Consider the following 230,686-nt stretch of genomic DNA (forward strand, 5'->3'; position numbering starts at 1 on the left):
GAAATGGACATCCTGTGTCTGAACTACCAGGGCGAGGGCATCCGCGATGCACCGGCCTATGCGCATCTTAAGGGCATCAGAACACCGCCTCTATACCCGGCCTTTCATAGTAAGTTCCCTGCTAAAATGATCGTTAGCAGTGAAACCGCCTCGGCATTAAGCTCCCGCGGCACTTACATTTTCCCTGTATATAATGGGATCAGTGCGCCCGTAAGCGATAGCACCGGCGGTGACCCCGTTAATAAGTTTGTAAGCGCGTATGAGCTGTATACAGCGGCGTTTGGCGCCTCACCCGACAAAGTATTTGCTTCGCAGGATAAGCATCCTTATGTGTCTGGTGAGTTTGTATGGAGTGGCTGGGATTACCTGGGTGAACCAACCCCCTACTATTCCGCCCGCAGTTCTTATTCGGGCATTATTGACCTGGCCGGCTTTAAGAAAGACCGCTTTTTCCTGTACCAGGCGCGCTGGCGGCCCAACCTGCCTATGGCGCATATCCTTCCTCATTGGACCTGGCCCGAACGTACCGGTCTGATCACTCCGGTGCATGTATTCACCTCGGGCGATGAAGCCGAATTGTTTTTAAACAACCAATCACTGGGCAGAAAAAAGAAAGGCCCTTATGAATACCGGCTTCGCTGGGATAGCGTAGTGTATAAGCCCGGCACCTTGCGCGTAGTTACTTATAAAAACGGTAAACCCTGGGCGGCTGACACCGTACAAACTGCAGGCCCCGCGACAAAATTACACCTACAGGCCGACAGAAACCTCCTCCAGACAACGGGTGATGACCTGTCGTTCCTTACTCTGACAATCACAGATGCCCATGGCATACTGGCGCCGGAAGCCAGCGACCTGATATCCTTCAGCATTACCGGCCCTGGTGAAATAGTGGCTACCGATAACGGCGATGCCGCCAATCTGGAACCTTTTCCGTCCAAAGAAAGAAATGCATTCAAAGGACTGGCGCTGGTGATCGTTCGTGCAAAGAAAGGAATGCCAGGCACTATTACGGTTACCGCCACTGCGAAAGGACTTACAACCGCCAAAACAATTATAAAAACAAATTAAACCACATACAAGCACATCAATTAAAACATATGAAAAGAAACATTGTTATACTTGCTTCCGCTATCACTGCCCTATGCAGTTGCAACGATGGCGCCTCAGACAAAGCACCTGTTGCCGATTCAAGCGAAGTGAAAACCGCTCCTGAAAATAACAAATACACGTCACAGCCCCTGGTGACGCATATTTACACCGCTGACCCTTCAGCGCATGTTTTTAATGGCCGCATTTATATTTATCCATCGCACGATACAGCTACCGGCACCCCGGAAAATGACAATGGCGATCATTTCAACATGATGGATTACCATATCCTTTCCATGGACTCCGTTGGTGGTAAAATAACTGATCATGGTGTTGCCCTGAACATTAAAGATATTCCCTGGGCCGGCCGTCAACTATGGGCACCCGATGCAGCATTTGCCAATGATACTTATTATCTGTACTTCCCCGTAAAAGATAAAAAAGATGTTTTCCATATTGGCGTAGCTACGTCAAAAACACCGGAAGGACCTTTTACCGCTGAAAAGGAACCCATTAAAGGCAGCTATAGCATCGACCCCTGTGTATTCAAAGATGACAACGGATCGTTCTATATGTATTTTGGTGGCATCTGGGGCGGACAATTACAAAAATGGAACAACAATAAATACGACAGCGCCGGCAAATTGCATCAACCTGATGAACTGGCTGTATTACCCCGGGTAGCCAAACTGAGCGCAGATATGAAGTCATTTGCAGAACCGGTGAAAGAGATCAAAATTTTAGACAGCACCGGACACTTATATAAAGAGAAGAATAACGACCAGCGCTTTTTCGAAGCAGCCTGGATGCACAAATACAATGGCAAATATTATTTTTCTTACTCAACCGGCGACACTCATAATATTGTTTACGCCATTGGCGATAGTCCATATGGACCTTTTACGTATAAAGGCTTGTTGTTAGCGCCGGTAGAAGGCTGGACAAATCACCATTCCATTATTGAAAAAGATGGCAAGTGGTATTTGTTCTATCACGATGTACAACTCTCGGGCAAAACACATTTACGCAATGTAAAAGTGGCGCCATTAGTTTACAATGCTGATGGAAGTATACAGACTGTGCATTCGCAGAAATAAGGATAAAGACCTGTAAGGTGCATCATTGGGGCCTGCCATATTAGCGGGCTGAATTGCATCCCGCAAAGCGGGACAAGCTCTGACAGGTCTTGTTCTAAAATCCAATAAGACCTGTCAGGACCGCATCATCTAACTGATCATTCAAGACCCGATGGCGGACCTTACAGGTCTTTCGCTTTTTATATGGCATCCCGCTGAGGCGGGACGTCATTATTTTAAGTAACAGGTCTTTCACGCATTACGACTTTCAATCTCTTTCACCTGCTGCTCATTAAAACCGCCTTCCTTTGGATTTGGCTGTCCTTTGCCAGTAGTGATCAAATTGTACAGGCTATTTTCTATATAATGGCCCCAGCCTTTCTCACAAACGTCATAACATTCATTTTCCGGGGTTAATCCCATCTGGGTAAATGTCAGCTGGGTTTTATTTCCCTTCCCGGTGATCTCAAAAATAATGGTATCGCCTGTCCATTCTTTTTCGTCCTCGGTAAAATTGAAGTAATTGTCGACCACCTGCCAAACCACCCGCTTATCCGGCATCACTTCTGTTAATTTCATGGTACTCCGGTGTACATCCTGGTAGTGATAATAAAATTCATCATTTACCTTCTCTGCCTTGCCTTCAATTTCTACCGACCACCAAGCACGGGGATTGGTAATAGCTGCAAAAACTTCTGCTGGTGTTTGCTCCACTTCAATGGAAGTTGTATAATCTTTTGATGCCATAAGTATAAAATTTAAGATGTTTTAAAATGTTGTAATAACAAAGCTACTGTCTTAATGCTGTATCATCTGGGTGCTAATTAGACATTTTGCTGGGTTGATTTGGACAAAGTATTACCGTATCTTTAGTGTACAAATTCTTTATCATGAAACAGGTGGTCATCCTTGTCCCGAACGAGCATGTTAATTTAAGCAGCATAACCGGCACGTATGAAATTCTAAAGCGGGCCAATGAATACTGGCAACGGCTCGGTAATGAGCCCAAAATGACCATCCAGGTAGCTGGCTATGCGGAGGAATTACAACTCGATGCCGGCCTGTTCACCATACACCCTTTACATATAAAATACATCAGTAAGACCGACCTGGTGATCATTCCTTCCCTGGCCTGTCGCGATTTTGAATTCGTTATAGAGCAAAACCTGGATCTGATAGAATGGATCAGGGAACAATATAAGAACGGGGCCGAAATAGCCAGCATCTGCTCAGGCGCGTTCCTGCTGGCCGCCACCGGTTTGCTGGAAGGGAAAACCTGTTCCACCCACTGGAATGTAGCTACCGATTTCAGACGCCTGTTTCCCAACATTAATTTGCACCTCGATAAACTCATTGCAGCCGAACCGGGTATTTATACCAACGGCGGCGCGTTCTCCTTTTTGAATCTGTGTTTATTCCTGGTTGAAAAATACTTTAACCGCCAAACGGCCATTTACTGTTCAAAGATCTTTCAGATAGATATTGAAAGATCGTCCCAATCACCCTTTCTTATTTTTCAAATACAAAAGAACCATGGTGATGACCTGGTGTGCGAGGCGCAGAATTTTATTGAAGCCAACCTGGGTGAAAAGATCTCATTCGAAGAGCTGGCTTCCAAACTGGCCATCAGCCGGCGCAACTTCGACCGGCGCTTTATAAAAGCTACCGGCAATACCCCCGTGGAATATTTACAACGGGTAAAAGTAGAGGTAGCCAAAAGAGCATTGGAGAATGGCAGAAAAACCGTTTTTGAAGTAATGAACGATGTAGGCTATTCAGATGACAAAGCTTTCCGTGAAGTATTTAAAAAGATCACCGGATTATCACCGCTCGACTACAAAGCCAAATTCAATAAGGAAGGCAACCTGAATTAGCCAAAGGGTGCCGGGAACGATTGCGTAAATAAATTCACTACCCCCACCCAGCAAACGAAAAAACCCCGGTAACTTTAATAGTACAGAAGGGTAACACAAATAGTTATAATACGTAAGCGGGTACACGTAATTCAGCCTAAAAGATACGCAGCCCAACACTCCCTCTCCTAAAAGAGTTCAACCATTCAAATTATTTACAGGTCAATTCCTGTCCCTATTTTTATGGGTATCTTATTTCAAGATGCTTAGAGCGCTCTATCATAACCATTTACATTAACATTAAACATTTGCCAGTATGAAAAAAACGATTCTGCCATTTGGCGCCCTGTTTACCGGCGCTACACTTTCTGTTGGCTTACTAATGGTAAGCTGTAACAAGAACGGTAATGAACCTCAGGATTCCGACCTATCAGGCGACCAGACTGCTACCACAGAATTTACGGTAGCTACTGCTAACGGATTCGCCGCCGGTACAACCGGAGGTTCGGGCAATGCCGTAACAGTTACCACCGCTGCAGCTTTCCGAACAGCCGCGCAATCAACCACCTCACAGGTAATTACCGTTTCCGGCAATTTGAATCTCGGTTCCAGTGCCGTTAGTATCAATTCCAACAAAACCATTATTGGTGCTAATTCCAGCTCAGGGGTTATTGGCTGTTTGTCGGTTTCCAACAAAACGAATGTGATCATCCAGAACCTGAACATCACCAACCCTTCCGGCGTAGGAACAGGTGATGGCCTGGAGATCTCAGGTAGTACAAAAGTATTCGTTACCAAATGCGCCTTTAACAATTGCGCCGATGGGGCCCTTGATATTGTACGGGCATCTGATAATGTTACTGTGTCCTGGTGTAAGTTCAATTATTCCAGTCAAACCACCCATAATTTTGTAAACCTGATCGGTAATGGGGATGATGTAACTACTGACCGCGGCAAACTGCATGTGACCATGCACCACAACTGGTACGATGCCGGTTGTCAGGAAAGAATGCCCCGTGTTCGTTTTGGCCAGGTACACTGTTACAATAATTATTATGCCGCAGCTGGCTCTAATTATTGTGTAGGCGTTGGCAATGAAAGCCAGATCAAAGTTGAAAATTGCTATTTCCTGAATCAAAGCAATGCCTGGAAGAATTACAGCTCCAGCACCAGTGCACAGGGAAAGATCAACTGGAACAGCGGGAATGTATTCTCAGGCACCAGTGTTCCAACCTGGGCGCCCAACTCTTCTGTATTTAGCGTTCCTTACGCTTATACCATGACAACTGGAAGTGGCGTACCCAGCGCTGTTACCGGTAACGCAGGCAACAAGTAAGTAAATTATTAAAGGTTGATGATCATCCAAACAAAACCCTCCCGATACATTGGGAGGGTTTTGTTGTTATTTTCTTTTTTTGATCATCAACTGCACCACCGGTTCAATCAATTTGCGCGAAGCGGTATTGTCCAAATGCAATCCATCGGCAGTCATGCTTTCTATATCAAGACCGGGTGTTTTGAAACCATTCACAAACAAACAACCATTGCGTTTTGCTATCTGCTCAAATGCTTTGCTCATGGCCGCCACCCTATTGTTGCCACCGGCATATTTTTCTGTTGCTTCGGCTTTGGAACCATAGGGCGTGGGGGCGATAATGATGATGGAAGCTTTATTGATGGCCGGATAACTGCACCCTTTTATTTTTCTTATTAACAATTCCAGATTAGCATGCACTTCCTGTTGTCTGTTGGCAAATACGGCCTTCCCATCGTTGGTACCCAGATCCAGTACAATGAAATCGTATGGACGGCCCCCCGTATGCTCAGCTGCTTTTTTAAGGTTCTCATCTATCATCATCAACGAGTTCAGGGTGCTGTCGCCATTGTTCACAAACCCGATTGTGCGGCCCGATTTGCTGAGATTGAACACGTCTGCACCCGGCAATGCCCATTCCAGTTGTTTGGGCCAGCTATAGGGAAAGGAACCATTGCTATCGCCCAGGGTAAAAATATTCAGCGCAACAGTAGCTACATTTACTTTTACTGGTTTTATTCCAGTGTGGGTTGGTTGTACCTGTTTGATAGTACCATCCGCATTGAATTCCATTTTATCAATACACACTTCCCGGTTGTAGCCCGCCTCGCGGCCCATGTTTATTCCATTGGGATAATTGAAGCGATGATACACCAGGTACCATTCATCCCTGCCGGGCACCTGAATGGTGGAGTTGTGCCCGGTACCATAAATACCGGCAATTGAATCTTTAAACACTACCAGGTTATTGGCGGGAATATTTATTTTCTCCAGTGGTCCGCTGGCTGTTCCATAACGCACACAATAATTGGGATCACGGGTATCGTTTTGCGACCACATAAAATAATACTGGCCATTCCTGAAAAATACATGTGTGCCTTCCCTGAATGTTTTATCTGGTGTTAATTCTTTCAGTGTCTCCATTTTCAGGGAAACCATATCATCATTCAATTCAGCCCCTGCCATATACCCATTACCCCAGTATAAATAATATTTCCCGGTTTGCGGGTCCTGAAAAACATCCGGATCGATGGTTTGTCCGCCTTTGGTAATTCCTTCAGGACGTTTATCTATTAATGGTTTGCCGGTATCTACAAATGGCCCTGTAGGGCTATCACTCACTGCCACGCCAATTTTTTGTTCCCCACAGAAATAGAAAAAGTATTTATAGGTCCCATTGATTTTTCTCTCAATGATGCAGGGCGCCCAGGCCCTTACTTTTGCCCAGCTCACCTCTTTAGGCAGATCGAGGATCACTCCTTCTTCTTTCCAGTTTACCAGGTCGGGGGAAGAAAATGCTTTGAAATAGGTCCCCGTCCAGTTGGTGAACCCATCACTGGTTGGATACAAATAGAACTTACCTGTTTTTATGGAGAAAATAATATCCGGATCGGCATATAAACCTTTTAACACCGGGTTGTGGTAGTTTTTATTGGGTGCTTTTGTTTGTTGCGCCTTCAGCATCACCGGCAAGCATCCTAATAGCAGGAAATGAAAAACAGTTTTAATTGTCATTTTCATACTTATTACAATCGATGCGCCAATTTACGACCTAAATACAAAGTATGAAAGTTTCATTTAACAATAACAAGTGTTGCCTATTCAGCAGTCAATGTCGTTTAGTTAAGAAAAACGGAGTGCTAAATCCTTCCGATGTATCGGGAGGGCGCAAACTGACCCACCCCTGCCCCTCCCAGGAGGGGATTCCTTATAACAGGCATTAACTAAACTACATTGATTCACCAGTGATGAATGAAACAATGCTTGTTGGGCTGTTATTTCAGCAATTCCAGATGCATTGACCGCTTAATTAAAAATGGTATTTCATCTGCATAGGTCTTGAGATCGGGGGATATATGAACACGCATCCGAAGATCCAATGTATTTTCCATAGTGGCATCCACTATAACACCGGTACGCTTATCGATCTTAGAAGTAATGGAGAAGGTTTCCACGCCCCAATATAGATACAGTCTATTGTCATCGCCTTTTTGTATCATCTGAAAGTTATTGGGTTTGTCAAACGTTTTACTGGCAATGGTATCCACCAGGGGTTTTAAACAAAAAGAATCCGGTGGAGTAAAGTCGGTCCTGATAATGGTGTATCTTTTATCAGTGGCGATCAAATGTTGTGACATCACAATACAATCTTTGCCATATAATATAGTGAGCCCATTGGTAAAATCGCCTTCCCGCACTACCCCGCTGTTGATCACTGGATTATTTTCAGACAATTGCTGGGCATTGCTTGCCGGAGCAACAGCTACAAAAAAAGTATTCAGATCGGTTATCGGTCCCGTCATAGACGGAATGTTCAATTTAGGCAACAAGACCTTTCCTTCCGGCAACAGCGAGATCCTATAAGGATTTACCTTATGGGCAACGGAATCCAGCCGCGCCTTATACTTATCGGTCATCGATACTAAACTCAACCATTTAATTTCTTCGGCCAATATATTATCCTCATTGACCACCCGATGTTCAGAAACAGCAATGGTTTTACTCTTAAAATTAACGCGGTCAGCGATGGTGGTCAACCGGTATTTATAAACTTCACCGGCTTTGTATTTTCTATAAGGTACCTGGGAGAACCCGGCGGTGGTCAAAAACATTAATACGGCAAACAAAGCGCTTATTCTCATTTGGTAAATTTTATTACTATGACGTACAGTTGCTAAAATAAAAATAAGAAAGCTTACTGTCAATAAAAAACCCTGACGCTACGGTCAGGGCGCTGAAACTCTTCGACACTTCGACTCCGCTCCCTGCAGGCTCGCTCAGGACCATATCTCCATCATGCTAATTCCATCAGGAATAAGGCTATCCACCCAATATCACGCCGAAGCTACCGTATACCGCCACCCGTTCTACCTGCCCGGTGGTGCTGTTCACAACCCGTAATAATTCCCCTTCAACCCTTCCTTCCAACGGTTGCCCTACCTGGATACCACCGGCCGTAATGGTAACCGATCCTCCTGCATGAATCCTTTTGCCATGTATATCGGTATAATAACTTTCCCAGCCTTTTACGGGTGTTACGGCACCATCGAGGAATGTAACCACCGTTGCGTCAGAAAATGAATAGGTGCCGGGGCCGGTCACAGACATCATATTGATATTAAGATTAACAGGCTTTGAGGGGTTCGAGATATCGCCCAGGGTGATCATCAACAAGCCACCAGTGTATATGGCACCTGCTTTGGCATTGTACCATCTACCATCGATCCGGATCCTGTTTTGATCAACAATGGCCACCTGGCGCACCAACAAATAAATGCTTCGGTTGCTGCCCAATAACAATTGCGCGGAAACTGACACGGTATCTTCAGCAGGCACCTTTACCGGCGCCACATAATTGATGGACCTCTTTGCCGCTTCTTCGCCTTCAAAATGTCCATTGGGATGGGTGACCGGTAAATTGGGCTCGCCATTGATCTGCCATACACTAACTTCTTTCGGTCCAACTATCAATGGCACTCGCAGCGTACTGTCTTTATCCCAAACAATATGAGTTACACTAAACTCAACTTTTTCTCCCACCAACAGGGAGATAACAGCAGTATCGGTTTTTGTTTTATTGTCTTCGAGGTGGTACTCCAGAAATGGGGTGTAATCCCAGGTCCGCCTGATCTTTGCAGAAAGGGTCTTTGCTGTCTTGTTTTTGACAACAGGGCCCACTCTTTTCCATTTCCCATTGCTTTGATGAGCGGCCACCTGCATCAATTCAGGCGACGCTTCATGGATCTCTTTGCTGGTGTATTTTACTACAAGCTCAGCGTCCTGTTTAAACGGGAGATTTGCTGGTCCGATCCGGTATGCATTTTTTTGCATACTGCCTGGCAGTTTTGATTCAATAGGTTGGAGGGTGATGGTCTGGTTTTGGTCGAGCGCACCGGCCGGAATGACCAATTGTGCATTACCATCAGCACTGGTAATGGTACCACCCGATGGGCCAATAGTTTTTTGCACGGCAACGCCGGCAGACTGTCCGGGTTCCGTAACAATCGGATCACTCACCGGTTGTTCTATATCGGGTTGATCGGGCTCAATCGGTTTGTTATCCTTGTTCTTTGTACAGGAAACCAGCAGCATCAGGACTGCTGCGATGATCATACTCTTTTTCATGGCTAATTTTTTGCCTGCATAGGTACCGCTTTCCATGGCGGGCGGCAATGCCAACTGTAATGAAACCCGCAATGAGCGGGACGAATTGCTTATAAATGGGTTTATGACGAAAATAACCCGGTTGAATTTGATGGAATGCGCACCTGCCGCGTGTCTTGTTATATATAAAGGCAGGCTATGACCACCAATACAACAACAATTCCCACCACCCAGGAAGTTGACCAACGGACGCGGCTCGAAATTCTTGGCACCGTGTTATTATCTATTGCATCCCTGGCAGTTGCCTGGTGCACTTATCAAAGCACCCTATGGAATGGAGAACAGAACTTTCGCATGGCGGAGGCAAGCTTTAGTTACAGGCGGGCCAATGAATACACTGTAATAGCGGCCCAGCAAAGAGAAAGAGATGCAACTATCGCCTTAAGTTTTATTGACGCAGTCATTGAGAACCGGCAGGACAAGATCAACTATTATCTTCATCGAAGCCACACCCAACTGGCTTCCATATTATCTGACTGGTACAATACAAAACCAATCCAAAACAGCAATTCCCCGGTGAATCCCCTGGAAACGCCTGCCTATCAACGAATGATGCAAGCCTCAAAAAATTCTTCAGACTCTGCTATGCGCAAAGCAGAAGAACTATGGGAGGAAGCGAAAAGAAACAACATGATATCCGACAGTTATACTTTATTTACGGTGGTGTTTAGTATTGTAATGTTCCTTTGCGGTGTTGGCACTAAACTATCCCGGATCAAAGTAGCTTTTACCAGCCTGATCTTCGCTGGCAGTATTTTTCTGATAACACTTATTCTATTGATCGTTTCCATGCCTGTTGCCCAAATAACCAAGTAGCCTGTTTTTATAAGATTGGGCAATCTTCGTTTGCCCGGTTAAAAGTATTTACCTTTGCGCAAATTTTAAAGATGGGCTTTATTCTCTTAATTATTGCAGGTTTGTTTGAAGTGGCTTTTGCGTCCTGTTTGGGTAAGGCGAAAGAAACAACCGGTACGGCATCGTACTGGTGGTATGCCGGCTTTTTTGTTGCCCTGACTATTAGTATGGTTCTGTTAGTAAAAGCAACCAAAACCATTCCCATTGGTACGGCCTATGCCGTATGGACAGGCATTGGCGCCGTGGGCACGGTATTAATGGGCATCCTCTTTTTTAAAGAACCTGCTACTTTCTGGCGAATGTTCTTCCTCACTACATTAATAGGTTCTATAATTGGACTGAAATATGTGTCGCATTAAAACGACAATTAGGTTCAATACCATAACCTCAATTTGAATAAATTGATGAGGCCCCGCGGCGGGGCCTCATCTGCTTCTATAGCCTTGCCTTTATCACTTCATTCAAAAAACGGCATCCCTGGTAATGCATACTTCTTCATGCCGGCTTCATTGATCTCCACACCGATACCAGGTTTCTCTGACACCGTTATAAAACTGTTGTTCACCCATTCGCCATCATAAGTAACAATTTCCTTGAACATGGGCTGGGTATGAAAATAAGACTGCCATTCCAGGATCATAAAGTTGGGCACTGAAGCACAAACATGCGCTGAGGCCATAGCACCCAGAAAAGAAGCCACCATATGCGGCGCAAAAGGCACATAATATAAATTGGCCAGGTTGGCAATACGCTGCCCTTCGCCCAGTCCACCACATTTTTGCAGATCAGGCATAATAATATCTACCGCACCTATTTCTAACATTCTTCTGAAACCATAAGCCAGGTACTGGTTCTCCCCTACACAAATGGGCGTGCTGGTTGAATCGGAGATCAGTTTATACGCCTCCACATTCTCAGCCGGCACTGGTTCTTCCAGCCACATCAGGTTTAATGACTCCAATCGTTTGGCAATGGCGTGTCCGGTAACGGCATCATACCGGCCATGCATATCAGCACAGATATCAATAGTTGGCCCAACTGCCTCCCGTGCTGCTGATAACTGATCGTACATGCGTTGCAATTCGGCCGGGCTTGCCGTCCAGTTATAACGATCGTATTTATTAGGATCATTTGCCTGGTCCAGATCGAACTTGATGGCATTAAAACCCATTGATTTTGCTTTCTTTGCCGCCTCGGCAAAATCAGCTGGTGTAGGCAGGTTCTGTTGATACAATGCAGTATCGCAATACACCCGCACTTTATCGCGGAACTTGCCACCCAGCAATTGATATACCGGTAGCTGAAGGGCTTTACCGGCCAGGTCCCACAGGGCAGTTTCTATGGCCGACAACACCGCCACATACATACCCGATTGTGCGCCCTGAAAAAAGCCTGATTTGCGAATATCTTCAAACAGGCGGTTCACATTCAACGGGCTTTTTCCTTTTATGCGTTCCCCAAAGTTCTTTACCAGGTGATAGGTACCGGGAATGGCATCCACTCCTTCGCCACATCCCCAGAGATCCTGGTTGGTATATATTTTCACAAACAGACTGCCCCTGATATACCCGCACTTTAGATCAGTGATCTTGAGATTGGATGGCGTAGATGCTTTTGGCGTTCGTTCCACTGCTTTTTCATATCCCTGACCGAAAGTGGCTAATGGAGCCATTGTTGCTGCGATGGCAGCTTTGGTTATAAATGATCTGCGTGAGTTTGTCATGAATGTTTTTTTAGACTGATGTAATTGGGAAACGGCAGACGGCAGAGGGCAGAGGGCAGAGGGCAGACGGCAAACGGCAGACGGCAAACCCTCGTCGCGGCAATTGAGATAACTGCTTTCACGCCTTCGGCCCGGCAATTAAATTCTCATCAACATCACCTTCCTACTTCTTACTTCCTTTATCACCCCTATCAACCTCTTCCTGATCAACTGGTCAACTGATCAACTCCCCCTACCACGTCCTTCCTTTAAGCAACTCCTGTATCTGACTTTTAGAAACAGGCAACTCGTTCATATGCTCATTGAGCCATTTGGAAAAATCCCTTTCAATCTCATCGCTCCAACGCGTATCGATCTGTCCCGGGGTATATTTGCCTTCGCGTAACCGTTGATGCCCGAACAGATCGCGCAGGCGAACGATCTCAGAAGTCTTTACCACTTTTTCTGCCAGGTGCGGGGGAATAAAGACCACCCCACCATCACGGCCCAGCACCACATCGCCGGGCATTACCGTTGCCTTGCCAATACGGGTGGGCTGATTGATCCCAACCAAGGTGGTATTCAATTCTCCATCCGGATTGTTCAGGTGATGCGAAGGATGATAATTGCGAAAGAAGGAAGTAAATGAACCGATCTCTTTCAATCCTTTTATGTCGCGAATGGCCCCATCGTATACAATGCCATTACCGGTTTTTGCAAAGATGGAATTGCCGAGGTTATCGCCAATGGTAGGACCGTCTTCATACGCATCGAACTGGTCCACTACATACACGTCGCGCCTCACCAGGAGATCAATAGGCCATGAATTTTGTGATTTCACCCGTTTATCGCGCACGCCAAATTTGTCGATCACCCGATGAATATCAGGGCGGCCGGGCATAAAGATCGCAGTGACCGCACGGCCTACCAGCACACTATCCGGATTAATGGTTTTCCATTCCCCATCATACTGATGTTTGTAATTCTCATTACGCAACACTGCCCAGGCTTCTTCCAACGTCACCAGTTTCATGCGATCGAGAATGCTGTCGGGCACCCTGGGTCTTCCATCAGCAAATCGCTCGCCTTTCCATTCGGGCGTTAATGCGATCAACTGATCGTGGGAGATCTGTTGGGTGTAGCTTGTTGCATACAGGAGGAGCAACGGTATAATTAGATAATGTTTCATATGATAGTTTATTTTCGTGAAACGTGAAAGGACTCACGCCAACTCGGGACAATCGTAAAAACTTAAGAACCTAATAACTTAATAGCTAAAAAACTAACTCGCCTTCGGCGGATGATTATGCCACCAACTTGCCAACGACGAACCACTGATATTCATCACCGGTCCAAAAATAGCCGGTGCCAATCCGGCTGTGGCCAGCTTACCCATAGAAAGCGCCAGCCCGGAGGCAAGCCCGGCATTTTGCATACCAACCTCCAGGGCAATGGTGCGGCAATCGCGTTCATGAAAGCGCAACAACCTGGCCGACCAGTAACCCAGGACATACCCCAGCACGTTATGAAGTATCGTGGCCACCAGTAACAAAGCACCCACCTTTATCAGATTGTCTCTGCCGGCAGCGGTGATAACTACCAGGATCAGGGCAATGCCCGCCATGGACACCAGCGGCATAGCTTTATCGAGCCATTTGAATTTTCCACGAACGAGATAATGAAAGGTGAGACCGGCCGTAACAGGAATGATCACGATCTTGGTAATATCCCAGGCCATGCTCCAGAAATCGATGGCCACAAAACTGCCACCAAGCAAACGCATCAACATCGGTGTTAAAAATGGCGCGAGCATCGTAGAAATGGTAGTAACGGAGACAGACAAAGCAAGGTTTCCCTTCGCCAGATAACACATTACATTGGAGGCTAATCCACTGGGACAACAACCCACTAAAATGATCCCGGCGGCAATTTCATTAGGGAATTTAAACAGACTGGCCAATGTAAAACCTACCAGTGGCATGATCACATAATGGCACACCACGCCTACAATAATCCCTTTAGGCATCCGTACTACATGGGCAAAATCTTTCAGACTTAATTCCGTCCCCATGCCAAACATGATGAGCTGTAACAAAGGAATGATCAGGGCCGACAGCTTGAAGTCGCCAATGGTTTTGAAATGCTGCGGATAATACAAAGCCAGACTCACCACCGCCATTATAACCAATGTAAAGGAAAGCCCTTTCAGCATTTGGTGTTGCCGGAATGAGATGGCGAGGCATAAAAAGAACAGGAACAACAACCAGCCACCCCAGTGAGGCTGTTGCAGTATCGTCATGATAATATACACGATCAAAATAACAGCCGACAGTCCGTATAAAACAGCCCCTCGTTTCATCAATGATATATTAGTTTAGCGAATGTGCTTTTAACTCCACAGCCTGTCGTGCGAACGCACATCGTTCCATTCAGGCGTTGGTGCGAAATAGGTTTTGTTGGTAGGGATCAAATGTTTTTTGATCTCCTCTTCCACCAGTTCTATACCCAATCCAGGGGTGGTAAGTGGTACGTTTGCATATCCCTTTTCAAACAGCTTTCGGCCATCTGTAGTCTTTACCAGTCCGGCCCACCAGTCATTATCGAGAGAGTGATGTTCCAGCGCCAGGAAATTTTGCGTAGCAGCAGCACAATGTACATTGGCCATAAATGAAACCGGGCTGCCGGCAAAATGCATGGCCATGGCCACTCCTTTTTCTTCGGCATAATCGCCAATACGTTTTGTTTCCAGGATACCACCGGCAGTAGCCAGATCGGGATGTACAATATCAACCGCACCGGCATCTATCAAAGGTCTGAAGCCATTTAGCAGGTAAATATCTTCACCGGTCAGTACAGGTGTTTCCAATGCATCGGCCATTCTTTTATATTGATCGGTGAACTCCCAGGGCACCATATCCTCCAGCCAGGCCAGCCGGAATGGTTCTACTTTCCGGCCCCAGCGAATGGCGTTATTGAGATCGAAGTGTCCGTAATGGTCACTAGAAATAGGGATCTCATACCCTACTACCGAACGTACATCGCTAACGATCTGCGCCATGCCATCCAGTCCTTTTTCGGTGATCTGAATAGCCGTAAAAGGATGTTTGGTATTGGCATAATCCATATAACCACCCTGCCATTGCGCCAGGTTGCTGCCCCAGTATTTACTGTTCACCAGTGCGCCTTCCTTGTCTTTTACTTCACCAATGGAAATATCCATCTTTAACCAGGTCATACCCTGTTCTTCCAGCCGGTGTTTGATCTTTGCCTTGAACTCATCGAAGGTGGGGGCTTCGGGGGTATCGGCATACATGCGTACTTTATCGCGGTACCGGCCACCCAGCAATTGCCACACCGGTACGTTATAGGCCTTGCCGCACAGGTCCCACAAGGCCATTTCCACCGCGCAAACGCCGCCACCCTGCCGTGCATGGCCACCAAACTGCCGCACCGTCTTGAAAAGCATTTCCACGTTACAAGGATTTTGTCCCAGGATGCGACTCTTCAACATCAGGGCATAGCGTTCATCGGCTCCATCCCGCACTTCGCCCAATCCATAGATCCCCTGATTGGTATCAATACGAATAATGGGGGTACGCCCAACATTCTGTATAATACAATACCGCATATCGGTGATCTTTAATTCGCTTGGGTTTGAATAGCGGCTGACCTTTTGCGTGGTTTGGGCCAGGATGTCTTCAATGGGCCATAAAGCACTGGCGCCACCGAGGGCGATGCCGCCTAACGTCGATCGTTTTAAAAATGAACGGCGACTGTTCTGTGGTTGTTCATCATGTTTATTATCGGCCTCCGGTTGTGGATCCTTTAGGCCTAGTTTGGTAAGAAATCGTTGAGATGGTGTCATTGTTTAAATTGTTTAATTATTTTATAGAATGACTTTTGTATTCATAGGCCTGCAGTTGTGAATGGGCAATGGGCAATGGGCAATGGGCAATAGGCAATGGGCAGTAGGCAATGGGTTTCCGCATAGCGGGATGAACCCAAGAACCTAACCCAATAACTCTGAAAGCTGAACTCTGAACGCTGAACTTCGAACTTACCAAGTCCTTTCCTTCATAAATTGATCTAATTCTTGTCTGGTCATGGGCAGCTTATCAGGATTCGAATCGATCCATTTCAAAAAATCCTGTTTAATGGGGTCGGTCCATTGTGTATCTATTTGTCCGGGGGTGTATTTGCCTTCCCGTAGCCGCTGGTGGCCAAACTGATCGCGCAGGGAAATAAACTCAGCATTTAGTACTACTTCCTCTAACAGGTGCGCAGGAATAAATACCACGCCTCCTTTTTTCGCCAGAATGGCATCACCAGGTAATACCGTAGCCCGGCCAATGCGAATGGGCACATTAATACCACCCAACATCATTTGTTGTATATAAGAAGGGTCATAGCCTTTTATCCAGGCATTAAAGCCTTTTATTTCTTCGAGTCCTTCGATATCGCGTACCGAGCCATAAAAGACCACCCCGCGGCCGGATTTGGCGTAAATGGCGTTGCCAAGGTTATCACCGATCAGGGTACCATCCACCACCTTTCCATAACTATCGGCCACATAGATATCGCCGTTCTTAAGTACATCTATGGGCCAGGAGTTGGGCGCGCCAATACGGCCTTCGGTCTTTCCCTTCTCTTTTATCAGCTTATCTACATCGGGACGCATAGGCCAGTATTGAGCCGTTACAGCGCGGCCGGTCATGGCGGAGTCATCGTTCAGCACCATCCAGTCGCCTTCAAACTGATTCATATATCCTTTGTTGCGTAAGATGCCCCAGGCTTCTTCGAGGTGTACCGCTTTCAGGCGTTGCAGTAACCTGTCGGGCACATGTGGACGCCCATCGGCCGAGCGCTCGCCTTTCCATTCAGGCGTAAGGGCCTTGATCTGATCGGGCGTCAGGGTTGTTTGTTGGGCAGGGAGGCGGCTTGCTAAAAGTAGCAATGCAATAATTAGAAACATATTTTTCATATAGTAGCTTTTCGTGAAACGTCAAACGTGAAATCCCGACAAGTCGGGACAGGCTGTGAAAGTCCTTATTGCGGAATTCCAATTAATAGCGAGCCTGCTCACAACTAACGGCTCGCCTTCGGCTCGAATTTTAATTCTCACCAACATCACCCTCCTACGCCTTACTTCCTTTATCAACCTTATCAACTCTATTAACTCTATCAACCTCCTCCTGATCAACTGATCAACTCTATCTACTTTTACTCCCAGTCTTACTTTTTTTAACAGGCGCATCTGTAACAGCATACTTCTGTTGTAAAGAACTGATCGCTTCAAATTCATCAGCTAGCTTTATACTGAGTTTCTCATATATAGAAAAGTAATCAGCATATACCGCATGGTGTTGTTTATTCGGTTTAAAAACATCGGGCAGTTCCACGGTTTGCGCTGCCTCATCCAATGATTTATAGATCCCCATTTCTGTAGCACTTAACAAATACGCCCCAAAGCTTACGCTGTGGTATTGCTGCCTGACCCGCACCGGTTTATTAAACATATCGGCGATCATTTGCGTACAAAACGGGATAGTACCAAAACTGCCGTTCACCGATAAGCTTTTTATGTTCCGTTGTTCCCCCAGCGTTTTACCTATACTGTATATTTCGTACAAGATGCCTTCAATGGTGGCCCGGATAAAATGTTTACGTTCATGTTTGATGTTCAACCCAAAATACATTCCCCGCGCATTGGCATTCCAGATAGGCGCGCGTTCACCCAGTAAATAAGGCAGGAACAACAAACCATCCGATCCCCGCGGCACCTTGGATGCTTCTTCAATCAACTGTTGCAAACTGTTCTCCATATCGAACGGGTTGGTAAATTCACCAAACTGCCGGCTGAACCATTCAAGAATATTCCCGCCGTTGTTGGTGGGTCCGCCGGATACATAACAATCATCAGTAAGCAGGTAATTGAAGAAACGCATCTGTTCATCCTTCAATACGGTAGGTCCCATTACCCGTACGGCGCCGCTATCTTCAATGGTGATGGTAGCTTTGCCTACTCCCTTCACTCCATCGCCCAGTGTAGCCAGACAACCATCGCTGGAACCTAATAAGATCTTTGTACCGGATGGCAGGCGCAGTGATTGCTGATAGGCTTTTTTCAATTTGCCGGCCGAAGTGAATACCGGGACCACATCGGGCAATCGAGTGGATGTAATGCCAGCATATTGCAGGGCATCGGCTTCCCAGGCTACGGTATGAATATTCAACAGACCGGTGGCCGAGGCAAGACTGTAATCTATATTGTATTCCCCGGTTAGCTGGTGGATTATATAGCTTTTTATTGACAGAAATTTACTGGCCAGCCTGAAACGCTCTTTATCACGGTTCTTCATCCACGCTATTTTCACCACGGGCGACATAGGATGAATGGGTGTGCCTGTGGCGGCATACAGCTTTTTGCCCAGTTCGGAGTACCGCAATTCCTGCGCTTCCTTCTTGGCCCGGTTGTCGGCCCAGGTAATGGCATTGCCAAGCGGGTTACCATTCTTGTCAACAGCTAAAACGCTGTGCATGGAGGCGCTGAAACAAATACAGGCTACCTCATATTTTTTAGGGTGTATAAATTCATTGAGTAAATTCTTCAAAACATAAAGGGTGGTAATAAATATCTGCTCAGGATCCTGTTCACTGTGGTCGGGTTCTGTATGAAATGTAGGAAAATAGCCCTTCATCGAACCGATGACGCGGCCACTGAGATTGAAGGCAAACACCCGCACCCCATTTGTTCCTAATTCAATCGTAATGATGCATTTCATGTGTATAGTAGTTATTTATTACGCAAATGATTTTTTCTGAACTCGCTTGGCCGGTAGCCAGTCAGCTTTTTAAAGGTGGTTGAAAAATGTTGCGATGAATAAAACCCGGTATCCAACGCAATATCAGTCACCGAGATCTCAGGCCGCTTCAACAATTTGATGGCTTCCGAAATGCGGATATTGATCAGGTAATTGATGGGCGAGAAACCCGAATAGCTCTTTACCCTTTCCGTAAACAACGTGGTGCCCATGCCCACCAGGGCAGCCATTTCTTCTACGGTCCATTGATGCGCCAGGTCCTGGCGCAACACCTCCTCCAGGTGCATAAAGGTTTTAGGAAAGTCGCGGTTGGCATGGCTTTGTTTGGTCATTTTACGGGCCACCTGGATCAACAGTTCATCCAGCTGGTGATTGATGCTTGCCTGGTACCCTACTTCATTACCAAATAATTCAGCATGGATGCATTTGAGTATTTTACCCACTTCATTGAACCGCGACAAAACCGGCATACTGTTCAACAACAGCGTTTTGCCAATAGCGGCCGTTTCTGTTTCGGACAGGCCACTCCATTTCCCGGGCTGTATCTGACCGTTATCGAGCCGGTGCAGGGACAGTTGGATCCAGGTAAAGGAACCGATCTCCAGTACGCCGTTGTCGCTGCCAAACGGCGTTCCTGGTAGAATCAACGCCACATCTCCAGGATAATATATATATGTCTGATGATTGATGCGCCATTCAAACCGCCCTTCTATTATATAATAAATACGTAACCCATCAGTAGTGGTAGTGGAAAATGCGTTGAGCTGTATAGAGCCAATCTTTTTTATGCCCACTTCTAGTATCTGGGGGAACAAAAGCAGTTCAGCCGATTTACCTTGTTGTAGCACAAATTGATTCATATGGCTTTATGTACTTAGCTTGGCGCAATCTCTGCTTCGTTTGGAAGCATATATAAAATAAAGGAATTTCCTGCTCCTGTATGTACAAAATTCAACACTGTTTTATTTTGGAAGTTTTTACCCGTAATACCGAATAATTTGTTCCTTCAACGATTACTCACCAAAATAACTTGCCGGTATGAAAAATTACGCCCTCGGCAAGCCACCCCGCTTTGCGGGCCTGTGGCTGCTCTTCATTTTTCATTTATTCCTTTCCGTTACCCATGCCCAAACAGTTACAGGAACAGTGTCAGATGAAAAAGGTACGAAGCTATCACTGGTATCTGTAATAATAAAGGGATCTTCACACGGGACCACTACCGACAACAATGGCAAATATAGTATTGCCGCTCCGGCCAATGCCACCCTTATTTATAGTTCAGTGGGTTATAAAATTACGGAAGTAGCCGTTGATGGCCGCACCGTTATTGATATTTCCCTGCCCCTCGACAACCAAAACATGGGCGAGGTGATTGTAACCGCGCTCGGTATTAAGAAGCAGGCCCGGAGTTTAGGCTATTCCGCCACCAGCGTTAAACCGGAAGAGCTGACTGTGAACCGCACGTCCAACGTTATGAATGCCCTGCAGGGAAAAGTGGCTGGGCTAAATATTACCTCGCTTGGAACCGGTCCCGGCGGTACTTCCAAGATCCGCATCCGGGGTCAATCGTCCATCTCCGGACAAAACAACCCGCTGATCGTTATCAATGGCGTACCGGTTGACAATACCAATTTTAACGACAACACGATCACTGTAAAAGGTGGCGGAGTGTACGCCGACGGCGGCGATGGGTTATCGTCCATCAACCCTGATGATATCGAAAGCATGACCGTACTAAAAGGTGCACCGGCATCAGCCCTGTATGGTTCGCGTGCGAAAGACGGGGTGATCATGATCACTACAAAAACGAAAGGAAAAACAAAAGGTATGGGCGTAACCTATAACCTTAACTACACCAACGATACCCCGCTCGATTATACAGATTATCAAAATGAATACGGTCAGGGCGAGAACGGGGTTCGCCCCACAGCCCCCGATCCTACTTCGGGCGAGTGGTCGTTCGGCGAAAAGTTCGCGCCGGGCATGACGCACATCCTTTTCAATAACCTGACTGTTCCTTATGAACCACAGGGCAGCCGCATCAAGAATTTCTACCGCCATGGACAGAACCTTTCGAATACGATAGCATTCGAAAGCAGCAGCGAAAAAGGCGGCATTCGGCTCTCGCTCAACAATACCGACAACAAAGGCATTATGCCTAATAATACGTTCAACCGCAAATCGATGAACCTGGGCTATAGTTATAACCTGTCTGAACAATTCATCCTGGCAGGTAATATCAACTATTCGCGGGAGATCAATAAAAACCCGCCAAATATCGCCAACCAGGACAACTCCATTCCCACCACCCTGATGGCTTTATCCACCTCTATGCCTTTGAATGTACTGGATGAGAACAAATACAATGCACAGGGCAATGAATACAGCTGGTCAAGGTTTACCAACCGTACCAATCCCTATTGGGTAATGGCGGAACAATTCCACAATATCAAACGCGACCGCATTTTTGGTAACGTGACCCTTAAATATAATATCCTGTCGTGGTTAAGTGTACAGGGCCGGTTTGGACAGGATTACTGGTCGCGCGATGAAGACGTTAATAATTTCCCAACCGGACAGGCATCGCGGGCAGCGGCCCTTCCCGGTTTTGTAAATGGGGTGTACACCCAGGAATCGCGGCGCTTTCGCGAAACCAACCTCGATTTCCTGGTGAATGCCAATAAAAGGTTCGGCATGATAGAAGTAAACCTCAACGCCGGGGGTAACCGCATGCGCAAACGGTCAGACATCAACAACGTAGTGGTAACAGATTTCATCACCCGCGGAATTTATACGGTACAGAATGGTCGCGCCAAAGACCCGGTGTACACCCGTATAGAACAGGGAGTAAATTCATTATATAGTTCTGCAGAATTGAATTACAAACAAACTTTCTATGTTACCGGAACAGTACGCAACGACTGGTTCAGCACCCTGGCACCGGCTAACAGAAGCATTTTATACCCATCTGTTTCGGGCAGCTATGTTTTCTCGGAACACCTGCAACATGCAAACTGGTTGAATTTTGGTAAAGTGCGTATTGGATATGCTGAAGTAGGCAGCGATGGCGATGTACCGCCTTATTCAGATCAATTGTTCTATAGTCCCAACGCGAACTTTATCAATAACCCCAATGGCCAACAGGTACCTGTTGGCACCAGCAATATCAGCAACAACGCTACCGGTACTACCCTGCCCAATCCGAACCTGAAACCCAGCCGGGTAGCCGAAACAGAAGTAGGTCTTGAAATGAAGATGTTCAACAACCGCATCAATATCGATCTGGCGGCTTACCGCAAGATCACCAGCGACCAGATCGTACTGGTGCAAATATCCGATGCATCGGGGTATCTGAACACACCCATTAACAGTGGTAAAAGCCGTAATTATGGGTTTGAAGCCATGTTGAACCTGGTGCCGGTAAGAACGGTAAATACCACCTGGGAGTTCACGGCCAATACCTCTTACAACATCACCAAAGTGTTGAGCATCATCACCGACAAACCCGGTGAACGCATAACCACCGGCACGCATGTGTTCAACGGAGAAACCAGGCATGTGGTAGGTGAAGAAATGGGCCAGATAGCAGGATATGGGTATGCCCGCGACGCAAAGGGGCAACAGATCTTCCAGTCGAACGGATTACCACAACGCACAGCCGATTTTGTGCTGTTTGGCAGCGGCCTGGCCAAATGGATCGGCGGCTTTTTGAACACGGTCAATTATAAAGGGATCAACTTCACCTTTTTAATAGATTATAAACTGGGCAACAAAATGCTGTCGGGCACCAATTTCAATGCCGTACGGCATGGCCTGCATAAAATGACACTGGAAGGCCGTGATGGCGGTGTAAAAGGCGCCGGCGTTGATGCCAATGGCAATCCCAACACAGCCATAGCCCCGGTGCAAACGTATTGGGAACACCTGCGCTCACAGCAAATTGTGGAACCGGTTATTTATAATGGCGGGTACTGGAAGTTGCGGCAGTTATCATTAGGCTACGATTTCACCAAACATGTGCCCACCAAATGGCCTATCAAAGGCGTAAAACTCGACCTGGTGGCCAATAACGTATTGCTGATAAAGAAATGGGTTGATAATATAGACCCCGAAACATTTGGCTTTGGCTCCGATAACCAGGTAGGGCTGGAATCACCCGGTTTGCCTACGACCCGCAGCGTAGGATTCAATTTGAATATTAAATTCTAACACCTTACTGTCATGAAAAAGAGTACAAGCTATATATTGATCGTCTTATTGCTTTGCGTCACGGCTTCCTGCGAAAAGGGATTGAGTGACCTGAATAAAAATGAAACGAACAGCACTACACTGGACCCTTCATTATTGTTGAACCAGGCCGTTATCAATACCTCCTTCCCGGTAAAGTCGCTGGTATTCGACGTAGGTATTGTGCAACAAATGATAACCCCCAATGGCGGCGTGCTGGCCGGCGCCAATTTCAACCAGGACAGCCGCGATGTAACCACCGCCCCCTTGTGGACGGCGTATTACCAAAGTGTGATCAAAAACACGTATGATGCCGTTACCCACGCCAAAGACCTTACCACCCGTACCAACATGTATAATATGGGGCGCATTTATCAGGCGTATGTTTTTATGATCCTTACCGATGAATTTGGCGAAGTACCGTACACGCAGGGTGGCGCGGGTTTGTCAGAACGCATTTTATTCCCTAAATATGACCGCCAGCAGGATATTTACCTGAAGCTTATTCAGGAATTGACCGAAGCAGCGGCCGCATTGACCACCACCAGCACTATTGAAACAGGCGATGTATTGTATGCAGGCAATGTGGCCAAATGGAAAAAATTTGCCTATTCCCTTTTGTTACGCGCCGGGATGCGGTTAAGTAAGATCGATCCGGCCAAAGCGCAAAGCACAGTACAGGCCGCTGTGGCCGGTGGCGTCATTACCGATAATGCCGACAATGCCTATATCCGCCACGACGCCAATTTTACGCAACCGATAGGGGCTACGCTCAATGGCAGCGAGGCCGCTAATTTTTACCTCACCAAACCATTCGTTGATCAACTGAAGAACACCAACGATCCGCGGTTGCAAGCCATCGCCATTCGCTATGTAGGCGCCAAAAGCGGCGCCGGGCAAACTGTAGCAGTTGGTACTACCGACCCCACCAAACAGGTTGGTATGCCCATGGGAAAAGACAATGGCACTGTTGGCGCTGCGGCAACCGCCGATGGACTGGCCAGTTTTTATGATTACAGCCAGGCCGACCGCCGCCGGATAGTAAAGGTATCTTCGCCTGTGTTTCTGGTAACAGCTTCGCAAACCAACCTGCTGCTGGCAGAAGCCCGCTTCCGGGGCTGGATCACTTCAAGCACCGCCACCCAATATTTTTCTGATGGCATTAAAGCGCACATGGACCAAATGGCATTATACGACATCAACTCCGCCGTTACCGCAACAGCCCGTGATAAATATGTAACTGACAATCCACTTGCTGCCGGTACAGAACTACAACAGATCAATACGCAATACTGGATCTCTTCTTTTTTGAACGGTCCCGAAGCTTTTGCTAACTTTAGACGAAGCGGGTACCCGGCACTGACACCTAATCCATATGGGCAACCGAATAACCCCGATGTGCCCAATGGCACGTTTATCAGACGACTTACCTATCCTACTTCTGAACTGAGCGTGAATACTGATAATGTGAATGAAGCTATTGGCAGACAGGGAGCGGATAAGTTGAGTACGAGGGTATGGTGGGATAAGTAGATTGATCAGTTGACCACGAAGGGGTTGACAGAGTTAATAGAGTTTATAGGGTTGATAAAGGAGGTAGGAAATAGGAAGTAAGAAGTAGGAAGGTGATGTTGGTGAGAATTATAATTCGAGCCGAAGGCGAGATTGAACTTGCCTACTGCCTATTGCCCATTGCCCTTCATGTCTGCCGTTTGCCGGTTACGAGGCGATGCATGAATTTCACGAACCCATTGCCTATTGCCGATTGCCGTTTCACAATTAACCACTCATCTAACAAAATATAAATGAGCAACGAGAAAAAACTAAGAAGCTACGAATGGTTCGGTCGATCAGACAAGATGGGTTTTGTACACCGGTCATGGTTTCGTACCCAGGGTTATCCTGACGACTATTTTATGAACAAACCAGTGATCGGTATTTGTAATACCTGGAGTGAGCTTACGCCCTGCAACAGCCACCTGCGTGACCTGGCAGAAATTGTAAAACGCGGCGTGATAGAAGCAGGCGGTTTTCCCCTGGAGTTCCCTGTTACCTCGCTGGGTGAAACGGTAATGCGGCCTACCACTATGTTGTTTCGCAACCTGGCCAGCATGGATGTGGAAGAAAGTATTCGTGCCAACCCTATCGATGGCGTAGTGCTGCTTACCGGTTGCGACAAAACCACTCCTTCTACCATTATGGGTGCCTGTAGTGTTGACCTGCCCACCATTGTTGTGCCGGGTGGCCCTATGCTGAATGGTCGCTTTCGCGGGGAATGTATTGGCAGCGGCTCCTTTAACTGGCTCATAAAAGAAAAACAGGGCGTAGAAAATTATACAGAACAGGATATTTATGAAGTAGAAACCGGCGTTGCCCGTAGCCAGGGTCATTGTATGACTATGGGCACCGCCAGTTCCATGGCCTGCATGGCCGAATCCCTTGGATTGACACTGCCTGGAATGGCCGCCATTCCCGCGGTAGACGCCCGTAAAAAACAATTCGCACAACTGAGTGGCCGCCGGATTGTAGAAATGGTGAAAGAAGACCTGAGACTTTCGCGCATACTTACCCGTGCCGCTTTTGAGAATGCCATTGTTATCAACTCCGCTATTGGGGGATCAAGCAATTTCATTATTCACCTGCTGGCCATTGCCGGTCGTATTGGCGTGCCTTTAACGCTGGAAGATTTTGATGCCATCGGTAGTAAAGTACCGTTGCTATTAAATTTGAAGCCCTCTGGCAAATACCTGATGGAAGACTTTTATTATGCAGGCGGGTTACCGGTGATCATCCGTGAAATGCAGTCGTACCTGCACAACAATGCGCTTACGGTAAATGGGAAAAACATTGGCGACAATTGTGCTGTTTCTCCCTGTTATAATACCGATGTAATTGCCACCGCTCAACAGCCGCTTAAGAAAGAAGCCGGCATGGCCGTACTAAAAGGAAATCTGTGCCAGAATGGCGCCATTTTAAAACCTTCGGCCGCTTCCCCGCATTTACTACAACACCGGGGACGGGCCGTGGTATTTGAGAACATAGAGGATTATCATGCCCGTATAGACGATCCCAACCTCGATATAGACGAACATTGCGTGATCGTGCTAAAAGGTGTTGGTCCGGTAGGCTACCCCGGTATGCCCGAAGTGGGTAATGTTGACCTGCCCATGAAACTGTTGCAAAAAGGCATCAGGGACATGGTACGCATTTCCGACGGACGCATGAGCGGCACCGCCGGTGGAACCGTGGTGTTACATGTATCACCCGAATCGTCGATAGGTGGCGTATTGGCCCTGGTACAAAACGGCGATATGATAGAACTGGATGTAGCCAACCGAAAACTGCACCTCGATGTATCAGATGAAGAACTGGCTGCCCGCAAAGCCAGCTGGCAACAACCTGCGCCTATGGCAACACGGGGTTATGTAAAGTTTTATATAGACCATGTGCAACAGGCGCATCTAGGCGCTGACCTGGATGTGTTACGGGGCGGATCAGGCGCTGAAGTGTTAAGGGATTTGCATTAATGAGTAATCATACCCGCTGAGAATATGTGAACCATTTGGGTCACGAACTCCCGGGTATACCGCCCATCCTCGTCCAGATCAGGATCAAGGATGGTGATCTCCATACCAATGGCTTTATTACTTGCCAATAATGGGATCAGGACCTCAGCCAGCTCCTCATAGGAAAGTCCGCCTTCAGTCCGGCTGTCAACTGCCGGCATTAGCCGGTCGTCCAGGGCATCTACATCAAAATGAATAAAGAACCCATCCAGGTTGTGCAGTTGCACCATTTGAAGAAACTGCTGAACAGTGTTCTGCAATCCATTTTCCCGTAAGCGGTTGAGCGGAAAGTAAGCAACATTGGATGCTATAACCGGTTTTTCATAATCCGCATCATACTCCCGGTTGCCTACACAGAAAATATGTTCTTCCTGGATATAAGGATTGAGATCATGGATATTGGTGAGTTTACTATGGCCATGGCCTGCGACAATAGCCAGGTCCATACCGGCGGCGCCATGAGTACCAGACATTTCAGGCCAGATAAAATCGGTATGTCCATCCAGGTAAAATAATCCGTACTTACCTTTTTGCTTAAGTGCAAGGGCGCTTCCAACCAGGATACTGCAATCGCCACCCAGGATCAGTTGAAAAGTATCCTTTTTGATCTCATTGTACAGAAGTGCAGCTTGCCCTTCTGCGTACACAACAATATTATCTGCATTTCTTACCAGCGAAGCTTCATCTACCAACATAGAGTAGACAGGTGGGTCTAATCGCACCACTTTATCCGGTTTGATCTGATCATGAAAGCCAAATTGCTTTAACCAATCAGGCAACTTTTTTACGCCCGGCTCGTGGGCATAATCGGTTTTCTTTAATCCCAGGTTAGAGGGAAATTCAAAGAGGTTGATGATATGGCCGTTCATATAGGTGGTTTAAAAATAAATACTTTTTAAAACAAGTCTTTTAACTCCTCCCGTTTCTGTCGCGAAACGGGCACTTCCGTTTTATCGTATAAGAGTAAATGGCCGCCATTGGCCTTTACCCAGCTTTTGATGAACTTCTTATTTACAATGTGACTTTGATGGCACCGGATGAATTGATAATCTGCCAGCAGTTCTTCGAATTCGTATATCGGCTTCGACACCATTATCTTTTCGCCTGACACCAGGAAAAAGGTTGTATACGTATTGGACGATTCGCACCGGATGATCTCCTCGGTTTTGGCAAACCTCGTTTCTTTTGCAGTGGGCAGGGCAATCCGGTGTTCGGTTTTTACCTGTTGCTGTTGCAGGATCTGTATAAGATTCTCTAATTGCAGGTTTTGCTGTTGGGCGGTCCTTTTCTTTAAAGCCTTGGCTACAGCTGTTTTCAACTCTTCAATATCTATTGGCTTTAGGATATAGTCGATGGCCGCGAATTTTACCGCCTGGATACCATATTGGTGATGGGCCGTAACAAAGATGATCTCGAAATTATAAGCCGATAACGATTTCAGCAGTTCAAAGCCATTCTTACCCGGCATTTCAATATCCAGGAAAACAAGATCGGGTTGTATTTGATTAATGAGCGCAATGCCATCATCGGAATTGGCAGCAGTACCAACAACCCGCACTTCGGGACAATAAACCTGCAGCAACTGTTGCAGGTTTTCTATATTATTGTCCTCATCGTCTATAATGATCACCTTCATTTTCAAAGCCAGTTTGTAAAAATTAATAATACGGTAGTTCCTTCATCGATCGCAGATTGCACGGCAACTGTTATTTGTTGTTCCTTTAACAGCTTGTTCAACGCCCCTATCCGTTCTTCTACCATGGCATTGCCGAGGCCTTCAGGGGCAACAGCCGTATCATATCCTTTACCATTATCCCTTACCGCTATTTCCAGGTTATTGTTATTTTTTTCTATGGTTATTTCCACCAGCCCGGCCTCCTTTTTTTCTACGATCCCGTGTTTAATGGCATTCTCTACGTAAGGCTGTAATAACATGGTGGGAATATTTATTTCGGAAGTATCTATAGATTCATTGATCGCTATTTTATATTGAAATTTAAAACGCAATTGTTCCAACTGCAAATAATATTCAATCTGTTTTATTTCTGTTGCCAGCGGATGCATGGTTTGACCGCTTTTGCCGATGATCTCATGCAACAGGGCCCCAAACTTTGACATGTATATATTGGCATCTTCTATATTCCGTTTATTGATCAATCCCTGGATGGAATTCAATGCATTGAATATAAAATGCGGTTGCAACCGGGCCTGCAAGGCGGTGATCTGGTCCTGGAGTTGTTTTCTTTTTGCTATTTCTTTTTTCAGCTTTTGTTTTTGCAGTATGCTATAGCCCCAAAAGAGGGCCCCCAGCACAAGTGCCGTAATAACACAACCCATTACAATTTTAAAGGAGGTGGTTTGAATAAAAGTCGGGAGTATCTCAAACTCATACAACATCACATTATTCTTCTCGCCCAGGTACCTGACCTGTAGTTTGTATTTGCCAGGGGTAAGACCGTCGATAATAAAATAAGGAAAGGTGTCACTTGCGCTGGCTTTCCATACATCCGCATTCAACTGGTATTCCACCCGGTAATTCCGTTCCCTGGTGAGCGATTTAAACCTGAACAGCAGGGTGCTGGTGGGAGCTATTTTGCTTCCATCACTGGAGATCCCCTTCATAAACCTGGTTACATCATTAGGAGAAAGTTCCGTCGTTTCCAGGGGCTGGGCCCTATATGCCTTTATCAGGGAATCGTGTAAGGATATAAATTGCAGTTCGGGTTTGGGAAATATGAATTGCAGCACCAACGAGGAAACGATTTTCCCGGCCTTGTCTTTTATACAATAATACCGGCGGGCATCAGGCCATTTTAATTTATTCTCATTTAACCCGGCTGAGGCCAGGATGGCTGTACTGTCCTCAAAAAAAAGGAATTCAACGGGCTCCAGATCTTTATCATCCACGGAATCTGCGCGGGACCCCATTATTGCTCCGAACGCCTTATAACCCATAACATTGGCCATTGTAATGCCGGGACAAACGACGAATATAAATTGCCGGTCTATATAGGCTGTAATCGTAGTCTGGCCTTTTACTTTTTCCTCCCGGGAAATAATAGTGTTGGGCGTTATTAAATAATTTGAGGGCACCTGTTTGGGTTGGATTTTTTCAACGTACGCATCGAGGGTTACGGGCTCTTTGCTTATAGCCGGTTTTCTAAAAGAAGACTGGCTTTTTGCCGCATACGCCCCAATGAGCAGCAGGAATAACAAGGAATGCTTTGCTTTCATAGTTGTAATAATTTCAAACAAATCTCATTTGTACGGAGCAATCCATTTTCCTGCACTATGAATATGGCGCCTGCAAATTTGAATTTGGTGATCAGTTCAGTAATTTATACCGTTTAAAGGGCCTGCCATTTCTTCTTAACCAGGCATGGTAACAACTGGGAATATCGCACTCAGGTTTGGGCAGCAGTGAAGAGATAATGATCCGGTCTATTTGGGAAATAAGCCCGTTTATGAGGCAAATACGAAACAAAACCACCGGCTCAAAACCGGCTAACAAGATGGTAAAGGTGATCAGTAAGTTAAGTCCCCATAACTTCGACAACCAGTTATGCGCACACCCACTTTTCCTGAACTTAACAAAGTTGATAAGGTCTGAAACCGGTTCCAGAATAAACAGAACAATGATAAAGTAAAGGTGGTCTTTTATCAGCTGTCCGTTTAACAGCCAGATGCTAACGCCGGCTGCCAGCCAGAAAACGATATCAACATTAGCGTCCCATTTGCGAAGACTGTTATTCGCTACGCCCAGGTTGCGGGCAATTATGCCATCAAAAATATCAGAGATCATACCGGCCCATAAACAGGTTACCAGAAACCACCCGCTTTGATTGGTTTGCAGTGTCCATACAATCATTACCGGCGCCAGCAATAAACGAAAAATGACGAGTGAAAAAGGGATGGCTTTTTTTATTTTTTCCAAGCGTTCTTTTTTATTAGTTGTAATAAGATATTAGCGTCCCATTTGCGAAGACTGTTATTCGCTACGCCCAGGTTGCGGGCAATTATGCCATCAAAAATATCAGAGATCATACCGGCCCATAAACAGGTTACCAGAAACCACCCGCTTTGATTGGTTTGCAGTGTCCATACAATCATTACCGGCGCCAGCAATAAACGAAAAATGACGAGTGAAAAAGGGATGGCTTTTTTTATTTTTTCCAAGCGTTCTTTTTTATTAGTTGTAATAAGATAAATCCGATAATAAAAAACACACTCAAAGTGGCTACGCTGGCGCGCATGGAGCCAGTGATATATTCTATTAAACCAAACAGAAAGGTACCGATCACTACCCCCATTTTATCAAGCACATCATACAAGCTGAAATATGTCGCATACTCATCCTTTTCCTCCTGTATCAGCGCAGCAAATGCCGATCGCGATAAAGCCTGGGTGCCACCCATGACCAACCCTACCAGTATGGCCATAATATAAAACTGCGTAATGCTTTGTATGGAATAAGCGATAAAACAAACCAGCACCCATAATAATACAGCCGTTTTTACCGCAAAAATATTATTGATCTTTTTGGCAATGAATAGAAACACATATGATCCAAAGATGGCCACCAGCTGCAATATCAGAATGACCCCAATAAGATGAGAGGTTTTAAGATGGAGGGTCTTGGAGGCAAATACGCTCGACATGCCCATCACAGTAGTAAGCCCCATATCGTAAAAGAAAAAGGCCAGCAGAAAAATAGAAATGGCCTTATGTCCGCGTGCACGGTGAAAAGCTTTATAAATTCGGCTATAAGATTGCACAATAATTTGCCAGGTGATGGCATTGCCCTTCCTGTCGGCCGGTAACCTTTTTATGGAATACCAGGCAAATGCAAGCCACCAAATGCCAATAAATACAAAGGAAACGCGTACAGGAATATATCCGTCGATCTGCTGTTGAGAAAACCCCAGGTGCGCCGCAAACTGAATAACCAATAAACATATAACCAGCGCGATCATTCCACCCAAATAACCCCAGGCAAACCCTTTTGCACTAACCGTATCAAATTGATCGGGCGTGGTTATCTCGGGTATATATGCATTATAGAACACTACGCCCAGGCTGTAACAAACACTGGATATTATAAAGAGACTTGCTATCAAGAGCATTTGATCTGCCGTAGAAAAGAAAAGGAAGAGACAGCTCACCGACCCGATATAGGAGAAAAAACTCATGAATAGTTTCTTTCGCCCCGAATAATCGGCAATAGAACCAAATAACGGGCTTAAAAAAAGCAACAACAGTGACGCAAAAGAATACATATACGCATACAATACAGAATTGCTGATCGTATGCGACCAGGTTGTTTTATTGCCAGCAGGCGGAGCAAGACTTAAAAAATAACTGGGAAAAATGGCCGAGGTGATCACCAGTGAATAACTTGAATTTGCCCAATCGTACCAACACCAGGCATTTATAATCTTGTTATTCGGTTTTAGGGGCATGCAACAAACATACAATTCGCAACCCTTGTTTCCAAATCAATAGAAAAGGTTATCCTCCCACCGGCGGATAACCTTTTTTTATTTTAACATATCTTTACCTTATTCAATCAGCATCTTCTTCACAAATACCGGCTCACCGGTTACCACATCCGGATGTAGGTGGCTGGGGTTTACTATAACAGCCAGGGGTACGTATATAATTACAGCAGTGGTTATCGGGCAAACCGGGTTTTCCGCTCACACTTCCTGAATAGGTATAGGTCCCGGTCACTGTTTCATGAATAACGCGGATATCGTGGCGTAAAACATTTGAATCGGGAAATTGGTAAAATGTACTATTAAAACAGGTCATTTTTATCGAATTTTACCGAACAACTAACGATAAACATGACCGGGACCACCAGCATTAAAAACACTTGTATCAAATTTGCCTGCAGCCTCTTACTATTGATCCTGTCGCACACCCTGTCCGCCCAGAAACTGCACAGCGATAATGGAGATGGCACTTTTACCAATCCGGTAATTGCCGCCGATTTTCCCGACCCGGACGTAGTACGGGTTGGTGATACTTACTATATGGTCAGCACAACCATGTTTGTTTTTCCAGGGGTTACAGTTCTCAAATCGCATGATCTCGTAAACTGGGAGTATTGCAGCCATGCCATACCCCGTTTCGATTTCAGCAAATGTTACAATCTTGACAGCTGCAACCGGTATGGGCATGGGCAATGGGCTACGAGCATAAAATACCATAATGGAAAATTTCACCTGCTTTTCATTACGCTCAATGAAGGCGGCTTTATGTGTACCGCTTCAAAAGCCGAAGGGCCCTGGGAAATACAAAAACTTCCCAAAGGTTTTTATGATCCCGGTTTATTCTTTGATGAAGACGATAAAATTTATGTAGCGCATGGTTATAGCAAAATAAACATCACCGAATTGAATCCAGACTTCTCGCCTAAAACAAAAGACTCGCTGGTATACACCGGCGATATTCGCAAAGGACTGGAAGGTACACACGTATATAAGATCAATGGCTACTATTATTTATACGGGACCTATGGTGGTCTTGATGGCATACAGGTAGCGCTTCGGTCAAAAAATATTTACGGCCCTTATGAACAAAAAGTAGTGATCCGTGATACTACCCCCGGCGTCACTTTTGGCGTCCACCAGGGTGCATTGATACAAACGCAAACCGGCGAATGGTGGACTATGTTGTTTGTTGATAGCGGTCCGTTTGGGCGTTTTCCATCCTTGCAACCAGTAACCTGGGTTGACGGATGGCCCATGGTAGGCGTTAATGGCAAAGGCGTTGTCACTTACAAAAAACCAAACACAGGAAAAACCTACCCGGTTAAAACTTTCCCTGTCTCCGATGAATTTAGCGGTAAAAAGCTGGGAATGCAATGGGGCTGGAACCACAACCCCGACTCCACAAAATGGTCGCTGACGCAAAGACCAGGTTATTTACGTTTAATTACCGGAAAAGCGGTTGCTGGTTTACGGGAAGCACGCAACACACTTACCCAACGCCCCTTTACCTATTATGCTGATCCCATTTCCTCAACCGCAATTACCAAAATGGAAACCAGCCAAATGAAAGATGGCGACATAGCCGGTCTGGCCGTTTTCCAGGACCCCTATGCATACATTGGCGTTAAACAAATGAATGGCAGAAAATATGTTGTCATGGTAAATAATGGTCAACTGATCGATTCGGTTGCCATTGCTCAATCCACCATCTACCTGCAAACCATTGCCTCCAACAGCAACCAAAAGGCATTGTTCCAATATAGTTTCGACAATAAATCATTCCGTCCAATTGGTGATGCCTTATCCATGAAATTCAGTCTTACCCTATTCACCGGGAATAAGTTCTGCCTTTTCAATTATGCCACCCGGCAATCTGGGGGCTATGTTGATTTCGACTGGTTCAGAATGGCCCCCTGGCAAAACAACTCAATTGATTCCTCCCAATATTATAATGAAGTAGCTACTTATGTGAATCCTGTTTTACCAGGCGATCACCCAGACCCTACCCTGCTTAAAGTAGGCAATGATTTTTACCATTGCGGGTCAAGCTTTCATTTTACGCCATACCTGCCAGTGTATCATTCCAAAGACCTTGTCCATTGGGAAGTGATTGGCCGGGTTGTTCCGCCTGCTAAAGCAAGTTTTGTTTCCGATAAACCCTCAGCCGGAATATGGCAGGGAGCCATTACCTATTTTTATGGTTCCTACTGGACCTATTTTTCTGCCAACGGACAATGGTTCTGTAAAGCCAGTTCTCCTGCCGGTCCCTGGTCGGAGCCCGTACAGGTAAAAACAAATTCCGTTACGGGGAACCTGGGCTACGACAACTCCATTTTTGTTGATGATGATGGAAAGCCTTACATGGTAATCAAGAACGGCCAAAAGATCAACCGCCTGCAGGCGTTGGGCAGGGATGGTCAACTCACCGACACCGTTATCAATCTCGACTGGATAAATGCCAACCTGCAATACAGCTGGGCTGAAGGACCGGTGATGTGCAAACGCAATGGTTATTATTATTATTTTCCAGCCGGTGATGTATCGGGTGGACAGTACGTGCTGCGGGCATCTGCATTAACAAGCGATTCTACCAAATGGGAACGGCTGGGCAATTTCTTTAAACCAATCATTGATCCCCAGGCAAGCTTCAGAAGTCCCAACCATATTGCCGCGCCTTTTCAACTGGCCGATGGCACCTGGTGGACGATCGGGCAAAGCTACGAACGGGTGAACAACAACGACTGGTCAGGATTAGGGCGTCAAACTTCATTATACCAGGTGATCTGGGAAGGCGACCGTCCCTGGGGCACAGCTCCCGTAAGCACGCCATTGCAACGGCCCCATTTGCCCCAATCAGGTCTTTTATGGCGCAGTGTCCATACCGATTATTTCAACAATACGATGCCTGACGCCTGGTGGCATTTTTTAAGTAAGAAAATGGAGAGTCGGTTTTTATTAACTGCGAAAAAAGGCTGGCTTCAACTGATACCTGATACCAGCCGGGCCCATATTGTACAAAAAGAGACAGATCACTATTATGCGGCGATAACAAAAGTAGAGATAAACGCAACCGATTCCCAGAGCAAAGCAGGGCTCTACCTCACCAACGGAAATCAACAGGTTGTTGTACAACTGTATAGTGGATACGATAATGGTAAAAAGATCATCTTGTCATTTGATTCCACGACCCAAAGCATTTCCAATCAGTTTGGCCATACTGTTTGGTTGAAACTGGAAAGAAAGGAACATGAATTAACTGGTTATTGCAGTGGCGATGGAAAAACCTGGACTTGCCTGGGTAACCCCGTCAATGTTGTTAAATTAGATAAGGTGCAACCCAATTATAATTCATGGGTTGGTACCAGCATTGGTTTATTTGCAGAAGGTACACGAGCCAACTTCGATCAGTTTGTTTGCAAGGATGGTTATGCTGAACTTCCTGCTATCGGTTATAGTAATTATTTTGGAATTCGTAAGGTTAAAAATGAAGCAGGCAATGCGGTGACGAATAATTCAATCCATGGCGGCTGGTTTATGATCTCGGGGGTGGAACTGGGCATTGGTAATAACACAGCTAAACAGGTGGAAGTACAGGCGCTGGCAAAAACAGGCGGTAAACTGGAGATCTGGCTGGATGATCTGAAAAACGGACAATTGATCGCTACTCTTTCAGTGCCCCGCGGTGGCGATGCTCATACATGGAAAACGATCAGCAGTAAACTAAAGATCGTTTCAGGACAGCATGATGTATTTGTAAAATTCCCAACGGGTATACCCGGTGATATAAACATCAGCAGTATCCGGTTCAAATAAGGTCCTGCTTTTTATTAATTCGCTGATAGGCTGCCGGGGTAACGTGAAAGCGTTTCAGGAATGCTTTGCCGAAACTGCTTGAAGAATGAAAGCCCACCATTTCGGCTACTTCAAAAACTTTGTGATCGGTCAACAGCAAAAGCGTTGAGGCCTGTTTTAATCTCGCCAGTGTGATCATTTCATTAGGTGTATGATCCGTCTCCTGTTTTATTTTTCGATATAAAGTAGGGCGGCTCATATTCATATACCGCGCCAACATATCAACGTTTAGCTTTTTATTGTGTAAGTTTTCAAAAATGCACGCATGTAATCTTTCCATAAAGCCGTCGGCAGACTGCAGGGCAACAAATGCGATCACCTGAAATGGGTCCTGTTCAAACACAGGAAGCAACTCCTCGGTGTTCCTGACTATAGAAACAGCAGAAGTGAGCTGTAATTTATCCAGCAGGATCAACAACTCACTTCTGTTATGTATGAACAACCAGTTCAGCCAACCTAACGGCAGATAGCTTTACTATTTCAGGTGGAAGCTTTGGGATTAATCTTCCAGCATCGAGTATAACCACGTTAATATCATATTAGTTACGAAACAGCCCTGATGGATAAAAGGCCTCAGGGCTGTTTAAGTTGCGTTTAGTTCAGAGTTTAGAGACTATAAACAATTTATTCATCGTTATTGGTAGGGGGAAGTATTTTGGGGGCTTTGAAATTTATCATTGGCATAGGTATTCCTATGAACGGATAAACATTGTCTTGTGAAACAACTTTGTATATCCCCATACTATCCGTTACCACCCACATTGCATAGGGAGGTTCCCACGAGACACTCCTTCCTGAATAGACATAGAACGTCACCCCTTTTGCCTGGGTCTTATTTGCCGGAAACTGATCCTTATCATCATTTTCTTCTGCTGTCAGGGACCTGTTACCTGAGTGTAGTATCAGGTTCGACTCGTGGGGAGACAACTTAACTACAAAAACTTCATACACTGGATGATTGCTGCCTGCTACCTGCACAAATGAATCAAGCAATGTCTTAAGAATAAGGCGTATTTAGAGAACCAGGTAGAATACAAAGAGGCCGTATAAAAATCAGGGCGGTCATTGCTGACCGCCCCTAACAGGCTGGCATAAAGCCGCCTTAAGACGCTAAATTACGAAAATCTAAATTAATTGCAGACTTGCTGATTAACACAGAATCTTACAGGTCATCCCTACCCCTACTTCAACTCAAACTTGCTTTTCAACCGAATATCATCCGACGCACTCCCAATCATCAAATCAAAACTACCCGATTCAGCAATCCATTGTAATTGCTGATTGTAGAATGATAACTTATCTTTTCTGATCACAAAGCGAACGGTTTTACTCTCACCTGGCTGTAAAAGCAGTTTGGTAAAATCTTTCAGTTCTTTTACAGGACGCACCAGGGAGGATACTACATCGCGCAGGTACAATTGGGCTACTTCCTCCCCTGCTACTTTGCCACTGTTGGTTAGTTTGAAAGTAACCACAATGGAGTCACTGGCGCCCATTGCCGGTTTGCTCAATTGCAGATCGGAATAAGTAAAGCTGGTATAGCTTAAGCCATGGCCAAAAGCAAACCGTGGGCTTTTTTGCAGATCGATATAACCCGAACGGTACCGCGCCGGTTTGTCATCATCCGGTGCCGGACGGCCGGTATTGAAGTAATTGTAATAAATGGGGATCTGTCCTTCCGTTCTGGGAAAGGTCATAGGTATTTTAGCTGAAGGGTTGTAATCGCCAAACAACACATCGGCAATGGCGTTCCCCGCTTCACTGCCCAGCCACCAGGTATATAAAATGGCAGGGATGTTGTCTGCCGTCCAGTTAAACACCAGGGGCCGACCGGCGTTTATCAATACGACAATTGGTTTACCGGTGGCATGCAGGGCCTGTAACAGTTCTTCCTGTACGCCGGGTAAATGTATATTGGCGCGGCTTTTTGCTTCGCCGCTCATGTCGCGCAGTTCGCCTACACTTACGATCACCACGTCGGCACCTTGTGCGGCAGCAATGGCTTCGGCAAAACCAGCGCGGCTGGTATCGCTTACTTCACAGCCTTTTGCATATACCAGTTTGGCAGTATTACCTACTTTGTTTTGTATACCTTCCCATTGAGATACCACATCGCTGTTATCGGGCCAGCCTACGCTCCAAAAACCGAGCATATCATCTTCCGATTTGGCCAGGGGACCAATAACTGCAATGGTCTTTGTATTTTTTGAAAGTGGTAATACCCCCTTATCGTTCTTCATCAGCACAATGCTTTTCTTCGCCATGTCCTTTGCCACTTCCCGGTGCTGGGGAATGCCAACAGTGGCCGTTTCGCGTTGTGTATTGCTAAAACGGTATGGATCATCAAACAGCCCCAGCTCAAATTTCTTACGCAGGATCCTTTTCACGGCATCATCAACCAACGCTACTGGCACTTTACCTTCTTTAACCAGTTGTGCGAGGTGGGCGGTATAGCTGTGGCTTTCCATATCCATATCGCTGCCTGCATTTATAGCGCTTTGGGCTGCGTCCTTTTTATCCTTTACAAAACCATGGGGTACCATTTCGCCAATAGACCCCCAGTCGCTTACTACAAAACCCGGGAATTTCCATTTCCCTTTTAAGATCTCGCGCTGCAGGTAAGCATTACCGGTTGCGGGAATGCCATTGAGATCGTTGAATGAGTTCATAAAGGTGGCGGCGCCAGCATCTGCGGCAGCTTTAAAGGGCGGCAGGTATACTTCCCACAGCGTACGTTCGCTCATATCAACCGAATTATAATCGCGGCCACCGATAGCAGCGCCATAGGCGGCAAAGTGTTTGGCACAGGCCATGATGGCATCCAGGTTGCCCAGCCCCTTGCCCTGAAAACCTTTTACCCGGGCTTTGGCCACCAGGCTGCCCAGATAAGGATCTTCGCCGGCCCCTTCCATTACGCGGCCCCAGCGAGGGTCGCGGGCAATGTCAACCATGGGTGCAAAGGTCCAGTGAACGCCGGAGGCGGCCGTTTCAATAGCGGCGATGCGCGAGCCCTGTTCAATGGTGGTCAGGTCCCAGCTGGCCACTTCAGCCAGGGGAATGGGGAAAGTGACTTTATAGCCATGGATCACATCCTGGCCAAAGATGAGCGGTATTTTTAGCCGGCTCTGCATGGCAAGCTCCTGCATCCGGCGGGTACGTTCCGCCCCGCGTACATTGAGCATGGAGCCCACTTTACCAGTTTTTATTTCCATAGCGATATTGCTGTTCTCCCCTGCGGGGCCTGTCAATTCTTCTTTACTGGAATACTGGTTCAATTGCCCCACTTTTTCATCAGGTGTCATTAGTTTTAAAACAGAATCCACCCGTTGATCGATCGTTTTTTTCTGGGCGGAGGCGTTGAGCCCGGTAAGGGCGAGGGAAATGGCAAAACAAAAAGGCAAGAATTTCTTGTTCATTGGCTTGTGCATTATTCAATTAGGTTTACTACTACAGCTGCTGCCAAATTACGACTTACCAAGGCGGGGATGCACTTCTATAACTACGTCAAATGTACTTCAATGGGCAATAGGGAATGGGCAATGGGTTCGCGAATTTTAAGTATTCATGAATAATCGCGAGTTTACCCACTACTCATCCCTCACTACTAACTTCATCACTACTTATACTAAAAAATCCCACCACATGGGCAGGACTTTTTATTAAACTTTATCAGTAACGAGTTAACTAGCGGAAAGATAAACTTCACCATTCACTATTGTATCATCAGTTTCCCTGTTTGTTCTGTTCCATTGCTGGTCACTTTAAACACATACAACCCGGGCTTCAGCACCTGGGCAGGCGTTACCTTGATAATATTATTTACAGGTATACCCGTGCTGCTATAAACCAGCTTACCGGTAAGATCAGTAACGGCTATTTTATGAGGCTGATTGTTATTATCGCCAGTGATCCGAATGTAAAAATGATCATGAGCCGGGTTAGGGTAAGCAGTGGCTACCTTCAGCACATCAGACAAACTTACATTCACTATAGATGAATAGGTTGTTTTAGCAGTAAAGTCAGCGCCTGTTAAAACCAGGCGGTAATACACCCGGCCGCTTAACGGTTCAGGATCGGTAAAGGTGTAATTACTTTGACCGGTACCAGTCACGGTGCCTATTGAAGTAAAGTTAATACCGTCTGTAGAGCGCTCCACCAAATAAGTCACATTCGATTCGTCGGCAATTGTCCACTTTAATACGGCTTTTTCATTTTTATTTTCAACGCCAAAATACAACAGGCGTACCGGCAATATCACGCCAATTCCGCCCTGAACACCGCCGTTATTAGGTCCGGCACCACTGGGAGCATCAGCCGTTAACCAACCGGTTGAACCACCGGCTCCGGGGATGGTGTTTTTAATGATATTGGTCATAAGAGAAGTACCGCTTACCAGCACAGCTCCCTGGCCACCGCCACCGCCGCCACCGCCCCATTGGAAAAATCCGCCTGCATCGCCGCCATCGCCGCCATTAGCCTGCATAGTAAGGGAACAGCCGCTTGAAACGCTATATGAACCGATCTGTAAAAGAATACTACCTGCAGCGCCACCGCCACCAGCGCCATAAGTTCCGGAGCTGCCGGCGTCTATGCCGTTCGCAGAAATCTTTGGCGAACCACAACTGGTAGTAAGCGTACCTGCTCTGATAAAAACAATTCCGCCCCCATTGCCTCCTTTACTTTGTGAGCTATTACCCTGACCTCCACCACCGCCACCGCCAAGGAACGCGCGATTTCCAGCCAGCATATAGGTACCTAAAGCCAGGCCACCTAAACCGCCGCCACTGCCACAACCGGGGTTTTCAGTACCACTACCACCCGCTGAAAAATTACTACCGCCAGCGCCACCTGCTCCGGTGAAATTTCCGCCGCCACCGCCAGACAGCATCCTGCCGCGGCCGCGATTATAATTAGCATTGGTATTCAAATAAATGCCTTCGCCTTTTGCACCATAATTGGGTGAGTTGGATATATATATATCTGTAATACAACCGGGTTCATTATTACCAGAAGCAACGCCACCGGCAAAACCTTGTCCATCTACATTAATAGCATGCCTCAGTGTGAACGTACCGGGTACTGTAATGGCTACAATGCCACCCGTGCCCTTACTACCATCCCAGGGTACCGCAGTGATATTTCCAGTAGTTGTATAGTTGGGGGAACCAAATGGGGTCAAACTCACTACCTGCACACTGGCGTTGCTGCCAGTATGATAGGTATTGGTTAATGTTCTGCTTAGTGTTATCGTACTGCCAGCTGTTGAGCTGATCGTTGCCACTTCAAACAACCCTGCACTGGAGATGCCTAGTAACGAACCAAAAGTAAGATCATTAATAGTACTCCCAATCACATCATCTTGCATTTGTATCACAATCACTTCTTCACCTGCTACCCAACCGTGGTAGGTATTGATGGAATTGGTAATGGTCAACATCGATTTACCACTTACTGTGGTAATGTTGGAAACCTTTGCATAGGCATTTACCTGTGCATGGCCCGTGATGGTGAACAACAGTAAAAATAATAGAGAAAGTGTGATTGGTAATGGAGTGCAATGTATGCACATAGACATACCGTTTGAGCGGTAAAGTTGTTTCATGGTTCGGATTTTAGGGGGGTATCCCTGGGGTTTATGTACGATTACACAGACAAAATAATACAAATAAACCCGTATCTCATAATACTATCCCTTAAGTAGAACAATTTAATTTTGCATTCATTCACCCCAAATCCGTTATTATGATTTATTGCATATAAACCCGACTGATCTTCAAAGAATCGAATAAAAAATAAAGCCGCCCGGGTGACAGCTTTATTTTTTGTAATACGTACACTTATTTTGTTATATATCCGAATAAACCATCGTTTTCATCATCAGGGCCCGCGGTAAAGTACAACCGATCAGGATCAATGGCTGTAGCTGTAGCAGGTGGGAACATAAGCGCCCACAAGCCTTCAATTTGTATGGTTTTGCCATGAGCGTCTGTCAACTGCCCAATCCAGGTGCCTTTTGTGTTATATACATTGATATACCCATCGCCAAAATTACCCACCAGGATGGCAGGTGTTGGGTTACCGTCTGCATCGGTAAAGAAGGCATCCGGCGCCCAGGCTACTCCCCAGGGTGCATTCAGCTTGTCGTTAGAAGCAAACCTGCTTTTGAGCATGCCATTTGTTTTGTATACATCTACATAGCCTAATCCCATGCCTTTTACTTCATCTGTATCAGGACCTACTTTGGCATACATAACATATAGATCCCCACCTACTAACTGAATATTAAAGGGCCCATATCCCGAAGGCAGATTGGGATCAGTAAAGGGTAAGTTAACGGTATTGAAATCCTTGTCCCACACGTCAATTTTACCCGAGGCAAAATTGGCTGCATACAAATACCAGCCACCGGCATTTTGTGCCATGGTAACCCCCTTATAATTAGCCCCATTAGTAGTGGTAATTTTCAGCGCGCTATTACCAGCGGCCCCATTCCAGCCTGAGACAACTCCATCCTCTCCAACAAAAAAGAAACGCGCTGCTGCTCCGTTCGACAATTTAAAATCGGCTGCAGCCGTATCACCATTCAATACAGTTCCGCTTGGCACGCCCCCAATGGTGTCAGTGGCTGAGGGGATGGCCACTTCGGGTCTGGCAGTCAGCATGTTCCCATCCTTGTCGTACACCGAAGAAACATGCCCTCCATTGCTGCTGATCCAGGCAATACCTGTGTTACTGAAAGCCAGCCCCCACGCATTCAATAAATGCGCATCCATATGGGAGGCTCCGTATTCATTGTTGTTGCTCACCAGGTTTACCTGGTTATAACTCTTAAGAACTGGATTCTTGTGTTCAATCTGGTGAAACACATCGCCTAGTTTTGAACACCCTTGATTAAAAAAAGCAAAGAAAAGCATGACAGCGCCTGCCAGGTACCCCCGATAGGTGTTGTGGAATGTTAGCTTCATAACAATTTGTTTTAGCTGTGAAGAAATCAAAGCCGGTTTACTTCAGGGGGTTATGAGCCTTAGGGTGATTTATCAAAATTTATTAAGGGAATGGCATGGCCGGTTACTGATATTACGGGTGATTGCAACAATAGTTGCCCACATTTATAAATTTTGATCGATGTTTATTGCATAGTTTACCAATACTGTCTGCTAAAACGAGCTGACTGGCCGGGCATTAAAATTGTTTAGGATACTACACCCAGGGACTGACTTGCCTAGCAGTTTAAATAAACAACATTAATTATGGGGTATCAACCAATCGAAAATTATGGCGTTATTGGTGACGGGAATACTGTTGCCCTGGTCGGTCTAAACGGTTCTATAGATTTTCTTTGCCTGCCTCATTTCGACTCGCCCACAATTTTCGCCTCGCTGTTAGATGATAAAAGAGGCGGTTTTTATAGCATCCGGCCCGTATTACAGGACATGAGCACCAAACAATTGTATCTACCCGATACCAATGTACTGCTCACCCGGTTCCTGTCTGAAGAAGGCGTTGGAGAAATAACTGATTTTATGCCGGTGGAAGAACTAAATAAAGGAAAAGAATTGATCAGAAGAGTGACAACGGTAAGAGGTCAGGTAAAATACAAGATGTGTTGCCAGCCCCGGTTTAATTATGGAAGAAGTGACTTTGAAATAGAAAAAGTATCTGACAAGGAGATCATCCTTAGCAGCAAAGGGGATGACAAAACAAAACTTCGGTTACAAAGCTCCGTTGCTCTAAATACGGAAGAAGGCGCCATAACCGCCGCATTTTCCTTATCATCAACCGAGACCTGCGATTTCATTCTGTCGTATATCAACGGGCACGATCAACCAGCCAAACAGGAGCTAAATGACTTGGTCACCAACAGTCTTTTTACCACCGTTAATTTCTGGAAAGACTGGATGGGGCAATCTACTTATCAGGGACGCTGGATGGAAGTAGTGAACCGTTCGGCCCTGGTATTAAAATTATTATCCAGCCACCAATATGGCTCCATCATTGCTGCGCCCACCTTCAGTTTACCCGAAACCATTGGTGAAAAAAGAAATTGGGACTACCGCTACACCTGGATAAGGGATGCATCTTTCACGGTGTATACTTTACTACGGCTGGGTTATGGAAAAGAAGCAGGCAATTTTATTAACTGGATTGAAAAACGTTGTAAGGATATAAAAGAAAACACCCGACTGGGGATCATGTATTCCATCAATGGCGAACGGCAGATCACCGAAAGTATCCTCGACAATTTTGAAGGTTACAAACAATCGGCACCAGTACGCATTGGCAACGATGCTTATCGCCAATTACAGCTCGATATTTATGGCGAGCTAATGGATGCCATCTATCTTTATAACAAGTACGAAGAACGTATTTCGCACGACTTCTGGAAAGATATGGTGAAACAGATAAACTGGCTAAATGACCACTGGCGCGATCCCGACGAAGGCATTTGGGAAGTACGAGGCGGCAAACAACATTTTTTGTATTCCCGCCTGCAATGCTGGGTAGCTTTTGACCGGGCCATAAAGCTGGCGAAGTCGAGGTCTTTTCCTTTTGACCCTGCCTGGCGCGAACAGCGCGATATAATATTTGAAAGCATTTACAATGATTATTGGGACGAAAAGAAACAGGCGTTTATGCAGTACCCCGGCTCCTCTACTGTGGATGCCTCGGCCCTGTTGATGCCATTGATCCGGTTTATCAGTCCCAAAGACCCTAAATGGATGTCAACATTAAAATGCATTGAAAAAGAACTGGTGTCCGATTCCCTGGTATACCGGTACCGGCCCGAACTGGCGGCACCCGATGGTTTTGTTAGCCATGAAGGCACATTCACCATGTGTACCTTCTGGTACGTTGAATGTTTGTCGCGTTCGGGCCAACTGGAAAAAGCGCAGTTGTATTTTGAAAAGATGTTAGGGTATGCCAACCATTTGGGATTGTTCTCAGAACAGCTTGGTTTCCGGGGCGAACACCTCGGCAACTTTCCACAGGCCTTCTCACACCTGGGGTTGATCAGCGCCGCCTTTAACCTTGATAAACAATTGAACAATAGCAGGAATAAAAATGTGAACCACTCCATATAAGGACAAATTGAAGAATTCCTAGGATTAATTTTCTACGCAATCGATTGATAAATCATCTGCCGGATCTACAATGCAACCAGTTTGTCTGATCTTGCTACTTTTAGAAATACTCAATGCTAACAGACAAAAAAATAACAGACAGTTAATATGGATACACGTAGAGAATTCCTGAAAAAATCATTTTTACTATCAGGGGCTGCGGGCCTGTCAAAAGTATTACCTGCCTCCATACAACGGGCGCTGGCCATTGATCCTTCCCTCGGTAGTACGTACCTCGATGCAGAACATATTGTGATCCTGATGCAGGAGAACCGTTCCTTTGATCACTGTTTTGGTACCCTGCAAGGGGTGCGTGGTTTTAATGATCCCCGGGCATTGTTATTACCGGATAAAAAACCGGTATGGCTGCAAACCAATGAACGTGGTGAAACGTATGCGCCTTTCCGGCTTGACATGAAAGACTCAAAGATCACCTGGATGGGCTCCCTGCCCCACTCCCGCGCCAGCCAGGTTGACGCTAATAATAACGGTAAATACGACAAATGGCTTATTGCCAAAAGATCGGGCAATAAACAATATGCGCATATGCCTTTAACACTGGGCTACTATACCCGTGAAGACCTTCCTTTTAACTATGCACTGGCAGATGCATTTACTATTTGCGACCAGCATTTTTGTTCGGCCATGACCAGCACCACGCCTAACCGCTCTTTTTTCTGGAATGGCAAAATAACGCATCCGGTTGACGGCCGGCCCAAAGCGCATATCCGCAATGATGATTACAGCTATGGTAAACTACCCTGGACCACTTTTCCCGAACTGCTGGAACAAAACAATATTCCCTGGAAATTTTATCAGAACGAGATCAGTTGCGGCGGCGGCTTTAAAGGGGAAGAAAGATCATGGCTGGCCAACTTTGGTTGTAACAACCTCGAATTCTTTGCGGCTTATAATGTAAAGTTCAGTCCCCGTTATATCCAGGGCCTGCAACACCTGGTAGATACATTACCCGGTGAAATAGATCAATTGCAGGAAGCCACCCCTTCTTCTGAAGAGGCCGGACAAAAGATCAAAGCAGACTCTGCCAAGAAACAGGAGGCACTGGACAATGCCCGCGCCGAACTGGAGAAATGGAAAAAGGAAAATTTTGAAAAGCTGAGCGACCGCGAAAAGCGTTTATACAACCAGGCTTTTGTGGTAAACAGCGGCGATGCAGGCTACCGCACATTAAGCAAACTTTCCTATGAGGACAATGGCAAAAAACGCGAACTGTCGGTACCCGCCGGCGACCTGCTTTACCAGTTCCGTAAGGATGTGAATGAAGGCAAGCTACCTGCGGTATCGTGGCTGGCAGCGCCGCAGAATTTTTCTGACCATCCCAGCGCCCCCTGGTACGGCGCCTGGTATGTATCGGAAATACTGGATATCCTTACCAAGAATCCGGAGGTATGGAAAAAGACCATCTTCATTGTGACCTATGATGAGAACGACGGTTACTTTGACCATGCCCAACCTTTTTATATCCCCGATGAGAAGCGACCAGAGACCGGCAAATGCTCCAACGGTATAGACACTGAAGTAGAATATGTGCGGTTAGAAAATGAGCTGGCGCAGGGCGTACCCAAAAAACAGGCCCGCGAAGCGCCTATCGGATTGGGCTTCCGCGTACCCATGATCATTGTCTCACCCTGGAGCCGCGGCGGTAAAGTATGCTCACAGGTATTTGATCATACCTCTACCCAGCAGTTCCTGGAAGGATTCTTTAACAAAAAGCTGGGCAGGAACATCCGCCAGTCAAACATCAGCGAATGGCGAAGGACCATCTGTGGTGATCTTACAGCCGCCTTCAGTCCGTATAATGGCAAGCAACTGGAGCCCCTGCCCTTTTTGAAACGGGACCAGGTGGTAGAAGACATCTACAATGCAAAGTTCAAACAGGAGCCTAACAGTTACAAACAATTAAACGAACAGGAGATCAATCAGATCATACAAACACCGGCTGCCCTGGAACAACTGCTCAGTCAGGAAAAAGGAGTGCGGCCTTCCAGTGCGCTACCGTATGAGCTGTACGCGGATGCTATCCGTAGCGACAATAAAAAACAAATAGCTATTAAAATGAGTGCCGGCAACAAATTGTTCAGCAAACAGGCTGCAGGTGCACCATTCACCATATATGCGCCAGGCAAATACACCGAAAAAGGCATGGAAGATATTTGCCGCAACTGGGGCTTTGCGGTAAAGGCTGGCGACAGCATCACCTATACCTGGCCGCTTCATGCTTTTGAGAACAACCAATATCACTTACGCCTGTACGGCCCCAACGGCTTTTATCGTGAGTTCAAAGGCAATGCAACAGATGGGGAACCGGAAATTAGCCTGGAGTATGAACTGGATGCCATCACCCACAAACCTACCGGTAATGTGCTGCTGCAGCTGACCAATACCGATACCCACAAAGCAGTACAGGTGATCGTCAAAGACAATGCTTATAAAAAGAAAGACATTGAAAAAGAAATAGCAAAAGGTGGAAAGGTAACGATCCCCCTTGCGCTGAAAGACAGCTATGGCTGGTACGACGTCAGTGTGACAATAAAGGGCGCCAACGCTTTTGAAAAAAGATATGCCGGCCGGGTTGAAACCGGGAAAGAAAGTTTTAGTGATCCATATATGGGCAGGATGGTCTGATTTATGAAAGAAACTGTCCCGCTACGGTGGTATTATAAGATGCAGGTTATTTAGTTATTTAGATTTTAAGTTGGTAAGTTTTATATTGCCCGTTGTTGGTCAATAAACCAAGAACCCAATAACTTACAAACTAAATAACTAAATAAACTGCATTTTGCATTTCCTCGTCAACTGATCAACTTCCTACCGCTCCCTGGCGCTCCGACGAGTCGGAGTGCCAATTAACGCTATCAGGAAAACTGGACATTCTGGTAAACCAACGTATTAACGTGTCAACGTGTTCAAATTTGAAATTCATACAGGTACAGCATTAGTCATTAGGCTCCCATAATTCCAATTTATTACCTTCCAGGTCAAGAATGTGTACGAATTTGCCATACTCGTAGGCAGCTATATCATCCAGCACGGTTACCCCTTCATTTTTTAAGTCCGCCACGAGCGTTTCCATGTTCTCAACCCGGAAATTGATCATAAAATCCTTTGAGGAAGGTTCTAAATATTTGGTGGTGTCGGGAAAAGGGCTCCACAGCGTATATCCTTCCTTTGCGGGGTCTTCCTGTTTCCAGTCGAACTTGGCGCCATATTCGTTTGTGTCTATGCCCAAATGGGTCTTATACCATTCTTTCATTTTCCCGGGGTCCTGACACTTGAAGAAAATACCGCCGATACCAGTTACTTTTCCTTTTTTCATCCTGATTAATTTTGATAGTCTAAGCTAATGAAAAGGAGCTGAATAATCCTCAAATCAATATATCTGTTTTATAAAGAAAGGCCCGCGCTTCTTTTAACTGACTATCATTTAATTTCCAGAATTACAAATCCACATTTATAGTTGACAGCTAGCCAATGCCTGCTGATATAATATACTCCTTTACCGTTTTTCCATTTTGAAGCTTATGCAATTGTTCGAAATCCAGAATATTTTCCTGATAGATATCCCCAAGGTATCCCTCGGTAATCTTTTCGCAGTCATTAAACCATCCAATTCCCTTTTTGAAGAAAAAAGACGCTTTAACATGGCAACTGCGATTTTATCTGTTACTGAAAACAATATCGGCACGTGGCGGCCATACATAACGGATACTTTTTCAACAGCCTTGTGCAATACAAAGGTAAGATGGTTTTTTAGTGAAAACACAACAGTCATGTCTATGCCGGTCTATAATGTTCTCTATTGTTTTATATTGTTCAAGGCAGGTCTACATTGTACTTGGGATGGCTAAAGTGGTCTACAGGTGTCTTGAATGGTCATGGGAAAAACGGCGTATTGTTTGGGATTGTGCCGGTATCGCTGGGGTATTGCCGCGCATGTTGTTCGGATGTTGTTCGCACCCGCCCTGGGAATGTTCGGGTGTTCCCGGGGGAAACCCGAACAAAGTCCGAACAAAGTCAACAAGAAAACCACCGCAATACCGGCAAAAACCCGGTAAAAGCCAGCGCTTAACACCATTCCGGCAGCACCGACCGACCCCTCGCCAGAACAGCTTTAAATGACAATAAGGCTCACTTTGGGAAAATCGAGAACAAGTACACAGCAGAGCAAGCGGCCCAAATTTAGACCCGTGGCGAGCCCAGGGAGCCGCCCTGCAAATCCCATTCCCCGGCATGGCATAAGAACTGCAAATACTTAATTTAAAAAATAAATATTATGACCACACTAAAAGAAAGAATAAAGAAACCGTTGCCAAAAAAAATGATACAACATGAAGAATTACAGAAGGACGACAACACCAATGTTGAACAACGGGAGGACGACAAGGTCAATGTTGAACTGCAGAAAAAATTGCAAAAACGCGATAACGATACCGCGCCTGACGAATTCCTTGGCCCTGATGCAGATACAGATGTTCCGCTGGATGGATCAGTAGAAAACGATGCTGTTTTGCGGGGTGAAGGCCACATGGAAGAGTAAACTGATAAACTGCCCCCGCAACATTAATCAAGCCATGCCTTCTCCTTCACGCTTTACCTGTTCAATAACATCTTCACATAAAATGAAGGTCTGGTGAGTTTTTTACGCAGGTCTATTTCGTAGAACATACAAGACATCAACTCGCGGAGTTGCTTATTCCGCATGGCGGTTTTCATTAAGAAGTTAAACAACCAGGTGCGATTGGCCAGTCTTTGTATTTTGGTGCTCAATCCCAGCTCTGTTCCAAGAACGCGATACACTTCGCTGTCATATTTCTTCATATATACTGCCGTGAAATCATTTGCCTGCAAACAGGCAGCAGCCTGCTGTGCAGCAATACGTCCTGAATACAGGGCATTACCAATTCCCTCACCAGTAAAAGGATCTATCAAATACGCTGCATCACCGGCAAGCATATACCGTTCGCCCGAGAGCGTTCTCTTTTTACTCCCCAATGGCAACCCATAGCCCTCAATGCCGCTGGCAAGCGTAGCATTTTTAAACCGTTCTTTCATCACGGGGTCACTGGCAACAATCTCCTGCAGGGTCTTTTTCAAATTCAGTTTTCTTTTTCGCACCACGCTGCTTAAGATACTGATACCTACATTTGCTTCTCCATTGGGCAACGGGAAGATCCAGAAATAACCGGGCAGCAGTGAACGCATAAAATGCAATTCAATAAATCCATCGGCACTTAAACCAGTAACCCCTTTGTAATAGGCCCTGATGCCCGCGCAGTAATGTTGCGGTTCCATATGTATACCGGCTACTTCTTTGGTAAAAGCAGAATGGGCGCCATTGGCAACGATCACCAGTTTTGCTTTTACTGAGAAGGTACCGGTTGCATCTGAAAGCAGGTAACCATCTTCCTGAAGGGTAAACTGATCTATTGATTGTCCTTCGAACAATTGAATATCCGGACAGCGTTTTAATTCTGTCACCAGGAAATTATCAAAGTTGATGCGTTTGCAAACAAAGCCGGCGGGTATGCCGGTTTTAGCGTGGGAGTTATAATCGGGTTGATAAGCTATGTCAAGCGAATCACGGCTGGGCGCTGTAAAAGTAACACCCCAGCTATCTTCTTTCTCCATCAACTGACACAGCCGATCGCCAATACTTTTATCGATCCGGTTAAGGGCCGTCAATACTTTTCCACTCAGTCCATCGCCACATATTTTATCGCGTGGAAAAAATGCTTTATCTACGACTATGCAGGGAATGTTGAGCCGTTGCAATTGCAATGCGGCTGCTGCTCCCGCCGGCCCGGCGCCAATAATGCAAACATCAGTTGCTATCATAAGCGCGAAAGATAGGTATTATTAATCATTTTTTACCCAGGCAATAATGCGCAAAGGACCGCCGCTGCCGTTCCTGATCTTCATAGGCAAAGCTACTATATAGGCACCCGTTACAGGCAGTTGGTCCAGGTTGGCTACGTTCTCAAAAGCGGGGATATCTTTTGCCAGCAATACCTGGTGAGTTTTGAAGTCTTTCGACTGGCCATAATCGATGCTTGGGGTATCCAATCCTACGGCTTTAACTTGTCGCCGCACCAGCCATTCCGCAGCTGCCGGATCAATACCGGGAAAATGCAAATGCGGGATGGCCCCGGCCCCTTTTTCATCGGTACCAAAATACTTTTTGGCATCGGGATAATACTTCCCATAACCAGTACGAAATAAAACGATCGTACTATCGGGTATTTTACCATTTGCTTTTTCCCACGCTTCTATGTCCTGCACAGAGATCAGATAATCCGCCTCCTTTAATGCCCGTTCACTTACATCGATCACAATGGCCCCACCAGTAAGATGTTCCAGCGGTACCTGATCGGTTGTTTGATGTGCCTTGGCAAAATGTACCGGGGCATCCAGGTGTGTACCTCCATGCTCCGGCGCAGAAAAAGCATTGGATGAATAATAAAAACCCGCCGGTGTAATGCCATTCGCCTGGGTATCGAGTTTAAATCCGGTGGGATTGTTAGGCCAGTACAATGTTTGTTCGCTGAAACTATAAGTCAGATCGATCCATTTACCAGAGGCAAAAAATTTAGCCGGGCTGTCTTCTTGTTTTGCAGGTTTACATGCCGCCATGAGGAGAAAGCAGGAAGCAGTAATCAGGATAGACCCTTTCATGAGCATAGTTTAAGTACCAAAAGGTACAAAAAAAAGGGGCGCCCTAACTATTCCGCTAATAGGAATGTTGCCCTGATCTATAACAATATCCGCATGCTGTTTTATGTCCGGAAGCAATTGCATCCTGCAAAGTAACACTCTCTATCTTATGAGTGCATTTACGCAAACCCTGACAAAGCTTCTTATGATAAGCATAACTGGTCCCGGATTTACATATATAAACTTTTGGGGATTGATTAAACCCAAGCATTAGAAGAAAGGATACTAATACTATTTTCACATGGCTATGTTTAGGGGTGGCTACAATACTTCATCAGGCATCCTAAACATAACGGGTATTTTTAAATAATATTATCTTTTTTGCTATTTTAGCCAGCCTTTGAAAACCCTTTTTAGTGAAACTACTTACCTGGACTAACAGCATTCTGTTGACACTTTACTTACTGCTTTCCATACTTGAAATAATGGGACATGTTGCTTTTGGCCATGGCCTGGGAGACCTGGTTAACTATATATTCGTTTGGATTATATCGTTGGTATTTATTCTGTTTTTCATATTTAAAAAGAAGGTTGGCCTCCCCCTATTAATAATTTCAACAGTTGGGTTTACTGTCATTCTTGGATACCTGATTTTTTTAATGACCGTTGGCAGAGGGCCGGAATACCCGTGGAATGGTAAAATATTTTATCATTTCTATTTTTAGGATTACCTATTCCCTAGGCCACATATTGCTTCCTGTCTTTAAGGATCTGCCGCATGTTCTCTTCAGCCCAATCAGATAACTGTTGAATGTGCGGCAACAGACTTTCACCCCGCTCAGTCAATCGGTATTCTACCCGGATAGGCACTTCGGCAAACACATGCCGGCTTACTATGCCATCGGCCTCCAGCGATTTGAGGGTGATGGTAAGCATTTTTTGCGATACGTCGCCTATCTCTTTTTGAATATGGTTGAAACGCACGGACCCTTTTGCGCCCAAAAGCAATATTACCAGTACCGACCATTTATCACCCAGCCGGTCAAGCACGGTACGTACGGGACATTTATCAGATGGAGAAAATTTTACAGAACTTTTTTTCATTGTATTTAATTGAAAGTCAACTACAGTTTCATGGATGAAACCAGGTTTCACTGCCGTGCCTTATTGTTCGGAATGACCAATAAACATACCTTTGGTTACCTTTTGAAACTAACCAGTACAAAAGTAACTTCAAACTGAAAATTATGAAAATTTTATTGATCGGCGGAAGCGGCAACATTGGCCAGCGTATTTTAAGAGAAGCATTGCAAAAAGGTTATTCAGTAAATTCAGTGCAACGCAATCCTGGCAAAGTTAATATAACTAACCCCAATTTAACGGTCACCAAAGGAGATATATTGAATGAAGCTGAACTGGCGGGATTTGTAAAAGATGCTGACGTGGTTGTTTCTGCTATTTCACCGCATGACCTGGGCGAATTTAAACAAGCATACAAAAACCTGATCAACGTTATGGAAAAAACGCCTTCCAAACGGATCATCATCGTTGGTGGCGCAGGTAGTACCGAAGTATCACCGGGTGTACGACTGATGGACAGCCCCATGATGTCGCATATCCCTGCTGAATGGCACCCGGCTATCCGTGCACACGCGGAAGTATTGGGTCTGTTCAAGGCTTCCAATACCAACTGGACGTATTTCAGTCCGGCCAATATCATTGAAGCTGGCGAACGCACCGGAAAATACCGGTTGGGCGGCACCAATATGATCTTTGATGCGGCCGGCAACAGCCATATCTCTTATGAAGATTATGCCGTTGCGCTGGTTGACGAGATCGCTAATCCCAAACACCTGAAACAGCAAATGAGTATAGCGTATTAGTAAATTCAAAAGACCTGTAAGGTGCATCACAAACTTTTGAATTATCAGGGTGATGTATTGCACCTGACAGGTCTGTTTTAATTAAGCGACCTGTCAGAGCCATCTCGCTGGCTCGGCAAGCTCAGAAGGCAGACCTTACAGATTCTTATACATATATAAAAACAAGGCCCCGACGATACACGCCGGGGCCACTTGCTGTTTATGGGTTGTTCTTCACCTACTTTGGTAATTCATCTGCAACTGCATCCTGCCAGTTGGTCCACATGGAAATACCGCCGTCATACCCGCTGTATCCTTCGTTCTGACGGAGACGGTTGCCGCCATTGGCATTGATGGCCACTTGTGGTATAGCCCAGTTGATATTCTTCGCGGCCATGGTATAGGACCGATTTTGAACCGTTGTCCTTCCTTTGTTATAAAAATCACTGTAATGTTGTACACGCTGGAACCAGTAACTATTTTGCGCCAGGTTCTCCACCTGGTAGCTGTTACCCCACTCATCTGATTTACCACTCAGCGCCAGGGAATAAGAAACCCGGCTCAGCTCTGCAAAGCGGAACTCTTCCATATTCAACTCACGGGCACGCTCATCTATGATATCACCAATACCTACAGTGGTATAGAGTTGGGTACATTGAGCGCGCTGTCTGATCTTGTTTACATCAGCGGTAGCGCCAGCGATATCCCCTTTATAGAATTTCGCTTCTGCGCGTAACAGATAGGTTTCAGCCAGACGGTAACAATACAGATCGCCGGCGCCACCGCGGTGGTTGGCCTCATTCACGTTCCCGGTTTCCGTTACATCTTCAATATAATATTTGTAGTGCGGCCAGTCGAACCAGCCACGCACCGTATCGGTACACAACAAGGTCGATCCATTACGCAGGCGGAGGTTTTTACCAATCCAGGTAGGGCTCTTAGGGTTGTTGTATTTAAGCGAATCCATCCGCGCCCAGTTGCCCACGGTGCTGTTGTGACGCAGATCGCCGGCATCATTCACCCCATTTACCGCCCATAAGGTGTTTTGATGGAAGTAAGTAGGTCTGATGTGTGCAATACCGCGGCCGATAGCGTCTTTATAATCCCAGGCCGCCCGGAAATCAGTAGTATTGGAAGGTGCAACGTACCGGATAGCCTGCTGAGCGTCGGGAGTGCTGGTAGCCACATAGTCAAGGAAGGGCAACCAGTTACGCATGGAGTTCATCTTTACGCCCATATCCGTATTGTTCCGGTTGATCATTACCAGGATGGTCTCTGTATTGGCCGGGATCGCTTTGTTTTCAGGACGGTGCAGGTCCCAGATCACATTACGGGTAACCGGCCACACGCTTGCATAAGGACTAACAAAGTTGCCGAAATTGTTTGTCATCAATGAAAGATCTGAATTGTTGATCAGCGTATCTGCCTGAGCGATGGCTTTGTCCCACTGACCGGTAGCCAGGTAACATTTTACCAACAGCTGACGGCAGGCCGATTTGTTCACCAACCCTACCAATGACATTTTCTTCTGAACGGGTACCCACTGTACAGCCTGTTCCATATCCTGGGTGATCATTTGCAGAATGGCTTCGCGTTTGGTGCTTTGATAATCCACCTTAGGTTCGCCTTCCAGGATCCTTGTTACCAGCGGAATATCTTTGAACCTGAAAACAAGTCCCATGTAATGAAAGGCGCGATGGAACATCGCCCGGCCCTTGTATTCATTTTTAATGGTATCTGAGATCCCCGGTACTTTATCAATATAGGACAGGATCGTGTTGGCATATTTGATCCCATTATACGCCTCATTCCAAAAGTAACCAACCCGTTCAGGCTGATCGGTTGGGGTAAGCCGGGTGGCGATATCTATAAAAATGTTTGGGTCGTCTGTTTTACTGGCTACCGCCACATCACTGAACATATAATCGGTGCTGATAGGCAAGCCGAGGTCGGCATATTCAAAATAAGTCCAGTAAGAACGGAGGTGTTTATCGCAAATAGCCATGGCAGCATCCAGCCCACCCTTGGTAGAGAAGGTTGTTCCTGGAATATATACAGACAGCGGATCGGGTTGCAAATAATCTTTCTTACAACCAGACAAGCCGGCTATCAATGTGGCACACAGCAACAGGGTCTTTGTTATGGTGATTTTATTATTCTTTTTCATTGCGCTTGTCCTTTAAAAATTTACGTTTAATCCAAATGTGAAGATCCGGGGCGCTAAACTTCCGCGGTATTCATTATTACTTGTTGTACTAAAGGTCTCTATATCGCCATATTTCCAGTTCTTATCCTTTTTCCATAAAGCCGCATTGCGAATATTGGCGAACACCTTTACTTTATCCAGGCCCGCTTTCGAGATCAGCTTTGCAGGCACAGTGTAACCCAGCGTTACGTTGTCAAGTCGAATAAAGCTTCTGTCGTACAGTTTTCCGGGTGCCTGTACACCGGCAGGACCAGCTGCACTGAGGCGAGCCACGTTATTAGAGGGATTATTCACCGTCCAATAATCTTTCTGCCAGGTATTGGCCAGGTTGGTGATCAATGAAGTGTTGTTATCCTGGTTCAGGTACAGGTTAACCAAACTTTTATGTCCCCAATAAGAATACATGTTAAACGAGAAATTGAAATTTTTATAGGTAAAATCGTTGCGCAAAGACCACATGATGGGCGCGCTTGTTTGTCCCAGGAATGCTTTGTCTTTATCGTTATAAGTCGGCGTAAACGTACCATTCGCGTTCTTCACATCATCGTCGGTGTTGGTATTGGCAACCTTGGGATCGCCCGGACGCTGTTTTGCCAGGGCTGCTTCTGCGGCTTCATTGGCCTGCCAGATGCCGGTTACATTATAATTCCAGATGGCGCTAACCGGTTGCCCAATGAACCAGCCGTTGCCTATATCATCTCTTTCCTTGGTACTAACCACATTTCCCTGGGCATCCAGCACCGCATCGAATACATAATACAGATGTTTGATGGTGTTTTTGTATTTCGAAAAACCGAAGGTGGTACTCCAGTTGAAATCTCTTGTATGCATATTCTGAGAAGTAAGCGAGAACTCAAAACCTTTATTCTCTACCTTACCCAGGTTGGTGGTAATGCTGGTGAAACCGGTAAAGTTTGGCAATGCCCGGTTCATGATCATATCAATCGTGGGTGTTACATAATAGTCTACAGTACCTGTTAAGCGGTTATTCAGGAAACCAAAGTCGATACCGGTGTTGAACGACTCGGTTTTTTCCCAGTGCAGGTTAGGATTTGCCAAACGATCCAAACGCAAATAACGGTATTGCACCAGGGCGCCGCTGTTATCCAGGTACCCCATGGAGGCGGAACCGGTCCCGGCTGTCAGGTTGGCCAATGCAAGATAAGGATCACTCAGTGAGCGGTTACCATTCTGGCCAAACGACAATCTTAATTTACCCATGCTCATGGGATCCCAGTGAAAGAAGTTTTCATTGGTAAATGTCCAGGCGCCTGCCAATGAAATAAAGTTCGCCCGCGGGTTGGAAGTACCAAATGCAGAATAACCGTCGCGACGGAAGGAGGCCGTAAACATATAGCGGTCGTTGTAGGTATAGATCGCGCGGGCCAGTAAACCGTCAGCGGTTTCCTTCACGTCATCTGCATCATACGTACTTTTATTTTTGTCACCGAAAGTAGTTTCATGAAACCCAAGCGCGTCGCTTGGTAAAATGTTCTTGGCTTCTACCCTGTCTTTCCACGACTGGCGTTTTTCGGCTTCCTGCACCAGCGTAACATTTACCCGGTGTTTGCCAAAGGTCTGGTCCCAGTTAATGGTATTGTTCAGCGACCAGTCGAACCGCTGGGTTTGTTCACGGTAGACCAGGCCGTTTGTTGCTTTCCAGTCGGGGTTTTTAGATGATTCAAAGTACCGTTCGTGATAGAACTGGTAACGGGGAGACGCGTTGAATGAATACGTGATATTGAATGGCAGTTTCACCCGGGCAGTAAGGATCGTATTCAATACGGTATACGCTTTATCACGCGCGGTATACTGACGGATGAAATCGTAATTGTAACCATAGTTGTTTACACTGTTCTCCCCCATGGGATGTACCTGCAGGGCACCGGTATCATCTTTATAATTGGCGTACGGCGAATTGTAAATGATCGCGCGGTTCCAGTCGGCAGCAGAGTCGCCCTCATCACGGTGTTGAAAATTGATATTGCCGCTGATGTCTAACCATTTCGTCATTTTGGCATCCATCTTAATATTAGAGCGGATGGCTTTGAAGTCATTACCTTTCACCAACCCCTGGTTGCTGAGATAACCCATGGACATATAATAGTTGTAGTTGTCAGACCCGCCGGAGGCGCTGAGGTTATAGTCCTGGTTGTGACCGGTGCGGAAAGTATTATCATACCAGTCGAAGGTTTTACCGGCCAGGTAGTTATTCATTACAGTACCTTGCAGCAACAGGCGTTTTGCCCAGATCTCGTTGTCGCCGGCGGTACCATTGACAGTATAGGCACGCCATTGGGCCAGCGTAATACCCCATTTGGCAAGGTTCTCATCAGTGGGTACTTCATAATAGCCAGCCTTTGTTTTGCCATCCTGGTAGGCTTCATAATTACCGGTAGCCGCATTAACACCATAGGTTGGCGCGGTATAAAAGTCCTGCCGGTATTTCATATACCCTTCCGGACTCATCACCTTGCGGTTAATGCCCATGGTGGAGATGCCGTGATTGGCAGTAAAATTAAACCGGGGTTTGCCTTTCTTTCCTTTTTTGGTGGTGATGATCAGTACGCCGTTGGCTGATTTGGCGCCATACACAGCGGCGGCAGAGGCATCTTTTAAAATGTCTATCTGCTCAATATCGTCGGGGTTAATTTCTGACAACTCACCATAGAAGATCATTCCGTCTAACACCAGCAAGGGATCGTTATGACCCGCATCGGTATATACAGAACGTTGACCACGGATTTGAATAGAACCACCGCCCTTTGCTGAGGCATCAAACCCAACGGTAACGCCAGGCGTACCACGCACAATGTCCTGGGTGGTATTGGGGTTTTGATCACTTATTTTATCAGGCCGTATTTGGGTGATGGAACCGGTAAGGTCTTTTTTGCGAACCTGGCCATACCCGATCACTACCACTTCATCCATGGCCTTTTGACTTACTTCCAACCGTATAGAGAGCTCGCCTGTTGCCGGCACTTTAATGGTTTGGGCAACAAAGCCGGAAAATGAAAAGGTGATACTGGCATCAGGTGTTACTTTCAATACAAAGTGGCCATTGTCATCAGTAGTAACACCTCGCTTCGTATTGGAGATGGTAACAGATACGCCTTTCAGGGGTTGATTAGCAGCATCTACCACTTTTCCCTCCAGCGTTCTTTCCTGCGCCAGTGAAACAAACGGGGCAACAAGCATCATTACAAAAAACAAGACAATACCCCATTGCCTTGTTTGAAACAGGTTACACATAAAGCGTCGTGTTTTCATCATGAACTAATGTTTAGAAAGCGTTTTTTAGTCAGTTTGGTTTTTTGGTGACGACTGTAACTTTTCGTCTATTGATCTCATCTTACTTCTACATGCAGGGAAAACCTGGGCGGATGGAAATGGAGATACACATCGAAGGAGCCGGGGTATTGTACTGCCCGGGCAGATAGCATTAATTTTTTCATACCGCAAAAGTTTTGGTGGTTAAATCCTTATTTAGAACCGCCTTAATAATAGGGATGTCGATGGCAATTTAACCGGCATACCCGTGATGGGAAGGGGGGCATTTTTGATAAAAAGGGGGCTTTTTTAACCCCTCCTACTACGTCAATGACCCAGATAATATAATTTGAAATTTATAAACTGCTCACAAATAAGCATCTGGAAAAAAAACTGACGTAGTCAACTACGTCTCGACCCGTCTGAGGATTTGTTCGTTTATATTGTACTGTTTACCGAAATTTTTTCGGTATTTCTCAATGTACTCCGAGGGTTTCATTCCAAACAACCGGGTAAAGTGCTCCCTGAAATGTTTGATATCCCCCATACCTACCTGGTAGGCGGTTTCATTGATGTTATAATTGGAGTTGATGAATAATTCGGCCGCTTTGCGTAAACGAATAAAGCGTACAAATGCGTTGGCCGGCTGGCCGCATACCGCTTTGATCTTTTTATTCATTTTGGAATAGCTCATACCCAATTCATGCGCCAGGGCCTGAATGGAGAACTGGTCATCGTCGAGATGGGTCTCTACAATGGCAATACAGTTATCGAGGAAGGCTTTGTACTCGGCTGATACTTTCAGCGGGTTCTGCTGGAGGGTGATCTCGTTATAGAAATATTTCTGCAGGTTGTTCTTACTTTTTATCAGGGCTATTACCCGGGCTACCAGCAGGTCCTTGTCGAAGGGCTTGGTAATATAATCATCGGCACCGCTTTCCACGCCCTGTAACCGGGTATCGGTTGCACCGCTGCCCGATAACAGGATCACCGGGATATGCCCCAGGCCATTGTCGTCTTTTATTATTTTACAGAATTCAATACCCGTCATGCCGGGCATGAACACATCGCTGATGATTATATCGGGTTGGAACTGGCGCGCCAGCACCAATCCTTCTTCTCCACTAGGCGCTTCATACACAGTAAATTGTTCGTTGAAAAGCTTTGCTATATACCGCCTGATGTCGGCATTGTCGTCCACGATCAGAATGCGCTGGTTTTCGGTGGCCACGGCATTGAATACGGTTTGGCCGCTTTGTCGTTCCTGTTCCGCAACCAGGGGCGCCATGGGCGCTATATCTGCCCATAGTTCCGGTCCTTCCGCCGGTCCATCGGCCCTCCCTTCCTGCCCGGCAAACAATTGTAATTGATCTGCCAGATTTAACAGGCGCTGGTTCATGCGCTGCGCTTCGATCAGTGCGTCATTTTTTTCTTTCTCTGTTTTGGTCAGTGCGGCCACAGCTTCCATTCTTTGCCTTTCGGCCTGTTCTTTTTCTGCTGTTAATTGTTGAACCTGTTTATCGTAAGCCAACCGGGTCTGCTTTGCTTTATATTTTTGCCAGGTATACAATAGTACGCTACCCAGGAATGCATAAAATAGAAAAGCCCACCGGTTTTCAAACCAGTGAAAAGGTGTAGCCGGTTGTCCGGCTGCAAATAATGAATGGGTAAATAAAAGTGCCAGTAAGCAAGCAATAGTCTTTCTTTCTCTCATGTGCAAAGTTCAGGCAGCAATCAGCCCTTATGGTTTCATTGTGTTGCTGATCAAAAATAACAAATTACTCAGTAAAAATTGAGTAAACCAGTAATAAATCCATAATACGCTCTTCACTATCTTTGGCGCCAAAATTTAAAGCGTCCCGATATGGAATACAGAATATTAGGCCGTTCAGGTCTTAAGGTATCGACTATAACTCTTGGAACAATGACTTTTGGCGGCGCCGGTAAATTTGCCTCAGTTGGAAATATTGATGTTGCCCAGGGCCGCACTATTATTGATTATTGCATTGATCAGGGCATCAACCTCATTGACACTGCCAATATTTACTCTGCCGGATTATCGGAAGAGATCATTGGCGAGATCTTACATGGAAAACGTCCGGGTAATGTATTGCTTGCCTCCAAAGCAAGAATGCCGCTGGGCACCGGAGCACCAAACGATGAAGGTTTTTCGAGATACCATATTATTCAGGAATGCGAGAAAAGTTTAAAGAGGTTACGTACCGACGTAATTGACATTTATTATATGCACCAGTGGGATGGTCTTACACCGCTGGATGAAATGCTGGAAGCGCTGGACACCCTGGTTAAACAAGGTAAGGTGCGCTACATCGGCAGTTCCAACTTCTCTGGCTGGCATACGATGAAAGCATTGAGCACCAGCGCGGCACACGGCTATCAACGTTTTGTGACCCAACAGATCCATTATTCGCTGGAAGCCCGGGAAGCTGAATATGAATTGTTGCCGATTGGCATCGATCAGGGGTTGGGTGCATTGATCTGGAGCCCATTGGCCGGCGGTTTGCTAAGCGGAAAATATACGCGCGATATGCAAACCCGTAAAGAAGGCCGTTTTGCTGAAGGCTGGACGGAACCTCCTATCCGGGATTTTGATCGCCTCTGGAACATAGTGGATGTGCTGAAAACCATTGCTACGGAAAAACAGGTAACACCTGCTCAGGTTGCCCTGGCATGGGTACTGGGCCGTGCATCTGTTTCTTCATTGGTTATTGGCGCCCGGAACATCGACCAGGTAAAGGAAAACATCCAGGCAGCATCGGTAACGTTAACAGAAAAAGAGCGGGAAAGACTAAATGAAGTGAGCCGTTTACCTATGTTGTATCCTTACTGGCATCAGGCTGCCCTGGCAAAAAACCGGTTAAGTCCGGCTGATAAGATCTTACTGGATGAGCATATCTAAAAGAATGGATGCTTGTCGATAAAGTAAATCAGCAGTTTATATAAACGAGTACGAAGCGCGCGAATTTTCGTACCTCCTACCTCTTTTTCTAAAATGGCGCTCTGACGAATCGGAGTGCCAATCAATCTTAACTTGTTAACATATCAACCATTCAACCTCCTACCTCTTACCTCCTACCTCATAAAGCTTTACAAAAGAGCGCGACTCACACTCAGCATCATTTTCTGTACCTTTCCGTAGGATCTTCCCCCAAACATTCAACACGTTATTATATGCAAACTCATTTTTTCAGTAGTAAAGAAAGAGGCATAAAGGACATTGGCTGGTTAAAAAGCAATTTCTATTTCAGTTTCAGCGACTATTATCACCCTTTAAAAAGTGCATTCGGCACCCTCGTTGCTTTTAACGACGATTATCTTGTTGAACCCGGAAAAGGATTTGGCGTTCACCCGCATATAAATATGGAGATCATTTCCATTTTACTAAAGGGAAAAATGAACCATAAAGATTCTATGGGTTACAGCACCGTAATAGAACCAGGCGGTGTACAGATCATGAGTGCAGGCAGCGGTTTGCGGCATGAAGAATATAATATCGGTGAAGAGGATGTAAATTTTCTGCAGATCTGGATCCAGCCCAAACAACAAAACATTATACCCCGTTATCAGCAAAGAAGCTTTCCGGTTGAAAGCCGGAAAAATAAGCTTACTACCATAGTTTCCGGTGAAGAAGGATTAAAACATTGCTGGATCAATCAGAATGCAAAATTATTACTGGGCGCCTTTGATCAAAATGAAGTAGTGCGCCACAACCTTCACAAAGAAAATATGTGCGTTTTTGTATTTGTAATTTCCGGAGAGATCCTGGTTAACCGCATACCCGTATTTACCAGAGATGCCTTAGGCATTTGGGATGCCAGCCACTTTGAAATAACCTGCAGGGAAACCAGTGAGTTCCTGATCATAGAAACGCCTATCAATCAAAAATAAACCCGCACTCCGCCTTTTAAACAAACAAGAAACGACTTTTAAACAAAACAGCCACCTTCCATTCAGCCTCACCTTTGCAGTAGAAAAATAACTGATATGGAAGGAATACAACAACTACAACAACCCATTCATGCTGGGTTTACTGCAGCATCTACTACAACCGATGTGATCGCAGGCATTGATCTGAGCGGCAAAACAGCCATTGTAACAGGCGGTTACGCAGGTATAGGGCTCGAAACGGTAAAAACATTTGTAAAAGCGGGCGCCCGGGTGGTAGTGCCAGCGCGCGACATGGCAAAGGCCCAGGCGAATTTGCAGGGAATTGAAAGGGTAACTATTGAACCTATGGATCTTATAGACCCTGCTTCTATCACCGAATTTGCCAGCAAATTCCTGGCTTCGAACAATGCACTGCATATACTGGTTAATAATGCGGGAATTATGTGGGTGCCGCTGCATCGCGATCTCCATGGCAATGAATCCCAATTAGCAACCAATCATTTGGGCCATTTTCTATTGACTGCCCAATTGTGGCCGGCCCTTGCAAATGCCAAAGGTGCACGGGTCATCAATGTTTCTTCGCGTGGGCATTTTGCTTCGCCAATCCATTTTGAGGATCCGAATTATGAACACCGGGCCTATGACCCACAAACGGCGTATGGACAATCAAAAACGGCCAATATACTTTTTACGGTTGAGTTAGATCGCCGGGGGCAATTGCATGGTGTTCGTTCCTTTTCTTTACATCCTGGCGCTATTGTAGATACCGATCTTAAAAGAGTGCTTTCGCGGGAAAGGCTGATCGAGCTCGGCGTATACGACAAGGACGGCAACCCTGTATATGATGCCACAAAAGGATTAAAGACCATTCCGCAAGGTGCTTCTACCATCGTATGGTGTGCTACCAGTCAGGCATTGAATGATAAAGGCGGCGTCTATTGTGAAGACAATGACATTGCCATCCTGAGTCAAAGTGATGACGACGTAGCTAATTCGGTCAACAGGACCATGCGCAATGAAAAAGGCGTTATGCCTTACGCCATCAATGCGGAGAACGCAAAAAAGCTATGGACGTTGAGTGAGCAGTTAACAAACATTTCTTTTAAAATCTAAGTAGTATGGGGAAACCGGAAGCGTTATTTCAGGGCAAAGTATTTTTATCGTGTACGAGGGAAAAAAGTTACACCCGCGAACTGGTGCTTGACCAGCCGGCGTTGTCGTACATTTTTGCCGGCACCTTTACGGTCACTGATGGCAATGACACGCATATTTATCACCCGGGAGATCTGGTGATCATACCCAGGAATCAACTCTTGCGGGTGGCTAAAATACCGGCAGCGAATGAAGCATATCGGTCTGTGGCGATTTTTTTCCCGGCTGCCACGCTTCGAAAATTCTATGCATCGCATCCGGTTCCTTCCCAACCATTACAACCAAAATACCTGGCCATCAAGCGGCATCCGTTGTTGAAAAGCCTGTTCACCTCCCTGCTGCCCTATTTTGAATTGCAGGATGAATTACCGGCTGGCTTGGCTGAAATAAAGATCCAGGAAACGTTGACCCTATTGAACGATTTGAACCCACAGGTGCAGGAACTGCTCGGTTCTTTTCAGGAACCTGATAAAGTAGACCTGCCCAGTTACATGGAACAGAACTTTATGTACAACCTGCCACTGGAGAAATTCGCTTATCTCACCGGGCGCAGTTTAACTACGTTTAAAAAGGATTTCAAAACGGTGTTCAATATTACACCAGGCAGGTGGTTAACGGATAAACGACTGGAGCTGGCCCATTATCAATTATCCATACAAAAAAGAAAACCATCCGACATCTACCTCGATGCAGGATTTGAGAACCTGTCGCATTTCTCCTATGCTTTTAAAAAGAAGTTTGGGTATAGTCCGGCGACGGTGTAAGAAAGGGCAATGGGGAAAACAAGTTTTTTTAGTTATTTAGTTATATATATCAGGAGGATTGACGTGAATCGAAAACGGAGAGCCAAATTCCCCCGATGCATCGGGGGGTCGCAACATTCAGCACATAAACACTGACAGACAGGGGTGGGTATTTTTTGATTGACGTCGAATGAAATACATAAACCCACCCCAGCCCCAGGAGGGGATTCTTTAAAACAAGCATTAACTAAACGATACAAGCGGTAGGCAATAGCAGACAGCCCCAATTGCCTTTTAACCGCGACATTGCCGATTGCCGATTCACGATTGCCGTCGCGAGGCTTAGACATCGTAAATCCTTCACGTTTGACGTTTCACGACTGCCCCTGCCTATTGCCCATTGCATTTACGGCACTGGCAAAGTAGGCCGCGTAGCCGTTAACGCCATTTCCTTCTTAAACATTTTACCGCCATCACGGGTAAGGCGTAAATAGTAGTCACTCGTACATTTGGTGCCATCTTCATCAAGCGCCCAAAAACCTGAGCCTGCCGGTACATCATTGATGGTTTCGGCGGTTTTGGCTATCTGGTTGCCTTCATTGTATTCATCGAACATGCTGATGTAAATCCCCTGACAACCAAGCCGCGTCATGTTATAAAACTGACGCCACATAAAATCCCCATGCGCGCGATGACGCGACTGCAGATCGCCTGGCAATACACATGGCTGATAGTCGATCCCGTACTTTTTGCAATACGCCAGGTCAGGTGTATTCACCGTTGCAAAAAAATTATCAGCTTCAGCAGCTTTTGAGATGCGGCCCACCATCCAGGGTGACAACATATTGAATGCTTTATAAACCTCCAGAAAACCAGCGCGCGAATCGCTGGTCTGGTTTAACCAGTGTGTAGGCACGCCACCGATCACATAACAGCCCTGCGTTTTAAACCAATTGATCACATCGAGACAAGCCGCTGTAGAAAAGTCGTGGTTGTTGTCGTTAAAACCAAAACCCCAGATACACACCACCGGTTTGCCATTTTGTTTGGCGTAGGCCGATGACTGGGTGTATTGTTTCATTTTATTCGTCCAGTCGGTTTTTAATTCAGTTTGCATGTTCGTCCAGCCACTTACATCGTACATGATATAAAATTTGACGTTGTATTTCTCTGAAGCCGTTTTCACTTTGGCGGTCATGGCATCGCGAACAGGGCCTTCTATACCATTGGGATTGAACCGTTGCAGGGCAGCCACATCGATCTTATACTGGCTCATCCAGGAGAACTGTACATCTACTGTTTGATCGCTGAACGAAGAGAACAATTGCGCCGGTTGCCCATTACCGAGATTGGCAAAATTGGTATTGAATTTATTCGTGTATTCCCGTACATCGGGCCAGCTGATGAATGCTTTGTTGGTGGCGGATGGTGTGGTAGCCCAGTCCTGCCCCCAATGCCACCAGGCGTTGATGGGCGATCCATCGCCTTTACAGGCAAACCAGCCCTGGTAACCTACTGTAATTTTTCCAACCACATCGCCTGCCGGTGAAGGCCAGACGGTGTCTTTTTTGTCGTCGTTATTATTGCCGCCGCCATTGTTATTGCTTTTGGCGCAGCACACCAGCATAACCATTAACACCAAGAGGATACTATTATTTCTTTTCATAGTAACGAGTTTTATTTTTCTACCAGTCTAAGATCATCCAAACCCAATGCCACATCTGCATGCGTTTTACTGGTTGTCCATAAATAGAGGCGGAAGAAGTTAAAGGCGCTGAGTTTGGGCCCGCCATCACCGCTGCTTTCACCGGCATCGCTGAAGTTCAGCGTCAGTTCATTCCAGCCGTTCTTTAAATTGGGCAGCATAGGCGCCAGGTTCCAGGAGTATTCGTTTTTGTCGCTTTCGCCCGAACTGGTCAATTCAAACTGACCATCGGCTTTTATCTGACTGATATCGCCAATGTATAACCACAGTTTCAGTGTCCCATTGGCCTTGGTGAGCCCCGCATTAAGCGCCGTTGGCCGTTTGTAAATAAAATGCATATAATCTTCCCCGCTTACAATAGGAGCCTTTAACCAGCCCTGCCCTTCTTTGGCGCCGGGTTTTTCAATAGCCCCTTTATTGCCGGCGGTTTCCCAGTTATCGAGCGCATCGGTATTATTGAATGTTTCCAGTGTTTTTGATTTCAGGCGGAACCGCAGGTCATCAACCCCAATGGCCACATCGTTGTGGTTCTTGCTGTTCGTCCACAGGTACATGCGAAAGAAATTGAATGCATGAATATCGGGTCCGCCATCAGCTGACACCTGGGCCGTGCCGAAGTTGAGTTTTATTTCATTCCAGCCATTCTTAAGCCCTGGAATAATATCGGCCAGGTTCCAGGCAAATTCTTTTTTATCTGACTCACCGGAACTGGTAAGCTCTATTTGTCCGTCGTTGTTTTTCAGATCGGCCACACTTGATACATAGAACCAGAAAACAAACTGGCCGGTCTCTACCGTAAGTTTGGGATCAACCGGCGCCGGACGTTTATAGATCAGGTGCATATAATCTTCCCCATTAACAATGGATGCTTTGAGCCAGCCTGCGCCTTCCTTGCCGCCTGTTTTTTCTATGGCGCCCTTGTTGCCGGCAGATTCCCAATTATCTATGGCATCAGCAGTATTAAACGAAACCAAGGTGGGATCTGGTGGCGGCGGTGGAGGTGGTGGCGGCGGCGGTTTTAATCCACTGGTATCGCGGCTATGATAGTTTTCTTTTTTGCAGGAAGTGATGGTGATCATTGCAAACAATATTGTGATAGCAATAAATACAGTTAATTTCATATCCTTATTGTTTAAAGGTTATTAATCGGCAATCGTGAATCGGCAATCGGCAATCGTGAAGCGGCAATCGGCAATCGTGAGGCGGCAATTTTGACCTCGCGTAATCGTGAAACGTCAAACGTGAAAGTTCTTATTGCGGAACTCCAATTAATAGCGAGCCTGCTTACAACTCACTACTCACCTTCAGCTCGGCATTTTAATTCTCATCAACATCACCTTACTCCTTCCTTTATCAACCCTATCAACTCTGTTACCTCTATCAACCTGCCTCCCCGTCAACGTGTCAACGAGTCAATGTGTTAACGTGTCAACTGATCAACTTTACTTAGGCACCTCAATCTTTATTATCTCACTCAAATTCGAACTCTTATCGTCGTTGTTAAAACGTACGCCAACCCGTACATAAAAGGTCCTTCCCTTTACAAGATTGGGAATAACAAACTCCGGCGATCTGTCGGCGGGCGACATATCCCCCCACTCTTTATTGACGGCTACTTTATACACGTCGGAATAGTCGCGGATCGATGCACCCGGTCCTACCAGCGAAGTGGTGTTTACGTAGGGTTGTATTTCAGCAATGGAAGGCATTCCGGCAATGGGTGCCTGCATAGTGAAACGGAGCGTTAATTGATTGCTGTCCAGTTTGGTGGTAAAACTGTTCAGATACAAATAAGGCGTGAGGTTGAAATCATATTTGGTGTTCTTATCAACATCCAGCTCCACCGGTGGTACCGCCCAGAACGCGCCACCTTTTATTGACACGCGGTAATGCCCTTTGAACAATTTGGAGTTTTTAAAGGTGCCATCCATTTTCACCGGGATATCCTGTGGTGCGGGCGTGGCACTCCAGCTCAGCTGCTCGAGCCTGATGGTAACATTGCCGGTAGCGGTTTGAATATTGCTTTTTGATTGCTGATCAACCAGGTTGCCTTCCAGTGACGCATCGGGGGCATCGTAATTGTCTTTTTTTACGCATGCCACACCTGCCAGCAGTATACCAGCACCCAGTAACATTGTGCTCAAATGAAGTTTCATGACAGTTAGTTTATGCTAATAATTTGGATTGTTCGGATAGAGATTGGGGTTCTTACCCAGTTCGCCGCCAGGCATTGGCTCATAATAAAATTTCTTCTCGAAGTTGTAATTACGGCCAAAGGTTTCCGGTTCTTTCAACATGATATATTTCTGTTCATCGAAAACATAGTAAGGCATAATTCCCTGAAAGCGGGCATTGTTCAGGACAACATCGGCAATACGCCAACGGCGAAGATCCCACCAGTAATGATTCTCGAATGCGAGCTCCTTGCTTCTTTCATTACGCACTACTTCGATGGTCATCTCGGCCAGGGTCAGGGGCGTGGCACCGGCCCGGTCCCTGATCTTGTTCAAACAGACAAGTGCATCGGCTGTCTCACCAGTCTCTATATCAGCTTCAGCCCGATTCAACAGTATTTCCGCATAGCGGAACTCAATCCAGTGCGTGGTGCTGGTAAACAGATCCACATCGGCCTGGGGACGGCGATAGTCGATATACTTGCGTACATAAAAACCGGTGCGGGTGCGCTCATCCCCAGCCGTACTGATACCGGTTTGCCCAATGATAGCTTTGCCATTGTACATCGTATTGGGATCACCCGACAACAGATAGCTGCGGGCGGCGGCAGGTTTATTTACTTCGGCAGCAGCGGTGCCGCTGAAAGTGGGATAAATACCGCGCTGCACATCAAACGTGCGGGTACGCAGGATATCGCCCGGGAAATATACAGTGGCCCGTAACCTGGCCTCCATACCCTGAAAAGCATCGCCCGGTTGATTGTATCGCTTAGGGGTGCCGTCGGGGTTATTAAAGTTCAACATCCCAAAACGTTCTACAAACTCCAGCGTTGGATAGGCCCGTGACAAGGCATTAGCAGTCATCCAGCGGGGTGAAAAAGTAGCATCCCAGCTATGGGCAGTACGACTGGGAATGGAATAATTTCTCACCAGGATATTCTCAGGGCTTTTTTCATCCAGGAAGGCATCTACATAATTCATCACCTTATCGCTGTTGGAAGTATATAAATTGTAGTGGCCTTCCAGCAGTTTGGCAGCTTCAATGCACTGGTTAAAATAACTGGTTGCTTTCTCCGGCGCTATGCCCACGTAGCCCTGCGTACGCGCATCCCCGTTTACAAAATTCTGTGATCCATACCGCGCAATACTACCGGCGTACAACATGGCCCGCGATTTTAAGGCAGCGGCCACGTATTTATTAGCCCTTTCGGGAGCGCTGGTTGCAGGCAACAGGGCAATGGCTTTATCCAGGTCTTTGCCAATAAAATTCCAGGTTTCTTCTTCGGTATTGCGATGCACCTGTAGTTCTGCAATGGTTTGCTCGGGGTATTTTTGTACCACCTCAACAATGGGAACACCGCCATATCTTTTTGCCAATGCGAAATAATAATAGGCGCGCAGGAAATAGGCTTCGCCGGTGAACTGATCAATTTTATCCGGGGCGAAATTGACCGCATACTTTGGTAAAGTCTCCATGAAATAATTCACTGCACGGATGTCGGCATAGGGCCAGTAACCAAAGCCCCCGCCAATATCCATACCGCCCCAGGGCCCTACCATTTCGCCACATGCTGCTCCGCTATGCCAGAAGTGTTCCCATTCGTGGTGCAGGTTAAAACCCGGTTGGCCATCACGTCCGGTAGGACGATACGAAAAATCTTCGATCGGTAATTTGCGGTATACCTGTGCCATATAAACATTCACTCCCGACTCGCTGCTAAAGATCTGGTCATCGGTAAGCAGGTTTACCGGTTTTATGTCGAGCTTCTGACACGCTGAAACGGCAACCAGCATTGCTATGAGTACAACAAATATGCTATTATTGATTTTCATATGAATCGTTTAGAAAGTAATGGAAGCGCCAACGTTAAAGGTGCGGTTGAGTGGGTATTTATAACCACCCAAACCATATTCAAAACCGGCATTGGGAATTTTACCCGGGTGTTCAGGGTCGCTGTCTTTAAGCCCGGTTAGTGTAAACAGGTTATAGCTGTTCACATACAGGCGGCTGTTCTTAATACCCAGTTTTCCTGTTAATGTGGTGGGCAAACTGTAACCAATCTCCAGGGTCTTGCAACGCAGGAAGGTGGCGTCCTGTACGGCTTTAGTGGAGTTATTGATGCTGCCATAGTTAAAACCCATAGCGGGGTATTTGCCAGCCACCCATTGGGTATTGGGATCAAACACATTGTCATCGGGATTAGCCGTATGCCAGCTGTCGAGGAATTTGGTGAGGGAGCTGCGGCCATACATCAGCGGTTCGGCATATTGTTCATCATACTGTACCCAAAAGCCTGTGGAACCGGCCAGTACAGCACTCAGATCAAACCCTTTATAATATAACCCAATGGTTAAACCGAAGTTGATAAGCGGCAGGTCCTGCAACGCTATGGGATGATCGTCATTGCCATCTATTACGCCATCTTCATTCCAGTCCTGCAGGTAATAATCGCCCGGCACTACGTTGTTATTGCCGCCACCGGTGTTTATAGGGTAACCGTAGATCTGGTCGTAACTGGTGAATTGCCCGCCGTAGTCTTTGCCCCACCAGATGTTTTTAAACCGGTCAGTGAGGCCATTGCGCCATTGCTGGTATTCATTGCCTGCCAACCCCTGTGTTTGGTTACGGAAGAAGTTGCGGGCATAGGAAACGTTGCCCGTTATATTCATTCTTACATCATGGACCGTATTGCGATGCGTTAATGACAACTCCCAGCCTTGTGTACGATCGGAGTTCAGGTTTTCCTGGGGAACGGTAACACCTACGGTGCCGGGAATTACCACGGTGCGTTGCGCAGGTAATCCGGTGCGGTCCCTTCTGTAAACATCAAACGACCCTTCTATTTTGTTATTAAACAGGTTGAACTCCAACCCAAGGTTTTTGGTGGTGGAAGTGGTCCAGGTAATGTTCTCATTTACGAGCCCCCGGGTTTCGGCACCATTTACAAACACACCATTGAAAATGTAACCCCATACACTATTATCGTTGGGATTTACGGTTGGATAGTTATAACCGGCTACATACTGGAAGGCGGCGGCATTGTCATCGCCCATTTCGCCATAAGAAGCGCGCAGCTTCAGGTTTGAAATGACCTTGGGAGAGACCAGCCGGTTAAAAAATGGTTCTTCACTGATGCGCCAGCCGGCGAGGAAAGCGGGGAAAAAGCCCCATTGCCCATTGCCGGGTTTGTATTTATTGGTACCATCGTAACGGAAAGTAGCTTCGGCCAGGTATTTCCCTTTATAATCATAGGTGGCCCGGCCCACCCAGGAGCGCATGGCTATTTCGGTTACTCCACCAGGCGAGGTATTACCGATCTGGTCAACCGACTCGGCGCCAAACAAATAGTCAACAGGCAACAATACATTGCGCGAGGCATAGATGTTATCGTTCTTTGAATGGTTCTCTTCCAGCAACGCCATGGCCGATACTGTATGCGTATTGTTGAATGAACGGTTATATTGTAACGACAACTGGCTAAGGGTTTGAAAACCGGTGCCATAGGTACGCGTAAGGTTGGAAGGTCCGTTTACATTCGAGACCTTATATTCATTTGAATTGGCATCGTAGGTATACAAATTATAGGCTTTTTTATAATCGCTGTTATCGTCGACGTTCAACCCATAGTTGAACATACCTCTTGCCTTTAGTCCTTTTATACCGGGAAGATCATATTCAAGGTTTACCTGTGTTTGCAGGTTCTTCTGGGTCCTTTTTCTGTAGCCCACTTTATCGGCATCGGTAATGGCCACAGGGTTGGCATTATCGGGCATTACATTCAGGTACTGCGGGTTGTTATTAGCATAGATCTGGTTAATGGGGATCTGGTTCCAGGTATATTTGAAAATGGTCCACAGGTCCTGGTAAGGCTGGTCCTTTTCATCCATGTGACCCGAGATCAATGCCTGGGCGCGAATACGGTCGCTGATCTTTACGTTTATATTAGAACGCATGTTCCAGCGGCTGTAATCGAGATCGCCCGATTTGAGCAAACCGCTTTGCTTCATATACCCCACATTAAAGAATAGGTTTACTTTATCGGTGCCACCGGTAATATTCAGGTTATGCTGTACTTGCGGTGAAGTGGTGTTAAATGCAGCTCCGATCCAGTCGGCCCCGGTATAGGTACCATCCATCCAGGGTTTAATATCATTGTAAGCATAAGCAGGGGGCTGGTTGCTGATAAAGTTATTGGCGAAATCGCGCTTTGCTTTTTCATTCGTCAGCATCATATAATCCACCGGTCCCACGCCATCGGGCATTCCCAAAAAAGTTTGCCAGGCCTGGTTAAAGGAATAGGTGATGTCGAACCGGCCATTGCGGGCGCTGCCCTTTTTGGTAGTGATCAGGATAACGCCATTAGCGGCGCGGTTGCCATAAATAGCGGCCGATGCATCTTTCAATACCGACACACTTTCAATTTCATTGGGGTCCAGCTTTTCGAAACCACCACGTGGCACCCCATCGATCACCACCAGGGGTGAGGCGCCATACCCGCGGATATCGAAACTGTTTTCATACCCGCCCGGTTCGGCTGTGCGCTGGATCATGCGTAAACCGGGAATTTTCCCCGTAAGCATGTTCTGTACGTTCTCATTTTTGGTAACTACCAGGTCGCTGCTCTTTAACATAGATACCGAACCGGTAAGCGTGGTTTTCTTCTGGGTGCCATACCCTACCACAACCACGTTATCGAGGCTGCGGCTGTTTTCCTCCATGGTGAGGTTGATCGTACCCCGGCCATTAATTGGAATGGTAATGGCATTCATAGTAATGTGGGAAAAAGAAAGCCGGGCGGCATTGGCAGGGACCGTGATGGAATATTTCCCGTTCTGGTCAGACATAACCGAGATGCTGGAATCGCCGGCCACCGAAATGGTTACGCCGGCCAGGGGTTCTTTCGTTTGCACATGGGTTATTCTTCCTGTGATAGTTTTCTGCTGTGCCAGCACCGCCACAGGAAACAGACAGGCAAGCAGGAGCTTACAGATAATTTTCATACAACAAGCAATTAGTTTTTATACTGATACCGGCAATTAAGCGCCAGGCCCCTAAAAAACTATTAACAAACCCATTAATGGGGAATTAATTAGTATTTTTTCTTTTTATTTGCTCATGCTGAAACCGGTTATTGCCATTCTACTTATTATTGTCGGATTGCATACGTATGATGCAAGAGCGCAGCCTTATGGATTACAATTCTCCAGTCATGAAGTGATCCCCGAAAAACGGACCTCGCTCGATCTAACGGCCAATGGCCCGCTTCAGTTGGCCGATGAAACCGAAATTGCATTCGACCTGATATTTCAGCCGCACAAAGCCATTTATTTCGGTTATGTGATGCGCCTGATCACCACCGGCAACCAGCATATCGATATCGTTTATAACCAGCGCTCGGCCAGTTTTAACTTTGTGAATGGCGAACAAATTTCCGGCACCCTGCCAGTTGATACGGCTATGCTGTTGAATGGCTGGAACCATTTTGTGCTCCGCATAAACCCTGTTAAAAAGAAGCTCTTCTATAGCATCAATAACTCCCTGGCTGGGAATGGGCCCCTGGCTGTAAAACCGGCAAGTGAGTACCGGCTGTATTTTGGCAGTAACAGTTATGAAGGTTTTCAAACTACCGATATCCCGCCTGCCTGTATTAAAGACATCCGGATCTGGAACGATGGGAAATCCCGGCTTTTCTTCCCCTTGTCTGAATCGGATGGCCTTACCGCTACAGACAAACAGGAAAAGCGAAAGGCCGTGGTAAAAAATCCGGTATGGATAAAACCCCGGCATCAAATATGGGAAAATGTATATTCCGTTAATACAAAAGCAACGGCCAGCATTGCCTTTGATAAAAAAAGAGAAGTATTGTATATTGTTTCGGCCGACTCCCTGTATACGCTGAACCTTACCAACATGGTTGTTCAGACAATTGGATTCAATATTAAAAGGGACAGCATTCCACCCGGCAATCAGTCGATCTACATCCCACTCACCGATTCCTTATATAATTTCTATATCGACAGCAAACAGGTAAGCCGGTACGATACGGGAAGCAAACGATGGAACCACCATTTTAATTTTAAAGACCTTACTGTTTACTGGCAGGCGAATAAATTCTTTTCTGCCTTTGATACCAGTTTGTATATCATTGGCGGGTATGGACAACTTCAATACAAGAACCAGGTACAGCGCTACCATTTGAACAGCCAGCAATGGGAGACCCTGCAACCAACCGGTGATTTCTTTATGCCGCGGTACATGGCTTCAGCCGGCACAAACGATGCGGGCGATACAGCGTACCTGGTGGGTGGCTATGGCAGCACCACCGGCGATCAAACCATCAATCCGCGATTTACATACGATTTCACGCGATTCGACGTACGCAGTAAATCGTTTCATACCTTATTCCAACTCAAAGAGCCCTCCCGGCAATTCTGTTTTGCCAATCAAATGGTGGTTGATGCACCTACCAATACCTGGTACGCATTGGTGTACCCTACTGACCGGTTCAATGCAGCCCTGCAGCTGATCCAGGGCTCCCTCACCTCGCCTGCGTATAACCAGTTGGGAGATTCCATCCCCTACTCTTATTACGATATTGCTTCTTATGCCGATCTCTATTATTGCCAATCGAGCAGGAAGCTGGTGGCGGTCACTTTATATACAGCCAACAACCGGACAGACGTAAAAGTATTTTCTATCGATTTCCCACCGGGTGCGGTCACTACTATTGCAAACCAACCTGGCTTGTTTTCAAACTGGAAATTATATGTCTTAACGATAGCAGGGTTATTACTGGCCGCTGCAGGCCTGGCAGTTGTAAGAAGAAAAAAAGCCATCCGCCAAAAACGAACACCTACAATAATACCATCCCCCGCACCAGCCATTGCTACTGGTTCGGCTTTGCAAAGGGAAGAACCGGTTGCATTACCGGAACCTGGCCCATTGGTAAAGGCGTCTGCTATTTATCTCTTTGGCAATTTTGAAGTGTACGATTCCACCGCCCACGACGTCACCACCCAGCTTACCCCGTTATTAAAAGAGTTATTGATCCTGATCGTAACCCATACCATCCGAACAGGTAAAGGCATTCCCCAGGAAAAACTGTTCGAGATCCTTTGGCGCGACAAACAACAGAAAGACGCCAAGAACAATTATTCTGTAAACATTGCCAAACTAAAACCTATCCTGGAAAGCATAGGCGCCTGCCATATAGAAAAAGTAAATGGGAAAATTCAATTGGTAGCGGAAGAAAATGCCCTCTACCTCGATTACCTCGCTTTTAATACGATAGTAAGAAAATCAGGATGCTCACCTGCTGAAAAACAAACCCTGCTGACAATCCTGGAAAGAGGCTCGTTCCTGAATGAAGTCAATTATACCTGGCTGGATGATATCAAATCTGAAGTATCGGGTTTGGCCATCGACTGGCTGCTGACCAATTTCAATACCAATACGATCACTGATAGCGGTAGTATTATAAGGATCGCCAATGCCGTTTTCCAGTTTGACCAGTTGAATGAAACTGCCCTCGAATACAAGTGCAAGGCACTGATAGCCCAGGGCAGGTATGGCCTTGCATTGGAAACGTTCCAGAAATTTGAAAAAGAGTATGAGCATTCTTATGGGGAGAAACCGGGGAAGACGTTTAATGAGATCACTGAAAGGCAATAGGCAATGGGCAATGGTGAAAGGCAAAAGACAGAGAGATGAAGACCTGTAAGGTCTGCCTTCTGAGCTTGCGGAGCCAACGAGATGAACAGACCCCGATGAATCGGGGCAGGCTCTGACAGGTCTCATTGAACCATTAAGACCTGTCAGGATCGCATAAGCCCACTGATAGATTAACACCCGATGGCGAGCCTTACAGGTCTTGTTCGCTTTATCAGGGCACACCGACGCGTCGGAGACGCCAAAACCAATACTACCCAATTATCTATATTCCTTACTGTCATGCTTCCGAAAATTACAGAATTGGTTAATACCTCAAACCGGCAGCCTCCTTTTTCAATTCTAATCTAATGGCGTAATGGTGATATAGTCAACATTGATCAGCTCTTTTCCACCGCCTTCCAGTCTGATGGTATTGTCACCGGCTTTCAGCTTTACTGTAAACATTGCCTTGCCGGTAAAGGTGGTGGCATCGGCAGTTGACATGGCATTCAGGAAAGAAAGATCAACGCCATTTACAACCAATCTTATTCTACCATACGCGACATTGGCATGTGCAATGGTAATAGTGGCCCGGCCGCCTTTCTTGCCGCCATTAACACGGGGGAAGGTTATAGCAGAAGAGGCCTCTTTCAGGTTAGTTACATAATTACCGGTAAGGGTAGCGCCTCCACTTACGTCCGCTTTTTCTGCTTCATAACGAATTGACTTTTTAACTCCGGGCAAGGCAGCTATCGCAGACGGACCTGTTTTTGTTTGTTCTACCAGTTTTATGGTACCGTCTTCATTAAACTGCACATAGTCTACACAGATAGACCGCAAGTTACCCTGACCGGTATTGGAGAGCTGTTGGTTATGATAAAAAATATACCATTTCCCTTTGTATTCCACTACTGAACCGTGGTTGGTATCACAATCGGTTGAACCAAGGAACACGCCCTGGTATTTCCAGGGGCCTAAAGGACCGTTACTGGTAGCATAACGCAACTGATTCTCCCGGCCGTGGTTATCGGCATAAGTAAGATAGTAAATGCCATTCCTTTTAAACACCCAGGTAGCTTCATGAAAGTCAACCAGCCCTTCCATTTTTTGTAGCGTGCCGTCGATCTCGATCATATTGTCTTTCAATTTTCCACCAGAACATTTGCTGCCACCGCCATAATAAAAGTAAGCCTGTCCATCCGTATCGATGAACACACAGGGATCTATCATAGAACTGCTATCGAGCCCTTTAATATAGCCGGCAGAGGTAAAATCGCTGGCAGGCTTTTTACTGGTGGCTACGCCAATTTTCCAGGAGTTGTTCCATTTTGTATCGCTGGGATGTGGAAAATAGTAATAATAGGTGCCGTTTTTGTAAGCACAATCCGGGGCCCACATAAAACCGCCTTCTTTACGCCCCCATGCTACCTGGCTGGCGTTTAAGATTTCGCCTTCATCACGCCAGGTCACCATATCATCGGTTGAATATACATGGTACCTGTCCATAAGGTCGCAGCCCCGGGCCGGATCTATATCGTGGGAGGGATAAACATATAACCTGCCATCGGCCCATACATGCGCCGATGGATCGGCGGTGTAAATACTGGTAATAAATGGATTTTGGGAAAAACAGGACCCACTGATCAAAAGAGTGCATAGGGCTAGCTGACAGGCAATTATTTTTTTCATAGGGGCAAGAAAGCGTTTGGGCATTAACCAGTCGCTTAATAGTTCATTAATTGGTGATTAATGGCGGAAAAACAGCCCAACATCTTATAAATATTTCTCAAACCAGCTGGCAGCGAGGTTGGCCACATTATGCAGGGCGCCGGGTTCCTCAAACAAATGGGAGGCGCCTTCAACGATCTCGAAGTTCTTTTCACAACAGAGATCCTCATATGCCTTGGTATTTAACCCCATCACCTGGGTATCGCGGGAACCAACAATAAGCAATGTGGGTGCTTTTACCTGTTTTATGGCAACAGCCAGATCGGGTCGGCCGCCACGGCTTACCACCGCTTTTATGTTTTTATCAAGCATGGCAGCTCCCTGTAAAGCAGATGCCGCTCCCGTGCTTGCCCCAAAATAACCAACCGACAATTGCTCCAGATGAGGTTGTTGGGAGGCCCATTCCGTTACCTGGATCAGACGATGGCTTAGCAATGCAATATCAAACCGGTTTTCATACACTTCATCTTCAAAAGCCGTTAACAGATCGGTCAACAAAGTTGCCATGTGGTGTTTATTCAGCACATCGGCTACAAAATTATTCCGGGGGCTCATCCGGCTGCTGCCACTCCCGTGTGCAAAAACAACCAGCCCTCTTGCGTTTGCCGGTTCAACCAGGTTAGCACCCAACTCAACATGCTGTAGATGAATGTGTATTTCTTTTTTACTGGTCACGGGGAAAGATCTTTTATAAAAAAGCTGAAAATTCCATGCCAGTGGCCCTATTTAATTCATATGTTTAAACAATATCACCGCATTCTTTTTTAGATCAGAGGAAGCTTTTAATTGATAACGGTCTTTGCCCGCCTCAATGGTTAGCAAAGCCGTGTTGGGGGGAATACTACCCAGGTTATTGGCCACCAGCACAAATTCATGAACCGGCACATCTTTTTTTAAGGGAACTACGATCCTGTACGGATGGGCAGATACAAAAAGCCGCGATACCAGCACTTCATTATTATGAAAAACAGTGACGGTATCGCCATCGACTACCTCATTATCCGAGATGGTGATCACAATACTATCGGCGTGCGTAATGATAGTACTGAGCGTATCAGCCATACGTTGTTTTTTTACTGTGCTTATACTGTCATTAAAGGCTTTTTTGTTAAGTGCTGCGGGCGACAAGCTACCGGTAGGCCTGCTGCTATCTGTTTTTAGTGTATCAACCTTTTTGTTTTGCGCAACATTACCACCAGGATTGCCGCGCTTATTTAACCAGGCCAACATATAATTAGTGGTATCCACGTTTGTGCTCACCTGTTTTAATACCGTGCGTGAAGCCATCCCCATGGATAGTATCGAGCTTAACACCGATTTCATATTGGCTGTTCCCACCAGGTATTTACCATCAGCCTCTACATAGAAATTTAGTTTATAGGTGCAAAGCACATGATTTGTTGTTCTGTCAATAAAACTTTGGCCTGCGCCTTTTAATTGCCGGGCGGAGTCATTGAAATTCCCCAGAAAATTGGCTTTGCAAAAACCCATACCCTCATCGTAGGTGTAACCTATATAAGTATTTCCCTGCCTGATAATTACCATTTTCATATACTCGGCATCTATCCGCCCTTCCCAGGTACCGGAAAGGTCTTGTGCCCAACAGGGCGCAAGCGTATCCAACAATAAGATCAGGCAAAAGAACAGTGATCTCATACAAAAAAATAACTACAGGAAAGTTACTTTTTTACGGGCATATACGAAGGCGTTGCCTGCCCAATATTGCCAATAACGCGGGGTTAACCTTTCACATTTCGTTAATAAACTTCGAAGCTCCGTTACCTTCTATTATACAAACAAGCAACAAATAAAACGCTTGAATAAACAACCTTAAAAATCACCTTATATGAAAACGATATTCACCCTTACCACCATTGTACTGATAGTAATTGCCAGTTTAGTAAGTGCATTAATGTTCAAATTTGGAAATTATAATGTATCAGCCCTGCTGACACTGACCAGCTTTCTTTCTTCAGTTTTATGGATACATGTAATTACCAGCAAGAAAGTTATTGTACGCTAAGGAGTATTTCGGGAACCACATATACATGAAAAATTGGCTATCGTAAGGTAGCCTTTTTTCTTACTCCGCTTTCTGTACTTCCACCGGCGATTTCCCAAACTGTTTTTTAAAGGCGTAGGAGAAATGTGACAGGTTTTCGAAACCCACTTCAAGGTATATATCACCCGGCTTTTTGTTTTTATTCTTTATTTGAAAATGGGCTTCTTCCAGGCGTTTCCGGGTAAGCCAGGTGCCGGGCATTTCATTAAAGATCTTGTTAAAATCGCGTTTGAAGGTTGACAAACTCCGACCGGTTAAAAAAGCAAACTGTTCTAACTTTATATTGAACCTGAAATTCTTGTTCATGAATGCCGCCAGGTCTATGCGCTGAGGAATGCTGAAATTGAAAAACACCTGTGCCCACGCCGGGTTCTGTTTTAATAAGATGATCAACAGCTCTTCCCGTTTTACATCGGCAAAATCAGGGTCCAGTTTTTCAGCCCCTTTATAATAAGGCTCCAGGGAGTTCACAAAATTCCGGACCAATGCATTCGTTTCCACTAACAAAATAGAGTCATCATTATCGAACACGCCCGGTCTATAAGGATGCTTTTCCAGAAAAGATCGTAGAAACGGTTCATCCAGGGCAATCACGATCTTATGAAATTCATTGTCCACTTTGTTTTTTGTATACCGGATCAAATGGTTTTTCCGGGCGATGATGGCATCGCCCGGATTGGAAATGTATTTCTTTTCGCCATCGTAGGCTATATACGTTCCCTGTAACAGATACATGAAATAATGCTCCGGGATCAGGTGTTCCGGTGAAATACCTGGTCCCAGGTAACAGGAGTGTATTTTTTCTATATCCACTTTTGTTATTTTTAGCATGCCGCGTTTCGACTACGCTCAACGCTTATGGTCCCTCCCTTCGACTCCGCTCAGGGCATCGATGGTGTCTAACAGCGTTATTTCTTTTGCTCTTGGTTTCCAGCCCAATACCTTTCTTGCCTTTTCAGCGCTCAGGTGCACATATACTTCGGCACCAAGTGGCTTCAGGTCGGCTATATTCGCTGCGTGTTGCAGCCGTTCTCTGCGGACCAACACGGCTATATCATAAACACTGACCGAACCCTCAGAAGCCGCCAGAAAACGCTCACCTTTGGCCTCAGGATGCGTCATAGCTCTCAGGTGAATATCGGCCGTATCGCGCACGTCAACAATATTAAAGGTAAAATTAGGCGTTTCCTTTATATCCCCATTTAATAACCCTTTCAGCACAAATTCCATCGAGGCCGAATAGTTACCACCAGGCACCGGGCCAAAGATCCCAACCGGATTAATAACCGTTAACTCCATATCGCCCCCTTCCCTTTTCATAAAATCCCAGGCAGCTTTTTCTGCAATGGCTTTCGATTTAAGATAAGGGCGAAGTCCTGGAGTACTGGGGTCTGTCCAATCCTGTTCAGTAAACGTATAATTTTCCGGGCTTCTGCTGTAACCAATAGCAGCAAAGGAAGAAGTCAATACAACCCGTTTTACCCCGGCATCCCGGGCAGCTTTCAACACCCGTAATGAACCGTCTCTGGCAGGCACTATTATTTCGTTTTCATCTGCGGGGTCAACAGCGGGGAAGGGCGACGCCACATGTAGTACATAGGTGCAGCCGCTCACTGCTTCCATCCAGTTATCATCTTTTGTAAGATCAGCTTCAATAAAAGTCAATTTGTCGAAATGGTGAATACCACCTGTTGTGAGGGCATGTATGATCTCCTCTTTTTTGGCCAATGAGCGGATGGTAGTTTTTACGGTATATCCTTCCTGTAATAATTGTAATACACATTGCAGTCCCAAATAACCCGAACCGCCAGTTACTAACACGGTGGTTGCGTTTGCTGAATTTTTCATTTTGTTATTTATTTCTCAGCAAAGCTCCCTCAAATACGTACGGCGTGTTTTGTTTTAAAGTTCAATCTTTCTTTGTTTTAAAGTTCAGCTCCCGTAATAAAAAAGCGGGGCTGCTTTCACAACCCCGCTTTAGAAAATTTTAATGGTCCGCTTTAGAAAATATAATCGGTGCTCAAAAAGTTAGAATCATGGCTTCTAACAATTGTGTTGAGCAGCGTTTTGTTTGATTCTGTTAATTTAGCTGCCACCAGTGAACGGATGGAAAATGAACGAAGCGCATCGAATACAGATAACGTACCTTCTGCACTGTCTTTTCTTCCGGTAAATGGAAATACATCGGGCGAACGTTGTGCCTGGCAGTTGATATTTACGCGGCTTACCAGATTTACAAATGGATCAATGAGGCTGGCCACTTCTTTGGCATCTTCGCTAAAGATACTCACCTGCATACCATGTGTTGCATTTACCTGGTAGTTTACCGGCTCATCAATAGAATCGAAAGGCACTACCGGCACGATAGGACCAAATTGCTCTTCATGATATAATTTCATTTGCTCATTTACCGGGAATACTACTGCCGGGAATACAAAAGAACCTTCCTGGAAGCCACCATTTTCATTCATCACTTTGGCGCCTTTGGAAATGGCGTCATCTATACAGGCTTTCAAATAAGCTGGTTTATTGTCTTCTGGCAACGGGGTAATTTTAACGCCAGCTTCCCAGGGTAATCCGGGTTTCATGGCGGATACAGCTGCTGAAAGCTTTTCCGTGAACTCGGCAGCGATCTCTCTTTGCACAAAGATCAGTTTCAGGGCGGTACAACGTTGTCCATTGAAAGAAAGCGCACCCAGGATACATTCATTAACGGCTACATCAATGTTGGCATTTTTGGTAACAATGGCTGCATTCTTTGCATCCAGACTTAAAATAGCACGCAAGCGATTTACTTTCGGGTGCAATTTTTTAAGTCCGTTTGCCACCTTGCTGCTACCAATGAAAGCCAGCACGTTCACTTTACCACTCTCCATGATCGGAGAAATGATCTCTGAACCTTTACCGTATAATGTATTTACGGTGCCTTTAGGAAATGCTTCTTTGAATGCATTTAATAAAGGATAATGGCACAATACACCAAATTTGGGTAATTTAAACAGAATGGTGTTGCCCATGATAAGGGCTGGTATCAGTGTGGTAAAAATTTCGTTCAGAGGATAGTTGAAGGGGCCCATGCTCAACACTACGCCTAACGGCGCTCTTCTTATTTGAGCAATAGTACCTTCTGCCTGTTGAAAATGAGAAGACTCCCGGTCGAGGTCTTTCAACGCATCGATGGTGAAGTTGATGTATTCAACGGTGCGGTCAAATTCTTTGGTGGCATCAGCCAGTGTTTTTCCAATTTCCCACATCAGCAATTTGATCACCAGCTCTCTTTGCTGGATCATTAAATACACAAACTTCTGCATGCATTTGATGCGTCCTTCTACAGACATGGTAGGCCATTCACCTAAACCGTTATTATAAGCGGCCACAGCGGCGTCAAGCGCTTCCAAAGATTCTTTGGGAGTAGTATTAGGAATGCTGCCCAGCAGCTTTTTTTCAAATCCGTTTGCGGTAGGTATACAAACCGGTGAATAAATATTGGTAACGGGCCCATTCCAGGGAACCAGTTCGCCATTTAATAAATATTCCCGTTGGTGAATTTCGGTGATCTTGTAATTGTCAGGTATGCTGCTCTCCTCTTTAAATACCTGAGGCAAAGTACCTCTGTTAGAATTCTGTTGAGACATGGTTGTTGATTTACTGATCTTATAAAAATTGTCTTTTAACAAGATTTTTCAAATGTAGACTAATAATCATGAAGATATTTTTAAAAAAGTCACTAATTATTTTCTTTTTTTCATTAAACAACCCGCCTGGTTAGAAAAAAACTATCAGCTGATAGCTTTTTCAATTTAGCATACATAGAGCTATCACATGTTAGATCAAAGAGACAGGCAGATCTCAGGTAAGTTTGTAGCCTGCTTGTTTTTTTATACTTATAATTTCAGCAGGCAGGTAGAATCCGTCGTTGACAAAAAAGTAAATTCATTTCGGTTACTAGTTATAGTTTGAATGGCAGATCATCTATACAATAACCTATTAGTACATCTTCATCTTCCGTCAGGAAACAGGCAATCAGGTGGCATATGCAGCACCAGGCAGGAATTATCAGCGCATAAACGCAGCAATTATTTGATGATTATTAGAAACAGATGCAGCTATTGTATTTTCTTAACTTCTCTGAATATAGGATATACATAAAAGGCATAAAAAAAGAGGCTACCAATTTTGATAGCCTCTTTACCAATTCTGTGATCCCGCTGGGACTCGAACCCAGGACCCCAACATTAAAAGTGTTGTGCTCTACCAACTGAGCTACGAGATCAACCTAAGAACTTTAAACTTTTGAACCGCGAAGATACTTAACCAATAATTCTGGCATAAAAAAAGGCTACCATTTTTGATAGCCTTTCCGCCAAATTTTGTGATCCCGCTGGGACTCGAACCCAGGACCCCAACATTAAAAGTGTTGTGCTCTACCAACTGAGCTACGAGATCAACCTTATTAAGGTTTCAAAATGTTAAGATCTTTGCCCAAAATTGCTATCCAACTCATTCATTCTCTTTTTCTTCTGACCGTTTTTCGAAGCGGTGCGTTTATTTTGGGAGTGCAAAAATAGGAGAAAAACATATCTCACCAAATTTTTTTAAAAAAAATCATAAACTATTTTCTCAACTCCTATTTTTTCAGCGGGTTAACTCCGCTATTTTTGTGTTTACAAAAGTAACGTTATGTCATTCTTAAAAGATAAGGTTGTAGCTATTACGGGCGGAAGTGATGGAATTGGAAAGGCTTTGGTAGATGCTTGCATTGCCGCAGGTGCCAAAGTAGCTACCTGTGCGCGTAATTACGACAAATTATACACCCTGCAACTGCAGCACGCCAATGTGATGCTGCATACCATTACCTGTGATGTGAGTAAAGAAGCCGATTGTCAGCGTTTTATTGAATCTACCATTAAAACATTCGGCGGGATAGACATCCTTATCAATAATGCCGGTATCAGCATGCGGGCTTTATTTAATGATGCCGACATTGAAGTGATCAAAAAGGTAATGGACGTCAATTTTTTTGGTTCCGTGTATTGCACCAAATATGCACTACCCTCTATATTAGAGCGTAAAGGGACCATTGTGGGAGTTTCTTCCATTGCCGGTTACCGCGGTTTACCTGGCCGCGCGGCCTATTCTGCCTCTAAATTTGCCTTACAGGGCTGGCTGGAGGCCATCCGGACGGAGTTATTACATTCCGGCGTGCACGTTATGTGGGTTTGTCCAGGCTTTACAGCCTCCAATATCCGGAATGCGGCACTAAATGAGCAAGGCAATCCGCAAGGGGAATCACCGCTCGACGAAGCCAGTTTAATGAGCGCTGAGGCCTGTTCTCGCGAAATCCTGAAAGCCATCGAAAACCGTAAGCGTACCCTCGTTCTTACCTTTAACGGTAAAAGGACCATCTTTTTGAACAAACTCTTCCCTTCGCTAACGGATAAGCTGGTGTACAAATTCTTTTTTAAGAACAATGAGCTTTCCAAATAAATGAAAAATGAGAAATGGAAAATTAAAATGAAAAAGTAGTCGCTCATTTCTCATCTTGCTAATAAATTTCAAACTTTTTCATTTCTCATTCCTAATTTTTAATACATAATTTCTTAAATGCCTTTACTAACCCTCACTTCTGATTTTGGTATGCAAGACTACCTGGTGGGTGCAGTAAAGGGCCAGTTATTGCAACAGAACCCGGAATTTACCCTGGTTGACGTGTCGCATACCATTTCACCTTTCAACTATCCGCAGGCTGCCTATATCAGCCGCAACATAATCAAGCAGTTCCCCCCGAACACATTCCATTTGCTGCTGGTAAACCTGTTTGAAAAAAAGCCGGAACAATTATTATTAGCCTGGCATAAGGAACAATACATTTTGTGTGCCGATAATGGCCTGCTCACTATGATGCTCGAAGACAAACCTGAAATGATCATCGGTTTGCCGCTCGATCCCAAAGCCATAAAAAACACCTTGTATTGCGTTCAGGTAATGGGTGAAGCCATTCAGAAATTACATGCCGGGGCCCGGTTACAGGATATTGGCATCCCTGATGTGCCTTTTTTAGAAAAGAATCATTTACGTCCCTTGTTTGGCGAAAACTGGATGGAAGGGCAGATCATTTTTATAGATCATTTCGAAAATATTGTAGTTAATATAACACGCGAACAATTCGAAGAACATCGGAATGGGCGGAACTTCAAAATTGTATTCAAACGCAATGAAGTGATCGATAAAATAGCGGAAACCTATGCCGATGTGAACGAAGGCGAAAAACTGGCACTCTTCAATGCGGCCGGATATCTTGAAATTGCTATCAACAAAGGCAATGCCGCCGGTTTATTTGGATTGCAAGGTTTTACCGAACAGGCCCAACACCTTCAAAACAGACTGTTCTACCAAACTGTGAAGATCATGTTTGGGTAGTAAAGCAACAAACTTAGAAGATGAAAATATCCGATCCAATAACCTGAATCTTGAATTCGTCATCCATCTAAACAAAAGAAAGAATAAATTTTAAACTGACACACAAAACACTTTCTCAGGGGTTTGTTGTAACAAGAATAGAATTATTAGAAAGTAGGGTTTTGTTAGGGTTTGCCCTGAAGAAACGGAATATGACATAGATGAATTTCTGACCCGTTGCAGAACAGAAGACAGCAACACCTTCAAACTAATTTCATTTAGCTTATTCGGCATGCGAAATTTACTAGACCAAAACTAGTACTATTACGACGAAAACCATGTCTAACTTTTGAATCTTCACAGTCCTTAACTTTAATTGATAACAGTGACCAAGGCTGGCATTAAGATTAACAAAGTCACTTACTACCCAAAAACCCAGGTTTAAAACGATATTGCATGATCCCAGGGGCACGGTATTGGTAAAGAGGCTATCATAATTGGAAGCCCTCATTAAGATCTAAGAGAAAATTATTATCAAACAAAACCAGCCTTATTTGCATTAACCAAATTTTATTTATAACTTGTCGAATAGACACTTAACCCGCACGATTGCAGGTAAAAAAGATCCGCATTGCCAGATGATAATTTTTTAACCTGAAAAAATTCCCTATCATTATGAAGAATCTAGTTTTGATTTTTCTAGTCCTGAGTACTGTTGGCGCAATGGCACAAACAAACGTTTATACAACAGCCAATGCGCATGCCCACAACGATTATCAACATGAACCTCCGCTGGTTACCGCCTATAATAGCAAGTTTGGATCGATTGAAGTAGACTTGTTTTTGAACGATAATGACTTAATTGTGGCTCACACAGAAAAAGATGTTATCAACAATAAAAGATTTGAAGACCTATACGTTAAACCTTTAGTTGAATATATTAAAGCGAACAACGGTAATATTTATGAAGATCCCACGCAGAGTTTGATTTTGATGATAGATGTAAAATCAGAAGCTGTACCTACGCTCAATAAGATTACCGACATGTTATCAAAGTACCCTGAAATTACCCAGTGTAAATCGCTCATGATACTTGTAAGTGGTAATAAACCAGATCCAAGCACTTATCTTGCCTATCCTCCTTACATTTGGTTTGATGGGTTATTGAGCATAAAATATAGACCCGATGAACTTACCCGTATTGCAATCCTGAGCGATAATTTCATTAACTACACATCCTGGAAAGGCACCGACAATATTCCGGAGAAAAACTGGCTGGCTTTACAAAAAGCAGTTGCTAAAGGTCATGAATTAGGGAAAAAGGTTAGATTTTGGAACACACCTGATTTCGTTGATGGCTGGCAAAAAGTTATTGAATTAGGTGTTGATTATATAGACACTTATAGTATTAAATCACTCGCTGAGTATTTGAAGAAGAACAGACCTGAAAAGAAATCCAACTAGGCGGGTTTGTGCATGAGCTTGAATTCACGCCCTTAATTGTAAAAACATTTATAAAGCGGTCACTTCACACAGGAAGTGACCGCTTTACTTTTCCAGCACCGGACCTGGTCATCTATGCATTGTCTGGTATTTCAGGCTCTACCAGTTTAATTAGTTTATCCAACGAATCCTGCCAGCCCAGGTAACACATTTCAGCCGGGATTACAGCCGGGATCCCCGTTTGCTCAACTTTTAATTCAGTGCCCGCAATAGTTTTTTTGATCCATACAGAAGTGGTCATCTCTCCAGGCAGGTTGGGATCATCGAATTTATCGGTGTATTTAAGAAACTCGTTCGGTTTAACTTCAACATAAGTACCACCGAATGAATGTCCGTTACCAGTTGTAAAATTCGTGAAGGACATTCTGAAAGTACCACCAGTCTTTACATTCATTTCATGAACAGTACAAAGAAAGCCATAAGGAGGTAACCAGGAAGCAATTGCCAGGGCTTCAGTAAATGCGCGGTATAACTTTTCGGGCGATGTCTTGATCATTCGGTGTAACGAAACTGAATTAGTTGACATAAAACATTTTTTTATTCCTACTCGTCTGGCTTTTCGGTTCCGCCCGTTTTTAGCGTGGTTGCTGCTCCACTGCTTCAACACAACAAAGATGATTGGAAATCTGGATATGAAAGGTGGCCATTTAGGACAAAATGAGGGTCATTTGAGACTTAACTACCTAGTCTACAATATTACACATAGTGTTTTACCATAGGATAGATGCACATGGGTTATAGTCACAAACTACAGTATTTAGTGACCTGTAACGAAGATATCCCGGCTCTAATAAGAGGTGAAGTATCCCCGGGTCATCTCTGGGACACCTCCGGGACATCTCCGGGATATCTATTCTAATGACATGAATAACAGGTATATCCAAAGTATATAAAAATGCAGTCTGGCAAGGCTATTTCAGGGTTGAACAGTAAACCAACGGCTTAATTAATGTTTAAATCTTGATTTTTTTACATACAAATTAAGCCCCTTGGCCTACACCTACCGGCAATTCACATACTTTGCGTACATATATGCCATTTCTCTAATTATCTTGCACTGGTTTTATGAGCATCTATTAATTACTGTAGATCAGTACCCTGTAATTGTCAATTTAACCCCATGAAAAAATTGGTTACCCTGGTTATATGCGTTGGTCTATTTTATGCCGTTTCGGCCAGCAAGATCCTTCCCAAACCGGCGGCCCTTTATGCTTCTGTACCGCCTGCTAACGTCGACAGCACCCCTGAGGGTCAAAAGTATTCTTATCAGGTTATCAAACTAACCAACAATAGTTTCGGTTATGACATCTACTCAGGCGCTAAAAAAATGATCCACCAGGAAACCATTCCTGGTCAGCCTGGCAGTAATGGTTTTACTACTGCAGCTGCCGCCGGCAAGGTGGCCGGTCTGGTAGTAAGCAAACTACAGAAAAACATTTTTCCACCAACTGTTTCAACCGAAGAACTGAAGCAACTGCATGTTTTATAACATGCTTTAATCCCTATTAACATCAACATTCCCCATAACCGCATGAAAAAGTTTTACTCTTTCCTGTTTGCCCTATGCATTACACTACTATTGTTTTTGCAACAAGCAGGCGCGCAATGTGAAAAACCCGTTGTTATCAGCAGGGCCGCCACCACATGCCCTGGCGGTGGCAGTACCACATTGATCTTTAAACGGAATCCTTCTCTAACCTATTCCTGGTCGAACGGTGCAGGCGACGCCAATTTTATAACAGTTGGCGCCGGAACATATACACTCACTGCTACCGATGGCAGCGGTTGTTCGCAAACATCTGACCCGGTAGTGATAAAAGAAAAAACGGTTCCACCCGTTATTCCTGCCGATACACCAGTATTGTGTTCCGGTCAAAGCCTCACGCTATACGCCGACACCGGCAATAGCTGGACAAGAAAGCCTGACTTACTCGCAGCATCTGCCCGTACAGAAGGCATTGCCTTTAGCATTGGTTCAAAAGGCTATGTTGGAACGGGTACTACTAGTGGCACTTTCCTGAGCGACTTTTGGGAATATGATGAAGCTACTGAAACCTGGTCACAAAAAGCTGATGTACCAGGCGGCGGACGTGTATTTGCCACAGGTTTTTCCATTAACCAAAAAGGGTATGCAGGATTGGGCAACAGAGGTGCTACCATTTTGAGCGATTGGTATGAATACGATCCCTTTACCAATATTTGGGCAATAAAGGCTAACTACCCTGGCGGGGCAACGACCGCGGCTACCGGCTTTGCAGCAAGAGGATTTGGCTATGTGGGGCTCGGCTATAGTTCAGGCACTTATCCATCGACCTTTTGGATGTATAATACTTTCTCGGATACCTGGTCGTCTATTCCCAATTTCCCAGGCACTGCACGAAGAGAAGCAGTGGGATTTACTATCAACGGTTCAGGCTATGTGGCTACCGGATGGTTAAATGGAACAAGCAATGCCAATGACTGCTGGAAATATGACCCGTCTACTACAACGTGGTCTGCGCAGGCAGCATTACCCGCATCGCCCCGTCGTACCTCATCTGCATTCACCATCCAGAACCATGCGTATATAGTATGCGGATACAGGACCACCGGCGGAAGCACAAATGAATTGTGGGAGTTTTACAACGACACTTGGACACAAAAAGCGAATTTCCCCGGTTCTGCCCAATGGGGCCCGGCAAGTTTTGGTCTGCACGATAAAGCTATTGTAGGTTTTGGGTCAGCCAACAACAAACAGCTATACGAATACCATCCAAATAATACCGTACTATGGCCCGATGGTTCAACCCAATTATCATACACGGTAAATACACCCGGCAACTACAGTGCCACTATAAATGATATTGAAGGTTGTGCCATTACTACCGCTCCGCTTACGGTAACCGCAGCCACTTTTAGTACCACTCCCATTAGGGTATCAGCGGCGGGTACCACCTTCTGCGAAGGCACCCCGGATACCTTATTTGCAGGTGGTGATGTTTGGACACAGAAAGGCGATTTTCCCGGAGGCTCTACTTATTACGCTTCGGGTTTTACTATAGGTTCCACTGGTTATTATTGTGGAGGCAGCCCCAATGCATACCAGTTCTGGAAATATGATCCGGCAACAGATACCTGGGCTCAACAGGCTGATATGCCTATGGCTATACAGTGGGCGCCGGCCATTTCGTGGCATGGCAAAGGATGGGTATTGGGCAGTGGAGACAAAGCCATGTATATGTATAACCCCACTTACAACGCATGGACTAAAAAAGCCACCAGTCCTGGCAATGCCACGGGTGTAGTACAGGGCTTTTTGTTAAACGATAAGATCATCGTTCCCGGTGGCATTAATGGCGGTACTGCAGTATATGAATACGACCTGGTAAATGATACCTGGACGCGCAAAAACGACATGCCGTTTAGTATGACCTTTGCACCAGCTTTTGCGCTTAACGGAAAGGGCTACCTGATCACTGGTAACTCCACCCGCACCGACCCCGCCAACCCACAAACCGCAGACTGTTTACAATACGACCCCACTACAGATTCCTGGACAATATTACCCGACTTTCCCGGTGGACCCCGCGGCGGTGGCATTGGTTTTACCGATGGTCATAAAGCCTATGTGGGTATGGGAAATCATGGTCCTATTTTAAGTGACCTCTGGCAACTGGACCCTGCTACACTTAGCTGGACACGCATGACCGATATTCCCAACGGCCGGTACGCTACCGTTGCCATGGTAATTGGTCAACATGCTTATATTTCAACAGGGGCACAAAACTCAAGCCCCCGTGGCAATGTAGATGTATGGCAATACGAAATGCCCTATAATTACCAATGGTCAACCGGGGAAACCACCCGTTATATAAAGATCACCCAAACCGGTGATTACAGTGTGCAGGTGAGTAACGACAATGGCTGTTCGGCTGCTGCCAGCCCGGTACATGTTACCGTTCAACCCAAAACAGTGATCGGTGCAGTTCCGCAACCTGTTACAATCTGTGATGCCGCCGCTACCAACTTTTCAGTAAATGCTTCGGGCACCAATATAACTTACCAATGGCAACTCAATGGCAGCAATATCAATGACGGTAGTCTCTACAACGGCACTACCACCAATGCGCTGAGTGTTGCCAATGTAAATGGATTGGGCACTGGTCAGTTCCAATGTGTGGTTACCGGTACCTGCGGAACCGAAACAAGTACGGCCGCTGTCCTTACCGTAAACCCACTGCCGGCCAAACCGGTCATTACACCTGGCAGCGCCACCACCTTCTGTATTGGCGGTTCGGTAACGCTGAATAGTTCATCACTTACCGGTAATGCCTGGTCAAATGGCGGTACAACACAAAGTACCCCTATAACTTCATCAGGTTCTTATACCCTGAAAGTGACCGACGGCAATGGCTGTATATCGCCGCTCAGTGATGCAACGGTGGTTACGGTAAATCCCCTACCCGCCCAACCGGTCATAACTCCGGGCAGCAATACAACATTCTGTCAGGGTGGTTCGGTAACACTGTCAAGCCCGTCAGCAGCAGGATATATCTGGTCAAATACAGCAAACACTCAATCTATAAATGCAACAACAGCTGGTTCCTATACATTGCAGATAACAGACGGGAACGGTTGTACATCCCCGGTAAGTAATGCGGTAGTTGTTACTGTAAATCCATTGCCGGCACAGCCAGTGATCATGGCCAGTGGCGCTACTACCTTCTGCCAGGGCGGCAATGTTACTTTAAGCAGCCCGGCGGCCACCAGTTATAACTGGTCTACCGGTAGCACCGCCAAACAAATTGCCATTACCCAGGCAGGCAGCTATACCTTACAGATCACGGATGCCAATGGTTGTCAGTCCCCCATCAGTAATGGCGCCGTGGTAACTGTAAACCCGCTGCCGGCACAACCAGTCATCCACGCCTCAGGTCCATTGTCATTCTGTGATGGCAACAGTGTAACGTTGTCTACTGGCGCCGCAGCAACCTACCAATGGTCAACAGGCAGTCGTGCAGCCGATATTACAATAAACAAAAGTGGCACCTATACCGTTCGCATTACAGACAACAACGGTTGTACCTCCCCGGTGAGCAATGCAACAGCTGTAACCGTGAACCCATTCCCTACAGGCGCTATTTCCTCATATGGTCCCGTATCATCGGGCAACACACACTATTTTCAGTTAACAGCGCCTTCCAGCGCCAATGGTACTTATGCCTGGAGCACCGGTGATCGTACACCGGTAGCGAGGGTTACCCAATCGGGCACTTATGCGGTAAACGTTACTACTGCCCAGGGTTGCGAGAAGGAATTTACAATCACGGTGCAGGTGATCGATCTGAACCAGGTGCCCAACACGTTCTCTCCCAACCACGATGGTATTAATGATTACTGGACAGTGAAGGCCCTTGACCAATACCCCAATGCGGTAGTACAGATCTTTAACCGCAATGGCAACAAAGTGTTTGAAGCAAAAGGACCAGGCCTGAAATGGGATGGCACCAGTGGTGGTCATGAACTGCCGGCGGGCGTATATTACTATGTGCTCGACCTGAAAGATGGCAATCAACCTGTAAATGGCTGGATCAACCTGTTAAAATAAACAACCACTACTAACTTAAACCGAGAAATATGTTTCGTTTAAACAACTATATAAAAGCCGTAACGGGACTGGGGCTGTTGATCGCGGGCTGGTTGCCAACCAGCGCACAAAGCCGACCGCAAACCACACAATACGTGCTGAACTATTTTTTATCGAACCCGGCCATGACGGGTTTGGAAAACTATGCCGACATCCGCATTGGCCATCGCCGCCAGTGGAACGGCATTTCCGGTGCTCCGGTCACTACCTGGGTTTCCGCTAACCTCCCATTGGGTTATTCGGTAGAGCAGGCCCCGCCTCAATCGCTGCCGGAAGAAGACGATCGCGAAAACTTCTTTAAGCTATTGCCCGTTGAACGGCATCATGGTATCGGCATGGTAGCATACCAGGACAAGATCGGTCCTTATGTTAGCAATTGCCTTGATCTATCATACGCCTGGCACCTGCCATTGTCTGATGAGATAGCGCTTTCAGCGGGATTGTCGGCCGGTTTTCAGCAATTGCGTTACGATCCATCCAAAAACATTTACCCCGATCAGCCGCTTGACCCGGCCGTGTTGAACGATTTCGGTACCAAATGGTCGCCCGATTTAAATATGGGTATTATGTTATACAGCGGCCGCTTTTTCGCGGGCGCTTCTGCTCAACAGATCATTCCGTCAAAATTTATCAATACGAAAAATTCACTGTCTACCTATAAAAGACAATACATTCTGAGCGGCGGGTACAATATCATGCTGAATGAATACGACAATACGCAGTTGTTGGTTTCGGGTCTGTTACGCAGCGATTTTGCCAACCCTACCGGTTGGGACATCAACGCCAAATGTATGGTAGCCAATACCTTTTGGGTAGGCGCCTCCTACCGTTACCAGGATGCCATTTCGGGCATGGTGGGGTTGCACGTTGCCCGAAATTTCAACGTATCGTACGCATACGATTACACGCTATCACCCCTGAAACAGTTCAGCAATGGCTCACACGAGATCATGCTGGCCTTTCAGATCTTCAAGTTCGACGACCGGGTAAACCCACGGGTAAATTGGTAAGGGAATAAAATTATCTTTAGCCCCTATGAACCCGGAGGAAGTTCCGTCCATTGGGTTGGGTCTTACAAAAAACCAAAACATAGAACCATTGCTGGACCGGTACGGCATGTTATTCAATGATTTTAATTAATTCTATGCTACCTGGTGCAGGCGTCCGCTTGTGCCGCATTTCCATAACAGAAGGCGCCTCTTATTTTGGAGACGCCTTTCGCTATCATTTCATCGTTGATTTAGAACGGTTTATATAATTATCTGGATCCCTGCCACCATTTTACCTAACAATTCCGGCAATCTCCCATCCGAAACGGGTAACAGCCGGTTCCTTTTCTCCTCTAACCCCCAAACAATCTAATAGTTAACAAAAACTTTGAGTTAGAAACTTAAAACTAAGACCATATATTTGCCCATTCTTTTAAACCAACACTTTATGAATTTTAACCGAGTGAACAACATAGTGGGTTGGGTCGTGTGCCTGATTGCTTGTAGCGTATACGTGCTCACTATGGAACCAACTGGCAGTTTCTGGGACTGCGGTGAATTTATCAGCAGTGCCTATAAACTTCAGGTCCCCCACCCCCCTGGTGCCCCGCTCTTTATCCTGCTGGGCCGCTTTTTCATCGTTCTTTTTGGCGACAATCCTACCAATGCCGCACTCGGCGTAAATTTCATGAATGCCATCGCCAGTGGATTCACCATCTTGTTCCTGTTCTGGACGATCACCCATTTTGCCCGCAAAATGGTAAAGAAAGATGGGATCGACTTAACCAAACAGCAACTGATCACCATCATGGGTGCCGGTGCTGTAGGTGCCCTGGCCTATACATTCTCCGATTCTTTCTGGTACAGTGCAGTGGAAGGTGAGGTTTATGCCTTATCGTCCCTGTTCACCGCCGTGGTTTTCTGGGCCATCCTGAAATGGGAACACCAGGTTGACACGGAAAGTAAACTCGACGGTCATAAATTCTCCCAGGCCGACCGCTGGTTGATATTTATATTTTATATGATGGGTCTGTCAATCGGGGTTCACCTGTTGAACCTGTTGACCATCCCCGCCATTGTAATGGTTTATTACTTCAAACGTTATAAAGTTACCCGTTGGGGAACCGTAGCTGCCTTTTTCATAGGTTGCGCGATCACCGGACTGGTACAGGTGGCTATTATCCAATGGTCAATCAAAGGTGCCGGTGAATTCGACAAATTCTTTGTGAATAATCTGGGTACCCCCTTCTTTGTTGGATTTGGCACTTATTTCCTGCTGCTCAGTGCCCTGTTGGTCCTGGGTCTGCTGTTCACCGACACACAAATTCAAAAGTTCACCCTATTCCCTGTTTGGTTATCGGCCATCGTGCTATTATTCTGTTTCCCCTTTATTCATGGTGGCGGAACCTTGATCTTACTGCTCCTGGGATTGGGAGCGTTGGTTGGTGTTTGCTATTATGTAAAACAAAATATCATTTCCTTTTTGAAGATCGGGCTTTGGTCTGCCATCTTCCTTATATTGGGTTATTCAACTTACTTCACTACCCTGGTTCGCTCTTCAGCCAACCCATCGGTAGATATGTACAATGTTGACAACCCCGTGAGTTTGGTTGGTTACCTGAGCCGTGAACAATATGGCGACTGGCCAATTATGTATGGTCCTGACTTTACCTACCGCTCGCCATTTGTTACCACCGGCGACCTGTATGTAAAAGGTTCAGAAGACGGAAAAGACAAATACGTTGCTGCCGGTAAAACCCGCAAACAGGATTTTAGTGCAGCACCAAGTGAAGAAGACAAAGCCGGTTTGGCCCAACAGCACCCTGATTGGAATGTTGACAAGATCGGCCCGCACATTTTCCCTCGTATGTGGGACAATGGCAATGAGCGTAACCAGGAATATGTTTACCGCGATTTTGGCCGCCTCAGCGGCGATGAACAGCCCACTTTCGCGAACAATATTGTTTACTTCATGAACTACCAGTTCCGCTGGATGTACTGGCGTTATTTCATGTGGAATTTTGCCGGTAAACAAAATGACCTGCAGGGCTTTGGCAACCGTCGTGACGGTAACTGGAACAGCGGTATCAATTTTATAGATAAAATTTTTGGCCACAGTACGCCTGATGAACTGCCTGATACAGCCGGTTCTGCGAACAAAGCCAACAATAAATTATTCTTCCTGCCGGTTATATTAGGTGCTCTCGGTTTCTTCTTCCAGTTGAACCGCACCAAACGCGACTGGCTCATCAACTTCCTGTTATTCTTCTTTACAGGTTTGGCCATTGTGGTCTACCTGAACCAGTCGGGTCAGCAACCGCGTGAACGTGACTACGCATATGTAGGCTCCTTCTATGCATTTGCTGTTTGGATAGGTTTAGGAGTTATTTGGGTAAGAGAACAACTGAGCCGCTACCTGAAAGGCGACATGGTTGACTACGCAGCACTGGGATTGTGCTTACTGGCTGTACCCGTGTTAATGGCTTCACAGGAATGGGATGACCATGACCGTAGCAAGAAAACACTGGCCCGCGATATTGGTAAAGATTACCTGGAAAGCTGTGCCAAAGATGGCATCCTCATTTCCTTTGGTGATAACGACACCTATCCGCTCTGGTATTCCCAGGAAGTAGAAAAGATCCGCCCCGATCTGCGCGTGATCAACTACAGCCTGTTGGGTACCGACTGGTACATCAATGAGCTGCGTTATAAAGTAAATGAAAGCGCTCCTACCGACGTGATCTTTACTCCGCAACAAATTGAAGGAGACAAACGGAACGTAGTATTCACTCCATCTTACCTGAGCCGCGTGAACGCCCAGTTGATGTCGGGTTATGATCAAAACAAGTACTACGACCTGTACGAGATCCTGAAAAATGTTACCGCCAGCGACGATCCTAAAAACACCGTTCAGTTCAATGATGAAGACCTGGGCAATATTATACCGGTAAGCAAAGTAAGCGTGCCTGTTGACGTGGAAGCGATCAAAAAGAACATGCCACTGAACCCCGGCGACAGTGTGGTAAGCGAACTGAAATTGGATATTAAACGCAGCTATCTGCAAAAGAACGACCTGGCTGTACTGGCCATTATTGCAGGTAATAAATGGAAACGTCCTATTTACTTCACTTCTACACAGGAGCTGGAAGACCTGGGACTGGAAAAATATGTTCGTATGGAAGGTCTCTCCTATCGCCTGGTACCTGTTGAAGGCACCAGTGTGGAACTGGATGTGTCATATAAAAACCTCACGGAGAAATTTGGATATGGCAATGCCGCCAAACCAAAAGTTTACTTCGATGAAGAAAATCGCCGTCACATAAACAGCATTCGTCAGGCGCATGCATTCCTCGGAATGGCACTGGTTGATGCCAATAAAAAAGATTCAGCCCGCAAGGAATTACGTAAATATGATAACGCTGTGTTGGAAAGCAATGTTCCTTACGGTATGACATCAAACCGTGGCAACTTCCATAACCGGGTTACCATGACTTATCTGTATGCAGCCTACCGCAGTGGCGATCTGGAACTGGCAAGAAAGGTAGCCAAGTCAGCTAAAACTGACCTGGAACAACAAATGAAGTATTATCGCTCATTGGGTGATGAGGCTTCTAACAACGAAACCATGGCCATGAGTGCCGCCGCTTATTTAAACAATAAAGGCACCGTGTCAGACAAGCAGGTACCCTTTGCACAGGACATTGTATCTTCTTATCAAATGCTGATGCAAATGGCTGATTGGGAAAAACAATTTGGTGGCGGAGCCGGTAAGAACGGCGTTGAAAATGCCCCTGCTGACTTGAAGTCTCCCGAAGCGGTTGATACAACAAAGCCGTAGAAAGGTTCGGATAAACAGATATATATCAAAAATTTATGCGTGCCGCGGTTTCAAACCGTGGCACGCTTTGTTTTAAGGGGTATTGCAACAATTGCTGCCATACTTTGTTGTAGTGTTAACAAAAATTACATACGTCAATGAATGAATTTTAATGCTTAAATTGGGTTAGTCCTACGTGCCCGCCGCAACAATAGCAGGCGGAAACGACGAATCGTAGACGCAAGAATCAAATTCATTGTACCTTAAAAACATTATTAGCAGTGATAGGACATCATTTCACCAAATTCGATCCCAATCAACAGGGCAAAACGAAATTTGAGCAATTGCTGGATGTGTTCATGCAATTGCTTACCTATACCAATGGCGATGTGAGCGAAGCGTTGGACTGGATGAACCAGCTTGATAAAGAATATGAGCTTACAAACGACGAATATGGCATGGGCGATTTTATAGAAGAATTAAAAGAGAAAGGCTACATCCAGGAGAACCAGATCAGCGGCGAGATCAAGATCACCTCCAAGACCGAACAGGGCATTCGCAAAAAATCGCTGGAAGAGATCTTCGGCAAATTAAAAAAGACCAAATCCGGTGATCACCATACATTCAAGCCCGGTGGCGGCGATGAGATCAATCCCGAAACCCGGCCCTTTCAGTTTGGCGATACGCTTGAACAAATCGATTTCACCACCAGCATTCGCAATGCACAGATCAATCACGGCATCGAAAGTTTCAATATGCAGGAAGATGACCTGGCCATTCGCGAAACCGATTTCAAATCACAAACGTCTACTGTACTGATGATCGATATTTCACATTCGATGATCCTGTATGGGGAAGACCGCATTACGCCAGCTAAAAAAGTAGCCATGGCACTCAGCGAACTGATCACTACCAAATATCCCAAAGACACATTGGATATTGTAGTTTTCGGCAATGATGCCTGGCCAGTTGAAATAAAAGACCTTCCTTATTTGCAGGTTGGTCCATACCACACCAATACGGTAGCTGGTTTGGAAATGGCAATGGATATTTTACGCCGACGTAAAAATCCCAACAAACAGATCTTTATGATCACCGATGGCAAACCAACCTGTTTAAAAATAGGCAAACGCTATTATAAGAACAGTTTTGGGCTCGACCGTCGCATCACCAACCGTTGCCTGAACCTGGCCGCACAATGCAAGAAATTAAAAGTGCCTATTACCACTTTTATGATCGCTACCGATCCGTATTTGCAGCGGTTTGTACAGGAGTTCACTGAAACCAACAGCGGCAAGGCTTTCTTTGCCTCGCTCGACCGGTTGGGGGCTTTTATATTCCGTGATTTTGAAAATGGAAAAAGAAAAACGGTTTATTAGACAATCAAATTATTCAGACAGATTATTAATATGAGCATACCACAAATAAAAACACTGGGCGAACTTAAGAAGAGCGGCTATCAACCAAAGTCAGTAAAGGATGAGATCAGAAAGAACCTTATTTCTAAATTACAAAAACAGGAAAGTACGTTTAATGGCATTATAGGATATGAAGAAACTGTTATTCCGGATGTAGAAAGAGCGCTGTTGTCGCGTCACAACATTTTGTTCCTTGGGTTACGCGGACAGGCAAAAACCCGTATGGCCCGGCAAATGATCGAATTACTCGATGAATATGTGCCGGTTATAGAAGGCAGTGAGATCAATGACGATCCGCTGAACCCCATTTCCATCCATGCCAAGGACCTGATTGCGCAACATGACGATGAAACACCTATCGCCTGGATCCACCGAAGCGAACGGTATGGCGAAAAACTCGCTACGCCCGACGTAAGCGTAGCCGACCTTATTGGCGACATCGACCCCATTAAAGCGGCCAATCTGCGGTTAAGCTTTGCCGATGAACGCGTGATACACTATGGCATTATCCCTCGCAGTAACCGCGGTATTTTTGTGATCAACGAAATTCCCGACCTGCAGGCTCGCATCCAGGTGGCGCTGTTCAATATTCTGGAAGAAGGCGATGTACAGATCCGTGGTTTCAAATTGCGTATGCCACTGGATATCCTGTTTGTATTCACCGCCAATCCGGAAGACTATACCAACCGTGGCTCCATTGTAACGCCGTTGAAGGACCGTATTGAAAGCCAGATCCTGACACACTATCCTAAAACTATCGAGACGGCGCTTACCATAACTGAACAGGAAGCCGATATTTTGAAGGAACAGCAGGCAAAGGTGCAATTAAGCGACCTCTTAAAACGACTGATAGAACAGATCTCCTTTGAGGCCCGCTCCAGTGAATTGGTTGACAAAAAAAGTGGGGTATCGGCCCGCTTAAGCATTTCAGCTTTTGAAAATGCAGTAAGCTCAGCTGAACGCCGCGCATTGATCAATAAAGAAAACCATACGCAGGTATGGATCAGTGATATGATCGGTTTGATCCCTTCTATTACCGGAAAAATAGAACTGGTGTATGAAGGCGAACAGGAAGGACCGTACCAGGTGGCCATGAACCTGCTTGATAAAGCCATCCGGTCACAATTCATTCAATATTTCCCAAATCCGGAAACGCTGAAGAAAAAACGTAATCAGCAGGCAGCCGAAGAAAACCCCTATCGTTCCATCACCTCATGGTTCGATAAAGGCAATTCGCTGAACCTGTTATTTCATACCAAAGACGAAGACAAGATACAGCAACTGTATAAGGTAGATGGATTACATGCGTTGGTGAAAAAGTATTTTAAACAGGCCAATGAAAAAGACGCTGCTCTGTTAATGGAGTTTGTGTTGCACGGACTGGCATCCTTTTCCATGATCAGTAAAAAAATATTGGAAAGCCGCATCGAGTTCAAGGACCTGATGGGTTCTATGCTGGGTAATACCACTTCGTTTGCGGATGATGAACTGGAAGGTGATGACTTTAATTAATGTTGAAGTTGAATATTCAATAATGAATGTCGAAGTGAATCACTTCGACATTTTTATTTAATGCTATTGGTAAATAAAAAGCACCCTGATGCGTCGGGGTGCTTTCTTAATATTATTGTCAATTAGCTTAACTGTTGAGTAGCTCTTTGGGTAAACCGTATTTTTCAACTAGCTTTTTGGAAGACTCTACCTTTTTAACAATATATGGATCATTGCTATAATCTTTCAGAGTAGTAGATATGGTTATTTTCCCTTTGATCTCGACAACGTTCTCTTTCTGATTTTTTTCACGATAGACATATTGCAGCTTTAGTTAGCAACAGCATAATTTTCCCTTTTTTCCTCGTTGCCATCCCTACCATAAATCACCAGTTCAATCTTTTTATTTTTGGCAATATGCCTGGCAATAGAAACAGCTTCCCGTTTATTATCAGTGATTTCTGTAAACTTTGCAGCTTTATTATCTCTCACTAACCAACCATTTCCACCCAAAGGAAGAACATACTGTATTGTAGATACTTTTGCGGGTACCTTTTTAACCTTTGGGGATCTTGAATGGGAATTCTTACTTTTCATATAACGAATTTAAACAATTTCATTAAGAATAAGCCTGGACGCCTGCATAAAGTTGATGGCCCTGGCATTTGAAAATCGCTGTATTCTGTAACGATTTTCCGGGCTCCAGCTTTTTACCAAAAGCCACCCGTTCCTATATGAATTAAGGATCCTGTTATGCACACCAGAATAGATCAACAATTGATCTAAATTATGATTCTTGATCTGTCGAAGTTGGGTTAAAGAAATTGATGGGTTAATGGCGTTGAATCGTGCTAATTGAGCCGAATAAAGGTGCAACTCTGTACCAGACTCAGGAAACTCACTATTAAATCCCAACGATTGACAAACCTTTTTTTTAAAGCTCAATTCAAGCGCATATCCCATCAGGTAAACAGCTCCATTATTTCGTTTTAACCGGAAAAGTGTTTCGGCATCCTTTCGCTTTTGACTTGCCAGGTATTTTAGCGCACTTATATTTATCACAACAATAAAAACAAGCGCATCTGTCAAAAGAACTAAATCAACAAACGAAATATTTCAGTACAACTATCCACTACACCACATTTACTTCCCGCTCCAGCTCCACCCCAAATTTGGCGTGAACGCTTTTCATTACGTCATCGCTCAGGTCATAAATATCCTGACCGGTAGCGTTGCCATAATTCACCAGTACGAGTGCTTGTTTTTCATGTATACCTGCATCGCCCCGGCGATAGCCTTTCCAGCCGCTTTGTTCAATAAGCCAGCCTGCCGCCAGTTTAATGGTGCCATCGATATTGGGATAACCAACTATATGCGGATATTGCGTTTTTAATTCTTCATACACCGCAGCAGCAACAGAGGGGTTTTTAAAAAAGCTGCCGGCATTCCCGATCTTCGCGGGATCGGGCAGTTTTGAGGAGCGGATATTGATCACGGCTTGTGAAACAGCCTGAATACTTAATTCCTGCACTCCCATACGTTCCAGTTCCTGTTCAATAGCACCATAACTGGTATTGAATACAGGCTTTTTATTCAGTCGGTAAGTAACATTCAATATAACATACTGGTTGCGGTATTTCCCTTTGAACACACTTTCACGGTAACCAAAAGCGCAATCAGCAGCTTTGAACACCTGTACTTGTTTGTCACGGAGATGAAAGGCCTCCAGTTCTTCAAATACTTCTTTGATCTCAACGCCATAGGCGCCGATATTTTGCATGGGGCTGGCACCAACGCAACCGGGTATCAGGGAAAGGTTTTCTACCCCCGCCCAATTTCGCTGCAGGCAAAATTGTACGAATTTATGCCAGTTCTCCCCTGCCCCGGCCTTTACATAAACATGGTCGGCGTCTTCTTTTACGACATTCACCCCCGGAATATCATTTTTTAACACCAATCCATCTATATTATTTTTAAAAAGAATATTACTGCCACCCCCCAAAATAAGTGGCAAAATTCCCATATTGGGATTATTTTCGATCAATTCACCTAGTTCATTAACCGAAACAAAGGCGGCAAAGTACCTGGCTAATGTGTCAATACCCAGTGTGTTGTATTGCCGGAGCGGAATATTTTGTTGAATTTGCGTCATCAGCAGGGCAAAATAACAAATTATGCATCGAAAAACCGCCGTTGTACTGGGAGCGACCGGATTAATTGGTCAGCACCTGGTACAGGAACTGTTACAAAACGAATTCTTTACTAAAGTCAGGTTATTGGTTCGCAGACCCCTTAAGCTAAACCATTCTAAGATCGACATTCAGGTCGTTAATTTTAATGATGAAAAAGATATTGCCGCCAAGATTGATATTGGTGATGTAATATTCTGTTGCGTGGGCACCACCCGCAAGAAAGTAAAAGGTAATAAAACAGAATACCGCAAAGTAGATTACGATATTCCCATCATTACTGCCCGCCTGGGCGTTCAGCATGGTTTCAGCCAGTTTCTAATGGTCTCGGCAATTGGAGCCAATCCGGTGGCCGCTAACTTTTATCTTCAATTAAAGGGATGTATTGAAGAGGATGTGACCGCACTTCCCTTTGAAAGCATTCATATTTTCCGTCCATCAATCTTGTTAGGTAACAGAGAAGAATTTCGCTTCGGCGAACGCATCGCCGGCGTATTCGTAAAAGCGTTCTCTTTTCTATTGATCGGCGCCTGGCGCAAATACAAAGCCATTACTGCTGCCGATGTGGCCAGATCAATGGTAGCCGCCGCCAACAAAGAGATAGCCGGGGTGCATATGTATGAATATGATGAAATGCGGGAACTGCTCAGTTGATGCCGATGACCGCAATTCATGCAACATATTAGTTAAAAAACATATTAACATTCGAAATATTACGATTGTCGTGTATTAAAAACGGCATTACATTTGCATATACCGTTATACCTAAAGCAATCAAGTATATGTACTTATGCTTTAGTAATTAATCAAGATTCTCATACCCTTCGTAAAACATTTGAATTATGAAAAAAACGTTCATTCGTTTTTCGGCAACTGTTATGGTGGCCACGGCTCTCTTTTCGTGCCAGAAAGATATGTCAGCAAAAAATGCAAAAGCTGATCTAAATTCAACCATTTCCACCTCCGCTGTCTCCAATGCTTCTCCATGCGGACAATTACGTACACAAACACAAGGTGGCTGGGGCGCATCCCCCGCCGGAAATAATCCGGGTACTTATTTACATGCCAATTTCCAGGCAGCATTTGGCGAGTACATAACGGTGGGTTGCAGCGACAAATATTTCGTGAAATTAACGTCTGCCCAGGCTGTGACCAATCTGTTACCGACTGGTGGTCCTGGCGCCGTTTTAACCGCCAGCTATACAGACCCGGCTTCGCTTAAAAATGTACTGGTTGGACAACTGGTTGCCCTGAAATTATCAGTGGGTTTCGATCACGCTGATCCTGGTTTTGGCCAGTCTTCTGTAGCATTGGGCAATATGATCATTGCCAGCGGGCCATTCAAAGGCAATACCGTTGCTGATTTCCTCGCCATTGGTGAAGAAGTATTGAGTGGTTGCTCCAAAGACTTCACCCCGCAACAAATAGTTGAAACGGCGACTTCCATTAATGAAAATTTTGACAATGGAACAGTTGATAAGGGTTTCCTGATTTGTCCTAATGACACTCCACCCTCATCAGCTAATCCGGCCAACGACCTTCCAGCTTAAAACTTTAATTTAAAAGATAATAAAATGCCCCCCGCTTGTACCGTCGGGGGGCATTTTTATTTAGTTCTTCCTGTTTTACATAGCATCCACATCAGGGATCACCACCACATTCCGGAATCGTTTATCATTGTGCAGCACGGCTATCTGTTCCAGAATAAAACGTTTACAACGTTGAATAAGCTCCCCGTCTTTCGGCAGTTTGATCAGCAATTCCATCAGATATTGGTTGCGTACCCGGTTCACCACCGGCTCTGCCGGGCCTACCAGGAACTTGCCATACTCGCCCTGCATGGAAAAAGCCATCATTTGGGCTGCCGCTTCCACCACATCTTTCGACTTATGTTTTAAAGTGAGCATTATTAACCGGGCAAATGGCGGATAAAAGAACATTCTTCGTCCCTCAATTTCCTGGTTGTAGAACAGCCCATAATCGTGTTGCTGCACAAAATACAATACCGGGTGTTGCGTATTAGACACCTGGATGAACACTTTACCCTGTTTATCTTTACGGCCGGCACGGCCACTCACCTGCTCCATTAATTGAAAGGCCCGTTCATTTACCCTGAAATCGGCAAAACTCAACAGGCTGTCTGCATCCAGAATACCTACCAGGTTCACATTTTCAAAATCAAGCCCTTTTACCACCATTTGCGTGCCTACCAGTATATCCAGCCGGCCCTGTTCAAATTGCTGTATCAGGCTGTCGTGCGCGGTTTTACCCCGCACACTGTCAATATCCATACGGGCCACGCGCCCCTTGGGAAACATTTCTTCCAGTTGTTCTTCAATACGCTCCGTACCAAAGTTGCGCTGGGAGAATTTATCGCTGCCACAAGCCTGACAGGCATGCACGGGCGGGTATACAGTACCGCAATAGTGACAATGCAGTTTATGGGTGTTCTTATGAAAGGTCAGTGTAACGTCGCAAAACTTGCAATGCGGTATCCAGCCACAGGTTTGACAAACCTGGTAAGGCGAATAACCCCGGCGGTTTTGAAAAAGGATCACCTGTTTGCCCTGTTCCAGCGACTGGTCAATGGCGGCTTTTAAAGGGGGCGTAATAATGATCTTGTCCTTATCAGCCCCAAACATCCTTTTGGTATCAATGATGTCGATGGCCGGCAATTGCACGCCACCAAAGCGTTCGCCCAGGATGGCCAGTCCATACTTTTGGGACTGCGCATTATAAAAGCTTTCTACCGAAGGCGTAGCGCTGCCCAGCAACACATTCGCATTGAAGAGCGAAGCGTAATAAATAGCGCCATCACGGGCATGGTAACGCGGAGCCGGGTCCTGTTGCTTGTAAGAAGTATCATGTTCTTCATCCACCACTATCAATCCCAGATCGGTGAAGGGCAAAAAGATCGATGAACGGGCTCCCAGCACAACTTTCAATTCACCCGTTTTCACCTTGTTCCAGATCTCAACCCGTTCATTCTGGTTGAATTTACTATGATAGATGCCAATATAGCCACCAAAATGCTTTTGCAAACGGCGTATCACCTGCGAGGTAAGGGCAATTTCCGGCAACAGGTACAAAACCTGTTTTCCCTGGCGGATATATCGTTCAATAAGCTTGACATATACCTGTGTTTTTCCACTGGCAGTGACCCCGTGCAACAAACAAGCCTGTTTGCTTACCAATTGTTCGGTAATGGCATCAAATGCCCGTTGCTGCGCAGGAGTTAATTCAAAATCTATTTGAATATTACGGGGCAGGTATTGCAGGCGGTCAACCTGCCGTTTTTCCAGCCACAGAATGTTTTTATCAACCAGCCCTTTTAACTGCGCATCCGAAGCGCCGCTTTTCTTCAACAATTCGGGTTTGGTTACCTCGCCCTGCGTTTTTATCAGGTGCAGGTAACTCAGTAACAGCTCGAGCTGTTTTTCGGCCCGTTGCAGTTTTTTATCATCACTCAGTAATGCAGACAGTTCCTCTTCGTTATCATATTTGTGGTTCAGCAGAACAAAGATCTCTTTTTTGGGCGACCAGGTTTCTTTCAGGGCTTCCCAAACAGTACATACTTTTTTTTCGATGAGTCTTTTTATAACCGGGTAAACCCGGTTTGAATCGAGGATCTGTTGCACCTCACCTATCTTCAGTTCTTTTTTCAGCAACAGCGCTTCCCCAACCAGATATTCATCATGATCGAGGGTAGAAAAATTGTCGCCAAACTCCTCGTTGAACACCAGGATAGTTTCGCTGCTTAATTTAAAATGGGCAGGCAGGGCGGCCGCCATCACTTCACCTTCGCTGCACATGTAGTACCGGGCGATCCATTCCCACAGCTTTAGTTGTTCGGGGAAAATAACGGGTTCTGCATCCAGGATGTTAAGGATATCCTTTGCTTCAAATGCTTCGGGTTTTTCTTCATGAAGCCGTTTTACCACCCCGGCGTATTTCTTGTTTTTACCCAATATGACCTCAACCCGCACACCCGGCTTTATTTGGTCGCGCAAGGCAGCTGGCACCGACCAGGTGTAGTTTTTGGGTAAGGCCAGTGGAATAATAACTTCGGCAAATAAAACAGAGATGCTCATTCGTGGCCCAAGATACGAAGGTTATAGGGAAGTTGTTGGGATGAAGCAAAGCGGCAATTGGCATTCGGCAATCAATGTCGTTTAGTTATTGCTTGTTTTAAGAAATCCCCTCCTGGGAGGGGTTAGGGGTGGGTAAAAACTTTCAACTAACCAATCCACCCCGCCTTATACTCGCGAAGTTTCTGCTCCATAACCTGTGCCACCTGCTGTTTCAGGGACTCCACGTCCCTGGCCGTTAACCCCGTTACCGGTATTTCTTTTAAAAACACCGTACGGCAACGACCGGGTGTTAAACTGAATGAAGTAGAAGAATTCATCCGCTTCCAGGTATCTAAGAACAACAGCGGTTTTATAGGTGTTTGCGTTTCAATGGCTATGCGAAAGGCGCCATCGTACAGTTTTTTCAGGGGTTGATCCGTTTCATTAAACGTGCCTTCTGGAAAGATAAAAATAGAGATGCCCTTTTTGATCACCGATTTCAAAATACGTACGCTATTGGCCCGGCCGGTGGCACTGCTGCGATCGACTGTTACCACGGCGTTGCGGTATATGATCCCAAACAGAGGAACTTTCGACACTTCCACCTTACCCAGGGCCCGAACCCGTTGCTTAAGCGCCAATACGATCATAGGCGCATCCAGATAGGACATATGATTGGCAACAAATATGTATTGTTTGGTTTTATCGTGGGGTTGTTCATAGAAGTTACTATGCCTGATACCAACTAAAAAGAACCAAACCCTTGCCCAGTAACCGCAGAGCCGGTAAATAAAGTTCCCACCACGCACCTTTCCAAAAAACGAAGCCACAATAACCGGTGGAATGACCAGCAGCATGCAACCTATAAACAGAACTATGGCATAAAGGCAATAAATAATTCGCAGGACTCTCATGTGTGTTTAATAGCTGTACGGACAGAAAAATTCCAGTTGTTAGAATAATTCTATGAAACGGAAGTAGCGTTTAAAAAGTATTGATTCAGATCAATTTATGAGAGTTATCTCATTTACAATCACAGCTCCATTCGTTGTCGAGGTCAATGACGGTAATAACCACCATACCGCGTTTGGCGGGGGCGAAGATAATCCGTACCTGTTGGCCATCGTGGGTACTTCCCTCCAGAGCATATTTGGGGTCGGGACGGCCAGCGGGTTCACTTTTGCGGTAATTGATACGTCCTTTTTCAAGGATCTCCTTTACTTCCGATTCATCGATATGGCGGCAACCCATGCGGCAGCGGGCGTGTTTGGTGTATATGAGCTTACTGGCATGACGATCTATAACATCTTCATTTACAGATTCATTCCGCGGATTATCTACATTTTCACTACGGGTGTTTTCACCAGCAGGGCCTTTATTCTTTTTACCGGGGTGCACATGTTCATTGCCGGGCGCTGTTTGGTCGTTCCGGGAATTGGGAGCCTGCTGGCAGGCTATTAAGAGATAAGAAAGTAAAAGGAAGCTGGTTAGTATTCTTTTCATATGGGAAGCAAGATAGATGTTAGGGTTGATATGTTGACTAGTTAACAAGAGCACAAGAGGAGGCAAATGATCAGGGAATAGGTATTGGGTTGGTGGGTTATTGGGTTAAGACCCGCGATAATTTACCAACTCAGGAACCTAATAACTAAATAACTTACAACAGCTTCTATCATAATCTATTGCTTATTGCCTATTGGGGTGTAATTAATTATCTTTGCCGCCTCTATGGGCTCAAAAAAAACAGTGGCATTTCATACATTAGGGTGTAAACTGAACTTTTCAGAAACCTCCACCCTTTCGCGTATGCTTGAAAATGAAGGGTTTGAGAAAACTGCTTTCGAAAATATTGCAGATGTGTATGTAATTAATACCTGCTCAGTAACGGATAATGCCGATAAAGAATGCCGGCAGCTGGTACGGCGGATCCAACGCAAATCGCCCGAAAGTCTGGTAGTGATCACCGGCTGTTATGCCCAGCTGAAACCTCAAGAAATTGCCTCCATCCCCGGGGTGGATATGGTATTGGGTGCTGCTGAAAAATTCAACATAGCCCAGCATTTAAAAGAGCTTACCAAAGGCGATGCCGCCAAAATATGCAGTTGCGATATTGAGGACGTAAACGGCTTTCACTCCTCCTTCTCCATACATGATCGTACCCGCACGTTTTTAAAAGTGCAGGACGGCTGCGATTACAACTGTTCTTTTTGCACCATTCCCATGGCACGGGGCAAAAGCCGCAGCGACTTAATTGAAGGCGTAGTGGCCAATGTAAAAAAACTGGCCGCCAATGGCGTAAAAGAGATCGTATTGACCGGGGTAAACCTGGGCGACTTTGGCAAAGGACAGGATAATAGTGATGCTGCCAGTCCGCGTAACCGGGAAGAGAATTTTTATGAGCTGGCCGTTGCGCTCGATAAACTGGAAGGCATTGAACGGTACCGCATATCGTCAATAGAACCCAATTTATTGACAAACGCCATCATTGAGCTGGTAGCCAACAGTAATAACTTTATGCCGCATTTTCATATTCCCCTGCAAAGCGGCAGCAATCGCATTTTGGGATTAATGAGAAGACGCTACCGCCGGGAGTTATATGCCGAACGCGTAAAACTCATAAAAACCCTGATGCCGCATGCAGCCATCGGTGTTGACGTAATTGTCGGTTTCCCGGGCGAAACGGAAGAAGACTTTCAGGAAACATTCAATTTCCTGCACGAACTGGATGTAACCTATCTGCACGTATTCACTTACTCTGAAAGGGATAACACCCACGCCCTTACGCTGGGTCCCGTTGTTCCCATACCTGTGCGTCACGAACGCAACAAAAAACTGCGCAATCTGTCGTACATGAAAACCCAATACTTTAACCAGCAATATGCCGGACAAACACGTAAAGTGCTGTTTGAAGAAAACGAAAAAAGCGGCATGATGGAAGGTTATACCGACAACTACATAAAGGTAGTAGCTCCTTACAAACAGGAATGGGTAAATCAAATTGTTGACTGGAAACTGTAAAAGTCCATTAACCGCGTAATTACGACATACCCAGATTAGCTATTTTTTGCATAGAATAAGCATTTTCCCGTATTATTTTGGAAAATGATTATGCGATATAATTGCATAAATAAAGTAGATTACACCCGGTTAATAGTAGCTCCCGTTTTCACAAACAGGGAATCATGGTTATAAGCTCTGGAGTAGTACATTTTACACTGCTCAAAAACTTATTATGCTCGCAGCATCCCATCCGTTGAACATCTTGGTGGTAGAAGATACCGAAAGTGATTTTGTTCTTTTTTGTGAGTATTTGAAATTAAGTAAGCTTTCTACCGGTAATATATACCATGCCGAACAACTCGGCGATGCGCTTCTATTGGTACACGAACACCAGCCCGACCTCATTTTTCTTGACCTGAGTTTACCCGATAGCGATGGCATCAATTCGTTTGAACGATTGAATGCTGAAGCCCGTCATATACCTATTGTTGTTCTATCGGGCTTATTAGACAGGCAGGTAGCCTTACACTCCATTTCACTGGGTGCGCAGGATTACCTGATGAAAGATGAATTGGATGAAAAGGTACTTATCAAAACCATTCAATATAGTATTGAACGGAAAAAGATCCTGCAAAAAGTGGTGGAGAATTTTGAACGCTATAACACCCTTATTAAAGCCACCAGTGATACCATTTGGGATTGGGACCTCCGTACCAATGATGTGCTTTGGAATGAAGGCATTTCTTCCATCTTCGGATTTCCGTCAACTGCCGTTCAAAATGCCATTGAATGGCATCATCAGAATATTCACCCCGATGACCGGGAACGAATTTTACAAACTATTGAGGAGTGTATGCGCGAGGGCCGGGACCACTGGCAGGAAGAATACCGGTATAGATCAGCTAATGGCGTATACAAATTTGTATATGACCGGGGTTATATTTTAAAGACCGAACACAACAAGCCCTATCGAATACTGGGTGCCATGATGGATATTACCGAGCGCAAGAAAATGCAGGAAGAAAGAGTGCGCAACCAGATAGAAACTCAAAAGCTTATTACCCAGGTCACCATTCAAACCCAGGAACAGGAACGCCGGGAGATCGGTCGTGAATTACACGATAATATCAACCAGATCCTGGCCACTGCCAAGTTATGTGTTGATATGGCGTTACATGAAGAGGAGCATCGCAAGGAACTTTTGAGCAAGAGCTACGAAAACATTACCAAAGCCATAAACGAAATACGCGTTTTGTCAAAAACGCTTGTACCTCCCTCCCTGGGCGATATAGGATTGAAAGAAGCCCTGCTGGAACTGATTGAGAACTTAACGATCTCTACAGACCTAACAATCAGGATAAAAGCCAGCGACCATCAGATTGAAGAGATGTCGAACAACAAAAAGCTCATTATGTACCGCATTGTACAGGAGCAGCTGAACAACATCCTAAAACATTCAAACGCTACGGAAGCACTGATAGAATTGAAGACCATGCGCAGCTGGGTCCACTTATATATTAAAGACAATGGCATTGGCTTCGATACCCGTAAAAAGAACCGCGGCATTGGATTGAACAATATCATTAGCCGGGTTGAGATGCAGGATGGAAAAATGGAGATCATCAGTTCGCCGGGAAAGGGATGTTTGCTTAAGATTGAAATTCCTGGATAAAGTATAACTATTTATTTCAAAAGTTCCTCTGGTTACCGGTTCCCTGATACCGGGTACCGGGTCTCCATTGCAGATTAAAAAATACAGTTCAACACTCCTGTATTCCCGGGTAAACGACAACCAGCAACCGAAAGCTCAACACTATTCAGGAAAGTACTTATTCAAAATATCCTGCAGCATTTCAGAAGTCAATGGTTTATTCCTGAATTCATTCACCGATTGAATGTTCCGGGCTTTTAACTCATCTTCCGGATTAAAGGAGGTAGTTAGCATAACCACAATAATACTGCCTTTATGTGCTTCGGGCAGCGCTTCGTATTTCTCTAAAAACTCCCACCCATCCATGGCCGGCATATTGATATCGAGAAAGATAATTTCAGGGGTTGGGCATTCCCTGTTTAACGGTTCCGGATTTCGGGCACAGGACAAATACTCCAACGCTTCCCGGGCACCCGGAATGACCTTAATGTAATCGATACACGCCAACTCCTCTACAGCCAGTCTGTTTAAAAAATTGGTAGGCTCATCATCATCAACCAGCAAGATGCAATTCAATTTCACCTTCATAACAAAACGGATTTTTCGATATTAAAGTGACCTCAATAAAGATAACCATTAACCTGAATTAAAATCTGATTAATTTTTAAACATCTATATGTTCAACTATGTGTTAGGTATACAAATAAAAAAGGCCAGCAGTCAAAACAACTACTGGCCCTGCAAACCTATTGATCTGTAAAAGCGGTTATTCTACTTTTTTAGTGGCTGAAATTTCTGCTACCGTACCAAACCAACCGTAGATCTTTGTTTTACCGGTTGATTGCAGGTTAACCACATTTGCGGGTACATTGGTCAGCACTTTACCAAACAATCCACTATTGGTTAACTGTGCCTGCACCTGCTGCATAAAGTCATACGAAGGTCTCGACAAAGAGCGGAACAACACCCTGACTACGTCCCCTTTTTCATAAGGTTTTTCACCAGAGGTAACGCCATCACGGAAAGGCGGAATAAATGCAAAGCCATCAGAGATCTGATCATCACCAGTACCAAAGGTGCCATCAGCGCTTAACATTTCACCTACATAATGGTTCGGCTCACCATTCCGGTAGGTACGGATCCAGGTAAAATCCACCGCACCGGTTGGGTCATGCGCATAGAGTTTCACATAAAACCCTTCTTTATCTTCACCATCGGCTTTCTTGAACTCAGAAGTAACCGAATCAATAATAGAAGAACGTTTCAGCTCGTCTGTAGCTTCAAACTGTTCACCTTTCCAGTTTATGTTTAATTTATAAGAATGGCCTACTACACCAATGGAGGCAGCACCAGCATCATAATTGTACCCGCCGTTTGCATAGGTGAACGGATACGATTTACCAGTCGTAACGTCTGTTACAGTGATCTGCGCATCGCTGATGGCTTCAGGAGCACTCTGTGTCTCATATTCAGTAGCCTTTAAAAATTTGATAGTTTGCACGCCGGGTTGATCGGTGATCCAGGCATCCACATAAGGGAACCCGCTGCCATTGGGCAGATCGAGGTCGATTACCCGTTCACAGGCAGTTAAAGAAGCACCTAACAGAACAACTGAGATATATTTGATTGCTTTGTTTCGCATTGTGTTATTTTTTAGAAGGAATGGACTTCACGTTGAGCGAAGCACTTAGAATTTGAAATTCCAGGTTACAGAAGGGATCAGCGAGCCGATGATCGACAGGCGGATGGCTTCTTTCTTTTCAGGCTCGTCCTTGTTTTGCTGGAAATAGATGCTGTATGCATTTTTATGCGCATACACGTTATAAATACCAAACACCCATTCCTGTTTCATTTTCTTACCCTGGCGTCCCTGCATAGTTGCTGATACATCGAGGCGGTGATAAGCAGGCAGTCTGAAATCGTTGCGTTTGTTAGTACTGTTATAGGGGATCGGCATTCCCTGAATATCTAACTTCGAATCGGGGAAGGTAGAAGGTGTACCGGAACCAAAGGTAAAGTTGGCCGAGAACTGCCATTTTTCACTTCTGTTGTACATTACACAGCTATTGAGCACATGCGTACGGTCGTAGCGGCTCAGGTACCAGTCGTCATTGCTGATGCCGGCAGTCTTGCGTAATGATCTTGACAACGTATAGTTCACCCAACCCTGCCATTTACCGGTTTCCTTTTTCATTTCCACTTCCACCCCATATGATTTTCCTTTACCGGTAAGCAGGTCTGCTTCTACCAGTTGGTTCAGGTCAAGGGTGGCATTATCGATATAATCCAGCAGGTCATCCATCTTTTTATAGAAGGTCTCCACAGAGATCTCTATCGGCCAGCCGCTGGGCAGTGTAACAAAACCCACTGAATACTGATCGGTCAGCGATGGTTTTATATTGTTGGTGCTGGGGAAATATAGGTCAACCGGTGTAGGTGAAGCCGTATTACTTAACAGGTGTAAATATTGTGTTGTGCGGCTATACCCAGCTTTGAAGAACGTGTTCTTCTTTATCTCATACCGTAATGACAAACGTGGTTCAAAGAACACCCAGTCATTAACCGGCTTTTTGCTGGTTACGTCTTCTGCGTAATCGAGCGGTTTGCGCACATTAGGGGTGGTATCCCTGAAATGAAACACCGTAGTGTTACCCAGGTAAGCATAGCGGTTCAACCGCACGCCGGCCTGTATTTGCCATTGGGGGTTTAACTTCCAGGTATCTTCCAGGAAGGCGGCTGTTTCAGCACCATACCGGCGGTCCAGTTCAATCTGATTTTTTGACCCTTCACTGTTTGCCACACCTTTACCAGGGTAGAAATTATAATAAATGGCATTCACCCCTGTTTTGATCGTGTGCTTATTGCTGGCAAACCAGGTAAGCGAAGGCTTTATACCATAGGTTTGAATGTCTGAGGTCCAGTCGTAGCCCTGTTGAATTTCATCATCCGATTTAAACGCCAGACTGTAATTATATTTAGAATAATACACGCTGGTGTTCAGGAACAATTTGCGGTTAAACAGGTGGTTCCAGCGGAAAGTACCGGTGGTATTGCCCCATTTGAATTTTACCTGGTTGCCAAAACCAAATACATCCTGTCCAAAATAACCACTCAGGTAAATGGTATTCTTGTCGTTCAACTCATAATTCAATTTGGCAGTAAGGTCATAGAAATACATGGTGCTGTTGCGGTCTTCCTCTTTAAGGAAAGGTTTGGCCAGCACATCGATGTACGACCGGCGGGCAGCCACCACAAAAGAAGAACGGTCTTTTTGCAGGGGGCCTTCCACCGCCACGCGGCTGAACACGTTACCAATACCGCCATTCACATGATATTTCTGGTTGTTTCCTTCTTTCATGCGAATATCGAGCACAGAAGAAGTACGACCACCATACTCGGCTGGGAAAGCGCTTTTATACATGGTCACGTTCTTTACCGCATCGGGGTTAAATACAGAGAAGAAACCCAGCAGGTGCGAAGAATTGTAAACCGGCGCTTCGTCCATGATGATGAGGTTTTCATCAACATTACCACCACGAACGTTAAACCCAGAAGAGCCTTCACCCACGGTAGTAACACCAGGTAAAGTGAGCAGGGCTTTTACCACATCAGGCTCCCCCATAAAGGCGGGGATCTTTTTAATTTGGGCGGCGCTTAATTGTTGAATACCCATACCTACGGTATTGGTACGGCGTAATCTTTTTTCACCGGTGATCACTACTTCCGCCATATCCTTACCGCCGGCAGGAAGCGAAATATCAAAAGTTGAATTGCCTTTCAATTCAATTTCTTTCTGAATTGTTTTATAGCCTGAATACGTGATCGACATGGTATATTTACCAGCAGGAAGGGTTACAGAATAGTAACCGTATGAATTGGTCATTACCGCAACACCAGAAGGCTGCATGGTTACAGTAGCATTGATCAGCACTTCACCACTGCCTTCATCTTTAACATACCCATTAATGGTATATTTTGAAGTTTGGGCATGTAAGGGGCCCATAGCAAAAAGCAGCACCATGCAGGTTACACAAAACCGAAGCACCTTGTTTGATGGTGCAACAATCCTTTTTAGTAATTCATGGCTTTGATTACTATTAAAAACCGGGACAAGAGAAAAACACATCAACTGTCGAATCATAAAAATTGAGGTTTGAGCATATTTGACAACGGGGATGATGGTCACCCCTATTTCATTACAATATTTTTTTAAAAAACTTCCATAAGGCGATATGGTGAACACATGAGGCAAGAATCGTATACATCGTTGCAAAGAAAAAACAGTTTGTAGCAATACACACAGAAATATTACATGATAAATTCCATACTACCCAAACACCAGCCTTATAAATGGGTAGACGAATAACTCCTTTTCAGATTGCAAAATTCAAACAAAAAGATGAGCTATTTAGCCATTTGGCCGATAACTCACCGAGATTTTACCAATCTGTTTCGTACCGGAATGAGTATTATTCTGTACCTGAATTCGACAGCAAGAGTAGCAGCATACTGGTGATCTTCCTGTCAGACTCTTTTCAGATATATTGAAACAAGCCTTTTCCCCGGTCACAATCCCATCCGAATGCCATCCGAATCCCATCCGAATGCCATAGACTATGGGATTCGGATGGCATTTTGGTGGCATGCTGGTGGGATAAGTATCGGCTATCCGCTATATCTGGAATGAATCCGACAAGAACTATTGGTGAAAATTTGCTCGGGTCTGCGCGCTATTTGCAAGGGGGCTTGTTTGGCATTTGTTCGGCTTTTGCCAAAGAAAACCAGGTGTTTCCCCAGGGAAAACCCAAAGGAATCCCGAAGAAAAATGCGTCTGCGCCTTACTAAAGAGTTTCGTTTCAGTCACTTACAACGTTGGAATGAGAATGCATGTATGATATTAAATTATTAATCAATCGATTCTACGATCTTCTCACTCCCATTCCAATAGCTACAATGGCGCTCCGCCTCGGCAGAGCGCCATTAAAACAAAAAGCCCCGACGGTATCGCCGGGGCCTGTCCATAATGACAAATATTTTACTTGATGCAAGGAGTAAACGATTCCACGTATTCAGCGGCTACGTTATTTCCACCGCATTGGCCAGGCACCCAGGCGCCTGATTTAAGATACACGCGTACCACTTCCTTTTCATTGGCATTCGGTTCTTTTACTTCGACATCGCCACGTACTGGCACTGCCTTTTTGATTGCACCGGTAGCGTCAATGATCATTTTAATTTTGACATTGCAGTCTACTGCAGGATCCAAATTAGCCTCAATAAGGTTTTTGTTTACAAACTGTCCCCATGCAGATGTACCACCGGGATATTCCGGTTTTTTTTCTACGCTGGTATATACAGTCAGGTTAAGCGCAGGATCATTATAAGACTGGCAGCCGGCCGGTTGCGGGTCATGAGCTGTTTTAACCGCAGGACCGGACCATAATGAAAATAAAAGGGCAAAAAAAGTGATCGAATTCATAAGAAATACGGATTTAGGGCCATTCATATGGAAAAGCCGCGCCAATATATAGCTTTTTTTGATCTGTTCAAATGTTCTTAGGCATAAAATAAACAACCCTCAATGGCGCAAGCGTCCACTTGTGCCAGATTACTTCACAAAGACCCCGACAGCACCGCCGGGGTCTTACTTTCGTTATAAATTAAAAGGAGCTTAATGTACTTCGCTTCCAGCCTTCGGCTGTTTTGATGTAGATAAAATTATCATCCCAGCTCATGTCTCCTACATTACCGTTAGCATCGGAGCTTGATGTAGGCGTATATTTTTTACGAAGCCGGAACTGACTATAGCCGTTATCACCGGTAACATCCAATTTGGACGTAATACCTGAATCAGGATCCAGGCCAATGCTTGTTTTGCCATTGGTCGTGTTTAGTTTCACATCCCCATTCACTGTTTCCAGGGCTCGTAAGTTATAGGCGGCTCCGGTAACGGAAAACAATATTCTCAAGCCTGTTTCTGTGCCATCGGTAGAGTCAGCATTACTCCCTCTATTGACCAATTTATTGATTTCAACCAATGTTTGGGCCGCCCTACCGCTATTGGGTAATGGCGGCTGAGTTGTGAAGGTGTGAAATGTAGTTACCTCCGTATATCCGGGGCTATTAGTTGTGCTATAAAAGCCTCCAGCAACAGGAACGTAATAATTTCCACGTTGACTCGGTGGGTTTGTAGACAAAAACCAGGGGGCCAACACTCCAACAGTACTTTGAATATTACCACTTGCAAAATTCAATGTTTCTGTTTGTGGCCCGGTAATACTAAACTTAAGATCACCTGTCATCCTCAACCAGGCATCTCCGACATAAGCTGGATTGGTTATATTAATATCATTGCCAAACCAGCTTTTGCCATTAACCTGCAATTTAAAATTATTGTCAGTTTCCGTTCCAATCAATAAATTACCTGTATTGGTCCAGCGGCCACGTTTAAGATTATTGGTATAGAAGTCGATATGATTATTATCCAGCGTACCAAATTTACCGGTGGTGCCAAAACTGTTTCCACCCTGCAACCAGGCACCGGATAATTTTAGTGTATCGACACCGATAATATATAAACTATCATCAACCTTTGTCACCAGTCTTCTAAATTCTGTACGGCCCGAATAAAAAGCCCGGTACATTCTGGGTATGGTTCTCGATGATCAGCTCGGCCGTATCACAGGTGTTCGTGATCTTTACACTATCTGCTTTGATGGTGTAAACGTAAGGCGTACGGGGCGTTTGGGCCGACAAGGTTTTTTCCAGGCATACAAGTGCTAGGAGGAACACAATTCTTTTCATATATGGTTTATGCTATTTTACGGATTGGTTTACGTTGATATTACTTCCATCTTATCCAAACCTCGCCGTCACTCAGTAACTCTATGGTTGTTTTATTAGGAATGACGTTGCTGGTTGTATTGTCGGGCAGTGTTACCGGGGACGCAAATGTCCAGGAATTGCTGCTGCTGTTCGCGTTCTGATTCCAGATATAGATCTTCTTACCGGTATAGCTGGCGGCAGGCGGCAAGGTAACAGTGTGACCGGGATGGCTTTGCAAATTGGGAAGCTTAGTAAGGGCGTCCACAGAAGCTGTGATATCTACAATGTCAACAGTATTTATAGCCAATGCGGGCGTAAGGGCTGATTGAGCCTGCTTTTTAACCTGGCCGTCATTAGCACTTATTACCAACACACTGTCCTGGCTGTTGGTGGAGATAGGTAGGCCAGGTATTTTAAAGCCAAGGTTCAACCCAATCTCCTCATTATTTCTCACAAAGCTAAACCCATCATTACTTTGCACCAAGGTCGTATGAGAACCAATACCGATATTCCAACAAGAAGTTATCACACTCTCACCTTTATTCAAATAAATCCCAGTTTGGGTTGAATTTTCAATATTATCGCTAACTAAATTAATAGTTCCGCCATTAGAATGAAGGTCGAGCGACAGCAGATCATAGTCGTCCACGTTAGTAGAAAGACCTACCTCCTTCCAGTTTCCTGTAGTTAAATCTGTAACATATTCATTTAAAATAAAACCTCCAGGGTTAAGCCACATTTGTCCGACTTTAGAAGTATAAGGTGTAGTGCTAGTGACTAAACCTCTAATCTGTCCGGAATTTAAATTCAGGGTGTTATTTCTAATTAAATCCGGATCACTTGTGTTATTCCAAATCCAGCTACCTTTACTGGGATCCATATTTAACGCAGCGCTTACCGTACCATCGACATTGTTTGTTTTGAAGCCTATTTTACTAAAATCAGTCAGGTTCATAGAATGAAATGCACCTTTATGTAGATGGTTATCATCATAAGTAAGATCGGCATTGGCGAAATTTTTATACCCTCTTCCCAGGTGAATGGTATCACCACCAACAACAACCGATGTATCATCAAATTGAGTTATTCTTCTAAACTCGGTCCTACCCAGACCTTTATTATACAAAAAGCCGGGCACTGTTTGCGTATGGTTCTCTATGATCAGCTCTGCCGTATCGCAGGTATTAGTAATCTTTACACTATCAGCTTTGATACTGTAGATGTAAGGTGTACGGGGCGTTTGCGCGTGGGCCATCTTTTCCACACACAACAGGACAAGGACAAACAATATCTTTCTCATATATCGTAATACGTTACTTTAGGTTAATTCTTATTATTCTACTTCAATTACATTAAAAATTTCAACAACTCATTTATATTGGTGATATGTAACACTTTCACCCGCTCGTTATCTTCTTCAGGAGTAAACGAATACGCATTCAGACGACCCAGGAGATAATTCATATTCTTTTGCTGAGCAGTGGAAGCCTCTTTCCGGCTAACCATCTGCAGCTTGTTCCGCTCATTAAATGTGAGAAAGAAGTTACCATTTGCCAATGCCGCTTTTGAATAAGGCTGATAATTATTCTTTTGCTTTATATCAGTAAAAAGCGACTGTACTGCTTTCACAAACAATGAATCATTATTCACGAAAATAGAACGCACCTCTCTTACTGCGTCATTTTCGGTTGCTGTATAACAGGTAACCAATAAAGAATCTTTGGCTCCTTGTAACACGAAGATCGTTTTACCAAGAAAAGCACTAATGGTAAAATCCTTATCCTTCACTGGCAGGGAAGCGATCTTATCAAATTGCTCACTTATTTTTTCCCGCTTTACCTGAGAAAACGCAACATTCATCATTGACAAACAAACCAGGACACAATACAATATTCTTTGCATAAAGATTAATTTCATTTAAGGTTTAGTGTTTACCGAGTGGCTGACACCTTTTATTAAAGGTTGTTAATAAGGTAGCCGACACCATTCGGGTATGACTCTCAATAGTCAACTCCGCCGTATCACAACTGTTCGTGATCTTTACGCTATCAGCTTTGATGCTGTAGATGTAGGGTGTACGGGGCGTTTGAGCGTGTAGGGTCTTTTCCAGGCATAATAGTGCCAGGAGGAACATAATTCGTTTCATATATGGTTTATGCTATTTTACGGATTGGTTGGTTTGTATTGTGGTTTTTGCTGGCGCAAGCGTCTGCTTGTGTCGATTGTGCTTCATTATTTACGATAATTCAATCACTCTCTTTTTAAGTTTCATTATTACTATTCTTTTTGCCGGCCTCTCCATTATCGAGGTCGGCCCTACTTTTATAATAATCTCCCGGTATTCAAATTCGCATTTCCAGCTCATCATTCATGATATACGTTAAAAAGTTGCTTACTACCTGCCTGGCACAAGCGGATGCTTGCGCCTGGTTACTGAACAATGGCAAACTTGTGCCACTTTTGGTTCAATGGTTTATTATCTAATTTCACCAATTTATAATAATCATAACAATAAAAAAGGCGGCAAATAACACTTTACCCGACAAAGACAAAACTGTTAAACCATCAAACTCCTTTACAACTAATGACTTTTTAGGTTTTTTTACATTAAGCCATACTTTTACAGTTGTTGTACTTGTCGCTATCTTAGTAGCACTTTCATTAACAAAATATTTAATTTTATATTTTTTATTATCAGCAGAAGAAATAAACTCAACAACTCTTTTTATTTCAATATCGCCTTCCACACATTCATCTTTTATCACCCCTTCAACATATACCCCATTACGCGTTTTAATTATTCTATATATTTCTTGCGAAACGCTTAAAAGAAGAATGAGTGATAAAAGTGAATAAATCATTACATCCCATTGATTAGGTTTCAAGACCCTAACAAGAATAAAACTTACCCCTATTAATACAATTAACTCTATGTGTTGCTTTTTCATACCCCAATTTTATTTAACAGCATTATATAAAGCAGTTACAATGGTTGGCCATTTTAAATGACCTGCTCTGCCCCCTGCACTGACTTCTAAACTATAACCCGCAACCTTTGGTGTTTCAATTTTTGCACGTAGTCCTAAACTAAAATGCCTCCCCATCATTGCCTCAGCTTGTATATCTGCTCCTCTATACGACCCAATTGTATTTAAAACTCGTATAGCAGGTTTAAAGTCACCATATTTAGCACTACTAATCGGAACGGGGGTTTTAAGTGACCCATTGAATGGAATTACTCTTACCTCTGTCTTAGTATTCGGTATTTTGTAATTAACATAAGATCTATTTACAGTTACAAAATCTGCATAAAATCCTTTATCATCTTCTGAAGTTATTCCAACTTGACCACCATATTGAACCATAGTACCGGTAACCTTTCTACCAAAAACATTAACATCAACTGATTTTTTCACCTGAGCACTTGCATAAACATCAATATCTTCAAATGGAAGCAAAGGCTTTATCGGGGCATCCCAAAAAATTGTTTTTAAAAGATTTCGATCAATCGGGGTTGTATAAACCTGAGGATTAAATGGAACCCATGTTTTCCCGTTAAGCCAATAATATTTTGTCTCATCACTAACATCTGACTCCCGAGAAAATACAACAACTCCATTAATCTTATTTAGTGTTTCTCCAGGCTTTAATTGTTTAACATATTCCTTAAAAATATCACTTTTCTTAAACTCGTTATTTTCAGGATCCTGATCCCAAAAATTTACAGGTGTGGAAGGTTCTTTAGACGCCGAACTTTCTGAATTATTTACATTTTTATCACCTTCAAGGCCATCTATATCAATTGATAAAATTGGACTATTTCCTGCAAATTGATAAGGAGTATAGAAAGGATATTTTTCCGATAAGGGATCCACACTCAAAAACCTCCCCAACCTGGTATCATACACCCGCATGCCATAATCCTGCTGCTCACCCTCGCCCTTCACCTCATTATCGTTCTCCTTACCATTAAACCCATATCTATATCCTCCAGCATTAAAGCTCCTTCCCGGCTGCAACATCCCAAATGGATAATAATCCTGTGCACTTACAATCTGCGGATTGAAATAATCAATGGTGGTGTTGTTGGTAGATACACCGAGTTTTTTATCGTTTAGTGTTACCAGTACGTTGCCCAAGTGGTTGCTTAACTCAAAGAGCTTATTTCCCCTGCCAAAGTTAACACTCAAAGCGGTACCCAGCAATGGCATAGTGGTATCGGCGGCGGCATAATCCTTAGTCAAATCCAGGCTGCGTCGTAACAATCCCAGTCTGCTGCTGCCATATAAATGCAGTTCTGATTGCGTAAGGTGGCCATTATTTACTGCCGGTCTCCCTGATTCGTACACGCTCATCACATTGCCACTTGCATCGCGTACATACCAGGTGCGGGCAGTATCGGTAGATCCTGGCTTTATAACCATTTTACTGATCCGGTTTCCATCTGTGCCGTACGTGTAACTAATAACGGTTCCGTCATCCTTTTTGATCTGGCTGATCTTTCCGTAAACCGTCCAGTTGATGCTTTTAATGCTATCGGCAACGTTCTTAACCAGATTTCCAATAGAATCATATTCAAAATTACCAGCAGTCTGTGCATCGATATCCACATCGTAATTACCTGCAGGTACGGTATCATGCACATAATCCAGTTGATTGGTGAATGGCTTATAATGATAAGTCAGTTTATCCATTTCCGCTTGCTTGCCACCAGCCGTATTTCCATTTCGGCTGTAGGTTACAATATTTCCATTGCCATCATAGCTTACCCGTTCCTGGAAGTCGCCATTGGCCAATTTGGCAATATCGCTCCAGTCATTGCTTTTCTTTTCCCAGGCATCCATCGCCACCAGGCGATTAAGCTGGTCATATTGATAATTATACAATAATGGCTTGTGTAACGCGTCAACATTCACCGCCATGCTGCTGATATTTCCATTGTATAATGGATGGTATTCACTTCCCAATTTCACATCTGCATCTTGTGAAGCAGCGCCGCTGATGGCCTTGTAATCGCCTTTGAAATAATTCAGCATTACATTGTAGGCTGACTTTCCTACCACACTTCCGGTGCTTCCATCTGGCTTTAACGTATAGCCGGATGTAACGATATCCGGATTGATCGCTTTCATCCACACCTGCAGGTTATAGGCATAATTTATCCCCTGCACCTGTTGCTCGCCCAAAACAGTACGCCCTAATGGGCCGTGATCATAATACTGATAGAACGCATCATTGTCCCAGTTTACGCTATCTGCACTGGTAAGCACATTGGTGATCCGGTTCTCGGCATCGTACACATACCGATGATAGAAGGCATCGGGCTGCCCTGGCTGGCAACTTACCCTTTCCGCTAAAGTCATCCGCTCATAATCCTACAGGTGATCATCACCCATTTATGATCACTCTATTTTTAACCAGCTATGTAACACTATCAACTTCTGTTGTGTCACTCACTTGTACGTTCCATAATTCTACTCAGCACTCATTTCAAAGAACTTTTATAACATGTTGGTCCATTTTTATGTTGTGAATTCCGTTCTTCGCCTGCCTTTATTAAACGATGATCAACTCTGCCGTATCACAACTGTTCGTGATCTTTACACTGTCAGCTTTAATGCTGTAGACATAAGGCGTACGGGGCGTTTGGGCGGACAAGGTCTTTTCCAGGCATAAAAGTACCAGGAGGAATAGAATTCGTTTCATGATAAAGATTATGCTATTTCAAGGTCAATTATTTTGGTTGGCTATCTAGGGTATTAGTCCTTAAATATTTTAATAATTCATTCCACTTATCAATTTTTAAGTCCTTCATCCACCTGCTAGGTCTAGAAAAAGGCACAACCGAATATGCATTAAGACTACCAAGAATTGATTGCACCATCGCAAGTTGATTTCGCGAAGCACCTTTCTTGCAAAATATTTGCAATCCATCCACGTCATAAAATGTCAGACAAAGGTTCAGGCCACTTGTTAGCCTTTCTCTCGTGTAAGGTTGATAACTATGATTTTGTTTTATATCGTTATAAAGCGCACTTACTTCTTTTGTAAATAAAGTATCATTATTAACCAAAATTGAGTACACAGCTCCGATCTCATCGTCCATCGTTATAGCATAACTAGAAACCAATAACGAATCTTTGGATCGTTGAATAACATAGACCCTATCACTTAAATAAGCACTTACTATAAATCCACTATCTCCCATTTTTAACGATGCAATTGTATCGAGTTGAGAAGCTTTGCTTCCACTTATTGATTGTGAAAGCAATGAGTTCTCCATCAAGAGAAAAAACAGAGTGCAATACATTAATTTGTGCATATTAATAGAATTTAATACTTATACTTTGGACGAGCATTATTTAGAATTATATTAAATAATGCCGACGTAACAAAAGAAGGAGTTTCATTCGCAACATTAAAAGGAAGTGGCTTTTCCGTGAAGCCTTGATGATCTCTTCCATCTCTCCATAACGTCATCCCATTTTCAGGTGCGGTTCTTAAGAAAATATTATTAATCTGCATAGCATACAAAAGATCCATTTTATGAATTCCATTTTCCCCTTCTCCACCTAAACCATGCCCTATTATCTCATGTGCGGCCAACTCGGCTAAAGGAGGTCTTCTAGTAATCAATCCCTCTTTTGTTGCAGACAGGTAATTTAATTTTATATCTGAGTTTGTAATTAAAATGGTATGAGAGCCCAAATAGCTACCATCATTCTTATCTAAAACTGTCCAATTCCCTCCTGGTCCATCTTGACGACTCTCTGCTTCACTACCATTAAGGAGCCAAAGTTTAGTAATTTCCTGCGCTTTATCGCTTAATCTATCCTCTCGAGTCATTATTTCAACAGTGTGAAGCTTTGTCGAATTTATTGCACTATAATAGCCAACCGCCAAAATCTGGTCATCTAAACTTAAATTCTTAATAGCGTTACCAAACTCTTTCTCATCAATTGTAGCAAAATTATTACCATCAAGTTTAAACAAACTTTGTAAGTTATCCCTACCCGGGCCTTTAAATGTCCCCAGTATCGTAGCCCTTAATTGTTTGGCGCTTTCTATGTTAATCCCACCCAATGTATCTGCTTGGTCTCCATTGATATCATTAAACCAAATCGGATTGCCACCAAAGGTACTATAACCACTTATCCCAGTTATTGGCTTCGGATCAATATTCCATCGTCTTCCAATACGACTGTCATACTCCCAGAATAAAGCCGTTGTTGACCCTTCAAAAACTTCATCACTCTTTTCCTGCCCGTTAAACCCATACCTGTACCCACTCACATTCACACTCCTACCCGGCTGCAACATCCCAAACGGATAATAATCCTGCGCACTTACTATCTGCGGATTGAAATAGTCAATGGTATTGTTGTTCGATGAAACACCCAGCTTTTTATCATTCACCGTTACCAGTACGTTGCCTAAGTGATTGCTTAACTCAAAGAGCTTATTTCCTCTGCCAAAGTTAACACTCAAAGCAGTACCAAGCAATGGCATGGTGGTATCGGCGGCATCGTATTGTTTAGCCACATCCAGACTGCGCCTTAATAATCCTAACCGGCTACTACCATACAAATGCAGCTCTGATTGCGTCAGGTGGCCATCATTTACCGCTGGTCTTCCCGATTCGTACACACTCATCACATTGCCACTCGCATCGCGTACATACCAGGTGCGGGCGGTATCGGTAGATCCTGGCTTTATAACCATTTTACTGATCCGGTTTCCATCGGTGCCGTACGAGTAACAAATTACTGTTCCATCTTCCTTTTTGATCTGGCTGATCTTTCCATATACCGTCCAACTGATGCTGGCAATACTATCTGCCACATTTTTAACCAGGTTACCGATAGCGTCATATTCAAAATTTCCGGCAGTCTGCGCATCGATATCCGCATCATAGTTACCTGCCGGCACCGTATCATGCACATAATCCAGCTGGTTGGTATTTGGTTTATAGTAATAGGCCAGCTTATCCATTTCCGGCTGTTTGCCACCTGCCGTATTTCCATTTCGGCTGTAGGTCAGGATATTTCCATTGGCATCATAGCTTACCCGTTCCTGGAAATCGGTCGTTTTGGCAATGGTGCCCCAGTCGTTGCCTGTAGTTTTCCAGGCATCCATACCTACCAGGCGGTTGAGCTGGTCATACTGGTAGTTATACAACATCGGACTGTTCAACGCGCCTACGTTCACCGCCATGCTGCTGATGTTTCCATTGTACAGCGGGCGATAGTTACTGCTATCATTCAACCTGGCGGTCAACGATGCATCCCACGGAGTAGCTCCACTAATTGCTCTGTAATCTCCTTTGTAATAATTCAGCATCACATTGTAGGCTGATTTACCTACCACACTTCCGGTGCTTCCATCTGGCTTTAACGTATAGCCGGATGTAACGATATCCGGGTTGATCGCCTTCATCCACCCCTGCAGGTTATAGGCATAATTTATCCCCTGCACCTGTTGCTCACCCAAAACAGTACGCGCTAATGGGCCGTGATCATAATACTGATAGAACGCATCATTGTCCCAGTTTACGCTATCGGCACTGGTGAGCACATTGGTGATCCGGTTCTCGGCATCGTACACATACCGATGATAGAAGGCATCGGGCTGCCCTGGCTGATAACTTACCTGGTTCACTTTTCCGCTTACCAGGTCAAAGTCATAGGCAATTTTCTTGAAACGGTTGTTAGTCGCATTCAATACTCCAAACCGGTAATCCTGTAACAGGGTATCTACATTCCCTAAGATATCATAGCTATAATAAGTAGCAGTGGCAGACTTAAGACTATCCAGGTCCTTCGCGGTATTATACAGGGCAGTCCAGGCCACGCGGTTACGTACATTGCGTGCCGTCAGATAATAACCGTGTAGAGGCGAATATTCCTGATCATACATGGTTCTGGTTATCTGCTCCGCTGTACCCGCGGCATTTGTTAACCAGTTCTTCAACAATTGTTGGTCTCTGCTGGTGGCATCTGCCATGGTCGAGCTGCTTGTCAGCTGTCCTACCTCTGTAATACGGCCTATATCGTCATACTTCGTATAACTGTATTGTGTACTGTCTTTTTGTTTTGCATTCTGAGAAACGCTTAATCGTCCTAATCTGTCGTACCAGAAGTTGCTGGTACCGCCATCGGGCGAGTGTTGCGCCACAACCTGGTTTAACGTATTGTAGCGGTAGTCGGTGTACAAGGTGTGTGAAAAAGGCAGCTCCACCCCTGCTTTTCTGGCCGTTTGTACCTGTACTGTATCATACTTATGTACACCTGCCGGTGGTACTGTCCGGATCAAATTTCCCGCCTGGTCGTAATAATATAATGTATAGTGATATTCTTTCTTTTTATAAGTAACCGTAAACGATTCAAACCGGTATGCCTGTAAACATTTCTCTATATACTTTCTTTCAAATGCACCTGTTAATGAGTCGGTATATGCCTTGTACAACTCGGTGCCCTTGCTTACAGCAAAGAAGGTACTGTCGTCACAGGGGCCAGCGGGGTCTATCACTAACGGTGGGATCACCGGTGCTGCTCTGCCACATAAGGTGGGCCCTTTATAATCATTGTAACAATGTCCATCTCCACTACAAACCAATGCCGAGTTGGTTAGCGCCAACTCCCCAACAGTAATGCCCATATTTGTATACTGAGGCGACACTAACTCATCTACACCTATTGCCCAGGGAACCAGGCTTACTGTTTCATCGGTAGCGCCCAGGCTTATTTCATGATCGTAACAATTGGCGCCCGGGTTCAATGCCAGCATCAACATTTTCTGGTTGTTGTCGCCCGCCATTGTAAACCGGCCATTATTGCTTTTCGCAATGCGGCCAATGGTTTGCGTACCTGGAAGGTTAGTTTCATTCGACCACAACAAGGTGCCCGCTGCATTTACCTGTTGCCAGATAATATGCGCACTGTTATTGCCGGTTTGCGCTACCATATACCCGCCATCGCCGGTCGGGTATACAGAGGAGGTAACCATTCTATTGCTTCCGGCAGGGATATTGAATCGCTTGTATGATATTACTTCACCTGTTCTGCTTAAATTGATCACGCCCGCCTGAGCATTTACAGTACCCAGTTGCTGCGCACTGTTTACCATCACCATATAACCATTCTCAGTAGGATAAATATCCCTGAACCAGCAACTGCGGGTGGTATCTGTACCATCGGCATAATGCCAGGAACCCATGAGTGTCCCATTGTCTTTATTCACCCGGTGCACCACGCCATAGTACCGGTCGCCCAGGTTGGGGTCATAGGCAGCGCCACTCACCAGGATCGTATCATCCTGTTCTAATAATCCATAGGAAGGAACGCCATTATAACTTATAGAATCGGTTTCACCGGGAATACATACTGTACTGTTGTTCTGCAAACGGCTGGTGCCAAACCGGCGCACCCAACTGATCGTACCATTTGCCTGTAACCGGCTCAGTAAAAACTCGCCATGTCCGGCATGCTGATTATAAATACCCAGTGCAGCATATCCGCCATCGCTGGTTTGAATAATATCATACCCATGCTCGCCAAAGGGTGTACTGAACCCGATCGTTTTTGTCCAGCTTGTATCTCCGTTAGCGCTAACTTTTAAGATCCAGACCGCACCAGAGGAATAGTTCCCTGAATGGGTGGTACCTATCGCTATATATCCATTATCGGTAGTACGGCGAACACGCAATAAGGTGTCACTGCCCATTCCTCCATAATGCTTAGACCATTGCCTGTTGCCCAGACTGTCGGTTTTTATCAGCACGCCATCTTTTGCTAGCGGACTGGTAATATTGCCGGCCATAATATAACCCCCATCGGGTGTTGGCTGAATATCCTGCAATTTGCCATTCTCGTCGATCACAGTTTCATACAGGTTACCAATCCGCTGGTCGGTGCAGTAGGATATGTTACTGATGCTGCCAGCCGAATCGAGACAGGTTTGTCTGAACTGCAGGTATTGCCAGGCCTGCATTGAATAACCCAGATGGGTATTCATATAGTTCTGGAAGAGGATATTCCGTTTTTGCTGAACCGGATCATCACCCTCCGCTACGCGCGGGGTATCGTTCGGGAATTCCTGCTGGTAACGCTGGTAAAGGTCATCAAACGTTTTACAGCTGGCACATACTTCTTCTGAGTTACACTGTAATGCGGGCGGCAGATAAATGGGCTGCTTCAGGTTCGCGCAAACATAGCCTGCCTCGCCGGGTATCGGTGTACTGTTACACAGGTTCAACAAGGTTTGCAGATCATTGTCGCGCATGGTTACGCCCTGGGTCCTTTTCAGATAAGCAGCAAACGACGCATCGTTTCTGCCCAACACAGCGTTGCCTGTTATATAGCGGGTATGAAGCTCATTAAGGATCTTACATTCACAATCAGCAGGCTTGCCGGTAACCGGCCTGTCGAAGTAGACAGGTTGTTTGTCGTATGGTGCAGGCATGGTGATCACATACGCATTGCATTCCTGTCCGTACGGAATATTATGTTTAGCATTAAAGTCTTTTATAATTTCCTCGAAGTTGTGATAGCCTTCGTAGTTTGAACCGGCTGGCAAACTGCTGGCGCCATATAGATGGTTATTATCACAAGCCTTGTAGCATAATCCATACAATAAATTCAATAACGCCTCTTTGGTAGCTGCATCGGGAAAAGCACAAAGCGATAACTGGTTTGCCCATTGTTTTTTCAGGGACAGGCAATTGGCAATATACATTGAATCCAGCTGTTTCTGTCCTTCTGCCTTCGCTTGTTCAATATTGTCGGGATTGGTTAATTTATCGAGTTTTTGTTCTGTAATAATCGTTTTAATATCCTCATTGAATTGCGGTGTATGCTTGGCATCGATCAATTGGGAACGCTTGGGCATCTCGGGATAAGCCGGGTTGGCTGGCTTGCAGGTTACATTTTTGATCAGGTCATTTATTATCTCCTGCTTGGCGGCCAGGTACATCTGGCGGAACGATTGCCAGGCCAGGTCCAGATCGCCATCGCACCAGGTAGTATCGAAATTGTGCGATTGATCTTTATTGTAATACTTTACACATTCGGCATTACCGGAATCACATTTAATAACGATGTTGGCCATACTCCACATGTTCAGCCATGTACCATCTTTCAACTGTATGTACCTGGTAAGCTTTTCTTCCAGTTTTGCTTTCGTCGCCGGACGTAAGGATATTAAAGGGTCAAGGTTGTTATCGTTTTTAGGATATTTACTGTATTTACTATCGCTAATACCAGTTGGGTTTAAATAACCTCCGGTCAGAGCATCTCTATAATTACCGACCGCTTCCATTTTGCGGTCCCACAAACTGCTGGCCTTCAGCGATTCCAGTTCCTGCAATTTGCAATACTCAGGGTGGTAAGGCAATAAGGCTTCAGCCCACGTGCTACGGAAATTCTGGGTAAACTCCACTTTTGACAATGTCTGCGGATCAACCAGCAAACCACTCTCCAGATCGTATACTTTATCTGGTTCGCCGCTGGCATTCTTATATACTATATCATCCAACTGGAATACAGGTGTATAGCGATCTTCGTTTTTCGGGTCTATATAAAATATAGAATATTTATCCTCGCTTGTGGTTTTTGTTGTATCGGCATACTGGCCGTAAGGCGGGGTCAGATCCTGCAACATAGCCGTGCGAATAACATTGTCGTCTGAAGCGTTGTCACCGCATAATGCATCACAGCCTTCAACAGCAGTTTTGTAGGCCGCAGCAATTTGATCGGCATAAGCTGGCACCTCCTCAGCCGGAACATGTGCCTTTGCTATAAAATCGGCCCTGAACTGCTCAAAAGTACCCACCTCAGCCCGGCATTTGGCACAATCAGGTACACAATCCTGGCTTGTTTGCGCAATCAGGGTGCGTTGTTCATTTATAAAGTCCTGCAGCGATTTGCAGGTATTGTTGGGCAGGTATACGCTATCCCGGTAATAATTAAAGGCATCGCGGCTTATCGTCAACCGTTTGGTCACCTCATAGTTGCCTATTGATAAAGGCAGGGTAAACGTCAGGTCCATCGGGGTTGAAGTACAGGATGGCGCAATAGCTCCCAATGAAAAATTGTGCACAACGGTGTCAAATGCTTTTCCGCCCGGTAACGTCTGGTTGTTACATTTGTCGGTGATCGTTATTTGCAGATCATACAAACAACTATAGCATACATTCGAATCACACCCCTGCTCTATCAGCGAGGCCGGGTCGAGCTTGTATTTGAATTCATGGTTGCCCGCTGTTGAAACCACCAATGATTTCTGGTTGACCATGCTCCAGTTCTCGAGGTAACCGGTACCAGATCCTGCCAGGTTCTCCGTAACCACCGCACTATCGCACGACGACAGCGGAGCCATACTACCGGGGTTTTTGCCCGCCAGGGTAGTTGCAATGGTACGGCCATGCATATCTACATAGCTGATGCTGAGCTGCCCGTTGGCATCCTGCACCATGTTCTTAAAATAATGGGAATTATCGCCCACATCGGTACCAAACAATGCATCCAGTTCCCCCTGATCAGGAGTGCCATAAAAATATTTTGTTTCATGGGTGCTGCCCAACTGGTGATCGGGCCCTACCCCACTCTGCCGGCTGATCCGGCCGGTGTTATCAGCAGTATATTCCGTTTCAGTGAACGGATAATTTTTTGCATCGGGAATGAACTGGTTCAGCCCAATGGTCTTATTGGGATTGTTGGGTGAATAATAACGGCTGGCGCCCGAGGTCGAATTCATGCCGCCTGCGCCGGTATTACAATACATGTCCGGACTGATCAGCGTATCGAAATCGCTTTGGCTGTAATCCTGTCCGGGGTAATTGAGGCTTTTATTAAACCCTGCGGTATATTGAATAACGTTATTTAAAGAAGGGGCCGGCATTACCTGGATGGCAGGGCGCCCCTGGTAATCGTAAAAAGTTTCGGCAACGATCGTATTGTTATTGGTATTGTCTTTGGTAACGGTTTGGCGGCTGCGCAAACCACCATCAAAGTACTGAACAACCACTTTTCTTTTTCCTTCCTCCGCAAAACTGATGCTCGATTGCCAGTTCAGCATCCGTTCATGACCGGTAAATGTATATTGTCCCAGGCCGGCGGACGATGCATCGGAACTCCATACGGCTGCTATTACCGAATTTCCTTTACCAATCTGCACCGGCCGCACCCGGATGAAGAGGGTGCCGGAATTGTCGTACATCAGGGGTATGTTATACGAGTTATTGGTAGTACTTACGCGGGTAGCATTATTATAAAAGACCAATGCCGGATTCAAAGGATCACCATATTTATGATCGGCCAGGGCACTTGCATCGATGTACGTCCATTCCAGGTCATATTGATCAGCGCCACGTACGGCCGTCCAGCTTACCGGCAATTCATCGGTTTGCGAACCGGGTGATACGGCAATATTGGTCACTGTGTTGGTACAGGAGAATGTATATTTTGGCCGGGCCGTCAACTGGTTTTCCACCATCAGTACTGATGATACATCCCAGTTGGCCCCATTTACATTCACCTCCAATATCCTCACGGTCACTTTTCTTCCCCCATAGAAAGTAAAATTGTTACGGGCATTATAGGTTTGGCCGGTATCATAGGTAACGGTCAGCACTTTATCAAAAGAAGCCGTATCATTTCCATTACTGTAGGAGATGTGCACCCGCACATCGGCCTTAAATGCAGTTCGGATGTAAAGACCGGAGGCTTCATTTATTTTAAGTGTAATAATATTCTGTACCGAATAACCGGTATCTAAGCCAATGGCGGCCGCATTAAAGAAGGCTGAATCTTCTACGGTTACGGTAGAATCCTTATGTACCTGGTTTTTACCTCCATCGAGCACGGCCCTGGCAACAACGCCGCCGCCGTCGCCGGCACGAGCAATCGCTACACTACAAATAAAGCCGATCAGTAATACTATGCGGTAAAAGGAATGGGTCTGCATGTACGTCTTGTTTAGATCCAATACTGGTTATGATCTTTGAATAAGGTTATAATTTGGGCGATGCCAAAAAGATCTGGTAATCTTTATATGTTTCCGTTGGCGCATATTTTCCCTGGCCAAGCCGGGTAAAATACCGGGCTTCACTAAACAGCTCATCAGTAAACTGTCCCTGCCGGTACTGATTGAATACGATCTCTATCCGTCCTTCCGTTTGATACGGGCCGCCTTTGCCATTCTGCATCAACTGGTCCTTTTCCACGAGCCTTTCTGTATACAGATCGTACGATATTTTTTGAAAGTACCCTGTCTTCTCATCGACGGTCATCGTAACATGCTTATAGCTTTTGCCTGGCGGAAAAACCACATCCAGGGTAACAATACCTTTATTTCGTATTACCTGGGTCCGGATGCCATCAAAATGCGCCAACGTAGAGTCCAACATAGCAACGGGATCGGTCATTTGCATGGACCGCGGTGTTGACAGATAAATCAACTTCTCCCCATTATTAACCTGGATGGTATATTTATCGTTGGTGATCGTTTCCACTCCTTCGATCAAAAACCGCATTTGGTTTTTATTCAGTGCCACTTCGCCCGACATTGTATCGATGTAATTAGTGGGCTGATCGCTATTGGCATACCGGTATACCAGGTGAAAGCTCAGGTAATTCGCCGACCGGTAAGCCTGCTGCACTTTTTGCATAAACTGTTTTACCACGCTGGTGGTATCTGATGCGACTGCCGGTATGGTGGCCAGCAAACAACCTGCGAATACCAGTAGAATGATCCTTTTCATATACTATTTTTAGGCACTTACACTTTGATTATTGTTCGTCTTTCAACAGGGCACTTCTGCTTTCTTTTATGGTTTGAACACCGCGCTCTGTTTCCTTCTTCACACGCACCAGGGTGCCGTCATCGTCATATTCATAGAAGGTGGCATAGTTGTTCTCATCCAGCTCCGCCATCAAGCGAAGGCTAACAGCATTGTATACAAACGATTTCATTTGTGCATTGAATGGATGAATGCGGATGTCGTCAAAATAAGTAACCGCAGAATCAGAAGCCAGCAGGCTTACTGTCATTTTGGTTGCATTTGCCGGAATATCCACTACTGATTCATATCGTTGCCAGCCTTCCACCAGGTTACCTGACGGACTTAATTGAATGGTGTTGGTAGCACCGCCCACCACAAAACTTACCAGGATGTGATTACGGGTATACGCTTTACACAGGCAGCTGTTGGCTTCCTTCACCCAGCCGCCAATAAGCACTTTCTTACCGGCTATGGGCGCAAAATTGGGCAGAATGCTATTCTTTGAGGCCATCATGCCTTTCAGATTGGTACCACAGGCATCCGTTTTCAGGGCTCCCGCGAGTTGGGCAATGACACCGTCTGCCGCAGGTTGCAGTGTTGCCGAAATACCTGCCGAACTATTCACCCCCACTTGTAAGCTATACATACCTGTATGCGCCTGTGCGGTGGTAAAATCAGCTTTATAAGTTGACCAGTCAAATGGCCGGGCAACAGGACAAGCCACATCACAATTGTTTGTTTCAAAGTCGTAGTCTTCAAAACCTTCATAAGCACCTTCCTGGAAATGTCCGTTTTGTAATACTGCTGTAGGCAGGGTCAATCCATACCCGTACAAACCAGCATTGTAACGTCCTAATGGGTCTTTATTTTCCAGCTCAAACCCTTTACGGTTAAACAGCGTTGTCTGGCTGTTCCATACCCAACGGGTAGTATCGTAAGAAGGCACCCAGCGGCTGTTCTGATATATCCAGAAGGGGGCAAAATCTTTTATTACCCCATTGGTACGGGTGTTGATCATTGCTGCAGGATCAGATTCCACCCGGCGGCCATAATATACATAGCCACGCAGGGGTCTGAAATTACCCAGAATGCCATATTGATAAGGGTTAACAGCAACATCTGTCACCGCGCTGTAACATTCGGCGCCGGTAATTTCAGTGCATTTCAGGGTTGAATTGTATCTCAATTCAACACCTGCCGTATCAACAGGCGCCACAGGCATTACATACGTTATTTCCATCACCGGCCATTTGGCAGGATCAGCATATCGCTGTGAGTACCAGGTTGAATAATAATTTCCATAACCACTTTGTAAATAACCAGGCGGCTCTACAAACTCGCCAAACGTACAGACAGAAGAATCCACATGGAAATCACCACCACCCTGTGCCAGCATGAACGACGTAGAGGTATAGGTGTTATTGCGATAGCCTTCCACGTACTCTTTTACATCTATGGTATCGTTCTGGAAGGGTACAGAGCGTTTTACTTCCCGGTGCCATTCACTGTTATAGATCTGTTCATGATACGATGTCAGGGGCGTTTTGGAATACCATCCGGGCGTGATCAGGGATACGCTTAAAGTATCAACAGGATTTACCGAGTTGGCATTGGGCCACATAGTGTTGTAATGCCCGCGTTGATCGGCTTGTAAAAACAGCCTGGCCGATAAGATGTTTGCAACACCCGGCACCTGCCTTACCTTACTGAACTCCATAACCGCAAGGGCATTGCGTTCATAGCCACCCAGATTCAGGTTATTTTCTGTTATTAACTTATCAGAAACTGAATCAACCAGCGTAAGAGAATCCCTGAACGTGGGACAGGTTTGTGTTGACAGCAGACTTGCAGAAAAATCAGGTGTGATGCGAACAGTTACTGTATCAGGTTTCGGTTGTACTACACCTGGCTTTTTAAAGATCACTGTTCCATCCGGTGTACAGTAACTTTCCAACATCTCATAGAAAGATGTATTAGATGGCACCCGGCGTTTCATATCTATGTTTACCGAGCCGATCCTGCACGCATAATAATCCAATGTTGGAGAAGCGGTTACCGGTTTGAACGTTTCATGCAGGTTTTCCTGTAAGATCGGACAACCAGAGACATTCATTCCGGCCTCATTTACCAAAGTTTCTATGGTTTTCAGCTGCTCAAAATCTTTAATAAACAGCTGGTGCGATTTAATAAGATATTCAAAGAACGGCTTCAGGCAGGAGCAAGCACTGGCCGCAAAACGGGCGCTGTCTACAGGATCAACAACAGCCACACAGCTCTTTGTAAAATCGGATTTCCTTTTATCTGCCACTTTCCAGTATTCCGCCATTTCGCTGGCATCGGCGGCAATTACCCGGGTAGCCGCATCAAATACCAGGTGGTATTTTTCATCTGCACCCCGGCGTAACGGGCTTACGAGAGAGGCTACCGAACCTACGGCGCCATTTATATTGCGATGGCCTGAACGAATGACTTTTAATGTAACATCATTACCAGAGAAAGGCGTACCATTTTTATCTACTAAATAAAACTGGGAAGTACCACCACTAACACTGCCGGAATCTATTACCCACAACTTATAGCTATCGGGGAACGTGGCAATATCGCCAGCCGCACAACCTTCAGCCGTTAAAGATTGCCTGCTGTACACCAGCAGCTCATCACCTGCCGCCAAATAATCGGTTGCAGGCTTATTTAATCCCTGTATGATCTTGCCACCACGCACCTGTAAATGATCCAGCATGGCATCAATATTCTGATATGCCGGTCCAATTCCTTTATAAGCCCAATGCGCCGGGTAAGTGAATTGGTATACGGGATCGTTGAATTCATTTTGTGTTCTTGTCAGCAGCGGATCACCTGTTTCTGCGTCATACAGCATATTTTTTGTAGACACCTTGCTACCCTTTTCAATATGCACCACACTATCAATGATCCCATAGCGGTAGATCACTTTCGTCATGGCTGCCGAACGGAACTGGTTGGTTTCCTTCTGGAGCAGGTTTAACAGGTCGGGAATAATTACCGGCCAGCCGCCTACTTCGAACAGGTCCGAATTCAGGTTTATATTGGCGCCGATTGATTTGGAAACCTGTTCCCGCATATCGGCCATCAATTCCACGTCTTTACCAATGGTAGCAACCGTATCAATGTTTCCCGCCGGATCAATGGTGGTAACCAGGTTATTCAATCTTTTATGGGTTTCATCGTAATTTTCGACCCGGTAAAAATTCTCGGTATAGGACACAGGCCCCGCTGAATCATTCTCAGAATAAGTAGCTTCAGAACGCAGTTTACCATTCATATCATTCAGTTCCACTTTAAAGCCCTGTGAAATGGTGAGATAACTCATGGCATTGATGCGCAGGAAATTATTGAGCAGCGGCTTAAATCGTTTTTTGGTATCCATATCCAACACCGACCGGTCGGTGGTAGTTGGGAAATCATAAGTTGTATAGAACCGTGTTTCTGAATATCCGTTTGCTGATTTGAGCTTATTGGTATTGATGCTTCTTACGCGCACATTCCGGTAACCGATGGAAGCACCAGGAAAAAACGCTTCCCCCAATGGTTCTTCACTATACATGCCTGCAGTAGGTGCCATTATTGAAACCCGGTCTTTGTATTCAATGGGCAGGTGGAACGGATTTTCTTCCCCGCCAATCACCGGCTCCCAGGCAGCTACGCCACTACTGATCCGGGTTGTATCCCCATTTTCTATCTCCGGCATGGTATAATCATAGTTTTGCCCATATACGGTTTCTTTGCCGCCGGCCATTTTTTTCCAGTGATCGTAAATAAGAATGGTTTTAACCCGCAGGCCGCCACCATATTTTTTACGGGAGGGACAAGTCAACCGCACAAAGGAACGAGCGGGGGTAGTTTTTTGAACCATTCCATGTAACCTCGCACTGGTGCTATAACCCACCAGCATATTGGCTATTTCCGGGATCTGCGGCACGATCATCTTCACTGCCTGCATGGCGTTCAATTTATCTCCCGGTTCTGAGTTCTCAAAGGCCTTGGAAGGCAGGTTCAATCGCAGGAAATTAACGGCAGCCTCCGCCAGCGGACTTAAGGGACCACGGTCATTTCCTTCGTCGGTTACCCCAGCCAGCTTTATGTACATTATGTGCGGATCACTGGTTATTCCATACCAGTTGCTGGCTGTTATATCTGGCGATGCATAACAGGGCACATAATCCGAGCCACTGCCGTAACCATCATTATTGGGCATTTGAACAAAGAGCCTGAAATACAAAGTGTCCAGCCCCTTCAGGTACCGGGAATATAATTCCTGCTTATTATTCACCGTTTCGGGGATACGTACAAAAGCAAACAGATGGTCCTTTGTAGAAGCATTTGAGTAAACAGAATACAAATTATCGGTACAGGCGGATTTGGCGCTTGTTAATCCAAACCCGGCCAGTTCCATCATTTGCGTTGCGCGTTTGTTCTGCACATATGCGTAATCATCGCTTTCATATTTCACCTTCATGCGACCGCCGGATGGTAATTTAATAGAATCCAGCGTCCAGGCGGAAGCGTTGTAGGCCGCCAATGCGCTATCCTGTAAGGCATAAGGATAATCTGCATTGCTCAATGGGTTCCCCGTTGTAGCCCCGGGATTCTGGCCGGGATCTTTATAAGTGCCCCATTTATCGGTAGCATTGGTTATATAACGCGGGTTGTTATTATGATAATAAAATTCGTACGGGTTCAGCTGGCCTTTCTTATTGTTATTATAAGTGAACCAGATCTTTTTCAGGGTCAATTTACCAGAATCGTTACCCTGTTTATTTCCGTACCTGTTTATGCCCCGGCACAACTCATAGCTGTACTCAAAATGAACGGTCTTTATAGGAGTAGCATGTACAGGGTCTTTTAAAAAGTCTGCTTTTGAATAGAGGTCTATTTGTTTCAAACACCTCGCTTTCCCCCGGTTTTCCTTAGTACCACTACTTTCAATCATTTCCAGCATGTCTTTCCGTTCATCGAGGGTAAAAGTGGCCACCATGGTCTTTGATTCTATAGAATGCAAATACCACATCTCCTTTTTACCGCTGATATAATTTGCCTTATCATCGCGGTTATAGGTTTTCAGGCCTTCTGCAAAATTGGCGCTGTCGCTGTAGGGCGCCCGCCATTCGAACGGACTGGCAATACCGGCGCTTTTTGCATAATTGAATTTTACGGCATCGCCCTGGTCATCGTCACTGATGCCATTGCCGGTGAGGTCAACATAGTCGGGCGACAGAATACCGGTCAATAAAAATGAGTGTGCATAAGCCGGTATTTCCTGGCGGCTGTAAAAACCCTGTTTACCACTTACATTCTCCGTACTATTTTCCTGGGTTGAATAAGTGGTCAAACCGGTCAGGTTATTTTTACCATTGCCATCGTTTATGGAAAAGCTTACCTCTTTTTGTTCAATATTGTAAACCGGAATTCCATATACATACCGGCGCCCATCCGGGTTTAACACATCTACTTCTGAAATGTGATTGCTTTTACGGAAATTATTCACCCGGTCTTCACGGGTAACAACCTTATTTACAATAGCAGTATCCACTTCAACCGGCGGGTACAGGTATTGTGTTTCTACTGCAGTTTTGTTTTCCTTTTCAAACTTCCGTTCCGGTTTGTCAGGTCTTCTCCAGGCCCATTCAAATGCGGCATAATTGGTTAATTCATTGAACTCCAGCCGAACATTATAAAAATGGTCTTTTAGCAAATTAACCTGAATAGTATCCCAATCCTGGGGGCCTTTTGGCCGCCATTTGTCAAGTACCAGGCTGTCATTTATCCAAAACCGAAAGTTGTCGTTCCATTTGAATCCAAATGTAAAAGAGCCGGTTGCAGGGGCCTTGAGCCTGCCCAGCCAGCGGCCAGACCAGTAATCAGATGGAAACCGTTTGTCTAGTGGAGTATCTGTTTTTCCAATTCCTTTAAAAATATTATAGGGGCTTCCCTTATCGAAATTAAAGAAAATGGTAGGGTCCAGTTTGGTAGGCTCCCAGTATGTACCTTTTAACTGGGTATTTGGATAAAAGTAACCTCTTAATCCTGTACCATCACGCTCCCTGTCGTCTACGGAAACATCATCACAAAGGCGGGAGCCGAACTGGTTTATTTTATAGTGATTGATATATTTGTCAAGCCCCACCACGGAAGCCTCTGATGCGGTGAGGTAGGAAATAACCTGGGAGCGTTTATCACGCGTGTTTCGCACGGCACTCTTTCTATCCAGCGTTTTACTGCCCACCTTCTTCTTTTGATTGTACAGGTTCAATGCATTGGAAGCAACAATGATAGAACTGCTATTACTGCTTTGTTTCAATGAGGGTACAACTACATCATCACCACCGATAGCATCATAAAATGCAGTGGTATTGATCGCTTTTTCTGCCGGGTTGCGAAAATAGGCAGCTTCAAAAAGTCCCTGGCTATTACGGAAATTGACTGTGTCACCAATGTCATTTTGTGATTCCCAGGGCCCGCTTTGTGAATAGGAAAAATTATTATTCATATCCACCCCGCCATGTACGGCATCCCCGAAACCAAGATCAAGGCTTGCAGCCACGGAGGTGGTTTTAGAGCCAATGCGGTGATCGGCAATAAATCCAATATCACCCCGGTATGGCCTGAAACTGCCACCGGTACCTTCACCCGAAATGGAAAATACATCATAGGTGTAGGCAGGTACGGCTATATGCGGAACCGCAGGCGTTTCGCGATAAGTAATTTCCTTTTCGCGGTTAAAATCGGTCAACGCATCCCACTTCCCCACCAAGTTCTGGTAATTGAGATAACCAAATACCGGAAGCGCTACCGAGGTATCGGCCGGGGCTATATATTCACTACCCCAATATCCGCTGATAAAAACGTTGTAATGCAACCCCTTTTTTTCATCGCCCACTTTAACCGTAACACTTGTATTGGAGTTGGTCATGGGCATGGTGATATAAGGCGAGTAAGTTCCCCATGCAAATGATAAATTACCATAACCGGCAGAGGCGCCATACCTTGCTTCGCCTTTTTTCTTTTGCCATTGATTGGTGTTCAATCCCATCTGTATGGCTTTAAGACCGGTCCTTGAATTATAAGGCGCTGCCACATGTACACCAGCGCCCCAGCCCGCATCCTGCGCCTGATTATGACGCGAGAATTGCATCGATAAACTGGGTTGTATGGAAATCCCCGTCTGTGAATTATTAGTGACCGACATTCCCCCGGTCATTGGTAAAAACGCTTTCGACCCAGAATTCAGGGAAGCATTCACAGACGTTTCAAAGCCCCAGCCGTTATACGTGTTATGGAAAACACCTACGCTGGCACCAATAGTTATGCCCTTGGAAAAAGTATCTACTTCCAATACTTTATTCTTCCATTCGGCAGAGATCCCGAATAATTCCTGGTCGCCACCCACGGTTACCCCCCAGTTATCATTTGCCTTTATATTCGATACCTTTCTCATAGTATCAGCGCCCCCATTAAAATCATCGGGCACCCCACGCATATTGCGGGTAATGGTTCCGGGATTGATATTCCAGCCCAGTCCTACCCAGCTGGCTTCTTCATCCATGGTAATACCGCTGTGGTAGGCAATATTCACGGGATAACCGCCCACATCCAACAAAGGAATGTTATAGCTGAAATCGCCCGAGAACAGATCGACCATGTTGTTGCTGTTCACTGAAGTGAACGACTGGCTCTCGGGTTGCGTAGGCCCGCCAATGAATGGGCGGTTGGCCACGGTTTTGTCCAGTGTAATTATTGGGCGGTTATTACTATTATCAATTTGTGGTTGCTTTAATGGTACATAAGCATTACCAGTTCCAAATGGAAGTGAGGAATAATGGGTAACCCTTCTGTACGGATCATATCGCATGCCTATTCGCTCAGCTATAGTAAATTGAACAAATGAAATGCTTAACAGGAATAAGGCTATATGTTTCTGATACCGCAACGCTAAACTCAGGATCATAGATCGGGGATATTATATGGTACTTCTATTATTATGCAAATTGGTATTTCCAATAATCTTTACGTTATTCCTACACGCTTACTTCGTCACAGTGAATTTTACCGTCCAGCTCTCATTGCGGCTGCTTACAAAACGGAACAGGTATACTTTATTCGTTTGTACTCTTCTGTTATTCCGTAACGAAACCTGCAGTTGGTTTTGCCCATACTGTACAGGCAGCGTTCCCTCCTGCACTACCGGATTGCCCGGTTCTTCTATACTGGTGATGGTGTATTTTATAGTGGTGTCTGCAGCCGCATTATCATATGTAATGCGCAATACATTGCCGGCCGCAGCGATCACGGCATCCTGTCCTCGCCTTACTTCTACGAATGGCGATGGCCTTTCCAGCTCAATCTGTGGTTTGGTTTGTGTAACACGGAAGGTCCAGATATCACTCAACGCTACTGCCTTACCGCTGTTCATAGCCACCACCCGCCAGGCGTATACTTTGCCCGTATCCAGTGACCGGGTGGAGGCCGGGTAATTCCAGAAAAGATCTTTCGTATATACGGATGCGTTTAACGGCACATTCTGTTGTATGGCGTCTGCCTTGCCTTGTCCGGGCAGTACCTCCACCAGCACCATGGCATACCCCAGGTCATTGAACAATCCAACCGGTGTAGGCGGCAACCAGGTAAATTGCGGATAAGAGGTGATCACTTTTTCTTCATTGGCTGGGGTATTCAGCAGGGGCGGACTTAAAGGGTCTACATTCACCGGTATACAGTTCTCTACCAGGGTAGTACCTTCCGATTGTGCGTTTACCACCGAATAACAGGCCTGGTACTTACCTGCAGGCAACATGCCATTGGGGTCCATATCAACCCGCGCTGATGGTATGCTGTAGGTGTACTGTATGGGTGACAGGTCGCGCACCTGTAATTGCCGGGCCCCTCTCTCCAATGAAACAGGCGCTGAGGTGGCGGTGATCACGGGCTGGTTGGTTTGTATATCCAGCAACACCAGGTTCACCTGTACCAGCGAATTGCCATGGCCTGAATTTACCAGCACCATATTCCATAACTGATTTTTTACCAGTACACCGGCGGGTGGCACCTGTAACGTCATGTTCACTTGCGCATTCGCAACGAAACCCGACAACAGCAAACAAAACAGCATCCATTTTCTAAACATAAAATCCTGTTCAAAATGTTTTAAAATAGGTAGCCCGGCCTGTATTATTAGGCACAAGCTGTTTATTCATTCCGGGAATAAATCCCTTTTCGGCTGAAAATTGTATTTGTCCCAACTTAGGTACCTGAAAAGTCGTTTCTGCAGAATAGCCCAGTTGTTCTATCTTATAAGTCGTTTGATAATTGTATTTAAGACCTGCTCCTATCATCACATACTTGTTGATATTGTACGTTGCCCTTTGTTCCAACGTATATAAGCGGTAATCCTGGTTGAACGCACCCGAGGCGTTTGTTTGCAGCGTCAACTGGTTTATAAATACCGCCTGACTCAACAACAGGTTCTTGGTATTGAAGTACACAAAACCGGAGTCCGTTGACCGGTTGTAAAATTGTGTGTACACCAGTGCCGAGTTCATCATCAGATCACGCACTTTATAAGTGTGCGTAACATTTCCGGTCAGGGTGTAAAAAAGATTTTCCCGAAACAGGCCATCGCCGAGTTTGGTGATCTGACTGCTGGGGAAATAACCTGCCGAGATCACCGGCCATTTGTTCCTGCGCCAGGTGGCCTGTAAGCTTTTAAATACTGTAGTACTTTTATACTGACTGCCAATAAATGGATTACTGAAATCATTGGTGTTGGCGCCCAGCATCAGGGTCAGCTGCCGTTTAAAGAACAACTGTTGCACGCTGGCGCTCCAGGCAGTTTGGGCCGACCCATCCGTAAACGTGCTGAACGATTGAAAATTCGCCCCCAACCGCTTGAAAGTACTCCGCACCGTTGTTTGCGTTTTTGGGAAAGCGGCATCGGCCTTTAGCGAATACGCTTCATTGTGGCGATTGCTTAGCTCCAGCATCTGGGCCGGCAGGCTGGTGTTATCAGTTGAATCTTTTGCATATACCGGGTAAGAAGACTTGGCCACCTCGGCCGTGAACGTAATATTTTTTGTAAGGCGGTAATTCCCTTCCACCGTAAAACCCATCAAACCAGATGGCGGTGTTTGTACGGGCGTGTTTTGGACGGTATCTACCGTACCGGCATTATACAACTGCCGCTTGCCCCCAAACCAGGTAAAAATTACATTGTTCCCGTCTTTCAATCCCCGGCCATAGCGTAATACAGTAAGGTATTGTCCTGATTGTTTGGGGCCTTTTACAATAAAATCTCGGAAACGGTAATCCACACTGCCTGTAGCCAATGCATAATAGGCATCGGGGTTGTATTCTGTCTGAAACCCTTTTACGGAAATATTCTTTGCCGATAATTCGGAATAATTCACCACAGTTCTGCCCACGCCGAAAGAACGGATGGCCATTAATGTTTTATAACCTTTGGGAAGTATAGTATCAGCAATATGGTTTTCTTCCATCACCTTTTTCAACTGGGCCGGACTTTTCGCCTGATCAATTTCCCGAACGGTTTTATTGATCGACTCCTGCGATTTCCCTTTGGCCGTTTTTATCAGTCGTTCTAAAACCACTATACGGGCCCGTAAAGAATCTATTTGTTGTTTGCGAAGCGCATAGGCCGCTTCAAGGGAATCCAATCCCAACCGTACCATGGCAGAATCTACCAGCGACATCCGATTAACGGTATCAGGCTTTCTCGTCAAACTTGCCAGCGAATCACGCATAGCTTTCTCCTTAGCCTCTACCATTTTTTGCAGGAGTCCGGGATTTTTTATCCAGGCATCCAGTGACCGGAGCCTTAGAATGGTTTCATCCAGTTCAAGCTTCAGGCTATCAGGCGCCTTGGGTGATGGCAGGGATGCCAGGAACTTTTCCCGCACCTGGGTTTTTATTTTCTGCGAGAACTGGCCATTGTTATAATTCAAATTGAGATCAGAAAAATTCCGGAACAACGAAGAATTGGTGAACCGGTTGGTGAGGTATAACCGCATAGGGTATTTCCCCTTCACCGTAACATCTAAATAAGTCTGCACCGTATGCTGGTAAACATTCTTTTCGTTATAAGGTGTATCGATATTGGAATAATAATTCACATTGTACATAAAGTTGCCATGCACCTGTAAAAAAGGAATGCGCGCAGGCTTTACCGGTTCAGTGACCTTCACCGGTTCCCGTTCAACCGGCACATAGACGTACGCATAAATAGGAACTCTTACAGTGACCTTACAACCCCGGCGTTCGAATAAAAAAGCGGAAGGCTCATCCGCGTCCGACTCCTTAGCTGCATCTATAACCGGTGTATTTTTAGGAGTTGCCGTATCAACCGGATGTGACGCTTTCCCGGGCTGTGGTACAACCGGCGACTGGTGTAACAACTTATTGGTTGATGATGTAAGGGAGTCCTTCGCGGCCCTTGCCTTATTTTTTTCAGCTGACAAAAGGGAGGTAACCGGTCTGCCCAGGTCAGACTTGTTCACCTGGGTATATCCTGTTACCCAGCATAGTATGATCAATATGGATATAAATCCCTTTTGCACGCTGAACTACTCTTTTACGCTTATGTCTTATTTATTTTTGATTATTGTCATTAACTCAGCTACCTGTTTCTTTAACAGGTTCAGGTCTTTATTATCCTTTAACTCGTTATTCTGCTTTTTGAGTTCGGAGATCTCTTCGTTTTGCTTTTGCGATCTCTTTTCCAGCTCAATTACATAGAGGGTCAATTCTTCAATCTTTTTTAATAAGGCCGCCTGGTTATCCGCCACGTCGATGCCCTTCTTTGCTACTTCAGCAGCAGAAGGAATACCGGGCAGGTGGTTATTTTGATTGATGAAATTCTCAACTTCAGTTAAGGAAGGAAGCTGATATTGTTTGCTGAAAACATAATCGGGCCAGCGGCCGGTTTGTGAAAGGAGCATTTTTTGCGCGGAAACGGTACCGTTTACCGCGAGGTCGGAATTCATAACACCATTTGTAGCCAGGGGAAAATCCCTGCAATATAAGTTACCATTCGCGTCAGTAACTACTACGCGCGTCAGGTTGTTATTATTAGTTAATCCTTCCAATCGAACAGTACCAGCAACATGTAATTTAGCAGTAGGTGCCAGATTACCTATACCTACCTGGCCAGCCATATTTATTGCCAGGGCCAGGGGGGCGCCATTTTTACCCAGTACTTTTAATGACAATTGATTATCTGGTAAATTCGGCTCGCCCCCTGGATCAATGGTCACCAATGTCCCTGTAAATTGTGAACCTATTTCATTTCTAAATAAATGCTGATCGCCAACACTATTGGATTGATATTGAATCCCACTCCCGGAAATGATTCTCGACATACTATTATATCGATTAAAAAGAAGTCCATTACCAAATTGACAAGTATTCTCATATCCTTGCAAAAAACTTCCATACAATTGTAGCATTTCAGGATAGGCACTTGGGTTTCCAGGTCCAATCATTACCTTTTGATCAGCTGTAATTCTTACCGCTTCAATATCTGCAGCTCCGGTATTAAAACTCAAATATTTTGCGCCCATTTTTAATGGCGCCCTGGAATTGCCTGAGGTTGGATTCTGCAATGTAGTACCCAAATAATAATGGTTCTGGCCATTAGGATAGCCATCTCCGGTGAGCCATTCATTCCCGTTCGACACAGATGTCATCAGTGCGGAACTATTGAAAGGACCGCCGGTTGTACCAAAATAAAATTCGGTTGATGCTATTGATACTTTTCCATTTACATTTATTCTAAATGTAGGACTCCCCACATCAAATCCGGCAGGACTTCCCGATCCCATACCAATATTCCCATTCCTTTCCAAAAGCACCGGATGACTTGTTGTACCATCGAAAGTACTTATGATCATATTCTGACCATCATCACTACTAAGGCCTCCGCCAAAAACAATCCTGTCTGTTGGCCTGGACAAGTAAGGAAAAAATACAATACTGCCTCTATCCTGTATCTGTAATTTGTACCCAAGATCATTGCCATTCCCAATAAGCAGATTACCTGTATTGGTCCAGCGGCCACGCTTTTGTCCATTGGTAAAAAAGTCGATGTGATTGTTGTCCAAGGTCCCAAAAATCCCGGTTGAATTAAACTTATTTCCGCCCTGTACCCAGGCATTGGGTAATCGTAATGTATCGGGGCCTATCATCACCAGGGTATCGTTGATGCCATGCATCACCCTTCTAAACTCCGTTCTTCCCCGCCCTTTATTGAATAAAAACCCCGGTACCATCTGCGTATGGTTCTCAATGATCAACTCAGCCGTATCACAGGTATTAGTGATCTTCACACTATCAGCTTTGATGGTGTATACGTATTGAGCAAGGGAGACATGGCCTATACCCATAAGTATAAGCAATAACAATAAGCGATTCATAAACGCTATGGATTATAGTTTTATAAATGAAATTTATACAGGGATGTACATCCCAACAGTATGTAATGAAAGATTATGGGGGTGATAATTCAGCCCAGGCCCCTGATCGTTGATACATTATAATGGAGCAGTGGAAATAATCAATCCTTGGGGAAAGAAAAGGAATCAGGTTACGGTTACAAATCATAAACAGATTGGGTTGAGTTACTGCAAAGGGTTTTTCGTATCTGGCGAGTGCTATCGAAACAAATTTACTTTTCCTGTTGATGCCTATTCGAAATCCGAATCGGCGCTGCATTAGCAAATTACAGCGGGAAGCTCAACAATTTAGCTAACATTTTTTCAACGGCGCAAATGTAGTCCTCCTGTTTCAATTAAACACGGCTAAAATAATCTCTTGTGTATATCTTGTCAATAAACATATTTCTCGAATTACGATATCAGTGTTTTATCTGATGCAAATATATCAACTGAAAATATCCGCATATAACATTTTGATCTGTTTAATTAGACACGAATGCACACAAATTCCATAAAAACAAAGAACCCCGATCTGCCAGCTGGCGGACCGGGGTTCTACCCATTTAACTGAACAATTCATGGCCCTATACTAAAAAGGATAAAGGTTGAAATGGCCCTACGCCCTCCGGTTATAAACTAATGTTCGCAATATTAGAAATCATATAATTCAAGACCTGCTCCATCGGACCCTGCACGCAATGACGGACAATAAGCACGTTCGATGTCAGATCATTAATCGGTTGCCTATTTATGTTATTACCGGCCCATCATACCAATAACTATACCAGCCTTTTTTGATGTGCGAAAATTCGGAGTTCAGAGTTCAGAGTTTAAATTTCACTGTTTAGTCCACATTCATGTTCAGAGTTGGCGTTGCGGCGAAAAGGAGTATTCGCTTGTAGCTTGCGGCATGAAGCTTGATGCTTGACGCCTTATTCTCTCACGCCCCAAGCGGACGCTGCGCCATTTATATGGTTCAGAGTTACAGTTTCAAAGTTTCAAGATCAGAAAAGGTGCTGCCGCGACAAGGTCTTCTGCCTTCTGCCCTCTGCCTACTGCCTTTTTCCTTAAATTGCACCTGATATGCGACAACTTGCAGCTATATTATTTGCCGATATGACGGGTTATACCGCCCTGATGCAGGAAAATGAGCAACTGGCCCGTACCAAACGCCAGCGGCTGAAAGAAGTACTGGAGGCTACCATTCCTCAATTCCATGGAAAAATTTTGCAATATTATGGTGATGGATCACTGAGCATTTTCAACAGCGCCATCGATAGTGTGCATGCTGCCATTGAGATCCAGCAACAGCTACAGCAATCGCCCAAAGTTGATCTGCGCATCGGTATCCACACCGGTGATGTGATCATCGAAGAAGAAGCTATTTATGGCGACGGCGTTAACCTGGCCTCCCGCATCGAGTCGCTGGCCGTGCCTGGTGGTGTTTTTGTCTCTGAAAAAGTATTTGATGAGCTCCGCAACCAGGAACATATTCAAACCCGTGAACTGGGTTATTTCGAATTAAAAAATATAAAACAACCCACACGGGTTTTTGCCATAGCCAACAATGGCATCGTGGTGCCCGGTCGTAATGAAGTGCGGGGAAAAACAGCAGCGCCCATCAATCGCCTGGCGGTGCTGCCCTTTGTAAACATGAGCGCCGATCCCGAAAATGAATATTTCAGTGACGGCATTACCGAAGAACTGTTGAATGCCCTTACCCGGGTAGACGGGCTGCAGGTAACCTCCCGCACCTCCGCCTTTGCATTTAAAGGAAAAAATGACGACATCCGCGATATTGCCATTCAACTGAACGTTGACAAAGTGCTGGAAGGAAGTGTACGCAAGGCCGGCAACCGCGTGCGTATAACCGCCCAGTTGATCAATGCCGCCGATGGCTTTCACATCTGGAGTGAGACCTACGACCGCAAACTCGATGATATCTTTGAAGTACAGGACGAGATCAGCGCCATCATCACCAATAAGCTAAAAGAGAATCTCTCCTTTTCGCAAAAAACAGTGCCGGCCATTAAATCGAGCATTAAGAACATTACTGCCTATACGCACTATTTAAAAGGACTGCATTTCAAAAATAAATTAACGCCCGGCGATACCCGCAAGGCCATTGAATGTTTTAAACAGGCCATTGCCTTAGAACCTGGTTATGCGGAAGCCCATGCTATGGTGGCGCAATGTTACTGCCAACTGGGCACCCAGGGACAAATGATCCCGCATACGGCATTTGAAATTGGCCATCAGTATGCCGACAAAGCCCTGGAGCTGGATGACACCATTGCAGAAGGACATGTCGCCAAAGCCATGACTTATTTGTATTATGATTGGAAATGGCAGGCTGCCTATGATTCCTTACAAAAAGCCATTGAACTCAATCCCGGGGCTGTAGTGGCTTATGACCTGCTGGGATTTTATTATATCACCAAAGGGCAAAAAGCCCAGGCCGTTAAAGTGCTGGAAGAAGCGGAACAGATCGACCCCCTGTCACCCATTATCATTCGCTCCCTGGGCATGACGTATATTTTTGCAGAACGGTTTGATGATGGCATTGGCCAGGCAGAAAAACTACTGGAGATGAACCCCGAAATGCGGAGCGCCATTGAATTAAAAGCCTGGTGTATTGGCCTGAAGGGCGACTGGCAAACCGCTCTCGAATACTTTAAAGAGTTTCACCGGCTTACCAATCATCCGTTGAAAGGCATGATGGGGCTAGGCCACGCCTATGCCCGCTTAGGCAAGATTGATAAAGCCATGGAATGCATTCATAAACTGGAACAACGTGAGCTGGATGAGCCCGATTCCGTAATAGACGGTGATTTTGCCTCAATATATCTGGCCCTGGGCAACCTGGATAAAACTTTTTATTACCTGAACCTGTGTATAGACAAAAGACTGGGCCCCGTGGCCTATTTTATTGAATACCCGCCTTACAGGGTCGTAAAGGCAGATCCCAGGTTTTCAGCATTGAAACACCGGATGGGCATTTCTACCGAAGCATTCCCTTCCAAATAGCGCCTTTTTGAACTACTTTTGAGCCCTTAAAGAATAGAATTTTCAATAATTCATGGTTCCACCCGCTGAATTATTAAACAACAGGGCAATATGGCATTATTAAAGGTTTCCGGGATCAACAAACAATTGGGTACTACCGTAGTTTTACAGGATATCACGTTCCAACAGAAGAAATTTCAAAAACTGGCGATCGTGGGGGAATCCGGATCAGGAAAAAGCACCCTGCTAAAGATCATCGGCGGACTGGTTCAGCCCGATACCGGAAAGGTGTTGTTTGAGAACAAACACGTGGAAGGGCCGAATGAAAGATTGATCCCCGGTCATCCCAAAATGGCGTATTTGTCGCAACATTTTGAACTGCGCAACAATTACCGGGTAGAAGAAATACTGGAATACGCCAATAAACTGCCAGAACAGGAAGCAGAAACGCTGTTTGAAGTATGCCATATCCGCCATTTATTAAAACGGAAGACCGACCAGGTATCCGGTGGCGAAAAGCAACGGATTGCCATGGCCCGGCTACTGATCGGCGCTCCAAAACTATTCTTACTGGATGAACCGTTCTCCAACCTCGATAACCTGCATCGCAATACCCTGCGGGGTGTTATTCGCGCCATGGGCGAAAAACTGGGCATCACCTGTCTGATGGTATCGCACGATCCGGTTGACGCTTTAAGCTGGGCCGATGAGATCATTGTCATGAAAAGCGGTCAGATCATTCAACAGGATACCCCGGAAAAAATATACCGCCAGCCTGTTAATGAATATGCAGCCGGATTATTCGGCAAATTCAATTCCTTTACCAAAGCCGAAGCTGCCGCATTTGGCGATGTCCCTAAAGGATACGGTAATAGAAAGCAATTGTACATCAGACCAGAAGCTTTTACCCTGGCCCCTAAAAAAGGCAGGACGGCCATTCCCGGAAAAGTGACGGAGGTATCCTTCCTGGGCAACAGTTATGAAATTGAAATTGCCTTGTCCAATAGCCTGGTCACCGTACGAACAGACGTTAATTCAGCAGATAAAGGCGATACGGTTTATGTGACTTTTAAAAAATAACTTATCATGGAAATCATTACTACTCCTGGCATATCATTTCGTCAGAAAGAAATAGTGAAGCAATATACTGCCGCGCTGGACAAACATATGCTTGAATTAAAAGCCGGTGAGGTAGAAGTAATGTTCGAGATCAGGGACTTTGCCGAGCTGTTACATATACACCCCGTTCATTTAACCAATACCATCAAGGAAGTTACCGGTAAAAGCGCCTGCGATCTTTTTGAAGACCGCCTCGTTATGCTGTCAAAGGAAATGATTGCCACCACGCCCCTTTCTATCGGCGAAATAGCCCGTCAGCTCACGTATGATCCTTCCAATTTTGTAAAGTTCTTCAAAAAATACACCGGTATGACCCCTAAAAAATACCGGGATAGTTTGTAGTTATTTAGTTCTGAGTTCCAGGTTCTGATTTCTTAGTTCGCCGCGTAGCGGTGTATTTTGTTGCCGCGACGGTGCTTTTTGCCTTTCAATCTTAAACAGTCACCATTTTTACTGAAGCAGTCACCATTTTTCCTAAACCAGTCACCACACTAACCACATCATTTGTTGCCAATTTTGTGTAATAAATAAAAACACAATATGTCAACAACAAAAATCGCATTGGTAACCGGCGGTAGCCGTGGCCTGGGAAAAGATATGGCAATCAACCTGGCAAAAAAAGGGATCGATGTTCTTTTAACTTACAATAGCAATGAAGCCGCTGCAACCGAAGTGGTAAGATCCATTGAGGCATTGGGCCGGCAGGCAGCCGCTTTGCAACTCAATATGGCCGATCTAAGATCGTACAAAGCGTTTGTACAACAGGTAGCAACTACATTGCAATCCAAATGGAATACCAACGCTTTCGATTTTCTAATCAATAATGCCGGTATTGGCGGTGGTGTACCTTTTGAAAATGTAACGGAAGAGTTTTTTGATGAATTTTTAAATGTACACTTTAAAGGTGTTTACTTTTTAACGCAACAGTTCGTGCCTTACATCAACAAAGGCGGCCGTATTATAAACATCTCAACCGGCACTACCCGCTTTGCTCATCCTGGCTATTCAGTCTATGCATCCATGAAAGGCGCCATGGAAGTACTGACCAAATACATGGCCAAAGAGTTAGGTACTAAAGGAATTACAGCCAATATTGTAGCGCCAGGCCCCATCATTACCGATTTTAACAATGCTACCATTCGTAACAATCCCAAAATGCAGGAATTCCTCAGCTCATTGTCACCATTAAATCGTGTGGGGGAAGCTGAAGACATCGGTCCGGTAGTAGCATTCTTATGCACCAACGATGCTGCATGGATAAATGGTCAGCGGATTGAAGTGGCAGGTGGAATTAATTTGTAGTTCCAGGTTGAAAGTTGAAAGCTATTTGGCTGCTTCACTTTGTGTGGGGCAGCTTTTTATTTTATAATATCGCCAACTGCAAAGCAGATCACTAAAGACATTAAAGACTTCAACGATTATTTTATTACTAACGTCGTATCACATTTGCTATTCTATACAAACTTGACCTCTATCAAAAAATACAAGCATTTGATAAACTTTGTAAACTGTTTATGTACAATTTTATAATTTTAACAGCAAAGGTAGCTAGTTGCTCGAAGGTGAGTGACTGACTTTAGCATTCTACCGGAAAAGAATATTGACTAGTTATATAGCTAAAAGACGGAGTAGATGAAATATGAAGCTTACACTGACCTTGCCATAACTGATAACTATAGTATTCATAAGCGATAACGGCGATAGAAATAAAATATTAGCTACTGTTGCTAAAGCAGTTGACGACTTTACTGAGAAGTACCCTGATCGGTGGGTAATTTTTAGAGGAAGTACACGTGAAAGGACCAGGTTATATCGAATGGCGGTCGGTATAAATCAAGATGAACTTTCTGCAAAATTTGAGATCTATGTTTACGTGGAAGACCAAATATTACCCTTTGCTAAAAACCTGGAAATCAATGCATTTTTAATTAAAAGGAAAATTTTGTAACTTTATTGCCCATGAAAAAGTCTTTTCAGAAAAAAAGCGACTTATTTAATCAAGTATTTACTTATACTATTGATGAAAACCTCAACAAATTAAAGGGCAAAGTGCTTGCTCCGAAAAAGCTTGCTGAGGCTAATGAATTGCTTAGAAAACTCAAAACACCTTTACCCAAGTAATTCATTTTAGATTGTTATAAATATTTCAAACCGCCCAAAAGGCGGTTTTTTATTTTCCATCTCCCCATTTCACCGATACATCTCACCGGTTTGTCGACACACTCCTATTCTAGGGACCTTGTACCAAACACATCCTGAAAATTCAACGTATCATGTTCCATGCAGGTGCATAGATGGCGGCAATGGCACATTGTCGTCCGGCGCCAGCATTGAGTTCTTTAAAAAACTGGAATCGGTCAACGTTTGCAGAAAAGCGGTCAATTGCCCGATCTCGTAATTCGAGAGCGGCAATTTGTGCTGCAACAAAGAATCGGTCGTTGAGGCAACCGCCATATCCCGCCGGTAATGGTCAAATACATTAAGCAGGGAGAAAAAACGGCCATCATGCCCATAGGGAAAGGTCAGCATAACATTGCGCAATGAGGGCACTTTGAACTTCAATGAATCTTTCGGGTTGCCGGTAATTGTCATTCGTCCATAATCATTCAGGGTCTCATCAACAGGTAAGCCGGTATTACGGTACGACAAATCCGTAAAAAACGGCTCTTTATGACAGGAACTGCATTTCTGTTTAAAGATGTCGTACCCCAGCTGTTCTGCCAATTGGAACGTGGCTTCCCCACGCATTACCTGGTCGTATTTGCTGTTGCTGCTAACCAGCATTAGCATGTATTGACTCAAGGCTTTTGTAAGGCGTTGGGTATTGATGAGCGGGCTTCCAAATGCAGCCCTGAACATTTTGGGATAATCAGCATCCTGTTGCAACTTATGAATAACACCGGCCACTGTTTCGCCCATTTCATTGGGAGCTGTAAACGGCATCAATGGTTGCAGATCGAGGTGCGCAATGCCGCCATCCCACATAAAATCGCTTTGCCAGGCCAGGTTCTGTAAAGCCGGTGCGTTGCGGGTGGTGAGGGAACTGTTTACGCCATGACTGAGGTTGTGCTCAAAGGTTGAAAAAGCGGCAAACTGCTGGTGACAACTTCCACAGGAAATGGTTGAATCAATACTTAACCGTGGATCAAAAAACAATTTTCTTCCCAGAAGAAAACCTTCACGGGTAAGCGGATTGCTGGTGAGATCATATTTCGGTTTGGGCCAGTTTCGGGGCACAACGAAAGATAATGGTGTGGGTGTTTTACCGCCTTCTATCCAGGCAATTCCGAGGAATAGCGCGAACAGTAATCCTGATATGGTGATGATCGCTTTCATGGCGCTACGGAAAACATTGTTGAATAATTGTCGGCCAGTTGCATGGCCAACCGACCGGGTTGATGACAAAGGGGTGATTGTGCAATGTGAATGGCATGCGTTGCATTGAACCATTTCACCAGATCGGCTTCAATGGTAATAACCGGACTGGTGGTATTGAGTAGATCCAATTTAATTTTTCTACTGGCATTGTAAGGCGGCCTGAATCCGCCTGCATCCCAGTTTACCAGGTGTGCAGGGGCGTGCGATGAGTCGCTTTTACCTTCCAGTCTGGCAAAGATGTAACCGCTGTTCCAGGTCCAGAACATTCCATTGAGCGGATCAAGCGAACCAGTTTGCACCCCGCTGATGTTCAGGACACTGTCGACCCCGATCACAAAGGAAAGCGATTGCGGAGCAGTTACAGGGGTTGTAAATACTAATGTTTTTGAATGTGGGTCCGATTCATCTATCAGAAAGGTCTTATCAGAAAGGGCTGTTTCTTTTTGATCACTTCCCGCGATGCTAAGATGTGAAATATAATACTTGAAGCGGGTGATGATTATCGGCTCTCCAAATGGGTTAGTATACGTTTCATTAAACAGCTGCAACTCGCGGTCACCCATTTTATGTTTGAATATAATAGTAACAGGACGCGATGAATGTGTTTCAAAACTGATCAAAGGCAACAATGCCAGCCATATCAACAACGGGAATCGGAATAACTGTTTAGTGATGGAATTCATTTAAAATAATTACAACACTAAATTATACCAAATAGTGAATGAACAAATCTTTTATGAATAATATATCAGTACAAACCCTAAGAAAACCCTTACTGATCCTGTATTTTATGATGTGCCTGTTATTACTTACTCAACCAGCTGAAGCCAACCACGTAAAAGGCGGGTATATTGAATATAAGTACAATGGCGTTGGCGCCTCCGCCGGGACTTCTAATTATACCATCACTGTAACCGTTTTCTTCAGCTGTTCCACCAATGGTCCGAAAGAATCTGTATACCTGGGGATATACAACGCAGGCACCAACGCATTGGCTGCAAGCAAATCAATCAGCTACTCCAGTGTTAAAACCGTTTCGAAAACCAGTTACAGCCCATGTATGAGTAACCCGCCCAGTATCTGTTACGAGATCCGCACCTTTGTATACACGCTTGATCTGGCAGACATTTCTGCCGGTTATATTCTGGCGGTGCAGGATGCCTTGCGGGTAAGTGGCATTATAAACATTAGCGGCTCCGGCAATTCCGGCATTACCATCACCGCTATGATACCTGGCACTATCAACAGTGTAGATTATCATAAGAATAATAGCCCGAATTTTCTTTTTCTAGATACCGCCATCGTTTGTTACAATGGCAATTTTAGTTATCCATTCAAGGCCACAGATGTTGATGGCGATTCCCTCTCCTATTCTTTTGGGTCAGGATTAAATGTGAGCAATCCAAGCGGACAAACATCCTCCTCTGTACCGGGCAGTCCGCCCTACCCTTTGCTTACCTACACTGCCGGCTATAGTGGCATTTCACCATTGGGCAGTTCAGTCACCATCGATCCCATTACCGGGTTATTATCCGGAACGGCTCCTGGCACTACAGGGGAATATGTAGTGGCCGTGTATGTGAAAGAGTGGCGCAATGGCATCCTGATCGATTCTATAAAAAAAGAATTGCAGATCTACGTTTACAACTGTACGTTGTCGGCTGCCAGTCTGAAATCCAATTACACCAACTGCGACAACTACACTTTTAATTTTCAGAACGAATCTATCGCCTCCAATATCACTTCTTATACCTGGGACTTTGGTGTTCCAGGTATTACTACGGATGTAAGCACAGCCGCTACGCCTACCTATACTTATCCAACGGCGGGTACCTATACAACCAAACTGAAAGTAAGCAATTCGTTGGGATGTACCGATTCGGCCACAGCCACGGTGAAAGTTTATCCGGGTTTCACCCCTGGCTTTAATTCTACTGGCAGTTGTTACCAGACGCCGTTTCAATTTACCGATGCCACTGTTGCCCAGTATGGAACGGTAAATAGCTGGATCTGGAATTTTGGCGAACCTACTTCCGCTACCAATACTTCTACTATCAATAGCCCCACACATACCTTTGCCAGCTCGGGTAATTATACCGTTTCGCTTACTGTAGGAAGCAGCGTTGGCTGTAGTGGTTCTATCAATAAAACAGTCACAGCCAATGACAAACCCAATTTAACATTGCCATTTACCGATACCTTGATCTGTACCATCGATACCTTGCCGCTGATTGCCAATGCTACCGGTACCGGCATCACTTATAGCTGGTCGCCCAGTGACAAAATGCTCTACGCCAATACCGCCAATCCGCTGGTGTGGCCCAAAGACACGACCGTTTATACAGTTACGGTAACACAAAATACCTGCGTCACTACCGGTTCCATAACCGTTAACACGCTCGATTTTATTACCGTACAACTGCCGGCCGATACAACCGTTTGTAAAACCGATAGCTTTACATTAAACCCCGTAAGTTATGCATTGGGTTATTCCTGGTCGCCAGCAACCGGGCTCAGCAGTACCACTACCAAATACCCGAGGGCGTATGCCGACAATGATATCACTTACCATGTATTGGCTAACCTGGGTAAATGTCAGGACCAATCTTCCATGCATGTGAAAGTGGTACCGTATCCGCAGGCATATGCCGGAGCAGATACAACCATTTGCTACGACAATACCGCTCAACTCAATGCCACCATGATGGCGGCTTATTTCCACTGGTCGCCAATTAGTACGCTTACTAATTCAGGCACCCTGTCGCCCATTGCACACCCCCACGCCAGTACGCCCTATATCATTACGGTGACTGATACCCTGGGTTGTCCCAAACCGGTTTCAGACACCGTATTTGTATTTGTAACTCCCAAGATCGTTGTATATGCCGGCAACGATACGGCCGTTGTATCCGGACAGCCATTACAACTGAATGCCCATGCCAACACCGGCATTACATTTAATTACCAATGGGACCCGGGCTCCTGGCTGAACGATCCAACCATATTCAATCCCATAGCCACGTTTCCATCGAGCGTAGATTCCATTACATATGTAATAACGGCATCTACTAAAGACGGTTGTTATGGCACCGATGCGTTCACGGTAAAAGTATTTAAAACCAATGCAGATATATTCATGCCGAATGCATTCTCGCCAAACGGTGACGGAAAAAATGAGGTGTTTAAACCAGTATTGGTAGGTATTTCAAAACTGACCATATTCAGCATTTACAATCGTTGGGGACAACTGGTATACACCACTTCGCAACATGGCAAAGGATGGGATGGCACCATTCATGGCCAGAAGCAGGACCCTGGCACCTATGTTTATATGGTTTCGGGGACTGACTACCAGGGCAAAACAGTTACGAAGAAAGGGGCATTTACATTAGTCAGGTAGGACCAGTTACTTAGAAGCTAAGGAAAGTTCTAACATTCTCTACTATAAACCCCGGGTACACACCCAGCCAGCCTAATAAACACATTAACACTACCAGCGAGGCATAGGTGGCTGCATAAAAGAAAGGATGTAATGTCCTTTCTTTTACCGGTGTTAATGGTGGTGATGCAAACAGTGTACTGATGATACGCAGGTAATAAAACAACCCAACTACACTGGTCAACACCAGCACAATGGCCAATAACCAATTGTGTTGTTGCACGCCGGTTGTGAGTATAAAAAATTTAGCAGGAAAACCAGCCGTTAACGGAATGCCTGCCAATGACAACAAGGCTACCGTAAAGATCGCCGCCATCAATGGGCTGCGCCAGAACAATCCGCGATAACCGCTCAGATCATCGGCATCCCGACGGGTGGTGGATAATAAAGTAATGATACCAAATGCCGATAACAAGGTAATGGAGTATGCCAGCAAATAGAATACAGCGGCGCCCACGCCGGTATTGCCCGACAAAAACGCCACCAGCAGGTAGCCAAAATGCGCAATGGATGAATAAGCCAGCAGGCGTTTTACATGCTGTTGCATTAACGCCAGTATATTCCCAACAATCATACAGGCAATGGCCATTACAGTAATGATAGTTACGGCCAGTGTATTTTGTTGTAAATGGATGGCATCTGCAAAACGCACCAAAACGGCAAAAACGCCTATCTTCGATACCGTGGCAATAAATGCGGTAACGGGGGCCGGGGCACCCTGGTATACATCAGCTGCCCACAAATGAAATGGCACCAAAGCCAGCTTAAACCCGATAGCCACCAGGATCAACCCAATACCCATAAAAAACAAGATCGACATTCCCTTAGTATCAACAACCCGGGCAATGGCAGAAAATTCCATGCTGCCCGTTTCCATATAGATCAAAGCCATCCCAAACAACAGGAAGGCCGATGACAAGGCCGCCAGCACCAAATATTTCATACCCGCTTCCACCGCATTATTGCGGTTACGCAGATAAGCGATCAATGCATACAGACTTACACTCAACAATTCCAACCCAATAAAAAATGAAACAAAATGCCGGCTGATGGTCAGCACTGCTGAACCCAGGGTGGCCAGAAACAGCAGGATGTAATATTCTTTGGGGTTCTCTTCGCGTTCTTCAAAATAAATGTATGACAGCAGTCCTACTACCAATACTGAAAATATTATAAGACCCGTAAACAAGGCGGCAAACCCATCTACCACCAGTAATGGCGGCACCTGACGCGGCAAGGTATCGCGCACATACCACATGGCAAACACCACTGCACACATCATCACAAATCCCGTTACTTGTATCACGGTATGACTTTGCCTGAATGCAATCAGTAGTATCACTACTATCGCTGCCGCGGCGAGGATAATGAAAGGTGATAAAGCGAGAAATTGTAGGTGTGTCATAGTGTTATTTATTATGAATATGCTGTGCCTGTCGTGAAACGTGAAACGGCAAACGGCAAACCCGGTCCTTCGCTACGCTCAGGTCCGGCAATCGGCAGTCGGCAGTCGGCAGTCGGCAGTCGGCAGTCGGCAGTCGGCAGTCGGCAGTCGGCAGTCGGCAGTCGGCAGTCGGCAGTCGGCAGTCGGCAGTCGGCAGTCGGCAGTCGGCAGTCGGCAATAGCGCTTCGCGCGAAATTCAAAACTCAGAACTTTCAACTGTGAACTTTCAACCGTGAACTTTCAACCGTGAACTTTCAACTGTGAACTTTCAACTTCAACTATAAACGAGCAACCTGTTGTACTACCCCGCTCACTATATCAAATACTGGCTGCGGGTATAAGCCCAAAAACACTATAGCAATGGTAAGGCTGGCCATAATGATCCATTCGCGGGGGCTAACATCAGCTGGGGGTGCGGTTATAGTTTGTATTTGTCCATAAAATACTTTCTGCATAATGCGCAGCGAATACAGGGCTGAGAGCACCAATCCGGCGCTGGCAATAACTGCTAATACCGGACTTACCTCAAATGCCCCCAACAAGATCAGGAACTCGGCAACAAAATTTCCAAGCATCGGCAAACCCAGCGAAGCCATTACAAATACCATTGCCAATGCTCCCATTCGTGGCATGGCCGTCCACAAACCGCCCATTTGATTGATGTCCCTGGTATGCAATCGTTCTTTTAACATGCCAGCCAACACAAACAGCGCGCCTGTACTGACCCCATGTGTAAGCAATTGCATCACCACACCCTGAAGCGCCATTTGCCGGAAAGCAAAAACACCCAACAACACAAACCCCATATGACTGACTGATGTATAAGCAATAAGCCGTTTCAGATCGGTTTGCGCGTAGGCCAGCAACGCGCCATATACAATGCCAACCACGCCCAACAGCATTGCCCACCAGGCTATACTGGCCGATGCATCGGGGAATAAGGGCAAAACAAAGCGGATGATCCCATATGCACCAGTCTTTAATAACAAACCAGCCAGGATCAAACTACCGGCAGTAGGCGCTTCACTATGCGCATCGGGCAACCAGCTGTGCAAAGGCACCATCGGCAGCTTGATCACAAAAGCGATCAAAAAGCCCAACATGATCCAACGCGCAGTAGCACCATTGCCCAGCGTTGTATTTAATAAAGCGAAATAATCAAAAGTATAATTACCGCTGTGCTGCTGGCCGTGGATAAAATACAGGGCAAGGATCGACAGCAGCATCAGCAATCCGCCCGTTTGGGTAAAAATGAAAAACTTATATGCCGCATACCGGCGATTGAAGTCGCCCCAAATGGCAATCAGGAAATACATGGGTACCAGCATTACTTCCCAGAAGAAATAAAAAAGGAAGAGGTCCATGGCGACAAAAACGCCACCAATACCGGCCAGTGTCCATAATAAGTTGAAAAAGAAAAAACCGGTTTTCTCCCTGATCTCATTCCAGGAACAGAGCACTGCCAACACCCCCAGCAAGGAGGTAAGCAGGATCATAATAAAACCCAGTCCATCCATGGCCAGATGAAAGCCGATGCCATAAGCTGGGATCCACTTTACCTGGTAATCGATCAACCAGTTATTACCAGCGCCAACAGCCGGTGTATGTTGGATATACCAAATAATGGGCAGCAGAAAAGCCGCGATCACAGCCACCAGGGCCGTCCACTTACAGGCCAGTTGATTGCGTTGCGCCACCAGCCAGCAGGCAACACCGCCAATAAGCAATATACTTATCATCCAAACCAGTATCATAACAACAATTGAAGCGTGATAATAAACAGGATACCAGCCAGCACACCAACGATATACATCCGCAGGGAGCCATTTTGCGAAACCGAGAACCAGCTGTTCAGTCGCATGCTACCCTGGGCAATGGCGTTGTATAGTTTATCAATAACATCACCTTTATTGATACGGGTTAAAAACAAATATGGTTTTACAAATACATAATTGTACAACTGATCAAACTTCCAGCCGCTGAACAGGAAATCGCGGGTGGCCGACAAACCGGGCGATTGCTGCCAACGAACGCCTGACTTCCCATAATACAACACATAACCCAGATATACGCCCGACAGGGTAACCAAAGCGGCTATGCCCTGGAACAACCATTCGGATGGCTCATTCTCTTTCATCACTGTCTGAGGCAGCACTTGTTGTACCTGATCAGAAAAAAGGGTGAGGTGAAACAGATTGTGCGGCCACTCAATAAAACCGGCTGTTACGGAAAAGAAAGCCAGCACGATCAATGGAATGATCATCCCCTTGTCAGGTTGCTCATGAACAGGAGATCTCATGTCGCCCCAGAACACCACCAGCATCAACCGGGTGCTGTACAAGGCGGTGATAAACGCTCCGGCCAATGCCATTAACCAAAGGACCGGGTTACCACCGGCAGCGCTCCAACTGTACCATAGAATGGCATCCTTGCTATAAAAACCGGCGCTCACCAGTGGCAGTGCGCTCAAAGCAGCAGCGCCGGCTAAAAAAGTAAGAAATACCTCAGGCATTCTTTTACGCAATCCGCCCATCATAAAAATATTGTGTTCATGGTGCAGGGCTTCAATGATCACTCCTGCTGCCAGGAATAACAGGGCTTTAAAAAAAGCATGGGTGAAGAAATGGAAGATGGCTGCGCTCCAGGCACCTACCCCCAGCGCCAGGAACATATATCCTATCTGACTGATGGTGGAGTAAGCTAAAATTCTTTTTATATCGGTTTGCGCCAGTGCGCTGCAACCGGCAACAAACAGGGTGATGGCACCAACGATGGCTACAATGGCCATAGTTACTGGCGACAACTGAAACAATCCATTCATGCGGGCAATTAAATAAACGCCGGCTGTAACCATAGTAGCGGCATGTATTAGCGCACTTACTGGCGATGGACCAGCCATGGCGTCGGGCAACCAGGTTTGTAACGGCAACTGTGCCGATTTACCCATACCACCTACCATTAGTAAAATGGTAATGAGGGTAATACTGGCGCCTCCGCTTACAAAATGTTTGGGCGCCTGTTGCAGTATAGTACCCATATTCAGTGAACCCAGTTCTTTGAACAAGAGGAACAAACCAATCAACAACGCGGTATCACCAATACGCGTGATCAAAAAAGCCTTGTTCGCCGCCCGGCAATTAGAAGGCACATCGTACCAGAACCCAATGAGCAGGTAGCTGCACAATCCAACGCCTTCCCAACCCAGGTACAGCAACACCAGATTATCGGCCATTACCAGTAACAACATAGAACATACAAACAGATTCATACTGGCAAAAAAGCGGGCATAATCGGCATCATGCCGCATAAAGAAAGTAGAATAAATATGAATAAGCGCCCCTACAAAAGTGATAATAAATATAAAGATGAGCGTTAAAGCATCTATCCGTAAACTGAGATCAACCGATAACGTCCCTACCCTGAACCACGACCACAATAATTGCTGCCAGGCGCCTCCCTGTGGTGGAGTTTGCAGAAATGAAACACCCAGCACAATGGTAGTGATCGCCGCTAAGCATACCGTGCCGGCACCTATTATGGCGATAACAGGATTTGTAAGCTTCCTCCCAAACAAGGATAGCAATATGAATCCTAATAATGGAAAAGCCGGTATGTAAGCGAGTAACTGGTTCATATGCCTGGATCTTTGTTCTGAATTCTGAGTTCTTTGTTATTGGAAGACCTGTAAGGTCTGCTTCATTAATCCGCCGGTCAGGATGAAATGCAGACCTGACAGGTCGAATGCATTTGTGGCGACAAATGGTTTCAACCAACTATAGACTTGCAGTTATATCAATCCCTAAGCTCCCTTAACCTATCCACGTCCATCGTCTTATGCTGGTGATAGATCTGCAGCACAAGCGCCAGTCCTACCGACACCTCAGCCGCGGCCATTGCCAGAATGAACAGGAACATTATTTGTCCATCGGGTTGTTGCCATTTTGCCCCCGCGGCCACAAAGGCCATACCGGCTGCATTCAGCATGATCTCAACCGAGATCAACATAAAGATCACGTTCTTGCGGGTGAGCACACCTACCAACCCCAGGGCAAACAATACGGCGGCCACCATCAGTACCATTTGTGCGCTATTCATGTATTGCGGTTTGTTCAGTTGTAACGGTTTCGGTCTTTCGGGTATAGGTTGTTTTTTCTTTGTCTGTATGGCCATTTTGCAGAAAGCGGTGCAGTTCGGTCTTTTTATGTTTACCAATATGCGCTGCACCTACAATGCCAGCCATCAGCAGAAAACCGGTAAGTTCTACAGCAATGATATATTCACCGTATAAGGAAAGCGCCAGTTTACGTGGCTCTACTACGGCAATCTGCATCACCTGTTTATCTTCAGAAAAAAGCAAGATGATCATTTCTATCAGCAACAGCAGTACAAGCGCTGCGGGTATAACCCATACTTTGGGTTTTAACCACTCTTTTTCCTGCTGAGCAGTTTCGCGGCCCAGGTTCAACATCATCACTACAAAAATAAACAGCACTATAATGGCCCCGGCATAGACAATTATTTCCAACGCAGCAACAAATGGGGCACCCAGCGACAAAAACACCATGGATGAGGAGAAAAATGAAACAGCGAGGTACAGCAATGCGTGCACCGGGTGAAACCTTGTGATAACCATTATGGTTGAGACCACTGCTATTATTGATGATATGTAGAATAGAGTTGACAAGTTGATAGTGTTGATAGTGTTGACAAGCGATTCCAGTCAGTTGTGAGTTGTCAGTTGTGAGTAAGCTCGCGACTACTCAGCATTCATAAAAATTTGTTACTTCGCGAATGTACAGCCGTCACAAATAATTGCGAGTCCACTCACCACTCACCATTGACCATTCACGGTAATAAGCTATGCACATCTACTGGCGTTTCTTCATTCACCCCTTCGCCTTTTTTCTTTACACCGGCTTCCAAACCAGCCACCTGATAAAAATTATAACCCGGGTATTTCCCCTGGCTGTTGATCAACAGGTCTTCCTTTTCAAACACCAGGTTCTGCCGGTTGTATTCCCCCATTTCAAAATCAGGGATCAATTGGATGGCATAGGTTGGACATGCATCTTCACAAAAGCCGCAAAAAATACAACGAGAGAAATTGATCCGGAAAAAATCTGGATAGCGACGACCATTCTCATCCTCGGTAGCCTGTAAGGCTATGCAATCGACCGGACAAGCCACTGCACATAGATAGCAACCCACGCACCGTTCGCCGCCATCAGGGTCTTTGGTCAATACAATACGACCCCGGTAACGTGGATGCAGGGCCACTTTCTCTTCGGGATATTCGATCGTTTCCTTTTTACGGAACAGGTGGATGAATACCAACCACATTGTTCTTAAATGACTAAGCATGTTTCCTGATTTTTTAGATTCGCTAATTTATTTGTGAGTTGTCAGTTGTGAGTAGGTTTCCGATTTTTCAGACACCCGACATTTCGCAGCCCACTCACTGCTCATCATTCACTACTCATTCCCTCAGTCCGCCGACTATGCTCAGCAACCTCAAACTCACTCACCACTCACCTCTTCAGCCTGCCGAATATGCTCAGCAATCTCAAACTACAGACACCCACTCACTACTCACCATTCACCACTCACCCTCTCAGCCACAACGCGATCGCTCCGGTTATCAGCACATTGGCCAGTACCAATGGCAATAGGATCTTCCAGCCATAGGACACCAACTGATCGTACCTCGGCCGGGGCAAGGAAGCCCGTAACAAAATGAACAACCCAATAAAGAAAAATAGCTTGATCACAAACCACAACAATGGTGGCAGGAAAGCGGGTCCCAGCCAGCCGCCAAAGAAAAGCGTAACGATCATGGCCGAGATAAGAGTAATGCCCAGGTACTCTCCAATAAAGAACATCCCGAACTTCATACCGGAGTATTCTGCGTGGTAACCGGCGATCAGTTCACTTTCCGCTTCAGGAATATCAAATGGCAGGCGATGCGTTTCTGCCACTCCGGCAATTAAAAAGATGATAAAACCAACTGGTTGTGTTACTACAAACCACAGGTGCTTTTGCGCCATTACAATATCACCCAGGTTAAAAGAACCGGTCAGCATAACCACACCCATTAATGACAAGCCCATAAACACTTCATAGGCTATCATTTGAGAGGCACCGCGCAAAGCGCCCAGCAACGCATATTTATTATTGGAAGCCCAGCCACCCAACACAATACTGTACACCCCTAAGGATGACATGGCCAAAAAGAAGATGATGCCTATATTGAGATCGGCCACTACAATACCAGGCGCAAAAGGTATGATCACAAAACTCAACAGCACACTGCCTACCACAATCGCCGGGGCAGTTATAAAGATCCATTTATCGGCAAACGGCGGTATCCAGTCCTCCTTGAAAAATAACTTAAGCGTATCTGCCAGCACAATCAATATACCCAGTGGTCCTGCACGGTTCGGTCCCAGCCGGTCCTGCCATAAGGCCAACAGGCGGCGTTCCACCCAGATCAATCCGGCTGCAATATTCAGCAACACGAACAATACACCTATTACTATCCATATTTGCTGTGTTGTACTCATGAATAAAAAGTTAATTATAACAATAACTAATTCAGAGTTCCTAGGTTATTGGGTTATTGGGTTAAGACTCGCGATAACTTACGAACTTAATAACTTACTAACTTAAGAACCTAATAACTAAATAACCGGCTATTACCTATTCCCCTTCATAATAATAACATAGGCATTCCAGTTCGGTACAGCCATTCCATGTAATCCGGCCGGGATGAGCACCAATCCATTGGGAAGGGAGCTATCTGCCTTAACCGGTAAATCCCAGTTCTGCTCAAATACTTTTATTGTTACTACATGCTCATTGGTCAAACCATGCCGGGCCATATCACTTGCAGACATTGCTACATAGGTCTCAGGGCTCAACTCCCGAACGCCCTTTGAATACGCACTTAATTCTTCTGATCCCAACACATGGTATTGCGGAAATAACAACCACCGATCGTTGCGTATCATAAAAGCTTCCGGTATATCCTTAAAATAAACCGGTACAGCATGCGGGTTATATTTAAATAAATGAATACCCGCCTGTTCATTTTTTAAAGAACCACCAGGTTCCTGTTGGTATTTATTCACTGCCTGTATGGAATTCCAACCCGGCGACCAGAAGAATGGGATCAGGGGTGATGGTGGCATACCGGAATACCCTTCCATAGTAAAAGTGAATGGGGAATCATTATCCTGTTTAGGTTTAGGTTCACTCACTGCCAGGTTCGACAACATAGCTGTACGACCGCTGTAACGGTGTGGTTCACGTGGCAGCGCCTGTCCGTTTATCCGAAAATCATGATGAGGTGCCGATGCGGAAATACCGGCAAACTGCGGCAACAACTGTTCAGCCTGCTTTAATACATCCTCGGGATGAAGCTCCCCTTCATTTAATACCCCGGTGCGGAGTGCCTGCAATTTCAACAACCACTTCCAGCTTTCCTGTATGGTGGCCTGTCCGGGCATAAACACCCGAAAGAACCGTTGTGCCCTGCCTTCATAATTCACCAGGGTACCATCGCCTTCGGCAAACGTAGCTGCGGGCATCAGGATATCTGCCTGTTGTGTAGTAAGGTTATTCAATGAATCGAGCACGATGCAATGCTGCACACTATTAAAGAACAGATCGGCTACCATGGCGGGCGCGTTCCGGTACAGATCATTCTCCAATATAATAGCGGTTATATTCTTTTCGCGGGTGGCCCGTAAAACGGCAGTCTCAAAACTGGGCGCCTGCATCATGGCCAATCCCATACTGTTGCACTCCGGCATTACATAAGCCAGGCGTACTTCCTTGTCAGGCGTTTTACAGGCAACGGCAATATCGTAGGCAGCGCGGATCAACGCCTCGTTATAGCAGCTGGTACCGCTGATGATCACCGGCCGTTTTGCCTGTTGTAAAAACACCGCGATATCAATAACCTCGGCCAGGGTATCTTCATCCACAAGCACCCGCGGCAGTGAGCCATTCAACTGGTGCGCAACCGCAAATCCCAACCGGGCAAGATCATCGGGTGCATTATGAGCTATACAGCTGCTTATTTCATCAATTGGCGAAGCCGTGATGGTACAATTGGCCAGGAATCCTTTTTCTTCCTGTACCAGTTCTTGAACAGCTGCATCGTGCCAGGTGGGTATACCCGTATTATGTTTCAATGCATGATGCGCTGCTGTTTTCAGCACGCTTTGGCGTACAGCCAGGGCCATAACGGGGGCCGTGTTCCAGATATCTTCTCCCAGGATCAGGATAGCATCTGCCTGTTGTATATCCTGCAGCGAAGCAGTCTTAACCACACCGGTTTGCAGCACTTCCACGATCCGCTTTTCAATAAACCTCACATTATCACTGACACCCTGGTAAAAATTCTCCTTACCTACCAGTTGCATCAATGCCACATTGCTTTCAATGGAAGCGCGTGGTGACCCAATACCAATAAGGGTATGATCGGTCATTAACTTTCTCATGTGACCCATCAATGTAGTTTCATCTACTGCCTCCACCGCCTGATTACGGATAAGCGGTTGTGTGATCCGGTTCTCACTATTTACAAACTCATACCCAAACCGGCCGCGGTCGCACAGGAAATAACCATTCACCTGACTGTTAAAGCGATTGGTGATGCAACGCAATTGCCCATACCGTTCGCCCGCGATGGTATTACAACCCAGACTACAATGCTGGCAAACCGAAGGCGCTGTAGTGAGGTCCCATTTGCGGGTATAATGTTCGCGTAAAGTCTTGTCGGTAAATACACCGGTTGGACAAATTTCCGCCAGGTTACCACTGAAGGGGCTTTGCAACACCCCGTCCTGCTCACGGCCAAAATATACATGATTGTGTGCCGCAAATACATTCAGGTCCTTGCCACCGGCATAGTCATGATAATAGCGTACACAACGATAGCACTGAATGCATCGGTTCATTTCATGATGAATGAACGGCCCCAGGTATTGATTGTTATAGGTGCGTTTTTTAAAATGATAGCGGCGATAATCGTGCCCCGTCATTACCGTCATATCCTGCAGATGACAACTACCTCCTTCATCACAAACAGGGCAATCATGCGGGTGGTTGGTCATGAGCCATTCGATCACCTGGCTGCGAAATGCCTGGGCGGCTTTATCTGCCACCGATACCCGCAAACCGTCTTTTATATTCTCCATGCAACTCATCATCAGCTTGCCATGGGTATCATGCTCATCTTTATAAACCTTTACCGCGCATTGCCGGCAGGCGCCCACACTACCCAATGCCGGATGCCAGCAGAAATAGGGCAGATCGATCCCAAGTCCCAGACAGGCCTCCAGCAGGTTCTTCCCTTGCTTTACTTCGTAGCTTTTGTTATCTATAACGATTGTAGACATATATAGTAACCTTTTCTTTTAAAGCGACAGGTTCGGGGGCGGCATTATTCATAAGGGCACTTATGCAACGAAATATGTTTCTCAAAATCATCTTTAAAATACTTCAATGCGCTTTGCAAGGGCTCCATAGCACCGGGCGCCAGTGCGCAAAAAGTATTACCGGGCCCCAGCATATGCGTATGCATTTCCAATAGCTCCATATCAGCGGCGGTACCGCTTCCCTGCTCCAGGCTTAACAACATTTTTTCTACCCAGGGCAATCCCTCCCGGCAGGGCGTACACCAGCCACAACTTTCCTGTGCAAAAAAATGTTGCAGGTTGTGTACAAAGCCAACCGGACAGGTAGCATCATCCATCACAACCATAGTACCTGTGCCCAAACGGCTACCGGCCTTTTGCACGGAAGCAAAATCCATTTTTATATCGAGGTGTTCAGCAGTCAGGAAATCGGTTGAGGCGCCACCAGGCAACACACCTTTTAACTGATATCCGTTCTTCATTCCGCCGGCATGTTCTTCTATCAATTCCCGGATGGTTACGCCCATTGGCAGTTCCCAGCAACCAGGGTTATTTACTTTTCCACTAACACCGTATAACTTGGTGCCACTGTCTTCGCTATTACTTAATCCTTTGAACCACTCGACGCCATTATTCACTATATGCGGAATATTACAAAGCGTCTCTACATTGTTCACGATGGTGGGCTTGCCATATAAGCCACTTATTTGCGGATAAGGCGGTTTTGCTCTTGGGGTAGCCCGTTTGCCTTCAAGGGCATTTAACAAGGCGGTTTCTTCCCCACACATATAGCGACCTACACCTGTATGCAAATGCATCTCCAGACTGAAACCGCTATCCAGAATATTTTTACCCAGGAAACCAGCTTTGTAAGCTTCGTGAATACTCTTGCGCAGCAATTGAGCTGCCTTCTTATAGGCCCAACGCAAAAAGATGAACGACTCTTCGGCCTGAATGGCAAAGGCAGCCAGTATCATCCCTTCTATAAGCTGATGAGGATTGCCTTCCAGTAACAACCGGTCTTTAAAGGTACCGGGCTCCATTTCATCAGCATTGGCAATAAGGTATTTGAGGCGGGGAGCATCTTCACCCATTGGTACAACGCTCCACTTTATGCCAGTACTAAAACCGGCGCCCCCCCGGCCTTTCAGTCCGCTGTCCTTTACCAGGTCCTGCACTTCCTTTGGCGTCATACTGCTTAACGCTTTCCGTAGGGCGGAGTAACCACCCGTCATTTCATATTCCCTGATATCGAATGGCGGGCATCCCGGGTGTATATATTGTGTAAGCGGACGTTCCATATTTGTTTCAGGTATATTGTTTTAAGATGCGGTCGAGCATGTCAACGGTTATATCTTTATACAGATCATTATCTATCATCAGTGCCGGCGCATGGTCACAACAACCGAGACAGGCATTGGGCAATAGCGTGAAACACTGATCGCTGGTGGTTTCGCCAAATTTAACGTGCAGCCTTTCCTGTAATGCTTTATAAATGTCACCGTACTTCATTACATAACAGGATATGCTGTCACATACCAGGATCACATGCCGGCCAACCGGTTTCCGGAAAATAAGGTTATAAAAAGTTGCTACGCTGTCCACTTCCGCCGGACTCATTTGCAAATAGGCGGCAATAGCGCTTACACTGTCATCACTGATCCAGCCACGATGGTGCTGCACTATTTTCAAAGCTTCAATAACCGCAGCGCTTTTATGGGGCACCAGCTCTATTTCATGGTCAATGAACTGACGTTCGATGTCCGTTAAATACTGTGCAGGCTGGTGCTGCTTAGTATCTTCCTGTTTTGAGACTTTCTTATTTATATTTTGAGTTATCATATTATCGGCAATGGGCAATGGGCAATCTCCGACTAATAGCTAAACGCGCTTCGGGCAAACGGTCTCGGCTCAGCCGAGAGCAAACGGCAAACTTCTATCTCACCTTCGGATCGAACAATTCACTTGCCAACTGATCAACTTCTTACTTCCTACTTCTTACCTCCTACTTCTTACCTCCTACTTCGCTCCCTTATCAACCCTATCACCCTACTTCCTCCGTATCAACGTGTCAACCTGTCAACCCCGCAAGGCGGGGCAGGCGCTGCCTTTTCCTGATCATCTGATCAACTCACCGATCAATATCCGCCAGCACAAAATCTATACTCCCCAGTATACTTAACAGATCACTCACTGTATACCCCTTGCTGATATAGGGCACCATTTGCATATGCGGGAATGACGGAGTACGAATGCGCACCCGGTAGGCAGCCGTATTGCCATCACTTATACAGTAATAACTGTTGGCGCCTTTGGTAGCTTCAATACAACTCATAGCCTCTCCTGCCGGTATCACCGGTCCCCAGCTCACATTTAGAAAATGGGTGATGAGGGTCTCAATATCCTGCATGGTGAATTTCTTTAACGGGGGTGTTGTAAGCGGGTGGCTCGATTTATAATCACCCACAGGCATATTCCGCAAACACTGCTCAACAATACGCAGGCTTTGCCGCATTTCTTCCACGCGCACCAATGAACGATCGTAGCAATCGCCATTCTGAGCAATGGGGATATCAAAATCAAACCGCTCATAACCGCCGTACGGACGCTTTTTCCGGAAATCCCATTCAAATCCACAGGCTCTTAAACCGGGACCGGTCACCCCCCATTCAATCGCTTCTTCCAATGTATAGATACCAATACCTATAGTACGCGCTTTGAACAGGCTGTTGCGGATAACCATTTTTTCATACTCTTTGATCTTTGCGGGAAAGTACTCCACAAAATGCTGCACCAAACGTTGCCAGCCATTGGGCAGGTCCTGTGCTACGCCACCAATGCGAAACCAATTGGGATGCATTCGGCCACCACAAATGGCTTCAATGATATCGAAGATCTTTTCGCGATCGGTGAACATGTAAAACACGGGAGAAAGCTGCCCCAGGTCCTGGGCAAAAGTGCCAAACCAAACAAGGTGACTGGCAATGCGGAACAGTTCACACAACATAACGCGGATCACCATGGCCCTGTCGGGCAACTCAATGCCCGCCAGCTTTTCAACAGACAATAAATAAGCAAGGTTGTTCATTACGCCGCCCAGGTAGTCTACACGGTCGGTGTAAGGGATGTAGGTATGCCAACTTTGGCGCTCAGCCATTTTTTCGGCGCCGCGGTGATGGAAACCTATTTCAGGAATGGCATCAACAATGTCTTCGCCATTCAATTGCAGTATGATACGTAGTACGCCATGGGTGCCGGGGTGTTGCGGACCAATATTCAGGAACATAAAATCGGCATCATCGCCATGTTCCTGCAGGCCCCACTCTTCAGGTTTGAACCGGAGAGCCTCCTGTTCGCGGTCCTGTTTTTCATCATACAATCTAAATGGTCCCATTTCGGTTGCCCGTGCCGGATGATCTTTGCGCAGGGGATGTCCCTGCCAGGTGAGCGGCATTAAAATGCGGGTTAAATGCGGATGGCCATCGAAGCGGATGCCAAACATATCATACACTTCACGTTCGTACCAATTGGCATTCTTAAATATAGAAGTAATAGAGCTTACAGAAGGGTACTCGCCACGCAATGCTATTTTCAGTCTGATAAACGCATTTCGTTCAAACGAGAATAACACATAGACCACAGTAAAATCTGCCATTGGCAGTCCATTGAAGCGGTTCTTATTCCGTTCATCTATACCAAACAGATCGTATAGCATTTTAAATGGTTGGGCCACTTCTGTTTTTAGAAAGGTTATGGCCAATACGATCTTGTCCTTTGGCACCCACCACGTAAGCACCTCGTCAACGGTTTTTTGCTGGTACTGGATGTCAGCACCTATCCGCTGCTGCAACTGTTGCAATATGACATCTGGGTCATCCATACAATTGTTTGTAGTCTGTAGCCTGAAGTTTGTAGTTCTTATATTCGGTCTCTCCGAGTTTTTGCAGTCCTCCTGAAATGGAAAACCACAAAAAAGAACAACAAACCACAAACCACCTATATTTCGTCAGCGCTCTTAAAATCTACCATATTCATTCTTGCATCGCGTTTTGCTTCTTTCATAGAGGTTAGGTTCGGCTTAATAACGCCCTGCTCACCGATCATCCAGCTTAACGGTCGTTTTTCTTTTCCCACGGCATCGGCCAACAATACCAGCCCCTGCATAAACGCATCGGGCCGTGGTGGACAGCCGGGCACATATACATCCACCGGTAAAAATTTATCAACGCCCTGCACTACACTATATATATCGTACATACCGCCGCTGTTGGCACAACTGCCCATCGAGATCACCCAGCGAGGTTCCATCATTTGCTCGTGTAACCGTTTTATTATAGGTACCATTTTTATAAATACAGTACCTGCGATCACCATTACATCCGCTTCGCGTGGCGTACCGCGGATCACTTCAGCACCAAAGCGGGCCACATCGTACTTACTGGTAATACTGGTGGCCATTTCAACAAAACAGCAGCTTAACCCAAAGTGAAAAGGCCACATGGAATTTTTTCGTCCCCAGGCCACCAGGCTTTGCACAGAAGTAAGCATAATACTTTGACTAACCGCTTCCTCCATACTGCCGGTACCGGAAAAATTACCGGTTGCATCATTCGTTTTACTTAACCACCATTTCATAGTTTATAGTTCAAAGTTTTAAGTTCTATGATCTATAAGTCTAAGTTCATTTGCCATTGGCTACCGGTTGCCGGACACCAGGTACCGGACCTGAGCGCAGCGAAGGACCGGTCATTGCCGATTGCCGATTGCCGATTGCCGACTCGTCAACTCCCTATACCTCCTCAATATCTTCTTCCCATCAACCCCTATATCAAGTGCTCCAATTCCCCATTCATAGATCAATACGACTACCAGCTGGCCAATAAAAATAGCCACACCGGCATACCCATACCAGCCCAGTTCATAAAAGCCCAGCGCCCATAATATAATGAACACAGCTTCTACATCAAAGATCACAAACAACATGGCAACAAGGTAAAACTGAGCAGAGAAACGAAGACGGGCAGAACCACTTTGTTCGATACCTCCCTCGTATGGTTTATCGGTAGCGCGGTCGTGGTGATGTTGACCTAACATATAAGAAAGGAAAAGAATGGCAACAAGCAGGACAAACACTATTCCTGCGTACAATAGCAACGGCCATAATTGATTACTATGGATATTATTTCCCGGCATAACATAATACTTCCTGGAGGAAGTCTATGACACGCATAAACATCCCCATATGAATAAAACCAAATGCACCAGGCCATACTGCCTCACTAGTACGATCAAAAAGGGTTAGTTGCTCTAACTGGTAATGTAATGTTCGAGGTGTTGAATGATGAAATCCTTCTGATCGATGATATGTTTTACCAGATCACCGATTGAAATGAGTCCAACCAATTCATTGTCTTCGAGCACAGGTAAATGACGGATATGCTTATCTGTCATTAATTGCATGCAGTAGTCGATCTTAGTATCAGGAGTTACAAACACCGGGCTTTCGGTCATAATATCCATTACCCTGGTCTCTCTTGAGGATCTTCCTTTCAATATTACTTTGCGGGCGTAGTCACGTTCTGTAAAAATACCATCCAGTTTACCACATTCTTCCAAAACAACCAGGGAACCGAGATTCTTCGACTCCAGTGTTTCCAAAGCTTCGTATACGGAGCTCTCCGGATTTACCGTGTATACTACATGTCCTTTGATTTGCAGTATATCTTTTACCGTATCCATGGTAATAGTTTTAAGAGCTGTTTGTACTGTTAAGTTATTCATTTTTTATTAAATAAAAAATTTATCCCTAAACGAGGCAAAAAGAACAGATAACAATGATCAAAATCAGATAATGTGCTACCCGTCGACATTTAAAAGCCATTACCTTAGTAAAAAATACCAACATGAAAAAGTATCACTTCCTCCTCATAACAGGTTTCATCTACTACATCACGTCTTGTCAGCAGGCCGGTACTGAAAAAACTACCAATGAAAAAATGAGCGACACTACTGCGGCCTTTGACCTTGGCAAAGCCAAGGAATGGATAGAAAGTGATAACAGGAAATTTGAAGAAGAGATGAAAAAGGGCGACTCAAATGCACTGGCTGCTCACTATGCAGATAACGCCTGGTTCATGTCAAGCAACCAGGAACCTGTAAAAGGCAAAGACATTGCAGGCGCGTGGGGCGCTGGCATCAGATCTGGGTTAAAAGAAATAAAACTCACCACCGTTGATCTGGTTGGCAATGCGGAACTGCTGGTAGAGACTGGCCTGTATGAAGCAATTGGCAATACTAATAAAACACTCGACAAAGGCAAGTATATAGTAGTATGGAAACCTGAAAACGGTGGCTGGAAAATTTATCGCGATATCGGCAACAGTAATGTGCCTTTGAAGAAGTAATACAGTCCTATATTTCAATAATATCGTTCCTGGTAATAGCGGATATTTCCCCGGTTCCGGTAATATTTTAAGCAAAATCGTTTTTTATCTGCTAAAAAACACATACATTCAGAGTAAATTAGTAGTAAACCCTTTCCTGATCTTATGCGTGCCAGCTCTACCTCACATAGAGAAAATGAAATCTCCCTGCAACGGGATGGCATAGCTGCCTTTGAAACGCTGTACAAAAAATACTGGTACCAGCTTTATTGTGTAGCCTTTAAATATACCAGCTCAGCACCCGACGCGGAGGAATTGGTGCAAAACCTGTTTGAGAAAATATGGCGTAACCGGGCATCGCTGCATGTAAATAACTGGGGCGCTTTTCTTACAGTCTCCTTACGAAATAGCGTAATCGATTTTCACCGAAAGCAGTTGTTAAAGAATAAATTCCTGAAGAATTATCAACCCCTGTCAGCCATCAACTCCCTGGAAGAAGAACTAGACCAGGAGCAGTTACTGGTGCTCATAGAACATCATCTGCACGAACTGCCCGAAAAAACGCAGACCATATTCAAATTAAGCCGTTATGAGCATAAGTCTGTAAAAGAAATTGCCGGCCATATGCAACTCACTGAAAAAGCAGTTGAATATCATATTACACGGTCGCTCAAACTGCTGCGCCAGCATTTGCATAATTATTTGAACACTTATTTTACGCTTTTATAAACCGCAATAAAATATTTCACTACCCCTTTAGGGTTCGACACCCTCCCTACGTCATATAATAAACACCGTAATTGAGCCAATCGAACTTTGATCGCTTATTACAGAAATATCTGGCAGGCCAGTGCACCGAAGAAGAGGAAAAGCTGGTGCTGGAATGGTACGAACAGATGGTGCATAACAGCGACCTGCATTTATCAGACGGCGAAAGATCGTTGATAGAAGCCAGAATGTGGCAGGCTATTCAAACCAACCTACAGTTAACCGCAGCGGATGCTGCCCCAACGAAAATAAGACAGTTAACCGCACGCACCTGGTTTCAGCTAAGCGCAGCCGCAGTTGTTACCGGATTGATTGCCACCGCTGTATTATTATATTGGTATCAACCGGCCAGGAATCAATCATTGGTAGCCATAGCCAGCAAGGAAAACTATGATAGCCTGGTGAATGAAACCAATATCGATCGCAGGGTCCAACTAACAGATAGCACCCTGATCACCCTACAACCTGGCGCCAGGCTGTATTATCCTTTGGTCTTTACCGGAACTACCCGGGAGGTATTCCTAAAAGGCAGTGCATTTTTTAACGTGTATCATAACCCGGCCAAACACTTTAAAGTGCACCTGAACAATGGTTTAACAACTGAGGTACTGGGCACCAGTTTTCATATAACACAACATACAGACCAGAATACAGAGGTAGCGGTTGTAACCGGGAAGGTGCTTGTATACCGGCAGCAGGTACCAAAAGAAAAGCATGGGCAGGAAAACGCAGCAGGTATACTATTGACCCGTAATAAAAAAGTCACTTATAATGCCGTCTCCAATCTGCTGATCACCGGCATTGTCGACGATCCGAAACCCCTGGCGAAAACAGCCCGGCAACAGGGGCCCAGTAACCAAACATCAGTACCTTCTTTTGTTTTTGAAGAAGCATTGTTACAGGATGTATTACAATCATTGAGCGACGCCTATGGCATTCTGATCAAACCAGAGACCGAACAACTGGGCCACCGCCATTTTCACGGCGACATTTCAAAGTATAGCCTTTTTTCGCAGCTGGAATATATCTGTAAAACAACACAAACCTCTTACGAGATAAACGGCTCGCAAATAATCATAAAAGAAACCAGAACTGGCAATCCATAACACGACCGTAATTATTTATCACTAAAATCTGTTAATCCGGCAATACCGGACCTCCCGCGGTATATGTAGCGCTGCATAATGCGGCAGGGCCTGCTATTGCCATACATCAGACCAACAACTGCAAAATATCTTATTGTTCTAAAAATCTTTACTATGAGAAAAAAACGATTGCACCTGATCATTGCCCGCCTCCTATTGTGGCAACTGTCGCTTATCATTACCTGCAGCAATACCGTGCAGGCAAATGCGCAAAACATCCTGGAGAAAAAGATCACGCTTAGCATGGAACAGGTAGAAGTAAAAAAAGTACTTCGGGAAATTCAACGCCAAACAGGTGTTGCCTTTATTTACAGCAGCGACATGATCAACCTGAACAAAAAGGTTTCCTGCAAACTGATCAACAGGAAACTCGCAGAGCTGTTCACCACGGTATTAACACCCATTGGTATTTATTTCAACGTTATAGATGAAAAACAGATCCTTCTGTACAATGCACCTGCGGAGCAAAAAAAAACAGCAGAGAAGGTCATATCCGATGCAACATCCCCCCCATTGATCATAGGCGGTCAGGTTTTAAACGATAAAGGATTGCCATTGCCGGGTGTATCTGTTATGGTGCGTGGCGCTTCCATTGGCACTACCACCGACCGGGATGGGCGTTTTACCATAACGGTCCCGTATGCAGAAGCAACCATTGTATTTTCATTTATAGGGTATCAGTCGCAGGACGTTTCATTGCAGGGCCGCACCGCACTGGCAGTTACCCTAAAAGAAGATGCGCAAAACCTGAAAGATGTAGTGGTGGTTGGATATGGCACCCAAAAGAAAATGACCGTAACCGGCGCTGTGGCGGCCATTTCATCGCGCGAGCTGCAGCAAAGCCCCACGGCCAATTTAACCAATGCACTGGCCGGACGCTTGCCCGGACTGAATGTTAACCAGTTTTCCGGCGGCGAACCGGGTGTAGACATCAGCGATATTTACATCCGCGGCATTGGTACTTATGGTAATGCAAGACCTATTGTGATCGTGGACGGCGTAGAACGTTCCTTAAACTATTTAAGCGCCGATGAAATTGAAAGCTTCACCATACTCAAAGACGCCTCAGCAACCGCCGTATTTGGCGTTCGTGGCGCTAATGGGGTGATCGTTATTACTACCAAACGAGGAAAAGCATCTGAAAAAGCCACGCTTAACTTTAAGATCTCTGATGGCGTCAATACGCCCATTCACTTTCCCGAATACCTCGGTTCCGCCGATTATGCCATGCTGTTCAACGAGGCCAAAATAAATGACAATCCGGGGGTATCCCCTTCCACCCTGAACCTGTTCACTCCCGAACAAATCGACAATCTCCGCCGCGCCAAAGGCGACAATTCTGACGGACTGGGTTACAATATCAATTACTTCGATTACGCCTTTAAACCAGGTATTCAACAGGATTACAGCTTAACCATCCAGGGCGGCAGCAACAGGGCACGGTATTTTATCATGGGCAATTACTTTCAGCAGAATGGGAACTATAAACATACGGCAAACGATGCCTATAAGACCCAGGCCATTTTTAAACGGTATAACTTCCGGTCGAATATAGATGTTGACATCACCAACTCCCTGTATGCCTCGCTTATCCTGGGTGCCCGCATTACCGATCGTAATGCACCGGGCACTACCGCCAACCGGGTAATTGAAATTGCCAATACCCAACCTCCTATTTACCCCATCATACTCGAAAGCAACGAGGACCCCGGCAACAAAGCCTACAATGTAAAATTCCCCAATGGCATGCTCTTTGGCACGCAGACCTATCGCTTTAATATGCTGGGCGAATTGTCAAAGACCGGTTATCTCGATCAGCGGGATAATTATCTCGATGGTTCCTTTATTATGGGGTACAAACTCGATGCGCTCACCAAGGGACTAAAACTGGAAGGTATGTTTTCGTATGACCGGCAAGGTGGATACTGGATCACCCGTTCCGTTCCCACCGAATCGCAGGGTTACCGCGTATATCCCGGTTATGCAACGTTTTATCCCAATGAAGGCGTGGATGTGTACATGAAAGGCGGCCACTATACCGGGTTATACGGCAGTCCGCGCCGTACAACCGACAATACGCTGGGGAACAGCTATTCACGGGATGATGATGTTGGCCGTACTTACTATCAACTCAAGCTCGATTATGTAAGATCATTCGGCAAACACAACGTGTCGGGTCTGATGCTGGCCAACCGGTCTATCAGGATAAAAAATAATGAAGTACCATTCTGTTACCAGGGGATCTCCGGCCGTGTTACCTATAACTACGATCAGCGGTACCTGGCTGAGGTTGATATGGGTTTTAACGGGTCAGAGAATTTTGCACCTGGCCGCCGGTATGGTAAATTCCCGGCAGCTTCCCTGGGCTGGGTTGCCAGCAATGAACCATTCATGCAAGCGACCCAGGGTTGGCTTGACATGCTAAAGATCAGAGGTTCCTACGGACTGGTAGGCAATGATCAGGCAGGTTCCAATCCCAGTGATAACCGATTTGGTTACCTGCAGTTTTATAACAACTCCGGCGATGCCTATAACTTCGGCACCCAAAACAACAATAACCCTGGTGGCATTCGTCCGGGCCGGCTGGCCAATCCATTGCTAACCTGGGAAAAAGCACGCAAGATCAATATGGGTGTTGATATGGAATTTATGAACAGGCGATTGACCATTACGGTTGACCTGTTTCACGAACACCGGTATGATATCATTACCGACCTCAGTGGTTCCGACAAACAGGGTTTCCCATCACTCGTAGGCACCAGTGCGCCATTGATAAATGCCGGTATTGTAAACAATAAAGGAATTGATTTTGAGATAACCTGGAGCGATAAAATAGGTAGTTATTTCACTTACACCGTGCGACCCAATTTCTCTTATGCCCGTAACAAGATCAAATACCAACGCGAAGTGGCCCGGAACTATCCCTGGCAATACCGTACCGGTTTACCGGTAGGGCAACCCTTTGTTTATATCTTCAATGGGTTTATAAACAGCCAGAAAGAAGCCGATGAGCTGAATCAAATGAATAATGGTACCGGGTTTCAAAAATGGGGGACCGTTTTACCTGGTGATGTAACTTATGTTGACATAGACGGGGATGGTCAGATCACCGACTTAAACGACCGCATCCCGAAAGGTTACCCACGCGTACCTGAGATCCAGTATGGTATTCCTATCAGTTGCCGCTATAAATCGATTGACGTGAGCATCCTGCTTCAGGGGGCCACCCATACTTCATTATTACTCGGCGGGCCAGCTACTTATGATTTTCCTCTTTATCAGAACGATGAAGTAGGTAAAGTAAAACCCATGCACCTGCAACGCTGGACGCCAGAAACAGCCGCTTCTGCCAAATATCCGGCCTTGCATTACGGCAAATACGACAACAATAAACAATATTACAGCAGCCTTTTCCTGTACAACGCGCAATACCTGCGGCTAAAGAACTTTGAGATCGGTTATTACCTGCCCTCCAAATGGATGAAACGTGCAGGTCTGCAAAGGACCCGGTTATACGTTCAGGGTATGAATATGATAACCTTCGATAAACTTAAAACAGTAGATGTGGACCCCGAAACCAATGACGCCAATGGCAACTGGTACCCTATTATGAAAGTGGTGAATTTCGGGATTGATATTACACTGTAGGAAAATGAATGAGAAGTAAAATATTTATTATGAAAACAAGAACCATTACTACATATATAATCCTTGCGCTACTGCTAACAGCCTGCAAGAAAGATTTTCTCGATCGCAAACCCGATGACCAGATGACCGAGCAACAGGTTTTTGCCGATTATGAAAAAGTAAACAAAATGATCACCGATCTATATGGTGATCTGCATTCCCGCGCCCGCGGCCTGGCTTTTCTGCAACACTTTTCCCTGAGTGCCATTACGGATGAATGCCGCGGATCAACTGTTGAGAACGGACAATCGCGCACGTTCAATACCGGGGGATGGAACGCCAATGACCAACCGGGATCAGGCTATAAATGGGCCGATATTTACTCCACCATCAGGATAGCAAATTTGATCATAACAGGCATAAGAATCTATAATACGCCCGACAATCCGCTAAACGCGGGCGATCTAAGCATTCGTTTGGGCGAGACCTATTTCATGCGTGCATACTACCATTACCTGGCAGCCCGGCTGTATGGCGAGATCCCCTATATCGATCACCTGGTTGATCCCAATGGCGATCTGGCGATTCCACAGGAAGCATTTCATACTGTAGTAGAAAAGATCTGCGCCGATTGCGATTCTGCCTTAGCGCTGTTACCAGTAAACCAAACCGACCCGCAATTTGCCAGAGTGGAAAAAGGCACCGCCCTTGCCTTAAAAGCCATTGTACGCTGGATGGCCGCTACCCCACTCTACAATGGTGGCGTGCTGGCCAATGATACCAGGATTGGGGCAGCCAGTTACAGCACCCGCAACAACCAACGCTGGGAGGCAGCACGCGACGCCGCCAAGGCCGTATTAGACCTGAAATCAACAAATGGGAAACCTCGCTACAGCCTGTATACCAATTATGGGCCTACCGATTTTGTTTCAGGCAGCAATAACAAAGTATATACCCGTTTGTATCAACTCTTCTATGATTTCAATGCATTTACAACGGAAGCCATTTTTATGAACATGAATGATAAATACGAAGCCTGGCAGGGAGATAACTATCCGCCATCAGAAGGCGGCGGCTCGCGTCAGCAACCGGTACAGGAACAGGTTGACGAATATGAATACATCGCGCCTGATGGGTATGGTTATCCGATCTATGATGCGCGTGCCATTGGCGATGGATACGACGACTCGAATCCATATGAAGGTATCAAACGCGATCCACGACTATACCGGGATGTTATTTACAACGGCGCCACCTTTCGCAATTCAGTAAAAAATACGGCCACCGGGTCCGACAAGATCGGCGCTACCAACTCCACCACCACCGGTTATTTTCTACGTAAATTTTATCGGGAAGATTACCGGCCTGGCAATGGCGTTGGTTTTCAAATACATTACCCGCTCATCCGGCTACCAGAGATCATGCTTATCTATGCAGAAGCGTTAAATGAAACCGGCGGCTCAACCGATGACATCATCAACCTGCTCAACAGCATCAGGCAACGATCGTTTATGGCGCCGGTACCACCTGCTATAATAGGCGACAAAGTAAAAACCAATGAATATATTCAACGGGAACGCCGGGTAGAATTCTTTTATGAGAACAAACGCTGGTTCAATACGCGTTTATACCTGGAACCCAGCAGCGCCAAAGAATTGGCCCGGGAACAGTCGTGGCAGGCAGCAGGTGGCGATAATGATACCCGTTCTCAGAAATACTGGCCGTATCCCAAATGTCAACGAATGGTAAATGGAATGAAACCAGTGGAGGACCCCAATGGAAAAATAAATATCGGTGGAAAGAAATACAGTATGCAACGTTTTTATGTAGCGACCTGGGTATTTGTGGCGCCTACTCATTTCTTCTTCCCCATTATGCAGGATGAACTAACAAAAGATCCTGCCTTAAAACAGGCTCCCGGTTGGTAGAGAGCACCGACTGGTTACGCAGACATAAGGCTGACCTGTAAGGTTCGTCATTGGGTCTTAAACGATTAAGCTGATCAATCGAACCTGACAGGTCAGTCTTATGAATAATGTAGACCTGTCAGAGCCTGTCCCGCTTTGCGGGATGCAACTGAACCATCTATTAATGCAAGCTCAAATGATGCACCTTACAGGTCAGTCTTACTCTATTTTAGTAGCCCCCTGTTTGACAATACAGGCCAGCAATACCAGCACCAGGGCAATGGCATTGGCCATTGTTCGGATAGCATGTAACTGGTTCCAGGGTTTTTCGAACAAAGTGCGTTGTTGCTTCAGCGCTTCTGCTGAAACAGAATGGATCTGCATGGCGTCCAGCGCATTGTTCAGGGGCACGTTGCCGAAGATGGTAACCCCGAACGTTCCCACTCCATACACCAACGTAGCACCCAGTAATAAATAAAAACGAAGCGGTATTGAAGGAGCATACTGCAACCAGGTACAGACCGGCAACAAGACCAGGGTGCCCATAAAGCTCATAAAGAAAACTGGATTCAGGATCTCCCGGTTGATCGATTGCATGGCCAGGAGATAGTTGGCATCGCTTAATTTACCCAGTCCCGGGTTTACCGAACAGGAATAAGCATAAAAAAGACCGGCAATAAGCGCTGTTGTGAATGCGGTAGCCAACAAAACGAGGTTTGCGAATGTCATAAGGGTGGTTTTATATTATTGTAATTGAAAATACTTTTTAATTAAAGCAAGGGCTTGCTCATCAACTATCGTAGTTCCGGTGCGGGGCATACTGCCTTTCGCCATCAGGCTCACAATACGTTTATTCTTTGCAACAATGCGCGTATCCGGCAACGGTATTTCCCAGGCAAACCGAACCGCCGACCGGGCACAGGACCCCGCATCGCTGTGGCAATGGGCACAGTTCACATCCAGGTAAGCCCGTACCCTGTCCTGGAGAGCATACTTTTCATTCTGCCAGGCAGGTAATGCAGCAAATTGTTCCGGATCAATAGCATCCGTAATACCTGCTTCATACAGATATTGCAACTGATTGATGGACCTGTTATTCCGCTCTACTGTCCTATTCAGGTTGCGCACTTTTAGCCCGATGGGCATAAGCGTATTATTGGTATTGTGACAAGACGCGCAATCCCTGACGCCAGGAATACGATAGGAAATTTTTCTTACAACCGACTTTTCATCTATCCAGGTAACAGCCACGTTTGATCCACCTGTGGCGAGTATAGCATCGTTTTGTTCAGGGTTCCATACATAGGTGCCCGCCACCCACTGGTTGTTACGTTTGATCAACAGCCGGGTCTCTATCAGTCGTTTACCTTTTGTGTCTCTTTTATCATTGTAGTAATAGAAGGTTTTAACCAGGATGGTACCATCGGGGAAGAGTGGCAATCCATCATTTACTACGGTAATGGTTTTACCTGCCGGTATTTTGATAAGCCGTTGTTTTTCGGCATAATCAGTGAACAGACCGGTGGCCAGTTCATATAACTGAAAACCATTACCCGGTCTAAGTTGAACCGGATCGCCAGTAAAAATATTATAATCTGACAGCCTGGGCAGTAGCAGCATCGAAGCATTGGTCCCCCTGCCATACATCGAATTTCCGGGCAAAAAGGAGCCGCCTGCAAAAATGAAAATCAACACGGTGCCGACGGTTATAATTCGGTTCATAATAAAGACGATTATTATTGAACTCAAAATTATACCGGCCCGTCAGGGGAAAATAGAACAAAACCGACACGGGTTACAGTAACGGTGGTTAATAATTTTTCTCTACCAGCTCTGTAAATTTAAATTTACCATCAGCTTCAATTTTAGCAGTCTTCACCATCGTGTATTTCCGCATGGTTTCTGGTTTAGGACCATTATCATCGCATTCGCAAGTTTTTATGGAATCAGCCGAATAAATGGAGAGCTCTTTACTGATACTGATCGTTTGATTGCATTCCCAGCAACAATCAGAACCACAACCGGCTGCCGTCAGCCCACCTTCACTTATCTTTTCTCCTTTTTTGGTATAAGTGACTAACACAGGGCAATAATCATCAGCAGGAGATAACCAGATGAGTTTATAACTATTGGCTGTGTCCGCCAATAATCCATAAGCATATAACCTGTATATCGATGTATCGGTACCTGGCGCCGTTATGTAGTTGGTGTCCTTTCCGTACAAAAGGGGCAAATTATTAATATCGCCTAATTCCATTGGTCTGATCGTCAAAGGCAGCTGTAACAACCTGAACTTGCTCATAAAAGCTTTGAAATAAGGGTCAACGGGCGTTTCTGCAGGAATGGCTACATCGGCTATTATCTGTTTTTCTGCCGCAGGTTTTGAATTACAGGCCGCCAACAGTAAGGCTGCCCATAACAGAGGGGTTGTTTTCATATTGTAACAGAAATTAATGCAGACTGTAAGATATAAAAAACGACCAACATTTCGCAATCTTACCGGTCACCATACCGCATCCAGGAATTTAAATTGAGTTTCCCGTTTGAGACAGTAATGGTCTTATTGGTTACGCTATCCCGAAATTGAATATTGAATGTAGCGGTCAATTTTCTATTCACGGAATCTATACTTAACACATTTAACTCACCCGATACGGTGTGCCATTTAACATCATCTATCAGGGCCAGGAAGCTCCCCGAATCAATGTCTTTAATATTGTCCCCACTGTTTTTATGGCAACTGCCTATAACAAGCAATAGGGCAGAACAGAACAAGGTGCAGGTAAGGTGTTTTAACATACAAACAGGATTAGGTTTTTTAAAGTTAACCTGATTTATACAAATAAAAAAGGACCCCGTTTGAGGTCCTTTACTTTATATCACGAATACCTTATTACAATTTGCTTCTTTCAATTTCACGAACTGCATCTGTGAATTGCAAAACAGCTCCCTCTTCATTTTGGTAGACCATGAATATTTCATTATTAAAAAACCAAACATTAAAAGGGCTTAAACTTTCTGAAGCAGGCCAGAATGATACATGGCAGATCCCATATTTATTCTCGATATATGAGTTCATAGCTAAAAAATCTGTTTCTCCATCTATAGCTTTACCCCCTTGTTGGTATGATGCGAATGATACTGTGAATAATTCTTCTTTATAAAAGAATGGAACTATCCTACAATTGATCTTACTTTCATTTCCAGTTTTACCAGTATTAAGGACGTAACAATAACATTTTTCAAGGTCATCAAAGTAGATGGTGCTATCGGCTTCCAGTTCTTTGAATTTGCGTTTCACCTCATCCCGGTTCATGCCAAACCTGAAATTCAATAAAGTGGTATCGGTTTTTTGAGTAGAAGCCGCTGCCTGGTCCCTCAAAATTATAAAAGCTCCTAAGGTAGTTCCTTTTGTCGCCTTCGGTTTACAGGAAAAAAAGGAGATGATAAGAATTGCTGTAATAAGTTTCAAGGAAGGTTTATTCATTTGGATACGATTGCTATAAACGAAAAAAGGACCACATTACTCTGATCCTTTTCTGGCGTGGGAGTTGATCCCGCCGCGCGGGAAACCGCCGACCCTCCCGATTGTAAATCGGGATGCGCTGAACCAGTCAGGTTCCTGTATGATTTGCAATAAGTAATTCAATTTTTTTACGACTTTTCCATGCCTTAATTTCCCGCTCACGTTGATAGGCTGCTGTTTTTGTAGCATACGTTTCAGTATAAAACAATTATCCAGTCGCCGACGTTACCTGTAAATCCTTTGTGATTGGAATTATGCCTTCGTAATCGTCCCGATAAATCATCACCCGTGTGCCCAATGTAGTATCGATCGAGCGTAGAGGAGAATACTTTCTCTGAAATCCCCCAACTTTTCAACCTGATCCATCCTTTTCAACCTGATCCGAGAATAATATGTAGACATGAAATGGCATAAAAAAAGGCTCACTAATCAGTGAACCTTTTAACCTGTGGGAGTTGACGGGCTCGAACCGCCGACCCTCTGCTTGTAAGGCAGATGCTCTGAACCAACTGAGCTAAACTCCCTTATATCGTTTTTGGTTAACTTCTAACTTATTCTTTCCCAAAACTTTCTCTTTTCTTTCTTTTCTTGCTACCCTTATTCCGTTTTGGGAGTGCAAAGATAAGGGTTGTCACATTTCCACCAAATTTTTTTACATTGATAATGAATATTTTTTTCAATAATTTGCAGGCACCTACCTATTTAAAATGGACTACCGAATCATTCTTCCGCCAAAAAATTTACAACCCTTTGTTAGATACTTCTGGGTGCTGGAGAATAATGGCGTGGCCGATTCAACTGTAACGTTTAGTCCGCTCGCCGATGGCTGCCCCGGTATTATGTACCAGCAGCCCGATAAAGGCACTTTCCATTTGTCAGAAAACAACCAACAACTTTCCAGCATTTTTCTGTACGGACAAACCATTCAACCCGCCAAAATGGTGTTAACCGGCAAGGTGAGTACGGTAGGCATTTGTTTACAACCCCATGCCCTGCAATCTGTTTTTGGCATCGATGCACATGAATTGACTGGCACCTGTGTTGACCTGGGCCTTGTACAACATAAAAAAGAGAAAGTATTGCAGGAAAAACTATTGGCAGCCGCCAGTATTGAAGAACAGATCAACCTTATCTCGGCCAGCCTGCTGAAAGCAGCCGAACAACATAGCCAAAAACAGGACGCACTTACCAGTTTTGCTATTTCAGCCATCACCCGCGGCAAGGGCGCGGTTTCATTTGCGGAACTACAAAAACATTTGCAATTATCTGAACGCACGTTGGAACGTCGGTTCAAACAATCAATAGGCATTTCAGCAAAACTCTTCTCGCGTATTTGCCGTTTCCAGGAATCACTTACCCAACTTCGAAGGAATAACTACGATAAATTATCAGATATTGCCTACGAAAATGGTTATGCCGATCAATCACATTTTATACGTTCCTTTAAAGAATTTACCGGCGTGTCTCCTTTCGACTATAAGAAAGAACTGAAAGAAGTGGCAGAAAACTTTCCCGTGCATAAGAAGGAATAGCTCTTGATCGAAATTGAACAGTCGGCCAGAAAAAATCTTATTCTAATACTATATGCGATACACCTTAACCTTTGTATTTATTTTTTCTCTTATCCGCACCAACGGACAACCACTTTTTCATTATACGGACACGTTACATCATTTCTCCATTGATGTTCCAGAAAAATGGAAATATGAGACAGAACGGGAGGGGGTAGTATTTCAGGCAAGCAGGATTCCGCATGGCAGGGATACAGCCCGGGATGTTGTTAATGTGAACATTATAGAAACGCCCAGGAACCTGGAAAGAACGTTTGCAGTTTATCTTAAATACATAAGCAAAACTCCCAATTTTCAACTGATTGCAAAAGGAGATACCACACTAAATGGAATGCCGTTCAAATGGATAGTAACATTATCCAGCAATTTGGTCAATAATAAAATACCCATGCAGAATTATGACCTGGTCACCGTAAAAAACGGCAAAACATATATTCTGACCATGATGACATTCCCTCATACATATATTAAGCGCAGGCCATTATTTAATAGAATTGCCAACAGTTTTAAATTCCTGGACTAAATGCTCGACAACGACTTTTTAATTAAACTGGAATGGGAAACTATCCCCAACGCATTGCAGGAAATTGCCAACCCAGAGACCCAATACTTCTGGTGTGATGGTGTTATGGCAGATGTGGAAGCTCCCGACGCATCATACACAAAGAAATTTATAAATGATAAAAGATACCTACCCCTCCAGGCCTATGTTGGCAATGACGGGGGAACAAAATATAAACTTATTTTACACTTTGGCCCCAAGGCATTGAGCCGGTTTGCCCGGGACCTGTCTATAGCAGAATGCATTCCTGACACCCATGCTTCGGAATGGTTTACCATTGATGTGCAGAATCAAACGATCGAAATACAACTGCTGTAACTACCACTGTAGAAAAGAAAAATACTTTTTAATCATGTGGACACTCTCCTCCGACTATATAAACAACCTGTCTTTTCACTATATTGAAACCTATTCATTCCGAAGGGGCTCAGCATATGAGAAACTGAATGCAGAAAATGCTGATCTTGAATACAACGGCTATATAGAGGATGAAAATGGGCAATTTTTTCCTTATAGTATAAGAACAGGTACTTTCCAACATGACCACCCGATAGCAATCCAGGTCAAAAATCTCTTACAAATAGAGATCGAACATCATGAAAAATACTTGTGTGCGCCCGTTTATCGCGACGCCATTATTTTTTATGATCAAACACAACGGAGTGTTTCCAGCCTGAACATTTGTTTATCCTGCTGCTACATGCAAACTGATATCGGGCTACTAAAAGCAGACTACAAGACCTACGGTTATTTAAAAAAGTTATTTCTTGAATTAGGGCATGATGTAGAGAATCCGGAATACAACATTATTGATGACATAGAGGCCATGAAGACGAAAATCAAAAAGCCGAAACGCTAATACCCAAACAATTGTCGGCCATAAACGTTAAGCATATTGGATAGTGTCAAAAACAATACTTTATGCCGGATTTCATGACAAACCTGATCGAAAAAACAATTGTAATAAATGCGCTGGCTACTGACGTTTGGAAGGCCCTGACCCAACCGTTCCTGATGAAACAATGGATGGGTGAAGAAGAAATGAACCTGCATATTCAAACCAGTTGGACAGTTAATTCGCCTATCACCATTTCAGGTTTTCATCACCTGCCATTTGTCAACAAAGGAACCATCCTGGAATTTGATGAGGAGAAAGTGCTGAGCTATTCGCACAACAGTTCTTTATCGCGCCTGGCCGATGAATCTGAAAATTATTCTGTCATTAAATTCAATTTATCCCCTGCGGAAACGCAAACAGCGGTAACACTTACTATTACTAATTTTCCCACAGAAGTTATTTACAAACACCTGGAATTTTACTGGCAATCGACCATCGTATTGTTGAAGAAATTTGTAGAAAACAGCAAACTTATTTAACAGACAAACCTGCTCCTACCCACCCCTACGCCAAACCGGGAAAAACGGGAGAAACACTCTTTTTTTGTATAACCTACACTTTATTTATTCTGAATGAACGATTTACGTAGAAAACGTCCCTTATTAAAAACCCATAAAAGAGCTTGCTGGACGATCGGTATTTGTATAAATTTGTAGCGGATTAAACCATACTTTATGGCTATTGATGCGCCAGTAAAACCACATTATGAAGAGGATACCGATGTACTTACCACATTGGACGAACCATACAGCCTGATTGTATGGAACGATGAGGTAAATACATTTGAATGGGTTATTGAAACCCTGGTTGAGGTATGCGGTCATACAACAGAACAGGCTGAACAATGCGCTTATATCATTCACTTCCAGGGAAAATATGCTGTGAAGCAAGGATCTTACGACGATTTAAAACCACAATGCGATGCCATTACCGATCGTGGTATTGGCGCCACGCTTGAAGTACTGACCTAACTTTTGCCTGCCACTTTCCTATCAACTCCCAACCCGGCATGCCTTTATTTGCTTTGGATAATGAAATAATATTCCCTCCCGTTCACCTGGCTGAACCAGATGGGTTATTGGCTGTAGGTGGCGACCTCTCAACCGAACGTTTGTTACTGGCCTATCGCCAGGGTATTTTTCCCTGGTACGAAGGACAACATATTTTATGGTGGTGCCCCAACCCGCGCTTCATTTTAACCCCTGCAACTTTGAAGGTGAGCAAAAGCATGAAACAATTATTAAAAAAACAGGCGTTCACCTTCACCATCAATAAAGCATTTGCTGAAGTAATTAATAATTGCAAAAGCATTGACCGGCCCGGACAAAGCGGCACCTGGATCACTAATGCAGTGAAGGAGGCTTATATCAGGCTACACCGGCTGGGGTATGCCCACAGCGCAGAAGTTTGGTTGAACAAGGAACTGGTAGGTGGTTTGTATGGCATAAGAATGGGCAAGGTGTTTTTTGGCGAAAGCATGTTCAGTAAAATGAGCAATGCCAGCAAATATGCGTTCGTCAGCTACGTACATCTATTGCAACAGGAAGATGTACAGTTAATAGATTGCCAGGTTTATACAGAACACCTGGAAAGTCTGGGAGCACACATGATACCGCGTGATAATTTTATTCAACTATTAAATGAGTTGATCCCATAAAAAAGGGAGGCTTCCAAAGAAGCGCTCCCAAATGAAGTGAGTGATCAATAATTATTTTGTGTAAGTAACCACCGAATAATGTTTCAGGGAAGTAACTTTTAGCTGATCGTTCTTTACATACACTTTTTTGTACTCGCGAAACTGATCATGGTTATCCATAAATCCAACAATGCAGGATAATTTATCTTCCCCTTTTTGAATTACAGGTTTTGGCGGCGTGCCTACGTTGGGGAGAAACAAGGTATCCTCACCCTCCATCTCTTCATACTTTAATTTCATCAGATACTGAAAAGTTTTGGATGTTTCATACAGTTTCACAGAAAAATACCAATCATTTAACGGATTTTCAGTTTTCTGTTTGTACTCCGCCACCGGCTCGCCACTTACCGCAGTGCGATACATCGGTACCTTTTCTGCAGGCGGCGTTTGGTCAGCAGGAACTGTTGTTTTGGCAGCATCTTCGGTCTTTACAGTATCTTTGGGTGCTGTCTCACGACACCCAGCTGCCAACAAACAACATAGCAACAAATTACTTTTTTTCATAGTGTGGTTATATTTACAAAAGCGTTGTTATCGTCCACAAGTATAATACCAAAATGAATTGAAATATTAAGAATTACAGGGGAGGTTTATATGATTTATAAAATTGATAATGGTATTGGGTGGGATTCCTGGGGGAGAAAGGGCAGATTGACAAAGGGTTGACAGGTTAACACATTGACAAGTCTACATTACTCTGAGCGGAGTCGAAGGGTCAGCAAAGAGACCGAGCGTCCTGAGCGAAGTCGAAGCGTCGAGGGCTCAATTGGGAAGAATATCGCAGGTATTAAATTTCGGGAGCCGGCCCAGCTTTGCGGGGTGACAAGGAGAAAGAAGGCTGATAGGGTTGATAAAGTTGATGGAGTTGATAAGAGTAGGAAGTTGAAAATCGAAGGTTGTGAGGCGAACAAGTGAATGGTGAGTGGTGAATCGTAGAGTGAACTCGCTATTATTTATGAATCCTAAATAATAGCGAGCCTACTCACAACTGACAATTGCCCATTGCCTCGCCCGCCGAAGCCTTGGCGTAGGAGGGCCGTCGCCGGAAGCGCATTAAACTATCAGTCGGAGATAGCCCATTGCCTATTACCCATTGCCTATTCCCCATTGCCCATTGCCTATTGCCCTCCCCCTACTGAAATACGACCTTCTTATTAGGATACCGCTCCACATATTGATATACCAATCCCCGGATATAATCGTTCTCCGGATATTGCTGCAGGTAATTCTTCAATTCTTCCTGGCTGGTAATACCCACGCCGGCAGGAATGTATCCCATCCCATAAAACTTCCCTTTCTCCATTAAGATACAACTGTGCTCATCGCGTTCATTACCGGCATCCACCACCGCAAAAGTGGGCAGCCAGTCTTCCAGCCATTGCAAGGCATCGTGCACCCGTCTATTATATACCTCCACCGCCTCTTTATGGTCGCAGGCACCCAAACAGGTATTGTCGGCTGTTCCCGTACAGGGCCCGGGCGCAGTTTGCATAAAACACAATTTGGGACATAAACTAAATCTTTCTATCAGCTTATTCAACAACCGGTGCCCTTCCAATAGTAAATTGAAAGTGTACAGCGGTTGCATATGTTTCTTCTTTTTATCAATGGCCAGTCGGATGTACCCGCCGCCATCTTCAAACATGTATAAACCATAAGTATGGGCGAACCTTTTCTGACTGCTGTTGAATTCGGGCCACAGGCGTTTAATCTCTACACTTTCCAGAATAAAAGCCATCAGTTCGGTACTGCAGGATTGATAGGTAATACTGTGAATGTGCCGTAGAAAATCCTGTCGTTGTTTGCCCGAACCATTATGTGTGAAATGGCTGCTCACGCGGTATTTCAGGTTCTTGGCCTTTCCCACATAAATCACTTTACCGGTTTGATTATGGAAATAATATACACCCGGCGTATATGGCAATTGGTCTACCTGTTCTTTGGGCAGGTTGGGCGGCAGCGATTGTTCTTTGGCGCCCCTTTTTATAAATTGCTGAATATGTGGTTCGGCGTTATGCTGCAGCAAATGTTCCAGCAAACGTACGGTGGCATCGGTATCGCCACCGGCCCGGTGCCTGTTAAAAATGGTAATACCGAAATGATTGCACAGATTGCCCAGACTATAAGAAGGCAACCCCGGGAACACTTTCTTCGACAGCCGAACAGTACACAGTTTGTTACAGTTCAGCTCATACCCGGCTGTACCAAAATGATGTTTTAAAAAAGAGTAGTCGAAATTTACATTATGGGCCACAAAGATCTTCCCCTGTAACAGCTCAAATATTTGAGGGGCTACTTCTTCAAAAGAAGGCGCCGCGGCCACCATGTCATTGGAGATGCCCGTTAAAACCTGTATATAATACGGGATGTTGCGAACCGGTCTAACCAGGGTCTCAAACCGATTTATTACAGATTGTCCATCATGCAGCACAATAGCGATCTCAGTTATGTCGTTATTGGCTGCGTACCCCCCGGTTGTTTCTATATCAACGATAGCGTACATAGATTAATCGTAAAGTTACAAAGAACGAACGAAACCGGAAGAACGGCAAAATCGCCCCCTTTAGTTCATAACAAGGTGATTATAAGCCATTCATACAATCCTACCCCGTGAGTGTTTAATCCGTCCCGCATTGTTAAACCTCTAAAAAATCCGTTGTCTATGCAAAAATTTGACTTGCAGCAAGCCAAACAGGAGACCAACGAAAAGAGGACTAAAATTGCAGTGATCGTATTATTTTTCACTGCACTGGTTCTGTTTTCTTACTGGTTTACCCAAAGCTAATCGCTTTGCCCCTCATTAGGAATTTACGTTTCTGTATGAAGCGCAAAGCTGATAACCGTCACAAATAGCTGTCTTTGTGCTTCATACTTTTTCCCGTTTTTAGACTACCCGGGGCGCACAGCCCCTCTATTTCACCTTTTTTTATAGGCTAATCATTTGCAGGAATGGCAGTTGTGTATTACATTTGTCATGGCTTAACAATCAATAGCCTGGCATTACTCCTAATTGGAATATATCCTTCCTGAACAACCACAGCGTTAATAGTACCACCCTTTTATATCTTTCCGTAAGCCTGTGAAGACCGTTTGCATGATCGTACTACGTAAGAATTTAAAACTCTAAAAAAACACACGTAGCGTATGAAAAAGACATCGCATCATTTCCATTTGGGCGAAAACGGTAAAGTAGTATTAATGGCAATTGGCTTCTTAGCTTTTATCATGTTGCTGTCGTACCTGTATTGGTATGCTTAGTAACAGTTAGTGCAATACCTTCTTACCGAAACACAAAAGCCTTCCAGTATCTGCTGACATAAGATATTGGAACAGAAATTATTTTGTAAGCATCTGGCAACCAGCGAGGTGCTTTTTTTATGCGCATAACTCATTGTTCCTTTCAACATGGGAGTAACTTCACGATTGCCGATTGCCGATTAACGGACCTGAGCGTAGCGAAGGTCCTGTTTGCCGTCTGCCTTTTGCCGTCTGCTCTCGGCTGAGCCGAGACCGTTTGCCGTCTGCACACTGTAGGGTACTTGTCTGGAGGTGGTCAGATAGTGGTCAGCGGGTTGTCTGGGAGTGGTCATAGGAACTACAGTCCCCAGAGCATATCCAGAACACCGGGAGACAATATCCAGACCATTAGGCTACCATTAAACTACCATTTCGATACCATTTCACTACCAATATAATAGGATTCAGCCCATGAAGGTGAGATCAAACAGGGGTATTACCCGGACCTAACAGGGAGAAACTCCCTTTCAGGTCCCTGTGAGGTCCTTGTGAGGTCCTTGTTAGGTCCCTGTTTGGTCGGCATTAAACCATAAACGGTCCATCAAAGATCCCTGACCCAGATAGAAATTATGTATTCATATGGAGCGCATAGCGCGAAACCGCGAGTCTTTAGTTGTTTTTCTATTGCCCATTGCCCCCGCCTTTGCAAAGGCTTCAGCGGGCAAATCATTGCCTTTTGCCTATTGGCTATTGCCCATTGCCTACTGCCCTTGTTTTAGTACCTTTGCACTCCCTTAAAGCAGATTTATAAATCTATGGAATTAAGCAAGAATTATCAGCCCGAAGCGGTGGAGGACAAATGGAGTAAACATTGGAAATCAAAGAGATATTTCAACAGCACCCCCGATGAGCGCAAACCGTTCACCGTGGTAATACCCCCACCCAATGTGACCGGGGTTTTACACATGGGCCATACACTGAACGAAACTGTGCAAGACATACTGGTGCGCAAAGCACGCATGAGCGGCTTTAACGCCTGCTGGGTTCCCGGTAGCGACCATGCCTCCATTGCCACTGAAAGTAAGGTAGTGCAAATGCTGGAAAAGGAAAAAGGCATCAAAAAAAGCGACCTTACCCGCGAGGAGTTCATGAAACATGCTTATGAGTGGAAAGAAAAATATGGCGGCATCATTTACCACCAGATAGAAAAACTGGGTTGTAGTGTTGACTGGGACCGGGTTTCTTTTACCATGGACCCCGATTACTACAAGGCTGTTATCAAGGTTTTTGTTGACCTCTACAATAAAAAAATGATCTACCGCGGCGCCCGGATGATCAACTGGGACCCCGCCGCCAAAACCGCCCTCAGCGATGAAGAGGTGGAATATAAAGAAATACAAGGCAAACTGTATTACGTAAAATATGCAGTGGCCTCGGCCGATGGCCAGCCTTCTGCGGAGTTTATTACCATCGCCACCCAGCGTCCTGAGACCATCATGGGCGACTCTGGCGTTTGCGTAAACCCCACTGACGAACGTTTTGCTCACCTGAAAGGCAAAAAAGTGATCGTTCCGCTGGTAAACCGCGCCGTACCCGTGATCTTTGACGAATATGTTGATCCCGCATTTGGTACCGGCGCCTTAAAGGTTACTCCAGCCCACGATATCAACGACTATAACCTCGGGTTAAAACACAACCTCCCTGTAATTGACACCCTCAATGAGGATGGCACCCTGAACGAGGCTGCCCAGGTATTTGTGGGTATGGACCGTTTTGAAGCCCGTAAAAAGGTAGTAGAAACGTTACAGGAGCAAGGTTTGCTGATAAAAGAAGAAGAATACACCACCCGCATCGGGCTGTCACAACGCAGCATGGCTGTGGTTGAACCCCGTATTTCCACCCAATGGTTTGTGAATATGAAGCCGCTCGCCGAACAAGCGTTGGCTGCCGTAACCAGTGGCGAAGTACGCATTCACCCCGGCGATAAATTCCTGGCCACCTACAAGTACTGGCTGGAGAATATAAAAGACTGGTGTATCAGCCGTCAATTGTGGTGGGGACAACGTATTCCCGCCTGGTACGACGATAAAGGCAATTGCTATGTAGCCGAGACCGAGGAAGAAGCCGTTCGTCAATGGGCCACCAACACCCATTCCATTGAAGTAAGTTCTAAACAAGACAACCCCTATACAACACATCCTCTGACTCAGGACATAGATGTTCTTGATACCTGGTTCTCGAGCTGGTTATGGCCTATTGAAGTGTTCAAAGGTGTTACCCACCCCGGCAACCCCGATATCAATTACTACTACCCTACTTCGGTACTGGTAACCGGACAGGACATCATCTTCTTCTGGGTAGCCAGAATGATCATGGCGGGTATGGAATACATGGACTTAAAACCGTTCAGCGATGTATACTTTACCGGCATGGTGCGTGATAAACAGGGCCGGAAAATGAGTAAGAGCCTTGGCAACTCACCCGATCTGCTGATGCTGATCGATAAGTTCGGCGCCGATGCGGTTCGCTTTGGCATCATGATCTCTTCTCCTGCGGGTAACGACCTGTTGTTTGATGAAACATCGCCCGAACAGGGAATGAGATTCAATAACAAGTTCTGGAACGCGCTGAAGCTGGTAAAAATGTTCGAAGCCAAAGTGAGCGATACAGCCACATCCGGTTCAAACTCGTTTGCTATTACCTGGTTCGAGAACAAACTGCAAGCCGCCAAAGCAGAATTGGAGCAACACTATAAAGATTTCAAACTCAGTGAAGGCTTAAAGACCCTTTACTCGCTGATCTGGGATGATTTCTGTAGTTATTACCTGGAATGGATTAAACCGGGTATTGACCAGCCTATGGACAAAGCAGTGTATGAAAAAACCGTATCGTTCTTTACTGAACTGATGCAACTGCTGCACCCTTACATGCCATTCGTTACTGAAGAAATTTATCATTTGCTGGCTCCGCGTACGGAAGACCTGTGCGTACAACAATTAACAACTGCTTTACCATTTGATCCCGTAATTTTGAAAGAGGGTCAGTTGTTAATAGACGTAATTACCGGCCTGCGCGATGTTCGGATCAAGAATGAGATCAAAACAAAAGAACCGATCAGACTGTATATACAGAGCGACAACAATGAGCTTTACAAAGCCATTGAGACTATCCTAAAAAAACAAGTCAATATTGAGCAGTTATACTTTGTTACAGAACCTGTAGTGCAAACCATTACAACTGTAATAGACAAAGACAAATTTTTCATTGAGACTGAACGCCCCGTAGACACAAGTGCGCAAAAAGAACAATTATTAAAGGACCTCGAGTACTACAAAAAATTCCTCGAGACAGTTAATAAAAAGTTAAGCAATGAACGCTTCGTACAATCTGCAAGGCCGGATGTCGTTCAATTAGAGCAAAAGAAAAAAACGGATGCTGAAGAAAAGATCAAGGTTCTTGAGGAAAGCCTGTCAAACCTCTAACTGTAAGCAAACCCCGGTTTTAACTATATTCAAAAGCATACTGCTCTTTGCAGTATGCTTTTGTTGTTTCAAACCCCGAGCCGTTTGCCAAACTAAGTACAGTTTCGATCAACACATTTTGATGGAGATGCAGGAAAGCCGAACGTCTGGGAAGACCAGCGTAATGGAAGGCATTTCCAACACCACGCAGATGGTAAGCCTTGCGGTGCCGCTTGCCGTGGTGGCTGCCGGGCTGATCGACAACAACAAGATGACCCTCAAAAAAGGGTTGTACCTGACTGAGTCGGCAGCTGCGTCTGTCTTCATCACTTTTGGAATGAAGTATGCATTTCAGCGGTCGCGTCCCTATTCGGTAACACCGGGCCTTACCAAGGTCGCCGGGGGTAGTGGTCCTTCGTTCCCGTCGGGACATACGTCTGCCGCCTTTGCCACCGCCACTTCGCTCACCCTGGCCTTTCCCAAATGGTATGTGGCCGTTCCAGCCTATGCCTGGGCAGCCTCTGTAGGATATTCAAGAATGTACCTGGGTGTGCATTACCCTTCAGATGTGCTGGCAGGGGCCGTAATTGGCGCCGGCAGCGCCTGGTTGATGTACAAGGCCAACAAGTGGTTGTTTAAAAAGAAACCCAGCGCCAGCGAGTTACGTCCGGCCTTTTAATGGGCAATGGGCAATTGTGAGTTGTCAGTTGTCAGTTGTGAGTGGGCTCGCTATTACTTGGGATTCACAAATAATAGCGAGTCCACTCACGATTCACCACACACTTACCTGCCTGCGGCTCACAACCTTCCTACCTCTTACTTCCTACCTCTTACTTCCTACCTCCTACTTCCCTTATCAACTCCATCAACCCTATCAACCTTCCCCCTCAACTCGCTTCTAAATTCAAACAGGATCATATTGTAGTTTAGGGATGAAATTCTATTCCGATGATCATCCGTAACCTGCTATTGATAGTAGTTTGCTTATCTTTTTTACATCCTGCAGCGCAGGCCCAAAGGACCAGCCTCGACGTACAGGTATTGAACGAAATGATGGAGAACCGCCATGAAGACCCGGTTGAGATCTATCAACAAATTTCCAATACCACCAACTACATCAGTATGCTGGCGCCCATAACCGTGCTGGCAACAGGTCTTGTCCGCAATGACAGGGTCACCCTCAACAAAGGATTTTATATGGCTGAAAGCCTCGCCGCTTCTTCTTTTATAACTACCGGTCTTAAATATGCCTTCAAACGGCACCGGCCTTTTGCCGATCATCCGTTTATTGTTCCTGCCAGTAATGGCGGCAGTCCCTCCTTCCCTTCTGGTCATACGTCGGAAGCCTTTGCTACGGCCACGTCATTAACTATGGCTTATCCCAAATGGTATGTGGCGGTGCCTGCCTATGCCTGGGCATCTTCGGTGGGGTATTCAAGAATGTATTTGGGCGTGCATTATCCCAGCGATGTACTGGCAGGCGCTATCGTTGGCGCCGGCAGTGCGTGGTTGATGTATCGGGTGAATAAGTGGCTGGTGAATAAGAAACCAGCAACGGCCTTAGTTTACTAGCAGTGGTTTATGAATGTGCAATGGGCAATCGTGAAACGTGAAAGTCCTTATTGCAGATATTATCGGCAATCCTGAATCGGCAATCGGCAATTGTCAGTTGTCAGTTGTCAGTTGTGAGTTGTGAGTAGGCTCGCTATTATTTAGGATTCAAAAATAATTTCGAGTTCACTCTACGATTCACCACTCACCATTCACTTGTTCGCCTTCTGCTCGATCAAACGCCTACTTTATCCATAATAACCTTCTTCTACCTGATCCTCTCATCAACTTTTTACTTCCGTCTTGCTACGTCCTATTTCCTGCTTCAATTCCTTTATCAACCCTATCAACCTTCTTCCACCTTGTCAACCTGCTTTGCCCGCCGAAGCTTTACCGCCGTCGCCTTCGGCTATGGCGGTCGAAGAGCGTAGGAGGGCCTTTTCCTGATCAACTGGTCAACTGATCAACAGAACAACCTACATCTCCCTTCCACAGTATCTCCTTCTAATGATATAAACTTTATCACCCCTATCAAATTCCCATTGACGTTATAGTCGCAATTCCCCACTTTTCTTAATTCCCCGTGCTGGCAGGTAAATTGCTTAGTAGCTCCTTTCACATTTGGCCAGTCACTAAAAAAAAACTTATAAACTCAACCTCTTTACAAAATGAAGCAAGACATTTCAAAGCTCCTGCAAAAGAAAAAGAAAAATATTATCGAAGATTGGATGAATATGCAGCTGGCCGATGCCGGATTACGGGAAGACCTGATGAGTAATGACGAGTTGCGTGAGCAGAGTGCAGAATTGATCGATGCGTTGTTAAAAGCCATTACCGAACAAAATTTAGATGATTTTAATTCGGCGAGTTTTAATACAGTTTATGAAATTCTCTCCGGCATTTCTATCTCAAGGGCCCGTCAGGGATTCTCACCCCGCGAAACCGGCGTATTCGTGTTCAGCCTGAAAGACGCCATCTTACAAACCCTGATAATTGAACTCAAAAATGACCAGGAGACGCTGATAGAAGCCTTAGTGGCCATGAATAAATTACTCGACAACCTGGGTATTGTCACCTTTGAAACCTTCATCAAGGGTCGTGAAGAAGTGATCTTACGTCAAACCGATGAAATAACAGAAATATCCACTCCCGTTATCAGGGTATGGGACGGCATTCTGGCGCTGCCCATTATTGGAACGCTCGATAGCGCCCGCACGCAGGTGGTTATGGAAAATCTGTTACAAAACGTTGTCGACACTGGCAGCACCATCACCATACTTGATATATCAGGGGTACCAACTGTTGACTCACTGGTTGCCCAGCACATCATTAAAACGGTGGCCGCCACCCGCTTAATGGGTGCAGAATGCATTATTAGCGGCATACGTCCTGAAATTGCACAAACCGTTGTTCACCTTGGAATCGATCTCTCCAATATCGTTACCAAAGCCACATTGGCCAGTGCATTGAAATATGCTTTCGCATTATTGAAACTAGATGTTAAACGTATTCAAAAAGAAAAATAAGTAATTCGGCTATGGATAGAATACCTATCCTCAGAATGGGGAATTTTTTACTCGTCACCATACAGATAGATCTGTATGACCGCCTGGCTATCAATCTGGAAACTGATCTGGTAAATATGGTTAACAAAACGCAGGCGAAAGGTGTGTTGATCGACATTTCCGCCCTGAGTATTGTTGACTCGTTTATGGGCCGCATCTTAGGCAATATCGGCAATATGGCCCGCATTATGGATGCGGAAACGGTAGTGGTCGGTATGCAACCCGCCGTTGCCATAACGTTGGTTGAACTGGGGCTTGAGCTAAAAGGCGTTCATACGGCACTGAATGTTGTAAAGGGTATGGAGTTGTTACGAAACAAAATTAAAGACCTGGACACCGGTGAGGAAGAAGAAGAAGAAATAGCAACCAATGAGGATAGTACTGAATAAGGACTCCATGAATATTGAAAAGGAACAGGATGTTGTGCCTTTTCGTAACCGCGTAAAAGAATATGCGGTAAAAATTGGAATGAGTGTCGTCAATCAAACCAAATTGATCACCGCAGCCAGTGAGCTGGCCAGGAATATGTTGAAATATGCCGGAGGAGGCATCACGAAAATAGAAGTGATCAGCGAAGGCAGGAACAGCGGCATCCGGCTGATCTTTGAAGATAAAGGCCCCGGTATAAGTGATATTGCACTGGCTATGAAAGATGGCTTTTCTACCGGGAAAAGCCTTGGCATCGGGTTACCGGGTGCAAAAAGACTGGTAAACGAATTCGAAATCAAGAGCAGCGTTGGTGAAGGAACTACTGTTTCTATAATCAAATGGAAAAATGGTTGATAATGTACATATACTATTCAAAGCAAATGACAGAAGCTATTTTGCCGTCCTAAAAAAAGAGATCCGCGCGCTCGCTCATACGCTTCCCTTTAATGAACGACAGACTGGAGAAATTGACATCATTGTAGCCGAAATGGCCAGCAACCTCGTTAAACATGCAGGGGGCGGACAAATTCTGGCTAAACTGGTTCACCACAATAATAACTATGGCATAGAGCTTATCAGCATAGACAACGGTGCAGGGATTGCCGATGTAAACAAAATGCTACGGGATGGTGAAAGTTCCAAAAGCACCCTGGGACTTGGCCTGGGCGCTATGCAGCGGTTAGGGGACACTTTTCAGATCTATTCGCAAAAAAACTGGGGCACAATTATTTTATGCCGCAAATATGTTAAAGGTCTGGCGCTTCATATAAAGCCACCCATTGCAGAAGTAAGATCGGTGGTAGTTGCAAAACCCGGAGAAACGAAATGCGGGGATAGTTTTTTTCACATTGAAAACAAAAGCCATGTAAAGCTCTTTCTGGCCGATGGCCTGGGCCATGGTGTAGAAGCCGCCCGCGCAGTACAGGAAGCAGGGATTGCTTTTGCCAATTGCCCGGAACTCTATCCTCCTGAAATTTTACGTTATATAAATTTATCTGTTAAAAAAACAAGAGGATTGGTAGGTATGGTGGCCATTTTTGATCTCGCTAAAAAAACATGGGAGGTCTGCGGTGTTGGAAATATTACCATTAAAATAAACGGCCCAACCATAAGCAAAAACTTTATGTCTTATAATGGGATCATTGGTTTAAATATGCCCCGGATACTGACCAGCCAGCAGATCGTACATGAACAAGGCCAGTATCTGATAATGTGCAGCGATGGTCTCCGCGGCCGGTGGGACACCCTGAAATATACAGGCATATCGAGGTACGACCTGACTATACTTGCCTCCTCATTATTTAAAGACTTTACACGTACTACCGACGACACCTCCGTAGCGATCTGTAAAATAAACACCTGATAATGGAAGACATTGCAAAGGTTGTTCTTGAAAATGAAATGGACCTGATCATAGCGCACAAACGCTCTATGAAACTGGCAGAATTGCTTGGCTTATCTCTTTCTGCCCAAACTTCTTTTGCAACGGCCGTTTCGGAAGTTGCCAGGAACACTATTGAGAACGGCAAAAGCGGCTACCTGGTACTGGGTGTCGATGGTAACAAAGTAAATAAACAGATCCAGTTTATTGTTGCTTCTATAAAAAATGGAAAAAATTCAGGTACCAACCTAAATGGCCTCGAATATGCCAAGAAGCTGGTCAATAAATTCTCCGTTTCTACCAACAAAAATTCCGAAACACTGGTTGAACTGTTCTATGCCATCCCCCCTCATATAAAGATAGATATGTCGCAGCGGGATGAATGGCGCACCATCTTCCGTAACGAGCCAGCCTTTTCACCATACGAAGAAATAAGAAGACAGAATGAACGGCTGCAGGAATTATCGGCACAATTGCAAAAAAGCGAAGCCCAGTATAAAATGCTTACCAATTCGCTGCCCCTGATGATCTTTTCCCTGAACACAGCCGGCTTAGTGGTATACGCGAATGAATGGCTGCAACGCTATACAGGCGAAACCATTGAATCGTTAAACACTGACAAGTGGAAACAAATAGTGCACCCCAGTGACTACGATGCCTTCATTCTTTTCTTCAATAATAAAATACCACAGGAAGCAGCCTCTATTAAAATGCAGGCCCGCATAAAACAAAAAGACAATGATGATCACCTGTGGCACCAGGTATCCCTGTCCCCTTTTCTGAACGATCGCAGCGAACTGCAATACTGGATAGGCTATCTGGTAGATATTCATGCCCAGAAAATATATGAAGAAACACTAAAAGATAATTTTGAATTAAAACAGGTACAGGAAGAATTGAGTGAGCACCAGGAACAACTGGAAAAATATATTGTGGAACTGAACCAAAGCAATTTTGAATTGCAACAGTTTGCATTCGTTGCCTCGCACGATCTGCAGGAACCCGTTCGAAAACTAATGTTCTACAGCGATTATTTGCTTAAACGCTATGATGACAAAATGGATGGAAAAGGAATTGAGTATTTAAAGCTCATCCATTCCGTTTCTGGCCGAATGCGCACCCTTATCAAAGACCTGCTGGCCTTCTCTCAAATAAGCAAGACCGAGATCGCCTTCAATCACGTAGACCTGAACAGCGTAGCCCGTTATGCCCTGCAGGACCTGCAACTTGCCATAGAAGAGAAAAAAGCCGTAATAAACATTCAATCCTTACCCTCTGTGGAAGGCGATGAAAGCCTGCTGCGACAGTTATTCGAAAACATCATCACCAATTCTTTAAAGTATTCCAGAAATGGGGTACCGCCTGAAATAAACATCAGCTGTAAACAGGTTGAAAATAACCATGAAATAATCTTTGCTGATAACGGGATAGGGTTTGAAGAAAAATATGCGCCGCAGATCTTCAAGTTGTTTCAACGATTGCATGCAAGGGACCAATATGAAGGAACTGGTTTAGGACTGGCCATTTGTTTAAAAATAGTTGAAATACACAAAGGCTCCATACGTGCCACCTCCAGCGAAGGCAAAGGCGCCAATTTCTTTGTTTCACTACCAATAAGAACTGTATAATGGAAAACACTTCATTGAAAATATTAGTAGCAGACGACGATGCCGATGACCGTGCAATTCTGGAAGACGCCATGATGGAACTCAATGCCAGTCAGGTGCTTTGTTTTGCTCAAAATGGTGAAGAAGTATTGCGTTTATTGGGTACCGATTTCAATGCCGATCAAAAACCGGCTTTGATCATCCTCGACCTGAACATGCCTAAATTAAACGGTACAGAAACCCTGCGCCGCATTAAAGAAGATGAACGTTTTAATACCGTTCCCGTGATCATTTACAGCACTTCCTTAAACCCGCTGGAAAAGGATAAATGTATGCTGCTGGGCGCTCACTCCTATATAACCAAACCGGTTACCTTACAGGAAAGTATGGATACCGCTAAAGCGTTTCTGTCTTTCTGTGAGGAAACTTCGCTCCCGGTTAATTACCGGCAATAGGCAATGGGCAATAGGCAATGGGCAATGGATATTCGAAATTCGAGACTCGCTACTTTTACCAGCAATCGGCAGTCGGCAATCGGCAATGGATTTACGAAATTTGAGACTCGCTACAGGCTCTGCCTTCCTGATCAACTGGTCAACTGATCAACTCCAAGACCTATCTACCAAAAAGATTGATCGGTAAAATAAACTCCCACTGATTCGGATCATACCCCCGGAGCTGATTCAACATCCGGCTGTAGCGAATACCAAAACTTACATTGTATTCATTCCACCATTTTGTATCAAAGTAAACTTCTCCACCGGTACTCTTGAATTCGAGGTAGCGGTTTTCTCTAAAGAATTTCAAATAAGTATAATCATAAAACGCATTGCCGCGCACCCGCAGGAAGTAAACAATATTCCCTATGCCAAAGTCGGGATATACCAGCGGAAAATGATAATTGAAACCCACCTTGTACATGTCAGGGATTGAATACTGGTTCACAGCCGGGTACCCACGGGAAATGGGAAAACTGCTGCCAAAGCTGTAATCACCCACCGTATCCCGCTTTTGATAGGCCCCGGTTATAACCAGACTATGCGTACGAGCTACGCCAGGCAAATATACAGCCGCACTTGTCAACCATTGAAACCCGCTTAAGTTGGTAACAATTTGCCGGTAACGCGAAAGCAAACTGACACCAAACCGGGGATAGATCTGTTGTCTGGCCACCTGCGATTGCATGGTGAAGGTTACTGAGGCGTCATAATATTCAAACTGCTCATCGGCATATTTATTCTTGGAGGCCTGGGTATAATTAACCTGGTGATGGTTGATACCACCCGAAAAACTTAAGCGACGATAATACCGGCCACTATTAAATGTAAAAGGGAACTGCAGTCCCAGCCGGCCATTTAATTCATTCCACGTTTTGAACGGCGTGTCGGTCTCCTTCCGGTCGAAGGTTTCGGCCACGCCCAGGGTCAGGTACGGGAACCAGGCACCGTAAATGGCGGTGGCGCCTATCTCTTTGTACTTCTCATTGGTATTATAATTGAAATACAACTCGGTTTGCAATGTGTTCAACACATTCTCGCCAATAAGGGAGAACGTATAATCCGGATCGGAAATATATGGCCGCCAGCTGTGAAAATTAACCAGGTTAAACGCTTTGTGGTACCGGCTGATGGGATATGGCCGGCTGGTATCCAGCGACAGGGGCTGGTCCACCTTTAACCCCGGTAGATCATAAGGCGTCATAGACGTCTGCGTAAACGCCTCAGCGCTTACTGGCTGCCAGTTTTCGGCATTCAGCGATTGTTGCACCAGATGAAAACCCGCCGCGGTAAAAGCCGTATAAATGGCCTTGTTGTTATGGGCGCTCCACTGGTAATTACCCGTGCCTTTGTTGGTTGGGGTTTGAACCTGGAACAATTGTTTATTTACCAGGGCCAACAACAGGTCCTGCTGGTGACCTGCGGCGGTAAAGGTGATTGTATCGCCCTGTACAGCCGGGAAACCCACTACCCGCCGGGACATGGGCAATAGCTCTTCTACCGAACCATCGTTTATATTCACCAGCGCCATCGTGTTCTCACCCGTATAGGTGCGAATGGCCGTAACCACCGTTTGGTCTGTATAAAATTTAGGATGGCTATAAAAAAACTGTTTCGGATTGGGTACTTTTTTCAAGAGGGAACCGGTCTTTGCGTCCAGTATATGCAAACTGGCGGCACCACCAGGTTGTACTTCCACTGCTACAATGGTCTTGCCATCGGCCGAAATATCGGGTGCAAAATATTTTGAACGATGTGTTATGACCCGCTCCCTGCCAGTATGCACATCCATTACCCGTACCACGCTGTAGTCTTTCCAGGCCCAGCGCGTATCTGCTTCATACGCAGCATACACAATACGCCCGTTGCGATAGGAAAAATAATTATCCAGTGAAATGGCTTTTGTTTGCAAACGGGAATCGTTACCTGTAGTAATGTTACGCAAATAGAACGCCGGTATTTTTTTATAACTGCTTTTTACCAGTACTACCGTGTTATCATCTATCCATTGCGGGAACTCATCATCGCCCGCAAAATGTTTCTGTTGTTTGGCCCAGTCGCTCACCGCGTCGTTGCCCAGCGAATCGGTACTGGACTTAAAATAATCCAGTGCGTTTTGGCGGAACTCTTTATAAGTGGTATTACTGTATTTTTTTATTGCCCGTTGAAAAGGATAGAACAATCCATTGAACCGAACGGCATCATCGGTCACGTTCTTCCAGAAATCGGGACCATATTTTTCGCGGCCGTACGCCACCTGCATATATCCCAGCCGGTAATGATCGGGTACAAAATCACGCAATGATCCATTACGCAGTTTCATCCAGGAATACTTTTTATCAGCCATCCACAACGACCGGTAATCATTAAAGAAAAACGACAGGCGCCCCCTCCCCTGCTGACTTTTTAATGTTTCCTGGTATACGGCATCGCCTTCCCAGAACCAGTTTGGGACAGCAGCACCATTGGCCATGGCCAGCCCATCCTGTCCGAACAGGTAATAGGCCACCCGCGACAATCCCTTGCGGAAATTATTGTATTGCTGCACATGTCTGAACTCATGCAAGGCCAGGGAATGCGTCCAGGGGGTGGTGCCCAGGTCGAATGGGTTTTGTGCCGGCATCAGGTAAAACTCACTGCGCCAGGGGCCCAATGCTACATAGGCATTGGAGATAGTTGTATATGGTTGTAAAACGATGCTGATCTTGCGCAGGCGATCGCCAATGGTGGGCGCTGTTTGTATAGCCAGCTTTTGTACGGTGGCCGCTACATCTGTTGCCTGTTTTTCCAGCCCCAGTCCTTCGGGGAAAATAACCCGGATACTATCGTTATTGATCTGGTTCCATTTTGTGGCCGGTTGATGCCCGCCAAACTGTTGCGCCTGTAAAAAACTATATACCGGTAAGCAACAGATTAAAAGAAATAGTTTTCTCATTCTAAGGGACTATGTTGCCCTGAAAATAAAGCCTTTTTTTAATATTGGATCAATGTATTTAAAAGAATCGGCAGTCGGCAATCCTGAATCGGCAGTCAGTAAAGGGCAGCGGCATCTTCGTAGCAACAGGCAATCGTGAAACGGTAAACGTGAAAACCTCGTCGCGGCAGACGGTCTCGGCTCAGCCGAGAGCAGAAGGCAGACGGCAGAAGGCAGACGGCAGACGGCAAACGACAAACGGCAGACGGCAGACGGCCGCTACGCGGTTATCCTTTAGTTCGAACGCTTTGTGGCCTGCGGCTCCCTGGCAAACCGGGATAGCTCACTTCGTTCGATGGCTTCGCTTTCCGCCAGGGGCGGAAATGCTCAGGGGATCTAAAAACCAGCACCTGTCAGCTTAACCATTCAATACCCAATTACCTATAACCATCGAACCTAATAACTCATAAACTAAAAAACTAATAATTTGATTGATGGTTAACCCCGCAAGGCGGGCAGGCTCTGCATTTCCTTATCAATCTGTCAACCCGCTTCTTCCTATCCTCTATCAACCTTTTCAACCCTTTCAACCTGCTTTGCCCGCCGAAGCTTTATCGCCGTCGCCTTCGGCTATGGCGGTCGAAGAGCGTAGGAGGGCCTTCCTGGTCAACTGATCAACCAACATCTTCTATCCCAAACGCCCCACTTAATACCAGTATCAACCCTGGCAACTTATCAACCAACCTTCGTATCTTGAGCCCGATTGCTCTGTCTGTACCACGTACTGTAAACCTGAGGGGTAAAATATATTTGATACCATGCTTTCTTTATTAGCTTTGGCTATAGCGCCCGGCGCCGCTATTACAATTTACATTTATTCGCGGGATAAATATGACCGGGAGCCCTTAAAGCCCCTGCTGATCTCTTTTTTGCTGGGTATGGTGGCCACCGCACCAGCCATTCTTATTCAAACCCTGTTAAAACCGGTACTGTTCCTCCATTTCCCCGACTTCGACATCTGGTATTACTTTTTACTATCATTTATCATTGTGGCCTGTAGTGAAGAAGGCAGCAAATTTCTGATGTTACGGTCCTATGCCTATCGCAACCAGGCTTTCAATGAACCCTTCGATGGCATTATTTATTCTGTAATGATCAGCATGGGATTTGCCACGCTCGAAAATATCGGTTATGTATTGAATTATGGTTTTAAAACGGGCATCATTCGCATGTTCCTGTCGGTTCCCTCACATGCTGCCTTTGCCGTATTGATAGGCTACCATGTTGGACTGGCCAAATTCGATGCGCCTCATGCCATCAAACATATTGTAAAAGGTTTTCTGCTGGCCGTTTTCTTCCATGGCGCCTTTGATTTCTTTTTACTGTTGCAGGGCAGCTCCCAGGTAAAAAAATATATCCCCAACTGGTCGCTGATCGCCTGCGCCCTGGTAGCCTGGTATATAGCCATCCGCATGTCTGTCAAATCTATAAAACTGCACCAGGAACTCTCGAGACTTCAGCACATAAAAAACAATGAAGCATTTCCGGAAGAAGTGTAATACTTTTGCCGGGCATGATAAACATACGCCTCGCAAACGAAAAAGACCTTTCCACTGTTGAACAACTGGCGCGGGAAATATGGCCGGTTGCCTATGATGGCATAGTGCCGCCACAACAGCTGGACTATATGCTCGACCTGATCTACAACAATGAAGCCTTACGGAACCAGCTGCTGGTGCAGCAACACACTTTTTTAATGGTAGAACAAGACGGGAAACCCGTTGGTTTTGCAGCCTACTCAACCGTTGCACCTGGTGTAAGCAAACTGCATAAGTTATACGTACACCAAAGCACCCAGGGTCAGGGCCTTGGCAAAAAGCTGGTGGATCATATTATCGCCCAATTGCAACAAGGATCTTTTCACACGTTACGATTAAATGTAAACCGGTACAACAAAGCCCGGTTCTTTTATGAGAAATTAGGTTTTATTATTATGAAGGAGGAAGATGTTGATATAGGAAGTGGCTACTTCATGATAGACTATGTAATGGAGAAAAAACTGTAAAGCTTTTGAGTTATTAAGTTATTTAGTTCGCGCGTTAATACAGCACTAAATAACTTAATAACTCAAAAACCAAATAACTACTCACTCTCTCTTCCCATCGCCGCTAATTTCATTTTCTTAGCTACATCATGACCTAAGAATTTTTCGATTCTTTTCTCTACAATGATAATAACGGGTGTAAGCACCACCGCCATCAGGAATTTGTACGTATAGTTCATCATCCCAATAGCCAGGATCTGCTGCCAGGTAAAGATGCCTGAGAATGCAATGAACAACACAATGTAACTATCTACCAGTTGCGATACCACCGTAGAACCTGTGGCGCGTAACCATACATATTTTTCGCCAGTGCGTTTCTTTATTTTATGGAAGATGGTCACATCCACTATCTGGCTTACCAGAAAGGCTACCAGGCTACCGATAATGATCCGCATACCCTGACCAAAGATGCCATCAAATGCCACTTGCATATCAGGAATACCCTGGTCTTTTCTGCTTGCCACCCAAAAATCGGCAGCAGGCACATGAATGGCCAGATAAAACATCAGGAAAGCATATGAAATAAGTCCCACCGCAATAAAGCTGATCCGGCGTACTGCCTTAGGACCATAAAATTCATTGATGATATCGGTCATAACAAACTCCAGCGGCCACAATAACACCCCGCAGGTAAGGGTAAAGGCCAGTCCATGCTGACCGAACATGGTAATATTGGCCGGATCAGTACCCAGTAACTTTTCCAGTGAAAACAGTTTGGTACCTATGCATTCCGCAATAAGGGCATTGGCAACAAAAAAAGCTGTGAAAAATACAAAAAGACGGGTCGGTTTATCCTTAATAATGGATTGGATCATTTTATAAAAAGTATTATCTGGGGAAATAAAAAAAGAAAATTAGCAATTATAAGCCATCCCGGAAAATGTTTAAAGACCGGTTTACGTTGAAGAATAAATGCGAGAATAAAGGCATTCACCGCTATATTCAACAGAAAAGCGAACAAAACACCTAAAATTAACACCAGGGATACAAGATCGCCGGGCTGTCCTTCCTTAAGTATGGGATAAAAGCGCATCACCCATACCAATACGAAGCAAACATTACAAATAAAAGCTACCCGACTGAAAAATATTAAACTTTGCATATAGCCTTAACTTGCTGTAAAATTGCATTATTTTGCCCAACTATTAATTTTTTGCAATAATGAAGAAAACACTCTGGCAACAGGTAATGCCACATCTGGTATCCATTGCTATTTTTTTGATAGTCGCCTTATTCTTCGCTAAACCCGCCCTTGAAAGCGGCAGCGTGATGAAACAGGGTGATATTACCAACTGGGAGGGCATGGTGCACCAGTCATTTCTGTACAAAGAAAAACATGGCCGTTTTCCCTTGTGGACACCCGCCATGTATGCCGGGATGCCAGCTTACCAGATTGCCATGGATGGGCCCTGGACGCCTCTGAACTTTATTGATAAAGCAATACAGTTGGGCTTACCCAAACCCATCAATATTTTCTTCCTGGCCTGCATTAGTTTTTACTTTCTGTGTATGTGTCTTCGTGTTCGGCCCTGGGTAGCTGTTATTGCCGGGCTCGCCTTTGCGTATAGTACCACCTTCCCTATATTTATCACCGCAGGCCACGATACACAAATGCTGGCGCTGGCTTATGCACCCGCCGCATTAGCAGGTATCATCTTACTCTTCGATAAAAAATATCTCAGTGGCTTTATTGTTACCGCCCTGTTCACGGGTATACAGGTAGCACAGGGACACCAGCAGGTAAGCTATTACATGTTCCTGGTAATGGGCATTATGGTCCTGTTCTTCCTGATCCAGGCATTCCGCTCGGGTGTAATTGCCAAACAGTTAAAAGCTGTTGGGTTGACCGCCATAGCGGCCGTACTGGGTATTTTGATCAATGCCGTAGCCCTGATGACCGTGTACGATTATTCAAAAGAATCAAAACGCGGCGGCCAGCTGGTAATGGATAAAAAACAAAACACTGATGATGTTATCAGTGGCGATAAAACAAAAGGATTAAGCAAGGAATACGCATTTCAGTGGAGTTATGGCTGGACGGAAAGCTTCACCCTGATGTTCCCCGGCGCCATGGGTTATGGCCAACACTATGCTGAACGCGATGGCGATCAGTTCCTGTATCCCAAACTCGATGAAAGCTCGCATGTATCAAAATTCCTGGTCGACAAACTGAACGTACCGGAAGACCAGGCAACCAATGTAGCCGCCCAATTAAGTGGCAACTTATACTGGGGCGATCAACCATTCACCGCCGGCCCTATTTACCTGGGCGCCATCGTTTGTATGTTGTTCATTTTCGCCATGGTGTACCTCGACGGCACCCACAAATGGTGGATCCTGACAGCCGCAGTCCTGGGTATCCTGATGGCGTTGGGAAAACACTTTCCGGCGCTTAACTACTTCCTGTTCGACTATTTCCCTTTCTATAATAAATTCCGGGTGCCTACCATGGCGCTTGAAATTACTGGTCTGGTAATACCTATTGCCCTGGCACTGGGTTTGGAAAAACTGATCGCCAGCACGACTGTTGACCTTAAAAAAGTAAAACTGGCCGCTATTATAACCGGTGCAGTATTCGTTGTGGCTGCAGGTGTATATTTTACAGCAGACTACAGCCGGGAAAATAAAAAGCGTACCGCTGCCTTTACCCAGCTGATGAACAGAGGCGCAGTTGCTGATATGGCCGCTGCCAGGGATTCCATCAACCTGCAATATCCGGCTGAAGCAGACAACCACATTTACGAAAACTTTTTATATCAAACCAAGGGTGATGCCGCCACAGCCCGGGGGATCCTGACCGCTTTGCGGGAAGACCGCCAAAGCGCCTTTGGAGCTACTATCCTGCGTTCGCTGATCTTTGTGCTGCTGGCCATGGGTGTTTTATTCCTGTTCATACATAAAAAGATCAATGCCGTAGTGATGCTCGCCGGTGTAGGTCTATTAACTGCTATTGACCTCCTGGGCATGGACAGTAACTACCTGAACAGCTTTAGCTTTGGCAACAAGGAAAATTATGAAGCTTCTGAGTTCCCTTTGACTGCGGCCGACCAGGCAATCCTGCAAGACAAAGACCCCAACTACCGGGTGCTGAACACCACATCGGGCAATCCGTTCATTGCCGATTCCCGTACATCTTATTATCACAAATCAATTGGCGGTTATCACCCCGCACGTTTGGGTATTTATGATGACCTGATAGAGCATCAGCTCGCCGGCTCACCCAACTTTGCCGTGATAAACATGCTCAATACAAAATACGTAATACAGCAAACCCAGCAGGGCGGTGTAATGGCCGTACCTAATCCACAGGCCTTAGGCAATGTATGGTTTGTAAAAAGTGTAAAATATGTAAACGGCCCCGTTGAAGAAATGAAGGCCCTGAGCAACAAATTCAATCCGGCCGAAGAAGCCATTGTTGATAATTCATTCAAATCTGCCACCTCAGGCTGGCAGCCGGCTGACAGCAGCGCTACCATCAAACAAACAGCCTTCGATTTCGAGAACGTGAAATACGAAAGCAACAGCAATGCGCCGCACCTGGCCGTATTCAGTGAAATATTCTATAAAGACTGGATCGCCTACATCGACGGAAAGGCCACGCCTGTTGCCAAAGCTGATTATGTTTTGCGTACCATGGTAATACCTGCGGGCAAACACAGCATTGAATTCAAGTTTGAACCGAAAGTGTTTCATACTGGCTACACTATCTCTTCTATCGCAGGCTGGATACTCACCCTGCTGATCCTGGGATACATTGTTTTGCTGGTACGACCGCTGATCAAAAAATAATGTCGAACGACGAGCCTGTACCTAAAAATGGCGCAAGCGTCCGCTTGTGCCATTTTTAGGGTTCCTGACAGGTCGTATTCAAATTGAACAACCAGACCTGTCAGAGCTTGCCCCGCTCTGCGGGGAGCGCATCAACCGTCTGATTATTCGGCACCCGATGGCGGACCTTACAGGTCTTTACTATTTTAAAATACTATGAGCATAGGAATTGTTATAATAACGTATAACCGGCCTGACGATGCGCTGGAACTGGCTCAAAACATCAGCCAGCTGCAGCAGGTGACCCCTTTGTGCAGTGAGGTTATCTTTGTTAATAACCAATCAACCGTGCCCTATACCGAACTGGAGACGTTTATAGCACAGCATCCCCAGCTCCCCTTCCGCTATTTTAAAACAGCAGAGAACCTGGGCGTTTCCCGCGGGCGTAATTTCGCCATCCAGCAAAGCACCGCCCCCTACCTGGTCTTTCTCGATGACGATGCCCTGTTCAAAAACCTCGATGCCCTGCAGTACATTCAACAGATCTTTACCGAATGGGTCATTGAAAGCAACAGACCCACCGGTATTATCTCCTTTAAGGTGTACTACCATTCAACCGGGGAATTACAAAAAACTGCTTTTGCACATAAACAATTCGAGCGCCGTAAAGACTGGCATCATTTTCAAACGGGGTATTTTGTAGGTTGCGCCCATGCCATCCACCGCGATGTGTTTGAGAAAACAGGTTATTACCCTACCAATTTCTTTTATGGTATGGAAGAATACGACCTGAGCTATCGCGCCATTGATGCCGGCTTCGATATCGTGTATGACGACCGCGTGGTCATTCTGCATAAAGAATCGCCCCTGGGGCGGCAGCCTAATAATGAAAAGCTCCGTGGAATGTGGGTGAACAAAAGTAAAGTGGCCTGGAAATTCCTTCCCCGTATCTATTTCTTTACAACGGCCATAATGTGGAGTTTTGAATACCTGAAAAAAACCGGTTTTCACCTGCCTGGCTGGGTAAAAGGCTGGATGGAGATCGTTCGCATACCTGGCAGTGAGAAAAGGAAACCAATTAATAAAAAGGGACTAGCGTATCTCAAGAAAGTGGAAGCACGGTTATATTATTGAAACAGTTTGTGGTTTGAGCAACAACAAACCACAAACAACAAACTATTTATACCCAAACTTACCTAAGAACTCATCCTTCCGGCGAGTAGCCACTTCAATCAACGCATTATCGCTCATTTCAATAAGTCCACCCCGGCCCTTGTGGTATTTCTTTACAAAATTCAGGTTTATGATGTGTGAGTTATGGATGCGAAAGAACAGATCGGCAGGCAGTATTTCCTCATATTCTTTAATAATGCGCGACGAAACATATTTCTGGTTATCGATGGCATGTACGTAGGTGTACCCGCCCTTGGCCTCAAAACGAATGATCTCCGACAGCTGAATAAATACCAGTCCATCATTATTGGGAAGGGCAATCTTCTGCAGCGAAGAGTTTGGTTTATTGATATTGAACATCAGGTTCTGCAACTGCACATTGATGTGCTTGAACCGGATGCGGTCTTTAGCCTTTTGCACCGCTGTTTTTAATTCATCGATGCTTACAGGTTTTAACAGGTAATCGAGCGCACTGTATTTAAAAGCCTTCAACGTATAGGCATCAAAGGCAGTAATAAAAATAATTTCAAAGTCAATGGGCATTATTTTGTCCAGCAGGTCAAATGCATTCCCATGTGGCATTTCAATATCCAGGAATACCAGGTCAGGATTTTTTTCCGCGATCAGCGGAATAGCAGTCTCCGCACTAACGGCTTCACCGATTATGCGAACTTCAGGGCAGCTTTCGTTTAGCAGTCCATTCAGGATCCGAATGTTCTTTGGTTCGTCGTCTACAATTAACGCGTTAATCATACGGCAAAGAAAATGAATATATTATAATACAGGAAAATAGATTGTCACCCTTGTCCCCAATGAATTGTGAAAATTGTCTTCCAGGTCATCAATCCACATCAGGATCTTCACGGCATGCTCCTGGTTAAACATGGCAATTCGGTCGGCAGTTAAGGATAAACCCTTAGACTGATAATTGATAGGCGAAACACTCTTATACTGCATCGCCGCTTTCCTACCGATGCCATTATCTTCTAAAATACATACCAGATGATCGCCATCATGTTTTACGGTAATTGTCACAACACCGTTTTTATCCTTTCTAAACCGCAGGCCATGACGCACACTGTTCTCCACAAACGGTTGCAGGATCATCGGCGGGATAAAACAGGCAGAGGGGTCAACCGCTTTATCGATGTTCACCACCCAGGAAAAGGCATTTTCCAGGCGCGTTTTTTCAATTTCAAGATAGTTTGTAAGATAATCCAATTCTTCTTCCAAACTGATCTCCGGCTTTGAAGAAAAATCCAGTGTTTGCCTGATAAGCCGCGAAAATCCGGAAATAAATTTATTGGCCCCCGCCACATCGGCATCCATTACATACTGTTGAATGGAGTTTAAACTATTAAATATAAAATGCGGGTTCATCTGGGCCTTTCGCGACAATTGCTCCAGCTCACTGATCCGCTTACTGGTAGCCGTTTTCTCCTGCTCCCGCTTTTTTATACGTCGTATTATTAATAAAACTATTACACCGGTCACTGCCAAAAACAACAATGAGATCAATACCTTAAACCAGGTTTCTTCATACAACAGCTTTTCTATAGTAAATCCCGTGGTAACAATGGCACTGCTCACATCGAATTTATTGATGGCCTGTAGCTGCAGCTGGTAATCACCCGACGGCAGGGTGGGATAATTTAACCCGGTTTCCCGGGTATCGTGCCAGGTACTGTCGAGCCCCAGGAGCCGGTACCGGTACCGGATATCCCCACCCGACTTATAGGAAATACCCACGTAATTAAACTGAATATTGTTTTTCGCATGCGGGATCAGTACAGGCGCATCGGCCGGATGATAGGTTTCATTCCCGATAGTGATATCAATAACCCGCAGGTCACAACGCGACTGGCTGGCGATCTTTTCTTCATCAAAAAAAGTAACGCCTTCCGGCGTGCCTACAAATACTTTTTTATTGCTTACGCATACCGCATTTATGAGATCTGACGAAAGCCCGTCGCTGGTGGTATATTTTTCTATGGGATAACCCGGTAATAATACCCGTACTTTATTCAGTCCTTTTTCAGTGCCAACCCACAACTTGCCATTTTCATAAAAAAGCCGCCGGCAAATATTGCTCGACAGCCCATCATTACGGGTAAGGTGTTTTATGAGGCGACCGTTTTTCCAGGCAACTAACCCATCCCCTGCTGTGGCCACCCATAAAACCTGGTTGCTGTCTTTGTTTAATGCCGAGATGCGGCCACTGAGTGCCCGCATCCCTGCGCCCAGGTACAGGGCTTTTTTACCCGGACTTAGCTGATATAATCCATTCAGGGCGCCAATATAAATAGTATCGTTATCTGTCAGGATACTGGTTGCCCGGTCCTGCCAGACGGTATCAAGTATTTTTAAACTTTCCTGGTCAACCTGTAACACATTTTTTTCTGTAGCTACCAAAAATGTTTTTCCATAGGTACACAGGGCTTTTACAGAAATATGGTTAAGCAGGTGCGTATAGTTGGAAAGATCGTCGGTCAATTTGATCAGGTAATGTTTGGTGGCCACGTATACCCGGTCATCGCCCAGGGTGCCTTTGATCAATAAGGGATTGGGTGCGGGCGTGGTAAAGGTGAAAGCTACCCTGCCCTCCAGTTTTCCGGTTTCGGTCTTCAGCTTATACAATTGCCCCAGATTGGTGGCTGTCAGCATCCAGTTCTTATGCTGTAAAATTGATTCTACCTGGTGATCCTGCAGTTTGCCACCATTAAAATGTATATTTCGTACTACGTCAGAGTTTAGCCGGTATACACCATTCCCCAATGTACAGAACCACCAGTTCCCGGCTTTGTCTTTAAACACATTCGACACCGTTATGCCTGGCAAATGGTGCAACACACTGTCGGGCCGGTCCATATTATACACCCAGGCCCCTTCGCGGGTACAGGTTACCACATACCTGCCCTCTATGAGATCAAAGTTGATGTGTTTGCTTGTGAAATTATATGGGAAGTTCATTATCCTGTTCTCTTTCAATGCCCATACAGATAACTCCTTTTCATTGGGCTTTACCATCAACGTTTCATTGGAAAACGCAGCATAATTAAAATGTTTTATTTTAAATTCAATGGCTTTATAAAACGTAAATTGATTATGTTGTAAAATGAGCAGGTTGTTTTCCTGCAACACCCAGAAACCACCTTCTTTACGGCTTGCGATCAGTGAGATATACCACAATGGTTTGCCATTATTGGTTGTAAAGGTGAATACTTCTCCCTTTGGCGTTATTAAGTGAAGTTTTGAGATCTCCTGCAATAATATGTTCCCGGCCTCATCTTCCGCATACCTGACAATGTTATCCTGTACCTGCAGTTTTTTTAAGAGGGAGTCATTTTCGCTTGTGTGAATTTTTCCTTTGTAATAGTATACCACCGCTTTTCTGAATGGAGAGATCCATACGCGGCCTTTGGAGTCGGCAAACAATTGGATGATCTCGTTATCGGGCAGTCCATCTTCCAGTGTAAAATTTCTGTAATGTGTGCCATCAAAACGGGTCAATCCGGTTTCGGTGCCAAACCATAAAATACCATCCGGGTCCTGGGTCATGCAATACACCGTTGACCCGGCCAAACCATCCCTGCTATCGTACCTGGAATAACTAAATTCCTGACTATACATAAACAGGGGGCCAACAAGAAGGTACAATACGGTAAGTAACCTACATTTCATAAGACCCTACAAAATAAGGATAAGGTATTAAATAACCGGAAAACTTATTATTACCCTTGTTCCCAATGCCTGCTTCGCTTCATCTTCCAGGTCATCGATATGCATGGTAATTTTTTGTTCATGCTCCCGGTTGAACATCTCAATACGGTCCGCAGTTAAAGATAATCCCTTCGATTGATAATTAATGGGAGAAACGCTTTTAAACTGCATGGCCGCTTTTCTTCCTATGCCATTATCTTCCACCATGCATACCAGGTGGTTTTTATCCCTTTTTACGGCAATGGTTATAATACCGTTTTTATCGCGTCTGAAACGCAGGCCATGCCGCACGCTGTTCTCCACAAATGGTTGCAGGATCATGGGCGGAATGTAATAGTCGGCTGGTTTTACGCTTTCATCTACTACCACTTTCCAGGAGAACGCATTTTCCAACCGCGTTCTTTCAATCTCCATATAATTGGCCAGGTAATCCAGTTCTTCTTCCAGGCTTATTTCGGGCCGGGAGGAGAAGTCAAGCGTTTGCCTGATCAGGCGGGAGAAACCAGAAATAAATTTATTGGCGCCTGTTATGTCGGCATCCATCACATACTGTTGAATGGAGTTTAAACTGTTGAATATAAAATGCGGATTCATCTGCGCCTTGCGCGATAGTTGCTCCAGTTCATTGATGCGTTTTACAAAGGAGGTCTTCTCCTGTTCCCGTTTGCGGATACGCCGGATAATGAGCCACATCACCAGGCTGGTAATGGCCATCGATGTCAGCACGATCAACATCCGGAACCAGGTCTTTTCATACAACAGTTTTTCAACAGTAAACCCGCTGGTAAGCACCTGGCTGTATACATCGAATTTATTAATGGCCTGTAACTGCAACTGGTAATCGCCCGAAGGCAGGGCCGGATAGCTCAACAGGGTCTCGCGTGTTTCCCGCCAGGTACTGTCGAGCCCCAGTAACCGGTACCGGTAACGAATGTCACCACTCGATTTATACGAGATCGCCACATAGTTAAACTGGATATTATTTTTTGCATGTGGTATCAGCACAGGCGCATCGTCGGGATAATACACACTTCCGGCCACCGTAATATTAGTGAACCACAGGTCACAGTGCGACTGGCTGGTCATTTTTTCCTCATCAAAAAAAGTAATGCCTTCCGGGGTGCCGATAAAGACCTTTTTATTGGTAACATAGATCACGTCAATGATATCCGACGACAACCCATCACTGATGGTGTATTTTTGAATAGGGAACCAGGGCTCCATTACATTTATCCGGTTCACTCCTTTATCGGTACCCACCCACAATTTGCCATTCTCATAAAAAAGCGTCCGGCAAATATTGCTCGATAAGCCGTTATGGCGGGAAAATTGCCGCACCACGCCATCATTGCCGTAACCGATCAGGCCTTCGCCGGCTGTGGCCACCCAAACCACCTGATTGGCATCTTCTTTCACGGCTGTTATGTGGCCCTGCAATGCTTTTATCTTTTCACCCAGGTTGATCAGTCTTTTATCAGGCAACAGTTGGTACAGCCCGTTCAGGGTGCCAACATACAACGTATCGTCATTGGAGAACACACAGGTAGCCCGTTCCCGCAACAGGGTATCCACAATCTCAAATCTGTTTTGATCTACGGCCACCACATTCTTGTCTGTAGCTACAATCACGTTATTCTGGTAGGCACATAGGGCCTTAACAGTCATAGGATATATGGTTGCTGTTAATCTATTCAGGTCAGGCGTTAGCTTCTGCAAAAAGAACGCTGAACCCAACACCATACTTCTATCGTTCAGGGTGATCAGGTTAATAATGGGCAGGTGATTGAACCAGGTAAAGGGCGTTTGATCTTCCCATTTTCCGTTTGAAGAGGCATATTTACGCACCAGCTTATAAGTACTGATCGACTGTTTTAACTCCTTACTGGCCGGTGCCTGTCCCAGCCAGGATGGGATCGGCGTCTGTCTTTTTTCGATCACCTGTGCATTCAGGGCCACCGATGAATTGAGCCGGTACACTCCATTTCCCATAGTGGTGAACCACCAGCTTCCTTCCGAATCTTTGAACACATTGCTTATTGCTACGCCCGGCAGGTGATGCTGAATGCTGTCAGGGGAATTTACATCATACACAAAGGCGCCTTCCAGCGTACAGGAGGCCGCATGGCTGTCGTCGATAACAGCAGAATTGACCACCTCATATTTCCTGTTTGAAGCGAAGGGCACCATTTTCCTATCCGGCAGCGACATGGCCATCACCTGTTCAGGAGCGCTTCGGTAAAACAGTTTGTCGTTCACCATAGAAGCAAAGGCGAAATGTATATGGTCGTACACATAAGGGACCGTTTGCCATAAGGTAAACCGGTTCTGCTCCAACGTATAGATGTTGCCGTCTTCCATTAGCCAGAATCCGCCCGCCTGCCGGCCGCCGATCTTGGATATATAGCTGAATGGCTTTTTGCCATTGGTGGTGAGTGTGGTTATTTGTCCATTTGTTTGCAGCAGGTGCACCCGGGTCACTTCCTGTAATAAAATATTACCAGCCCGGTCTTCGGCAAACTGTACCACGTTATCGTGAATACGCAGGTTCTTTAACAGGGTATCATTGGTACTGTTGTGAATAACACCTTTATAATAATAGCAGACTGTTTTTTTAAAGGGCGCCAGCCATACCCTTCCTTTTGAATCGGCAAACACCTGAATGATGTCGTTATCGGGCAGCCCCTCTTCTTTAGTAAAACTTTCAAAATGCGACCCATCGAACCGGGTTACGCCCGTCTCGGTACCAAACCATAAAAAGCCCTGTTTATCCTGGGTCATGCAGTACACGGTAGAGCTGCCCAACCCATCGCGGCTGTCATAATGCGTATAACTATACTCCTGGCTAAAGAGTAAAAGCGGGCAACAAAGGATTAAAACCAGGAGGGTTCTTTTATTCATATTAATATTAAAAATAAAACTATCCCGACGTTAAGCAATCGGAAAATTTATAGTTACCCTGGTACCAAGGGCATTTTGTTCCCCATCTTCCAGGTCATCTATCTTCATCGTTATCTTGTGCACGTGCACCTGGTTGTACATCGCCATCCTGTCTGCCGTAAGGGACAATCCTTTTGACTGATAATTGATGGGCGAAACGCTTTTATAGCGCATTGCCGCTTTTCTGCCAATGCCATTATCTTCCAGGATACAGACCAGGTGATGCTTTTCGCGTTTTACCGTAATAGTTACCAGGCCATTTTTGTCTCTCCGGTAACGCAATCCATGCCGTACACTGTTCTCTACAAACGGCTGTAAGATCATGGGCGGAATATAATAGTCGGAAGGATGGACGCTTTTATCAATAGCAACCGACCAGGAGAAAGCATTCTCCAACCGCGTTTTCTCAATCTCCAGATAATTGGTCAAATAATCCAGTTCTTCTTCCAGACTGATCTCGGGTTTTGACGAAAAATCAAGCGTTTGCCTGATAAGCCGGGAGAACCCGGAAATAAATTTATTGGCGCCAGCCAGGTCAGAATCCATTACATATTGCTGAATGGAGTTAAGGCTGTTAAAAATAAAGTGGGGGTTCATTTGCGCCTTGCGCGACAATTGTTCCAGGTCATTGATCCGTCGGCTGATAGCGGTTTTTTCCTGCTCCCTTCTTCTGATGCGTCGTACTATCACCAATACCAGTAAACCGGTAAGGGCCAGGAACAGCAGCCCGGTCAGGAGCTTGAACCAGGTCTTTTCATACAACAGCCGCTCTACAGTAAACCGGGCTATCAACACCTGACTGTGTACATCAAATTTATTGACGGCCTGTAACTGTAATTCATATTCGCCGGAAGGCAGGGCCGGAAAATTCAAAAAGGTTTCCCGCGTTTCAAACCAGGTAGTATCCAGTCCCAATAACCGGTACCGGTAGCGGATGTCACCAGATGATTTATAGGAGATGCCTACATAATCAAACTGTATGCTGTTCTTTTTATGTGGAATGATCACCGGTGCTACATCAGGATAATAAGCCTCGCCCCCAATTGAAATATTTATGAACCGTAGATCGCAGCGCGACTGGCTGGCAATTTTTTCTTCATCAAAATAAGTAAGTCCTTCGGGGGTACCTACAAACACCTTGTTCTTGAAAGCATATACTACATTGACGATATCGGAGACCAACCCGTCGCCGGTAGTATATTTTTTTACCGGGTAAGCAGTATCGTTGATATTTATTTTATTCAGCCCTTTATTGGTGCCAACCCATAGAGAGCTGTCCTGTAAAAAGACCGTGCGGCAAATATTGCTGGTCAACTCCTGTTTAAGGTGGGCAATTATTTTTTCGTTCTTAAAGGCAATGAGGCCCCCGCCAAAGGTGGCTACCCACATTACGTTGTTGGTATCGCGCGTAATAGCGGCTATGCGATAGGTGAAGGGCGCAAACCTGTCGCCCAGGAATTGTTTGTCGCCATTGGGCAGCAGGCGGTATAAACCGTTAAGGGTACCAATATAAAAGGTATCATTCACTGCATAGGCAGTAGTTGCGCGCTCGCGCCAGATGGTGTCTTTTACAGCCAGGGTAAGCGGGTCAATGCGAAAAATATTCGCATTGGTAATTACCAGTACATCCTCTTTATACGGATAAAAACCCTTTACACAGATCCGCTCTATTCTTTTATAATACCTGGAACCTGGCGAAAAAAGAAAAAGGATATAGGCCGTTCCCCCCACAATGTTCCCGTCTTTGTTTACATACATGGCAGAAACATTGTCTGTTGCCTGTAAAGTATCTAACACCTTTCTCCTGTTTTCCTTCCCGGTTGAAAGGTCCAGCCAGTGAATGATATTCATGTCGCAGCCAACCACAACGGATCCACTGTCGCGTACAAACGAGACCACCTGGTGACTGACATTATAGTCGCGGTATTTGGTATTGAGCACAAAGGCCGAGTTCAGGCGGTAAAGTCCCTGGCCCAGCGTTGAGAACCACCAATTCCCTTCCTTATCCTTTAACACCCCACAAACCCGTACTCCAGGCAAAAAGCGCTGACCGCTATCGGGGTTGTTTACATTATACACCACCGTACCGTCTACGGTATTGAGCCCTACATGCTCTTCATCTATTATGGAAAAGTTTATCTGATTTCTGCGGGCAGGGATCCGCATGAACCGGTCTGATGCCACCGCTTGCAGCGTCACCTCCCAGTGGTTGTTCTGTATGGCTATTATTTTTTCGCTCACCGCAGCAAACCCCAGGTGTGCCGGTTGAAATTCAAACGTTCTTTCCAGGTTGAACTGGCGGTTACTAAATTCATACAGGTTATTCGATTCTATGACCCAAAAACCACCCGCCGGATTGCGCCCGATCGCTGACAAATACTTAACGGGTTTGTTGCCGATGGTAGTTATAGTATATACTTCGTTGGTAGTGGTAACCAAATGAAGCCGGTTGGTTTCCATTAATAAAATGTCGCCGCGATCGTTTTCGGCAAAACGCAAAACATTATTGTTGATCTGAATGCGTTTTAACTGGGGATCATTTTCCTGGGTATAGATCTTACCCTTGTAATAATAACAGATCGTTTTTTTAAACGGTGAGATCCAAACGCGGCCCCTGGAGTCGGTAAACATTTGAATGACCTCATTATCGGGCAGCCCGTCTTCCTGGGTAAATGTCCTGAAGTGCGTCCCATCAAAACGGCTTAAACCTGCTTCGGTACCAAACCACATAAATCCTTCTGCATCCTGGGTCATGCAATACACCGTGGAGCTGGCCAATCCATCCTTACTATCAAAACGGGTATAACCGTATTCCTGGGAAAGACTATAAAGTGGAAGTAGAATTAGTAAAAAAGCGTATAACGTTCTCATAAGACCTTATAAAAATAAGGCTTATTTGATAATATCCTGGGGGTGAAAGTCACTATCCGGCCCACATTGGCTGCAAAACGGGCAGCCATGCCAAAATTGGCAAACGGGTTGCGTAACCGAAAGACGTTGTCAAAAAAACTGGCAATAAAAAACACCGGGATGGCCATGAGGTAAAAGGCCAATTGTACCAGGAACCAGCCTATCCCAAATTGTTTGCGGATGCGCAGAAAGTTCGAGAGCATGATCTGTAATCCCTTCCGGTCGTACAGGTTATAATAGCCTTTGCCGGAAGAACCAAAGGCTTCATTGGCCGATTCTCCCTGCAGGTGTACCACTTTATATTGTCCGTAGATACATAGTTTACCGGTCTTGTGTAAACGGCTGCACCATTCCGCTTCCTCGGCATACAGAAAGAAATCCTCATCCAGCAGCCCGGCTTTATCAATAGCGGTCCTTTTTACCATCAGAAAGGCGCCATTGATCCAGTCCACTTCAACCAGGGCGCTCGAATCGGGCACATTGGGTTTTTCTACCTTTACTACATTGCCCAGCCATTTTATAAAACTGCCAAGGTAAGGCAACGGCAACAGGTAGTTCAGACCACCTTTCATAAAATAATTACCAGAGATCTGCGGGCTGCCGTCGGCATTCAATAACTGTACGCCACAGGCTATATAGGCAGATGCCTTGAACTGCTGGTAACATTGTTCAATGGCATTGTCAACGTTCAAGGTATCGGAATTCAATAACAACACCACATCACCGGTTGCCTGGCGGATGCCTTCATTATTGGCACGGGCAAAACCCGCATTGTACCCCATCTGCACCCATTTAACCAGGGGAAAGGCCCGGGTCACTATTTCCTGGCTGTTATCGCCAGAGGCATTGTCGACCACAATAACCTCCAGGGATACCTGGGAATTACCGGTAAAAAAAGTAGCCAGGCAATCAGTTAACAATTGCGGCGTTTTATAATTTACAATAATGACGCTAAGCCCAGGCATATACATTATTTGATTGCCCCCCGGTTAATGATAAAATTGAAGAACATTAAACTTTTTGACACCAGTCCTTTTTTCAGCAAAGCTGGTGATACTTTGCCCTGCCAGGTAACCATGCTCACCAGGGCAGCAGGCACAGGCAAACCTTTACTATACGTTGCCAACTGCTCCTTGTTTCTGATACCGGCATTCCTGAATGTTCGCCAGCAGAGATCATAATAGGTAAGATTCTTCAGTAACCAGGATCCCGTTTGCTGCAGAAAAACCAGCATCGCAGGCAGTAAAACCTCCCGCAGAAAAGGGACATCATGTTGTGAACTGGTACCGCCAACCGAAAAATTGGCGATCAGCTTATCTATGTACCGGGTCTTTAGCCCTTCCTGAGTAAAACAGCTGAGGTTAAATGCCCAATCTGCATGGCCTTTATACTGTATGTTATAGTTGCCCACGAGGGAAAACACTTTCCGGTTATAGAAAATGGCCTGGTGCGAAATATTCTTAGTCAATAATTTATAGTAATTGAACGGGCCATCGTACTCGTGTTTCCGATCGCCCATTAATACATTGCCATACACCAGATCAGCATCGGTTTCCTGCAACACCTTCACAACCGACTCCAACACCTGGTTATTGCACAGAGCATCATCGGCGCCCAGAAAATACAACCACTCCCCTACCGCCAACCGGATACCCTTATTCATAGCATCATAAATGCCGGCATCTTTTTCTGTGATAATACGCACCCGGTTATCGGTACTGGCAATTTCCTGTACTATGGCCACCGTATTGTCTTTTGACACGCCATCAACCACCAGCACTTCAAAAGCCGTAAAGCTTTGTTGCAGCAGGCTGTCTAACGCTTCCCGAATAAACGCAGCGGCATTAAAGGATGGTATGATGATGGTGATCAGCGGCGATTGCATATTATATGGTACTGTATAGTTTATCCGTTGAATACATGTTCATCGATCCAAACCCAGCCGTGGTATAGTTTTCGTTTTACCCGGGCCGACAGGTTGGTGAACATCCCGCTTTTCACGGCATTGCCCACCGGCCCTTTTTTGGTGCGGTGGTGATTGAGCAACTGGCCATAAGGCGAATTAACAAAAGGCGCCCTGGCATAAAAGTCAACGGGCTGCTGCCGGTACTGGTTTACCTGGTTAAATTCACCAGGCACCCGGTAGTCCGGCATTTTATAATGATTTCCATACTGGGAAGGCATTCTGTAAAAGGGGATCTGGTACTGCATGGCCAGTATCGATAAGATCGACTGGTCCCAGCGATGCTCAATAAAATCGGGCAGGTTCTTTTTGCCCAGGGTATTGGGATCACTGCTGATGACCCGGATATCGCGGCCATACTTCATCCAGTCATTCAGGAACTGAATGGCTTCCGGCGATTTTCTGAAAAGGGCAAAAGAAGCATCGCATTGAATGCCCCGGTAGTACTTTTTCTGGTCTGCGTCCATTAAAATAAAACAATCCCGTTTCGTCCACATGGAGTTGATCAGGTTGCCATTCGCAAACAGCAACACGGGTTGTTCCCTGGCACAGATCTGCACCAACGGATCAATAGGCGCTATTATTTCAAGACCACAATCAGCATACACAACGATATCACCATCCTGCAGGCTTTTCATGGTTTCCAGAATAATATAGGATTTCCATAACCAGTAGCCAATGCCTTTGGGCGAATCCAGCACCTTTTTATTTTCCGCATAAAAGGGGGTGGACTTTATATCCTCCTGATCGTAGCTGTTCACGGAGGCTATTCCATACTGTTGCGCGGAAGCGTTCAGGCGAAACCTGCTTTCCTTAAACAGATCATTGGAAAGGTTTGTCAGCACTACCCTCATACTAACAATTAAAGTTTGCGATCAACCCAACAGTATGCGGTGCTTCATGTTGGCCAACCCATCCATTCACATTCATGAAATAAATGTCTTTTATCTGGTATACGCGGTCGTATTTGCGAATGATCTTAAAGAAGCTGTTTTTCATTTTGCCTACCAGGTCGTCCCATACAATGATGAACTGATCATCGAGCAGGTTATACTTCACCAGCATTTCAAATTCAAACAGGATGGCCTGTGGGGTATGCAAGGCATCGGAAAAGATCATATTGAATTTCTCCCCCTGTAATTTGGCCCAGCTTTTTTCATCCCACACATCCGCACTTAAGTAACGCACCTCCATTCCCTTGTAATCGTAGGTGCGAATGGACGACTTGTTCTTCTTAATTGATTTGGGCAAGGTATCCCACTCTTCTTTTGACTGGTAAGTGAGCACCTGCTCCAGCCGGGGGTTTATTTCTTCAATATCATACCCGGTAAACCGGCCAGTCGTATGCGCATTCAGCACCTGGAAAAAGTTCTTGCCAACAGATACGCCGATCTCGAGGTAGTTTAGTTTTTTAAAATGCTTGCGCGACAAAAACACCATCAGATCGGTATAAGTAAGATCGGGACCGATATCCTTGTTCAGTTCAGATTTGATAAAATCAGGTACCCCGTATTTAAAACAGGATGTTTTCATGGCCTCTTCATCGATCCAGTCTTTAACCAGTGTCAGGGAGTTCCGGTTGATCTTTTTCAGTTCGTTCATTTCCTGTTCTGGAAATGCAACAGCCGGTTTGGTGTCAACCTCGGCAGCACCCAACATTCTTTTTAAGGCGTTTAACATACTGCTATTGTAATTTTTGCGGTTTTCAAGTTTTAAGGTCGCAAAAATACACCTAATTAGTAGCTTGTAAAATAAAATGTAGGCTGTTTTTTGGGGCACAAGCAACTGATTATCAGGAGTAAGGGGAATGGAGAATGGGCAATAGGCAGTGGGCCAGTAATGTCGTTAAGTAAGGGCCTGGTGGATTTTGTCCCCTCTTTGGATAGCCTGTCCCGCTTTGCGGGAGGTCGGGGGTGGGTTTTTGGCAGACAGCAGACAGCAGACGACAGACAGCAGACGGCAGACGGCAGACGGCAGACGGCAGACGGCAGAACGGACCTTCGCTTCGCTCAGGTCCGTTAATAACGACGCCATTGCGGATTGCCGCGACACGCGTAGCGTGGAGCGCACTATTGTATTCCATTGCCGATTGCCGATTGCCGAAGCGAATCCTAATAATCGCGAATCCTTTCACGTTTCACTGCCTTACCCGACTTGTCGGGATAAAAAAGCAATGGCCCCAACTGTAACGTCAGGACCAATGCTTTTTATTTTTTGACGAGTTCGTTTGGCTTATTAGTTACCAGTAAAACCTTCTGCCAGTTTGGCGATCTCGCACTCGGTCAGTACCCGGTTATACAAACGTACCTCATCGATCTTTCCATTAATGGAACCAAGATCATTCTTCCACCAGCCACCGATCATCAGGTCGCCATTGTCACATTTTCTTGCATTTTTCCATGCTTTTGTGAGGGCAGATTCCAACACGCCGTTCACATATATTCTTTGAACACCACCCGCATAAGAACAAATAATATTATACCATTTGGTTGGTCTTATAGGTCCCATTGAATATCCCCAAAATGTAGGTTCTGGGTTATTATAAATTACAGAACAATCATCAGGTCGGGGTGTGCTGAAAGTAATGGTAGAATCTGTAGCAGACATGTGATGGATAGAAAAACAGGTGCTATTAGCAGTCTCAAAGTTCTGACGACTTACCATTGCATAAAAACGATTGACCGTATTAGCCATTACCTGAAAAGAAACCGTAACAGTATCTGAATTCAGCTTACTGCTTCCTGGCACTTTCACATAGTCATTTATACCGTCAAATCCGGCGCAACTATTTAATTTGCCAGCAAAATCAGAGGTAATAAATGCACCGTTAAATGCGGTTCCATTATTA

166 protein-coding genes and 3 tRNA genes (2 of these 169 only partly in view) are annotated in these 230,686 nt (G+C 45.3%); 66 read left to right on the forward strand and 103 right to left on the reverse strand.

The features are described 5' to 3' along the window. A protein-coding gene (gene galB, locus J7I42_RS29315; protein WP_209142989.1) for a beta-galactosidase GalB crosses the window boundary here: on the forward strand, window positions 1-1,071 show its 3' portion. Its footprint begins 1,674 nt before the window's first position; only the last 1,071 of its 2,745 coding nucleotides appear in the window; its start codon lies beyond the left edge, outside the window; it ends in the stop codon at window positions 1,069-1,071. A 29-nt stretch (window positions 1,072-1,100) separates the two neighbouring features. Further along, complete coding sequence (locus tag J7I42_RS29320; RefSeq protein ID WP_209142991.1) at window positions 1,101-2,189, forward strand: glycoside hydrolase family 43 protein; 1,089 nt, start codon at window positions 1,101-1,103, stop codon at window positions 2,187-2,189. A gap of 231 nt (window positions 2,190-2,420) precedes the next feature. Here J7I42_RS29320 and J7I42_RS29325 read toward each other — a convergent pair whose 3' ends face one another. Then, window positions 2,421-2,915, reverse strand: a complete 495-nt coding sequence (locus J7I42_RS29325) for an SRPBCC family protein (protein ID WP_209142993.1) — start codon at window positions 2,913-2,915, stop codon at window positions 2,421-2,423. Window positions 2,916-3,058: 143 nt separating this feature from the next. Here J7I42_RS29325 and J7I42_RS29330 point away from each other — a divergent pair, with 143 nt between their 5' ends. Together J7I42_RS29330 and J7I42_RS29335 are read left to right on the forward strand one after the other, a co-directional pair. Then, the gene (locus J7I42_RS29330; protein ID WP_209142995.1) at window positions 3,059-4,042 is read left to right on the forward strand and encodes a GlxA family transcriptional regulator; all 984 of its coding nucleotides are present in this window, start codon (window positions 3,059-3,061) and stop codon (window positions 4,040-4,042) included. Between the two features lie 295 nt (window positions 4,043-4,337). After that, window positions 4,338-5,357: a pectate lyase family protein gene (locus tag J7I42_RS29335; RefSeq protein ID WP_209142997.1), complete on the forward strand. Its 1,020-nt coding sequence runs from the start codon at window positions 4,338-4,340 to the stop codon at window positions 5,355-5,357. Window positions 5,358-5,423: 66 nt separating this feature from the next. Here the strand turns inward: J7I42_RS29335 and J7I42_RS29340 are convergent, their stop codons facing one another. The 3 genes from J7I42_RS29340 to J7I42_RS29350 form a co-directional block, all read right to left on the reverse strand. After that, on the reverse strand, window positions 5,424-7,070 hold the full coding sequence (locus J7I42_RS29340; RefSeq protein WP_209142999.1) for a family 43 glycosylhydrolase: 1,647 nt from the start codon (window positions 7,068-7,070) through the stop codon (window positions 5,424-5,426). Between the two features lie 260 nt (window positions 7,071-7,330). Then, complete coding sequence (locus tag J7I42_RS29345) at window positions 7,331-8,197, reverse strand: hypothetical protein (RefSeq protein ID WP_209143001.1); 867 nt, start codon at window positions 8,195-8,197, stop codon at window positions 7,331-7,333. Window positions 8,198-8,375: 178 nt separating this feature from the next. Continuing rightward, the gene (locus J7I42_RS29350) at window positions 8,376-9,680 is read right to left on the reverse strand and encodes a hypothetical protein (protein ID WP_209143003.1); all 1,305 of its coding nucleotides are present in this window, start codon (window positions 9,678-9,680) and stop codon (window positions 8,376-8,378) included. A gap of 177 nt (window positions 9,681-9,857) precedes the next feature. Between J7I42_RS29350 and J7I42_RS29355 the strand changes: the two genes are divergently transcribed. Both J7I42_RS29355 and J7I42_RS29360 read left to right on the forward strand, forming a co-directional pair. Then, a complete protein-coding gene (locus tag J7I42_RS29355; protein ID WP_209143005.1) occupies window positions 9,858-10,535 on the forward strand; it encodes a hypothetical protein in 678 nt (225 codons plus the stop codon). A gap of 71 nt (window positions 10,536-10,606) precedes the next feature. Beyond that, a complete protein-coding gene (locus J7I42_RS29360) occupies window positions 10,607-10,933 on the forward strand; it encodes a DMT family transporter (protein WP_209143007.1) in 327 nt (108 codons plus the stop codon). 98 nt (window positions 10,934-11,031) lie between these two features. On the opposite strand, the gene J7I42_RS29365 is transcribed toward J7I42_RS29360, so the two are convergent. From J7I42_RS29365 to J7I42_RS29395, 7 genes are all read right to left on the reverse strand, one after another. Beyond that, window positions 11,032-12,297: a mandelate racemase/muconate lactonizing enzyme family protein gene (locus tag J7I42_RS29365; protein WP_209143009.1), complete on the reverse strand. Its 1,266-nt coding sequence runs from the start codon at window positions 12,295-12,297 to the stop codon at window positions 11,032-11,034. A gap of 232 nt (window positions 12,298-12,529) precedes the next feature. Further along, a complete protein-coding gene (locus J7I42_RS29370; protein ID WP_209143011.1) occupies window positions 12,530-13,465 on the reverse strand; it encodes an RraA family protein in 936 nt (311 codons plus the stop codon). A 93-nt stretch (window positions 13,466-13,558) separates the two neighbouring features. Continuing rightward, window positions 13,559-14,635, reverse strand: a complete 1,077-nt coding sequence (locus J7I42_RS29375) for a bile acid:sodium symporter family protein (RefSeq protein ID WP_209143013.1) — start codon at window positions 14,633-14,635, stop codon at window positions 13,559-13,561. Window positions 14,636-14,665: 30 nt separating this feature from the next. Continuing rightward, window positions 14,666-16,141 carry a mandelate racemase/muconate lactonizing enzyme family protein gene (locus tag J7I42_RS29380; RefSeq protein WP_209143015.1) on the reverse strand — a complete coding sequence of 492 codons (1,476 nt, stop codon included), beginning with the start codon at window positions 16,139-16,141 and terminating at the stop codon, window positions 14,666-14,668. 192 nt (window positions 16,142-16,333) lie between these two features. Next, the gene (locus tag J7I42_RS29385) at window positions 16,334-17,257 is read right to left on the reverse strand and encodes an RraA family protein (RefSeq protein ID WP_209143017.1); all 924 of its coding nucleotides are present in this window, start codon (window positions 17,255-17,257) and stop codon (window positions 16,334-16,336) included. A 229-nt stretch (window positions 17,258-17,486) separates the two neighbouring features. Continuing rightward, window positions 17,487-19,058 carry a gluconokinase gene (locus tag J7I42_RS29390; RefSeq protein WP_209143019.1) on the reverse strand — a complete coding sequence of 524 codons (1,572 nt, stop codon included), beginning with the start codon at window positions 19,056-19,058 and terminating at the stop codon, window positions 17,487-17,489. Between the two features lie 11 nt (window positions 19,059-19,069). Further along, complete coding sequence (locus tag J7I42_RS29395; RefSeq protein ID WP_209143021.1) at window positions 19,070-19,957, reverse strand: helix-turn-helix transcriptional regulator; 888 nt, start codon at window positions 19,955-19,957, stop codon at window positions 19,070-19,072. A 178-nt stretch (window positions 19,958-20,135) separates the two neighbouring features. Between J7I42_RS29395 and J7I42_RS29400 the strand changes: the two genes are divergently transcribed. The 3 genes from J7I42_RS29400 to J7I42_RS29410 all read left to right on the forward strand — a co-directional run bounded on the left by J7I42_RS29400 (window position 20,136) and on the right by J7I42_RS29410 (window position 26,851). Next, window positions 20,136-23,306, forward strand: a complete 3,171-nt coding sequence (locus tag J7I42_RS29400; protein ID WP_209143023.1) for a SusC/RagA family TonB-linked outer membrane protein — start codon at window positions 20,136-20,138, stop codon at window positions 23,304-23,306. A gap of 12 nt (window positions 23,307-23,318) precedes the next feature. Continuing rightward, window positions 23,319-24,857, forward strand: coding sequence for a SusD/RagB family nutrient-binding outer membrane lipoprotein (locus tag J7I42_RS29405; RefSeq protein WP_209143025.1), 1,539 nt, complete (start codon window positions 23,319-23,321; stop codon window positions 24,855-24,857). A 272-nt stretch (window positions 24,858-25,129) separates the two neighbouring features. Further along, window positions 25,130-26,851, forward strand: coding sequence for an IlvD/Edd family dehydratase (locus tag J7I42_RS29410; protein WP_209143027.1), 1,722 nt, complete (start codon window positions 25,130-25,132; stop codon window positions 26,849-26,851). On the opposite strand, the gene J7I42_RS29415 is transcribed toward J7I42_RS29410, so the two are convergent. The 7 genes from J7I42_RS29415 to J7I42_RS29445 form a co-directional block, all read right to left on the reverse strand. Continuing rightward, complete coding sequence (locus tag J7I42_RS29415) at window positions 26,848-27,759, reverse strand: arginase family protein (RefSeq protein ID WP_209143029.1); 912 nt, start codon at window positions 27,757-27,759, stop codon at window positions 26,848-26,850. The two genes, J7I42_RS29410 and J7I42_RS29415, sit on opposite strands and share 4 nt — an antisense overlap. 26 nt (window positions 27,760-27,785) lie before the next feature. Next, complete coding sequence (locus J7I42_RS29420; RefSeq protein ID WP_209143030.1) at window positions 27,786-28,526, reverse strand: LytR/AlgR family response regulator transcription factor; 741 nt, start codon at window positions 28,524-28,526, stop codon at window positions 27,786-27,788. Window positions 28,527-28,528: 2 nt separating this feature from the next. Further along, a complete protein-coding gene (locus J7I42_RS29425) occupies window positions 28,529-30,124 on the reverse strand; it encodes a sensor histidine kinase (protein WP_209143032.1) in 1,596 nt (531 codons plus the stop codon). Between the two features lie 91 nt (window positions 30,125-30,215). Then, on the reverse strand, window positions 30,216-30,824 hold the full coding sequence (locus J7I42_RS29430) for a CDP-alcohol phosphatidyltransferase family protein (RefSeq protein ID WP_209143034.1): 609 nt from the start codon (window positions 30,822-30,824) through the stop codon (window positions 30,216-30,218). Then, entirely contained in the window at window positions 30,812-31,066 is a 255-nt protein-coding gene (locus J7I42_RS29435) for a CDP-alcohol phosphatidyltransferase family protein (RefSeq protein ID WP_209143036.1), read from the reverse strand. The genes J7I42_RS29430 and J7I42_RS29435 overlap by 13 nt, the downstream gene beginning before the upstream one ends. Beyond that, window positions 31,054-32,349, reverse strand: a complete 1,296-nt coding sequence (locus J7I42_RS29440) for an MFS transporter (RefSeq protein ID WP_209143038.1) — start codon at window positions 32,347-32,349, stop codon at window positions 31,054-31,056. Before J7I42_RS29440 ends, J7I42_RS29435 begins: the two co-directional genes overlap by 13 nt. Window positions 32,350-32,482: 133 nt before the next feature. Further along, a complete protein-coding gene (locus J7I42_RS29445) occupies window positions 32,483-32,701 on the reverse strand; it encodes a hypothetical protein (protein WP_209143040.1) in 219 nt (72 codons plus the stop codon). A 35-nt stretch (window positions 32,702-32,736) separates the two neighbouring features. On the opposite strand from J7I42_RS29445, the gene J7I42_RS29450 reads away from it, so the two are divergent. Further along, the gene (locus J7I42_RS29450) at window positions 32,737-36,198 is read left to right on the forward strand and encodes a family 43 glycosylhydrolase (protein ID WP_209143042.1); all 3,462 of its coding nucleotides are present in this window, start codon (window positions 32,737-32,739) and stop codon (window positions 36,196-36,198) included. On the opposite strand, the gene J7I42_RS29455 is transcribed toward J7I42_RS29450, so the two are convergent. The 4 genes from J7I42_RS29455 to J7I42_RS29470 all read right to left on the reverse strand — a co-directional run bounded on the left by J7I42_RS29455 (window position 36,191) and on the right by J7I42_RS29470 (window position 43,202). Beyond that, window positions 36,191-36,655 carry a helix-turn-helix domain-containing protein gene (locus tag J7I42_RS29455; protein ID WP_209143044.1) on the reverse strand — a complete coding sequence of 155 codons (465 nt, stop codon included), beginning with the start codon at window positions 36,653-36,655 and terminating at the stop codon, window positions 36,191-36,193. The two genes, J7I42_RS29450 and J7I42_RS29455, sit on opposite strands and share 8 nt — an antisense overlap. A gap of 763 nt (window positions 36,656-37,418) precedes the next feature. After that, window positions 37,419-39,653: a glycoside hydrolase family 3 N-terminal domain-containing protein gene (locus tag J7I42_RS29460; protein ID WP_209143046.1), complete on the reverse strand. Its 2,235-nt coding sequence runs from the start codon at window positions 39,651-39,653 to the stop codon at window positions 37,419-37,421. Window positions 39,654-39,949: 296 nt separating this feature from the next. Then, a complete protein-coding gene (locus J7I42_RS35480) occupies window positions 39,950-41,839 on the reverse strand; it encodes a T9SS type A sorting domain-containing protein (protein ID WP_209143048.1) in 1,890 nt (629 codons plus the stop codon). Between the two features lie 235 nt (window positions 41,840-42,074). Then, window positions 42,075-43,202, reverse strand: coding sequence for a TIGR03118 family protein (locus tag J7I42_RS29470; protein WP_209143050.1), 1,128 nt, complete (start codon window positions 43,200-43,202; stop codon window positions 42,075-42,077). A gap of 285 nt (window positions 43,203-43,487) precedes the next feature. Between J7I42_RS29470 and J7I42_RS29475 the strand changes: the two genes are divergently transcribed. Together J7I42_RS29475 and J7I42_RS29480 are read left to right on the forward strand one after the other, a co-directional pair. After that, complete coding sequence (locus J7I42_RS29475) at window positions 43,488-45,320, forward strand: glycoside hydrolase family 15 protein (protein WP_209143052.1); 1,833 nt, start codon at window positions 43,488-43,490, stop codon at window positions 45,318-45,320. A gap of 147 nt (window positions 45,321-45,467) precedes the next feature. Continuing rightward, a complete protein-coding gene (locus tag J7I42_RS29480) occupies window positions 45,468-48,005 on the forward strand; it encodes a phosphocholine-specific phospholipase C (protein WP_209143054.1) in 2,538 nt (845 codons plus the stop codon). Between the two features lie 310 nt (window positions 48,006-48,315). Here the strand turns inward: J7I42_RS29480 and J7I42_RS29485 are convergent, their stop codons facing one another. Then, a complete protein-coding gene (locus J7I42_RS29485) occupies window positions 48,316-48,696 on the reverse strand; it encodes a VOC family protein (protein WP_209143056.1) in 381 nt (126 codons plus the stop codon). A gap of 957 nt (window positions 48,697-49,653) precedes the next feature. On the opposite strand from J7I42_RS29485, the gene J7I42_RS29490 reads away from it, so the two are divergent. Then, entirely contained in the window at window positions 49,654-49,917 is a 264-nt protein-coding gene (locus J7I42_RS29490) for a hypothetical protein (protein ID WP_209143058.1), read from the forward strand. 53 nt (window positions 49,918-49,970) lie between these two features. On the opposite strand, the gene J7I42_RS29495 is transcribed toward J7I42_RS29490, so the two are convergent. The 3 genes from J7I42_RS29495 to J7I42_RS29505 form a co-directional block, all read right to left on the reverse strand. Continuing rightward, window positions 49,971-51,215, reverse strand: coding sequence for an NAD(P)/FAD-dependent oxidoreductase (locus J7I42_RS29495; protein WP_209143060.1), 1,245 nt, complete (start codon window positions 51,213-51,215; stop codon window positions 49,971-49,973). 21 nt (window positions 51,216-51,236) lie between these two features. Then, on the reverse strand, window positions 51,237-52,052 hold the full coding sequence (locus tag J7I42_RS29500; RefSeq protein ID WP_209143062.1) for a cyclase family protein: 816 nt from the start codon (window positions 52,050-52,052) through the stop codon (window positions 51,237-51,239). A gap of 717 nt (window positions 52,053-52,769) precedes the next feature. Continuing rightward, window positions 52,770-53,135 (reverse strand): winged helix-turn-helix transcriptional regulator, encoded by a 366-nt coding sequence (locus J7I42_RS29505; RefSeq protein WP_209143064.1) that lies wholly within the window; start codon window positions 53,133-53,135, stop codon window positions 52,770-52,772. A 143-nt stretch (window positions 53,136-53,278) separates the two neighbouring features. On the opposite strand from J7I42_RS29505, the gene J7I42_RS29510 reads away from it, so the two are divergent. Next, window positions 53,279-53,914, forward strand: coding sequence for an NAD(P)-dependent oxidoreductase (locus tag J7I42_RS29510; RefSeq protein ID WP_209143066.1), 636 nt, complete (start codon window positions 53,279-53,281; stop codon window positions 53,912-53,914). Between the two features lie 217 nt (window positions 53,915-54,131). Here J7I42_RS29510 and J7I42_RS29515 read toward each other — a convergent pair whose 3' ends face one another. The 3 genes from J7I42_RS29515 to J7I42_RS29525 form a co-directional block, all read right to left on the reverse strand. Further along, a complete protein-coding gene (locus tag J7I42_RS29515) occupies window positions 54,132-56,060 on the reverse strand; it encodes a RagB/SusD family nutrient uptake outer membrane protein (RefSeq protein ID WP_209143068.1) in 1,929 nt (642 codons plus the stop codon). Window positions 56,061-56,072: 12 nt separating this feature from the next. Beyond that, on the reverse strand, window positions 56,073-59,372 hold the full coding sequence (locus J7I42_RS29520; protein ID WP_209143070.1) for a SusC/RagA family TonB-linked outer membrane protein: 3,300 nt from the start codon (window positions 59,370-59,372) through the stop codon (window positions 56,073-56,075). 403 nt (window positions 59,373-59,775) lie between these two features. Continuing rightward, entirely contained in the window at window positions 59,776-61,083 is a 1,308-nt protein-coding gene (locus tag J7I42_RS29525; protein WP_209143072.1) for a response regulator, read from the reverse strand. Between the two features lie 150 nt (window positions 61,084-61,233). Here J7I42_RS29525 and J7I42_RS29530 point away from each other — a divergent pair, with 150 nt between their 5' ends. The 4 genes from J7I42_RS29530 (at window position 61,234) to J7I42_RS29545 (ending at window position 65,194) form a co-directional block, all read left to right on the forward strand. Next, entirely contained in the window at window positions 61,234-62,289 is a 1,056-nt protein-coding gene (locus J7I42_RS29530) for an aldo/keto reductase (protein WP_209143074.1), read from the forward strand. A 272-nt stretch (window positions 62,290-62,561) separates the two neighbouring features. Next, complete coding sequence (locus J7I42_RS29535) at window positions 62,562-63,278, forward strand: pirin family protein (protein ID WP_209143076.1); 717 nt, start codon at window positions 62,562-62,564, stop codon at window positions 63,276-63,278. A gap of 96 nt (window positions 63,279-63,374) precedes the next feature. Next, window positions 63,375-64,391, forward strand: coding sequence for an SDR family NAD(P)-dependent oxidoreductase (locus tag J7I42_RS29540; RefSeq protein ID WP_209143078.1), 1,017 nt, complete (start codon window positions 63,375-63,377; stop codon window positions 64,389-64,391). Window positions 64,392-64,396: 5 nt separating this feature from the next. Next, a complete protein-coding gene (locus J7I42_RS29545) occupies window positions 64,397-65,194 on the forward strand; it encodes an AraC family transcriptional regulator (protein WP_209143080.1) in 798 nt (265 codons plus the stop codon). A 385-nt stretch (window positions 65,195-65,579) separates the two neighbouring features. On the opposite strand, the gene J7I42_RS29550 is transcribed toward J7I42_RS29545, so the two are convergent. The 5 genes from J7I42_RS29550 to J7I42_RS29570 form a co-directional block, all read right to left on the reverse strand. Continuing rightward, entirely contained in the window at window positions 65,580-66,839 is a 1,260-nt protein-coding gene (locus J7I42_RS29550; protein ID WP_209143082.1) for a glycoside hydrolase family 71/99-like protein, read from the reverse strand. Window positions 66,840-66,850: 11 nt separating this feature from the next. Next, complete coding sequence (locus tag J7I42_RS29555; RefSeq protein WP_209143084.1) at window positions 66,851-67,999, reverse strand: hypothetical protein; 1,149 nt, start codon at window positions 67,997-67,999, stop codon at window positions 66,851-66,853. Window positions 68,000-68,320: 321 nt separating this feature from the next. Continuing rightward, window positions 68,321-69,034 (reverse strand): DUF3823 domain-containing protein, encoded by a 714-nt coding sequence (locus tag J7I42_RS29560; protein WP_209143086.1) that lies wholly within the window; start codon window positions 69,032-69,034, stop codon window positions 68,321-68,323. 15 nt (window positions 69,035-69,049) lie between these two features. Further along, a complete protein-coding gene (locus tag J7I42_RS29565) occupies window positions 69,050-70,885 on the reverse strand; it encodes a RagB/SusD family nutrient uptake outer membrane protein (RefSeq protein ID WP_209143088.1) in 1,836 nt (611 codons plus the stop codon). A gap of 9 nt (window positions 70,886-70,894) precedes the next feature. After that, a complete protein-coding gene (locus J7I42_RS29570) occupies window positions 70,895-74,053 on the reverse strand; it encodes a SusC/RagA family TonB-linked outer membrane protein (protein ID WP_209143090.1) in 3,159 nt (1,052 codons plus the stop codon). Between the two features lie 115 nt (window positions 74,054-74,168). On the opposite strand from J7I42_RS29570, the gene J7I42_RS29575 reads away from it, so the two are divergent. Continuing rightward, on the forward strand, window positions 74,169-76,724 hold the full coding sequence (locus tag J7I42_RS29575; protein WP_209143092.1) for a hypothetical protein: 2,556 nt from the start codon (window positions 74,169-74,171) through the stop codon (window positions 76,722-76,724). Between the two features lie 339 nt (window positions 76,725-77,063). Here the strand turns inward: J7I42_RS29575 and J7I42_RS29580 are convergent, their stop codons facing one another. From J7I42_RS29580 to J7I42_RS29590, 3 genes are all read right to left on the reverse strand, one after another. Beyond that, the gene (locus J7I42_RS29580) at window positions 77,064-78,392 is read right to left on the reverse strand and encodes a family 43 glycosylhydrolase (protein WP_209143094.1); all 1,329 of its coding nucleotides are present in this window, start codon (window positions 78,390-78,392) and stop codon (window positions 77,064-77,066) included. A gap of 84 nt (window positions 78,393-78,476) precedes the next feature. Next, window positions 78,477-79,106 carry a dienelactone hydrolase family protein gene (locus J7I42_RS29585; RefSeq protein ID WP_209143096.1) on the reverse strand — a complete coding sequence of 210 codons (630 nt, stop codon included), beginning with the start codon at window positions 79,104-79,106 and terminating at the stop codon, window positions 78,477-78,479. A 51-nt stretch (window positions 79,107-79,157) separates the two neighbouring features. Continuing rightward, window positions 79,158-80,087: a hypothetical protein gene (locus J7I42_RS29590; RefSeq protein WP_209143097.1), complete on the reverse strand. Its 930-nt coding sequence runs from the start codon at window positions 80,085-80,087 to the stop codon at window positions 79,158-79,160. 190 nt (window positions 80,088-80,277) lie between these two features. On the opposite strand from J7I42_RS29590, the gene J7I42_RS29595 reads away from it, so the two are divergent. Beyond that, window positions 80,278-80,454, forward strand: coding sequence for a hypothetical protein (locus tag J7I42_RS29595; protein WP_209143099.1), 177 nt, complete (start codon window positions 80,278-80,280; stop codon window positions 80,452-80,454). A 60-nt stretch (window positions 80,455-80,514) separates the two neighbouring features. On the opposite strand, the gene J7I42_RS29600 is transcribed toward J7I42_RS29595, so the two are convergent. From J7I42_RS29600 to J7I42_RS29620, 5 genes are all read right to left on the reverse strand, one after another. After that, a complete protein-coding gene (locus J7I42_RS29600) occupies window positions 80,515-81,324 on the reverse strand; it encodes a helix-turn-helix domain-containing protein (protein WP_209143101.1) in 810 nt (269 codons plus the stop codon). Between the two features lie 18 nt (window positions 81,325-81,342). Continuing rightward, window positions 81,343-82,341, reverse strand: coding sequence for an SDR family oxidoreductase (locus J7I42_RS29605; protein WP_209143103.1), 999 nt, complete (start codon window positions 82,339-82,341; stop codon window positions 81,343-81,345). 152 nt (window positions 82,342-82,493) lie between these two features. Continuing rightward, window positions 82,494-84,128: an NADP-dependent glyceraldehyde-3-phosphate dehydrogenase gene (locus tag J7I42_RS29610; RefSeq protein WP_209143105.1), complete on the reverse strand. Its 1,635-nt coding sequence runs from the start codon at window positions 84,126-84,128 to the stop codon at window positions 82,494-82,496. Window positions 84,129-84,693: 565 nt separating this feature from the next. After that, window positions 84,694-84,766: transfer RNA gene (locus tag J7I42_RS29615), tRNA-Lys, on the reverse strand. A 100-nt stretch (window positions 84,767-84,866) separates the two neighbouring features. Next, window positions 84,867-84,939, reverse strand: a tRNA-Lys gene (locus J7I42_RS29620). A 234-nt stretch (window positions 84,940-85,173) separates the two neighbouring features. Between J7I42_RS29620 and J7I42_RS29625 the strand changes: the two genes are divergently transcribed. The 3 genes from J7I42_RS29625 to J7I42_RS29635 all read left to right on the forward strand — a co-directional run bounded on the left by J7I42_RS29625 (window position 85,174) and on the right by J7I42_RS29635 (window position 88,356). Continuing rightward, window positions 85,174-85,980, forward strand: coding sequence for an SDR family oxidoreductase (locus J7I42_RS29625; protein ID WP_209143107.1), 807 nt, complete (start codon window positions 85,174-85,176; stop codon window positions 85,978-85,980). Between the two features lie 117 nt (window positions 85,981-86,097). Continuing rightward, on the forward strand, window positions 86,098-86,913 hold the full coding sequence (locus tag J7I42_RS29630) for an SAM hydrolase/SAM-dependent halogenase family protein (protein ID WP_209143109.1): 816 nt from the start codon (window positions 86,098-86,100) through the stop codon (window positions 86,911-86,913). 654 nt (window positions 86,914-87,567) lie between these two features. Then, window positions 87,568-88,356 carry a PI-PLC domain-containing protein gene (locus J7I42_RS29635; RefSeq protein ID WP_209143111.1) on the forward strand — a complete coding sequence of 263 codons (789 nt, stop codon included), beginning with the start codon at window positions 87,568-87,570 and terminating at the stop codon, window positions 88,354-88,356. 112 nt (window positions 88,357-88,468) lie between these two features. Here the strand turns inward: J7I42_RS29635 and J7I42_RS29640 are convergent, their stop codons facing one another. Further along, on the reverse strand, window positions 88,469-88,921 hold the full coding sequence (locus J7I42_RS29640) for an SRPBCC family protein (RefSeq protein WP_209143113.1): 453 nt from the start codon (window positions 88,919-88,921) through the stop codon (window positions 88,469-88,471). Between the two features lie 594 nt (window positions 88,922-89,515). On the opposite strand from J7I42_RS29640, the gene J7I42_RS29645 reads away from it, so the two are divergent. From J7I42_RS29645 to J7I42_RS29670, 6 genes are all read left to right on the forward strand, one after another. Then, window positions 89,516-89,884, forward strand: a complete 369-nt coding sequence (locus J7I42_RS29645; protein WP_209143115.1) for a DUF4907 domain-containing protein — start codon at window positions 89,516-89,518, stop codon at window positions 89,882-89,884. A 42-nt stretch (window positions 89,885-89,926) separates the two neighbouring features. Continuing rightward, on the forward strand, window positions 89,927-93,982 hold the full coding sequence (locus J7I42_RS29650) for a Kelch repeat-containing protein (protein ID WP_209143118.1): 4,056 nt from the start codon (window positions 89,927-89,929) through the stop codon (window positions 93,980-93,982). A 29-nt stretch (window positions 93,983-94,011) separates the two neighbouring features. Continuing rightward, on the forward strand, window positions 94,012-95,031 hold the full coding sequence (locus J7I42_RS29655; protein ID WP_209143120.1) for a PorP/SprF family type IX secretion system membrane protein: 1,020 nt from the start codon (window positions 94,012-94,014) through the stop codon (window positions 95,029-95,031). Window positions 95,032-95,458: 427 nt separating this feature from the next. Next, window positions 95,459-98,848, forward strand: coding sequence for a glycosyltransferase family 117 protein (locus J7I42_RS29660; protein ID WP_209143122.1), 3,390 nt, complete (start codon window positions 95,459-95,461; stop codon window positions 98,846-98,848). Window positions 98,849-99,108: 260 nt separating this feature from the next. Further along, window positions 99,109-100,206, forward strand: a complete 1,098-nt coding sequence (locus J7I42_RS35655; protein ID WP_209143124.1) for a vWA domain-containing protein — start codon at window positions 99,109-99,111, stop codon at window positions 100,204-100,206. 30 nt (window positions 100,207-100,236) lie between these two features. Continuing rightward, on the forward strand, window positions 100,237-101,757 hold the full coding sequence (locus tag J7I42_RS29670; RefSeq protein WP_209143126.1) for a sigma 54-interacting transcriptional regulator: 1,521 nt from the start codon (window positions 100,237-100,239) through the stop codon (window positions 101,755-101,757). A 309-nt stretch (window positions 101,758-102,066) separates the two neighbouring features. On the opposite strand, the gene J7I42_RS29675 is transcribed toward J7I42_RS29670, so the two are convergent. Continuing rightward, window positions 102,067-102,333 (reverse strand): DUF2188 domain-containing protein, encoded by a 267-nt coding sequence (locus J7I42_RS29675; protein ID WP_209143128.1) that lies wholly within the window; start codon window positions 102,331-102,333, stop codon window positions 102,067-102,069. A 535-nt stretch (window positions 102,334-102,868) separates the two neighbouring features. Continuing rightward, entirely contained in the window at window positions 102,869-103,888 is a 1,020-nt protein-coding gene (gene murB, locus J7I42_RS29680) for a UDP-N-acetylmuramate dehydrogenase (protein ID WP_209143130.1), read from the reverse strand. A 22-nt stretch (window positions 103,889-103,910) separates the two neighbouring features. On the opposite strand from murB, the gene J7I42_RS29685 reads away from it, so the two are divergent. Together J7I42_RS29685 and J7I42_RS29690 are read left to right on the forward strand one after the other, a co-directional pair. Continuing rightward, window positions 103,911-104,579: an NAD(P)H-binding protein gene (locus J7I42_RS29685; RefSeq protein ID WP_209143132.1), complete on the forward strand. Its 669-nt coding sequence runs from the start codon at window positions 103,911-103,913 to the stop codon at window positions 104,577-104,579. A gap of 188 nt (window positions 104,580-104,767) precedes the next feature. Then, entirely contained in the window at window positions 104,768-105,475 is a 708-nt protein-coding gene (locus J7I42_RS29690; RefSeq protein ID WP_209143134.1) for a hypothetical protein, read from the forward strand. Between the two features lie 75 nt (window positions 105,476-105,550). On the opposite strand, the gene priA is transcribed toward J7I42_RS29690, so the two are convergent. The 3 genes from priA to J7I42_RS29705 all read right to left on the reverse strand — a co-directional run bounded on the left by priA (window position 105,551) and on the right by J7I42_RS29705 (window position 109,498). Then, window positions 105,551-108,016, reverse strand: a complete 2,466-nt coding sequence (gene priA / locus J7I42_RS29695; protein ID WP_209143136.1) for a replication restart helicase PriA — start codon at window positions 108,014-108,016, stop codon at window positions 105,551-105,553. Between the two features lie 146 nt (window positions 108,017-108,162). Beyond that, window positions 108,163-108,909 (reverse strand): lysophospholipid acyltransferase family protein, encoded by a 747-nt coding sequence (locus tag J7I42_RS29700; RefSeq protein ID WP_209143138.1) that lies wholly within the window; start codon window positions 108,907-108,909, stop codon window positions 108,163-108,165. A gap of 109 nt (window positions 108,910-109,018) precedes the next feature. Then, a complete protein-coding gene (locus tag J7I42_RS29705; RefSeq protein ID WP_209143140.1) occupies window positions 109,019-109,498 on the reverse strand; it encodes a DUF4258 domain-containing protein in 480 nt (159 codons plus the stop codon). A 225-nt stretch (window positions 109,499-109,723) separates the two neighbouring features. Here J7I42_RS29705 and mtaB point away from each other — a divergent pair, with 225 nt between their 5' ends. Beyond that, window positions 109,724-111,013 (forward strand): tRNA (N(6)-L-threonylcarbamoyladenosine(37)-C(2))-methylthiotransferase MtaB, encoded by a 1,290-nt coding sequence (gene mtaB / locus J7I42_RS29710; RefSeq protein WP_209143142.1) that lies wholly within the window; start codon window positions 109,724-109,726, stop codon window positions 111,011-111,013. Between the two features lie 214 nt (window positions 111,014-111,227). Then, on the forward strand, window positions 111,228-112,667 hold the full coding sequence (locus J7I42_RS29715; protein ID WP_209143145.1) for a PAS domain-containing protein: 1,440 nt from the start codon (window positions 111,228-111,230) through the stop codon (window positions 112,665-112,667). A 141-nt stretch (window positions 112,668-112,808) separates the two neighbouring features. Here J7I42_RS29715 and J7I42_RS29720 read toward each other — a convergent pair whose 3' ends face one another. From J7I42_RS29720 to J7I42_RS29810, 19 genes are all read right to left on the reverse strand, one after another. Continuing rightward, window positions 112,809-113,234 (reverse strand): response regulator, encoded by a 426-nt coding sequence (locus J7I42_RS29720; RefSeq protein ID WP_209143147.1) that lies wholly within the window; start codon window positions 113,232-113,234, stop codon window positions 112,809-112,811. A 178-nt stretch (window positions 113,235-113,412) separates the two neighbouring features. Continuing rightward, a complete protein-coding gene (locus tag J7I42_RS29725) occupies window positions 113,413-114,288 on the reverse strand; it encodes a DUF4249 family protein (RefSeq protein ID WP_209143149.1) in 876 nt (291 codons plus the stop codon). 45 nt (window positions 114,289-114,333) lie between these two features. Then, window positions 114,334-116,787 (reverse strand): TonB-dependent receptor, encoded by a 2,454-nt coding sequence (locus J7I42_RS29730; protein WP_209143151.1) that lies wholly within the window; start codon window positions 116,785-116,787, stop codon window positions 114,334-114,336. Between the two features lie 894 nt (window positions 116,788-117,681). Beyond that, the gene (locus tag J7I42_RS29735) at window positions 117,682-118,125 is read right to left on the reverse strand and encodes a hypothetical protein (RefSeq protein WP_209143154.1); all 444 of its coding nucleotides are present in this window, start codon (window positions 118,123-118,125) and stop codon (window positions 117,682-117,684) included. A 181-nt stretch (window positions 118,126-118,306) separates the two neighbouring features. Further along, window positions 118,307-119,290: a hypothetical protein gene (locus J7I42_RS29740; protein WP_209143156.1), complete on the reverse strand. Its 984-nt coding sequence runs from the start codon at window positions 119,288-119,290 to the stop codon at window positions 118,307-118,309. After that, entirely contained in the window at window positions 119,253-119,450 is a 198-nt protein-coding gene (locus J7I42_RS29745; protein WP_209143158.1) for a hypothetical protein, read from the reverse strand. The genes J7I42_RS29740 and J7I42_RS29745 overlap by 38 nt, the downstream gene beginning before the upstream one ends. Window positions 119,451-119,490: 40 nt before the next feature. Continuing rightward, on the reverse strand, window positions 119,491-120,771 hold the full coding sequence (locus J7I42_RS29750; protein WP_209143160.1) for a hypothetical protein: 1,281 nt from the start codon (window positions 120,769-120,771) through the stop codon (window positions 119,491-119,493). A 47-nt stretch (window positions 120,772-120,818) separates the two neighbouring features. Continuing rightward, window positions 120,819-121,373, reverse strand: coding sequence for a hypothetical protein (locus J7I42_RS29755; RefSeq protein ID WP_209143162.1), 555 nt, complete (start codon window positions 121,371-121,373; stop codon window positions 120,819-120,821). A 22-nt stretch (window positions 121,374-121,395) separates the two neighbouring features. Beyond that, a complete protein-coding gene (locus J7I42_RS29760) occupies window positions 121,396-121,617 on the reverse strand; it encodes a hypothetical protein (RefSeq protein WP_209143165.1) in 222 nt (73 codons plus the stop codon). Between the two features lie 340 nt (window positions 121,618-121,957). Then, window positions 121,958-122,419, reverse strand: coding sequence for a hypothetical protein (locus tag J7I42_RS29765; RefSeq protein ID WP_209143167.1), 462 nt, complete (start codon window positions 122,417-122,419; stop codon window positions 121,958-121,960). A 9-nt stretch (window positions 122,420-122,428) separates the two neighbouring features. After that, window positions 122,429-124,834 carry an RHS repeat domain-containing protein gene (locus J7I42_RS29770; protein WP_209143169.1) on the reverse strand — a complete coding sequence of 802 codons (2,406 nt, stop codon included), beginning with the start codon at window positions 124,832-124,834 and terminating at the stop codon, window positions 122,429-122,431. A 193-nt stretch (window positions 124,835-125,027) separates the two neighbouring features. Beyond that, on the reverse strand, window positions 125,028-125,177 hold the full coding sequence (locus J7I42_RS29775) for a hypothetical protein (protein WP_209143171.1): 150 nt from the start codon (window positions 125,175-125,177) through the stop codon (window positions 125,028-125,030). Window positions 125,178-125,205: 28 nt separating this feature from the next. Beyond that, window positions 125,206-125,793, reverse strand: a complete 588-nt coding sequence (locus J7I42_RS29780) for a hypothetical protein (protein ID WP_209143173.1) — start codon at window positions 125,791-125,793, stop codon at window positions 125,206-125,208. Between the two features lie 11 nt (window positions 125,794-125,804). Next, window positions 125,805-134,432, reverse strand: coding sequence for a DUF6443 domain-containing protein (locus J7I42_RS35830; RefSeq protein WP_236065613.1), 8,628 nt, complete (start codon window positions 134,430-134,432; stop codon window positions 125,805-125,807). A 46-nt stretch (window positions 134,433-134,478) separates the two neighbouring features. Further along, entirely contained in the window at window positions 134,479-135,228 is a 750-nt protein-coding gene (locus J7I42_RS29790; protein WP_209143175.1) for a LolA family protein, read from the reverse strand. Window positions 135,229-135,256: 28 nt separating this feature from the next. Further along, window positions 135,257-143,233, reverse strand: a complete 7,977-nt coding sequence (locus J7I42_RS29795) for a PA14 domain-containing protein (RefSeq protein WP_209143177.1) — start codon at window positions 143,231-143,233, stop codon at window positions 135,257-135,259. 78 nt (window positions 143,234-143,311) lie between these two features. Next, window positions 143,312-144,409 (reverse strand): hypothetical protein, encoded by a 1,098-nt coding sequence (locus tag J7I42_RS29800; RefSeq protein WP_209143179.1) that lies wholly within the window; start codon window positions 144,407-144,409, stop codon window positions 143,312-143,314. Between the two features lie 10 nt (window positions 144,410-144,419). Beyond that, window positions 144,420-146,855, reverse strand: a complete 2,436-nt coding sequence (locus tag J7I42_RS29805; RefSeq protein WP_209143181.1) for a hypothetical protein — start codon at window positions 146,853-146,855, stop codon at window positions 144,420-144,422. 27 nt (window positions 146,856-146,882) lie between these two features. Continuing rightward, window positions 146,883-148,709: a hypothetical protein gene (locus tag J7I42_RS29810; protein WP_209143183.1), complete on the reverse strand. Its 1,827-nt coding sequence runs from the start codon at window positions 148,707-148,709 to the stop codon at window positions 146,883-146,885. Between the two features lie 1,104 nt (window positions 148,710-149,813). Here J7I42_RS29810 and J7I42_RS29815 point away from each other — a divergent pair. The 6 genes from J7I42_RS29815 (at window position 149,814) to J7I42_RS29835 (ending at window position 154,976) form a co-directional block, all read left to right on the forward strand. Further along, entirely contained in the window at window positions 149,814-151,757 is a 1,944-nt protein-coding gene (locus J7I42_RS29815; protein WP_209143185.1) for an adenylate/guanylate cyclase domain-containing protein, read from the forward strand. Window positions 151,758-151,847: 90 nt separating this feature from the next. Beyond that, window positions 151,848-152,816, forward strand: a complete 969-nt coding sequence (locus J7I42_RS29820; protein WP_209143187.1) for an ABC transporter ATP-binding protein — start codon at window positions 151,848-151,850, stop codon at window positions 152,814-152,816. A 6-nt stretch (window positions 152,817-152,822) separates the two neighbouring features. Beyond that, a complete protein-coding gene (locus J7I42_RS29825) occupies window positions 152,823-153,197 on the forward strand; it encodes a helix-turn-helix domain-containing protein (protein ID WP_209143189.1) in 375 nt (124 codons plus the stop codon). Window positions 153,198-153,395: 198 nt separating this feature from the next. Then, window positions 153,396-154,157 carry an SDR family NAD(P)-dependent oxidoreductase gene (locus tag J7I42_RS29830; RefSeq protein ID WP_209143191.1) on the forward strand — a complete coding sequence of 254 codons (762 nt, stop codon included), beginning with the start codon at window positions 153,396-153,398 and terminating at the stop codon, window positions 154,155-154,157. A 382-nt stretch (window positions 154,158-154,539) separates the two neighbouring features. After that, window positions 154,540-154,803 carry a DUF6934 family protein gene (locus tag J7I42_RS35785; RefSeq protein WP_378573069.1) on the forward strand — a complete coding sequence of 88 codons (264 nt, stop codon included), beginning with the start codon at window positions 154,540-154,542 and terminating at the stop codon, window positions 154,801-154,803. 11 nt (window positions 154,804-154,814) lie between these two features. Beyond that, window positions 154,815-154,976, forward strand: coding sequence for a hypothetical protein (locus J7I42_RS29835; protein WP_209143193.1), 162 nt, complete (start codon window positions 154,815-154,817; stop codon window positions 154,974-154,976). A gap of 150 nt (window positions 154,977-155,126) precedes the next feature. Here J7I42_RS29835 and J7I42_RS29840 read toward each other — a convergent pair whose 3' ends face one another. Further along, window positions 155,127-156,191 (reverse strand): cytochrome-c peroxidase, encoded by a 1,065-nt coding sequence (locus tag J7I42_RS29840; protein ID WP_209143195.1) that lies wholly within the window; start codon window positions 156,189-156,191, stop codon window positions 155,127-155,129. After that, a complete protein-coding gene (locus J7I42_RS29845; RefSeq protein ID WP_209143197.1) occupies window positions 156,188-156,916 on the reverse strand; it encodes an MbnP family protein in 729 nt (242 codons plus the stop codon). Before J7I42_RS29845 ends, J7I42_RS29840 begins: the two co-directional genes overlap by 4 nt. Before the next feature lie 53 nt (window positions 156,917-156,969). Here J7I42_RS29845 and J7I42_RS29850 point away from each other — a divergent pair, with 53 nt between their 5' ends. Further along, window positions 156,970-159,633 (forward strand): PKD domain-containing protein, encoded by a 2,664-nt coding sequence (locus tag J7I42_RS29850; protein WP_209143199.1) that lies wholly within the window; start codon window positions 156,970-156,972, stop codon window positions 159,631-159,633. Window positions 159,634-159,643: 10 nt separating this feature from the next. On the opposite strand, the gene J7I42_RS29855 is transcribed toward J7I42_RS29850, so the two are convergent. The 14 genes from J7I42_RS29855 to J7I42_RS29920 all read right to left on the reverse strand — a co-directional run bounded on the left by J7I42_RS29855 (window position 159,644) and on the right by J7I42_RS29920 (window position 176,319). Next, a complete protein-coding gene (locus tag J7I42_RS29855; RefSeq protein WP_209143201.1) occupies window positions 159,644-161,077 on the reverse strand; it encodes an NADH-quinone oxidoreductase subunit N in 1,434 nt (477 codons plus the stop codon). A gap of 317 nt (window positions 161,078-161,394) precedes the next feature. Continuing rightward, window positions 161,395-162,855, reverse strand: a complete 1,461-nt coding sequence (locus J7I42_RS29860; protein WP_209143203.1) for a complex I subunit 4 family protein — start codon at window positions 162,853-162,855, stop codon at window positions 161,395-161,397. Window positions 162,856-162,866: 11 nt separating this feature from the next. Next, window positions 162,867-164,750: an NADH-quinone oxidoreductase subunit L gene (nuoL, locus tag J7I42_RS29865; RefSeq protein WP_209143205.1), complete on the reverse strand. Its 1,884-nt coding sequence runs from the start codon at window positions 164,748-164,750 to the stop codon at window positions 162,867-162,869. 158 nt (window positions 164,751-164,908) lie between these two features. Beyond that, the gene (gene nuoK, locus J7I42_RS29870; protein ID WP_209143207.1) at window positions 164,909-165,211 is read right to left on the reverse strand and encodes an NADH-quinone oxidoreductase subunit NuoK; all 303 of its coding nucleotides are present in this window, start codon (window positions 165,209-165,211) and stop codon (window positions 164,909-164,911) included. Then, complete coding sequence (gene nuoJ / locus J7I42_RS29875; RefSeq protein WP_209143209.1) at window positions 165,204-165,800, reverse strand: NADH-quinone oxidoreductase subunit J; 597 nt, start codon at window positions 165,798-165,800, stop codon at window positions 165,204-165,206. Before nuoJ ends, nuoK begins: the two co-directional genes overlap by 8 nt. 161 nt (window positions 165,801-165,961) lie before the next feature. Further along, the gene (gene nuoI / locus J7I42_RS29880; RefSeq protein WP_209143211.1) at window positions 165,962-166,477 is read right to left on the reverse strand and encodes an NADH-quinone oxidoreductase subunit NuoI; all 516 of its coding nucleotides are present in this window, start codon (window positions 166,475-166,477) and stop codon (window positions 165,962-165,964) included. A gap of 242 nt (window positions 166,478-166,719) precedes the next feature. After that, window positions 166,720-167,700: an NADH-quinone oxidoreductase subunit NuoH gene (gene nuoH / locus J7I42_RS29885; RefSeq protein WP_317196274.1), complete on the reverse strand. Its 981-nt coding sequence runs from the start codon at window positions 167,698-167,700 to the stop codon at window positions 166,720-166,722. A 108-nt stretch (window positions 167,701-167,808) separates the two neighbouring features. Next, window positions 167,809-170,520: an NADH-quinone oxidoreductase subunit NuoG gene (gene nuoG, locus J7I42_RS29890; protein ID WP_209143215.1), complete on the reverse strand. Its 2,712-nt coding sequence runs from the start codon at window positions 170,518-170,520 to the stop codon at window positions 167,809-167,811. 44 nt (window positions 170,521-170,564) lie between these two features. Then, on the reverse strand, window positions 170,565-171,839 hold the full coding sequence (gene nuoF / locus J7I42_RS29895) for an NADH-quinone oxidoreductase subunit NuoF (RefSeq protein WP_209143217.1): 1,275 nt from the start codon (window positions 171,837-171,839) through the stop codon (window positions 170,565-170,567). Between the two features lie 7 nt (window positions 171,840-171,846). Then, window positions 171,847-172,380 (reverse strand): NADH-quinone oxidoreductase subunit NuoE, encoded by a 534-nt coding sequence (nuoE, locus tag J7I42_RS29900; RefSeq protein WP_209143219.1) that lies wholly within the window; start codon window positions 172,378-172,380, stop codon window positions 171,847-171,849. Between the two features lie 289 nt (window positions 172,381-172,669). Continuing rightward, window positions 172,670-174,418, reverse strand: coding sequence for an NADH-quinone oxidoreductase subunit C/D (nuoC, locus tag J7I42_RS29905; RefSeq protein ID WP_209143221.1), 1,749 nt, complete (start codon window positions 174,416-174,418; stop codon window positions 172,670-172,672). Between the two features lie 116 nt (window positions 174,419-174,534). Further along, window positions 174,535-175,173: an NADH-quinone oxidoreductase subunit NuoB gene (gene nuoB / locus J7I42_RS29910; RefSeq protein WP_209143223.1), complete on the reverse strand. Its 639-nt coding sequence runs from the start codon at window positions 175,171-175,173 to the stop codon at window positions 174,535-174,537. 111 nt (window positions 175,174-175,284) lie between these two features. Beyond that, on the reverse strand, window positions 175,285-175,731 hold the full coding sequence (locus J7I42_RS29915; protein WP_262898166.1) for an NADH-quinone oxidoreductase subunit A: 447 nt from the start codon (window positions 175,729-175,731) through the stop codon (window positions 175,285-175,287). Window positions 175,732-175,845: 114 nt separating this feature from the next. Then, a complete protein-coding gene (locus J7I42_RS29920; protein ID WP_209143227.1) occupies window positions 175,846-176,319 on the reverse strand; it encodes a CBS domain-containing protein in 474 nt (157 codons plus the stop codon). A gap of 122 nt (window positions 176,320-176,441) precedes the next feature. Here J7I42_RS29920 and J7I42_RS29925 point away from each other — a divergent pair, with 122 nt between their 5' ends. The 5 genes from J7I42_RS29925 (at window position 176,442) to J7I42_RS29945 (ending at window position 184,389) form a co-directional block, all read left to right on the forward strand. After that, window positions 176,442-176,942: a YybH family protein gene (locus tag J7I42_RS29925; RefSeq protein ID WP_209143229.1), complete on the forward strand. Its 501-nt coding sequence runs from the start codon at window positions 176,442-176,444 to the stop codon at window positions 176,940-176,942. A gap of 144 nt (window positions 176,943-177,086) precedes the next feature. Further along, window positions 177,087-177,650: a sigma-70 family RNA polymerase sigma factor gene (locus J7I42_RS29930; protein ID WP_209143231.1), complete on the forward strand. Its 564-nt coding sequence runs from the start codon at window positions 177,087-177,089 to the stop codon at window positions 177,648-177,650. A gap of 71 nt (window positions 177,651-177,721) precedes the next feature. Next, complete coding sequence (locus J7I42_RS29935) at window positions 177,722-178,795, forward strand: FecR family protein (RefSeq protein WP_209143233.1); 1,074 nt, start codon at window positions 177,722-177,724, stop codon at window positions 178,793-178,795. A 153-nt stretch (window positions 178,796-178,948) separates the two neighbouring features. After that, window positions 178,949-182,482, forward strand: a complete 3,534-nt coding sequence (locus J7I42_RS29940) for a SusC/RagA family TonB-linked outer membrane protein (protein ID WP_209143235.1) — start codon at window positions 178,949-178,951, stop codon at window positions 182,480-182,482. Between the two features lie 29 nt (window positions 182,483-182,511). Beyond that, window positions 182,512-184,389, forward strand: a complete 1,878-nt coding sequence (locus tag J7I42_RS29945; RefSeq protein WP_209143237.1) for a RagB/SusD family nutrient uptake outer membrane protein — start codon at window positions 182,512-182,514, stop codon at window positions 184,387-184,389. A 198-nt stretch (window positions 184,390-184,587) separates the two neighbouring features. Here the strand turns inward: J7I42_RS29945 and J7I42_RS29950 are convergent, their stop codons facing one another. From J7I42_RS29950 to J7I42_RS29980, 7 genes are all read right to left on the reverse strand, one after another. Continuing rightward, complete coding sequence (locus J7I42_RS29950; protein ID WP_209143238.1) at window positions 184,588-185,097, reverse strand: anthrone oxygenase family protein; 510 nt, start codon at window positions 185,095-185,097, stop codon at window positions 184,588-184,590. A 15-nt stretch (window positions 185,098-185,112) separates the two neighbouring features. Continuing rightward, on the reverse strand, window positions 185,113-186,090 hold the full coding sequence (locus J7I42_RS29955) for a hypothetical protein (RefSeq protein WP_209143239.1): 978 nt from the start codon (window positions 186,088-186,090) through the stop codon (window positions 185,113-185,115). Window positions 186,091-186,178: 88 nt separating this feature from the next. Beyond that, a complete protein-coding gene (locus tag J7I42_RS29960; protein WP_209143240.1) occupies window positions 186,179-186,805 on the reverse strand; it encodes a hypothetical protein in 627 nt (208 codons plus the stop codon). Window positions 186,806-186,864: 59 nt separating this feature from the next. Next, complete coding sequence (locus tag J7I42_RS29965; protein ID WP_209143241.1) at window positions 186,865-187,167, reverse strand: hypothetical protein; 303 nt, start codon at window positions 187,165-187,167, stop codon at window positions 186,865-186,867. Window positions 187,168-187,261: 94 nt separating this feature from the next. Further along, complete coding sequence (locus J7I42_RS29970) at window positions 187,262-187,855, reverse strand: hypothetical protein (RefSeq protein ID WP_209143242.1); 594 nt, start codon at window positions 187,853-187,855, stop codon at window positions 187,262-187,264. Between the two features lie 233 nt (window positions 187,856-188,088). Beyond that, entirely contained in the window at window positions 188,089-188,250 is a 162-nt protein-coding gene (locus tag J7I42_RS35790) for a GIY-YIG nuclease family protein (RefSeq protein ID WP_209143243.1), read from the reverse strand. Window positions 188,251-188,343: 93 nt separating this feature from the next. Then, window positions 188,344-188,418, reverse strand: a tRNA-Val gene (locus tag J7I42_RS29980). A 183-nt stretch (window positions 188,419-188,601) separates the two neighbouring features. Here J7I42_RS29980 and J7I42_RS29985 point away from each other — a divergent pair. From J7I42_RS29985 to aat, 7 genes are all read left to right on the forward strand, one after another. Next, complete coding sequence (locus J7I42_RS29985) at window positions 188,602-189,426, forward strand: helix-turn-helix domain-containing protein (RefSeq protein WP_209143244.1); 825 nt, start codon at window positions 188,602-188,604, stop codon at window positions 189,424-189,426. Window positions 189,427-189,478: 52 nt separating this feature from the next. Next, window positions 189,479-189,988, forward strand: coding sequence for a hypothetical protein (locus J7I42_RS29990; RefSeq protein ID WP_209143245.1), 510 nt, complete (start codon window positions 189,479-189,481; stop codon window positions 189,986-189,988). Further along, the gene (locus J7I42_RS29995; RefSeq protein ID WP_209143246.1) at window positions 189,989-190,345 is read left to right on the forward strand and encodes a hypothetical protein; all 357 of its coding nucleotides are present in this window, start codon (window positions 189,989-189,991) and stop codon (window positions 190,343-190,345) included. Window positions 190,346-190,379: 34 nt separating this feature from the next. Further along, window positions 190,380-190,886 carry a hypothetical protein gene (locus J7I42_RS30000; RefSeq protein ID WP_209143247.1) on the forward strand — a complete coding sequence of 169 codons (507 nt, stop codon included), beginning with the start codon at window positions 190,380-190,382 and terminating at the stop codon, window positions 190,884-190,886. A gap of 62 nt (window positions 190,887-190,948) precedes the next feature. Next, on the forward strand, window positions 190,949-191,404 hold the full coding sequence (locus tag J7I42_RS30005) for an SRPBCC family protein (protein WP_209143248.1): 456 nt from the start codon (window positions 190,949-190,951) through the stop codon (window positions 191,402-191,404). A 195-nt stretch (window positions 191,405-191,599) separates the two neighbouring features. Beyond that, window positions 191,600-191,896 (forward strand): ATP-dependent Clp protease adaptor ClpS, encoded by a 297-nt coding sequence (locus tag J7I42_RS30010; RefSeq protein WP_209143249.1) that lies wholly within the window; start codon window positions 191,600-191,602, stop codon window positions 191,894-191,896. 38 nt (window positions 191,897-191,934) lie between these two features. After that, complete coding sequence (gene aat / locus J7I42_RS30015) at window positions 191,935-192,582, forward strand: leucyl/phenylalanyl-tRNA--protein transferase (protein WP_209143250.1); 648 nt, start codon at window positions 191,935-191,937, stop codon at window positions 192,580-192,582. Between the two features lie 51 nt (window positions 192,583-192,633). On the opposite strand, the gene J7I42_RS30020 is transcribed toward aat, so the two are convergent. Together J7I42_RS30020 and J7I42_RS30025 are read right to left on the reverse strand one after the other, a co-directional pair. Next, window positions 192,634-193,125, reverse strand: coding sequence for a hypothetical protein (locus J7I42_RS30020; protein ID WP_209143251.1), 492 nt, complete (start codon window positions 193,123-193,125; stop codon window positions 192,634-192,636). A 628-nt stretch (window positions 193,126-193,753) separates the two neighbouring features. Continuing rightward, window positions 193,754-195,124, reverse strand: a complete 1,371-nt coding sequence (locus tag J7I42_RS30025) for an exonuclease domain-containing protein (RefSeq protein WP_209143252.1) — start codon at window positions 195,122-195,124, stop codon at window positions 193,754-193,756. 159 nt (window positions 195,125-195,283) lie between these two features. Between J7I42_RS30025 and J7I42_RS35485 the strand changes: the two genes are divergently transcribed. The 10 genes from J7I42_RS35485 to J7I42_RS30070 all read left to right on the forward strand — a co-directional run bounded on the left by J7I42_RS35485 (window position 195,284) and on the right by J7I42_RS30070 (window position 206,307). Beyond that, entirely contained in the window at window positions 195,284-195,406 is a 123-nt protein-coding gene (locus J7I42_RS35485; RefSeq protein ID WP_262898167.1) for a hypothetical protein, read from the forward strand. A 1,267-nt stretch (window positions 195,407-196,673) separates the two neighbouring features. After that, window positions 196,674-199,340 carry a valine--tRNA ligase gene (locus tag J7I42_RS30030; protein WP_209143253.1) on the forward strand — a complete coding sequence of 889 codons (2,667 nt, stop codon included), beginning with the start codon at window positions 196,674-196,676 and terminating at the stop codon, window positions 199,338-199,340. 121 nt (window positions 199,341-199,461) lie between these two features. Beyond that, entirely contained in the window at window positions 199,462-199,998 is a 537-nt protein-coding gene (locus J7I42_RS30035; RefSeq protein WP_209143255.1) for a phosphatase PAP2 family protein, read from the forward strand. A gap of 269 nt (window positions 199,999-200,267) precedes the next feature. After that, window positions 200,268-200,891, forward strand: coding sequence for a phosphatase PAP2 family protein (locus J7I42_RS30040; RefSeq protein ID WP_209143257.1), 624 nt, complete (start codon window positions 200,268-200,270; stop codon window positions 200,889-200,891). 647 nt (window positions 200,892-201,538) lie between these two features. After that, entirely contained in the window at window positions 201,539-202,396 is an 858-nt protein-coding gene (locus tag J7I42_RS30045) for an STAS domain-containing protein (protein ID WP_209143259.1), read from the forward strand. Between the two features lie 11 nt (window positions 202,397-202,407). Continuing rightward, window positions 202,408-202,824, forward strand: coding sequence for an STAS domain-containing protein (locus J7I42_RS30050; protein ID WP_209143261.1), 417 nt, complete (start codon window positions 202,408-202,410; stop codon window positions 202,822-202,824). Next, a complete protein-coding gene (locus J7I42_RS30055; RefSeq protein WP_209143263.1) occupies window positions 202,805-203,218 on the forward strand; it encodes an anti-sigma regulatory factor in 414 nt (137 codons plus the stop codon). Before J7I42_RS30050 ends, J7I42_RS30055 begins: the two co-directional genes overlap by 20 nt. Then, entirely contained in the window at window positions 203,211-204,227 is a 1,017-nt protein-coding gene (locus J7I42_RS30060; RefSeq protein WP_209143265.1) for an ATP-binding SpoIIE family protein phosphatase, read from the forward strand. Before J7I42_RS30055 ends, J7I42_RS30060 begins: the two co-directional genes overlap by 8 nt. A gap of 2 nt (window positions 204,228-204,229) precedes the next feature. Further along, complete coding sequence (locus J7I42_RS30065; RefSeq protein WP_209143268.1) at window positions 204,230-205,873, forward strand: ATP-binding protein; 1,644 nt, start codon at window positions 204,230-204,232, stop codon at window positions 205,871-205,873. Continuing rightward, a complete protein-coding gene (locus J7I42_RS30070) occupies window positions 205,873-206,307 on the forward strand; it encodes a response regulator (RefSeq protein WP_209143270.1) in 435 nt (144 codons plus the stop codon). The genes J7I42_RS30065 and J7I42_RS30070 overlap by 1 nt, the downstream gene beginning before the upstream one ends. 160 nt (window positions 206,308-206,467) lie before the next feature. Here the strand turns inward: J7I42_RS30070 and J7I42_RS30075 are convergent, their stop codons facing one another. Beyond that, window positions 206,468-209,284: a TolB family protein gene (locus J7I42_RS30075; protein ID WP_209143272.1), complete on the reverse strand. Its 2,817-nt coding sequence runs from the start codon at window positions 209,282-209,284 to the stop codon at window positions 206,468-206,470. 797 nt (window positions 209,285-210,081) lie between these two features. Here J7I42_RS30075 and J7I42_RS30080 point away from each other — a divergent pair. Then, window positions 210,082-210,822, forward strand: coding sequence for a PrsW family intramembrane metalloprotease (locus J7I42_RS30080; RefSeq protein WP_209143274.1), 741 nt, complete (start codon window positions 210,082-210,084; stop codon window positions 210,820-210,822). Window positions 210,823-210,836: 14 nt separating this feature from the next. Then, a complete protein-coding gene (locus J7I42_RS30085) occupies window positions 210,837-211,328 on the forward strand; it encodes a GNAT family N-acetyltransferase (protein WP_209143276.1) in 492 nt (163 codons plus the stop codon). A gap of 77 nt (window positions 211,329-211,405) precedes the next feature. Here the strand turns inward: J7I42_RS30085 and J7I42_RS30090 are convergent, their stop codons facing one another. Further along, window positions 211,406-212,182, reverse strand: a complete 777-nt coding sequence (locus J7I42_RS30090; protein ID WP_209143278.1) for a queuosine precursor transporter — start codon at window positions 212,180-212,182, stop codon at window positions 211,406-211,408. Between the two features lie 346 nt (window positions 212,183-212,528). Between J7I42_RS30090 and J7I42_RS30095 the strand changes: the two genes are divergently transcribed. Further along, window positions 212,529-215,156, forward strand: a complete 2,628-nt coding sequence (locus J7I42_RS30095) for a YfhO family protein (protein ID WP_209143280.1) — start codon at window positions 212,529-212,531, stop codon at window positions 215,154-215,156. Window positions 215,157-215,351: 195 nt separating this feature from the next. Next, window positions 215,352-216,269 carry a glycosyltransferase family 2 protein gene (locus J7I42_RS30100; protein ID WP_209143282.1) on the forward strand — a complete coding sequence of 306 codons (918 nt, stop codon included), beginning with the start codon at window positions 215,352-215,354 and terminating at the stop codon, window positions 216,267-216,269. Between the two features lie 42 nt (window positions 216,270-216,311). On the opposite strand, the gene J7I42_RS30105 is transcribed toward J7I42_RS30100, so the two are convergent. From J7I42_RS30105 to J7I42_RS30145, 9 genes are all read right to left on the reverse strand, one after another. Further along, window positions 216,312-217,061, reverse strand: a complete 750-nt coding sequence (locus J7I42_RS30105; protein WP_209143284.1) for a LytR/AlgR family response regulator transcription factor — start codon at window positions 217,059-217,061, stop codon at window positions 216,312-216,314. A gap of 21 nt (window positions 217,062-217,082) precedes the next feature. Continuing rightward, window positions 217,083-219,989 (reverse strand): sensor histidine kinase, encoded by a 2,907-nt coding sequence (locus J7I42_RS30110; RefSeq protein WP_209143285.1) that lies wholly within the window; start codon window positions 219,987-219,989, stop codon window positions 217,083-217,085. 27 nt (window positions 219,990-220,016) lie between these two features. After that, window positions 220,017-222,926: a sensor histidine kinase gene (locus J7I42_RS30115; protein WP_209143287.1), complete on the reverse strand. Its 2,910-nt coding sequence runs from the start codon at window positions 222,924-222,926 to the stop codon at window positions 220,017-220,019. A 30-nt stretch (window positions 222,927-222,956) separates the two neighbouring features. Next, on the reverse strand, window positions 222,957-225,836 hold the full coding sequence (locus tag J7I42_RS30120) for a sensor histidine kinase (protein WP_209143289.1): 2,880 nt from the start codon (window positions 225,834-225,836) through the stop codon (window positions 222,957-222,959). Then, entirely contained in the window at window positions 225,833-226,840 is a 1,008-nt protein-coding gene (locus tag J7I42_RS30125) for a glycosyltransferase family 2 protein (protein ID WP_209143291.1), read from the reverse strand. The genes J7I42_RS30120 and J7I42_RS30125 overlap by 4 nt, the downstream gene beginning before the upstream one ends. Before the next feature lie 5 nt (window positions 226,841-226,845). Further along, window positions 226,846-227,760, reverse strand: coding sequence for a glycosyltransferase family 2 protein (locus J7I42_RS30130; protein WP_209143293.1), 915 nt, complete (start codon window positions 227,758-227,760; stop codon window positions 226,846-226,848). 20 nt (window positions 227,761-227,780) lie between these two features. Beyond that, a complete protein-coding gene (locus J7I42_RS30135; RefSeq protein WP_209143295.1) occupies window positions 227,781-228,692 on the reverse strand; it encodes a hypothetical protein in 912 nt (303 codons plus the stop codon). A 1-nt stretch (window position 228,693) separates the two neighbouring features. Further along, the gene (locus tag J7I42_RS30140; RefSeq protein ID WP_209143297.1) at window positions 228,694-229,518 is read right to left on the reverse strand and encodes a class I SAM-dependent methyltransferase; all 825 of its coding nucleotides are present in this window, start codon (window positions 229,516-229,518) and stop codon (window positions 228,694-228,696) included. 555 nt (window positions 229,519-230,073) lie between these two features. Beyond that, window positions 230,074-230,686, reverse strand: partial view of a LamG domain-containing protein gene (locus J7I42_RS30145; RefSeq protein ID WP_209143299.1) — the 3' portion only. The gene runs 230 nt beyond the window's last position; the window shows 613 of its 843 coding nt (coding positions 231-843); its start codon lies off the right edge, out of view; its stop codon occupies window positions 230,074-230,076.

Origin of the sequence: Niastella soli (genome assembly GCF_017742245.1) — a bacterium.
GTDB classification, from domain to species: Bacteria; Bacteroidota; Bacteroidia; order Chitinophagales; family Chitinophagaceae; genus Niastella; species Niastella soli.

What these genes read in the sequence shown, in the direction of transcription:
- J7I42_RS29320 (WP_209142991.1), top strand. Translation starts at nt 1,101, where the DNA reads ATGAAAAGAAACATTGTTATACTTGCTTCCGCTATCACTGCCCTATGC.
- J7I42_RS29325 (WP_209142993.1), bottom strand. Translation starts at nt 2,915, where the DNA reads ATGGCATCAAAAGATTATACAACTTCCATTGAAGTGGAGCAAACACCA.
- J7I42_RS29330 (WP_209142995.1), top strand. Translation starts at nt 3,059, where the DNA reads ATGAAACAGGTGGTCATCCTTGTCCCGAACGAGCATGTTAATTTAAGC.
- J7I42_RS29335 (WP_209142997.1), top strand. Translation starts at nt 4,338, where the DNA reads ATGAAAAAAACGATTCTGCCATTTGGCGCCCTGTTTACCGGCGCTACA.
- J7I42_RS29340 (WP_209142999.1), bottom strand. Translation starts at nt 7,070, where the DNA reads ATGACAATTAAAACTGTTTTTCATTTCCTGCTATTAGGATGCTTGCCG.
- J7I42_RS29345 (WP_209143001.1), bottom strand. Translation starts at nt 8,197, where the DNA reads ATGAGAATAAGCGCTTTGTTTGCCGTATTAATGTTTTTGACCACCGCC.
- J7I42_RS29350 (WP_209143003.1), bottom strand. Translation starts at nt 9,680, where the DNA reads ATGAAAAAGAGTATGATCATCGCAGCAGTCCTGATGCTGCTGGTTTCC.
- J7I42_RS29355 (WP_209143005.1), top strand. Translation starts at nt 9,858, where the DNA reads ATGACCACCAATACAACAACAATTCCCACCACCCAGGAAGTTGACCAA.
- J7I42_RS29360 (WP_209143007.1), top strand. Translation starts at nt 10,607, where the DNA reads ATGGGCTTTATTCTCTTAATTATTGCAGGTTTGTTTGAAGTGGCTTTT.
- J7I42_RS29365 (WP_209143009.1), bottom strand. Translation starts at nt 12,297, where the DNA reads ATGACAAACTCACGCAGATCATTTATAACCAAAGCTGCCATCGCAGCA.
- J7I42_RS29370 (WP_209143011.1), bottom strand. Translation starts at nt 13,465, where the DNA reads ATGAAACATTATCTAATTATACCGTTGCTCCTCCTGTATGCAACAAGC.
- J7I42_RS29375 (WP_209143013.1), bottom strand. Translation starts at nt 14,635, where the DNA reads ATGAAACGAGGGGCTGTTTTATACGGACTGTCGGCTGTTATTTTGATC.
- J7I42_RS29380 (WP_209143015.1), bottom strand. Translation starts at nt 16,141, where the DNA reads ATGACACCATCTCAACGATTTCTTACCAAACTAGGCCTAAAGGATCCA.
- J7I42_RS29385 (WP_209143017.1), bottom strand. Translation starts at nt 17,257, where the DNA reads ATGAAAAATATGTTTCTAATTATTGCATTGCTACTTTTAGCAAGCCGC.
- J7I42_RS29390 (WP_209143019.1), bottom strand. Translation starts at nt 19,058, where the DNA reads ATGAAATGCATCATTACGATTGAATTAGGAACAAATGGGGTGCGGGTG.
- J7I42_RS29395 (WP_209143021.1), bottom strand. Translation starts at nt 19,957, where the DNA reads ATGAATCAATTTGTGCTACAACAAGGTAAATCGGCTGAACTGCTTTTG.
- J7I42_RS29400 (WP_209143023.1), top strand. Translation starts at nt 20,136, where the DNA reads ATGAAAAATTACGCCCTCGGCAAGCCACCCCGCTTTGCGGGCCTGTGG.
- J7I42_RS29405 (WP_209143025.1), top strand. Translation starts at nt 23,319, where the DNA reads ATGAAAAAGAGTACAAGCTATATATTGATCGTCTTATTGCTTTGCGTC.
- J7I42_RS29410 (WP_209143027.1), top strand. Translation starts at nt 25,130, where the DNA reads ATGAGCAACGAGAAAAAACTAAGAAGCTACGAATGGTTCGGTCGATCA.
- J7I42_RS29415 (WP_209143029.1), bottom strand. Translation starts at nt 27,759, where the DNA reads ATGAACGGCCATATCATCAACCTCTTTGAATTTCCCTCTAACCTGGGA.
- J7I42_RS29420 (WP_209143030.1), bottom strand. Translation starts at nt 28,526, where the DNA reads ATGAAGGTGATCATTATAGACGATGAGGACAATAATATAGAAAACCTG.
- J7I42_RS29425 (WP_209143032.1), bottom strand. Translation starts at nt 30,124, where the DNA reads ATGAAAGCAAAGCATTCCTTGTTATTCCTGCTGCTCATTGGGGCGTAT.
- J7I42_RS29440 (WP_209143038.1), bottom strand. Translation starts at nt 32,349, where the DNA reads ATGCCCCTAAAACCGAATAACAAGATTATAAATGCCTGGTGTTGGTAC.
- J7I42_RS29445 (WP_209143040.1), bottom strand. Translation starts at nt 32,701, where the DNA reads ATGACCTGTTTTAATAGTACATTTTACCAATTTCCCGATTCAAATGTT.
- J7I42_RS29450 (WP_209143042.1), top strand. Translation starts at nt 32,737, where the DNA reads ATGACCGGGACCACCAGCATTAAAAACACTTGTATCAAATTTGCCTGC.
- J7I42_RS29460 (WP_209143046.1), bottom strand. Translation starts at nt 39,653, where the DNA reads ATGAACAAGAAATTCTTGCCTTTTTGTTTTGCCATTTCCCTCGCCCTT.
- J7I42_RS35480 (WP_209143048.1), bottom strand. Translation starts at nt 41,839, where the DNA reads ATGAAACAACTTTACCGCTCAAACGGTATGTCTATGTGCATACATTGC.
- J7I42_RS29470 (WP_209143050.1), bottom strand. Translation starts at nt 43,202, where the DNA reads ATGAAGCTAACATTCCACAACACCTATCGGGGGTACCTGGCAGGCGCT.
- J7I42_RS29475 (WP_209143052.1), top strand. Translation starts at nt 43,488, where the DNA reads ATGGGGTATCAACCAATCGAAAATTATGGCGTTATTGGTGACGGGAAT.
- J7I42_RS29480 (WP_209143054.1), top strand. Translation starts at nt 45,468, where the DNA reads ATGGATACACGTAGAGAATTCCTGAAAAAATCATTTTTACTATCAGGG.
- J7I42_RS29485 (WP_209143056.1), bottom strand. Translation starts at nt 48,696, where the DNA reads ATGAAAAAAGGAAAAGTAACTGGTATCGGCGGTATTTTCTTCAAGTGT.
- J7I42_RS29490 (WP_209143058.1), top strand. Translation starts at nt 49,654, where the DNA reads ATGACCACACTAAAAGAAAGAATAAAGAAACCGTTGCCAAAAAAAATG.
- J7I42_RS29495 (WP_209143060.1), bottom strand. Translation starts at nt 51,215, where the DNA reads ATGATAGCAACTGATGTTTGCATTATTGGCGCCGGGCCGGCGGGAGCA.
- J7I42_RS29500 (WP_209143062.1), bottom strand. Translation starts at nt 52,052, where the DNA reads ATGAAAGGGTCTATCCTGATTACTGCTTCCTGCTTTCTCCTCATGGCG.
- J7I42_RS29505 (WP_209143064.1), bottom strand. Translation starts at nt 53,135, where the DNA reads ATGAAAAAAAGTTCTGTAAAATTTTCTCCATCTGATAAATGTCCCGTA.
- J7I42_RS29510 (WP_209143066.1), top strand. Translation starts at nt 53,279, where the DNA reads ATGAAAATTTTATTGATCGGCGGAAGCGGCAACATTGGCCAGCGTATT.
- J7I42_RS29515 (WP_209143068.1), bottom strand. Translation starts at nt 56,060, where the DNA reads ATGAAAAAGAATAATAAAATCACCATAACAAAGACCCTGTTGCTGTGT.
- J7I42_RS29520 (WP_209143070.1), bottom strand. Translation starts at nt 59,372, where the DNA reads ATGATGAAAACACGACGCTTTATGTGTAACCTGTTTCAAACAAGGCAA.
- J7I42_RS29525 (WP_209143072.1), bottom strand. Translation starts at nt 61,083, where the DNA reads ATGAGAGAAAGAAAGACTATTGCTTGCTTACTGGCACTTTTATTTACC.
- J7I42_RS29530 (WP_209143074.1), top strand. Translation starts at nt 61,234, where the DNA reads ATGGAATACAGAATATTAGGCCGTTCAGGTCTTAAGGTATCGACTATA.
- J7I42_RS29535 (WP_209143076.1), top strand. Translation starts at nt 62,562, where the DNA reads ATGCAAACTCATTTTTTCAGTAGTAAAGAAAGAGGCATAAAGGACATT.
- J7I42_RS29540 (WP_209143078.1), top strand. Translation starts at nt 63,375, where the DNA reads ATGGAAGGAATACAACAACTACAACAACCCATTCATGCTGGGTTTACT.
- J7I42_RS29545 (WP_209143080.1), top strand. Translation starts at nt 64,397, where the DNA reads ATGGGGAAACCGGAAGCGTTATTTCAGGGCAAAGTATTTTTATCGTGT.
- J7I42_RS29550 (WP_209143082.1), bottom strand. Translation starts at nt 66,839, where the DNA reads ATGAAAAGAAATAATAGTATCCTCTTGGTGTTAATGGTTATGCTGGTG.
- J7I42_RS29555 (WP_209143084.1), bottom strand. Translation starts at nt 67,999, where the DNA reads ATGAAATTAACTGTATTTATTGCTATCACAATATTGTTTGCAATGATC.
- J7I42_RS29560 (WP_209143086.1), bottom strand. Translation starts at nt 69,034, where the DNA reads ATGAAACTTCATTTGAGCACAATGTTACTGGGTGCTGGTATACTGCTG.
- J7I42_RS29565 (WP_209143088.1), bottom strand. Translation starts at nt 70,885, where the DNA reads ATGAAAATCAATAATAGCATATTTGTTGTACTCATAGCAATGCTGGTT.
- J7I42_RS29570 (WP_209143090.1), bottom strand. Translation starts at nt 74,053, where the DNA reads ATGAAAATTATCTGTAAGCTCCTGCTTGCCTGTCTGTTTCCTGTGGCG.
- J7I42_RS29575 (WP_209143092.1), top strand. Translation starts at nt 74,169, where the DNA reads ATGCTGAAACCGGTTATTGCCATTCTACTTATTATTGTCGGATTGCAT.
- J7I42_RS29580 (WP_209143094.1), bottom strand. Translation starts at nt 78,392, where the DNA reads ATGAAAAAAATAATTGCCTGTCAGCTAGCCCTATGCACTCTTTTGATC.
- J7I42_RS29590 (WP_209143097.1), bottom strand. Translation starts at nt 80,087, where the DNA reads ATGAGATCACTGTTCTTTTGCCTGATCTTATTGTTGGATACGCTTGCG.
- J7I42_RS29595 (WP_209143099.1), top strand. Translation starts at nt 80,278, where the DNA reads ATGAAAACGATATTCACCCTTACCACCATTGTACTGATAGTAATTGCC.
- J7I42_RS29600 (WP_209143101.1), bottom strand. Translation starts at nt 81,324, where the DNA reads ATGCTAAAAATAACAAAAGTGGATATAGAAAAAATACACTCCTGTTAC.
- J7I42_RS29605 (WP_209143103.1), bottom strand. Translation starts at nt 82,341, where the DNA reads ATGAAAAATTCAGCAAACGCAACCACCGTGTTAGTAACTGGCGGTTCG.
- J7I42_RS29610 (WP_209143105.1), bottom strand. Translation starts at nt 84,128, where the DNA reads ATGTCTCAACAGAATTCTAACAGAGGTACTTTGCCTCAGGTATTTAAA.
- J7I42_RS29625 (WP_209143107.1), top strand. Translation starts at nt 85,174, where the DNA reads ATGTCATTCTTAAAAGATAAGGTTGTAGCTATTACGGGCGGAAGTGAT.
- J7I42_RS29630 (WP_209143109.1), top strand. Translation starts at nt 86,098, where the DNA reads ATGCCTTTACTAACCCTCACTTCTGATTTTGGTATGCAAGACTACCTG.
- J7I42_RS29635 (WP_209143111.1), top strand. Translation starts at nt 87,568, where the DNA reads ATGAAGAATCTAGTTTTGATTTTTCTAGTCCTGAGTACTGTTGGCGCA.
- J7I42_RS29640 (WP_209143113.1), bottom strand. Translation starts at nt 88,921, where the DNA reads ATGTCAACTAATTCAGTTTCGTTACACCGAATGATCAAGACATCGCCC.
- J7I42_RS29645 (WP_209143115.1), top strand. Translation starts at nt 89,516, where the DNA reads ATGAAAAAATTGGTTACCCTGGTTATATGCGTTGGTCTATTTTATGCC.
- J7I42_RS29650 (WP_209143118.1), top strand. Translation starts at nt 89,927, where the DNA reads ATGAAAAAGTTTTACTCTTTCCTGTTTGCCCTATGCATTACACTACTA.
- J7I42_RS29655 (WP_209143120.1), top strand. Translation starts at nt 94,012, where the DNA reads ATGTTTCGTTTAAACAACTATATAAAAGCCGTAACGGGACTGGGGCTG.
- J7I42_RS29660 (WP_209143122.1), top strand. Translation starts at nt 95,459, where the DNA reads ATGAATTTTAACCGAGTGAACAACATAGTGGGTTGGGTCGTGTGCCTG.
- J7I42_RS29670 (WP_209143126.1), top strand. Translation starts at nt 100,237, where the DNA reads ATGAGCATACCACAAATAAAAACACTGGGCGAACTTAAGAAGAGCGGC.
- J7I42_RS29675 (WP_209143128.1), bottom strand. Translation starts at nt 102,333, where the DNA reads ATGAAAAGTAAGAATTCCCATTCAAGATCCCCAAAGGTTAAAAAGGTA.
- murB (WP_209143130.1), bottom strand. Translation starts at nt 103,888, where the DNA reads ATGACGCAAATTCAACAAAATATTCCGCTCCGGCAATACAACACACTG.
- J7I42_RS29685 (WP_209143132.1), top strand. Translation starts at nt 103,911, where the DNA reads ATGCATCGAAAAACCGCCGTTGTACTGGGAGCGACCGGATTAATTGGT.
- J7I42_RS29690 (WP_209143134.1), top strand. Translation starts at nt 104,768, where the DNA reads ATGAAAAAAACGTTCATTCGTTTTTCGGCAACTGTTATGGTGGCCACG.
- priA (WP_209143136.1), bottom strand. Translation starts at nt 108,016, where the DNA reads ATGAGCATCTCTGTTTTATTTGCCGAAGTTATTATTCCACTGGCCTTA.
- J7I42_RS29700 (WP_209143138.1), bottom strand. Translation starts at nt 108,909, where the DNA reads ATGAGAGTCCTGCGAATTATTTATTGCCTTTATGCCATAGTTCTGTTT.
- J7I42_RS29705 (WP_209143140.1), bottom strand. Translation starts at nt 109,498, where the DNA reads ATGAAAAGAATACTAACCAGCTTCCTTTTACTTTCTTATCTCTTAATA.
- mtaB (WP_209143142.1), top strand. Translation starts at nt 109,724, where the DNA reads ATGGGCTCAAAAAAAACAGTGGCATTTCATACATTAGGGTGTAAACTG.
- J7I42_RS29715 (WP_209143145.1), top strand. Translation starts at nt 111,228, where the DNA reads ATGCTCGCAGCATCCCATCCGTTGAACATCTTGGTGGTAGAAGATACC.
- J7I42_RS29720 (WP_209143147.1), bottom strand. Translation starts at nt 113,234, where the DNA reads ATGAAGGTGAAATTGAATTGCATCTTGCTGGTTGATGATGATGAGCCT.
- J7I42_RS29725 (WP_209143149.1), bottom strand. Translation starts at nt 114,288, where the DNA reads ATGCGAAACAAAGCAATCAAATATATCTCAGTTGTTCTGTTAGGTGCT.
- J7I42_RS29730 (WP_209143151.1), bottom strand. Translation starts at nt 116,787, where the DNA reads ATGATTCGACAGTTGATGTGTTTTTCTCTTGTCCCGGTTTTTAATAGT.
- J7I42_RS29735 (WP_209143154.1), bottom strand. Translation starts at nt 118,125, where the DNA reads ATGAATTCGATCACTTTTTTTGCCCTTTTATTTTCATTATGGTCCGGT.
- J7I42_RS29740 (WP_209143156.1), bottom strand. Translation starts at nt 119,290, where the DNA reads ATGTACCGGGCTTTTTATTCGGGCCGTACAGAATTTAGAAGACTGGTG.
- J7I42_RS29745 (WP_209143158.1), bottom strand. Translation starts at nt 119,450, where the DNA reads ATGAAAAGAATTGTGTTCCTCCTAGCACTTGTATGCCTGGAAAAAACC.
- J7I42_RS29750 (WP_209143160.1), bottom strand. Translation starts at nt 120,771, where the DNA reads ATGAGAAAGATATTGTTTGTCCTTGTCCTGTTGTGTGTGGAAAAGATG.
- J7I42_RS29755 (WP_209143162.1), bottom strand. Translation starts at nt 121,373, where the DNA reads ATGCAAAGAATATTGTATTGTGTCCTGGTTTGTTTGTCAATGATGAAT.
- J7I42_RS29760 (WP_209143165.1), bottom strand. Translation starts at nt 121,617, where the DNA reads ATGAAACGAATTATGTTCCTCCTGGCACTATTATGCCTGGAAAAGACC.
- J7I42_RS29765 (WP_209143167.1), bottom strand. Translation starts at nt 122,419, where the DNA reads ATGAAAAAGCAACACATAGAGTTAATTGTATTAATAGGGGTAAGTTTT.
- J7I42_RS29770 (WP_209143169.1), bottom strand. Translation starts at nt 124,834, where the DNA reads ATGACTTTAGCGGAAAGGGTAAGTTGCCAGCCAGGGCAGCCCGATGCC.
- J7I42_RS29775 (WP_209143171.1), bottom strand. Translation starts at nt 125,177, where the DNA reads ATGAAACGAATTCTATTCCTCCTGGTACTTTTATGCCTGGAAAAGACC.
- J7I42_RS29780 (WP_209143173.1), bottom strand. Translation starts at nt 125,793, where the DNA reads ATGCACAAATTAATGTATTGCACTCTGTTTTTTCTCTTGATGGAGAAC.
- J7I42_RS35830 (WP_236065613.1), bottom strand. Translation starts at nt 134,432, where the DNA reads ATGCAGACCCATTCCTTTTACCGCATAGTATTACTGATCGGCTTTATT.
- J7I42_RS29790 (WP_209143175.1), bottom strand. Translation starts at nt 135,228, where the DNA reads ATGAAAAGGATCATTCTACTGGTATTCGCAGGTTGTTTGCTGGCCACC.
- J7I42_RS29795 (WP_209143177.1), bottom strand. Translation starts at nt 143,233, where the DNA reads ATGATCCTGAGTTTAGCGTTGCGGTATCAGAAACATATAGCCTTATTC.
- J7I42_RS29800 (WP_209143179.1), bottom strand. Translation starts at nt 144,409, where the DNA reads ATGTTTAGAAAATGGATGCTGTTTTGTTTGCTGTTGTCGGGTTTCGTT.
- J7I42_RS29810 (WP_209143183.1), bottom strand. Translation starts at nt 148,709, where the DNA reads ATGAATCGCTTATTGTTATTGCTTATACTTATGGGTATAGGCCATGTC.
- J7I42_RS29815 (WP_209143185.1), top strand. Translation starts at nt 149,814, where the DNA reads ATGCGACAACTTGCAGCTATATTATTTGCCGATATGACGGGTTATACC.
- J7I42_RS29820 (WP_209143187.1), top strand. Translation starts at nt 151,848, where the DNA reads ATGGCATTATTAAAGGTTTCCGGGATCAACAAACAATTGGGTACTACC.
- J7I42_RS29825 (WP_209143189.1), top strand. Translation starts at nt 152,823, where the DNA reads ATGGAAATCATTACTACTCCTGGCATATCATTTCGTCAGAAAGAAATA.
- J7I42_RS29830 (WP_209143191.1), top strand. Translation starts at nt 153,396, where the DNA reads ATGTCAACAACAAAAATCGCATTGGTAACCGGCGGTAGCCGTGGCCTG.
- J7I42_RS29835 (WP_209143193.1), top strand. Translation starts at nt 154,815, where the DNA reads ATGAAAAAGTCTTTTCAGAAAAAAAGCGACTTATTTAATCAAGTATTT.
- J7I42_RS29840 (WP_209143195.1), bottom strand. Translation starts at nt 156,191, where the DNA reads ATGAAAGCGATCATCACCATATCAGGATTACTGTTCGCGCTATTCCTC.
- J7I42_RS29845 (WP_209143197.1), bottom strand. Translation starts at nt 156,916, where the DNA reads ATGAATTCCATCACTAAACAGTTATTCCGATTCCCGTTGTTGATATGG.
- J7I42_RS29850 (WP_209143199.1), top strand. Translation starts at nt 156,970, where the DNA reads ATGAATAATATATCAGTACAAACCCTAAGAAAACCCTTACTGATCCTG.
- J7I42_RS29855 (WP_209143201.1), bottom strand. Translation starts at nt 161,077, where the DNA reads ATGACACACCTACAATTTCTCGCTTTATCACCTTTCATTATCCTCGCC.
- J7I42_RS29860 (WP_209143203.1), bottom strand. Translation starts at nt 162,855, where the DNA reads ATGATAAGTATATTGCTTATTGGCGGTGTTGCCTGCTGGCTGGTGGCG.
- nuoL (WP_209143205.1), bottom strand. Translation starts at nt 164,750, where the DNA reads ATGAACCAGTTACTCGCTTACATACCGGCTTTTCCATTATTAGGATTC.
- nuoK (WP_209143207.1), bottom strand. Translation starts at nt 165,211, where the DNA reads ATGAATAGCGCACAAATGGTACTGATGGTGGCCGCCGTATTGTTTGCC.
- nuoI (WP_209143211.1), bottom strand. Translation starts at nt 166,477, where the DNA reads ATGCTTAGTCATTTAAGAACAATGTGGTTGGTATTCATCCACCTGTTC.
- nuoG (WP_209143215.1), bottom strand. Translation starts at nt 170,520, where the DNA reads ATGTCTACAATCGTTATAGATAACAAAAGCTACGAAGTAAAGCAAGGG.
- nuoF (WP_209143217.1), bottom strand. Translation starts at nt 171,839, where the DNA reads ATGGAACGTCCGCTTACACAATATATACACCCGGGATGCCCGCCATTC.
- nuoE (WP_209143219.1), bottom strand. Translation starts at nt 172,380, where the DNA reads ATGATAACTCAAAATATAAATAAGAAAGTCTCAAAACAGGAAGATACT.
- nuoC (WP_209143221.1), bottom strand. Translation starts at nt 174,418, where the DNA reads ATGGATGACCCAGATGTCATATTGCAACAGTTGCAGCAGCGGATAGGT.
- nuoB (WP_209143223.1), bottom strand. Translation starts at nt 175,173, where the DNA reads ATGAAATGGTGGTTAAGTAAAACGAATGATGCAACCGGTAATTTTTCC.
- J7I42_RS29915 (WP_262898166.1), bottom strand. Translation starts at nt 175,731, where the DNA reads ATGCCGGGAAATAATATCCATAGTAATCAATTATGGCCGTTGCTATTG.
- J7I42_RS29920 (WP_209143227.1), bottom strand. Translation starts at nt 176,319, where the DNA reads ATGAATAACTTAACAGTACAAACAGCTCTTAAAACTATTACCATGGAT.
- J7I42_RS29925 (WP_209143229.1), top strand. Translation starts at nt 176,442, where the DNA reads ATGAAAAAGTATCACTTCCTCCTCATAACAGGTTTCATCTACTACATC.
- J7I42_RS29930 (WP_209143231.1), top strand. Translation starts at nt 177,087, where the DNA reads ATGCGTGCCAGCTCTACCTCACATAGAGAAAATGAAATCTCCCTGCAA.
- J7I42_RS29940 (WP_209143235.1), top strand. Translation starts at nt 178,949, where the DNA reads ATGAGAAAAAAACGATTGCACCTGATCATTGCCCGCCTCCTATTGTGG.
- J7I42_RS29945 (WP_209143237.1), top strand. Translation starts at nt 182,512, where the DNA reads ATGAAAACAAGAACCATTACTACATATATAATCCTTGCGCTACTGCTA.
- J7I42_RS29950 (WP_209143238.1), bottom strand. Translation starts at nt 185,097, where the DNA reads ATGACATTCGCAAACCTCGTTTTGTTGGCTACCGCATTCACAACAGCG.
- J7I42_RS29955 (WP_209143239.1), bottom strand. Translation starts at nt 186,090, where the DNA reads ATGAACCGAATTATAACCGTCGGCACCGTGTTGATTTTCATTTTTGCA.
- J7I42_RS29960 (WP_209143240.1), bottom strand. Translation starts at nt 186,805, where the DNA reads ATGAAAACAACCCCTCTGTTATGGGCAGCCTTACTGTTGGCGGCCTGT.
- J7I42_RS29965 (WP_209143241.1), bottom strand. Translation starts at nt 187,167, where the DNA reads ATGTTAAAACACCTTACCTGCACCTTGTTCTGTTCTGCCCTATTGCTT.
- J7I42_RS29970 (WP_209143242.1), bottom strand. Translation starts at nt 187,855, where the DNA reads ATGAATAAACCTTCCTTGAAACTTATTACAGCAATTCTTATCATCTCC.
- J7I42_RS29985 (WP_209143244.1), top strand. Translation starts at nt 188,602, where the DNA reads ATGGACTACCGAATCATTCTTCCGCCAAAAAATTTACAACCCTTTGTT.
- J7I42_RS29990 (WP_209143245.1), top strand. Translation starts at nt 189,479, where the DNA reads ATGCGATACACCTTAACCTTTGTATTTATTTTTTCTCTTATCCGCACC.
- J7I42_RS29995 (WP_209143246.1), top strand. Translation starts at nt 189,989, where the DNA reads ATGCTCGACAACGACTTTTTAATTAAACTGGAATGGGAAACTATCCCC.
- J7I42_RS30000 (WP_209143247.1), top strand. Translation starts at nt 190,380, where the DNA reads ATGTGGACACTCTCCTCCGACTATATAAACAACCTGTCTTTTCACTAT.
- J7I42_RS30005 (WP_209143248.1), top strand. Translation starts at nt 190,949, where the DNA reads ATGCCGGATTTCATGACAAACCTGATCGAAAAAACAATTGTAATAAAT.
- J7I42_RS30010 (WP_209143249.1), top strand. Translation starts at nt 191,600, where the DNA reads ATGGCTATTGATGCGCCAGTAAAACCACATTATGAAGAGGATACCGAT.
- aat (WP_209143250.1), top strand. Translation starts at nt 191,935, where the DNA reads ATGCCTTTATTTGCTTTGGATAATGAAATAATATTCCCTCCCGTTCAC.
- J7I42_RS30020 (WP_209143251.1), bottom strand. Translation starts at nt 193,125, where the DNA reads ATGAAAAAAAGTAATTTGTTGCTATGTTGTTTGTTGGCAGCTGGGTGT.
- J7I42_RS30025 (WP_209143252.1), bottom strand. Translation starts at nt 195,124, where the DNA reads ATGTACGCTATCGTTGATATAGAAACAACCGGGGGGTACGCAGCCAAT.
- J7I42_RS35485 (WP_262898167.1), top strand. Translation starts at nt 195,284, where the DNA reads ATGCAAAAATTTGACTTGCAGCAAGCCAAACAGGAGACCAACGAAAAG.
- J7I42_RS30030 (WP_209143253.1), top strand. Translation starts at nt 196,674, where the DNA reads ATGGAATTAAGCAAGAATTATCAGCCCGAAGCGGTGGAGGACAAATGG.
- J7I42_RS30035 (WP_209143255.1), top strand. Translation starts at nt 199,462, where the DNA reads ATGGAGATGCAGGAAAGCCGAACGTCTGGGAAGACCAGCGTAATGGAA.
- J7I42_RS30040 (WP_209143257.1), top strand. Translation starts at nt 200,268, where the DNA reads ATGATCATCCGTAACCTGCTATTGATAGTAGTTTGCTTATCTTTTTTA.
- J7I42_RS30045 (WP_209143259.1), top strand. Translation starts at nt 201,539, where the DNA reads ATGAAGCAAGACATTTCAAAGCTCCTGCAAAAGAAAAAGAAAAATATT.
- J7I42_RS30050 (WP_209143261.1), top strand. Translation starts at nt 202,408, where the DNA reads ATGGATAGAATACCTATCCTCAGAATGGGGAATTTTTTACTCGTCACC.
- J7I42_RS30055 (WP_209143263.1), top strand. Translation starts at nt 202,805, where the DNA reads ATGAGGATAGTACTGAATAAGGACTCCATGAATATTGAAAAGGAACAG.
- J7I42_RS30060 (WP_209143265.1), top strand. Translation starts at nt 203,211, where the DNA reads ATGGTTGATAATGTACATATACTATTCAAAGCAAATGACAGAAGCTAT.
- J7I42_RS30065 (WP_209143268.1), top strand. Translation starts at nt 204,230, where the DNA reads ATGGAAGACATTGCAAAGGTTGTTCTTGAAAATGAAATGGACCTGATC.
- J7I42_RS30070 (WP_209143270.1), top strand. Translation starts at nt 205,873, where the DNA reads ATGGAAAACACTTCATTGAAAATATTAGTAGCAGACGACGATGCCGAT.
- J7I42_RS30075 (WP_209143272.1), bottom strand. Translation starts at nt 209,284, where the DNA reads ATGAGAAAACTATTTCTTTTAATCTGTTGCTTACCGGTATATAGTTTT.
- J7I42_RS30080 (WP_209143274.1), top strand. Translation starts at nt 210,082, where the DNA reads ATGCTTTCTTTATTAGCTTTGGCTATAGCGCCCGGCGCCGCTATTACA.
- J7I42_RS30085 (WP_209143276.1), top strand. Translation starts at nt 210,837, where the DNA reads ATGATAAACATACGCCTCGCAAACGAAAAAGACCTTTCCACTGTTGAA.
- J7I42_RS30090 (WP_209143278.1), bottom strand. Translation starts at nt 212,182, where the DNA reads ATGATCCAATCCATTATTAAGGATAAACCGACCCGTCTTTTTGTATTT.
- J7I42_RS30095 (WP_209143280.1), top strand. Translation starts at nt 212,529, where the DNA reads ATGAAGAAAACACTCTGGCAACAGGTAATGCCACATCTGGTATCCATT.
- J7I42_RS30100 (WP_209143282.1), top strand. Translation starts at nt 215,352, where the DNA reads ATGAGCATAGGAATTGTTATAATAACGTATAACCGGCCTGACGATGCG.
- J7I42_RS30105 (WP_209143284.1), bottom strand. Translation starts at nt 217,061, where the DNA reads ATGATTAACGCGTTAATTGTAGACGACGAACCAAAGAACATTCGGATC.
- J7I42_RS30110 (WP_209143285.1), bottom strand. Translation starts at nt 219,989, where the DNA reads ATGAAATGTAGGTTACTTACCGTATTGTACCTTCTTGTTGGCCCCCTG.
- J7I42_RS30115 (WP_209143287.1), bottom strand. Translation starts at nt 222,926, where the DNA reads ATGAATAAAAGAACCCTCCTGGTTTTAATCCTTTGTTGCCCGCTTTTA.
- J7I42_RS30120 (WP_209143289.1), bottom strand. Translation starts at nt 225,836, where the DNA reads ATGAGAACGTTATACGCTTTTTTACTAATTCTACTTCCACTTTATAGT.
- J7I42_RS30125 (WP_209143291.1), bottom strand. Translation starts at nt 226,840, where the DNA reads ATGCCTGGGCTTAGCGTCATTATTGTAAATTATAAAACGCCGCAATTG.
- J7I42_RS30130 (WP_209143293.1), bottom strand. Translation starts at nt 227,760, where the DNA reads ATGCAATCGCCGCTGATCACCATCATCATACCATCCTTTAATGCCGCT.
- J7I42_RS30135 (WP_209143295.1), bottom strand. Translation starts at nt 228,692, where the DNA reads ATGAGGGTAGTGCTGACAAACCTTTCCAATGATCTGTTTAAGGAAAGC.
- J7I42_RS30140 (WP_209143297.1), bottom strand. Translation starts at nt 229,518, where the DNA reads ATGTTAAACGCCTTAAAAAGAATGTTGGGTGCTGCCGAGGTTGACACC.